179 protein-coding genes and 2 tRNA genes are annotated in these 192,955 nt (G+C 44.8%); 79 read left to right on the top strand and 102 right to left on the bottom strand.

The window, feature by feature from the left end:
• Positions 1 to 439 precede the first annotated feature (439 nt).
• From MVI27_RS05495 to MVI27_RS05455, 9 genes are all read right to left on the bottom strand, one after another.
• Complete coding sequence (locus MVI27_RS05495) at positions 440 to 2,134, bottom strand: tetratricopeptide repeat protein (protein WP_246959781.1); 1,695 nt, start codon at positions 2,132 to 2,134, stop codon at positions 440 to 442.
• A gap of 96 nt (positions 2,135 to 2,230) precedes the next feature.
• On the bottom strand, positions 2,231 to 3,109 hold the full coding sequence (locus MVI27_RS05490) for a PstS family phosphate ABC transporter substrate-binding protein (protein WP_246959780.1): 879 nt from the start codon (positions 3,107 to 3,109) through the stop codon (positions 2,231 to 2,233).
• Complete coding sequence (locus tag MVI27_RS05485) at positions 3,099 to 3,296, bottom strand: C4-dicarboxylate ABC transporter (protein ID WP_246959779.1); 198 nt, start codon at positions 3,294 to 3,296, stop codon at positions 3,099 to 3,101. The genes MVI27_RS05490 and MVI27_RS05485 overlap by 11 nt, the downstream gene beginning before the upstream one ends.
• Before the next feature lie 72 nt (positions 3,297 to 3,368).
• The gene (locus MVI27_RS05480; protein ID WP_246959778.1) at positions 3,369 to 4,214 is read right to left on the bottom strand and encodes an energy transducer TonB; all 846 of its coding nucleotides are present in this window, start codon (positions 4,212 to 4,214) and stop codon (positions 3,369 to 3,371) included.
• Positions 4,215 to 4,246: 32 nt separating this feature from the next.
• The gene (locus MVI27_RS05475) at positions 4,247 to 4,798 is read right to left on the bottom strand and encodes an ExbD/TolR family protein (RefSeq protein WP_246959776.1); all 552 of its coding nucleotides are present in this window, start codon (positions 4,796 to 4,798) and stop codon (positions 4,247 to 4,249) included.
• Positions 4,799 to 4,805: 7 nt separating this feature from the next.
• Positions 4,806 to 5,408, bottom strand: coding sequence for an ExbD/TolR family protein (locus tag MVI27_RS05470; RefSeq protein ID WP_246959774.1), 603 nt, complete (start codon positions 5,406 to 5,408; stop codon positions 4,806 to 4,808).
• 83 nt (positions 5,409 to 5,491) lie between these two features.
• On the bottom strand, positions 5,492 to 6,358 hold the full coding sequence (locus tag MVI27_RS05465) for a MotA/TolQ/ExbB proton channel family protein (protein WP_246959772.1): 867 nt from the start codon (positions 6,356 to 6,358) through the stop codon (positions 5,492 to 5,494).
• Positions 6,359 to 6,615: 257 nt separating this feature from the next.
• Positions 6,616 to 9,429 carry a leucine--tRNA ligase gene (leuS, locus tag MVI27_RS05460; protein ID WP_246959770.1) on the bottom strand — a complete coding sequence of 938 codons (2,814 nt, stop codon included), beginning with the start codon at positions 9,427 to 9,429 and terminating at the stop codon, positions 6,616 to 6,618.
• 143 nt (positions 9,430 to 9,572) lie between these two features.
• On the bottom strand, positions 9,573 to 10,064 hold the full coding sequence (locus MVI27_RS05455) for a lipocalin-like domain-containing protein (RefSeq protein WP_246959768.1): 492 nt from the start codon (positions 10,062 to 10,064) through the stop codon (positions 9,573 to 9,575).
• Positions 10,065 to 10,160: 96 nt separating this feature from the next.
• Here MVI27_RS05455 and MVI27_RS11905 point away from each other — a divergent pair, with 96 nt between their 5' ends.
• From MVI27_RS11905 to MVI27_RS05445, 3 genes are read left to right on the top strand one after another with little or no spacing between them, the layout of a single operon-like run.
• Entirely contained in the window at positions 10,161 to 10,472 is a 312-nt protein-coding gene (locus tag MVI27_RS11905; protein WP_323134572.1) for a glycosyltransferase family 2 protein, read from the top strand.
• Positions 10,406 to 10,909, top strand: coding sequence for a glycosyltransferase (locus MVI27_RS11900; protein ID WP_416346214.1), 504 nt, complete (start codon positions 10,406 to 10,408; stop codon positions 10,907 to 10,909). Before MVI27_RS11905 ends, MVI27_RS11900 begins: the two co-directional genes overlap by 67 nt.
• The gene (locus MVI27_RS05445; protein WP_246959767.1) at positions 10,909 to 11,520 is read left to right on the top strand and encodes a deoxyuridine 5'-triphosphate nucleotidohydrolase; all 612 of its coding nucleotides are present in this window, start codon (positions 10,909 to 10,911) and stop codon (positions 11,518 to 11,520) included. Before MVI27_RS11900 ends, MVI27_RS05445 begins: the two co-directional genes overlap by 1 nt.
• Here MVI27_RS05445 and MVI27_RS05440 read toward each other — a convergent pair.
• From MVI27_RS05440 to MVI27_RS05420, 5 genes are all read right to left on the bottom strand, one after another.
• A complete protein-coding gene (locus MVI27_RS05440; RefSeq protein WP_246959765.1) occupies positions 11,509 to 12,747 on the bottom strand; it encodes a 3-deoxy-D-manno-octulosonic acid transferase in 1,239 nt (412 codons plus the stop codon). The two genes, MVI27_RS05445 and MVI27_RS05440, sit on opposite strands and share 12 nt — an antisense overlap.
• An 11-nt stretch (positions 12,748 to 12,758) precedes the next feature.
• Complete coding sequence (locus MVI27_RS05435) at positions 12,759 to 13,217, bottom strand: DUF1648 domain-containing protein (RefSeq protein ID WP_246959763.1); 459 nt, start codon at positions 13,215 to 13,217, stop codon at positions 12,759 to 12,761.
• A gap of 18 nt (positions 13,218 to 13,235) precedes the next feature.
• Positions 13,236 to 13,934, bottom strand: coding sequence for a C40 family peptidase (locus MVI27_RS05430; protein ID WP_246959762.1), 699 nt, complete (start codon positions 13,932 to 13,934; stop codon positions 13,236 to 13,238).
• A 4-nt stretch (positions 13,935 to 13,938) separates the two neighbouring features.
• Complete coding sequence (locus MVI27_RS05425) at positions 13,939 to 14,586, bottom strand: O-methyltransferase (protein ID WP_246959761.1); 648 nt, start codon at positions 14,584 to 14,586, stop codon at positions 13,939 to 13,941.
• 96 nt (positions 14,587 to 14,682) lie between these two features.
• Complete coding sequence (locus MVI27_RS05420; RefSeq protein ID WP_246959760.1) at positions 14,683 to 15,519, bottom strand: OmpA family protein; 837 nt, start codon at positions 15,517 to 15,519, stop codon at positions 14,683 to 14,685.
• Between the two features lie 87 nt (positions 15,520 to 15,606).
• On the opposite strand from MVI27_RS05420, the gene tilS reads away from it, so the two are divergent.
• Positions 15,607 to 16,896: a tRNA lysidine(34) synthetase TilS gene (tilS, locus tag MVI27_RS05415; protein WP_246959759.1), complete on the top strand. Its 1,290-nt coding sequence runs from the start codon at positions 15,607 to 15,609 to the stop codon at positions 16,894 to 16,896.
• A gap of 31 nt (positions 16,897 to 16,927) precedes the next feature.
• Positions 16,928 to 19,006: a protein-disulfide reductase DsbD family protein gene (locus MVI27_RS05410; protein WP_246959758.1), complete on the top strand. Its 2,079-nt coding sequence runs from the start codon at positions 16,928 to 16,930 to the stop codon at positions 19,004 to 19,006.
• Between the two features lie 311 nt (positions 19,007 to 19,317).
• Here MVI27_RS05410 and groL read toward each other — a convergent pair whose 3' ends face one another.
• The 6 genes from groL to MVI27_RS05380 form a co-directional block, all read right to left on the bottom strand.
• Positions 19,318 to 20,943 (bottom strand): chaperonin GroEL, encoded by a 1,626-nt coding sequence (gene groL / locus MVI27_RS05405; RefSeq protein WP_246959757.1) that lies wholly within the window; start codon positions 20,941 to 20,943, stop codon positions 19,318 to 19,320.
• A gap of 71 nt (positions 20,944 to 21,014) precedes the next feature.
• Positions 21,015 to 21,371: a four helix bundle protein gene (locus MVI27_RS05400; protein ID WP_246959756.1), complete on the bottom strand. Its 357-nt coding sequence runs from the start codon at positions 21,369 to 21,371 to the stop codon at positions 21,015 to 21,017.
• 57 nt (positions 21,372 to 21,428) lie between these two features.
• Complete coding sequence (locus MVI27_RS05395; protein ID WP_246959754.1) at positions 21,429 to 21,707, bottom strand: co-chaperone GroES; 279 nt, start codon at positions 21,705 to 21,707, stop codon at positions 21,429 to 21,431.
• A gap of 147 nt (positions 21,708 to 21,854) precedes the next feature.
• On the bottom strand, positions 21,855 to 22,454 hold the full coding sequence (locus MVI27_RS05390; RefSeq protein WP_246959752.1) for an acyl carrier protein phosphodiesterase: 600 nt from the start codon (positions 22,452 to 22,454) through the stop codon (positions 21,855 to 21,857).
• A gap of 49 nt (positions 22,455 to 22,503) precedes the next feature.
• Positions 22,504 to 23,850 (bottom strand): DNA repair protein RadA, encoded by a 1,347-nt coding sequence (gene radA / locus MVI27_RS05385; protein ID WP_246959750.1) that lies wholly within the window; start codon positions 23,848 to 23,850, stop codon positions 22,504 to 22,506.
• Between the two features lie 194 nt (positions 23,851 to 24,044).
• Entirely contained in the window at positions 24,045 to 24,857 is an 813-nt protein-coding gene (locus tag MVI27_RS05380; protein ID WP_246959749.1) for a phosphatase PAP2 family protein, read from the bottom strand.
• 209 nt (positions 24,858 to 25,066) lie between these two features.
• Here MVI27_RS05380 and pyrG point away from each other — a divergent pair, with 209 nt between their 5' ends.
• Together pyrG and yidC are read left to right on the top strand one after the other, a co-directional pair.
• The gene (gene pyrG, locus MVI27_RS05375; protein ID WP_246959748.1) at positions 25,067 to 26,674 is read left to right on the top strand and encodes a CTP synthase; all 1,608 of its coding nucleotides are present in this window, start codon (positions 25,067 to 25,069) and stop codon (positions 26,672 to 26,674) included.
• 163 nt (positions 26,675 to 26,837) lie between these two features.
• On the top strand, positions 26,838 to 28,640 hold the full coding sequence (gene yidC / locus MVI27_RS05370; RefSeq protein WP_246959747.1) for a membrane protein insertase YidC: 1,803 nt from the start codon (positions 26,838 to 26,840) through the stop codon (positions 28,638 to 28,640).
• Positions 28,641 to 28,718: 78 nt separating this feature from the next.
• Here the strand turns inward: yidC and MVI27_RS05365 are convergent, their stop codons facing one another.
• A complete protein-coding gene (locus tag MVI27_RS05365; RefSeq protein ID WP_246959806.1) occupies positions 28,719 to 29,336 on the bottom strand; it encodes a ribonuclease HII in 618 nt (205 codons plus the stop codon).
• Between the two features lie 132 nt (positions 29,337 to 29,468).
• Between MVI27_RS05365 and MVI27_RS05360 the strand changes: the two genes are divergently transcribed.
• The 7 genes from MVI27_RS05360 (at position 29,469) to MVI27_RS05330 (ending at position 38,909) form a co-directional block, all read left to right on the top strand.
• Entirely contained in the window at positions 29,469 to 32,468 is a 3,000-nt protein-coding gene (locus MVI27_RS05360; RefSeq protein WP_246959746.1) for a SusC/RagA family TonB-linked outer membrane protein, read from the top strand.
• A gap of 10 nt (positions 32,469 to 32,478) precedes the next feature.
• Positions 32,479 to 33,936 carry a SusD/RagB family nutrient-binding outer membrane lipoprotein gene (locus MVI27_RS05355; RefSeq protein ID WP_246959745.1) on the top strand — a complete coding sequence of 486 codons (1,458 nt, stop codon included), beginning with the start codon at positions 32,479 to 32,481 and terminating at the stop codon, positions 33,934 to 33,936.
• 76 nt (positions 33,937 to 34,012) lie between these two features.
• Positions 34,013 to 34,507, top strand: a complete 495-nt coding sequence (locus MVI27_RS05350; RefSeq protein WP_246959743.1) for a DUF4251 domain-containing protein — start codon at positions 34,013 to 34,015, stop codon at positions 34,505 to 34,507.
• Between the two features lie 77 nt (positions 34,508 to 34,584).
• Positions 34,585 to 36,345: an arginine--tRNA ligase gene (argS, locus tag MVI27_RS05345; RefSeq protein ID WP_246959742.1), complete on the top strand. Its 1,761-nt coding sequence runs from the start codon at positions 34,585 to 34,587 to the stop codon at positions 36,343 to 36,345.
• 267 nt (positions 36,346 to 36,612) lie between these two features.
• The gene (locus MVI27_RS05340; protein WP_246959740.1) at positions 36,613 to 37,653 is read left to right on the top strand and encodes an AMP-binding protein; all 1,041 of its coding nucleotides are present in this window, start codon (positions 36,613 to 36,615) and stop codon (positions 37,651 to 37,653) included.
• On the top strand, positions 37,634 to 38,026 hold the full coding sequence (gene arfB / locus MVI27_RS05335) for an alternative ribosome rescue aminoacyl-tRNA hydrolase ArfB (protein ID WP_246959737.1): 393 nt from the start codon (positions 37,634 to 37,636) through the stop codon (positions 38,024 to 38,026). The genes MVI27_RS05340 and arfB overlap by 20 nt, the downstream gene beginning before the upstream one ends.
• A 217-nt stretch (positions 38,027 to 38,243) precedes the next feature.
• Entirely contained in the window at positions 38,244 to 38,909 is a 666-nt protein-coding gene (locus MVI27_RS05330; RefSeq protein ID WP_246959736.1) for a hypothetical protein, read from the top strand.
• Between the two features lie 120 nt (positions 38,910 to 39,029).
• Here MVI27_RS05330 and MVI27_RS05325 read toward each other — a convergent pair whose 3' ends face one another.
• Genes MVI27_RS05325 through MVI27_RS05295 form a run of 7 tightly spaced genes read right to left on the bottom strand, consistent with a single transcriptional unit; the run spans position 39,030 to position 45,909 of the window.
• The gene (locus MVI27_RS05325; protein ID WP_246959734.1) at positions 39,030 to 39,842 is read right to left on the bottom strand and encodes a siderophore-interacting protein; all 813 of its coding nucleotides are present in this window, start codon (positions 39,840 to 39,842) and stop codon (positions 39,030 to 39,032) included.
• A gap of 8 nt (positions 39,843 to 39,850) precedes the next feature.
• Positions 39,851 to 40,267, bottom strand: a complete 417-nt coding sequence (locus tag MVI27_RS05320) for an EamA family transporter (RefSeq protein WP_246959732.1) — start codon at positions 40,265 to 40,267, stop codon at positions 39,851 to 39,853.
• Between the two features lies 1 nt (position 40,268).
• Entirely contained in the window at positions 40,269 to 41,198 is a 930-nt protein-coding gene (locus MVI27_RS05315; RefSeq protein WP_246959729.1) for a siderophore ABC transporter substrate-binding protein, read from the bottom strand.
• Positions 41,199 to 41,203: 5 nt separating this feature from the next.
• Complete coding sequence (locus MVI27_RS05310) at positions 41,204 to 41,962, bottom strand: iron ABC transporter ATP-binding protein (protein WP_246959727.1); 759 nt, start codon at positions 41,960 to 41,962, stop codon at positions 41,204 to 41,206.
• A complete protein-coding gene (locus tag MVI27_RS05305; protein ID WP_246959725.1) occupies positions 41,959 to 42,912 on the bottom strand; it encodes an iron chelate uptake ABC transporter family permease subunit in 954 nt (317 codons plus the stop codon). Before MVI27_RS05305 ends, MVI27_RS05310 begins: the two co-directional genes overlap by 4 nt.
• On the bottom strand, positions 42,909 to 43,886 hold the full coding sequence (locus tag MVI27_RS05300) for an ABC transporter permease (protein ID WP_246959724.1): 978 nt from the start codon (positions 43,884 to 43,886) through the stop codon (positions 42,909 to 42,911). The genes MVI27_RS05305 and MVI27_RS05300 overlap by 4 nt, the downstream gene beginning before the upstream one ends.
• Before the next feature lie 40 nt (positions 43,887 to 43,926).
• A complete protein-coding gene (locus MVI27_RS05295; protein WP_246959722.1) occupies positions 43,927 to 45,909 on the bottom strand; it encodes a TonB-dependent receptor domain-containing protein in 1,983 nt (660 codons plus the stop codon).
• Between the two features lie 114 nt (positions 45,910 to 46,023).
• On the opposite strand from MVI27_RS05295, the gene MVI27_RS05290 reads away from it, so the two are divergent.
• From MVI27_RS05290 to MVI27_RS05280, 3 genes are all read left to right on the top strand, one after another.
• Positions 46,024 to 46,998, top strand: a complete 975-nt coding sequence (locus MVI27_RS05290; protein ID WP_246959720.1) for a helix-turn-helix domain-containing protein — start codon at positions 46,024 to 46,026, stop codon at positions 46,996 to 46,998.
• A gap of 297 nt (positions 46,999 to 47,295) precedes the next feature.
• Complete coding sequence (locus MVI27_RS05285) at positions 47,296 to 48,270, top strand: deoxyhypusine synthase family protein (RefSeq protein ID WP_246959718.1); 975 nt, start codon at positions 47,296 to 47,298, stop codon at positions 48,268 to 48,270.
• 601 nt (positions 48,271 to 48,871) lie between these two features.
• A complete protein-coding gene (locus MVI27_RS05280; RefSeq protein WP_246959716.1) occupies positions 48,872 to 49,180 on the top strand; it encodes an MGMT family protein in 309 nt (102 codons plus the stop codon).
• A 13-nt stretch (positions 49,181 to 49,193) separates the two neighbouring features.
• On the opposite strand, the gene MVI27_RS05275 is transcribed toward MVI27_RS05280, so the two are convergent.
• The 4 genes from MVI27_RS05275 to recA all read right to left on the bottom strand — a co-directional run bounded on the left by MVI27_RS05275 (position 49,194) and on the right by recA (position 55,194).
• Entirely contained in the window at positions 49,194 to 49,475 is a 282-nt protein-coding gene (locus MVI27_RS05275; RefSeq protein WP_246959714.1) for a hypothetical protein, read from the bottom strand.
• Between the two features lie 108 nt (positions 49,476 to 49,583).
• A complete protein-coding gene (locus tag MVI27_RS05270; protein ID WP_246959712.1) occupies positions 49,584 to 51,680 on the bottom strand; it encodes a S8 family peptidase in 2,097 nt (698 codons plus the stop codon).
• 218 nt (positions 51,681 to 51,898) lie between these two features.
• Complete coding sequence (gene htpG / locus MVI27_RS05265) at positions 51,899 to 53,794, bottom strand: molecular chaperone HtpG (protein WP_246959710.1); 1,896 nt, start codon at positions 53,792 to 53,794, stop codon at positions 51,899 to 51,901.
• Positions 53,795 to 54,186: 392 nt separating this feature from the next.
• A complete protein-coding gene (recA, locus tag MVI27_RS05260; RefSeq protein WP_246959708.1) occupies positions 54,187 to 55,194 on the bottom strand; it encodes a recombinase RecA in 1,008 nt (335 codons plus the stop codon).
• 148 nt (positions 55,195 to 55,342) lie between these two features.
• Here recA and MVI27_RS05255 point away from each other — a divergent pair.
• A tRNA-Gln gene (locus MVI27_RS05255) sits at positions 55,343 to 55,413 on the top strand.
• 259 nt (positions 55,414 to 55,672) lie between these two features.
• Complete coding sequence (locus tag MVI27_RS05250; protein ID WP_246959707.1) at positions 55,673 to 55,909, top strand: hypothetical protein; 237 nt, start codon at positions 55,673 to 55,675, stop codon at positions 55,907 to 55,909.
• A 162-nt stretch (positions 55,910 to 56,071) separates the two neighbouring features.
• Here MVI27_RS05250 and MVI27_RS05245 read toward each other — a convergent pair whose 3' ends face one another.
• From MVI27_RS05245 to MVI27_RS05225, 5 genes are all read right to left on the bottom strand, one after another.
• Positions 56,072 to 58,297 (bottom strand): M1 family metallopeptidase, encoded by a 2,226-nt coding sequence (locus tag MVI27_RS05245; RefSeq protein WP_246959705.1) that lies wholly within the window; start codon positions 58,295 to 58,297, stop codon positions 56,072 to 56,074.
• A 71-nt stretch (positions 58,298 to 58,368) separates the two neighbouring features.
• Entirely contained in the window at positions 58,369 to 59,247 is an 879-nt protein-coding gene (locus MVI27_RS05240; RefSeq protein ID WP_246959703.1) for an SDR family oxidoreductase, read from the bottom strand.
• 143 nt (positions 59,248 to 59,390) lie between these two features.
• The gene (locus tag MVI27_RS05235; protein WP_246959702.1) at positions 59,391 to 59,615 is read right to left on the bottom strand and encodes a hypothetical protein; all 225 of its coding nucleotides are present in this window, start codon (positions 59,613 to 59,615) and stop codon (positions 59,391 to 59,393) included.
• 356 nt (positions 59,616 to 59,971) lie between these two features.
• Entirely contained in the window at positions 59,972 to 62,896 is a 2,925-nt protein-coding gene (locus tag MVI27_RS05230; protein WP_246959701.1) for a M16 family metallopeptidase, read from the bottom strand.
• Between the two features lie 146 nt (positions 62,897 to 63,042).
• Complete coding sequence (locus tag MVI27_RS05225; RefSeq protein WP_246959687.1) at positions 63,043 to 64,380, bottom strand: dihydroorotase; 1,338 nt, start codon at positions 64,378 to 64,380, stop codon at positions 63,043 to 63,045.
• Between the two features lie 130 nt (positions 64,381 to 64,510).
• On the opposite strand from MVI27_RS05225, the gene MVI27_RS05220 reads away from it, so the two are divergent.
• The 9 genes from MVI27_RS05220 (at position 64,511) to ribA (ending at position 71,873) form a co-directional block, all read left to right on the top strand.
• Complete coding sequence (locus tag MVI27_RS05220) at positions 64,511 to 65,962, top strand: lipopolysaccharide biosynthesis protein (RefSeq protein ID WP_246959686.1); 1,452 nt, start codon at positions 64,511 to 64,513, stop codon at positions 65,960 to 65,962.
• A gap of 2 nt (positions 65,963 to 65,964) precedes the next feature.
• The gene (gene dut / locus MVI27_RS05215) at positions 65,965 to 66,396 is read left to right on the top strand and encodes a dUTP diphosphatase (protein WP_246959684.1); all 432 of its coding nucleotides are present in this window, start codon (positions 65,965 to 65,967) and stop codon (positions 66,394 to 66,396) included.
• Between the two features lie 77 nt (positions 66,397 to 66,473).
• Positions 66,474 to 67,502: a sugar phosphate nucleotidyltransferase gene (locus MVI27_RS05210; protein ID WP_246959683.1), complete on the top strand. Its 1,029-nt coding sequence runs from the start codon at positions 66,474 to 66,476 to the stop codon at positions 67,500 to 67,502.
• 49 nt (positions 67,503 to 67,551) lie between these two features.
• Entirely contained in the window at positions 67,552 to 68,346 is a 795-nt protein-coding gene (gene lolB1 / locus MVI27_RS05205) for a lipoprotein insertase outer membrane protein LolB1 (protein ID WP_246959682.1), read from the top strand.
• Entirely contained in the window at positions 68,343 to 69,926 is a 1,584-nt protein-coding gene (locus MVI27_RS05200) for a peptidoglycan DD-metalloendopeptidase family protein (RefSeq protein WP_246959681.1), read from the top strand. Before lolB1 ends, MVI27_RS05200 begins: the two co-directional genes overlap by 4 nt.
• A gap of 36 nt (positions 69,927 to 69,962) precedes the next feature.
• Positions 69,963 to 70,169, top strand: coding sequence for a Sec-independent protein translocase subunit TatA/TatB (locus MVI27_RS05195; RefSeq protein ID WP_246959680.1), 207 nt, complete (start codon positions 69,963 to 69,965; stop codon positions 70,167 to 70,169).
• A gap of 12 nt (positions 70,170 to 70,181) precedes the next feature.
• A complete protein-coding gene (locus MVI27_RS05190) occupies positions 70,182 to 70,796 on the top strand; it encodes a DUF4254 domain-containing protein (protein WP_246959679.1) in 615 nt (204 codons plus the stop codon).
• On the top strand, positions 70,789 to 71,241 hold the full coding sequence (locus MVI27_RS05185) for a hypothetical protein (protein ID WP_246959678.1): 453 nt from the start codon (positions 70,789 to 70,791) through the stop codon (positions 71,239 to 71,241). The genes MVI27_RS05190 and MVI27_RS05185 overlap by 8 nt, the downstream gene beginning before the upstream one ends.
• A 14-nt stretch (positions 71,242 to 71,255) precedes the next feature.
• Entirely contained in the window at positions 71,256 to 71,873 is a 618-nt protein-coding gene (ribA, locus tag MVI27_RS05180) for a GTP cyclohydrolase II (protein ID WP_246959677.1), read from the top strand.
• On the opposite strand, the gene deoD is transcribed toward ribA, so the two are convergent.
• Positions 71,865 to 72,575 (bottom strand): purine-nucleoside phosphorylase, encoded by a 711-nt coding sequence (deoD, locus tag MVI27_RS05175; RefSeq protein ID WP_246959676.1) that lies wholly within the window; start codon positions 72,573 to 72,575, stop codon positions 71,865 to 71,867. The genes ribA and deoD overlap by 9 nt on opposite strands.
• 119 nt (positions 72,576 to 72,694) lie before the next feature.
• Positions 72,695 to 73,204: a hypothetical protein gene (locus tag MVI27_RS05170; protein WP_246959675.1), complete on the bottom strand. Its 510-nt coding sequence runs from the start codon at positions 73,202 to 73,204 to the stop codon at positions 72,695 to 72,697.
• A 108-nt stretch (positions 73,205 to 73,312) separates the two neighbouring features.
• Between MVI27_RS05170 and MVI27_RS05165 the strand changes: the two genes are divergently transcribed.
• From MVI27_RS05165 to MVI27_RS05150, 4 genes are all read left to right on the top strand, one after another.
• Positions 73,313 to 75,034, top strand: a complete 1,722-nt coding sequence (locus tag MVI27_RS05165) for a glycoside hydrolase family 3 protein (protein ID WP_246959674.1) — start codon at positions 73,313 to 73,315, stop codon at positions 75,032 to 75,034.
• A gap of 13 nt (positions 75,035 to 75,047) precedes the next feature.
• The gene (gene bshA / locus MVI27_RS05160; RefSeq protein WP_246959673.1) at positions 75,048 to 76,187 is read left to right on the top strand and encodes an N-acetyl-alpha-D-glucosaminyl L-malate synthase BshA; all 1,140 of its coding nucleotides are present in this window, start codon (positions 75,048 to 75,050) and stop codon (positions 76,185 to 76,187) included.
• Positions 76,188 to 76,232: 45 nt separating this feature from the next.
• On the top strand, positions 76,233 to 77,495 hold the full coding sequence (locus MVI27_RS05155) for a DUF2851 family protein (protein WP_246959672.1): 1,263 nt from the start codon (positions 76,233 to 76,235) through the stop codon (positions 77,493 to 77,495).
• A gap of 74 nt (positions 77,496 to 77,569) precedes the next feature.
• Positions 77,570 to 79,258 carry a putative transporter gene (locus MVI27_RS05150; RefSeq protein WP_246959671.1) on the top strand — a complete coding sequence of 563 codons (1,689 nt, stop codon included), beginning with the start codon at positions 77,570 to 77,572 and terminating at the stop codon, positions 79,256 to 79,258.
• Between the two features lie 85 nt (positions 79,259 to 79,343).
• Here MVI27_RS05150 and yajC read toward each other — a convergent pair whose 3' ends face one another.
• Genes yajC through nusB form a run of 3 tightly spaced genes read right to left on the bottom strand, consistent with a single transcriptional unit; the run spans position 79,344 to position 81,094 of the window.
• A complete protein-coding gene (yajC, locus tag MVI27_RS05145) occupies positions 79,344 to 79,670 on the bottom strand; it encodes a preprotein translocase subunit YajC (RefSeq protein ID WP_246959670.1) in 327 nt (108 codons plus the stop codon).
• 12 nt (positions 79,671 to 79,682) lie between these two features.
• The gene (locus MVI27_RS05140) at positions 79,683 to 80,177 is read right to left on the bottom strand and encodes a DUF1573 domain-containing protein (protein WP_246959669.1); all 495 of its coding nucleotides are present in this window, start codon (positions 80,175 to 80,177) and stop codon (positions 79,683 to 79,685) included.
• A gap of 11 nt (positions 80,178 to 80,188) precedes the next feature.
• Positions 80,189 to 81,094, bottom strand: a complete 906-nt coding sequence (gene nusB / locus MVI27_RS05135) for a transcription antitermination factor NusB (RefSeq protein ID WP_246959668.1) — start codon at positions 81,092 to 81,094, stop codon at positions 80,189 to 80,191.
• 169 nt (positions 81,095 to 81,263) lie between these two features.
• Here nusB and MVI27_RS05130 point away from each other — a divergent pair, with 169 nt between their 5' ends.
• Together MVI27_RS05130 and MVI27_RS05125 are read left to right on the top strand one after the other, a co-directional pair.
• On the top strand, positions 81,264 to 82,934 hold the full coding sequence (locus MVI27_RS05130) for an ABC transporter ATP-binding protein (RefSeq protein ID WP_246959666.1): 1,671 nt from the start codon (positions 81,264 to 81,266) through the stop codon (positions 82,932 to 82,934).
• A gap of 106 nt (positions 82,935 to 83,040) precedes the next feature.
• A complete protein-coding gene (locus MVI27_RS05125; RefSeq protein WP_246959664.1) occupies positions 83,041 to 83,376 on the top strand; it encodes a DUF3276 family protein in 336 nt (111 codons plus the stop codon).
• A gap of 208 nt (positions 83,377 to 83,584) precedes the next feature.
• Here the strand turns inward: MVI27_RS05125 and MVI27_RS05120 are convergent, their stop codons facing one another.
• The 28 genes from MVI27_RS05120 to topA form a co-directional block, all read right to left on the bottom strand.
• Positions 83,585 to 84,616, bottom strand: a complete 1,032-nt coding sequence (locus MVI27_RS05120; RefSeq protein WP_246959662.1) for a hypothetical protein — start codon at positions 84,614 to 84,616, stop codon at positions 83,585 to 83,587.
• The gene (locus tag MVI27_RS05115) at positions 84,607 to 87,009 is read right to left on the bottom strand and encodes a peptidoglycan DD-metalloendopeptidase family protein (RefSeq protein WP_246959661.1); all 2,403 of its coding nucleotides are present in this window, start codon (positions 87,007 to 87,009) and stop codon (positions 84,607 to 84,609) included. Before MVI27_RS05115 ends, MVI27_RS05120 begins: the two co-directional genes overlap by 10 nt.
• Positions 87,010 to 87,027: 18 nt before the next feature.
• The gene (locus MVI27_RS05110; protein ID WP_246959659.1) at positions 87,028 to 87,435 is read right to left on the bottom strand and encodes a DUF4280 domain-containing protein; all 408 of its coding nucleotides are present in this window, start codon (positions 87,433 to 87,435) and stop codon (positions 87,028 to 87,030) included.
• 222 nt (positions 87,436 to 87,657) lie between these two features.
• Positions 87,658 to 88,836 (bottom strand): hypothetical protein, encoded by a 1,179-nt coding sequence (locus MVI27_RS05105; RefSeq protein ID WP_246959657.1) that lies wholly within the window; start codon positions 88,834 to 88,836, stop codon positions 87,658 to 87,660.
• Between the two features lie 10 nt (positions 88,837 to 88,846).
• Positions 88,847 to 90,394, bottom strand: a complete 1,548-nt coding sequence (locus MVI27_RS05100; RefSeq protein WP_246959655.1) for a CHAP domain-containing protein — start codon at positions 90,392 to 90,394, stop codon at positions 88,847 to 88,849.
• Between the two features lie 470 nt (positions 90,395 to 90,864).
• Positions 90,865 to 91,680, bottom strand: a complete 816-nt coding sequence (locus MVI27_RS05095; protein WP_246959653.1) for a hypothetical protein — start codon at positions 91,678 to 91,680, stop codon at positions 90,865 to 90,867.
• Positions 91,681 to 91,696: 16 nt separating this feature from the next.
• The gene (locus tag MVI27_RS05090; RefSeq protein ID WP_246959652.1) at positions 91,697 to 91,948 is read right to left on the bottom strand and encodes a hypothetical protein; all 252 of its coding nucleotides are present in this window, start codon (positions 91,946 to 91,948) and stop codon (positions 91,697 to 91,699) included.
• Between the two features lie 120 nt (positions 91,949 to 92,068).
• On the bottom strand, positions 92,069 to 92,383 hold the full coding sequence (locus tag MVI27_RS05085) for a helix-turn-helix domain-containing protein (RefSeq protein ID WP_246959649.1): 315 nt from the start codon (positions 92,381 to 92,383) through the stop codon (positions 92,069 to 92,071).
• Between the two features lie 21 nt (positions 92,384 to 92,404).
• The gene (locus MVI27_RS05080) at positions 92,405 to 92,734 is read right to left on the bottom strand and encodes a hypothetical protein (RefSeq protein ID WP_246959647.1); all 330 of its coding nucleotides are present in this window, start codon (positions 92,732 to 92,734) and stop codon (positions 92,405 to 92,407) included.
• Between the two features lie 245 nt (positions 92,735 to 92,979).
• Positions 92,980 to 94,044, bottom strand: coding sequence for a hypothetical protein (locus tag MVI27_RS05075; protein ID WP_246959645.1), 1,065 nt, complete (start codon positions 94,042 to 94,044; stop codon positions 92,980 to 92,982).
• A 545-nt stretch (positions 94,045 to 94,589) separates the two neighbouring features.
• Positions 94,590 to 95,411 carry a hypothetical protein gene (locus MVI27_RS05070; RefSeq protein WP_246959644.1) on the bottom strand — a complete coding sequence of 274 codons (822 nt, stop codon included), beginning with the start codon at positions 95,409 to 95,411 and terminating at the stop codon, positions 94,590 to 94,592.
• Positions 95,411 to 96,739 (bottom strand): M15 family metallopeptidase, encoded by a 1,329-nt coding sequence (locus tag MVI27_RS05065; protein ID WP_246959642.1) that lies wholly within the window; start codon positions 96,737 to 96,739, stop codon positions 95,411 to 95,413. Before MVI27_RS05065 ends, MVI27_RS05070 begins: the two co-directional genes overlap by 1 nt.
• Before the next feature lie 353 nt (positions 96,740 to 97,092).
• Entirely contained in the window at positions 97,093 to 98,109 is a 1,017-nt protein-coding gene (locus tag MVI27_RS05060; RefSeq protein ID WP_246959640.1) for a hypothetical protein, read from the bottom strand.
• Complete coding sequence (locus MVI27_RS05055; protein ID WP_246959638.1) at positions 98,106 to 100,790, bottom strand: hypothetical protein; 2,685 nt, start codon at positions 100,788 to 100,790, stop codon at positions 98,106 to 98,108. Before MVI27_RS05055 ends, MVI27_RS05060 begins: the two co-directional genes overlap by 4 nt.
• Positions 100,791 to 100,805: 15 nt before the next feature.
• Positions 100,806 to 101,528, bottom strand: coding sequence for a DUF4280 domain-containing protein (locus MVI27_RS05050; protein WP_246959636.1), 723 nt, complete (start codon positions 101,526 to 101,528; stop codon positions 100,806 to 100,808).
• Between the two features lie 3 nt (positions 101,529 to 101,531).
• Complete coding sequence (locus tag MVI27_RS05045; protein WP_246959634.1) at positions 101,532 to 102,563, bottom strand: LysM peptidoglycan-binding domain-containing protein; 1,032 nt, start codon at positions 102,561 to 102,563, stop codon at positions 101,532 to 101,534.
• 373 nt (positions 102,564 to 102,936) lie between these two features.
• A tRNA-His gene (locus tag MVI27_RS05040) sits at positions 102,937 to 103,012 on the bottom strand.
• Between the two features lie 34 nt (positions 103,013 to 103,046).
• A complete protein-coding gene (bshB1, locus tag MVI27_RS05035; protein ID WP_246959633.1) occupies positions 103,047 to 103,766 on the bottom strand; it encodes a bacillithiol biosynthesis deacetylase BshB1 in 720 nt (239 codons plus the stop codon).
• Complete coding sequence (locus tag MVI27_RS05030) at positions 103,756 to 104,448, bottom strand: hypothetical protein (RefSeq protein ID WP_246959631.1); 693 nt, start codon at positions 104,446 to 104,448, stop codon at positions 103,756 to 103,758. Before MVI27_RS05030 ends, bshB1 begins: the two co-directional genes overlap by 11 nt.
• The gene (rfbD, locus tag MVI27_RS05025; protein ID WP_246959629.1) at positions 104,445 to 105,314 is read right to left on the bottom strand and encodes a dTDP-4-dehydrorhamnose reductase; all 870 of its coding nucleotides are present in this window, start codon (positions 105,312 to 105,314) and stop codon (positions 104,445 to 104,447) included. Before rfbD ends, MVI27_RS05030 begins: the two co-directional genes overlap by 4 nt.
• On the bottom strand, positions 105,311 to 105,796 hold the full coding sequence (locus MVI27_RS05020; RefSeq protein ID WP_246959627.1) for an acyl-CoA thioesterase: 486 nt from the start codon (positions 105,794 to 105,796) through the stop codon (positions 105,311 to 105,313). The genes rfbD and MVI27_RS05020 overlap by 4 nt, the downstream gene beginning before the upstream one ends.
• Before the next feature lie 61 nt (positions 105,797 to 105,857).
• Positions 105,858 to 106,355 (bottom strand): OmpH/Skp family outer membrane protein, encoded by a 498-nt coding sequence (locus MVI27_RS05015; protein WP_246959625.1) that lies wholly within the window; start codon positions 106,353 to 106,355, stop codon positions 105,858 to 105,860.
• 39 nt (positions 106,356 to 106,394) lie between these two features.
• Positions 106,395 to 107,027: an OmpH/Skp family outer membrane protein gene (locus MVI27_RS05010; protein ID WP_246959624.1), complete on the bottom strand. Its 633-nt coding sequence runs from the start codon at positions 107,025 to 107,027 to the stop codon at positions 106,395 to 106,397.
• A 10-nt stretch (positions 107,028 to 107,037) separates the two neighbouring features.
• Positions 107,038 to 109,572 carry a BamA/OMP85 family outer membrane protein gene (locus tag MVI27_RS05005; protein WP_246959622.1) on the bottom strand — a complete coding sequence of 845 codons (2,535 nt, stop codon included), beginning with the start codon at positions 109,570 to 109,572 and terminating at the stop codon, positions 107,038 to 107,040.
• 33 nt (positions 109,573 to 109,605) lie between these two features.
• Positions 109,606 to 110,355 (bottom strand): polyprenyl diphosphate synthase, encoded by a 750-nt coding sequence (gene uppS, locus MVI27_RS05000; RefSeq protein WP_246959620.1) that lies wholly within the window; start codon positions 110,353 to 110,355, stop codon positions 109,606 to 109,608.
• A 4-nt stretch (positions 110,356 to 110,359) separates the two neighbouring features.
• Entirely contained in the window at positions 110,360 to 111,241 is an 882-nt protein-coding gene (porG, locus tag MVI27_RS04995; RefSeq protein WP_246959618.1) for a type IX secretion system protein PorG, read from the bottom strand.
• A 189-nt stretch (positions 111,242 to 111,430) separates the two neighbouring features.
• On the bottom strand, positions 111,431 to 112,504 hold the full coding sequence (locus MVI27_RS04990; RefSeq protein ID WP_246959616.1) for an arginase family protein: 1,074 nt from the start codon (positions 112,502 to 112,504) through the stop codon (positions 111,431 to 111,433).
• 39 nt (positions 112,505 to 112,543) lie between these two features.
• The gene (gene topA, locus MVI27_RS04985; RefSeq protein ID WP_246959615.1) at positions 112,544 to 115,105 is read right to left on the bottom strand and encodes a type I DNA topoisomerase; all 2,562 of its coding nucleotides are present in this window, start codon (positions 115,103 to 115,105) and stop codon (positions 112,544 to 112,546) included.
• Between the two features lie 128 nt (positions 115,106 to 115,233).
• Here topA and MVI27_RS04980 point away from each other — a divergent pair, with 128 nt between their 5' ends.
• The 7 genes from MVI27_RS04980 to trpS all read left to right on the top strand — a co-directional run bounded on the left by MVI27_RS04980 (position 115,234) and on the right by trpS (position 123,254).
• A complete protein-coding gene (locus MVI27_RS04980) occupies positions 115,234 to 115,719 on the top strand; it encodes a DUF2062 domain-containing protein (RefSeq protein WP_246959613.1) in 486 nt (161 codons plus the stop codon).
• 66 nt (positions 115,720 to 115,785) lie between these two features.
• On the top strand, positions 115,786 to 117,225 hold the full coding sequence (locus tag MVI27_RS04975; protein ID WP_246959611.1) for a sensor histidine kinase: 1,440 nt from the start codon (positions 115,786 to 115,788) through the stop codon (positions 117,223 to 117,225).
• Positions 117,226 to 117,293: 68 nt separating this feature from the next.
• The gene (gene ileS / locus MVI27_RS04970) at positions 117,294 to 120,785 is read left to right on the top strand and encodes an isoleucine--tRNA ligase (protein ID WP_246959609.1); all 3,492 of its coding nucleotides are present in this window, start codon (positions 117,294 to 117,296) and stop codon (positions 120,783 to 120,785) included.
• 54 nt (positions 120,786 to 120,839) lie between these two features.
• Positions 120,840 to 121,220, top strand: coding sequence for a TraR/DksA family transcriptional regulator (locus MVI27_RS04965; protein WP_246959607.1), 381 nt, complete (start codon positions 120,840 to 120,842; stop codon positions 121,218 to 121,220).
• A gap of 39 nt (positions 121,221 to 121,259) precedes the next feature.
• Positions 121,260 to 121,490 carry a DUF2683 family protein gene (locus tag MVI27_RS04960; protein WP_246959605.1) on the top strand — a complete coding sequence of 77 codons (231 nt, stop codon included), beginning with the start codon at positions 121,260 to 121,262 and terminating at the stop codon, positions 121,488 to 121,490.
• A complete protein-coding gene (locus tag MVI27_RS04955; protein ID WP_246959603.1) occupies positions 121,487 to 122,125 on the top strand; it encodes a lipoprotein signal peptidase in 639 nt (212 codons plus the stop codon). The genes MVI27_RS04960 and MVI27_RS04955 overlap by 4 nt, the downstream gene beginning before the upstream one ends.
• A 160-nt stretch (positions 122,126 to 122,285) precedes the next feature.
• Complete coding sequence (gene trpS / locus MVI27_RS04950; RefSeq protein WP_246959601.1) at positions 122,286 to 123,254, top strand: tryptophan--tRNA ligase; 969 nt, start codon at positions 122,286 to 122,288, stop codon at positions 123,252 to 123,254.
• A 39-nt stretch (positions 123,255 to 123,293) separates the two neighbouring features.
• Here trpS and MVI27_RS04945 read toward each other — a convergent pair whose 3' ends face one another.
• The 6 genes from MVI27_RS04945 to MVI27_RS04925 form a co-directional block, all read right to left on the bottom strand.
• Positions 123,294 to 123,989 carry a YjjG family noncanonical pyrimidine nucleotidase gene (locus MVI27_RS04945; RefSeq protein ID WP_246959599.1) on the bottom strand — a complete coding sequence of 232 codons (696 nt, stop codon included), beginning with the start codon at positions 123,987 to 123,989 and terminating at the stop codon, positions 123,294 to 123,296.
• Positions 123,990 to 124,014: 25 nt separating this feature from the next.
• Positions 124,015 to 124,149: a hypothetical protein gene (locus MVI27_RS11845; RefSeq protein WP_266213171.1), complete on the bottom strand. Its 135-nt coding sequence runs from the start codon at positions 124,147 to 124,149 to the stop codon at positions 124,015 to 124,017.
• 43 nt (positions 124,150 to 124,192) lie between these two features.
• Entirely contained in the window at positions 124,193 to 124,783 is a 591-nt protein-coding gene (locus MVI27_RS04940) for an RNA polymerase sigma factor (protein WP_246959598.1), read from the bottom strand.
• A 171-nt stretch (positions 124,784 to 124,954) separates the two neighbouring features.
• The gene (locus MVI27_RS04935) at positions 124,955 to 125,437 is read right to left on the bottom strand and encodes a hypothetical protein (protein WP_246959596.1); all 483 of its coding nucleotides are present in this window, start codon (positions 125,435 to 125,437) and stop codon (positions 124,955 to 124,957) included.
• Positions 125,438 to 125,518: 81 nt separating this feature from the next.
• Positions 125,519 to 126,799 carry a methionine adenosyltransferase gene (gene metK, locus MVI27_RS04930; protein WP_246959595.1) on the bottom strand — a complete coding sequence of 427 codons (1,281 nt, stop codon included), beginning with the start codon at positions 126,797 to 126,799 and terminating at the stop codon, positions 125,519 to 125,521.
• 190 nt (positions 126,800 to 126,989) lie between these two features.
• Positions 126,990 to 127,943 carry a hydrogen peroxide-inducible genes activator gene (locus tag MVI27_RS04925; protein ID WP_246959593.1) on the bottom strand — a complete coding sequence of 318 codons (954 nt, stop codon included), beginning with the start codon at positions 127,941 to 127,943 and terminating at the stop codon, positions 126,990 to 126,992.
• 167 nt (positions 127,944 to 128,110) lie between these two features.
• Here MVI27_RS04925 and MVI27_RS04920 point away from each other — a divergent pair, with 167 nt between their 5' ends.
• Genes MVI27_RS04920 through MVI27_RS04900 form a run of 5 tightly spaced genes read left to right on the top strand, consistent with a single transcriptional unit; the run spans position 128,111 to position 131,453 of the window.
• The gene (locus MVI27_RS04920) at positions 128,111 to 128,878 is read left to right on the top strand and encodes an enoyl-CoA hydratase/isomerase family protein (RefSeq protein ID WP_246959591.1); all 768 of its coding nucleotides are present in this window, start codon (positions 128,111 to 128,113) and stop codon (positions 128,876 to 128,878) included.
• A 1-nt stretch (position 128,879) separates the two neighbouring features.
• A complete protein-coding gene (locus tag MVI27_RS04915; protein WP_246959589.1) occupies positions 128,880 to 129,317 on the top strand; it encodes a deoxycytidylate deaminase in 438 nt (145 codons plus the stop codon).
• 20 nt (positions 129,318 to 129,337) lie between these two features.
• Complete coding sequence (gene xerD, locus MVI27_RS04910; protein ID WP_246959587.1) at positions 129,338 to 130,246, top strand: site-specific tyrosine recombinase XerD; 909 nt, start codon at positions 129,338 to 129,340, stop codon at positions 130,244 to 130,246.
• Complete coding sequence (locus MVI27_RS04905) at positions 130,243 to 130,755, top strand: NUDIX domain-containing protein (RefSeq protein WP_246959585.1); 513 nt, start codon at positions 130,243 to 130,245, stop codon at positions 130,753 to 130,755. The genes xerD and MVI27_RS04905 overlap by 4 nt, the downstream gene beginning before the upstream one ends.
• 20 nt (positions 130,756 to 130,775) lie before the next feature.
• On the top strand, positions 130,776 to 131,453 hold the full coding sequence (locus MVI27_RS04900) for an RluA family pseudouridine synthase (RefSeq protein ID WP_246959583.1): 678 nt from the start codon (positions 130,776 to 130,778) through the stop codon (positions 131,451 to 131,453).
• Between the two features lie 69 nt (positions 131,454 to 131,522).
• On the opposite strand, the gene MVI27_RS04895 is transcribed toward MVI27_RS04900, so the two are convergent.
• A complete protein-coding gene (locus MVI27_RS04895; protein ID WP_246959582.1) occupies positions 131,523 to 133,712 on the bottom strand; it encodes an outer membrane beta-barrel protein in 2,190 nt (729 codons plus the stop codon).
• 183 nt (positions 133,713 to 133,895) lie between these two features.
• The gene (locus MVI27_RS04890; RefSeq protein ID WP_246959580.1) at positions 133,896 to 136,178 is read right to left on the bottom strand and encodes an aconitate hydratase; all 2,283 of its coding nucleotides are present in this window, start codon (positions 136,176 to 136,178) and stop codon (positions 133,896 to 133,898) included.
• Between the two features lie 279 nt (positions 136,179 to 136,457).
• Here MVI27_RS04890 and MVI27_RS04885 point away from each other — a divergent pair, with 279 nt between their 5' ends.
• From MVI27_RS04885 to MVI27_RS04850, 8 genes are all read left to right on the top strand, one after another.
• Positions 136,458 to 137,177, top strand: a complete 720-nt coding sequence (locus MVI27_RS04885; RefSeq protein WP_246959578.1) for a WG repeat-containing protein — start codon at positions 136,458 to 136,460, stop codon at positions 137,175 to 137,177.
• Between the two features lie 228 nt (positions 137,178 to 137,405).
• On the top strand, positions 137,406 to 139,556 hold the full coding sequence (locus MVI27_RS04880; protein ID WP_246959577.1) for a TonB-dependent receptor: 2,151 nt from the start codon (positions 137,406 to 137,408) through the stop codon (positions 139,554 to 139,556).
• Between the two features lie 99 nt (positions 139,557 to 139,655).
• Positions 139,656 to 140,366 (top strand): hypothetical protein, encoded by a 711-nt coding sequence (locus MVI27_RS04875; protein ID WP_246959575.1) that lies wholly within the window; start codon positions 139,656 to 139,658, stop codon positions 140,364 to 140,366.
• The gene (locus MVI27_RS04870; protein WP_246959573.1) at positions 140,354 to 140,872 is read left to right on the top strand and encodes an acyl-CoA thioesterase; all 519 of its coding nucleotides are present in this window, start codon (positions 140,354 to 140,356) and stop codon (positions 140,870 to 140,872) included. Before MVI27_RS04875 ends, MVI27_RS04870 begins: the two co-directional genes overlap by 13 nt.
• Positions 140,873 to 140,877: 5 nt before the next feature.
• Positions 140,878 to 141,819, top strand: coding sequence for an NAD(P)-dependent oxidoreductase (locus MVI27_RS04865; RefSeq protein WP_246959571.1), 942 nt, complete (start codon positions 140,878 to 140,880; stop codon positions 141,817 to 141,819).
• Between the two features lie 71 nt (positions 141,820 to 141,890).
• Positions 141,891 to 143,138 carry a serine hydrolase domain-containing protein gene (locus MVI27_RS04860; RefSeq protein ID WP_246959569.1) on the top strand — a complete coding sequence of 416 codons (1,248 nt, stop codon included), beginning with the start codon at positions 141,891 to 141,893 and terminating at the stop codon, positions 143,136 to 143,138.
• Between the two features lie 29 nt (positions 143,139 to 143,167).
• A complete protein-coding gene (locus MVI27_RS04855) occupies positions 143,168 to 144,850 on the top strand; it encodes an Ig-like domain-containing domain (protein ID WP_246959567.1) in 1,683 nt (560 codons plus the stop codon).
• A complete protein-coding gene (locus MVI27_RS04850) occupies positions 144,847 to 145,305 on the top strand; it encodes a heme-binding domain-containing protein (protein ID WP_246959565.1) in 459 nt (152 codons plus the stop codon). The genes MVI27_RS04855 and MVI27_RS04850 overlap by 4 nt, the downstream gene beginning before the upstream one ends.
• Positions 145,306 to 145,380: 75 nt before the next feature.
• Here the strand turns inward: MVI27_RS04850 and MVI27_RS04845 are convergent, their stop codons facing one another.
• Genes MVI27_RS04845 through MVI27_RS04835 form a run of 3 tightly spaced genes read right to left on the bottom strand, consistent with a single transcriptional unit; the run spans position 145,381 to position 147,279 of the window.
• The gene (locus tag MVI27_RS04845) at positions 145,381 to 145,704 is read right to left on the bottom strand and encodes a hypothetical protein (protein ID WP_246959563.1); all 324 of its coding nucleotides are present in this window, start codon (positions 145,702 to 145,704) and stop codon (positions 145,381 to 145,383) included.
• Between the two features lie 8 nt (positions 145,705 to 145,712).
• Positions 145,713 to 146,528, bottom strand: a complete 816-nt coding sequence (panB, locus tag MVI27_RS04840) for a 3-methyl-2-oxobutanoate hydroxymethyltransferase (RefSeq protein WP_246959562.1) — start codon at positions 146,526 to 146,528, stop codon at positions 145,713 to 145,715.
• Positions 146,529 to 146,565: 37 nt separating this feature from the next.
• Positions 146,566 to 147,279 carry a Crp/Fnr family transcriptional regulator gene (locus tag MVI27_RS04835; protein WP_246959560.1) on the bottom strand — a complete coding sequence of 238 codons (714 nt, stop codon included), beginning with the start codon at positions 147,277 to 147,279 and terminating at the stop codon, positions 146,566 to 146,568.
• A gap of 91 nt (positions 147,280 to 147,370) precedes the next feature.
• Here MVI27_RS04835 and MVI27_RS04830 point away from each other — a divergent pair, with 91 nt between their 5' ends.
• The 9 genes from MVI27_RS04830 to MVI27_RS04790 all read left to right on the top strand — a co-directional run bounded on the left by MVI27_RS04830 (position 147,371) and on the right by MVI27_RS04790 (position 157,080).
• The gene (locus tag MVI27_RS04830; protein WP_246959559.1) at positions 147,371 to 149,761 is read left to right on the top strand and encodes a heavy metal translocating P-type ATPase; all 2,391 of its coding nucleotides are present in this window, start codon (positions 147,371 to 147,373) and stop codon (positions 149,759 to 149,761) included.
• Positions 149,762 to 149,878: 117 nt separating this feature from the next.
• The gene (ccoS, locus tag MVI27_RS04825) at positions 149,879 to 150,088 is read left to right on the top strand and encodes a cbb3-type cytochrome oxidase assembly protein CcoS (RefSeq protein ID WP_246959557.1); all 210 of its coding nucleotides are present in this window, start codon (positions 149,879 to 149,881) and stop codon (positions 150,086 to 150,088) included.
• 1 nt (position 150,089) lies between these two features.
• The gene (gene ccoN, locus MVI27_RS04820; protein ID WP_246959555.1) at positions 150,090 to 152,369 is read left to right on the top strand and encodes a cytochrome-c oxidase, cbb3-type subunit I; all 2,280 of its coding nucleotides are present in this window, start codon (positions 150,090 to 150,092) and stop codon (positions 152,367 to 152,369) included.
• Between the two features lie 24 nt (positions 152,370 to 152,393).
• A complete protein-coding gene (locus tag MVI27_RS04815; RefSeq protein ID WP_246959553.1) occupies positions 152,394 to 152,597 on the top strand; it encodes a cbb3-type cytochrome oxidase subunit 3 in 204 nt (67 codons plus the stop codon).
• A 27-nt stretch (positions 152,598 to 152,624) separates the two neighbouring features.
• The gene (locus MVI27_RS04810; RefSeq protein WP_246959551.1) at positions 152,625 to 153,503 is read left to right on the top strand and encodes a cbb3-type cytochrome c oxidase N-terminal domain-containing protein; all 879 of its coding nucleotides are present in this window, start codon (positions 152,625 to 152,627) and stop codon (positions 153,501 to 153,503) included.
• Positions 153,504 to 153,596: 93 nt separating this feature from the next.
• Entirely contained in the window at positions 153,597 to 155,048 is a 1,452-nt protein-coding gene (gene ccoG / locus MVI27_RS04805; protein WP_246959550.1) for a cytochrome c oxidase accessory protein CcoG, read from the top strand.
• 11 nt (positions 155,049 to 155,059) lie between these two features.
• Positions 155,060 to 155,515 (top strand): FixH family protein, encoded by a 456-nt coding sequence (locus tag MVI27_RS04800; RefSeq protein ID WP_246959549.1) that lies wholly within the window; start codon positions 155,060 to 155,062, stop codon positions 155,513 to 155,515.
• Positions 155,506 to 156,249: a sulfite exporter TauE/SafE family protein gene (locus MVI27_RS04795; RefSeq protein WP_246959548.1), complete on the top strand. Its 744-nt coding sequence runs from the start codon at positions 155,506 to 155,508 to the stop codon at positions 156,247 to 156,249. Before MVI27_RS04800 ends, MVI27_RS04795 begins: the two co-directional genes overlap by 10 nt.
• 66 nt (positions 156,250 to 156,315) lie before the next feature.
• Positions 156,316 to 157,080 (top strand): hypothetical protein, encoded by a 765-nt coding sequence (locus MVI27_RS04790; RefSeq protein ID WP_246959547.1) that lies wholly within the window; start codon positions 156,316 to 156,318, stop codon positions 157,078 to 157,080.
• A 48-nt stretch (positions 157,081 to 157,128) separates the two neighbouring features.
• Here the strand turns inward: MVI27_RS04790 and serS are convergent, their stop codons facing one another.
• The 9 genes from serS to MVI27_RS04745 form a co-directional block, all read right to left on the bottom strand.
• A complete protein-coding gene (gene serS, locus MVI27_RS04785) occupies positions 157,129 to 158,397 on the bottom strand; it encodes a serine--tRNA ligase (RefSeq protein WP_246959546.1) in 1,269 nt (422 codons plus the stop codon).
• A 55-nt stretch (positions 158,398 to 158,452) separates the two neighbouring features.
• Positions 158,453 to 158,950 carry a hypothetical protein gene (locus tag MVI27_RS04780; RefSeq protein WP_246959545.1) on the bottom strand — a complete coding sequence of 166 codons (498 nt, stop codon included), beginning with the start codon at positions 158,948 to 158,950 and terminating at the stop codon, positions 158,453 to 158,455.
• A 77-nt stretch (positions 158,951 to 159,027) separates the two neighbouring features.
• The gene (locus MVI27_RS04775; RefSeq protein ID WP_246959544.1) at positions 159,028 to 160,296 is read right to left on the bottom strand and encodes a lipopolysaccharide biosynthesis protein; all 1,269 of its coding nucleotides are present in this window, start codon (positions 160,294 to 160,296) and stop codon (positions 159,028 to 159,030) included.
• Positions 160,280 to 161,410: a glycosyltransferase gene (locus MVI27_RS04770; RefSeq protein ID WP_246959543.1), complete on the bottom strand. Its 1,131-nt coding sequence runs from the start codon at positions 161,408 to 161,410 to the stop codon at positions 160,280 to 160,282. Before MVI27_RS04770 ends, MVI27_RS04775 begins: the two co-directional genes overlap by 17 nt.
• Before the next feature lie 96 nt (positions 161,411 to 161,506).
• Complete coding sequence (locus MVI27_RS04765; RefSeq protein WP_246959542.1) at positions 161,507 to 161,998, bottom strand: hypothetical protein; 492 nt, start codon at positions 161,996 to 161,998, stop codon at positions 161,507 to 161,509.
• 33 nt (positions 161,999 to 162,031) lie between these two features.
• Entirely contained in the window at positions 162,032 to 162,817 is a 786-nt protein-coding gene (locus MVI27_RS04760) for a (Fe-S)-binding protein (RefSeq protein ID WP_246959541.1), read from the bottom strand.
• A gap of 47 nt (positions 162,818 to 162,864) precedes the next feature.
• Positions 162,865 to 164,196 (bottom strand): 4Fe-4S dicluster domain-containing protein, encoded by a 1,332-nt coding sequence (locus tag MVI27_RS04755; protein ID WP_246959540.1) that lies wholly within the window; start codon positions 164,194 to 164,196, stop codon positions 162,865 to 162,867.
• A 10-nt stretch (positions 164,197 to 164,206) separates the two neighbouring features.
• Positions 164,207 to 165,157: an MlaD family protein gene (locus tag MVI27_RS04750; protein ID WP_246959539.1), complete on the bottom strand. Its 951-nt coding sequence runs from the start codon at positions 165,155 to 165,157 to the stop codon at positions 164,207 to 164,209.
• Between the two features lie 126 nt (positions 165,158 to 165,283).
• Positions 165,284 to 167,428 (bottom strand): SurA N-terminal domain-containing protein, encoded by a 2,145-nt coding sequence (locus MVI27_RS04745; protein ID WP_246959538.1) that lies wholly within the window; start codon positions 167,426 to 167,428, stop codon positions 165,284 to 165,286.
• A 239-nt stretch (positions 167,429 to 167,667) separates the two neighbouring features.
• Between MVI27_RS04745 and lon the strand changes: the two genes are divergently transcribed.
• The 10 genes from lon (at position 167,668) to MVI27_RS04695 (ending at position 178,621) form a co-directional block, all read left to right on the top strand.
• A complete protein-coding gene (gene lon / locus MVI27_RS04740) occupies positions 167,668 to 170,073 on the top strand; it encodes an endopeptidase La (protein WP_246959537.1) in 2,406 nt (801 codons plus the stop codon).
• Positions 170,074 to 170,140: 67 nt separating this feature from the next.
• Positions 170,141 to 171,247: an AI-2E family transporter gene (locus MVI27_RS04735; protein ID WP_246959536.1), complete on the top strand. Its 1,107-nt coding sequence runs from the start codon at positions 170,141 to 170,143 to the stop codon at positions 171,245 to 171,247.
• A 35-nt stretch (positions 171,248 to 171,282) separates the two neighbouring features.
• The gene (locus MVI27_RS04730; protein WP_246959535.1) at positions 171,283 to 171,636 is read left to right on the top strand and encodes a hypothetical protein; all 354 of its coding nucleotides are present in this window, start codon (positions 171,283 to 171,285) and stop codon (positions 171,634 to 171,636) included.
• Between the two features lie 68 nt (positions 171,637 to 171,704).
• A complete protein-coding gene (pgi, locus tag MVI27_RS04725) occupies positions 171,705 to 173,345 on the top strand; it encodes a glucose-6-phosphate isomerase (RefSeq protein ID WP_246959534.1) in 1,641 nt (546 codons plus the stop codon).
• A gap of 134 nt (positions 173,346 to 173,479) precedes the next feature.
• Positions 173,480 to 174,364 (top strand): bifunctional 5,10-methylenetetrahydrofolate dehydrogenase/5,10-methenyltetrahydrofolate cyclohydrolase, encoded by an 885-nt coding sequence (locus tag MVI27_RS04720; RefSeq protein WP_246959533.1) that lies wholly within the window; start codon positions 173,480 to 173,482, stop codon positions 174,362 to 174,364.
• A complete protein-coding gene (locus MVI27_RS04715; protein WP_246959532.1) occupies positions 174,357 to 174,989 on the top strand; it encodes a 7-carboxy-7-deazaguanine synthase QueE in 633 nt (210 codons plus the stop codon). The genes MVI27_RS04720 and MVI27_RS04715 overlap by 8 nt, the downstream gene beginning before the upstream one ends.
• 34 nt (positions 174,990 to 175,023) lie before the next feature.
• Positions 175,024 to 176,397 (top strand): exopolysaccharide biosynthesis polyprenyl glycosylphosphotransferase, encoded by a 1,374-nt coding sequence (locus MVI27_RS04710; RefSeq protein ID WP_246959531.1) that lies wholly within the window; start codon positions 175,024 to 175,026, stop codon positions 176,395 to 176,397.
• Between the two features lie 40 nt (positions 176,398 to 176,437).
• Positions 176,438 to 177,190, top strand: a complete 753-nt coding sequence (locus MVI27_RS04705; RefSeq protein ID WP_246959530.1) for an MlaE family ABC transporter permease — start codon at positions 176,438 to 176,440, stop codon at positions 177,188 to 177,190.
• On the top strand, positions 177,190 to 178,008 hold the full coding sequence (locus MVI27_RS04700) for an ABC transporter ATP-binding protein (protein WP_246959529.1): 819 nt from the start codon (positions 177,190 to 177,192) through the stop codon (positions 178,006 to 178,008). Before MVI27_RS04705 ends, MVI27_RS04700 begins: the two co-directional genes overlap by 1 nt.
• Positions 177,992 to 178,621 carry an outer membrane beta-barrel protein gene (locus tag MVI27_RS04695; protein WP_246959528.1) on the top strand — a complete coding sequence of 210 codons (630 nt, stop codon included), beginning with the start codon at positions 177,992 to 177,994 and terminating at the stop codon, positions 178,619 to 178,621. Before MVI27_RS04700 ends, MVI27_RS04695 begins: the two co-directional genes overlap by 17 nt.
• A gap of 33 nt (positions 178,622 to 178,654) precedes the next feature.
• Here the strand turns inward: MVI27_RS04695 and MVI27_RS04690 are convergent, their stop codons facing one another.
• Together MVI27_RS04690 and MVI27_RS04685 are read right to left on the bottom strand one after the other, a co-directional pair.
• Complete coding sequence (locus MVI27_RS04690) at positions 178,655 to 178,981, bottom strand: LapA family protein (RefSeq protein ID WP_246959527.1); 327 nt, start codon at positions 178,979 to 178,981, stop codon at positions 178,655 to 178,657.
• A gap of 72 nt (positions 178,982 to 179,053) precedes the next feature.
• A complete protein-coding gene (locus MVI27_RS04685; protein WP_246959526.1) occupies positions 179,054 to 179,863 on the bottom strand; it encodes a M48 family metallopeptidase in 810 nt (269 codons plus the stop codon).
• Between the two features lie 104 nt (positions 179,864 to 179,967).
• On the opposite strand from MVI27_RS04685, the gene MVI27_RS04680 reads away from it, so the two are divergent.
• The gene (locus MVI27_RS04680; RefSeq protein WP_246959525.1) at positions 179,968 to 180,507 is read left to right on the top strand and encodes a DUF4251 domain-containing protein; all 540 of its coding nucleotides are present in this window, start codon (positions 179,968 to 179,970) and stop codon (positions 180,505 to 180,507) included.
• Here the strand turns inward: MVI27_RS04680 and meaB are convergent, their stop codons facing one another.
• Positions 180,508 to 181,494 carry a methylmalonyl Co-A mutase-associated GTPase MeaB gene (gene meaB / locus MVI27_RS04675; RefSeq protein WP_246959524.1) on the bottom strand — a complete coding sequence of 329 codons (987 nt, stop codon included), beginning with the start codon at positions 181,492 to 181,494 and terminating at the stop codon, positions 180,508 to 180,510.
• Between the two features lie 105 nt (positions 181,495 to 181,599).
• On the opposite strand from meaB, the gene MVI27_RS04670 reads away from it, so the two are divergent.
• The 4 genes from MVI27_RS04670 to MVI27_RS04655 are packed head-to-tail and all read left to right on the top strand — an operon-like array spanning position 181,600 to position 183,314.
• On the top strand, positions 181,600 to 181,932 hold the full coding sequence (locus MVI27_RS04670) for a cytochrome c family protein (RefSeq protein ID WP_246959523.1): 333 nt from the start codon (positions 181,600 to 181,602) through the stop codon (positions 181,930 to 181,932).
• Positions 181,916 to 182,254, top strand: a complete 339-nt coding sequence (locus MVI27_RS04665; protein ID WP_246959805.1) for a tRNA-binding protein — start codon at positions 181,916 to 181,918, stop codon at positions 182,252 to 182,254. The genes MVI27_RS04670 and MVI27_RS04665 overlap by 17 nt, the downstream gene beginning before the upstream one ends.
• Before the next feature lie 16 nt (positions 182,255 to 182,270).
• On the top strand, positions 182,271 to 182,972 hold the full coding sequence (locus MVI27_RS04660) for a 3'-5' exonuclease (protein ID WP_246959522.1): 702 nt from the start codon (positions 182,271 to 182,273) through the stop codon (positions 182,970 to 182,972).
• Positions 182,973 to 182,987: 15 nt separating this feature from the next.
• Positions 182,988 to 183,314 carry an SUF system Fe-S cluster assembly protein gene (locus MVI27_RS04655; protein WP_246959521.1) on the top strand — a complete coding sequence of 109 codons (327 nt, stop codon included), beginning with the start codon at positions 182,988 to 182,990 and terminating at the stop codon, positions 183,312 to 183,314.
• On the opposite strand, the gene MVI27_RS04650 is transcribed toward MVI27_RS04655, so the two are convergent.
• The 3 genes from MVI27_RS04650 to MVI27_RS04640 form a co-directional block, all read right to left on the bottom strand.
• Positions 183,311 to 183,751 (bottom strand): OsmC family protein, encoded by a 441-nt coding sequence (locus MVI27_RS04650; RefSeq protein WP_246959520.1) that lies wholly within the window; start codon positions 183,749 to 183,751, stop codon positions 183,311 to 183,313. The two genes, MVI27_RS04655 and MVI27_RS04650, sit on opposite strands and share 4 nt — an antisense overlap.
• A 117-nt stretch (positions 183,752 to 183,868) precedes the next feature.
• Entirely contained in the window at positions 183,869 to 184,273 is a 405-nt protein-coding gene (locus MVI27_RS04645; protein ID WP_246959519.1) for an OsmC family protein, read from the bottom strand.
• A 20-nt stretch (positions 184,274 to 184,293) separates the two neighbouring features.
• Complete coding sequence (locus MVI27_RS04640; RefSeq protein ID WP_246959518.1) at positions 184,294 to 185,142, bottom strand: hydroxymethylglutaryl-CoA lyase; 849 nt, start codon at positions 185,140 to 185,142, stop codon at positions 184,294 to 184,296.
• 157 nt (positions 185,143 to 185,299) lie between these two features.
• Here MVI27_RS04640 and pepT point away from each other — a divergent pair, with 157 nt between their 5' ends.
• Complete coding sequence (gene pepT, locus MVI27_RS04635) at positions 185,300 to 186,565, top strand: peptidase T (protein WP_246959517.1); 1,266 nt, start codon at positions 185,300 to 185,302, stop codon at positions 186,563 to 186,565.
• 77 nt (positions 186,566 to 186,642) lie between these two features.
• On the opposite strand, the gene scpA is transcribed toward pepT, so the two are convergent.
• The 6 genes from scpA to MVI27_RS04605 all read right to left on the bottom strand — a co-directional run bounded on the left by scpA (position 186,643) and on the right by MVI27_RS04605 (position 192,763).
• Positions 186,643 to 188,766, bottom strand: coding sequence for a methylmalonyl-CoA mutase (scpA, locus tag MVI27_RS04630; RefSeq protein ID WP_246959516.1), 2,124 nt, complete (start codon positions 188,764 to 188,766; stop codon positions 186,643 to 186,645).
• A 58-nt stretch (positions 188,767 to 188,824) separates the two neighbouring features.
• Entirely contained in the window at positions 188,825 to 189,121 is a 297-nt protein-coding gene (locus MVI27_RS04625) for a hypothetical protein (RefSeq protein ID WP_246959515.1), read from the bottom strand.
• A gap of 89 nt (positions 189,122 to 189,210) precedes the next feature.
• Positions 189,211 to 189,516: a hypothetical protein gene (locus tag MVI27_RS04620; protein WP_246959514.1), complete on the bottom strand. Its 306-nt coding sequence runs from the start codon at positions 189,514 to 189,516 to the stop codon at positions 189,211 to 189,213.
• A 63-nt stretch (positions 189,517 to 189,579) separates the two neighbouring features.
• Positions 189,580 to 190,665 carry a peptide chain release factor 1 gene (gene prfA, locus MVI27_RS04615; RefSeq protein WP_246959513.1) on the bottom strand — a complete coding sequence of 362 codons (1,086 nt, stop codon included), beginning with the start codon at positions 190,663 to 190,665 and terminating at the stop codon, positions 189,580 to 189,582.
• A gap of 128 nt (positions 190,666 to 190,793) precedes the next feature.
• Positions 190,794 to 191,060, bottom strand: coding sequence for a hypothetical protein (locus MVI27_RS04610; protein ID WP_246959804.1), 267 nt, complete (start codon positions 191,058 to 191,060; stop codon positions 190,794 to 190,796).
• 92 nt (positions 191,061 to 191,152) lie between these two features.
• Positions 191,153 to 192,763, bottom strand: coding sequence for a fumarate hydratase (locus MVI27_RS04605; RefSeq protein ID WP_246959512.1), 1,611 nt, complete (start codon positions 192,761 to 192,763; stop codon positions 191,153 to 191,155).
• Positions 192,764 to 192,955: the final 192 nt, after the last annotated feature.

Genomic DNA, 192,955 nt, shown 5'->3' with positions numbered 1-192,955 from the left:
GCATCCCAAAGCTCCTGAAAGCTCTGAAACACCGCGCTTCTTCCCCTTTTCCTCAATCGTACCCCTTCGCTGTCTACTCGTTTCCTTTTGACTCTGCAAAAATAGGCACATTATTTGAACAGGCAAGGGGTTTACTTAAATAAATACTTACCCAATGCTTAACTGGCTGATATGCTGAGAGAAGAATTTTGAGCAATACTGTTTCCGTAGGAGAAGATTACTGCTATAGCAGTGGTATTAGGTTTTATTTTTACTTGGTTTAGCTATTGGCTGAGAAATTTTTGTAACGGTTATTTGTAACACTTCTCTTTTATCATCTATGAAACCGCAGCCAATGTGTGTAATATATGCTTCGGTTAAGAACAAATAGCTGTGTTATCATTTTCAAAAAAAGAACCCGCTTCAAAAGCGGGTTCTCATTATATATACATATTAAGTACTATTCTTCAGTAGCTGTCTCCTGTGTTGCTGCTTTATTTAAAGCATTGTTCAGGTTAACTGCATCCTTATAACCAGGGTTCAGCTGGACTGATTTGGCAGCGTATTCTTTTGCTTTCGCAGGATTTTCTTCCTGGCTCAGATACGCAACTGCAAAATAAGCATACGAAAGGGTTTCCTTATTTGCTTCTACCTCCGCTGGTTTTACTGTTTTAATATAACGTTCGTAGGCAATCTTAGCAAGATCATTGTTTCCTGCCTGCTGGTAAGAGTAACCTGTGCTGTAATAAGCAGGTGCCCAATCCGGCAACATACCGCTCATTTTCTGCCAGGACTGAATTGCTCCGTTCCAGTTCTTTGCTTCCTGATATGCATTCGCCAGTTGGAAAAGTGCATCAGTGTCCTGAGGATTTTCTGCCACTTTCTTTTTCAGGGCTTCGATCTGCGGATTGGTTGGACCGGCATCTACAGCTGCCTGGTTTACACCACCACCGCCTTTCACTTTTACTAGTTCCTCATCCCATTTCATGGTTTCATCTTTCGCTGCTTTTGCGATAGCAATTTTCTGCTGAGCTTCATTATTTAAAGCCTGCTTCTTGGTAGCGTCAGTTTCTTTGGTTGCAAGACCTGCACTGATCAGACCAAGAAGGCCCTGGTCAGCCGGCAGCACTCTGCTTTTTTCAGCTTTAGACATGAACATATCCATACTGGTTTTGGCAGCCATATAGTCCCCATCCGCATATTGCAGGTAAGCGCGCAGCTTGTACTTGATCGGATCTTCTACTTTGTCGAATACCTTGTCAAGATATTTTTTAGAATTTTCATAATCTTCGTTGGTGAAGAATAGCTTAGAAATTTCTAATTGTGTATCCGGATCTTCATCGGCATATTTTGCATAGTTGATCAGATCTTGTGTAGCCAGAGCATTTTGCTGGTATTTAATATCGTACGCAGCTTTTGCCTTATAAGCCGGCGCATAGGTCGGATCGGCAGCAATTGCTTTATCAATATTTTGTTTTGCGGACTGCCATTGCTGAGCTTGCATCCAAAGGGTTCCCATTCTGGTAAAAACGGAAGCTTTGTTCTTTGCCGTAGGCAACGCTTTTTCATATGCTGTCAACGCAGCACCTGCTACCTGCGGATCATTGGTCAGTTTCAAACGGTAGGCATCACCCAATGCATAATAATAATAAGCAGGTGTTCCCTTCTTCGCTGATTTTTCTACTGCTTTATTAAGATAATCTACAGCCAGGTCCGCATCAGCCGCAGTTCCGAACATAGTTAATGCCTGCGCTGCGCGGTACAGAACTTCCGGATCGCGTTCACGGGAATCTTTTACGATGGACTGGATCTCACTGATTGCAGCTCTGTTTCCGCGCCCCAGCTTCACGGAAGCAAGACCGATTTTATTTATATAGCTCTTTTTATCAGCCTCCAAGCCTTTTTTAAAGTTCTCTTCGGCTTTATCGAAATTAGGTTCAAATTGTGTTAAATAGGAATTACCCAGGTAAAAATAGTTCTCACCAGTAGCTGCTTTCGAAACCATGTCAGTATAAACCTGACGGGCCTGAGCATATTTGTGACTATCCGCGGCATTCACTCCTTCCTGCAGCGTTTGTCCAAACGCGAAAGTGGTAAAGAAGCCTACAGCTGCGGTAAGGGCAATTTTCTTTGTTACATTCATTATATCTCTCATTTTAAATTGTTTATTGATTAGTAAATCCATCATGAATTTCCCAATTTTTATACCAAAACATGGAAATGTGACAGACTGTATATTTTTTAATATATTTTAACGCATCTGTACTTCACGGCGGAAAATATTATACGGTTGCAAGCCTTCTTTCCCCACTACAATCTGACCGAGTTGTGTACAGGAAAATCTTATAAAGCCATTTCCTAAACCGAAATATGGTTCATTCGTCAGAAAATACAAAACTCTCGTGAAGGGATAAGACATCTCGGCTAAATTTCCCAGCGTTGGCTCGTACATTTTTCCCTGATCTTCCACTTTCAAAATTTTCACATTATTTCTTAATGATTCCGAGTCCGGATCATAAGGACGGCTTAAGGTATTTAAACTTACCACGCCAATGTACCCGGGAAACTGATTTAATTGTTCGATTACATTTTTATTACCGCTTACGATTGAAAATTGAAGCTGATTTGTTTTTGTGTTTAATTTCTGGGCGACAAAGTTGAAATTGCTCGAGTTCGTACCGTCAAAAATCATCTTCTTGCTTCCGTCCGTCAGCATTTTTTTAATTTCGTCCACAGATATACTTTCTCTGGTGTCATTCTTCGGCACCACAAAAACTGCCGCATCTGCCGCAAACGGCGCAGGTTGCAGATCGAGATCGATTTTAGCTTTATACGCTTCCTTTTCTTCGTCGGTTAAATCACGGGACATGATGATGACCCTTGTCTTCCTTTCGAGCAGATCCAGAAATGCCAGGTCTTCCTTTTTTATTACAAGTTCCAGCTTGGTTTCCGGATATAAAGCCATGTACCGATCCGTGAGCGCTTCCGCCACACTTTTGAAAGATTCATCGGCCTGAATGGTAATAGTTCCCTGCTGCGGCGTATCCACCACACGAGCCGATTTCTTTTTACAGGAAACCGAAAATAAGATAAGGCAAAGGGAAAGAAGGGTGAAAAGTTTAGTCTTCATAACGCTGCTGGCGTAATCTGTACACAGCGCGCACGATGCGGAAAATCCCATACAAGATGAGTAATCCCCCCAGTGCGTACGCCACGCCCGGCTCTAAAAATATGACAAAAAATTTATAAATAATAACGACGATCCCCAATGCAATATAGAAAAAGCCGGTAATCAGCGAAAGCCAGTTAAAAATCATACCTTACAAATCTACAAAAAAAATAAAAAAGAGAAGCATGGGCTTCTCTTTCTTGAATTATAAACGTTTTGCTTATTCAAACTGCATGGTGAGCGGCAGTCGGAAACGGTAACGTACCGTTTGTCCGTTGATTTTTGCCGGTGTCCATTTGTTACGAATGGACTTCACTGTGCGGATTGCTTCTGCATTAAAGTCGCGGTTAGAACCATTTGCTTTCACGTCGGTAATTGAACCATCACGCTCCACAACGAAAGTAATTTCCGTTCTCACAACCCCTTCGTCCCCTGACATGGCAGACGTATCAAAACTGTTCTGCACTTTGCTTCGGAAGGAGTTAATACCACCCGGGAATTCAGCAAGCTGTTCCACTTCGGTATATATCTGGCTTTCAGAAACCTGAGGTTTTACTTCCACGGTCTGCCCTTTATTACCGGTAGACGGTGGTGGCGGTGGTGGTGTATAGGAAGGTGTCTTAATCCCTTCCTGGTTCTGTAAGCCTGTTGTGGTTTCAATCTGCTTGGAGATTGGCGGCGGCGGCGTTTCCACCTTCGGCGCTTTCACCGGCTCCGGCACTACGTTCTGGATTACTTCCTGCTTAGGCTCTTCCTTTGGTGGTGGCGGTGGTGGTGGCGGTTCTTCTTCTTTCTTCTCTTCAATAATGATATCTTCCTCCGGAATAATCTCAATCAGATTGGCATTAACTTCCGTAGTGTCCTTTGCGGTCATTTGTTTGATCTTCATGACTACGAAAGGAGTGATCGCTATTACGCAGAAAAGAATGGTTCCGAAGATAAAAGCTTTGGTAAGCACTGATCTGTATCTTGTTCTCAGATCATAGGCTCCGTAGGCTTTATTCCTGTTTTCAAATACAATCTCATCCAAAGTAGGAGTGGTATTGTACATATTTTCATCTGCCATTGTTCTTTCTTTAAAATTTATATTGCAGTATTCTAGTTAGCAGAAGGCGCATTGCCTACCTTCTTGTCATAAATGGCCTGCTCATACGATTTCAGATCAGTAACCCCGTACTGTTCGTTTTTGGTGATGGCCATTTCATCCAGAATATCCACAAAGTTCTTATATACGGCATCGTCCGTCGGTTTGATGATCACGGTAAATTTACTTTGATCTTTTGCCCGGGCTTTTGCCTGCTCGATTACTTTTGTAATCCCCTCTCTGTCGAAATTCGTTTCCTGCAGGTTCTGCTCTGTTAAACTGGTAGCATCCTGCTGGTGATAGAAAATCCGGTTGTCTTTCCCGATAATCAGTGAAATCGAGTTTGAAAGGTCAATTTCGGTTTTTGGTGACTCCTGCTTATCTTTTGGTTTTGCCGGAAGCCCCAAATCCATTACATTCGGTTTGTTAAAGGTGGTTACCAACATGAAGAAAGTGATCAAAAGGAACGCCAAATCTACCATGGGAGTTAAGTCCACGTGTGGTACGGCTTTTTTCGAGCGTACTTTGCCGCCTCCGCCGTTATCTTTTACTTGTACTTCTGCCATTTCTTCCTTATTTAGCCACTTCCTGGCTTGTGATTAACCAGAACTTCAGGAAGTCAATATCCCGCAGTCCTTCAAATAATGCTTTTACCTTTGGGTATTTCGTTTCCACATCGCCTTTGATCGCCAGTTTATAATCCGGGTTCACGGCAAGGCTGGTTTCCACCCAATCGATAAGTTGCTTGTTGGTGCTGTCCATTGGAATACCGGTGGTGCTTTTGAAAGCTTTTCGGTCTTCATCGGAAAGATCCAGGAACCCTTTCAACTGGTTCATCGGAACTCCCACGGACTGAACATTAGAGAAAGCAACCTTCTCTTCATTCGTAAATTTCATACCATACTTCTCTCCCATTTTGTCCAGCAGCGCAATACGCTCGGTACCGTTTTCCACGGGAGTGAAATAGAATCTTCCGTCGGTGGTGCTCAGAATGGTCATCGTGCTGCCGTCAGGAAGAAGCTTTTCGGAGATAGAAGATGGCGTGGTGATCGTCTCAACGTCTGGTTTTGCAAACTGAGCCGTGAGGATAAAGAATGTAAGGAGCAGGAACGAAACGTCGGTCATCGCCGTCATGTCCACCCTTATATTATGTCTTTTTGGTTTGACTCTCGCCATTATAAATTACTTTTTTTATTTAAACTTCTGTTGGTTGGAAGGCCGGCACAGTGACCGGCTTTTCCTGGTATTGCAATCAGTTCTTAGTGGAACTCTGCAAAAGACTGCTGAATAGACATCGCGATCTCATCGATCTTGAAGGTCAGGCCGTCAATCTTAGAAGTAAAATAGTTGTAAAGGATAATCGCTACTGCAGAAGTACCAATACCCAATGCGGTGTTTACAAGTGCCTCGGAAATACCGATAGAAAGTGCCGCAGAGTCTGGTGTACCACCACCGGAACCCAGTGCGTTAAACGCTTTAATCATCCCGATTACCGTACCCAACAGTGCTACCAGCGTTGCTACTGTACCCAGTGTAGAAAGAATCATCATGTTCTTTTCCAGCATTGGCATTTCCAGTGTAGTTGCTTCTTCGATAGACTTGTTCAGTGCTACCATTTTTTGCTCTTTGTTCATGGTAGTGTCATGAGAAAGCGCTTTGTATGTTGTAAGACCTTCTTTTACTACGTTACCTACAGATCCTTCCTGACGATCGCACTCTTCGATCGCTTCGTCTACCTTGTTTTGATTAAGCAATCTTCTTACAGTTAAAACGAAGTTGTCCACATTCCCTTTACCGGCAGCTTTTGAAAGTACCAAAGCACGCTCGATAGAGAACACGATCACGATGATCATAAAGGAAATCAGTATGGGAACGATTGGTCCACCCATGTAAATAATCCCCATAAATCCATCAGGATGCAACTCCTTGGTTTCAAGATCAGACATCGCTACGGAGGATAAACCATCCAGACGTGGGTCTGCCTTAAAGTTACCTGGATTCCCCAACACAAATACATAAATAGCTACCCCGATCGCGATCAGAATCGGAATAATTAACGCAGGATTCAACCCCCCTACTTTTTTAGCAGTTACTTGCTCCTCGTTGTTTGAAACATTCATTTCCATACTAAACTAAATTATAAATTGTTATTTTTTAAATTTTTCGCGGTGTAAAATAAAGTTAAAATATTTAATCGTGCAAGTTATTGACCTCAAAGGAAATATTTTTTTCCCGATATTCTTTCATTACAATTAATGAATTTTTAAAATTAAGAAAATAAACTGACGATAATGTTTTCATCTGAAAAAAGACTTAAAAACTTGGCAAAAATCAACCGTTCTTTTTTCTAATAGAACACTGTCTTTTTTTGTCTGGCTTTAAGCTAAAGCACAATGTTAATTATTTTTTTCGGAACAATGATTATTTTCTTCGGCGTTGTTCCCTGAAGCTGCGCTTCTGTTCTTTCATCAGCCATAATCTGCTCCTGAATTTCCGGTACCGTGAGCGTGGCAGGCAGTGAAATTTTGAACCGCATCTTTCCGTTGAAGCTTACCGGATAGTCAATTTCATCTTCCACAAGATACTCCTCTTTCAGTTCCGGGAAGGATACTGTGGCTATGGACTGCTGATGTCCGAGTTTCTGCCACAGTTCTTCCGCAATATGAGGCGCATACGGCGACAGAATAACCGCCAACGGCTCCAGAATTTCTCTTTTATTGGTCTTGAGTTTACTCAGCTCATTCACTGCAATCATAAACTGCGACACGGAGGTATTAAAAGAAAAATGCTCGATATCATACACAACTTTTTTGAGCAAGGTGTGCAGGATCTTCCATTCGGCTTTAGTGGGCTCTTCATCAGTTACGCTGAAATCATCGCCGCTAAAATACAGATTATAAAACTTTTTGAGGAAACCATACACGCCACTTAATCCCTGGGTATTCCAAGGCTTGGATTGTTCCAGCGGACCCAGGAACATTTCATATAACCTCAGACAGTCGGCACCGTATTCTTCACAAATATCATCCGGATTGACGACATTGTATTTGGACTTCGACATTTTCTCCACTTCGCGGTCGGTCATGTATTTCCCGTCTTCCAGGATAAATTCGGCCTCCGCAAATTCCGGTCGCCATTTTCTGAAAGCCTCGGTATCGAGTTCATCCGTAGCACCTTTAAGCAAAGATACATCCACATGTATTTTCTGAGTATCGTACCCGTAAGATAACCCCTTGGAAACAAACTGATTTGTGCCGTCCACGCGGTAAACAAAAGCACTCATCCCCAGAATCATCCCCTGATTAATCAGCTTTCGGAACGGTTCTTCCGCCGAAATCCAGCCACGGTCTTTCAGGAACATGTTCCAGAAACGGGCGTACAATAAATGTCCTGTGGCGTGTTCGCTGCCGCCAATATATAAATCCACCTGTCCCCAGTATTTAGCAAGTTCCTTATTTACAAATTGTTCTGTATCGTGCGGATCCATATAACGCAGGAAATACCAGGAGCTCCCCGCCCAGCCCGGCATGGTGGACAATTCCAGCGGGAACACCGTTTTGTTGTCAATTAAATCGGTACTTACTACTTTTTGATTAGCTTCGTCCCAAGCAAAGTTTTTCGCATTTCCCAATGGCGGATCACCATCTTCGGTAGGCAGATACTTTTCAACCTCCGGTAATTCCAGCGGCAACGCACGATCCGGCAACACATACGGCATGCTTTCCTTATAATATACCGGAACAGGCTCACCCCAATACCGCTGGCGCGAGAAAATAGCATCCCGCTGCCGGTATTGCGTAGTTCCGCGGCCTATACCGCGGTTTTCGATTTCGCTGATGATTTTTGTTTTGGCGTCTTCATAAGAAAGGCCATCAAGGAAATCAGAGTTCACACAAACAGAATCTTTCGAGTGAAAAGAATTCTCATTAATATCTTCTTCTGTTTCCACGACTTTGCGAATGAGCAAACCAAACTTCTTTGCAAAACGGTGGTCGCGCTCATCGTGTGCCGGAACCGCCATCACGGCACCTGTTCCGTAGCCCATCAGAACATAATCGGAAATATAAACCGGCATTTGTTCTCCCGTAAATGGGTTTAAAGCATGCGCGCCGGTAAAGGCACCGGAGACATTTTTCACATCAGCCATGCGGTCGCGCTCCGTTTTCAGCGAAGTTTCATCCACGTATTGCTGCACAGCAGACTTTTGCTCTTCTGTCGTAACTTTATCCACCAGCGGGTGTTCCGGTGCCAGCACCATGAAGGTAGCACCGAAAATCGTATCCGGCCGAGTGGTGAAAACGCGGATGGTCTCCTCGCTGTCAGCTATGCTGAAAGTTACTTCTGCACCCTGCGATTTCCCGATCCAGTATTCCTGTGCGTCTTTCAGCGGCTGTGGCCAATCCAGATTTTTCAATCCCTGCAACAATCTTTCGGAATAGGCTGAAATGCGCATGCTCCACTGCATCATTTTTTTCTGAAATACCGGGTGACCGCCGCGCTCTGACTTTCCGTCTTTCACCTCATCATTGGCAAGCACCGTTCCCAAAGCAGGGCACCAGTTCACCGTGGTTTCTGCGCGGTACGCCAGGCGATAGTTCAAAAGAATATCCTGGCGGTCCATCTCCGAAGCCTGCTGCCATTCTTCGGCCGTGAAATCCAAACTTTCATTTTGGCTGGCGTTCAGGCCTTCGGTACCGTATTTTTCAAAATGCGTGATCAGGGTTGAGATATCTTCTGCGCGGTCTGCCGCTTTGTTGTACCAGCTGTTAAAAAAACGAATGAAGATCCACTGTGTCCATTTATAATAAGAAGAATCTGAGGTGCGCAGCTCGCGGCTCCAGTCAAAGGAGAAACCGATTTTGCGCATCTGCTCTTCATACCGGTTAATGTTGTTTTCGGTCGTTACGGCAGGATGCTGCCCAGTCTGAATAGCATATTGTTCCGCCGGCAACCCAAAGCTGTCATAACCAATGGGATGCAATACATTAAATCCCTGATGTCTTTTGTAGCGCGCATAAATATCTGAAGCAATATACCCCAGCGGATGCCCCACGTGCAAGCCCGCGCCCGAAGGATAGGGGAACATATCCAGTGCATAAAATTTAGGTTTATCGCTGGTTGTTTCCGTGCGGAAGGTGTGGTTTTCTTTCCAGTATTGCTGCCATTTCTTTTCAATCGCCTGATGATCGTAAAACATGCGTAAATTCGTTTCCTGTTGATATAAAATAAAATTCCTGCCGATTCCGCAGGTTTCATAAAAGTCACAAATTTAGTTTTTTTTACACACAAAAAAACCCGCTGCAGGAACGGGTTCAGGATGTGAAGTCATTTTTTTAGAAATTAATCTTTTGTACGGCGTGCGTAAATGGTCGTTGTGCCGGAAACATTTCCCTGGCCCGGTACATCAAAAGTTCCTTTCAGTTCATAAATTAAATCGCTCTCCGTGATGGTTTTTACGGTTCCGGATTGCGTTTCGCCACCGGCAAACGTGGCGGTCAGCATTTTTGTGTCAGCATTGTAATCATAGGTGAATTCCTGCAGCGGCTGCTGTTCGCATGTGCCATTGTTATCTGCAAATGCTTTAACACTACCCGCGCTATTATTAAATACAACTCTTGTTTTCTGTTCACAAATGCTGTATTCCACGGTTTGATTATAATTACTGCCGTTGATGACGGCGGCCTGTGTCATCTTATACGGTTGCCAGAGTCCGTTGAGCTGGGCATCATTGATGTTTTCGGTATCTTCATCATTACTTCGGCAGGAAGCTAACACAAAGAAGACCCCACATAATAATAACAATGCATAACGATAAATTACTGTTGATTTCATAATTTTATTATTTATATTTTCAACTTTAACTAATTGTATGCCAAGAATAACAACTCTTTTTTGTAATCTGGTTATCTTTGCATTATAAAGCCTCTTATGCCGGAAATTTCCATTATCACGCCCTGTTATAATTCTGCCCGTTTTCTCTCTGAAACTATTTCGTCTGTTCAGGCGCAGGCCTTCGGTGAATGGGAGTGGCTGATTACGGATGACAGCTCGACCGACAATTCTGTTGAAATTTTACACGCCATACAAGACCCGCGGATTCAGGTGAGCATTAATACGAAAAACATGCAGGCGGCGCCAGAAATGTATCGCTCGAAAAAGCAACCGGCCGGTATATTACTTTTCTGGACGCTGATGATTATTGGGAACCGGGTTTTCTGCAGGAAATGGTGCAATTTATGAAACAGGAAAACGCGGAACTTGCTTATTGCAGTTATGCCCGATGTAATGAAAGCCTGCATCCGGTGCTATCTGATTTCGTGGCAGATACAGATGTTACTTTCCAAAATTTACTCAAAAACTGCCGGCTTTCTTTGCTGAGCTTCATGTACGATTCGCAGCGCATCGGCAAAATGTATTTTCCCCTCGGCAGCAAGCGCGAAGATCATGTCATGTGGCTGGAGTTATTAAAAAAATTGCCCCTTGGCAGAGCGCTGCCGAAAACACTCGCACGCTACCGGATGCATGAACAAAGTGTTTCGCGCCGGAAAAAGGATATTGTATATGATCAGTATCTCGTCTATCGTGAGCACATGAATTTTTCGCTAGCAAAATCATGTTTTTACACGGCAAACTGGGCGATGAACGGTTTCAAGAAATATGCTAAAATTTTTAATTAATGGAGTTTTCCAAAGAGTTTAAACAGGCACTTTCGGCATTCAGTTCCAAAGAGAAGGATAAACTGATTTTCCGTTTACTGAAAAAGGACCGCATCCTGTCCCACCGTTTATATTTCGAACTGATCGATCCGGAAACTACTGATGAAAAACGCAGCCAGATGGAAGCCAAAATCCGTGACCTGGTTCCGGAAGTCTGCCGGCGCTACGGAAAAACCAAATACCTGCTGACCCAGATCCGAAAGCTCAGTGGCAGCATCACGGAACATGTGAAAATTACGACCGATAAATTTGGTGAAGTCAGCTTAAATCTGCTGCTAGTAACGCTGGTACTTGAGGCGGCACCGAACTATGGCAACACGTATAAACTCCATGTATACTTGCTGAATAAAATTTTCCGCACGTTGGTGCTGACACAAAAACTGGATCCCGATTATTTGCTGGAATTACGTGAGCCTTTCGAATCGCTAAAGAAAAGCATTGTACGGAACGAAGATTTTAAAGAGCTCGCCTGGGACCAGGGACTTGATATGCGCTGGCTGGATCCGGATGAAATTCCGGAACACATGGATTTATTACTCAAAGACCTGCGCGCTCAGGGATTACTTCGTTAGCATTTTCCGGACAATGGTGGCGGTTGCGTTCGGTTGCGAGGCAATAAACTTATACGCCTGCTGACTCATCTTTTTCAGTTGCTCACGGTTATCCAGTAAACTCAAAATATACGTCGCGGCAAAAAATTCATCTTCGAAGCACTTCCCTCCTTCCTGCTTTACCAGCTCATCTGCTTCGGGGTTTTTATAATACTGATTTCCGAAAAAGACCGGCAACCCAAAAGCGGCCGCTTCCAAAATATTGTGCAATCCTTTGCTGTGGAAACCTCCGCCCACTACTGCAATATCGCCGTAGCGGTATAGGGAGGACAACAATCCGATACAGTCCACAATCAGCACCTGTGCTTTATACACATGGGAAGGCGTTGTTTCATTCAGACCTGAGTACAAAATAGCTTGTGGAAAAAGTTCCCGTATTTGTGGCACGCGCTTCAAATCGTGCGGCGCAATAATGATTTTCGTGTCTTTATTTTTAATGGAAATAATCTCGGCGATACGTTCTTCTGTTTCCCATGAACTGCCAAAAATTACAACACGCTGCTTGTTTTTAAAATGAGAAATATAAGGGACTTCCTGTTGGCTGTCCCGCAGCGTCTTCACCCTGTCATACCGTGTGTCACCGGTCGTCATTGAATTCTGCAGGCCCAGGCTTTTGGCAAGCGCGGTAGAATGCTGCGTCTGATGAAAAAAGAAATCTACGTTCCGGCGCAGCTGTTTCACAAACCATTTTCCATAAGCTTTAAAGAAAACCTGTGTTTCATAAAATAAGGCAGATACTACATACACCTGCGCACCTTGCTGTTTCAGCCGGCGCAGCAAATGATACCAGTAATCGTATTTAACCGTAAAGAAAATATCGGTTTTAAAAGAGGCCGTAAATTCCTGCACCCATTTCTCGGTATCAAACGGAAGGTAGCAGACCACATCAGCTATTTTATTTTTGGTAACGACATGGTCATAACCGGATGGTGAAAAAAAGGTCACTAAAATTTTATGGTGCGGATGGAGTCTTTTTAATTCTTCCAGGACTGGTAATCCCTGTTCGTATTCGCCTAAACTGGCGGCATGCATCCAGATCACCAGGTCTTCAGGCGTGAATAAGGCCTGCACTGTTTCGCAGCTTTGGCGCCGCCCCGCCAGGCCTTTCTTTAATTTATAATTAAAAGCAGAGCCTATTTTCATACCGGCAATCAGCAGGCGGATAAAGAGGTTATAGAAAAACATCATAAGGCAGACTTTTATCTTTTCTTATATTTTAATTGCCACAGCAGAAAAGCTCCTATACTCAAGGAAGACAAAATCATGAAAGCATAAATGGTATATGGCTGCAGGACCGGTTTTCTTTCCAGCGCGATGGAAATCACTTCATAAGTAATTCCGGCAAAAACAAGCATGACGAGCAGGTTGGTGTAATTTAAGAACGATACAGATCGCTGCAAAGCCGGCAAAGGTCGTGCAGATTTTTCAATCAGATCTTCTCTTATATTGGAAATATACAACATGAAAAGATGGACAGTAGTAGAAATCCCCGCGAAAATCCAAATCACATTTTTCGGACCAAAACCATCCGGTGTGCCGTTCAGATTAAAGTGAACGGGAATCTGTACCGGCAGCTCACGAAAATGGATTAACACAATATCCCAGATGAAAATCAGCAAGCAGAAAGCAGCAATTTTAATATAGGTTGTAGACTTCATATCGCGAATCGTTTCTTTTTAAAATAAACTGCGCACCATCCTGAGCCGGTGGGTATGTGTACTCAATTCTTTATTAAATATACCGGAAGAATCGATCTCGTCAATCCGGACGGCGCCAAATGCGTGGATTATCTGGTGCGGACTCAGCATGATGCCCACATGCACGATGGTTCCCTCCTCATTGTCAAAAAAAGCCAGATCGCCCGGCTGGCTTTCTTCTACGAAAGACAAAACCTCACCGACGGCTGCCTGTGCGGCGGCTTCCCTCGGCAAAGCAATTCCGTGCAGTTTATACACCATCTGCACAAAACCGCTGCAATCCACACCAAAAAAACTGCGGCCGCTCCAGAGGTAAGGAACATTCAGCCATTTCTTTGCAGTATCGGTAATCTCGGTTGCAGGTAAAGGTGCGAAAGGTTCAGATCCCGGCTGCTCGCTGCCTTGGGATAACAACATCTTTTTTCCGGCAATCTCTGTTAAAAGAAAAGGTTCTGTAACGAGCGTACGACCCGAAGAAATTCCGCTTTCCAAATCTGCCTGCCGGTAGTGCAGCCAGCCTTCATAACCATCAAAATCCATCCGGATGTACAGAAATTTTTGTTCTGCACTCAGCACTTCGAAGGTTTCGCCATAGAGCAGCTGGGTGGTCATTTCGGACCGGTGGTCCGGCACGGAACGTACGGCAGCAACGGGAACGCAACAAAATCCTTTTTTCATTTTATTATTTTTTCCGTGCCATGTGCAGCCCGTCCCGGAGCGGCAAAATTACATTTTCAAAATCCGCATCCGCTGCAATCAAATCATTGAGTGCCTGGATGGCTTTGGTCGCTTTCTTGCCTGCATTTTCCTGCAGGACTTTGCCGTACCATAAAACATTATCGAAAAGAAGCACTGAACCGCTGCGCAGATGATTTTTAAGCAGTTTAAAATAATCAGGATAGCGCTCTTTATCGGCATCTACGAAAACAAGGTCAAAAGTTTCGTCCGTTTCCTGCAGATAGGTGACTGCATCCATTAACCGGAAGTCTATTTGCGCGGCGTGCGGGCTCTGTTCAAAAAACTTTCTTGGTAAATAGGCGAGATCTTCATTAATATCCAATGTAGTAATTATTCCGCTTGGCGAAAGTCCTTCAGCCAGGCACAAAGTAGCATAGCCGGTAAAGGTACCAATCTCCAGAATACGCACAGGTTGCATCATCTGCGAAAGAATACTCAGCAGGCGGCCCTGCTGATAACCGGAGATCATGTGCGGCTGGGTGGTCTTCTGGTAGGTTTCGCGGCGAAGTTGCTTCAGGAGTGGCGGTTCTGCGGAGGCATGTTCCTCCAGATATCGATCCATTTCCGGGCATTGTTCTTCGAAAAAGCTCATTCAGCATTGGTATTTAAACTCAAAAATACACAAATAAAACAAGAATGCCCGGCGCGGTGGCCGGGCATTGCTGCTTGTATCTAAAACACAGGCGAATTAGTTTTTCACCGGTGCAATATCCATCAGTTTCATGAATTCATCCAGCTTAGGCATAATGATGATTTCAGTTCTTCGGTTTTCGGCACGGCCGGAAACAGAAGCGTTGGTGGTTTTAGGGTTGTACTCACTACGTCCACCTGCTGTAATCCTGGATGGATTTACACCAAACTTAGTCTGCAGGATTTTAGCCATGGAAGTTGCACGCAGGGCAGAAAGATCCCAGTTGTCTTTTGGCAGGTTCGCAGAGTTCAGTGGAACGTTATCAGTATTACCCTCGATCAGTACGGAATAGGTGTCATAGTCATTAATTACCTGAGCTACTTTCCCCAGAACTTCCTGAGCAGCCGGCAGCACGTTGTAATCACCTGTCTTATACAGCATTTTGTCGGACAGGGAAATCATTACCACGCCTTTCAGTACTTTCACCTGTACATCATTATCCGCGATGTTATCCAGGGAACGCTTCAGTTTATTAGACAAAGCCAGGTTCAGGCTGTCGTTTTTCGCATTGGTGGAAATCAGCTGCTTGATGTATTTGTTGGAAGAGTTAATCTCGCCAATCAGCTTATCAATATTGGCCGAACCTGCACCCTGGTTGGAAAGGCAGGCATCCAGTGAGGTTTTAAGGGCATCGTTTTGTCCTTTTAATAATGAATTTTCGCTGGCAAGGCCGGAATTGGCAGCTTTAAGATCCTGAATTTCGCGTTGTCTTTCTCCTACATTGGTGATACACTGGTTGTAATTCTCATTCAATGCATCAAACTGTTTCTTGCTGACGCAGGACGTGGTGAAAATGGCCAGGCCCAGTACAGCTCCTAATTTTGCTAATTTCATATTGATTTTATTTAGTCATCCAAAAATAAAGAAATCGTTTTAAACGGAACGAGTATCTTTGTGAAATCTGATTAAAATAACCTTCAATTGCTTAATTCAGCCCGTTTTCAGGACGCTTTGTCACAAATTTTACCGGATTTTCGCGCAAAGAAATTTCTAATTGCCGTGAGCGGCGGTGTGGATTCAATGGTCCTTGTTCATTTGTGTATAGAAGCTGCTCTCGACATTGAAATTGCGCACGTGAACTACGGCCTGCGCGGTGAAAACTCTGAGCTTGATGAAAAGCTGGTGCAGACTTTCGCGGCAGAATATCAGATTCCGCTTCATATATATAAGGTATCGGAAAAAGATAACCGGCCGGAAGGTTCCATTCAGGAATGGGCTCGCGACCTCAGGTATTCTTTCTTTAAGGAGAAAAGAGAAAAAGCGGAACTGGATTATATTCTGACAGCACATCATTTAAACGATCAGCTGGAAAGTTTTCTCATTAATTTGTCCAAGGCGAGCGGCCTTACCGGCCTGTGCGGAATTCCGGCGCAGAATGGAAAGGTGATCCGTCCTTTATTGCATTTCACGAAAGAAGCGCTATATCATTATGCCGCACAATATCAGGTTCCGTTCAGGGAAGATCATACAAATCAGGGAAATTATTATCTAAGGAATAAAATCAGAAATAAGATTATCCCGGAATTGAATGCCCTCAGTCCCGTTTTCATGGAAAACTTTAGTAAAAGCCTGGACTTGCTGGTGCAGGCGCGGAATTTCATTACAACTGAAACGGCAGCGAAAGCACAGGAGCTTATCAGCAAAAATAATGAAAGCGTACTTTTAAACAGAAAAGAATTTCTGGCGCTTTCTTTATTGATAAAATATGAACTGCTCCAGCCTTACAACTTTCACAGCGCGAAGGAAATAAAGAAAATATGCGAAGCAGAAACCGGAAAAGTATTTTACTCCGCAACGCATTGGCTGCAAATCGACCGGGAACAATTTATTATTAAAGAGCGGACCGAAGAAAAAACGGAGCCCTCGAAAGATATTTTAATTTTAAACGACAGCTTTAGTCTGCCGGCAGAAATTGCTGAAGAAATAAAAACACTCGGAAATGTTTCCTGGACTTTCGATGCAGATACGCTTACATTTCCGCTCAAACTGCGAAAACCAGGCTCAGGCGACGTCCTTTATCCCACTGGAATGACCGGCAAAAAGAAAATTTCAAAATTTTTTAAGGATGAAAAAATCCCTATTTTAGCCCAGCAAAAAATTTGGCTGCTCTGCGATGCCACAGATTCTCTGCTGGGAATCCTTCCCTACCGCCAGGACCGGCGGCACCAAACCCACAAGAAAACGACACGGGTTTACGAGGTGAAGATCTGACACCGCAACGGCTACAAACCCAACCATCCTTATGAAATTACAGAGATGGCTGCTTCTGGCAGCACTGTTTATTTTTCAGGGCATCTTCGCACAGATCAAAGATCCCGTTAAATTTAAATACGAAATCAAATCTTTGCCGAATGCAGAATACGAAGCCATTCTGACGGCCACGATCGATAAGAACTGGCACATTTACTCCCAAGACCTGCCGGAAGATTCCGGAATTCCTACTGAAATGAAAGTGTCCTCTCCGCAAGGGGTCACTCTGATTGGCAAAATCGTGGAGGTAGGGAAAAAGCACGATGAGTTTTCGGAAGCCTTCGGAGCGCAGATCGTGTACTATTCCAATAAAGTTCTTTTCAAGCAGAAATTTAAACTTAAGAACCCTGCCGCACCAGCGACCGTTGTTGCGGAGATCACCTATCAAACCTGTGATGACCGCGTCTGCCTGGCGCCCAATACGCTGGAGTTTGAACAGAAATTGAGTCCGGCTGCAGCTGCCGCACAGGAAGAAACAGTTGTGCCAGATGAAGCTGGACAAGCCGGGACACTGGCTGAAGATTCACTTACAGTATCCGAAACTGCAAGTACAGACACACTGGCTGCCGTAGCGACAGCGCCCAAAGCAGATGAAGGACTGAAAGTAGCCAGCTTGGATTTCGAAAATCCGGAAACCGATTGCGGCGTGGAAGCTCCGCAGAACTCCGAAAACTTCTGGACTTATTTGTTATTAGGTTTCTTTGGAGGACTGATCGCGCTGCTTACTCCGTGCGTTTTCCCGATGATCCCGCTGACGGTTTCCTTCTTCACGAAAAGCGCTGCGGATAAAGACAAAGGCAAGCGCGATGCCTTTATTTACGGCTTTTTCATCCTGCTGATTTTTGTACTGCTGAGTGTGCCGTTCCATATTATTGACGGAATTGCCGGAAACATTTTCAATCAGATTTCCACCAGCGTGTGGCTGAATATCGCTTTCTTCATCATATTTCTGTTTTTTGCAGGAAGTTTCTTCGGATATTATGATATTACGCTGCCAAGTTCGATCGCCAATAAATCCTCGCGCGCGGAAGATGCCGGCGGCATTATCGGCATTTTCTTCATGGCACTCACGCTGGTCATCGTATCTTTCTCCTGCACCGGACCTATTCTGGGTAGTTTATTGGGCAGTGCGGTCACCGGTTCCGCAGATGTACCGATGCTGCTCACCTTTGCCCTGGCCGGTTTCGGACTGAGCTGGGCACTGGTTTTCGGATTGCTGGCTCTGTTCCCGCAGGCGCTGCAAAGCCTGCCAAAATCCGGCGGCTGGATGAATACGGTGAAGGTTGTTTTAGGTTTTATCGAACTTGGGTTGGCTTTGAAATTCCTGTCCAAAGCGGATTTGGTTTCCAAAACATTCCTGCTGAAGCGTGAATTGTTTATTGTCCTTTGGATCGTGATCTCGGTGGGATTGGTTCTGTATCTGTTCGGGCTGATCCGTTTCCCGCATGATGACAAAAAAGCAAAGATTGGTATGGGCCGCAAAGTGATTGGTGTGCTGGGAATTGGTTTCGTGGTGTATCTGACCCAGGGTTTAATTCCGTCCGAGCGGCCAAAACTGCAGTACCTGAGCGGAATCCTACCTCCGATCAATGTGAGTTATTTCCACAAAGAAGGGGATGGTATTCTGGGAATGCATCCGTCGCACGACTACTATGAAGCGATTGAACTGGCGAAGAAAGAGAACAAACCGTTGCTTATTGACTTTACCGGTTACGGTTGTGAGAACTGCCGAAAGATGGAAGAATTTGTGTGGAGCGAGCCGGACATTCTGCCGATCCTGCAAAATGAAGTAATTCTGGCCTCCCTGTATGTGGATGATAAGGAGATGCTGCCCGAAGATCAGCAAACGTCGGTAGACATGGGCAACGGACAGAAGAAAAAGATTAAAACCATCGGCGATAAATGGAGCCTATTCCAGCAGATTAACTTTAATAATAATTCTCAGCCGCATTATGTGCTGGTCTCACCGGAAGGTAAAGTAATCAATACGCCGGTTTCCGGATATATGCCAAAAGAGGATTTTAAAGCCTTCTTAGAATGTGGTATCGGACATTTTAAAAAGAGTAAATAATAGAACTTGCAATTTAAATAGAGCCAGGCTTGATGCCTGGTTTTTTTGTGAAAGACCTTTCAGGTTTTATTTCTGCTTAAAATGAGGTGAGACTTTCCCTTTACAATAAACTCCAGCCAGGTAATAGGTTCCCATAGTCCTGATCCCAGTGGTTGCCACAGCAAGCAGAGGTTTGGGCACCGGCGCGAGGAGTATGAACGGAGCGCTATCTCGTCAATCTAACGAGGTGGCTACAAAAAATTCCGGCAACACAAAAAATCCGCCCGGCAAAAGCCGAACGGATTTCCTATTTATTATGAAAAGAATGTTTCTTACATCATACCCGGCATTCCGCCACCGCCCATTGGCATGGCAGGTTCATCCTTGGCTACTTCTGTGATCACACATTCGGTGGTCAGCAACATACCGGCAACAGACGCTGCGTTTTCCAGCGCGACACGTACTACTTTTGTCGGGTCAATAATTCCCGCTTCGAACATGTTTACGAATTCTTCGTTTTTCGCGTTGAAACCGAAGTCACCGTTTCCTTCTGCCACTTTGGCAACGATTACGGAACCTTCTCCACCGGCGTTAGCTACAATCTGACGAAGCGGCTCCTCAATCGCACGCTTCACGATTTTGATTCCGGTGTTCTCGTCCATATTTGCACCCTCCACGTTCAGCGCGGCAATGCTTCTTACCAGTGCTACCCCGCCACCAGGCACGATTCCTTCTTCCACCGCTGCACGCGTTGCATGAAGGGCATCATCTACACGGTCTTTCTTCTCCTTCATTTCCACTTCAGAAGCAGCACCTACGTACAATACAGCAACGCCACCAGCCAGCTTAGCCAGTCTTTCCTGAAGTTTTTCTCTATCGTAGTCGGAAGTTGTGGTTTCCATCTGCGCTTTGATCTGGTTCACACGACCTTTGATCTGCGCTTCGTCGCCACCACCGTTAACGATGGTTGTATTGTCCTTATCGATTACTACTTTTTCAGCAGTACCCAACATTTCCAGTGTTGCATTTTCCATAGTGAAGCCACGCTCCTCGGAAATTACCTGCCCACCGGTCAGGATGGCGATATCTTCCAGCATTGCTTTTCTGCGGTCTCCGAAACCTGGCGCTTTCACAGCAGCGATTTTCAAGGAACCACGCAGTTTATTTACTACCAAAGTGGCCAGTGCTTCACCTTCAACCTCTTCAGAAATAATCAACAGTGATTTTCCGGCCTGTGCTACCGGTTCCAATACGGTCAGCAATTCCTTCATGGAAGAAATTTTCTTTTCGACCAACAGGATGTAAGGGTTTTCCAGTTCGGTTACCATTTTCTCCGGGTTGGTTACAAAATAAGGAGACTGGTATCCACGATCGAACTGCATTCCTTCTACCACATCCACAGTAGTATCCGTTCCTTTTGCTTCTTCCACGGTGATGACGCCTTCTTTTCCAACTTTACCGAACGCTTCTGCGATCAGCGTACCGATCGTGTCATCGTTATTGGCTGAAATAGCAGCTACCTGCTTGATTTTATCTGAAGTATCGCCAACTTCCTGAGACTGAGACTTCAGGTTTTCTACCACAGCAGAAACAGCTTTGTCGATCCCTCTTTTCAGATCCATTGGGTTAGCGCCTGCGGCCACGTTTTTCAGACCTTCGCGAACGATTGCCTGCGCAAGTACAGTTGCAGTTGTCGTACCATCACCGGCGATGTCGTTGGTTTTGGAAGCTACTTCCTTCACCATCTGGGCACCCATGTTTTCTACTTTATCCTCGAGCTCAATTTCTTTTGCTACGGAAACCCCGTCTTTTGTTACGTGCGGTGCACCGAAGGATTTTTCGATCACTACGTTGCGGCCTTTCGGTCCGAGGGTTACTTTCACGGCATTAGCCAAAGCATCCACTCCACGCTTCAATGCATCTCTTGACTCCACGTCAAATTTTATTTCTTTTGCCATATTTTTTTTTGCTTTTGGCGGCTGGCTATTAGCTCATGGCGTTCGCAAGCCGCAAATTTTAATAATTATTTTTAATTTCCGTTTAGTCTATTCCAAAGGGTAACGAGCTTTTTTTTCAAAATAGTCAACTCCGTTAAAAAAATTAAATAGTCATCTTCATTAATGTAGCCTAAATCTTTGGCAAGCATTAACTGGTTCTCCGCCTCATTGGATGATCCTAAGGCAATATTGATGAAATTTGAAAATTCCTTGTCTGAATTCCTTCCACTTCCTTCTGAGATATTATATCCAACTGAAGCAAATGACTTCCTAATCTGCGATGTTAACCCGAAAACTTCTTCCTTGGGAAAACTTTTCGTTGAAGAATAAATTTTTAATGTTAGCTGATGACTTAGTTGCCATACTTCGAACTTTTTAAAATCTCTCATAAGTCGAGTTTTTAAATATTAGCGCAAACAAAGCCATCTGCTAAAAGCCAGAAGCCATTAGCCAATAATTCCCAGCAGATCTCCCTCTTTTACGATCAGATAATCTTTTCCGTCCAGTTTAAGCTCAGAGCCTGAATACTTGCCATACAACACTTTGTCTCCTACCTGTACAGTAGTCGGCTCATCTTTTTTACCTGGTCCCACAGCCACCACGGTTCCTTCCTGTGGTTTTTCTTTAGCTGTATCGGGGATGATAATACCTGAAGCGGTCGTGGTTTCAGCGGCAGTAGGCTCCACAAGCACGCGGTCTGCCAAAGGTTTGAAATTTACTGACATATCTCTTAATTTTTAGTTAGTTTGACCTTGCTTTGCACTAAATATATGCCAGTGACAGCCAGTGGAAAATATGACACCCTTAAGGTGATTCCACCTGTAAATTTGGCAGATCATTTAACTTGTATAGGCTTCCCCGTACGGGCAGCCTTACTTTTTTGCAGCATCATCATTTTCCTGAAAACTGTCATTCACTTCCGCTACGTAAGCCAGCAATTCCGGAAAGAAATCATGAAAATAAACCTCGAGTTCGTCTTTGTAATACAGAAATAAATCGTGCACCGCCAGGTCTTTTTCCAAATACGTGGCTTTGTTCAAGACATTCTGCATCGCGTATTTAATTCCGAGTTCTGTTCGGTATTGGTTCAGCCATTGGTCGCGTTCCATGCTTTCCAGCATCCGCAGCAGGCCGGGCGGCAGTAAAGACTGGTGATTTCGTAATGCCTGACAAACCCGCGCCGTATGTTCCCTCAGTTCATGCTCCTGTAATCCATTGGCTAAAAAATAATCCATGGCCACATCCACAAAAGCACCGGCGTATAAACGAACCAGCGGGCTAAAGAGTTTCTTCGCTTCATGAATGACCGGGTGTGCATCCGTGAAAGTATCAATCGCGCGGTGCAGCCGGATCCCCTGCTGAATTTCCGTAGGATATAGAAACCGATCTTTATTTCGGATAAAATCCTGCAGGAACTGACCCACAATCTGCGGATCGCTGTAGGAAAGATAAGAGTGCGCTAGGTAATTCATGGGCCTGATACCGCTCAACCGGCTTATAACAGTTTAAAATACATTCACGCTAAAACAACAACTCATGAAAATCCTCGATCTTGCTCACTTCCACCAGCTGAATTCCGTATTTCTTCTTTGAAATCTTATTCAGATTTGACAGGAAAATCCGCTCATACCCCAGCTTCTCTGCCTCCGAGATGCGTTGTTCAATTTGTGGCACCGGACGGATTTCCCCGCTCAGGCCTATTTCGCCGGCAAAACAGTAATGTTCCGAAATGGCTATATCTTCATTGGAGGATAAAATAGAAGCCACCACTGCCAGATCCAGCGCCGGATCGCCGGTTTTGATTCCGCCGGTAATATTCAGGAAAACGTCTTTTGCACCCAGCTGAAAACCGGCGCGCTTTTCCAGTACAGCCAGCAGCATATTCAGTCGCTTGGCATCGAAACCGGTACAGCTGCGCTGCGGCGTTCCGTACACGGCCGTACTCACCAGCGCCTGAATTTCAATCAGCATCGGGCGGTTTCCTTCCAGCGTCACGGCCACGGAGTTTCCACTCAGTTCTTCAAATTTCTTTGTAATTAAAATTTCCGACGGATTTTTAATCTCTTTCAGACCCTGCGATACCATTTCATAGATACCGATTTCAGCCGTAGAACCAAAACGGTTTTTGGACGAGCGTAATAAGCGGAACAAATGATTCCGGTCACCATCGAAGTTCAGCACCACATCCACCATGTGCTCCAGCACTTTGGGTCCGGCAATCTGCCCGTCTTTTGTAATGTGTCCTACCAGGAACACCGGCGTGTTCGTATCTTTCGCAAACTTGATGATTTCATTGGAGCATTCCCGAATCTGGGAAACCGTTCCCGGCGAACTTTCAATCTGCTGCGACTGCAGGGTTTGGATCGAATCTATAATCACGAAATCAGGCTTTAATTTTCGTGCTTCGTGCAGAATTTTATCTACCGATGTTTCCGTAAACAGAAAACAATTCGGGTTCTGCAAATCGGTCAGGCGGTCTGCCCGCATTTTAATCTGCGACGCACTTTCCTCTCCCGAAACATACAGGATTTTCTTTTTCATTTTCAGCGCCAGCTGCAGCAATAGCGTTGATTTTCCGATGCCGGGCTCCCCACCGATCAGCGTCACGGAACCGAGCACAATACCGCCGCCCAGCACACGGTTGAGCTCCTCCGAAGGCGTTGCAATGCGCGGCTCCTCCTGGGTTTCCACCTCGATAATATTAATGATATGCTGCCGCGAGCGTTCCGCCGTACTGCGGGCCGGTGCTTTTTCCACGATTTCCTCCACCAGGGTATTCCACGCTCCGCAATTTTTACACTGTCCCAGCCACTGCGGATATTGCGCACCACAGTTCTGGCAGAAATATGCCGTTTTCAATTTTGCCATACTGCGAATTTCCTGATTTTTTTTGAAATGAAACAGGTAAATAATAAGGAGCCGGAAAAGCAGTTCTTTCTTTCACACACCGTCGGGCTGTACACTGTATCTCCCGGCAGCGCTGACGCGCTGCCGGGAGGATGCCGCTTCCATCCCGGCTATTTTCGCAAAGCCGTTCTTCAGTGGAAATGCCGAAGATTTGGCTATTTGGATTTTTCGTCTGCCAGATTCACCGGCAGTAATTTCAGTAAGTACACCGAATTTCGCTGAAGCTGATAGCCCGCTGCGAACATAAAACCGGCCAGCCAGAACAAATTCAGCCACGATACATCATAAAACTCTGCCAGCAGAAACGCCGCAGAAACCGTAAGCCACGCGCTCAGAAAAATAAAATTTGCCACGTGCCTGTTCCGGAAACCCACTTCCGGCCTTGGAAAAATTACAAAGCTCAGGTGCGCAAGCACGCTTCCGGCCAGCAAATCAATAATATGATGCTGGAAGGTAGTGAGCGTGGACAATCCCACTAAAATCAGCCAGCCGGCAATCGCATACCGCCATTTGGAATGCTGATATCCCAGCACCGTCCAGAATGCAAAAGCCAGCGCCACGTGGAGCGAAGGCGCCTGATTATACGGATCATCCACAGCGTGCAACAACCAGAAAAACAGGCGGAAGGTGGGTTCAGGCACATCAGGTTTAGCCACAGAATATTGCAAAGGAAACACGAAAAAACAGATTCCCGCTACAATGGTGATAAACAGAAGACGCTTCAGGTAAAGAAATAATTCCTTCCTGGAGTGTATCCGCAGAAAAACATAACAAAAGAAAAAGCCGCTGGAGAGATACGGAATAATCGTCCACGGCAGAAAGGGAATATAATTCTCAAAAGAAAAAGCAAAGGAAGGCACGGCATGTAACGACGAGGCATGCCACAGCGAACCCATATACACCAATCCGAAGACGAGCGAAAACAGCAGCAGCGCCCGGACATTAAGTGGAATTTTATTTCTTTTCATGCAGGTGGTTAAAGATGGGTCAGCAAAACGGTGGCTTGTTTTTTTAACACTGAAAATTATACATGCCTTCGCCATCACAGCAAAAAAGCCGCCACCTTCTGCTTGTCTGTAATTTTTCAAGCGAAGGCCGAAGAAATTAAAAACCGATTAACAGAGTCATTATTTGCCCTGTCTTTCAAAATCCCCTAACTTTGCGCAAACCAAATCTAATGAGTAAAAAGAACACGAAATACATTTTCGTTACGGGCGGTGTTACGTCCTCACTGGGTAAGGGAATTGTAGCAGCATCACTGGGTTTACTTCTTAAATCACGCGGCTTCAACGTTACCATTCAAAAACTCGACCCCTACATCAATATCGACCCGGGCACCCTGAATCCCTATGAACATGGGGAATGCTATGTAACCGAAGACGGTGCCGAAACCGACCTGGATCTGGGACATTACGAGCGCTTCCTCAACTCCAAAACATCACAAAATAATAATGTGACGACCGGTAAAATTTACCAGACTGTTATTGAAAAGGAAAGAAAAGGTGATTTTTTAGGCAAAACAGTGCAGGTAATTCCGCATATTACCAATGAGATTAAGCGCCGCATTAAAATTTTAGCCAAGCAGAATTACGATATCATCATTACCGAAATTGGCGGAACCGTTGGCGATATTGAGTCGCTGCCGTATATTGAAAGCGTCCGACAATTACGCTGGGAATTGGGCGAACACAATTCAATGGTGATTCACCTCACGCTGCTGCCCTATCTGGCCGCCAGCGGAGAACTCAAAACAAAACCCTCTCAGCACTCCGTGCGCCAACTGATGGAGTCCGGAATTCAGGCAGATGTTCTGGTTTGCCGTACCGAACATAAAATCCCGAAAGAACAGCGCGCCAAATTGGCCCAGTTCTGTAACGTACCCTTGGAGAACGTGATCGAGTGCAAAGACATGGAAACGATTTATGAAGTTCCGCTTGCGCTGCAGAAACAACACTTTGATGATGTGGTTCTGAAAGAGCTGAATCTGAAATCAGAAGGTGAAGCCAATCTTACGGACTGGAAAAACTTCCTGAAAAAATACAAAAGCCCCAAGCGCAAAGTGGAAATTGCTTTGGTGGGAAAATATGTTTCACTGCAGGATTCTTATAAATCCATTGCCGAAGCTTTTATTCATGCAGGTGCAGAACTCGATACCGAAGTGAAAATCCGTTGGGTGTACAGCGGTGAACTTACGAAGGAAAATATAGCCGAAGCCTTAAACGGTGTGGACGGCATGCTGATCGCGCCGGGCTTCGGTGACCGCGGGATCGAAGGAAAAATCGCTGCCGCAGAATATGCGCGTTTACAGAAAATCCCATTGCTCGGCATTTGTCTGGGGATGCAGATTATGACCATTGAATTTGCGCGCAATGTACTCGGAATGGCAAAAGCCAATTCCATGGAATTCGACACTTCTACGCCGGAGCCGGTTATTTCTTTGATGGAAGAGCAAAAAAACGTGGTAGACAAAGGAGGCACCATGCGTCTGGGTGCCTGGAAATGCTCACTGAAAAACGGTTCCAGACTCCAGGGAATTTATAGCAGCAAAAATATTTCGGAACGCCACCGCCACCGCTATGAATTTAATTCCGAATTCCGCGAAGATTTCGAAAAGAATGGTTTGGTTCCTACCGGTTTCAACCCCGAAACCAATCTTGTGGAAACCCTTGAACTGAAAGACCATCCCTTCTATATTGGTGTGCAATACCACCCGGAATACAAAAGTACGGTGGCGCAACCGCACCCGCTCTTCAAAGCGCTGATTACCGCCGCGGCCAATAAATAATACCAAGGTGATAAAAGTTTTGGAACTTTTATCACCTTCTTTTTTAATTACCAGCCACATAATTCGTGATTGCCAAAAATTTCAGTAATTTTGTCAGCCGAAATTTTAGGGGAAAAACGGGCATTGAACAGCCGTTTCCTTTTATCTTAAAATTAAATTTATAATGCAGCAAAACAACGGTGTAGATAAGAAACAGCTGATGTTCTTTATGCTTTTTACTTTAATCGTCATGGGTGCCATGATGTATTTCCAGTCCAAAGAGCAGCCCGAGCAACCACCAGTTAACAAAACAGTAACCCAGGCGCCGAACGAAGCGACCAAACCTGCGACGATTACCAACCTGAATGACAGTGTGCAAACCACTTCCATTCAGCAGGTTGAACTTAAAAACAAGGAACTTACGCTTTCGATTTCAACGCTGGGTGGCCAGCTTTCGTCCGTGAAACTAAATGAATATCACGCGTACAATCCTAAAAGCGATACCAACGATAAAGACCTGTTGCTTTTCCAGAAAAACAATTCGTCTTATGGTTTCCAGTTCCGCGACAAGACAGGGAAAACTTTTAATACCAAGGACCTTGTTTTTACACCGAGTCAAAACGGCAATACCGTAACACTGCAAGCAAATGCCAATGGCGCTGTTATTCAGTTTATTTATACACTACTGGATAAATACACCGTCGATTTTAATGTAAAAACGCAGGGCCTCGGCCAGCTGGTTTCCGATTCCAAAGCAAACTTCATCTGGGATTTCACGGCGCGTCAGCAGGAGAAAGGCCGCAGCCAGGAGCAATCTCACACAGAGTTTAACTATGCTTTTGATAACTATAAAAGTTTCGATTACGACGGCCGGACCTCTATGGAGGAACCAAAGGAAACGCTGAACTGGCTCGCTATTAAGCAGCAGTTTTTCGCCATGGTCATTGAACCGCAAACCGGTTTTAAAAATTCGAACGGATATCAGGATGTGATCGAGGAAGGAGAATATCTGAAGAAATTTAATTTCAACGGCTCTGTGGATTTAGCCGGAAACGAACTGAACCAGAATTTCAAATGGTATTTTGTTCCGCTGGATTTGCCATTACTGAAACAGTACGATAAAAACTTCGATGAATTATTGCCATTGGGCTGGTCGTTCATTGGATCGCTGAACCGCTGGTTCTTTATTCCGATGTACAATATCATCAGCAGCTGGGGACTTACCGCCGGTTGGGTTATTTTCCTGATGACGATTATCGTGAAAATTATCCTGTCGCCGGTGATGTTTAAGCAACACAAACTGAGCGCGATGATGCGGGTGATTCGTCCGGAAATCGACGAAGTGAATGCTAAATTTAAAGATGCAGACCCAATGCGCAAGCAGCAGGAAACGATGGCCGTGTACCGAAAGGCCGGTGTGAATCAGATGGCCGGCTGTTTACCGGGTTTACTGCAGGTGCCGATTTTCTACGCGCTCTTCCGTTTCTTCCCGAATATGATTGATCTGCGCGGCAAGAGTTTCTGGTTCGCCAAAGACCTGACGGCTTATGACGATGTGATCAAACTTCCGTTTACCATCCCGTTATTGGGAGATCATTTGAGTTTGTTCGCAATTATGTGTACCATCGTGGTCTTGATTTATACCATGATGACCGCCGGAAATATGCAGCAGCCCACGCAGGAGGGAATGCCGAACATGAAGGTACTGATGTACATCTTCCCGATCTTCTTTATGTTCTTCCTGAACACGGCCGCTTCCGGGTTATCCTGGTACTACTTTGTGTCCAATGGAATTAACATTCTGATTATTTTGGTGATTAAGTACTGGATTTTGGATGAGAAGAAAATACATGCACAGATTCAGGCCAACAAGCAGAAAGAGCCGAAGAAAGAAGGCCGTTTCCAGAAGCGCATGCGGGAGATGATGGAGCAGGCACAGGAACAACAGAGGATGCAGCAACAGCAGCAACAAAAACGCAAGAAATAATTGTAACGACTAAGGTAAAACGCGGCACCGGAATATTCCGGTGCCGCGTTCTATTTGTATTTTAGTTATAATCTCCAACTACATTTCCATTTCTATAGCAACTTCTTCTGCCACTGAATAATCCAGCCTGAAAGACCGGCGGTGGTAGATCGTCGGTCCAAAATCAATCAGACCCTGCTGATGCGCCTTCGTCGCATAACCCATATTGCGGTTCCAGCCGTAATGCGGAAATTCATCGTGTAACTTAATCATCATTGCATCACGGTAATTCTTCGCGAGAATAGAAGCGCATGCGATCGATAGCAATTTGGCATCACCTTTCACAATACATTCGTGCGGTACATCGCGGTAGGGATGAAAGCGGTTGCCGTCCACTAAGATGACTTCGGGCTGTACCTCTAAATTGCCCAAAGCGTGATGCATGGCATGAATGCTCGCATTGAGAATATTATGCTCGTCGATATACGCCGGCGGCAGTTCGGCAACAGCCCAGGCCACGCAGCCTTTTTTAATAACCTCATCCAGTTCCAGCCTTCTCAGTGCTGTTAACTTTTTAGAATCGTTAACTAAATTTTGCTTAAAATTTTTTTTCAGAATTACTGCTGCGGCTACGACCGGCCCGGCAAGGCAACCGCGCCCGACTTCATCGCAACCAGCTTCAATGGCGTATTTCGTCCATTTTTTCTTCAACTTTATCAATTCTTCTATTTATACCTATTAATACATCCGAATAGCAAAGTTACAATTTAATTAAGATTTTTTTAAGAAAACATTTGGCTGTTTCAGGAATTGTTTGCACATTTGTTTTAATGAAAAAATTAATTTGATATGAAGAAACTTACAACAAGTGTTTTGGCTGTAGTTCTCACGTCGTCATTTGCTTTGGTAAATGCGCAGACAAGAGACACAGTTAAGACACAAGACATCGAGGGTGTGGTAGTTACGGCTCTTGGTATTAAGAGAGAGAAAAAGTCTTTAGGGTACTCCTCTCAAGAAATTAAAAGTGGTGTTTTAACTGATGGAACAACTAATACTGGAAATGTTGCATCGCAACTGTCTGGTAAGGTTGCGGGATTACAGGTTAATACTAACAATAACTTCGGCGGCAGTTCCAACCTAGTTATTAGAGGCTACAAATCACTAAGTGGGGGGGGGCCTTTAATTGTCATAGATGGTTCTCCAGTAAGTAACTCCTCTCTTTCGGGACAATATGATTATGGCAATTACCTTTCAGACATAAATCAAGAAGACATTGAGTCGATCAACGTTTTAAAAGGTGCTGCAGCATCAGCGCTATATGGTGAAAGAGGTTTAAATGGTGTAATTGTAATCACTACCAAATCAGGCCGCGGTAAAAATGATAATAGATGGGGTATAACGCTTAATAGTGGACTAACCGTTGGAACAATCGATAAAAGCACATTTCCTAAATATCAAAATCAGTATGGCGGAGGTTACGGTGATTATTTCAACGAAGACGGTTATGCAAACTTTAGTGACGACGCATCTTTTGGGCCAAGATATGATGGAAGTTTAGTTTATACATGGGATTCTTTTGATCCATCTTCACCAAATTATGGTAAACTAAATCCTTACATAGCGGGAGAGCATACACCTGTAGACTTTTTTGAAACTTCTACTTCATACGTCAACTCTCTCTCATTGCAAAAAGCTGGAGAAAGATCCAACATATTGATTAATTACACAAATCAGTTGATGAATGGTATTCTTCCAAATTCAGAGCTTCGTAAAAACACATTGTCAGCTAAATTCAATTATGATTTAACCGATAAATTAACTGCATCAGTGTATAGTAGCTTAACATTACAGGATACTAAAGGCAGAAATGAAACAGGTTATTCTGATAACCAAATGTCTGCATTCAGACAATGGTGGAACGTAGATGCAGACATCTTTAAACTGCGTGATGCGTACAATAGAACTAGACAGAACGTTACTTGGAACTGGCACTCATATGACGATCTTACTCCTTATTATTGGGATAATCCCTATTTCCAAAGATATGAAAGCTATCAAAGTGATGAGAGAACAAGAAACTTTTCTTATGCGTCCCTGACATACAATTTCACCAAAAAAATTGGTTTAACGGCAAAATTATCATATGATTTGATGGATATGTTAATTGAAAACCGATTAGCAGTTGGTTCTGTTGCAAGGGATTGGGGCGCTTCAGGTAATCCTGTTGGATCAGGCTACTCCAGGCAAAATATTAGAAATACAGAAATAAATTTCGACACATTCCTAAACTATGGGTTTGATCTTAGTGATAATTTAGACATTTCAGGTCTTATTGGTGGTAACGTTAGAAGAAACACAAATTCAAATACATATATTTCTACTGAAGGCGGATTACTGATTCCTAACCTGTATGCTATATCTAACTCAAACGAATCAATCCTTCCTATGAGTGAAACTTTGGGAAGGATTGTAACAGGAGGAGTATATGCCACTGCTTCATTAGGATATGAGGATACATATTATATTGACGGCACTTACAGACTCGATAAATCATCTACTCTACCAAAAGATAACAGGGTTTTTGGATATGGTTCCGTTTCTGGTGCAGTTATCCTATCGAACTTATTAAATCAAGATTGGTTAAGTTTTTGGAAACTTAGAGGAAATTATGCTGTGGTAGGAGGAGCAACATCCGCTTATCAGCTTATTAACACCTACACCACCCCTGGTATTTACCAAGGAGTAGTATTGTTTGATACTTCTAACACTCTACGGAACAGCGAACTAAAACCAGAACGATCTAAAGAGTTTGAATTTGGTACAGAGATGCAATTCCTTAAACGGAGAATTGGCTTAGACGTAGCGTATTATAAATCAAAAACATTTGATCAGATAATAAGTTTACCGATTTCAAATGCCACAGGCTATAATGCTATGGTATTTAATGCAGGTCAGATAGATAATGAAGGTGTTGAAGTTGCATTAAATTTAACTCCTATAAAGAACACTAATTTTACATGGGATATCACCGCAAACTGGGCTAAAAACACAAATACTGTTGTTGACCTGAATGGTGTCGACAATTACCAATTGGGGCTTTACCAAGGAGGAGTAACTCTTAATGCAAGTGTTGGTCAAGCATTTGGCACATTGGTCGGTACAGATTATGTTTACCATGAAAATGGACAAAGGGTAGTAACTTCTCCTAACGCTGCTGGTGTCGGTGGTGGATTTTGGGCGAAATCTGATCCAAAAGTAATTGGCAACATAACCCCAGATTGGACAGGAGGAGTTCGCAACTCGCTTATGTACAAGGGCTTAAGCTTAAGCTTTCTTGTAGACGTCCAACAGGGAGGAGACACTTTTTCTACCGATTTATGGTACGGGTATGCAGGCGGACTCTACGCAGATACTGTAAGTCCAGAATGGAGAAGTCCATCCGGTGTAGTATTACCTGGTGTTACTGCAAACGGAAATCCCAATACGCTAATTGTTGGAGGATATAGAGCTAACGGAACTACACCACAACTAAACGCAAATAATTACTACAGTTACCAGCCAGAAGGGTATACGAATGCTCCAAACAGCCGATATATATATGATGCTTCGTATGTAAAACTTAGAGAAGCTAGTATATCGTATACTTTACCTAAAACAATCTTGGCCAGTACATTCTTGGAAGATGTTACTCTTTCAATCGTTGGCCGAAACTTATGGATCATTCACAAAAACTTGCCATATGCAGATCCCGAAGCCGGAGTGGGTGGCGGCTTGCGATCTAGAGGAAACTCTATTGGCGTTTTACCAACCACCAGAGATATTGGCTTTAATGTAAATATTAAATTTTAATCTAATTCTAATGAAAAAAATAATAAAAATAGTAGGAGCACTGTCCATAGTTGCACTTACTTTTACGTCCTGCGAACGAGATATTTCAGCAATAAATGTCGACCCAAAAAATCCAAGTGTGGTACCAACAGAGAACTTGCTATCGACCGTATCGTATTATCTCGCTAATGCGCATGTGTCTGCGAGTGTAAATGAAAATATTACCCGCTTCTTCACGCAACAGTGGACAGAAACTACATACACAACTGAAACTAATTATTTCTTTGAACAGCGAAATCAAAACCAGTATTATTGGAATAATACTTATAGAGAAGTTTTAGGCCCCTTGGCTAAAGCAAAGATATTTTTAGAATCAGAACAACAAGATACTGCCCTTACACCGGCACAACAGGCTAAAATTAAAGCAAATAAAATGGCTGTTCTCGAAATTTTGTCAATATACGGCTGGGCTACACTGGTTGATTCTTTTGGGGACGTCCCTTACTCCGAGGCTTTAAAATCTACTTCAGGTGATTTAATTCTACAGCCAAAATATGATGACGCAGCAACAATCTATTCTGACTTAATACAGCGAATTAATGCTGTAGATGCTAAAATTGATCCTAATTTTCCTGGCTATAACAACGATCCCTTCTATTATGGAAACATGGAACAATGGAATCTAGTATTAAATACTATCAAGTTGAGAATGGGTTTAAATTTAGCTGATGTTAATCCTAGCCAATCAAAAACACTTGTAGAAAGTGCGTATGCCGATGGAGTAATCGAAAATGCTGAAGATGATTTCGAATTTCAATTTGATAATGGAAATTTCTCTAACCCTGTATATCTTAACTTGGTCGCTAATGGCAGAAATGACTTCTTGCCTTCAGACATCTATGTTAATTTTATGAAAGCTAATGATGATCCTAGAATCCCTAAATATTTTACACCTGCTCCTGATGGAACATATAAAGGAGGCGTCTATGGGCTATTAAATACTTATGCAAATTATTCAAAACTTGCAGATCGGATTAAATTAAGAGATGCTCCAGGCGAAATATTTGACCATGTGAATGTCCAATTTATGTTAGCTGAAGCTGCAGCACGGGGATATAACGTAGGCGCTTCGGCGAATCAATACTATCAAGAAGCAATAACCTCTTCCATGGAAGAATGGGGTGTAGATCAAGCAGAAACTGATGCTTTCTTAGCTGCTCATCCTTACGATCCTACCAACTGGAAAAAATCTATCGGTGAAGCCGCTTGGATAGCAATGTTTAATAAAGGTTTTGAAGCATGGTATTTCTGGAGAAGATTGGATTATCCTATATTGCCACCTGCACCTACCGCAGTTCATGGATTAGTTCGAAGAATGCCGTATCCAATTGGCGAGAAAAATAACAATGCTGCTAATGTTACTGCAGCCTCAGCTAAGATTGAAGGAGGAGACATTTACAGTTCAAGAGTGTTCTGGGATAAAAATTAATTGCACTATAACTAATGAAGCCACTCATATGAGTGGCTTTTTCCAATTTTCACTAACACCTTCACAAAAATTCGAGATGAGAAATTTCCATTACTCCATTTTACTTGTGGCTGTTTTACTCGTGTCAGCTTGTACCACAAACAGAATGTCACAGGATCAGATTCAGGCAAAGATATTTAGCAATAATTTTACTTTTGTCGCTAAAAATTTTGAAAACAGATTATCGTTCTCTGCACCCGCCGGCACTGGAAGAATTGCACAAACCAACATTCCCGTAAATTCAGATGAGAATATCGGCATCCAAGTAACACATGACAAACTGATAATTAATCTTCCGTCTACAGACCACGAGAATTCAATTAGCAAGTTTTCTTTAAGAGTGAATTCGGAAGACTTCACAGCTGCAAGAAAGGCCTTGCCTGATGGGTCTATCCTAGTTAATTACATTTTAAAAGATAATACGAACATAAACCTGATAAAAATGGAGGTTGATAAAGAGGGTAAAATCGATTGCTCAGTTGAAGGACCTGCGCAGAAACCACTCCTATTTACAGGATATTTAAAACCTTAACAAACACTATTTAATTGCAGACCACCCCTCACCGGGTGGTTTTTTAATTTCAGTATATTTGTCTCTTAAATAAACCCATGGACATTAAAGATAAAATACAACAGAAACTTGCCGAAATTGTACACACGGTCTATCAACTGGTAGAGGCTCCGCTTGAAGTGCAACAGAATAAAACCGGATTTGATGGGGACTTCACCGTCGTTACTTTTCCACTGGTGAAAATGCTGCGCAAAAGTCCTGATGTAATCGCCATGGAACTCGGCGATGCCTTTATGACCATGTCCGATTTCACAGAAAGCTATCATGTGGTCAAAGGATTCCTGAACCTGAAAATCAAAAATAAATTCTTCCTCGATCACTTCCGTGAAGTCAAAGAAAATCTGAATAGCCGTCCCGACCGTCATCAAACGGTCATGATTGAATATTCTTCACCGAATACCAACAAACCCTTGCACCTCGGGCACGTCCGCAACAATCTGCTCGGATATTCCGTGGCCAAAATCCTGCAGGAAGATGGCTACAATGTGATCAAAACACAAATCATCAACGACCGCGGCATCCATATCTGCAAGTCCATGCTCGCCTGGCAGCAGGCCGGCCAAAATGAAACACCTTCTTCCACAGGGATGAAAGGCGACAAACTCGTGGGCAATTACTATGTAGCCTTCGATAAAAAATATAAAGAAGAAATCGCCGACCTGATAGCTCAGGGACACAGTGAGGAAAGCGCCAAAAAAGAAGCAGCGAGTATCAAACAGGCACAGCAAATGCTGCTCAACTGGGAAAAGGAAGACGAAAACGTACGTCAGCTCTGGCAGGAAATGAACAGTTGGGTGTACGACGGTTTTGCCCAAACCTACCAAAGACTGGGCGTTGATTTCGACCAGGTTCAATACGAAAGCAACACGTACCTGCTCGGCAAAGACCTTATACAAAAGGGGCTCGTCAGCGGTGTTTTGTATAAAAAGGAAGATGGCTCCGTATGGTGCGATTTGTCGGAGGAAGGCCTGGACCATAAATTACTGTTGCGAGGCGACGGCACTTCCGTGTACATGACCCAGGACTTGGGTACCGCCGTGCAGCGTTTTGAAGAAAATAATATTCAAAAACTCATCTATACCGTTGGAAACGAGCAAGACTATCACTTCGAAGTACTCTTTAAAATCCTGAAAAAGCTCGGTTATCCCTGGGCGGATCAGCTCTATCACTTATCGTATGGAATGGTGGAACTGCCGGCCGGCAAAATGAAATCCCGCGAAGGCACCGTGGTGGATGCCGATGAACTGATGCAGGAAATGTACGAAACCGCCAAAGCCAAAGCGCAGGAACTCGGCAAGCTGGAAAACCTCAGCGAAAGCGAGAAGGAACAATCCTACGAAACGGTTGGGATGGGCGCGCTGAAATACTTTATCCTCAAAGTAGATCCCCGCAAGAAAATGATGTTCAACCCGGCAGAAAGTATCGATTTCGCTGGGAATACGGGGCCTTTCATTCAATACACTTATGCGCGGATTCAGTCCTTGCTCGCGAAGGCAGATACGGCAGAAACTGATGTTGCAGGTTATGAAATGAATGAATATGAGCGAAATCTGGTGATGCAACTCGCCAATTTCCGCGAGGTTATTTCCCGCGCAGCGGAAGCGTTATCACCGGCATTGGTGGCAAATTACACCTACGATCTGGTGAAAATTTATAACACCTTTTACCAGAACACACCGGTGCTCAATCAGGAAGACGCGCAGGCCAGGAATTTCCGTCTGCAACTTTCCGCGCTCACCGCACAGACCATTAAGAAAGGACTTGACTTACTGGGTATTTCCACGGTAAATCGCATGTAGCATCAGGGCGTGCCCCGGCGCTGCACAGCAGCCGCCGGATCCGGGTCGGTCTCCGGCTCCCAATCTTTCCGGTGTTCGGGCGGCAACGCAGTTGCCGCCCGAACACCGGAAAAGGATTTCCGCCTCCGCCCTCACGCAGGGAACGCTGCCGCTGGAAAACCGGTTCCTTAGATGGAAGCCAACACAAAGCGCTGTGCGGGCTTTCACCCGCACAGCGCTTCTTTCTTTCACGCAAAACTTTTATCTTTAACATTTACTGCTGCCACCATGAACATTTCTTTTCCAAACTATCACGATGCCGAACCTGCCACTGATTTCGACCGGCAGACACTTGCGTTCGTGCAAGAATGGTTCAGCGAAACCGAAACAGTTCAGGTACAGACTTCCGGCTCCACCGGCACTCCGAAAATTCTGGAAATCGAAAAAGACAGAATGCGCCACTCCGCCAGGATGACCTGTCGGTTTCTGGGTTTGCAGGCAGGAGATAGCGCTTTGCTGTGTTTGCCGGTGGCCTATATTTCGGGCAAGATGATGGTGGTCCGCGCCATTGAGCAGCAGCTGAAACTCATGGTCAGCGAGCCATCTGTGCGTCCGCTGGAACACTTGGCAGAAACCGTTGATTTCTGTGCTTTAACTCCGCTGCAGGTAGAACATTCCCTGGACAAACTGCATCTGATCAGAAACATCATTATTGGCGGTGCTGCTGTTTCTGCCGCTTTGAAAGCCAAAATTCAGAACGTGATGCAGGGCCATGAAAAGAAGGTGAAAATCTACGAGACCTACGGCATGTCTGAAACCCTTTCGCATATCGCGCTGAAAGAAATCTTTCCCAAAGCTGCTCCGGACTTCACCGTGCTGAGCGGCGTACAGATATTTTTGGACCCTCGCGGTTGCCTGCAAATCCTGGCGCCACAACTTTCCGCAGAACTCATTGTGACCAATGACCTGGTGGAACTTACCGGAACCAACAGTTTTATTTTTCAGGGCAGATATGACAATGTCATCAATTCCGGCGGCCTTAAAATATTTCCGGAACAACTGGAAACTTTGGTGCATACCGTTACCGATCGCGAACTGGCTTTTCTTGGCCTTCCCGATGAACAGCTGGGTCAAAAACTCGTTTTGGCGATTGAAGGCGGGGAATCTTCTGTGCTCACAGATGACATCAGACATCTGACATTCCCGACCAGGAATCACCTTCCGAAGGAAATAATTTTCATTCCGGAGTTTCCGCGGACACCGAACGGAAAAGTAAGTCGCCTTGAACTGTTGAACATATTAAAAAGCAATGAAAGATTTCACCAGTGAACTTACCTATAAAACCTCGCGCAGCAGCGGTACAGGCGGCCAGAACGTCAATAAAGTGGAAACGGCAGTCACTGTGCTCTGGGATATTCCGGCCAGTGCTTTCTTTTCCGATGAAGAAAAAGACCTGATTTTCCGAAAACTGAAAAACAGAATCAGCCAGCAGGGCATTTTGCAACTTACTTCTTCGGAACACCGCACGCAACTTCTTAACAAGAAACAGGCAGTCCTGCGCCTCCGGGAAATAGTCGCCTCCGCACTCTTCCTCCCGAAAGCCCGCAAACCCACCAAGCCCGGAAAAGCAAAAATCGAGAAAAGACTCGAAGCCAAAAAACGTTTGTCTCAAAAGAAAGATGACCGCCGGTTCAGATACTGATTATTAAAACATAACAATCAGCCGCTTTGCTTTATTACCATTTTCAACCGTAAACTTCGGCGTATTACAACCATTTTTATTGCTTTGCATTCCTTGCCTTTATAAATTTAATCAGCGCAACATTTTATTTATAAACATATCTCAGCGTACTTCATTTTATGGAAAATAATTGTTTGTCCGGAAAGGAAATACTTATATATTTGGCAAAATTTTATACATGAAAAACAAATACCTTTTTCTGCTGTTGGCTGCTTTGCCGGCGGCGTCCTTTGCACAAAAGAAAATCACCTTGATGCCAAGCATTGGTTATGCCTGGCGCACCGCCGAAATCCCGGATGGCATCCCGGGCACTACAAAAGATTTCATTAAACAATTAAAGTCCGGAATGAATTATGATCTGGCGGCTTATTATTCTATAAACAGCAGCTTAAGCCTTGGTGCAAAATTTAATTTATACACGACTTCCGCAAACGGAACATTGACAGATATGGATCACAACGGTAATCTCATTCCGTTCCAGGCGGATGCTAAGGATAAAATTACTTTTATCGGACCGTCACTGCTATATTCAAACATTAATGAAGAGACCCCTCACAAGCTTTTCTATGAATTAGCACTTGGTTTGATCAGCTATGAAGATGTTCTTTCAAGTCCTCAGGCTTACAGAAGCGTAAAAACTGTGGGTTCTAACTTGGGATTATCCGGAACAATCGGTTACATGTATGCAGTTAATCCCTCGTTTCTGATCGGACCGCAGTTAAACTTTACGGCCGGAACACTTACTGCTGTTAAAATTGATGGTTCGCCAAAAACACTGGGTGACGATGAAAAAGAAGGCCTGACACGTGTGGGCCTGAATTTGGGTGCCGCTTTCCGGTTTTAAACGGTTACTAAAAACAGTTTGTAATTACACGAAAATCCGCGGTGCCTGACGGCACCGCGGATTTTTTCTTTGTTTATACCGGCTTTTATTCTAAAATCACCCGGTTGACATTTTGTTTCGCTATCCCGCAAATTCGTTTTTTTCACGCTGCCGGTCAGCCTGCGACTGATCTTCAGCAGCACCGGCTTTCCAGTAGGAATAGGCATACAGCTCCTTGTTGGTCCAATTCTTTTCTTTGCGCAGATACTGCCGGATCGCTTTCACGGCGGAAAATTCTGCGGCTACATATCCGAATTTGGAACCCGAAGGCAGAAGTACCATTCGTACCTCATCATAAATTTTACTGTAGTGTTCCGGCTGGTCATTAATCACCCACCGGAATTCAATATCCGCCTCCGTGGCCAGCGGAATAATATCTGCTGCTTCGCTTACTTCGATAATGCAGACACCGGCAGCCGTTTCCGGTAAAGCTTCCAGAATTACACTCAGCACCGGAATAGCTGTGGCATCACCGGCCAGCAGATACCAGTCTGCAGGCGCGAAGAGTTCGCTGGCTTCCGTGCGCATCATTACCCCCAGCTTAGCACCGGGTTTCGCATGGATGGCCCAGGAAGAGGCCGGACCGGTTTCCCCGTGGTTAACAAAATCAATGATCAGTTCCTTCTTTTCCAGATCCAGTCCTCTGTGGGTATAGGTTCTGATTTTGGGCGCTAGGTCTGCCGGTGGATACTTCCATTCGTGCCGTTCCATATCATATTCCGGAAAATGAACTTCATTGAGGCCGGCAGGCGGCACGGCAATTTTGTTGTTATCGCCTACGGTGGTAGCGGCAAACTGCTCGAGGTGATCAGCAGTTAAATAACACCGGATCAGGTGTGGACTCAGGTTTTCCTTGCGAACGAGCGTTGTGATAATTCGACCTTTATTTGACATATTTTTAATTATTTATATAAAAGTAATACAGTTCCGCCTACGATTAAACTGGCGGCCAGCATCGTCTTTAGATCCAGCTTTTCCTGAAGAAATACCGCGGCCAGTACCAGCGTAAATACCACACTTAATTTATCCAGCAGCGCAACCTGGGAAATGTTTCCCTCCTTGAGCGCCTTAAAATAAAATATCCAGGAAAGTCCGGTACAAATTCCCGACAGCACCAGGAAAAACCAGTTGTACCTGCTTAGTGCAGCCAGGCCGCGGTGTTCGCTTCTGGCCCAGATAATCAGCCAGATCATCACCAAAACGATGATGGTTCTGATGCCGGTCGCCAGGTTGGAATTTATGTTGGCCACTCCCGTTTTAGCTGTAATGGCTGTGAAAGAAGCAAACAGCGCAGAGAGCAGGGCGTACACTGCCCACATCTTAATCGATTGCCTTTTCCACCTCGTCCATCATCATATTAATGGAAGCAACGCCACCGCCGGCCAGATACCAGACCTGCGAATTCAGGTATACGATTTTGTTATTCTTGTAGGCATTGGTATTTTTCACGAGCTGATTCTCAAACTCTGTTTTGTCAAGAGCTTTGTCACCGATGGCGTCACTGCGGTCTACTACAAACAGAATATCCGGGTTTTTATCAAGCAAAAATTCGCTGGAAACGCGGGTTCCGTGCAGGTGGGTATCCAGACCAGTGGCAGCTTCTTTAACGCCGAGAATATCGTGGATGAGCCCAAAACGCGAACCTTTTCCGTAAGCACTCATTTTTCCTTTGTTATGAAGAACTGCCAGCGCTTTCTTATCAGAGGCTTCTCCTTTGGTTTTAATTCTTTCAGCCTTCGCCACAATGTTGCGGTACGCTTCATTGAACACTTCTTCCTTATTGAAGATTTTCCCGAGATTATCCAGATTTGTTTTCAGTGCACCCAGTTGGTCGGCGGTATTCCATTCCCGGAGCATTGTAGGTGCAATTTTGGAGAATTCCGGGTAAGACTCCTGCAAACGACCCCCGATGATAATCAGGTCCGGCTGCAACTCATTGATTTTTTCCATATTAACTTCCACCAGGCTGCCCAGATCAACGATGTCCTTGTTATCACCATACTTGCTGAGATGCGCCGGCAGGCCTGTTTTCGGCATACCCACCACGTTTGCGCCGATCAGATCCAGATCTTCCAGTTCGCTGTAATCCAGCACCACAATTCTTTGGGGATTCTTCGGCACCTGAACGGTATCCAGCGCGTGAATGATCTGAACGGTTTCTGCCTGGTTATCTCCTGCTGTTTTACTGTCGGAGCACGAAGTTGTGAAAGCCAGTGCCACCGCACCAAAAATACATGCTAATTTTTTCATAATAGTTAAATATAATAGTTACAAATTTTTCGGTTGTTGCATAGGGTGATGCGAAACGGGATCTCGAAAATTTCTTCGAGCACTTCTTCCCTGATTACTTGCGAAGTTTTATCATAATACTGCACATTCCCGTTCTTTAACGCCACGATATAGTCAGAAAAAGAAGCCGCAAAATTGATGTCGTGCAAGACAATGATGATGGTTTTGTTGAGTTCATCACACAGTTTGCGCAGCGTTTTCATCATGTGTACAGAATGCTTCATGTCCAGATTATTAAGCGGTTCATCCAGCAAAATGTACTGGGTATCCTGTGCCACCACCATCGCGAGGTAAGCGCGCTGTTTCTGGCCGCCGCTCAGTTCATCCAGAAAAGAATCCTGCAGGTCTTCCAGACCCAGAAACTCAATAGCTTCCCGGATTTTTTGTTCATCCTTTTCTGTAAGTTTATTTTCGGAATACGGGAACCGGCCGAAGGAAATCAGCTCGCGCACTGTAATTCGGATCGCTGTATTATTAAATTGTTTTAGGATGGACAGCTGTTGCGCCAGCACCTTGTTTTTATACTCCGTGATGTTTTTATCATTAATCAGGACCACGCCTTCGTCCTGTTTCAGCAAACGGCTGATCACAGAAAGCAGCGTACTCTTACCAGCGCCATTACTGCCAATGAGTGCGGTAATCTTCCCTTCCTCGAATTTCAGATCTACCCCTTTCAGGATGGAGCGTTCACCGAAACTTTTACTGATATTTTTAATTTCGATCATATTTTTTTAGCATTCAGGATGAGCAATAAAAAGTAAATTCCACCAAAGAAATTGATGATGGTGGTTACCGGTGTTTTTAAATTAAAAACATGTTCCGTAAGAAACTGACCGGAGATAATAATAATAAAAGTAACCAGGCAGCAAACCGGTAAAATAATTTTGTGCCGGTAGGTTTTCAGCAATTCATAGGTCAGGTTGGCGGTGAGCAGGCCCAGAAAGCCCACCGGCCCTACCAGAGCCGTGGAAAGCGAAACCATGACGGCTATAATCAGGAATAGGCTCCGCACTGTTTTCCGGTAGTTCAGGCCAAGACTAATGGCCTGGTCTCGGCCCAGAGAGAGAATATCCAGCTTTTTATGGTAGCGCAGCCCGATGGCCAGCAGAGGAACGATAACAGCCCCGGCATACCATAAAATATCCTTATTGATTTTATTAAATGAAGCAAACATTTTCCCTTGTATGATGAAGAAGTCATTCGGGTCAATCAGCAGCTGGATAAAAGAATTCACAGAGTCGATCAGCAAACCGAAAACCAGGCCGACCAACAGCAGCAGGTACAGGTTGTTTCTGCCTTTATTCTTGGTAAGCAGGTACATCAGCATCGAAAAAGCCATCATACATAAGACGGAAACCGTGAAGTTCTCGAAACTGTTCATCACCTTAAAGGTCTTATCGCTGTAAAGGAATACAAGCATACTCTGGAGCAACATAAAAACCGCTTCAAAGCCCATGATGGAAGGAGTGAGAATTTTGTTACCGGTGATCGTCTGGAAAGAAACCGCCGAGAAAGCCACGCAGCAGGAAACAATCAGGATGGCCACTGCCTTTATGCCTCTGTACTCCAGTGCAAAGGACAAGTTTCCGCCCTTAATTCCGAAGAAGAGATACACGGCTGTGCACAGCAGCGATATCAGAACAATAAATGTTATTTTATTTTTACCTAAACTCATTTCTTACGTAAAATTAAAAGCAGAAAAACCAGACCGCCGGTAATGCCGACAGTAACACCGATCGGCACCTCAAACGGGAAGATAATCAGCCGTCCGGCCACATCGCAGAACAGCAGCAGCAGCGCCCCGAATAACGCCACCACCGGAAGCGTTTTCCGGGTGTGGTCACCATACATCATGCTGATAATATTAGGTGCCACCAGCCCCACGAAGGTAATGGAGCCCGCCGTCAACGTAGTGACCGCCACTGTAATAGAGATCAGCAGCATTCCAATAAAGATAACGGCATTGTAGTTCAACCCGATGTTCTGTGAAAAATCTTTCCCCATACCGGCAGCCGTAAACCTGTTGGCATAAAAGTAGGTGGCGATCACTGGTGGAATGGTCAGGTACATCAGTTCATATCTTCCCTGCAGAATCCCCGAAAAATCGCCGACCAGCCAGGTATTCATGCTTTGCACAATATTAAAATTTACCGCAAAAAAAGTAGAGACAGAATTGATAATACCCCCGAAAAGCAAACCGACAATCGGAATAAAAATAACATTGCGGAAGCGCACTTTATTAACCATTTTCAGGAAGATAAGCGATACCGCAAAAGTGAAAGCGAAGGCGAACAGCGATTTTACGAACATACCGGCAGACGGAATCAGGATGACGCTGAGCAGAATTCCCAGTTTGGAACCTTCCAGCGTACCTGCCGTGGTGGGAGATACAAATTTGTTTTGCGTAATCTGCTGCATAACCAGACCCGAAACACTAAGTCCAATACCGGTTAAAATAATGGTAAGCGTGCGCGGCAGCCTGCTGACCAGGAACAGCATTACTTCCATCGGTTCGCGGGCGATCAGATCACGCAGGGAAAAGCCTTTTGCCCCAATGAGAACTGAGGCAAAGGATGAAAAAACAGTTAATATGATGAAAATCCGAATTAAAGCGTAAGAAGTGATTTTTATCTTCTTAAGTATAGGCATCTTGTTTGTTTAATTTTATGGCAAAACCGTCTGATACAGGTTACAGTTTAAAGGTGGCACCGACCTGATACCGGCGGCCGTCAATTCTGAATTCACTCGCGCCGGTACTGTTATATACTTCTTTATCAAAGATGTTGTACACCCCTGCACTAAGCTGCACATTCGGGCTCAGGCGATATACTGTTCCGGCATCCAACAGAGAGTAGCCCGAAATGGTCGTGTCGGAAGCCCGGCCGCGGGAAATGCCCGGCAATGATTCGCTTCTGTAATTGAACCGGGTCCACAGTTCCAGATCGCGGGTACTGCTCCACTGGAGCAAGGCATTGGCCATGTGCTTCGGCAGCCTGGAAAGCGATTTCCCTTCCAGATCACCGGATTTCACTTTGCTTTCCGTAAAGGTATAGTTTGTACGCAGGTTCAGGGCCGGCGTTACTTTCACGTTCACGTTGGCTTCCGCGCCTCTGATTACTGATTTATCCACATTTGTCTGTCGGGAAACGAACAAATAGGTTTCGCCGTTATACTCGCAATTATCACAGATTCGTACTTCCGTTATTTTGTCTGTGAAATCCGTGTTATAACCCGTCACACTGATGTTAACAACCTGACCCGGATCCTGATACATCACCGTGAGTTCCTGGTTAAAGCTTTTTTCAGGCTTTACGCTGCTGTCACCAACGATCACGGCCGGGATCGGCGCGTTGGCACCACCGGTAATCTGACCCCAGTCATCAGTCGCCTGCCGGAGCGAAGGCGCTTTGTATCCGGAAGCTACTCCTCCTTTTACCGTAAACTGGTCATTTACATTCCAAATCAGGTACCCACGCGGGCTGAAGTTGGAACCGTAAAACTCATTATTATTAAAGCGCACGCCTGTCACCAGATTCAGCCGCTGGATCAGTTGCCAGTTCATTTCAGCAAACAATGCCCACTGGGATCTTTTGATTTCGCTTTTAGCTACGCCGTCGGTTTCCAGCTGGTTGCCGGGATCATTAAGTTTTTCATGTCTGAATTCGCCACCGAAGGACAAAATATGCCGTCCGAAGTCATACGTATCGAGAGAGTTAAATATGGTTGTTTCATACTCCATACCCCGGGAGTAATTTTCGCTTCGGTCGTGCTGAAGAATGTTATTCAGATTTAATTTCCCGTAGCTACCCAGATGACTCAAGCTATAGCTGGTGCGCTCATGTTTTTCATAATTGGTCTTGCTGCGCCCGCCTTCCTGCAGTGAACTTCCAACTCTTGAATAGCGATCCTGACGGTTGAAATTGAAATCAGCGTTCACGATGTTTTGCGCATCAGGAGTAAAGGTCAGCCCAGCGCCAAAACTTTTAATATTTCTTTCTGGGAAACCATTGGAGATCCGGTCTTCTTCGCGGGTAGAATACAATCCGTTAACTTTAATACCCAAGATATCCCGGATCACGGCACCGGCGGCATTTGCATTCACCTGGTAGGTGTTTCCGGCGTTGGAATCTTCCGTAATCACAGCATCGGTTCCCAGGGAGCCGCGCCATCTGGATTGCGAAACTTTTTTAGTGATAATATTAATGACCCCGCCCATGGCATCAGAACCATATAAAGTGGACATCGGACCCTTCACAATTTCAATACGCTCGATAGCCTCTACCGGCGGCAGCAAACCCTGCTCCATTCCCGGCACATCGGAGTTCGGACGAAGCTCACGGGTATTCACGCGCTTCCCATCAACTAAAATTAGTGTATACTTGGCATCAGCACCGCGGATAGAAATATCACTGGAACCGCCGCCGCCTGTTACAAAAACACCGGGAACATCCTGCAGCACATCAGTTACATCGCGGTATTGTCTTTTCTTAATATCAGATTGCGGAATCACAGAAATCGTAGCGGGTGCATCTTTGATATTTTGCTGGTATCCACTGCCGGTTACCACCACTTCCTCGATATTGCGGGTCAGGGTATCCTGCTTAATTCGCTGAGCGTAAAGTTGTGATCCGGTGGCTATCAGAAAAATAACAGCAATTTTATCCAAGCGCATGTAATTTTTATTTAGAATTATTTTAAATAACTTTGATGCGGCAAAAGTAAAATCTATTAGAGGGAAAGAAAAGATGAAAAAGCAAATCTTTTCGATGAAAAAAAAGCAACGTTTATGAAAATTCATGTGGAGAGTACGTCGCCGGCTGGAATTTCGGTTGTCAACGGACCAGCTGATAATCAAGCCTTTCTGGAAGTTCACGAAACCCGGCGCACCAATATTGCCGATGGTGTGCAGGATAAAAACGTTATCCTCTCCTTATCTAACGCCTGTATCTCGGAAATTACCATTGATACAGAACTTGACGTGGATTTTCACGTACGCGCTGACCGGCCGGTGATCGAAATGGTATTTCTGACCTCTTCTTCCACTGAATTTAATTTTGAAAGCGGTATACGGCCGCTGCAGCTGAACCGCAATCAGCATAATATCTTTTATTACTCCGCGAAAGGCTACACCAATTCCTGGCAAACCGGTGACAATCAAAAAGTGATTACGATCACGCTGGAACTGGACCGCGTTGTCGGTTATCTGCCGGAGGAACTGTTTCATTCCTTCTTGAATTCGGTGGCACAGGACAAAAACGATGTACTGTTCTGCCGTAACCTGAACATTACACCGCAAATGAGCCTGCTGCTGGAAGAAATAGTTGACAATCAAGCTGCAGCCGGCTTAAAAAGGCTGGCCATCGAAAACAGGATTTATGAATTATTATTCCTGCAGATCGATCAGTACCGCAATGTGCGCAATAACAACCTGAACATAGACTGCTGTACGGAACGGAAGATCCGGGAAATTAAAAATATGATAGATGCGCACCCGGAACACGCCTACACCATGCAGGAACTTACACAGGTAGCCGGACTGAATGAACATTATCTGCGCACAGGTTTCAAAGATATCTTCCAGACCACGGTTCATTCCTACTCAACACAGCAGCGGATGGAATATGCCCGCAAACTGTTGCGAAATGATCAGCTGAATGTGAATGAAGTAGCCCGCAAAATGGGCTATAATGATGCCACCAATTTTTCGGCGGCCTTTAAAAAGTTTTTCGGGATTACTCCGATACAAATGAAGAAAAGATAACGGTGTGTTCATCGAAGAGAGAACCTTTCGCGGCGCCTTCGGGCGCCGCGGCTTTTTCACCATCTTGGCAAAGGCGGACTTGTCCTTCTCTTACAGACATCAGTATTCCTGCCGAAACAAACTGCCCGTCCGAAATAGCCGCGATTGAACGGCCTGTCTGAGCTCTGCCGCGCCGGCCGTAGCCGGCGCGGCAAGCGAGTAGTGAAAGCGCGACCGCTCCCCGGCACCGGTGCACGCTGCCTGCTCCTGAAAAGAAAAATTACCTAAATTGACTATCTTTGCTTAAACTGAAAAATTATGAATAAACCCATCACCGATTTTATCGAAAAATATTATCTGCATTTTAATTCGGCGGCACTCGTGGACGCTTCCAAAGGCTATGTGGCCCACCTGAAAGACGGCGGAAAAATGATGATTACGCTGGCGGGGGCCATGTCCACCGCAGAAATCGGAAAGATTCTGGCCGAGATGATCCGCCAGGACAAAGTACAGATTATTTCCTGTACCGGTGCCAACCTGGAAGAGGATCTGATGAACCTGGTGGCGCATTCGCATTATGTGCGCGTGCCAAACTACCGCGATCTGACGCCGCAGGAAGAATGGGACCTGCTGGAAAAAGGCCTGAACCGCGTGACGGATACCTGCATTCCCGAGGAGGAAGCTTTCCGCAGGCTGCAAAAGCACATCGTAGAAATCTGGAAAGATGCAGAGGCAAAAGGTGAGCGGTATTTCCCGCATGAATATATGTACAAAATGCTGTTGTCGGGCGTACTGGAGCAGTATTACGAAATCCCAAAAGAAAACTCCTGGATGCTGGCCGCCGCGGAAAAGAACCTGCCGATCGTCGTGCCGGGCTGGGAAGATTCCACCATGGGGAACATTTTCTCGAGCTACTGCATCAAGGGCGAACTGAAGCCATCCACCATGAAATCCGGGATTGAATATATGATGTTCCTGGCCGACTGGTACCCGAAAAACTGCAGCGGCAAAGGAATCGGTTTCTTCCAGGTGGGCGGTGGTATCGCTGGTGACTTCCCGATCTGCGTGGTGCCGATGCTGTACCAGGACCTTGAAATGACCGATACGCCGTTCTGGTCGTATTTCTGTCAGATTTCGGATTCGACCACCTCTTACGGTTCGTACTCCGGTGCGGTGCCGAACGAAAAAATTACGTGGGGAAAACTGGACATCAACACCCCGAAATATATTGTAGAGAGTGATGCGACGATTTGTGCGCCACTTATGTTCTCGTATATTCTGGAGAATTCGTAAGCGTTACCCACTTCGATACATTCGCCTTTCCGGACACGGAAGGGCGATTTTTTTTGGAGCAGGGAGGATACGCTTTTGCGGCAGGGTGGCCCGGCTTTCACTACTCGCTTGCCGCGCCGGCCCGTGGCCGGCGCGGCAGAGCTCAGACAGGCCGTTCACTCCGGGCTATGGTGGCAGGAAAGTTTATTTTCTGAAAGGATCAGCTTGCGAAGGCATATTTCGGGAGCTCTGCCTCTTTTCCAGATCGCACGACCTTTCCCAAATAGCCGCGATGGAAACCTTGTCTTAGGCCGAGATAAACAGGCATTCTTTTCGGCGCGGCGCTTGCGCGCCGCGCCGAAAGATACAGCGGCGGACCCACCGTGCTCATAATAATGTGTATGATAATGAAAACCCTATAATAATTTCAGCCCTTCGGGCTTTGTTGCGATGTTTAATTGTTTTATTCTACAATTATATTAGCCCTAGAATAATGTCAGCTCTAGAATAATGTCAGCCCTTCGGGCTTATATGAACTCGACTCTGACCGTTTCTAACCATTTATAGAAAATTCCGACCAAGATTAGCAATTGTGTTTTGATAAAACCTGTACCTTTAGGTTATGGATCCACTCTTCCGAAAACATATTTATGAGATTACCCGGATGATTCCGCGCGGAAAAGTCACGACCTATGGTGCTATTGCTACCGCCGTGGGATATCCGCACCACGCGAGACATGTAGGACAGGCCATGGGTCATGCGCCGGCAGACGTTCCGGTTCAGCGCGTGATTGGCGCCGGTGGCCGGATTGCGGTGATGCCGCATGCTGAAATTTTGCGCAGCGAAGGTTTAGAAGTCGAGAACTACCGTGTCCGGAATTTCGAAACCGTGTTTTGGAATCCGCTGGAAGAGATTGAAGATATTCCTTAAGCAGTAACTATTCTTACTTCTTTTTCGGTTTTTCCGACTTCGGTTTAATTTCCTCGATCGGCGTCGTCATCTCGCCATGAGACTGGTGAAAGACAGGCTGGTTACCGATATAGCCCGCGAGGCTGTCTCGCTGACGCTTTTCGGCTTCTGTGAGGTCTCCACCGTGGAGACTGTCAAATTTTCGTAAATTCTCCTCGTGCTGCTTTTGCAGATCCTCGGCGAGACTTGGTTTTTTATTGGAATTGCAGGCCATAAGTGTTGTGATAATTATGGTGATGAGGGTCAGGACTTTCATTTGTGGTATTTATCGGGAGTAACGGCTAAAAGAATGCCACCGAGTTTTTTCTGATTTTGAAGCAAAAACCCCTGCGCGCAGCAGGGATTTTCGTTGTGATGTTATACTTTACTTCTTAATAATCTTCTTGGTAACGGTTTGCCCATCTGCTACCACTTTGATAATGTACATTCCCGCAGGCAGTCGGCTGACATCTACTGTCTGGTACGCCTTGGCACGAATGTTCAGCACGCGCTTGCCGGCCATATCATACATTTCAATCGATTCTGCTTTGCCCGGAATCAGTACATTCACTTCTGATTGCACCACGGTTGGGTACACCGTTACGGTTTCTTTGGAAACTTCAACAGAAGCCAGCGCACTTTCAGGTACAATACCGGTGACGAGCAGGGCGTAGTTTTGTGTCGTAGCGTTGTCATCCTGATCCTTTAGCGTTCCTTTGTTGGACACTTCAATGCGGTATTTCCGGCCTGCGACCGGATTATCCAGCAGGACCTGCTCTACATTGTCTACAGTGTTATCTCCTTTGGTGGCAAGTTCCATCGGCGCATTGGGATTGAGTCGCCACGGGAAATACGTTTCATTGGTGGTCGTATCAGTGATACGCAAATCCAGATCGTTAACTAAACGGGAGGACAAGTCATTCTGCAGTTGCTCATCTGTTTCAAAAGGTTCCGCTGCCGGATCTACCCAGGAAATAGAAGCTTTTAATGGTTTCCCGCCTTCTGCAAAGACTTCCACCGATTGGGCGCTGCCGCTGGTGAGATTTTTTCTCTCAAATAAAGTTTTGCCAGCTTCTTTTTCGATGACGGCCGTAGCTGCTTTACCGGCATCAACGAATCCCCAGCCATACCAGACATCCGGACCCTCATTTCCTACATCATTCGCTGTATGTGTGAGCAAGGCTTTCATTTCATCCGCTTTGTAAATAAAATCCGCCTCCCCTTTCAGGTTTCGGGTAAGTTCGGTGACAGCACCGGCTATACCTGTGACCACAGGAGCAGAGAAAGAGGTGCCACTATTAATCGCATATTCATTAAATAAGATAGTAGAAGTAAAGTTGGCAACAGCATGCATAGAGCCTACCGCGCTGATATCCGGCTTAATAGCACCATCACGGCGCGGACCGGCGCTGCTGTAGCTTGCTTTCAACACATCTCCTGGCTCCGTATATTCATTATTGTTAGTACCAAGTTGCTCAGTGGCGCCAACAACAATGATGTTTTTGGCCAAGGATCCCCAGCCGATGCAGTAATATCCCTTGCTACAGTTCTTTGCAGGTAATACATCTCCCGGTTCAAAAAGAACATATTTTTCGAGCGTTTCATCGAACTTGTATGCTTTATCGCCAGGTTTCGGACCGATGCCGTAGTAATTTCCGGCAGACTTAACAACAATATGATTAGGATTGTTATATACAATTTTATCAAAAGCGGCATCCTGATCAAAATAGCTTCCTGAATAGGTGTCAAGATTATTTAACTCATAATTTGCGAGCCAATAATAGCCTGCTGTGGGATAGATACTGTTGGGCGTAGAAACATAAGTCCAGCCCAAATTGATTCCGTAGGAATGATTTGAAATATTTGCCGTACTGGCATCATTAAGTTTTACGTAGTTATTTCCTGAAGGCGTAGTATAAAACGTATAACTATCAAAAGTGGATTTTGGAAGGACACCTATAACACCTTTTGCTCCGTATGGAGGTCCAAAATTACCAATGCCTTCTGCGCCGATAATTCCAGCCACATTGGTTGCATGGCTTGAATAATAGGCTGCACCATTCTCTTTATCTTCTACTCTTTGAACAGCTGGCACACCATTAACTGCTCCGAATTCTACATGTTTTTCAAAGATGCGGCCACCATCCATGACCAGAATGTTAATCCCATTTCCTTCAAGTTTAACACCGTTTAGTCCGGGAAGTGTGCCGTTTTGCAGAGCAGTCACATTTGCACTGTTGTTGGCCCGACGGTCAGATGATTCCAGAAAGACAGGAATTTTCCCGGCGAAACCAGCCAAGGTAGCCTTCTCTTGGGAAACCGCATCCGGCTTTACATTTTTTCTGGTGCTTAGTAGTAGCTGATCATATTTTTGTTGGTTGGCTCTGTTCTGAGCTGCAAATTCGGCACTAAGTTTTTGTTGTGACTGAGCCAGTGCGAGCAAGGGGCTCAACCCCAACAGAAAGAGTACTGCTTTTTTCATATTTTGAAACTTTTTGTAATAATAAGAAAAATAAACAGGTTCTGAAGTCTACACCTTGCTTTTTTTGCTACGCTTTAGGCACGGTTCTGATTAAAACATATTCAAGCATTTCCTTTGATTGTATTTAATACATAATATGTCAGTTTGTTATGCAAAGAAAAAGCTGCACCGTTCACCAGTGCAGCTCTATCATGAAAAAAATAATTAGTCTTGAAGAATTACTTGCTCAATTGCGCGTAGCTTCTTTGGATAAAATCGGTAAGGTCTTTTCCTTTTAGCAGGTTCTGGGAAAGTTTTGCCAGATCCAGCGCATATTTGATCTTGTTGTTTTTCTCTTCAGCGTTTTCGTCCTTCAGGATTTCGCCGGCCAGGTCACTGTTGGAGTTCACCACCAGATTATACATTTCCGGAAAGCCCCCCATGCCAAACATACCGCCACCGCCGCCGGTCGCTTGCATGTCTTTCATACGACGCATAAACTCAGGCTGGGTAATCAGGAACGGTGCTTCCGTGCTGTCCAGATCTTCCACCTGAACCGTAAACTTGGTATCGTTCACCGCTTCTTCCACATTTTTCTTGAGTGATTCTTTTTCATCATCGGTCAGTTTGGAAATAGCGGAATCTTCTTTTTTGATCAGATTGTTGATATGGTCTGCATCGACTCTCGCGAAAGAAATTTTCTCTTTTGAGGTTTCCAGCTTCTGCATCAGGTGTGGTGCAATCGGTGAATCGAACAGCAACACCTCATATCCTTTATCTTTTGCAGCCTGGATATAACTGTGCTGTTCATCTGCATTGGTCGCGTATAACAGTACGAAATTACCGTTCTTGTCGGTTTGGTTTTCCTTGAACTTTTCTTGCAGTTCATTCCAAAGGAAATACTGGCCATCGGTGGTCGGGTACAGGGCAAACTTATCGGATCTTTCGTAGAATTTATCTTCGGAAATCATTCCGTATTCGATGACCACTTTGATATCATTCCATTTCTTTTCATATTCCTCGCGGTTGTCATTAATCAGCGACACCATCTTATCTGCCACTTTCTTGGTGATATAAGAGGAAATCTTCTTCACGGCACCGTCGGCCTGCAGATAGGAACGGGAAACGTTAAGCGGAATATCCGGCGAATCAATAACACCGCGCAGCAGCATCAGGAAATCCGGTACAATGCCTTTTACCTCGTCGGTGACGAACACCTGATTTTGGTAAAGCTGAATTTTGTCTTTCTCAATGTTCAGGTTGTTGCTCAGTTTCGGGAAATACAGAATTCCGGTCAGGTTGAAGGGATAATCCACATTTAGGTGAATGTGAAATAAAGGCTCCTCAAACTGCATCGGGTACAGTTCATGATAGAAGGCTTTGTAATCTTCATCTTTTAACTCGCTCGGCGCTTTGGTCCAGGCCGGGTTTGGATTATTGATGATATTGTCGACGGTTACCGTTTCGGGTTTTGCGTCATCAGCGGAATCTTCCGGGAGGGGAAGCGTTTCTGTTTTGGTTCCGAACTTAATCGGCACCGGCATAAATTTGTTATACTTCAACAGTAGTTCACGAATACGCGATTCTTCCAAAAATTCAGTGGAATCTTCAGCGATGTGCAGAGTGATTTCCGTACCGCGGTCCGCTTTATCTGTCGTCTCCTCCAGCATATATTCCGGGCTGCCATCGCAGGTCCAGCGCACCGCCGGCGCATCTTTGTATGACTTGGTCAGGATTTCCACTTTCTCGGCTACCATGAAGGCAGAATAAAAGCCAAGTCCAAAGTGTCCGATAATTCCGGCATCTTTGGCGGAGTCTTTATATTTCTCCAGAAACTCTTCGGCACCGGAAAAAGCAACCTGATTGATATATTTTTCGACCTCCTCACCGGTCATCCCGATTCCCTGGTCTGAGATGGTGAGTGTTTTATTTTCCTTATCTATTTTAACTTCAATCATCGGGTTACCATACTCCACTTTTGCTTCACCGATGGTGGTGAGGTGCTTTAGTTTCAGTGTGGCATCCGTGGCGTTGGAAATCAGTTCGCGCAGGAAGATTTCGTGATCACTGTAGAGAAACTTTTTAATAAGCGGAAAAATATTTTCCACCGATACATTAATATTTCCTTTTGTCATCTTTAAAATGTTTTTTATTAATGCCGATAGCTTTTCAAATTGAACACCATTCCGACGAAACTGACAGATTGTCAAGAAGCTGGACAATTCGTGCTGGTTTTCCCTCAAATACGCTTGGAATACGGTTAAGATTACGCTATAATTCTTTTAACGCTAAGAACGCTATGGACAACTTTAAACTTCTCTTTAATGAAAAGGACGCGAGGGCATTGCATTTAGCAAGGCACTGCTCTACAATTTTTGTATACTTTGCCGCAGGTTGCTGAGCGAAGCGCCTTTGCGTTCGTAGCTTTTAATGCCGAACATCTTTTGAACAAATGATAAAAAACATCTTCCTTAAACAAAAAAGGACAGCATTGCTGCTGTCCCAAAGTATCAGTTGATAAGTTACCTTACGATTGTTTGTTACGAATTTCCTCTTTGATTTTCTCTTCGAGTTCTTCAGAAAGTTCCGGATTATCCTTCAGCATTTCTTTTACTGCATCGCGGCCTTGCCCCAATTTGGTGTCTTCATAGCTAAACCAGGAACCGCTCTTCTTCACGATGCCCATGTCCACAGCTGTATCGAGGATTTCACCAACCTTGGAAACACCCTCGCCATACATAATGTCGAATTCTGCCATTTTAAACGGAGGTGCTACTTTGTTTTTCACAATCTTCACCTTCACGCGGCTTCCGATGGCTTCGTCGCCACTCTTAATCGGCGCACTGGCTTTACGAATGTCGATACGAACGGATGCATAAAACTTCAATGCGTTACCACCCGTGGTAGTTTCCGGGTTTCCGAACATCACACCAATTTTTTCACGAAGCTGGTTAATGAAAATCACGGTACACTTGGTACGGGAAATCGTGGCGGTCAGTTTACGCAGCGCCTGCGACATCAAACGGGCATGCAGTCCCATTTTGGAATCACCCATTTCCCCTTCGATCTCTGCCTTTGGCGTCAGTGCGGCTACGGAGTCAATAACCACGATATCCACTGCTCCTGAACGGATCAGGTTGTCAGCAATTTCGAGTGCCTGCTCACCGTTGTCCGGCTGCGAAATAATCAGATCATCCAGATTAATTCCCAGTTTGGACGCATAGTGGCGGTCAAACGCGTGCTCTGCATCAATAAACGCAGCGATTCCGCCGGCTTTCTGAGCTTCTGCAATGGCATGCAGCGTCAGGGTTGTTTTACCTGAAGACTCAGGGCCGTAAATTTCGATCACCCGTCCTTTCGGATATCCGCCGATTCCCAAGGCCAGATCCAATCCCAGTGAACCGGAGGGAATGACTTCAATTGTATCATCAATAGAGGCATCTCCCAAGGTCATCACGGTGCCTTTTCCGTAAGTTTTATCTAACTTATCAAGCACTAAAGCGAGTGCTTTTTTCTTATCTTCTACACTACTCATTTGTTCATTTTATTTGTGTAAAAATACGAAATTTTAACCTGAAATAAAAGCCAAAGAAACGTTAAAAGCAGGGCAAAAAGCATTTTTTTCGGCAAAAAGTTTTTTTATTATAAATATTGTTTTAGATTTGCACCACCAAAACGAGAACAGACCCATGGTGTAGCGGTAACACTACTGATTTTGGTTCAGTCATCTGGGGTTCGAATCCCTGTGGGTCTACTTAATTTGCAACAAACGCTTCGGTTCGCCGGAGCGTTTTTTTTGTTTTTAACTGCTGTGAAATTTCAGCTTACGCGGGCCGCAGGAAAATCAGTTTTTAGATCCGTACGGCGATTCTATTTTAAATCTTTATTAATTTAGTTAAAACATCACTCCGTTGTGTTAATCTTCGGCAACAGGGAAAGCCAAGATAGGAAAATGGAAGCGATTTTGCATGTGCTATGCCTCACCTAAATTATTAACTTCTAAATTTTTTATGATGAGCGATCAACAAGCTGATAAACACTTTGGAGAAACAAAACCGATGTCTAACCACGCCCACGACCTGATCCACGATTTAAACAAGCGCCTGGATGCTGTATGGCGTTATGATCAGTACGTGACCAATGCAGAGAAAGCAAATGAAGAAGAAATTGTGCAGCTTTGGAAAGAAGCCAAGCAACAGGATATCGAGCTGATCGAAAGAATAAGAACGTTACTGAAAAAATCACTGTAAAGCGTCTTTTTCTTTTAAAGTTAAAAAGCTGACTTTGCTAGGTTTGCTTTTTTTTGTGAATGATTGGTAAATCTCAATCTTCCGAAAGCAGGCAGTAACAAAATATATAAAAGCCGCGCGGCCTTCGGCCGCGCGGTTCAATCACAGTGTCTTACCACTGCTCTATTTCTCTTTTACAAACTCGAACGCCTGACCGCCCTGATTCAGCGTAAATGTCTTTTTATCTTTACCAAACTGCAGCTCAATGCCCGCAGCATCGAAACTGAAAAGTCCGTCCCCCTGGTACTCCACCGGGAATGACTGCTGGCCGGTCACCTGCGCTACCAGCTTGTTATTCTCTACTTTTAAAGTAATCTTCACCGGGATTTCCTTAGCTCCGAATGTGCCGGTATATTCGTTTAAATTCACCTTTTCAGCTGCGGCGGAGGTTGGGCGCATTCTGTTGTTCGTTACATCCACATCCGGCACTGCACCTTTCGGATCAATCAGCACACTGGAAATTTCTTTATTTCCGGGAACTTCAAAAGTCCACTCATTATTGCGTTTCCAGATTTCAACCGGCAGTTTAATTTCTTGTTTGGTGCCGTCCTTATACATCACTTCCAGTTCCACCGGCATTGGCAGCTGGCCGATATTTTCGATGGTCACCACCGCTCCCTGCTTATAGTCGCCATTTACATATTTAATATTTTTTACCGCCTGGTCAATTTTCCAGTTGTTCAGGAACCAGCCTCTCCAGAACCAGTTAAGCTCCTCGCCGGTCACATTTTCCATCGTACGGAAGAAATCGTCCGGGGTTGGATGTTTAAAAGCCCAACGCTTGATGTATTGCCGCAGTGCTTTATCAAAACGCTCTTCTCCCAAAATCTTTTCGCGCAGCAACTGAAGCCCGGCCGCCGGTTTATAATAACCGAGATAGCCCAGGTTTCTTTCCTTCAAATTGTCTGGTGAGGTTTGAACCGGTTCCAGTTTATCGCTGAAGAAAGCGGGTGCCATCATTTGCAGTGGCTGTGGTTTATAATACTCGCCATTATTAAAATCCTTGTCGGAAACGGAGTTAATAAACGTATTTAAACCCTCATCCATCCAGGCGTACAGACGTTCGTTGGAACCCACAATCATCGGGAACCAGTTGTGACCAAATTCATGATCGGTTACGCTCCATAAATCAGCCCCTTTGGAATTCATATGGCAAAATACAATGCCCGGATATTCCATACCGCCCTCGTTTCCGGCCACGTTCACGGCCATCGGATAGGTATATTCATACCACCTCTTAGAATAGTTTTCTATGGAAGCTTTGGTATATTCCGTAGAACGTCCCCAAGCGCCCTGGCCGTCACTTTCCACCGGATAAGCCGAAACTGCCAGTGATTTTTTACCGCTCGGCAGGTTGATACGTGCCGCATCCAAAATAAATGCAGGCGACGAGGCCCAGGCGAAATCACGGGTATTATTAATTTTATATTTCCAGGTTTTGGTACCGGAACTTGTTTTTGCTCCGGCATTGGCATCTGCGGCCGAACGGATAATCACTGTTTTATCACTGTTGCGCGCTTGCGCCCATTTTGAATTTTCAGCAGCGCTGTAAACGTCTTTTGCGTTCAGCAGTTCTCCGGAAGCTACCACATAGTGATGCGCCGGCACCGTCAGGTTTGCGGTAATGTCGCCGTATTCCAGGTAAAATTCACCGGCTCCCAAGTATGGCAAGGTATTCCAGCCCATGATGTCATCGTACACGCACATCCGCGGGAACCACTGCGCGATGGTAAAAATCTTTCCGTTTTTCGTGCTCTCGACACCCATACGGTCCGAACCATAGTTCGGTGAAATAAAGGAATAGTTCACCACAAAATTGATGGTTCCTCCCTGTGCTTTTAAATCTTCCGGCAGATCAATTTGCATACGGGTATCGGTAACCGTGAAGGTAGGTTTCACTGTCATCTTTTTGCCGTTAGCAGAACGGATTTCTACGGATTTAATGGTATAACCGCCATTGAACTGCTGTCCTCGTGCACCGTTGCGGCTCCCACCCATCGGGATGATGGCATTGCCGCGGCTGTCTTCTTTAAAAAGATTCTGGTCCAGCTGCAGCCATAAAAAGCCGAGATTATCAAAACTGTTATTGGTGTACGTAATTTCCGCGGAACCGGAGATTTCGTTATTGGCTTCATTTAAGGTGGCATTCAGCACATAATCTGCACTGTTCTGCCAGTATTTATGCCCGGGCTGGCCGCTGGCAGAGCGGGTTTCGGTGGCATTGTTCTGATAGAAATACGGTTTAAAGGCTTCCGTATAACTGTAGGCTGGCGTTTGATTTTGCGCCGAGAACTGCACGGAGATGGCCACAGCCACTACCAGCGCAGGTTTGAGGAACGATAACTTCATAGAAAAAGGAATTTACGGATAAGTAGAAAAGAGGCATCAAATGTTACAGTTTTGATGCCTCCCGAATTTATTTACTGCGATTTTTTAGCTTTAATCATGGCTTCAAGCATATCCCACATTTCCCGGGGAATCTGCTCCAGCATATTAAACTCACCGGCGCCCTGGAGCCACTCACCACCATCAATAGTGACAACCTCACCATTCATATAGGCAGAATATTCGGAAACGAGATACGCTGCGAGGTTGGCCAGTTCCTGATGTTCGCCCACACGCCGCAGCGGTACTTTTTTGCGCATATCAAATTTTTCCGCCAGGTCACCCGGCAGCAATCTTTCCCAGGCACCCTGAGTGGGGAACGGCCCGGGCGCAATTGCATTAAAACGGATATTGTATTTCGCCCATTCTACTGCCAGGGAACGCGTCATGGCAAGTACACCGGCTTTCGCACAGGCAGAAGGAACCACATAGGCTGAACCTGTCCAGGAATAGGTGGTCACGATATTCAGCACCGTGCCGGCGACTTTCTGGTCAATCCAGTATTTCCCGATGGAGAGCGTGCAGTTTTTGGTTCCTTTCAGCACGATGTCCAGCACCGAGTCGAAGGCAGAATGCGTGAGTCGCTCTGTGGGTGCAATGAAATTACCCGCCGCATTATTCACCAGAACATCAATTCGGCCCAACTCCTTGATAACGGTATCTTTCATGGCTTCCACCTGTTCCCAGCTGCGCACATCGCAGGCAACGGCCAGTACTTTTCCGCCGGTTTCTCTTTCGAGTTCCTGTGCGGTATTCTGCAGTTTTTCCAGGTTTCGGGAAGTGATGACCACTTTTGCGCCCAGCTGCAGGAAGTATTTGGTCATCGCCTTGCCCAGCCCGCTGCCGCCACCGGTTACAATAATTACTTTATCTTTCAGCGCATCTTCGCGCAACATTCCTTCGGTGTATTTCATATTATCTTACGTTATATTTAATGATTGAATGGTGAACAACAGCAGTGTACAAAACAGCAGCCGAATCAATTTTTCTTACCGGCTATTAAATTTATTCCGCAGCCAAATTCCCCTGCGTTCGGCATTGGCTTTTGTCGTCCAGATTACCTTTCGTCCATCCATGACTTAATCTGGTAGTTTGCTTCCTGTTCAGCTATGATTTCATCGCTTTGGCTTACACGGATCCGCTCTTTTTGCAGTTCTGTGGTTTGGAACTCACATGTTTTTAATTCAAAATCCAGATATTCTTTAATTCTGTCGATGAGCTGCGTGTCTTCTATTTTAGCTATCTTCTGTATAAGATGTATTTTAAGTTCTGCTGTATTCATCTCTTTTTAATTATTCTTTAAAGCTACACAATGCGCCGAAAATATGCAAGATAGCCGGATCCTGACTTCTATTCAATAGTGGTATCAGGATAGAATAATACACTTACAATCAACCCATCTTCCAAATAGTGATTTTTTCCCCTCAAGCCTGGCCTGCAATATGCTGCGCAAGGGATTGCAGTCTCGTCTATGGACGAGATAAATTAAACAATCCCGCAGGACTGTCCGGAACGGCAGGCCGAGGAATTGCAACGAAAAGCCCGGTCTCGTCGCGGGGTCGATAAACCCCGTGACGAGATGCGCCCAAATAAAAAGACTGCCTTTGCAGACAGTCTTATCATTAAAATTAGTGACGGTTAAAAGCCGAACAGTTCCTCCAGGGAAATTTTCTTCACTTCACCGATTTTCTTCAGGTCTTCCATTTTCACGTTCTTTTCGGAAGCAACCAGAGCATACGTGTACGGCTTGCCGCTGAAGTTATTCGCATGGAAATTCTTCAGGTCCGCCATGGTTACGTTGTCCACGTTGGTGTACATCTGCTTGCGGATATCATCCTTCAGGCCGAGCTCCTTCGCTGCCAGGTAGCGGAAAATAATATTATCTTCCATGATGCGTTCCGTTTGGATATCTTTCTTCACCTTGTTTTTGGCAAGTTCCAGGTTCACCGGCAGCTCCGGCATTTTGGTCAGCAGTTCATTCATAGCGCCGACGGCATCATTGAATTTATCTGCCTGAGACCCCACATAACTCATCATGTAGTACTGATCCGATTTCTTCTGAGGCTGCACGTACACGCCGTATGTGCTGTAGGCCAAAGCTTTACTCTCGCGGATCGTCTGGAAAACAATGCCGCCCATTCCTCCGCCGAAATAGTTGTTGAACACGTTAACCAATGTAGTTTTTGCCGGGTCATACACATCTGTATTCCGGATCCAGCGGGTTTCCGCCTGCACCATATCGTAATCGGTAAACAATACCTGATTTTTAGTCTGCGGCTGCTGCTTGAACGTTGCCATCGGTGCTGCCGTTGCGAATTTCGCCGGTACTTTGTGCATCTTACCCAGCTGCGCGGTCAGGTTTTTCAACGATTCCGGACCGTAATAAATAACGGTTTGCTCGTACTGATTCAGGTTCTTGATTCTGTCCACCAGTTCCTGGGCTGTCACGGCATTAAGCTGCGCATCTGTCAGGGTATGGTTGAATTTGTTTTTCGGGCCATACATCGCATAGCTCGTCAATCCCTGCAGAATGGCGCCTTTGTTGGATTTCGCATCTTTGCGCGCTTTGGCCAGTCGGGCTTTCAGGGCAGCCAGTGCTTCTTCGCTTGGCTTGGCATTCAGAACCAGATCTTCATACAATTGCACTGCTTTTCCAAAGTTTTCCTGCAATCCTTCGATGGTTACCGTGGTATATTCTTCGCTGGTTGCGACATTGAAGCTGGATGCAATTTTATAAAACTCTTTGGAGATATCCTCCGCGCTTTTTTTATCTGTGCCCAGGAACTGAATGTACTGCGCTGCCAGTGGTTGCTTCAGGTCATTCATCGCACCGATTTTGTAGCGATATCTGAGTCTGTACAAGTCGTTCTCCGTATTCGGAACATACAGAACTTCTGCTTTGCCCATTTTTGCTTTCTGGATATCTTTCTCGAAATCCAGGAACACTGGTGCAGAAGGCGTATTCGGCATATCATTGACCATCTTCACGAACGCAGATTGCTTGTCGGCATTTGTTTCCACGGGTGTAATGGCCGGTTTTTCGATTTTAAGGTTATTCTTGGTTTCCCCTTTTCTTTTCAGAACAGCCACGTAGTTGTTGCCCAGATATCTGTTGGCAAAAGCAACCACATCTTCTTTTTTGATTTTAGAAAGGTCGTTTACATACGCCACCTGATCTTTCCAGTCCAGTTCAGAGGTAAACGCATTTACCAGATTGGAAGCACGGCCACTGTATTTTTCAGTTTCTTCAATCTTATCTTTTTTAATATTATTTACGATAGACGGCAACAGGTCAGCATCGAAGTTTCCTTTTTTCAGGTTTTCGATTTCATTAAGAACCAGCTTTTGCACATCTTCCAATGTCTGACCGGAGGTTGGCGAGGCGTTCAGCCAAAGTACGCCGTGATCCTGAAGCGTGAACGTAAAGGCACTCGCTCTCAGCAATCTTTGTTTTTTCACCAGGTTTAGATCTAATAGACCCGCTTTTCCGTTGGTCAGAATAGCGCCCACCAGGTCTGCCAGCAAGACATCTTTGTCTTTATTCCCCGGCAAACGGAAACCGATGGCCACACTTTCTGCATCCGGCCCTGTAATTTCTTTGATCACAGGCGCATTGAAGGGAACTTCTTGCTGGAAGGTATATTTCGGAACCGGTTTGCTTTGCATATAAGAGAAAGCACGGTCGATCTTGGCAATCGCCTGATCCGGATCAAAATCTCCGGACAGGATTACGCCCATGTTGTTCGGCACATAGTACGTATTGAAATATTTGCGGATTTCTACCAGCGACGGGTTTTTCAAATGCTCGATAGTTCCGATCGTGGTTTGTTTCCCATAGTTGTGGTTTTGGAATAAGGTTGAAAACAACGTTTCAAAGACTTTTCCGCCATCATTGTCCAGCGAGCGGTTTTTCTCCTCGTACACTGCTTCCAGTTCGGTATGGAAAATACGCAGCTGCGGGTTGCGGAAACGCTCAGCCTGCACAGCCAGATATTTATCCAGTGAGCTGGCCGGCACATCATCTGTGTACACCGTTTCCTCGAAGCTCGTCCAGGCATTGGTTCCCTGCGCACCCATGGCCGACATCATTTTGTCGTACTCATTGGCAATTGCATATTTGGAAGCCACACCGGAAACGGAGTCGATCTGCTTATAAATCGCCTTGCGATTTGCTTCGTCTTTGGTTTTATTGTACTGCTCATACAGGGCATCAATTTTATCCAGCTCAGGCTTTTCTTTTGCCCAGTCCAGCGAACCATACTTGTCGGTTCCTTTGAAAAGAAGATGCTCCAGGTAATGCGCCAACCCGGTGTTCGTAGCCGGATCGGTTTTGCTTCCTGCTTTCGTGGCAACATATGCCTGAATTCTCGGGTCCTTTTTTGTCGGACTCAGAATAACTGTCAACCCGTTCTTCAAGGTGTAGAACCGGGCCTGCGATGGGTCGTTGGTCACATACTTGTATGTGTAGCCACCCGCCGTCGCTTCTTTCCACTGGTAATCCTGCGCCTGGGCAGAGAAAATAACCGCAGCGGCAAAAAGCATTAAAATCTTTTTCTTAAACATATATATTTTGATTTACGCCTGATTAGACGCTCTGTTTCCTTAAATGTAACACAGCGATATGAATTTTAGATGAAAAGTTTGCAAAGAGTTAAATTGCCTGGTTAATTCTGCAGATCCAAAAACGCATTTTACTGTTTTTAATTAAATTAATTAACCTCAAACAGCAGGCGTTCACCGCAGGGCTGTTCGTGCACCTCGCCATTTTCATACACCAGCCGGCCATTCACGAAAGTGTGCGTCACCTCGGAATGGAACGTTTCACCTTCCAACGGACTCCAGCCGCATTTGTACAGCAGCTGATCCCGCTGTACGGTGTAGCTTTGCTGAGGATCAACCAAAACCAAATCTGCCTTATATCCTTTTCTGAGGAAACCGCGCTTTTCAATCCGGAATAAAATAGCGGGATTGTGGCACATTTTCTCCACCAGTTTTTCCAGGGTAATCCGGCCATTGCGATAGTGTTCCCACATCAGGTTTAATGAATGCTGCACCAGCGGACCACCCGACGGCGCCTGCAGGTATTTCTGGCTTTTCTCTTCCAGCGTATGCGGCGCGTGATCTGTTGCCACCACATCAATCCGGTCATCGAGCAAGGCTTTCCATAATGCTTCCTTGTCTTCGGCTGATTTCACAGCAGGGTTCCATTTAATTAAAGTGCCTTTATCATCATAATCGGCATCTGTAAAAGTGAGGTGATGCACACAAACTTCTGCGGTGATTTTTTTATCTTGTAGTGGCAGCTGGTTATCGAACAGATCCGTTTCCGCTGCGGTTGAAACATGGAATACATGCAGCCGCGCGCCCGTTTTGCGTGCCAGTTCGATGGCTTTGGAGGAAGAAAGATAGCACGCTTCTGCGCTCCGGATATCGGGATGGCACCGCACCGGAATATCTTCACCATATTTTTCTTTATGCATCTCGGTGTTGCGGCGAATGGTGGCTTCATCCTCGCAATGCACGGCGATTAGCATGCGCGTCTTGCTGAAGATATTTTCCAGTGTAGCCGGATCGTCTACCAGCATATTTCCGGTGGACGAACCCAGGAAAAGTTTGATGCCTGCCACATTGCGCGGATTGGTTCGGAGCAGCTCGTCCAGATTACTATTGGTTCCGCCCATCATGAAAGAATAATTAGCGAAAGACCGCGTGGCAGCAATCTCATATTTATCTTCCAGCAGTTCCTGCGTCACGGCATTCGGCACCGTATTGGGCTGCTCGATGAAACTGGTGATTCCGCCGGCCACAGCCGCACGTGATTCCGAGGTGATATCTCCTTTCCAGGTTAAGCCCGGTTCCCGAAAATGTACCTGATCATCTATAACGCCCGGCAAGAGGTATTTTCCGGTGGCATCCAGGGTAATATCTGCGTCTGTGTCGGGTATTGATGTTGCGATGTCTGCGATGATGTCATTTTCTATAAGAACATCCGCCCGGAAGATTTGGTTTTCGTTGACCAGCGTAGCATTTTTTATCAGGATTTTCATACGTGAAATTAAAATTTAAGTAGATTGATGGCTCCTTACAAAAATAGGCTTTTCGGCGCAGAATCATTCCCCGATACCCTTCGTTTTGCTGCTCAGCGTAAATATTTACCTTTGCAGAAATTGATCCCTCTTGTATAAAAAATTACTCGGGCAAACGGCCATATACGGGCTGAGTACTGTTATCATCAGGCTGTTTCCATTTATCATCAGTCCCATTGTAACCAATGCGTTCGGACCCAAGGCACTTGCGCCGTTCATCGATTTTTATTCGGTAGCCGGAATTATTATTGTGCTGTTGTCACACGGAATGGAAACCACCTTTTTCCGTTTTGCCGAGAAAATCCAGGATTCCCGAAAGCTCATTTCTACCGCGACTCTCAGTGTAGCCGGCGCCTCCCTGTTATTCCTAATGCTTGGTCTTATTTTCCGGCAGGAACTTGCAGTTGCTTTTAAAACACCGGAGTATATTGATTTGCTGGTCATGATGTTGTTCATCCTGGCCTTAGACGGACTTTCCACTATGCCTTTTGTTATTTTAAGGAAAACAGGACGGCCGAAAAAATATGCTTTAATAAAAGCCATCAACGGAGCGGTTAATTTTTTACTTGTTTTGTTTTTCATTGTCGGATTACCGCGATTGGGTGATGCCGGCTTTCTGGGATTGCAATACAGCCAAAGCTTTGGGATTGGCTATGTGTTTGTCGCTAACCTCGTGGCCAGTGCAGTCACTTTCCTGCTGCTTTTTTCCGAAATTAAAACAACCAGCTTTGCGGCATTTGATTCGGCATTATGGCTCAAGATGATCAGCTATTCCTGGCCAATCACCATCGCGGGCCTGGCAGGGGTGATTAATGAAACCATGGACCGGCAGTTTTTGAAATACCTTTTGCCGGAAAGCATCGGTACCGAACAGATGGCCATTTATGGTGCGGTCTGCAGAATCGTCACCTTTCTGACGCTATTCCGCCAGGCGTATCTTCTCGGGATCGAACCGTTTTTCTTTGCACACGCGAAGAATGAAAACTCTGGCCGTTCCTATGCAAGGCTGATGGACATGTTCGTTATTGTAAACTGCGTGATTTTGCTGGCGCTGTGCGCCAATCTGGACTGGCTCGGCAAACTGTATCTCGCTAATCCGGCCTATAATGTTGGCTTGCCGATTGTCCCGCTGGTACTGATGGCTGCTGTTTTTCTGGGCATTTATTTAAACATGTCGGTCTGGTATAAATTATCGGATCGCACCGTATACGGCGCCTACCTTTCTGTTCTGGGCGCGGCGGTGACTATTGGCATTAACTTTTACTTTATTCCGCTTTATGGGTACTGGGCGTCTGCCTGGGCTACGCTGCTGAGTTATTTTATAATGATGACGGTGTCCTACTTTCTGGGCCAGCATTTTTACCCGGTGCCGTATCATATGCGTAAAATTACTTTATACCTTGTGGTAAGCATCGGACTTTCGGCCGTGAGCTATTATGTACTGGATGGTTCCCTGCTCGCCGGAAATTTATTTTTATTGCTATTTTTAGGCCTTGTTTTATATTTTGAAAAAGACACGCTGAAACAACTCAGACGAAACTAACTATGAAAATCAACATCATCAATACGTCCCGGCATCCGCTGCCGGCTTACCAGACTGCCTCTTCTGCCGGAATGGATTTATACGCCAACATCCAAAACGAAATAGTGCTGAAACCTTTGGAACGTACCCTTATTCCAACCGGCCTTTTCCTGGAACTGCCACAAGGATATGAAGCACAGGTGCGTCCCCGCAGTGGACTGGCTTTTAAAAACGGACTTACCGTGCTGAACAGCCCCGGCACCATCGATGCGGACTACCGCGGCGAGGTTGGTGTTATTTTAGTAAATTTGTCCGCTGAAAATTTCACCATTACCGATGGAATGCGCATTGCGCAAATGGTGATTGCCAGACATGAAACCGCAGAATGGCAGGAGACCACCGAACTCAGTGAAACGGAGCGCGGCGCCGGCGGATTTGGCAGCACAAAATCTTAATCCTTTTTTAAAAACATAAATGGTGAACGCCTTCTGCAACCCATACGCGGAAAGGCACCAGAAAAAATTACACATACATGAAAATTATCGTTCCTATGGCGGGCCGCGGCTCGCGTTTGAGACCTCATACTTTAACCGTTCCAAAACCTTTAATCCCGATTGCCGGCAAACCCATTGTGCAGCGCCTGGTAGAAGATATCGCGAAGGTCGCGAATGAACAGATTGATGAAGTAGCTTTCATCATCGGTGATTTTGGTGCCGAGGTAGAAGCTTCTTTGCTTAAAATCGCCGAGGACCTGGGTTGCAAAGGCAGTATTTATACGCAGGATGAACCTCTGGGAACAGCGCACGCCATCAAATGTGCCGAAGCGTCAATGCATGGCAATGTTGTTGTGGCATTTGCAGATACTTTATTTAAAGCCGACTTTGTGCTTGAAACCAATTCCGATGGTGTCATCTGGGTAAAGAAAGTAGAGGATCCTTCAGCCTTCGGTGTGGTGAAACTGGATGATTACGGATTTATTACCGACTTTGTGGAAAAGCCGCAAACCTTTGTTTCGGATCTGGCCATCATTGGGATTTATTATTTTAAATCCGCAGAGAAGTTGATGAGTGAAATCAACTACATTATGGAGAACGACATCAAGCAGGGCGGCGAATACCAATTGACCACAGCGCTGGAAAACCTGCGGCAGAAAGGAGCAAAATTTTCTTTGGGCAAAGTAGATGACTGGATGGACTGCGGTAATAAAAACGCCACAGTGGAAACCAACGGGAAAGTTCTTACCTACGAAAAGGAAAACCTCTCCGTATATCCCGCGTCTGCCAAAATTGAAAACTGCCTTATTATCCCGCCATGCTTCATCGGTGAGAATGTAGAGATTTCCAATTCCAAAATTGGCCCCTGCGTTTCTATCGGTAATAATACAAAGGTGATTAACTCCAACATTGATCATTCACTGATTCAGGAAGACACCATTATCGACCACGGAAACCTGAGCAATTCCATGATTGGCAATTCGGCACAGTATTACGGCGTGGCCAGGGAAATTTCGCTGGGCGACTATTCCGTGCTGGATTTTTTGTCTAAAGGCCAGGAGGCCTGATAAAACATCTTTCTGCAATTTCCGTTAGATATTATAAAAACAGACTCTAATGAAAAGATATATTTTACCTGTCCTGCTGATGCTTACAGTTACTGCCTGCACCACCAGAACGAAAACTGATGATTCCGGAACCACCGCGGCTCCGGTAAGTTCAGCAGCGGCTTTTTTCAAAAAAGTAACAGCCGAACCGCAATTTGACCAGTTAAAAATCAATACACGGCTCACGGCGGAAACCGGCAGTTTTGTGCCACCGCTGGATGCGACGATATATCTGGAAAAGGACCGCAAAATATGGGTAAATATGGTGGCTGTTTTCCTGAACGTCGGGCGAGGGCTTGCCACACCCGCCGGAATTCAGGGATATGAAAAATGGAATAAAACCTATATCGAATCTGACTTCACGTATCTGAATAATTTATTGAATGTCAATTTCATTGATTTTGTTTCCTTTCAAAATCTCTTATTAGGAAAAACTTTTATTCCGGTGAATGAACGCGATTTTCAGTTGATACAGAACGGAGCCGATTATATTCTTAAGAGTAAAAAAAATCTGCAGTTTAATACGAATGGGAAAACTTCTGAATACCAAGCAGAACTGCACTATGACGCGCAAATGGATTTGATCAAAGTAGCTTTGCAAAAAGTGAAAGCAGCAGATCAGCTCGAAGTCACCTACAGCAACTGGCAGAATTTCCAGCAGATGCGCGTACCGGGAACTGTTAAAATAGTGATAAAAGGAAATAAAGACAGCAAGATCACGCTGGAAAATACGAAATTTGACAACTCTAAAATGAATACGCCGTATTCTGTACCAGCAAATTACACGAAAACTGAGATTAAATGATCAGAAAAATAGGCTATTTTCTCGGCATCTTTATCATCGGGCTTTTACCGGCACAAAAGAAAGAACAACTGCAGAAGCAAAACGCGGATCTGAAAAAACAGATTGCCGCGATCAACAGCAACCTGGCGAAAACCCAGCAGCAGTCGAAACTTTCGGTATCGTACCTCAATGAGGTTGAAAAGAAAATCAAGTTGCGCGAGAAAGTATATTCCAACACCCAAAAGGAAAAAAGATTTATTGAAGATGAGATTTATCTCCGTCAGCTGGAAATCAACCGCCAGAACCGGGAATTGGCCATTTTGCGGAAAAACTATGCCGAGGTTTTAGTTAAAGCGTATAAAAACAAAGGGGTACAGAACAAAGTCACTTTTATTCTTTCTTCCAAAAACTTAGGTGAAGCCTTACGCCGTATACAATACCTGAAAGATTACGCTGATTATCAGGACCGGAAAGCGGCTGAAATATCAGATGTAGCCAAATCACTGCAACGCAATGTGGAACTGAAGAAAAATTCGGTGAAGGATAAGGAAGCGCTGCTGGCCAATCAACAGAAAGACCTGCTGACCATTGAAGCTGAACGCAAAACAAAACAGACACTGCTGGAAGAATTTAAAAAGAATGAAGTACAGCTGACCGCGGAGTTAAAGCAAAAGCAAACCGAGTCCCGCAAGCTGGAAGGCCAGATCCGGGCTATTATTGCTGAGGAAATCCGTATTGCAAAAGCCAAAGAAGAACAGCGTAAAAAAGAAGAGGCTGAAAAAATCCGCCTGGCCAAAATTGCGGCCGAGCGCGAGAAAGCACGAATTGAAGCCGAGAATAAGGCCAGGCTGGAAGCACTGGCTTTAGAAAAGAAAAAAGCAGATGAGGAAGCGCGCCGCCTGAAGGACATCGCAGACCGCAAAGCCGCCGAAGAAGCTGAAAAAGCAAAACTCGCCGCCGAAGCTGACGCGAAACGAACGGCAGATGCACGCCGCGCCGCTGATGCGGAGAAAGCGGAAGCCCGCCGGGCCGCGGCTGCACGCGAAGCTGCCCTGGCGGCCGAAAAAGCAAAAGCTGCGGCCGAAAAAGCAGCCAGCGCCAAAGCTGCAGAAGCCAGCTTAGCAAAAAAGAACGAAGACGAGAAGAAAGCTGCGGAAAGCAAAGCGATGACCAATTTTGGTGTTTCCAGCGGAGCAGCCAATAACTTTGCGGCCAACCGCGGGAAAATGGGAATGCCGGCCTACGGAACCATTACCCACCGCTTCGGACGCCAGCCCCACCCGGTTTTCAAGAATATTGTGGAAGAAAACAACGGGATTAAGATTGCCGTGAGCAAAGGAACGGTTGCCAAATGTATTGCGCCGGGAACGGTTTCACGTATCGTGGCTTCTTCCGACGGTTCCAAAACGGTAATCGTGAAACATGGTGATTATTTCACCATCTACGCGAATCTTGCCAGCACCATGGTTTCTGCCAATCAGCAGGTATCGGCAGGAAGTGGCATGGGCGTCGTGGGCGCGGATTTCGACGGAACGTATACCCTTGATTTCCAAATATGGAACGGCAGCACACCGGTTGATCCGATGGGTTGGGTCAATTAAACAAGAAACTATAACTTTGTAAAAAATATTTAGATAATGGAAACGCTAACCATACTGGCACTCTCCTGGCAGCACCTGCTGATTGTCGCCGTCATCGTTCTGGTCCTTTTCGGCGGACGTAAAATTCCGGAAATGATGCGCGGCTTAGGCTCCGGCATCAAGGAATTTAAAGATGCTGTGAAAGAAGAAGATCCCAAAAAGCCTGAAGAAGCGCCACGAGACTCTACCGGAACTACGTTATAATTTTTTTCACCGATGAATTTTACTGAACAAGCTTGGTCTGTCTTTGATCAGGCTATTGCAGATTATCACCTGACGGACGAAGTGAATGCGGAACAAAAAAATCCTTTTCAGAACGGAACTTTGGAACATCTTTTGTATAGCAAAAACTGGATCGATACCGTACAGTGGCATCTGGAAGACATAATCCGCGATGAAAATATAAATCCTACCGAAGCTTTACAGCTTAAACGCAGAATAGACTCCTCTAATCAGAAAAGAACTGACTTGGTGGAGTTTATTGACAGTTGGTTTCTGAACAAATACAACGAAATACAGCCTGCGGCCAACGCCCGAATTAATACCGAAACTCCCGCGTGGGCAGTGGATCGGCTGTCTATTCTGGCGCTAAAGGTATATCACATGCAGATTGAAGCTGAAAGAGCCACGGCCAGTGCTGAACACCGGGCAAACTGTAATGCGAAACTGCAGGTGTTGCTGGAACAGAAAAAAGACCTGATGCAGGCGATTAATACGCTTTTGCAGGATATAGAGAACGGTACTGTTAAGATCAAAGTGTACAAACAAATGAAAATGTACAATGATGAAAGTCTTAACCCGGTCCTGTATCAAAATGTAAAAAATGGGTAAACTGCTTAGGTGCTTACTTATCATCATACTTTTCGTTTCCTGCACGGCAGAAAAAACAAATCTCACAGCGCCTGGTGTGATGACTGCCAATGGGATGCCGCGCATCGAATCGTGGGACAGCCGACAGAATACGATTGTTTATTCTGCGGAGATTACCAATTTGATCGCTTCTTTCCCGCGCTTCAGGAATACCGCGGTAAACGATGAGGTAAGTAACTTAAAATATCATCTGAAAGACTATATCGGTGCTATGGAAGCCTACAATATGAACGGGCTGGAACGTGCGCACCGAAATTTTGAAAAATCATACAAGAAACTCCAGAAATTGCGGAAGTACATGCGGCCGGATGAAGATCAGATCCTGAACCGCTACCTCGTACGAATCAAAACCAACATGGCCTTTCTGGAAAGCACCGTGAAAAAAGACAGTGCCAACAGCCGCTAATATGTTTATTTTTTATGCTTAAAATTCAAGCTGAATCCAAAGTGCCAACGGAGTATGGCCTTTTTCGCATGATTGCTTTTTCCGAATCGGAAACCGATTGGATGCCACATATGGTACTGATCGCCGACGGAACTGATTTCACAAAGCCGGTGAATGTGCGTTTTCATTCAGAATGTATTACCGGTGAAGTATTTCACTCGCGGAAATGTGAGTGCGGGCAACAACTGGATGCGGCCATGATTTATATGCAGAAGAATGGCGGCATGGTTATTTACCTTCGTCAGGAAGGAAGAAACATCGGAATCATTAATAAGCTGAAAGCTTATGCGCTGCAGGAACAAGGATTTGATACCGTAGAAGCGAATCTGAAACTTGGGCTGCCGGCAGATGACCGGAACTTTGATATTGCAATTGAAATGCTGGATATCCTGGGCATTAAAGAAATTAATCTGCTGACCAACAATCCGCAGAAAGTGCAGTTCGTGAAGGACAGCCATATCACCCTGAACCAGCGGATTCCGCTGCAGATGATGTCTACTGCGGAAAGCGCCGGATATTTACAGGTGAAAAAAGATTATTTTGGCCATTTCCTGGATTACGAAAATGACAGCTTAGAGGCTGGTTCAGTCTAAACGCAGTGCTGTATCCAGTGCCAGCTCAGTCATCGGTGTGAGCGCACGTTCACGCTGATCAGCAGAAATCATATCACCGGTTGGGATGATGTCTGAAACGGTTAGTAAGGTCGCTGCATTTTTACCCAGATATTGTGCATTGGCAAAAAGCGCAAACGCTTCCATTTCAACAGCTGAACATTTATATTTTGCTGCAATTTCGGGGAGCGACTGATCTTTGCGGTAGAAAATATCGCTCGTGTGAACGGTCGTGGGGATTGTTTTCAGCGCTTTGTCGGACGCACATTCATTAATCGTCTCAAATACTCTCCCTTGGTGCGAAAGCTTATCTTCGGAAAAACCCCAGGCGTGCTGTGCATACGTGGACTCACTCGCTGCATATTCCACATTCAGGATATCAAATACTTTTAATTCATCAGTGTACGCCCCGCAGGTTCCAATACGGATGATGGTTTCCACGTCATATTGTGTAAAGAGTTCGTAGGAATAAATCCCAATGCTCGGAATTCCCATACCGCTGGCTCCTACCGACACTTCAACTCCTTTATATTTCCCGGTAAAATAAAAAATATTGCGGGTCTGGCTGACCAGTTTCACCTCCTGCAAAAAGTTATCTGCAATATATTTTGCGCGCAGCGGATCTCCCGGCTGTAATACGGTTTTTGCAATCTCGCCCTTCTTAGCTGCGATGTGTACACTCATTTTCTTGAATTTAAAATAAGGTTTAAAATTACTAAAATTCCTATAAACATGACCAGACCGGCGCGCACAAAAAAGCTGCCCTACAGGAAGGCAGCTTCGTTATTTATTAAAAGCCGATATTAAAAAGGCTTAATTTTCGATTCGTCTATGTTATAAAACTTAATAACAGATTCGTAGTCATCGTAATTCACCGCAGTGTTTTTCCCTGCTGTTGAAGCCGGTACCAAAATCACTCTGAAAGTCTGACCATTTAAATATTCGGGCGTGGTAGCGATGTCATAATTTCCGTCTGCATAAATGGCGATATCGTTCCGGGTGAAATCAAAGTCATAATCAAACTCCCTTCCCTCTGAAAGATAAATTGTTCTTGGAATGGCCTGCCACACCGGATTGCCATTACTTGTGCCTGCTTTACGATAAATCAGGACCACATCGGAGGTAACTAAAGGTGAAGTAAATTCTTTTGTTATGCTGTAGGAACCATTTTGGATGGTAAAGTTTTCATTAATGATATCAAGCGCCACCGGATAGGTGTCTCCATCGCCAACATAATTATCATCGCGGTCATTACAGCTGATCACTGCTACTGCAAAGAAAGCAAGCAACAGCATGGTAAAATATTTTTTCATTGTATTACTGATTAAGATTAATTTTTCTAAATAGACAACATGCATGCCAACGCAATGATCGCTAACTTATAAATATTGTACTTTTGTTATTCAACATACCGACATACAATGAAGTTATCAGGAGTTATTTTAAGCACTGTTGCACTGCTGTTTTCAACTATAGGCAAGGCACAGTACATTCCCGCAGATTTTTCGGAAAAAGAAATGAAAGACGCCCAGGAATGGGTGGATCAGAAGTACGCAAACCTAAGTCAGGAAGATAAGCTGGGGCAGCTTTTTATTGTTGCCTTATACACGAATAAAGGTGAAGAACATATTCAGCAGATCCGCCATCTGGTTGAAAAAGAACATATCGGCGGGCTGATTCTGATGCAGGATGATGCCGAACGGCATATTCAGCTTGTTAACGAATTCCAACAAAAAAGTCCAGTTCCGCTTATGATCGGGATGGATGCAGAATGGGGCGTTTATCAGCGGATTGCAACAGCATACAAATACCCCTGGGCGATTACCCTGGGCGCCATTCAGGACAAAAACCGGATTACCGAAATGGCTGCCAGCATCGCCAGGGACTGCCAGCGCATGGGCGTCAACTGGGATTTTGCGCCCACTACTGATGTAAATACCAACCCGAATAATCCCGTTATTGGCAACCGCAGTTTTGGCTCCGAACCGCAGAACGTGATTGCTTCGGCTTTTGCCTATGCACAAGGGCTTCAGCGTAATAATGTACTGGCAGCCATCAAACATTTTCCGGGACATGGTGACACGGATCAGGATTCGCATTTGGATATTCCACTGGTATCACATCCCCTGAGCAGGCTTAATGAAGTAGAGCTCGCTCCTTTCCGCGAATTAGCGCACAGAGGCATTGGTGGCATCATGGTGGCCCACTTATACGTTCCCGTACTGGAACACGAAAAAAACATTCCGGCCTCGGTTTCTTATAATGTCATCACCAAACTCTTAAAGGAAAAAATAGGATATCAGGGTTTAATTATTACGGACGCTTTGAACATGGGCGCCGTCGCCAATAAATACAAAGCCGGCGAACTGGATGCACTGGCCTTCAAAGCAGGAAACGATATCATGCTTTTTTCGCAGGACGTGGAAACCGGTAAAAAACTGATTCAGCAGGCGATTGACCATGGAGAAATTTCACAAAAGCGTTTAGAAGAAAGCGTGAAGAAAATTTTAATGACTAAATACGTTCTGGGGCTTACCCAGTACACACCACGCAATCCTGAAAACATTAATCAGGATTTAAATAATGCAGCACACCAAAAACTGATGCAAAGTCTGTACGCTGATGCGCTTACTCTGATTAAAGACGAAAAGAAAATTCTGCCGCTGGATTGTTCCAAAACATATTATTTTGTTCCACTGGAAGAAGCGCCACATGAAACATTTCTGGAAACACTGCAATTGGGAACTACCGTCATTAAAAAGCAACCGGCTGAAATTGCCACTATTCCCGCAGGTGCCACGGTGATTGTGGGCGTTCATAAAGACAACAGCACTGCTTACAAACCGTATCAGGTTTCGGAAGCATCTAAAAAAATAATCGCCAACTTATCAGCAAAACATCCGGTTCTGCTCAATATTTTTGGTTCGCCGTATGCATTGCGTGACCTGAACATCAGCCCGGTTTCCACCGTTTTGGTTTCTTATGAAAACAATGATGACTCGATGAAAGCCACCGCCAGTGCCCTGAACGGAAACACCACCATTCACGGAAAATTGCCGGTGCTGGTAAACGATGACTTGCCGGCAGGAAGGGGGATGCAAAAAAACGCGGCCACAAGAATTCAGCTGCCCGCTAAACATTAAATAAATCATCTGTATGAAAATTGGAATATTGTGTTATCCGACCTATGGAGGCAGCGGAATTGTTGCCACAGAACTGGGCATGTCGCTGGCGAACAAAGGATATGAAGTTCATTTTATCTCCAGCAATCTGCCTGCGCGGCTGGATATTACCAATCCCAATATATTCTTTCACCGCGTGAATGTTCAGACCTATCCGCTGTTCCAGTATCAGCCGTATGACATTGCACTTTCCTCCATGATTTACCGCGTTGCCAATCTGTATAAACTGGATTTGCTGCACGCGCATTATGCCATTCCGTATGCCTATGCCGCCTTTACCGCCAAGCAAATGCTCAAAGAAGAAAACCGCGATATTCCATTGGTGACCACGCTCCACGGGACAGATATTACTTTGGTCGGCCAACATCCGAGTTACAGACATGCTGTGGAATTCAGCATCAACCAATCTGACACGATTACGTCCGTTTCCGAGAGTTTAAAGAAAAACACACTGCAACTATTCCGGATTACCAAGGAAATTAAGGTAATTACCAATTTCATCGACAATGGTGATTTTACTAATGGTACTACCTGCCAGCGCCGGCAACTTGCCGATGACGATGAAAAAATCCTGATTCACGTATCCAATCTTCGGCCGGTAAAACGGGTGGATGAAGTCTTGCAGATTTTCAGGAATGTGGAAAAACGGGTTAAGTGCAAACTCATTATCATCGGGGAAGGCCCGGATATGGAAAAGGTGAATCAGTTTCTGGAAGACCATCCTTACCTGATAGATAAAGTCCGGCTGCTGGGCAAAGTCAATGACCTGTATCGCATTTTGCGCCTGTCCGATGTTTTCCTGCTGCCGTCTGAACAGGAAAGTTTCGGGCTGGCCGCGCTGGAAGCCATGGCTGCGGAAACACCGGTCATCAGTTCCAACGCTGGTGGCATCCCGGAAGTGAACATCCAGGGAGAAACCGGCTTTCTGGCCGAAATCGGAAACGTGGAAGCCATGAGTAATTACGCCATCCGGCTGCTTAGCGATAATGAACTGCTTGCCCGGATGAAGCAGAACGCCAAGGCGCAGGCACTTAAATTCGACCTTAAAAACATCCTCCCGCTGTACGAAGAAATGTATCAGCAAACCCTGGACGAATTCAGAGCCAAACAATAACCAAACATGCCGGCTCTTTATTATATTTGTAAGAGAAAGCCGGCGATGAACGAGAAACTACTGCAATATCTCTGGAATTTTAAAATCTTTACAAATTTTGAATTTAAAGATATAAACGGTCACGCCATTGAGGTATTGGATTTTGGCCGTTGGAATTTCGATTCCGGGCCGGATTTTTTGTTTGGAAAGATCCGCACGCAAGGCATTACTACGGCCGGACACATTGAACTGCATGTGAAATCCTCGGACTGGATTTTTCACCGGCACAGCGGAAACCCGGAATTTAATAATCTGATTGCACACGTTGTATATACTCACGATGCAGAAATTCCCGAATTCACAGATCGCGGCATCCCAACCATCGTCTTAGAAAATCACATCAGTCCGCAGCACATTGCGCGTTACACGGAACTCCTAACAGAACGTTCTTTTATTTCCTGCGAAAAGCAATTTAATCAAAGCCTTCTGCCGTTCGGTTTTCATGAAAGTAATGTTTTACGAAAGCTTGACTCGAAAGCTGCCCGGACGGAGGAATTGCTGGCCGTTTCACTGAACGATTACGAAGCTGTCCTGTTTCAGTTATTAGCCTATGGTTTTGGCTTAAAAGTAAATGCTCCCATTTTCCAGCAGCTGGCTGCCTCCCTGCCCTTTGCAGTTATTAACAAAATCAGGCAAAACCAACTACAGCTCGAAGCTTTGTTTTATGGGATCTGTGGCTGGCTGCACAATCCAACGGATGACCAGATGAAACTCTGGAAACGGGAGTTTGATTTTTTGAAAGCGAAATATAACCTTCCGGAAGTCAGTGTGCATCCCAAATTTTCACGGTTAAGACCTCCCGCTTTCCCCACCATCCGACTGTCGCAATTGGCCAGCCTGTATCATCTTCATCAGAATTTATTTTCTAAGCTGATGACGGCGCGCACGGCTGAGGATCTTCGAAATATTTTCCGGCCGGTGCAGGCCAGCGAATATTGGAATACACATTTTAATATGGGTAAAGTCAGCAGTGTTTGTACCGCGAAAAAATTAACCGAAGAGATGATCCATCTGGTGTTGATTAATGCAGTGCTGCCGCTGCGATATCTTTATTTTAAGAATACGAAAGAAGATACCGCTGATGAAATCCTCCGGTTTTATGAGCAGATTCCGGCAGAGAAGAATAAAATTTTGAACCAATTCACTGAGATCGGTGCGCACGTTGCCTCAGCACTGGAATCCCAGTCGTTCCTGTACCACTACAGCCAGAAATGCCTGCCCAAGCGCTGCCTGCAGTGCGACATCGGTATTAAAATTATGCGCACGTAACAGCTGACAATTATCGCGTGCTTCTGCTCGGGAATAGCAGGGATTAAGCGTAGCTTTACATAAAAATTACTTTTATGTTCGAGTGGTTGCAGCAATTGCTTTTACCGGCGCAAGTCCCGACTGTTACACAGTCCCTTGTTACGCTGATGCTAGCCATAGGTTTCGGCGTTTTTCTGGGTCGCATTCGTCTGGGTAAAATCACACTTGGTGTGGCGGGTGTCATGTTTGCGGGTTTGTTGCTGGGGCATTTTGGTTACCGGGCCGACGCTGCTATTCTGGATTTTGTGCGGGATTTTGGCCTCATACTTTTCGTTTATGGAATCGGCTTGCAGGTCGGACCGTCTTTTTTTTCTTCCTTTAAGGATGAAGGGCTGCGCTTTAATCTGCTCGCAGTTTCCACTGTTTTGCTGGGTGGTATCATTACCATCGGCCTGTTTTATCTTACCGGGCTCCGAATAGAAGATTTGGTAGGAATCATGAGTGGCTCAGTGACCAATACGCCCGGTCTCGGTGCTGCCAAGAATACAATTGAAGAAATACAAAACTCTTTACCCGGGAAAACTTTTGGCGACCCTGCTATCGGTTATGCCATTACCTACCCGCTGGGCGTATTTGGAATCATACTCACCCTGATTATTGCCAGGATCTGGCTTAAAATATCACCAGAAAATGAAATGAAAAAATTCCGGTTGGCGAAAATCAACCGCGAGTTGCCGCTGATCCACCGTAAAGTACGGGTAACGCAGGGAGCTGTCGTAGGAAAAACGCTGGGCGAGATCCTGAAACAGGTTGGAAAACCCGTAGTCATTTCCCGGCTAAAACACAGTGGCAGCAAAGCGGTGAAATCTCCGGCGATGGACAGCATCATTCAGATGCGCGATGTATTGATGCTGGTTGGCCAGGAAGATGATGTGGACACTTTAATGCACATTTTCGGCCGCGAAAGCAGCGACCTGTTTATCGAATCCGATAAATTGATACAACGCCGAAACCTCTTCGTGACGAGAAGTTCGGCGGTGCATAAAAAACTTTCGGAACTGGATTTATATAATACCTATGATTTAAAAATAACCAGAGTCGTTCGTGCCGGCCGCGAATTGCTGCCGCGTCCGTCGCTGGAACTCTTTTATGGTGACCAACTGCGCGCCATCGGTACCGAAACCGCCCTTGGTGAAGCACAGAAAATCATCGGAAATTCCGAAAAGAAGATGCTGGAGCCGGATTTCCTGTCTATCTTCGGTGGGTTGCTGCTTGGCGTTATCGTAGGTTCTGTGCCGATATTCATCCCGACCTTGCCGGTACCGCTGAAACTGGGTTTTGCAGCCGGCCCTTTGCTGGTCGCGCTACTTATTTCGCGGTATGGCGGGATTTCCTTTATTCATGCGTATGTGCATAATGGCGCAGTCCATTTTATGAAAGACTTCGGAATCTGCCTGTTTTTCGCCGCAGTCGGCATCAGTGCCGGGGGCAGGTTTTATGAAAACTTCATGCAATACAACGGCTGGCTCTGGCTGCTGTATGGCTGCGCCATTACTTTTATTCCCTTAATTATAATGCTCCTGGTGGGACATTTTATTCTTAAAATAAATTTTCTGCAACTGGCGGGAATTATGAGCGGAAGCTATACTGATCCCGCTGCACTTTCTTTTAGTACCAACTTTCTGGAGTCCGATGTGCCGATACAGAGTTATGCACAGGTTTATCCGCTGGTGACGCTGTGCCGGATATTCGTGGCGAGTTTGCTGATTCTGTTTTTCAGTTGAATCTGAGATTTGTTTTCCTCAGATCATTATAAAAACAAAAGCCGCTGCAACAGGCAACGGCTTTTCAGTTATTTAAAGCGAAATCTTATTTCTTCTCTGCTTCTGCTTCCGGATAACGCTGTTTGGTGAAATCCTGCGAAATAGCTGCTTTTTCAAATTTTAGCTTCCCGGACAGTGTTTCAATAATGACACTGTCTTCCAGAATTTGCGCCACACGGCCGTGCATGCCTGAGGTGGTTACGACCCGGCTTCCTACCTTCAGTGATTCCTGAAAGTTTCTTTCCAACTTGGCTTTTTTGCTTTGTGGACGAATCATCAGAAAATAAAACCCGACGAACATTAAGCCAATCATGACCAATGTCGGTGTCATAGAAGCTTCCGGTGGACCGGCCTGTAAAAATATAGTAAGCATAAATTAATTAAATTAAGGTTGAATATCAGCCGTGAAAGACAGCATGATCGGATTGCGCTCCACATTGGCAAATACTTTTGCCTGCTTGTTCACCAGACCTTCGAAGCTGGATGAATCAAAGTTCAGCGTAATCTTCGCTTTTTTGCCCGGCATCACCGGTTCTTTGGTATATTCCGGCACGGTGCATCCGCAGGTTGGCTCCACATTGGAAATAATCAGCGGCTGATCACCGGTATTGGTAATTTCGTAAATGTGTTCTTTTTGTTCACCTTTTTTGATCTTACCAAAGTCGAACTGCGCTTCAGAAAGAGCAACGGTTGTAAGAGGTCCGGCAGGTGCTTGCGCTTCAGCACCTTCAGGCATTTCTGCTACGACAGCATCCTGTGCAGACTGATCCTGTACAACGGTACTCTCTTCTGTGACCAACTGATCAGCAGACTGGTCTTTGGTGCAGGACGCCAGCATCATAAAAACGGCCAGCGGCGTTACTTTCAGTAAATTTTTCATAGTATGGTTGGTTAATTTCTGTTGATATCGCGGGTATATTTATCCAGGATTCCGTTGATGAAAATGTTCGAACGATCGGTAGAGAATACTTTGGAGATTTCAATGTATTCATTAATAATTACCCGGGCCGGTGTGAGCGGGAAATAATCCAGTTCGGCAATCGCCGCAATCAGGATAATTTTATCCAGCAGGGAGACCCTTTCCAGATCCCAGTTCTCGAGGCGTTCTTCCAGTTTCTTTTCAATTTCGTCCCAATGGTTGAGTGATTCCTTCAGCAGTTTGCGGGCGAACTCGCGGTCCTGCTCATCTTTAATCATTTTAATTAAAGTATGGCTCGGCTCATTTTCACGGAAGAAACCAATCGTTTTCTGAATCATCGAGTTGGAGATATGGAAATCATCAGCCCAGCTCAGTTCCTTAGCTTCCACATGGTCATGGAAATCTTCGTTTTCGGCAATGTAACGCAAAAACAATTTCCCGATGAATTTCTGGTCTTCCTCAAATGAATACCCTTCTTCATTCATAAAGTCCTGATACCGTTTCCCGGCCGTCATGCGCTGGAAGGTTTTCACGAGCAGCTCGTCATACACATCCCATTTCAGTTCCTGGTGTTTGGAAGTGAAAGACAACCGTTCATCATTCTCCTCGATTTTCAGCAATACCTGATTGTTGATAAATTTCTGGTTCGGATTGAGTTCGCGGTCGGTTTTGAAGTATTTGTTTTTCCCGATCTCGATCTGCTTTTCGGCAAGGTCTTTCAGCGCCACGAGAAAGTTAAGCTGGTAGATGTACAGGTGATAAATCTTATCGATTTCATTAAACATGTTTTTCTCGAGTACATCGTATTTGATCGGGTTCTGATAATAGGCGTACAATGCTTCTACTACCTTTTCGCGGATTTGTCTTCTTCCTAACATTTCAAAGAGCTTTTTGTGGGTGCAAAGATAATAAAATTGTAACAGGCAGCGCGCCGGCGGTTCGATTTTTGCAACTTCCGGTGCGGCGCGGTTTCAGGCGTCTTAAATCGTTTTTGTATTTTTGTGGCAGCACTGCAAAACTCTTTCCGGCTGCTGCTTTTGCTTATTTATGAATGCATTAAAAACCTTAAACCCTTATTTCTGGAAACACCGGATGCTTCTGTTCTGGGGATTTCTCTTCATTATTGCCAGTAACTTTTTTAATATTTATAAAGTTCAGTTTGTCGGTAAATCAGTGGATGAAATTTCCCGCAACGGCGCGCTGGGTTTTAACCGCCAGGTGCTGATTTATGTCGCGATTATTGTCGGCTCGTCACTGGCTACCGGTTTTTTCACGTTTATGATGCGACAAACGATCATTGTGGCTTCCCGCCGTATTGAATACGAACTTAAAAATAAAATTTATCAGCATTATCAGAATCTTTCGCTAACGGATTTTAAGAAAACGACCATCGGGGATCTGATGAACCGGCTGAGCGAAGATATTGTGGCCGTGCGGATGTATCTGGGGCCGGGTGTGATGTACGTGGTCAACCTGCTGATTCTTTTGATTATCACGGCAGTGTATATGCTGAAGACGGATGTGCAGATGACGCTATGGTCGCTGTTGCCGTTGCCGATTTTGTCTTTTGTGATTTATAAGGTAAGCTCGATCATCAACCGCAAGTCCAAGATTATGCAGAAGAGCCAGTCTGCGATTTCCACATTCGTGCAGGACAGTTTTTCGGGAATTCGGGTGGTGAAGTTTTTTGCGCGTGAAAAATACATCAGTAAAAACTACGGAACGCGGATCCGGGATTATCAGGACAAAGCATTGGATCTGGCGAAAACCGAAGCGTATTTCTTTACCATTATTCTTTTGGTTGTTGGTTTGCTGAATGTTATTATCCTGCTGATTGGCGGGAATAAATACATGGCCGGCGTTTTATCGGTCGGAAAGATTGCGGATTTCTTTTTATACATCAATATCCTGATATTTCCTTTTTCGATGGTGGGGTGGGTGACTTCAGTGAACCAAAGGGCGGAGGCTTCGATGTCGCGAATTAATGAATTTCTGGATATGAAGTCTGAAATCGTGAATACCAATCATGAGGTGTACCCGATCAAAGGTGACATTGAATTCCGGAATGTTTCGTATGTCTACCCGAACACCGGTATTCGCGCACTGGATAACTTAAGTTTTAAAATAGAAGCCGGGAAAACGCTGGCTATTATGGGGAAAACGGGCAGCGGGAAATCCACGATAGCTTTATTACTGTGCCGGCTGATTGACCCTACAGAAGGCGAAATCCTCATCGATGGTAAAAACCTGAAGGACCATAATCTGGAACTGTACCGCGATCATCTGGGCTATATTCCGCAGGAAAGTTTCCTTTTCTCGGATACCATTGAACACAATATCGGCTTTGCGATTGACAATCCGACATTGAAAGAAGTGGAAGAATATGCGAAGAAAGCGGATGTTCATAAAAACATTATGGGTTTCCGCGAGCAGTATAAAACCATGGTCGGCGAACGCGGGGTGATGCTTTCCGGCGGGCAGAAGCAAAGGCTTTGTATTGCACGTGCTTTGATTAAAAAACCTAATATTCTGGTGTTTGATGATTCACTCTCGGCGCTGGATACCGAAACGGAAGAAAACATTTTGCAAAACATCGCGCGTGAAATCACCAACTGCACGTCCATCATTATTACGCACCGGGCGAGCAGCGCGAAACACGCCGATAAAATCCTGAACCTCACACCGGTAGATAATGAGATTGCTGAAGTAAATGCATAATTGTTAGCAATAAATCAGTTTCCGCGCAAATAATTGAAAATTAGTTTTTCAGTTGGAAGAATTCTTATATATTTGTTACACAACTTTTTCAAAAAACAGTGACACCATGAGTGATTATAAGGAACGCCACGAAAATGAAATATTTACCAAAGTGCTGAAAGCCGGCCGCCGAACCTATTTCTTTGATGTGCGCGAAACCAAAGCAGGAGATTATTATCTGACGATAACCGAGAGCAAGAAACATTTTGGCGAGAACGGTGAAGCCAGTTTTGAGAAACACAAAATTTACCTGTACAAAGAAGACTTCCGCACGTTTGAAGAGATGTTCCGCGAGTCCACCGAGTTTATCATCAGCCAGAAGGGCGAAGATGTAATCTCTGAAAAGCACGACAAAGATTTCCGCGCCCGCTCCTACACGCTGGAGTCCGACGACGAAATTTAAAATAAAACGAAATCCGGTTTGCTGAAAGCAGGCCGGATTTTTTTGTAGAAGCGAAGTGGTTGGTTAGGTGGGGAATGCCTGTAAAAATTACTATACTAATTCACTAAGAGTTATGTATGTGAAGCAGCACGCTATTTTAATGTATAAACTTTGCACAAAGCAATGCATTGATTTAGGCTTGCAAATAAATTCAGCCGTTATTATACCATTACTCTTGTCGCAGTTGATTTAAAAAACTGGAATTTACTTCTTCAAAAAACACCATTCCGAAGTCTTTTTGGGAGAAATGTTTTGTTTCAACAGCTTGGTCGGGATTCTGTCTGGATGTGTATTCTACACTGTATTTATGCAGCAGCAACCTTTTATCAAACTTAAATGTGAGATACTCTTTCAAGTAATAATTTGTGGTACAGTTATATTTTTCTATCGTAAAGTATGGATCTTTAATGACAATTTTATCTAAAGTTACGTCAGGACAAGACTCATAACCTTCCAGAATCTTGTCATTTACCAATTGATTTTTACTCCCTCTTATATTGACCAAAACCTGATCATCCTGTACCTCCAGTCGAAAAAGATTGCTGATGTATTCATGACTGGTCTGGACGGTTGCAATTTCATCATTAGAAAGTTCGCTCAGATATGCGCTAAAACTTTTATATGACTTGTAAGGCTGCAGGGGTTTTGCAATCGAAAATATTTTCTTCACCTGTCTTTTTTCATTTTTTATAATAATGTGGATTTTATCATGTTGTCGCTCAATAGAAAACGAGTTATTGTCCTGCTTTTTTTCAGGGTCTATTTCTCCTATATCAAAGTCGAGATTACCCAAATAGTACATTTCTTTGCCAGCAGACAGGTAAATGTTATAGATGAAATCTGATCCCTCGTTCAATTCCACCAGGTATATCTGAGAACCTGCAGCATCAAACCGCAGGAGATCTACTTCGCCCAGATCTAAATCATAAGATGATTTATATGTATTAAACTTCTGCTCGCTTCCAACACCAAATATGGTTTCATTAGTATACTCGATCGTTACTTTATTGTCTTTAAATTGGAACATGTGAACTCCAGCAAGCAGTAACTTTTTTGCGTAGGGAATATTTTGATATTTGAAATTTTCTTGCTTGACCGTATTTAATACATTTTTATCTTTTTGCTCTCGTGCAACAGATTTCCCGCATCCAAGCACAATGAGAATGAGAGTAAGAAGATGTATTATCTTTTTTATTTCCATACTTTATTTTTAAATTCTAATTGCAATTCCTTGTCGGCTGCTGTCATATCCTGTTCAGTTTTAAATTTAAAATAAACTTGGGGATTACATTTCGACGCGATCCCTGCAGCACTGCCGACATTATTGATCTCAAAATGAAGATGTGGATTTCTAGTTTGAAAATTATTGCCGTTTTTACCGGATATTCCTGTATATCCAATAACACTATCATGTTCAACGTCGTCGCCTTCTCTAAAAGAACCAAATTTACTTAAATGCATGAAAACAAAGTAGATATCACCATCATGATCAAATCCTTTTTCTAGCAATTCACCTCTTTCTTTGTAAAGAGGCTTATAATCATTTCTTAATGATTTGAACGTTTTTTTGTCAGTAACTTGTACAACTACTACTCTCCCAGCGAGAGACGATGATGTATATACTCTTGATATCTTCCCTTTTAATCCAGCATAAATCGTAGTGCCAGGAGCTGCTAATAAATCTGTTCCCGCATGATTTCCCTTGCCGTCTCTAATATTTTCACCGAAAGATCCATGCCATGGTTTTTCTCCTCCACCTTGAGAATAAAGGCAAAGCATAGGATTATCTATCGGAAAACGCCATTTAGCAGTATTTAATTGTACTTCTTTCTCAGTAGGACTACATTTGTCAACTTGAAATATAGAATATACTTTTTCAAAATTAGTTTTTCTTTTGTCATAGCTATCCGTAGCTTCGTTAACAATCTTTGTTATTGAATCTACGACATTCTTTCCACCTTTATCAGATTTCAGCTGTAAATCCTTCCAATACCAAAATGCCATTGCTGATAAAACGCTCTCCTTATGCTGTAACAACACATTAGGATTGTTCACGATATCGAACGAATAACCTTTTCGTTCTAATCTCTTATTTACTTCCGTATAGTTTCCTCTACCGGTAACTTGAATAATACCCTTGCCCATAAATTTCCAACCATCACCTGGATTAACGTTTCCCAATTTATACTTAGGTCCACGATTTTGGTCTGCATATACAAAATTAGCAATGGCTTCGCTATTTGCAGCTTGGATACCTTTATCATTGTACGAGCGCAGGTCCTTTCGGCCAACAGCTTCTGCCTGCTGCGGATTACTTTTAAAATACGAAAATGGTGACGTTTTGTAATCCTTTGCGCTGCCTGAAGAATAATAACCACCTTCTTTTGGATTAAGGTTGCCATTTATCCAGTTTGAACCGCGCACGTAATCTCCTCCTTTCAATCTGCGGACGCTATAATTAAAACTTTCCGGTTCGGTTAGTTTTAAAGCAGGCCCAACTTCGGCTAATACCTGAGCAAAAAAATGAGCCTTACGAAGACATGTATTAATTTCGAACTTGACATTGGCTTCATTAAATGTTTCAATTAATTTATTCTTATCAATTTCACTCGCGGTCGTAAATATCTGATCTACTTCTTCCTTTGATAACTTTTCGCATCTTAAACATTTTTCTTCATTTGTAGCGGTGGTGCCTTCATCCGCTTGTTTTATTGTTGGCGTTTTACCTTCCGGTTTTTCGAAAGTAGGTAATTTATCCAATAGAGCGGTTCCCGCACGTTCCATATAATCATATACTTCGGCAAAAAATGCTTTAGTTTCGTCAACGATTCCGGCTTGATCCTTCTTGCTAAACGGTTTGGTCGCAGCCGGCGATTGCTGCGCTTTGGGCGTAGTCTGTTTTTGATCTGACCCCTGTTGCGGCAGATAAGGATTTTTTATATTAACGTTATCCGTCGCGTGTTTTTTGTGCGTGTAATACTCCACTGTAACATAAAACTCAAGTTGAGAGTCCATTTCGCCTCGCGCAGCTTTGCGCATGAGCGCTGCGGTGAGCGTAAACTCTGCCACGGAAACTCCTTCCTTATTTACTTTGGCTTTTTTTGTGTCAATCGCTTGGCTGTTTGTGTTGTGCCCCGCCCCTTTCGCATCATCTTCCCAAAGCGTAAATACTAATTCTTTGCCCAGCATATTACTGCAGTACGCCTTTGCGCGAAGTTTTTCCATGAAACTAAACTTGCTGCCCTTGGTATCATCTACATGGAAAAGTTCTACTTTATTAATTTTCAGAATTTTTGCAGGTGTCGAGGTTATAATCAGGCCTCCACCTTCCGGCCGATAGCGATACGCTTCCAAACGATAGGTATGTCCGGCTGCTGCCTGTCCGAAAGTAAAATCGCCGCGTCCTATTTTTCTGATATTTGTCGTGGTAAATTTACCGTTGCTCCTTTTTTTGAACAGTTCCCATGTTACCTTTGCAGGATCACGCTCAAGAACTGCCGTGGCAGGATACCAGTTGACAATTTTATAAACATTTTTTTCATCGACCGCCGGGGACGTAACTCCCGAAATGGCCGAAACTCCTTTTTTTGTCATCGTTCAAAGATTTACTTGTTACCAAGCTTCCGCTTGATTTCCGTTAATTTCCTCACCAAATTCTTCAAAATTTAAAATTGGATTGTAGATGTGCTGTTCCCTCGTATCCGCTTCTTTCACATTCCCCCTCCCCGCCTCGCTCTGCTGGCCATGTTTGAAAATCGTAATCTTTCCGCCTACCGCACACTGCAGTTCTGAGATTTCCGTCAAACAGCTTTTGCCCATTACTTTTACTTTTTCGTAAGGCTTCTGCCACTTGCCGGCAGGTGCATACGTGCAGGGTAAATAGCAGCCGGAACTGGGTTTTAGTTTGCATTGCCCAAACGGCGCAGCGGGCGGATCCAGTGTTAAATCGTCTTCAGTAACGGCCAGATAATCTGCCTGGCCTTCCGCGTCGTTCCAGTAATGTTTCTGATGGCTGGTCAAGATTAGAAACCTTGCTACCTTCGGCGCATTTGCATATCACTTTTGCAGGTTAGGTATTCGAAGTTTCAATGAATTTTTTTTCGAAAAGATAGTGTCTCAATATTCTGTTTAAACCGCTGATAATCTGATATTCACAAGTAATGCTTTGGAGGGGATACAAGTGAAAACACAAAAAAAGCCGTCTCATCGAGTTATGAGACGGCTTCTTTAAATTTATATTTATTATTCAGCGGGCCCAATACCGCGATATCTCGTTTCTTTATAGATTTCCCTGAAATCGGGAATATTGTAATAATTTTTTTTCTTGAATTCTTCCTCAAATCGAGGCTCACTTAACAGAGGAAAAAAACTGTAATATTTATCAGGGTCTGTTTTGGTAGCATAATATGCTATCAGACCTAATGTCTTGGTCTGTTGCGAAAAATTAGCAGTTTTTTCTTCCGGCATTTCCTTTAGCAAATTAAGCATTACTTCCAAAACATTATGAGAAAAAACACTCAAATCCTGCTGGTCCCAGGTTTTGACTAAATCGAAAACCTCCTTATTTACCTGTGCAGTTCCATCACATTTTTGGTTCCACAAAATGGAATTTAAGGCTTCTTTATCTTTGAAATTGTTCTTCAGCACAAATTCCAATAACTCTCTATCTTTTACGTATCCAAAAATTTTAACCAGTGATTCCAGAAAAATTTTGTCATTAGCTTTTAACCACACCAGATCTGCTTTGCTGTCATTGAACAGGTATTTATTGCGGGCGACAATTATTTGGATATTATGAAAGCGTTGTTCTTCTAAATCTTCTACTTCACGCCATTTCTGTATTTCTACTTCTAAATTATATCTTGTGTTATATATTACCTTATTTGCGGCCTCTTCCGCTTTAGATAACTTAGAATAACTTTTCTCATAACTCATCAATTCTGGCAAGTAGTAAAAATCTGTTATAAAGTTCTTCTTTTTAACGATATAAAATCCATTATAGTAAATACCATCAGATTTAAAATCAACAAAACTGTGATCACATCTGTCTTTTAAATTTATATATAGATACTGTTTGTCTGAATCATGTATAATCTTTCTCCTAAAATATAATTTAATTTTATCGCCGAATTTTTCATTATCTGGAAATTTGTATTCCTTTTGCTTTAAAATATTTTCTTCCAAATTCACCATTGCAATCATTTCTTCATTGCTAAATGCAGGCTTGCCGACGTCGCTCCCATCCGGAGCATACTGATAAGCCCCTTCTTCTAATTGCTTTTTTAAAGCGATTTCAGTTTTTGAATCCATGGTTTCATTATGTGGTGTTATGAAAGTACTACTATTGCTGGGTTCACTTTGCCCATTACAACAAATCATTATTATATTACTGATAATTATTATAAAAACTTTTTTTTTCATCTGAACAGTGTTATCTTGTTGAGTTAAAATCATTTTCACTTTCCACATTGTATGTAGGCAGCTGTTTCTCTGCATCGTCGATTACATAATCTTTAGGCTTCATGATTGCAAAAATATCTGAACTTTTTTTACTTATTGAAGACATACTTATAACTTGTGTCCCTGCTGTCTTACCTTCCCAACCCGTCTGATTTCCGCCAATATAAACGTATTTGCTCTTATCTTTGTTTTCGCTCACGATGAATGCAACGTGCGACCAACTGAAAACAATCACGGCGCCAACGAAAGGTTCGCTTCTAGATCCATTGCTCCAGCCATCTACGTATTTGTTACTGACCACTTTGGAATTTCCAAACTCCGCCCAATCAAATGCTGCCGCTGTACCTTTCGTATTTGTGTCTTTGTACTCCTCGGTTTGATCAAAGCACCATCTAACAAACGCAGCACACCATGCACTTTTATAATTTAAATCGGAATTTCCTGTTCCTTTAAAATACTGCGAAATTCTCTCTTTTAAGGGACTATCTTTTTCTCTTTTACCTTTAAATTTTTCAAATTCAGAAAATGCAACATCGACCCACGGCGCTCTTTTTCCCTGATCATCTTTCTTACCGACAGGTTTGTCTTCGCATTTGTCAACATACAATTCCGCTTGTCCTGGATTGTAATGCTCAAGTCTTACAACATCGTCAATCTCCTTTATGGTAGTATTTCCGTTTTCGTAACCATACCGGTCTTCATATCTCTGTCTTGTGTAAACCCATTTTTTTCTTTTCGTACGCTCATCACCCTTCATGAACGGTGGATTGGAGGCATAGCCATATTTTTTAACCCAGGGATCTTTGGTAATATTTCTCAACCGTTGTTTTTCTGAGGTATTGCGACAATCTCCGTCGGGGACAGATACACTTTCATCAAAGACTTTATAGGTAGGATCAGAACCTTTTCCCACAGCAGCTGGATTTAAAACTTGCAGATAAAAATCCACTAAAGTATTCATTTGATCTTTGTTTTTCTGTAAGTATTTTTCGACATAAGTCATTTGCTCGAGAAATGTCATTTTTCCTAACGTTTCATAAGTCGTTCCTAAAGATTGTGCTGTAGTTTCGCTAAATTGGACGAGGCCAATGTATTTAGTCCCTCTTGCACTTACCCCTTTCTGTGATGGTGAAAATGAGCCGCCAGTTTCCAAATGCATGATCGACATCAGTTCCTTAGCTTTCTCTAATTTCTTAGATTCTTCCCAGATATTTTTACACACCTCTACTACCTTTTTTCTCTCAGAACAACTAATTTTATTGCCCCATATTAATTTGTATTCATCCTTACAAACACAACTTTCGGTTTTTCTTGGACTTTTATCGTTCTTTTTAATTGCAGGCGATTTCACATTTTCCTGTTTCTTCGGCTCCTCCATTATTCCCACATCAATAACCGCAGATTTCGCTGACACCTTTTCAAATATCACCTCCGCAAAAATCTCCTGATAATTTCCTGTCAGATACTCTCCACTGTCAGGCTTTTTAGGATTGTTTCCTGTTTCTCCTATTTTCTGCATATTGCCTGTTAAAGTGATGAGTGCCCGCTGCAGGTCATTTTTAAAGATATGGGTGTTATTATACAGAAGATCATGGTCCCCAATATTATCATGCTCCCATATTCGTAAGGTGTAGGTTGATTTTTGTCAGTCACCAAATTTATTATTATCCAGAAGCGTGAAGATGTAATCTCTGAAAAGCACGACAAAGATTTCCGCGCCCGCTCCTACACGCTGGAGTCCGACGACGAAATTTAAAATAAAACGAAATCCGGTTTGCTGAAAGCAGGCCGGAATTTTTTTGTGGAAGAGAGATGGTATCAGATAGAAGGTTTTTGCAACCGAACAGTAAAGGCAGTATAGTTTTTCTCTGCTTTCTGAGCGGCAGTATCTGGCTTCTCCGTGAAGGAGAGGAAGAAAAGGGTTGATAATAGGATGAGGAGGGTTTTCATAACAATCTGTTTAACTGTAACGATGATATTGTGATTGTTTTACTCCGCACTTATGAGTCTTACATGTAAAGCACTAGGCGCTTGGTCAATCTGCTCTAAAAAGCCGAGCGCAAATAGGCGGATAGTTTTATCGTGATTAACTATTTCACCAAGAAAGTCAGTTTTGTAAATCTTCAGTGGGTCGCATTCAGAACAGAAGGGATTATTTGAATTATGGTCGAGAACAATTGATTTTCGATTAGTTACATCAAGATATACCTTAGTCAATAACTGCAAACCGGTGTCATCGGTTTCATAAGTGTTCTGCAGTTTACCTGCACCTTTCTTCACTGGCAGCAGCGATAAGTGCTGATCCAACAGTGCTATTTTTTCCTTTGTAAGAAGTCCTGTTATTTCTTCCTTGACCGCTTCGTAAAACTCCTGCAAAACTACCGGCTGACCGTTTTCATTATTAATCGGCCATTCTTTGAAGACCGTTGGCACATTAGTATTTTTATCCTGGATTATTAAAGTAATATAAACATAATCGTCTTCAGAAGTTTTGGGCAATAGGTTTAAATATACTAATTTTTTTTGTGCCGATAAGATCAGTAGATCGCCCACAATATATTTCACTTCCGCATTTGCATCTCCGAAAGCTTCTGTCCTAAGTACCGGCGATTTTTCTGCTAACTGCTGAAGTGATGGCATACGGAAAAACATGGGCTGCTCATCAGATAAAGGGACAGGTTTTTCAGCAGTTTCGCGTTTGTGTAGTCTTGCTTCCCTAACTGTGTTTTTAGAGCATGAAACTGCACACAATCCGAAAATAGAAAGCAGACAAATAAAAAACAAAGTCTTGATTAATTTTTTCATATTCCGTAATTAAAGATTATAAAAGCGGCATTATAGCATCATAAACAGTTTTTCCTTCACCTTCAGTTTTAGCACACAGTTCTTCGTGATACTTTACATCTCCTTTAGAAAGGAAAAATTCACCCATTAAGAAAGTTACCAGACAAGCGACAGACTGGGCTTGCTCAGCTGTTACAGGTTCCCAATAGCCATCTCTAACTTGGTTATTCGCTCTGTTACCATTTTTGTCACGGTACTCCGCATCGCCCTGCTTATAAAAATAGTACACAGGGCGCTTTCCCGCCTTGTTGCCGGTGGGTTTATAATAATACGAGCTTTTGGGGCAGGGCTAAAATACGCAGCAGCGGCCTTAAGGGGAACTCCTGCTCGAGGAAATCATCCAGCACCATTATTTTTTCTTCTTTAGAAATGCATTTTTTTTTAAAAGTGCATCTTTTACGCGGATGGACAGTTCGCGCTCAGCGACCATTTTTTTTAGCTCGCTGTTTTCTCTTTTAAGTTGCGCCAGTTCTCGCTCCACAGCAGTTTTGGCACCTGTTTCCAGACCCGCTGCGCCCAGCTCCTCAAACTTTCTCTTCCAGTTATAAATCGCAGCAGTTGAAACATTGAACTCCCGCGAAGCGCGGCTGATGCCGTGCTGCTCCATAAACAGCAGTATTTCTTCTTTCTCTTTCTGATCCCAATTCTTTCGGTGTAAACTCATGACACAAATTTAATGTTATTACTATATTTTGTGTCCAGGTATTAAGTATGCTACTAGGTTCGTCGATGCTTTTCCGTTATTTTGTTTTTTCGGCTCCCCCATTATTCCCACATCAATAACCGCAGATTTCGCTGACACCTTTTCAAAGATCACCTCCGCAAAAATCTCCTGATAATTTCCTGTCAAATACTCTCCACTGTCAGGCTTTTTAGGATTGTTTCCTGTTTCTCCTATTTTCTGCATTTTGCCTGTTAAAGTGATGAGTGCCCGCTGCAGGTCGTTTTTAAAGATATGGGTGTTATTGTACAGAAGATCATGGTCCCCAATATTATCATGCTCCCATAATCGCAAGGTGTAGGTTGATTTTTGTCAGTCACCAAATATATCATCAGCCAGAAGCGCGAAGATGTAATCTCTGAAAAGCACGACAAAGATTTCCGCGCCCGCTCCTACACGCTGGAGTCCGACGACGAAATTTAAAATAAAACGAAATCCGGTTTGCTGAAGGCAGGCCGGATTTTTTTGTGGAAGAGAGATGGTTTGGTTAGGCACCAAAGTATTGCAGTTCTTTTAACGAACACTAATTTGACTTACTGCTAATCTTTCGTGAGTTGCTGCCAATCCTGATTGAGAAAACGTTTGCTTTTGATGAAGTATTTTCCCTTTTCGAGTTTTATGTAGAAGTCATTGGTATCGTCATCGTCGCATTTGCCGGTCCCGTGCAGAACATTATCTTCCACAGTTAAGTAATACTCACCTTCGCATGCGTAGTCTTGCGCGTGCTCTGCACCAATGCTTAGAATCGCGGATTCTTGGGAAGTGATTGAAATTGTATAAAGAAGATCAATTTCTGTTTTATCATAGTTGCTCAATGCTTTAGCAGTAATAGTGTACAGACCATTCCAATGGGGACCAGCTTCACTTTGCTTATGCGCTGGTGTACGTTTCGACGCAGAAGCCAATGAAGCATTTGGTACTTTTGCGTATAAGTAATCGCCTGTGTCAATACTTCGAAGTTTAAGAACAATGGCTCCTTTCTTATCCCAAATTGCATACTCAACTATACTGTTTTCAGACCATAACGTTTTGAAATGTTTGAAATTTTGTTTGTCAATACGGTAAATCGAAAGCTGAGATGACATTCCTTCATTATCTTTAAAGGTCAAAAAATATTTTTTGTCTGGCGAAAAAAATGGAAAACCTGAAATAATGGTACATTTATAACGATCGTCACTCACCAATAATGTTCGTTCGCCTTCATATAACGCTACATTGAGAAGATGCGTGCTGATCGGTTCGGCATACCCAGCATAGGAATACTTAATGGAAGCATCAGAGGTATTGTCGGTATGCGGGGTGAATTTTATATTGCCATACGATGTGTGTACGACATTATTCCTGAAATCGGTACTGCGCTGTGTAACGCTGTTTTTATACTGCAAGGAATCAGCTAAATAGTCTTGTCTGGAAATATTTTGCAAGTATTGTTCAAGCTCAAAATCCTGGTTGGTCAGGAAGGTATCGATTTTTACAGCTTCATCGATTGGATCCTTGGTGTAATCGAAACTGTAGATTTTCTCTGTTTTCTGAGCGGCAACTTCCTGTTTTTCTGCGCAGGAGAGGAGGCCAAGAGTGGTTAGTATAAGTGCTGATATTCTCATATTATCTGAATTCGCAAACCAACTTCTTTTTAAAGACGTTGACAGCACATTATTAATTTAACCATCAGGTTGCTAGCGGCAATATAACCAATGTGAACATTCATATCTTCAGAATAATCTAATTTTATGATGATTTTTGCCAGCTGAGCCGTATCAATATACTCGTGACTTCATCGTTAATTAGGAACGCTTCTTCATCATTAACAGTTAAATCTTGACCTGTACTAATTCCAGCAAAAATATTAATACGATGTTCATTTACCGGATGCTTTTCTTAACTATTTCTTATTTGGCACTGTTTGTACAAGGTAGTAAAAATTTGCAGCATACTAACAACCTATTTGAGCGAATTCGCGTATTATCAATTTCTTCAGGTAATCTTTGGCTTAATTCTAAATATGAATAAAACACTGTTTGTATCTTCACATTTGCTCAGTATTTTGGCATATATGAGCATTTTTCTTTCTGAATGATTTTGTAACATGGCTTGTTGGAAATCTGTTAAATATTCTTTTCTTATCAGTTCGAAAATTGATGACAGAACATTATTTTGCTTTATTAATTAAATAGTCCACTTTTTTTCCATCATTAAAATAAGTGTTTAAATATGGTGAAGACCAAGTGTAACCCACCTTTTTTGGAGTTAGTGTTCCAAAATCTACGGTTTTTTCTAAGGCCCAACTATCAGTATCGTCCATTGCATTCTGATAATTTAAAAATAGATATCCATCTTTCTCCTCCGCCGAAAGATTAAAATATTGATAGAGCTGATATCCTTTGGCTAAATAGGTTACAGAATCCGAAGTGATCGTGAGATTAATTTCTTTAATGTTTCGCCAATCATCATCGTTACTGTTTAACATTAAAGTGTATTTGCCATTCCAATTTGAATCTACTTGCATTTTTGATTTTGGTTCCAGAGCGGCATTGAATATTTTGTGATAGCTTTGGAAAAGAGCGGTGAGTCTTTTTATAGATTCGGCAGACGTAGCTAAATCTTCCTTTTTTTCGCTATAAACTGTGGGATCAGCATTAACTGATATTGGCTCTTCATACCTATACGTGACACATGACGCTTGCTTGAGTATTTTGTTAAAAACAAATTCATAGGTGGATTTGCCCATTTCCCCATATACTACGCTATAAATAACAGAGTCTTTGCTTTTTATGTTAAATAATAGTTTTACATCCTCGCCCTCGCTGGAGTTAATGAATAGGGTCGTATCCCTAATTGCCAGTAGTTCTGGATTTTTGTCTTTATAATTACGATCGACTTTTCTACTGACTGCGGATTTCCCTGCATTCTGTTTACAGTGCGAGATGATGCACAGCGATAGTATTGAAAGTGCTATTTTATAGTTTTTCATTATAATGGAATTTTTGTGTGATCCTTTCCGTTGTCCTCATATGCTTTTCTAAGTTCTGACAAAGATTTTCCGAAAGTCATTTCGAAATGAGGCTTATCAATAATACTTTTCCAATCACCTCCCCACGAGAATCCCCACTTCTTACCTATTGGCGCTATTTTTGGAAGAATTTTTTCTTGTTCACTCCAATCAATTTTCCCATTTTTTATTTCGGCTACATCAATGGCTAGACCAAAATTATGGTTGCTCTGGCCACCTTTGGCTTTTGTTACTATACTTCCCGCTGTCGTTCTACCTTGTGCGTAGAGGGCGTTCTGTTCAGCATACGTTCGTAACCCTTGTATAACCCTTAATTTTATGCCCATCTCACTTTCTACTTGATTAATAAAGTTTTTAACAGCACACCTGATTTTTGGATGTAACTTCTCAATTCTATTGTTTGTAGCAGTGTCCCAAGTCTCTAAACATTCTCCTACCTTCGTTGGTTGGTTTTTCGACTGCTCAGAATTTTGGCAAGTAAACTTTTCTTCTCTTATTCCAAGACCCTTTGTGTAAATTTCTTGTGCTACCATCGCAACTTCCCACACATATGTTTTGCCATTTGGATCCACCGCTTTCTTAAATTTAATTTGTTTCCCTTTTTTATTGACTTTTGTTGCGTATTCCCACTCACCTTTTTCTTTAAAAAACAATGGATTGTTTTGATAGGCTTTTCCTTCTAAAATAATATAATCCCTTTCACTTCCATGTCCTGATGCTGAAGGATATAGAACTCCGAGATATAAGTCAGTTAATGTATTATATTTAGATTTATTATGTTGCAGAAATTTCTCAACATAATTCATCTGCTCAATAAAATTCATTGCAACTAATTCGCTTTGACTAACCCCCAAATCACCTGATGCATCTTTACCAAACTGAATTAATCCAACGTATCCAACCTGATTATCAGTCGAAGGATCAAATGTTTCAGCGGTTTCCAAGGCAATTACAGTCATTAACCAATTTGGGTCAACGCCTAGGTTTTTTGAAACTTGAATTACCTTTAACCTTTCACTGCAGCCGATTTTATCGCCCCATACTAAGTTTTTTTCTTTGCAAGTGCAAGTGTTGTTGTTTTTCGGAATATCTGTTCCCTTTTTAATTGCAGGCGATTTCCCGCTCACTTCCTTCTTCGGCTCCTCCATGATTCCCACATCAATAACCGCAGATTTCGCTGACACCTTTTCAAATATCACCTCCGCAAAAATCTCCTGATAATTTCCTGTCAAATACTCTCCACTGTCAAGCTTTTTAGGATTGTTTCCTATTTCTCCTATTTTCTGCATATTGCCTGTTAAAGTGATGAGTGCCCGCTGCAGGTCATTTTTAAAGATATGGGTGTTATTATACAGAAGATCATGGTCCCCAATATTATCATGCTCCCATATTCGTAAGGTGTAGGTTGATTTTTGTCAGTCACCAAATTTATTATTATCCAGAAGCGCGAAGATGTAATCTCTGAAAAGCACGACAAAGATTTCCGCGCCCGCTCCTACACGCTGGAGTCTGACGACGAAATTTAAAATAAAACGAAATCCGGTTTGCTGAAAGCAGGCCGGAATTTTTTTGTGGAAGAGAGATGGTTTGGTTAGGCACCAAAGTATTGCAGTTCTTTAACGAAAACTAATTTGACTTACTGTTAGTCTTTAGTGAGTTGCTGCCAATCCTGATTGAGAAAGCGCTTGCTTTTGATGAAGAGTTGATTATTTTCTTTCTTAATATAAAAATCGTCCACGTCATCCTGATCACAAATGCCTCTGCCGTGTAGAATGCCATTTTCCTGTGTCAGGTTATAATCGCCTTCACAGCCATAATCTTCAGAATATTTTGCATCAATGCTTACTATTGCTTTAGTCAGCGATTTGATAGTAATGAAATATCCTAAAGAAATTTCCTTTCCGGTAGAATTACTGATTGCAGGTGTATAAATTTTGTATGTCCCGACGATATCGGACACTTCTGCTGCTCTTTGTTTAACGCTATTTTCTTTTTTTTCTTCAAATATTCTGCTACCCTGCTTCGTTATGACACCATCATTTGATAACTTCATATGCTCTTCTTTTACAAACTTCGTATATTCTTCATCTGTTTTAAATTCTTTTGTAAAAAGATTCCCGTCGCGATCAAAATATCCGATTTTTAAGTCGATAGCAAAAGGATAGCTTTTCTTAGTATAAATATTTAGCCTGTTATTAAATCGGTTATTTTCAAATATAAGCATGTCTATTTGATGCACTGTGGGAGGGAAGTCGTAATCAGCATCTTCAATAGTTTTGTATGATTTTAAATAAACGAAAGAGTGATTTTTATTAGAAATAGAATCCACCACAAAAGTAGAATCAAGCCTAACTCTTCTTTCCTCAATCAGAGAACTATAAACACTATTTTTTACCGCCTTACCTTTGATATTATCAAAATAATCGAGCGTATTTAAACGAGATTCATTGTTCTTATCAGATTTACTTACGGGAAAGGAATCTTGATAAGGATGCACGCGCCACTTTTGCGGAAAATTTGTTATGATCAATTCTTTACTCCCAATTTCTCTGAAGTGAAATGGTCGTTCCTCCGTTTGGATTCCAATATTGTGTTTCTTCTGACATGCCAAAACGGAAAATGTCATTAAAACCAGCAAAATACAACATTCAATTTTCATTCTTTTATAAATTTAATTTTTGATTCATCAAAATTGCCACAATGCAAATGATTGTCGTGCAAATCTCCTCCATCACTCACATTTTTTAATTTTTTAAAATATTGATTATTGCCTGCTTTTCTCTCTCCGAAGTGAAAAAACTTCATAGCATCAATAAATTTCTGATCTTTTTCTAGACTCCAAAAGTAAATAGTGTCGACGCTTTCACCATTAACGTGAAATTGGCTTGGAAAACAAGAGCCTTCTCTAAAACAAGAACCAGTAGTTTTTATGGTTAACCCCGAAACTGCTAATGCACCTAAAAATCCAGCAAAATAACTTGGTCCCGTATATTTTCGTTGGGTGCCAGAAAACGAATAACTAACATAATTTACAGAGTCTGGCATTTTTACAAGCTCATTCTGTGCTGAGGTTGATTCATATAACCTCCAAAATGTATCTCCATTATTTGAACCATATTCTGCGATATCTCCATTTTCATAGATTACCCGTCTCCTGGTTTGGCCTTCAGTGACATTTTTGTCGCTAATAATTTTAGAATGAGTTGGTTTTGAGTAAACCTTTTTTCTGCTTGGCAATTTTCGTGTGGTTAGATGCCATTCGGCAACACATATTTCATGTTCTATATTTTCTTTATCATGAAAGACATATTTATATTTTTTCTCATATCCTACTTTTATTTGCTTCGGAATATGTTTTTCGATTATCCCGGTATAATAAATATGAAAAGTAACAATACCAGTTGTTTCAGTATTGTTATTGTTAAAGATTATTCCACATGAAAATTTACTTGCCTTGTAGTCTTCACCTTGATTTTTACTGTCATAATATCTTTTCAGAATCTCTTTCCTTTGTATTCCATCATTATTTCGATCTACACTTTTGTTATTTTCATACTTATCAGTTCCCTTTGCGTACAACAAGTAATTATCATTTTTCCCAACTCCTTCGGGAGCGAAAACATGTAAATAGATGTCTTCCGGTGTTTTAATTTTAGCTTTAGCAGGTTCAAAGTATTTTTTAACTTTATCAAGTTGTCTTATTTCCCCCATTTGAGCATAACCTAATTTCAACCTGTTTAGAGCATCATACCTTGGTTGCGTACCTTTTGTTGCTGGAGTTGATTTTGGAAACTCATTCATCGCTTCTAACGCGTCTTGTGTAAACTGAATTAACCCAACTGCTCGAGATGATTTAGTACCGCTTTCCTTGTGAAAACTGCTTATAGTCAAATCCTCGGGAATATCATTTGCTGATTTATAGCCTTCTCTATGGTGTGCCTTAAAACTCCCCCATGTTTCTACCTTTATTACCGCCATCAGCCCATTTGCCATCTCCATTTTTCTACCTTCTCCCCATAATTCAGCACATATCTGAACAACTTTTTTCCTAAACTCGCAGCTCACTTTTCCTCCCCAAACTAAGTCTTTGTATTGTTCTTGACAAATACAAGAAGTACTTTTCTTTTCCTCTTTTATATTTTCCACCTTCGCCGCACTCCTCACCACTTCCATCGGCTGTCCCGCTTTGTCATCCAGTCCAAACTTCTTAGATTCTGCGGTAGAATCTAAAACAATGATTTCCAGAAAATAGTCTTGTTTTTTGGAATCAGAATCGGAAAAAGGTGAATCGATCCCTTTTTTGAAAAGTTTTTCAGTAATCGGAAAACCTCCTGTAACGCAAAGATCACCCGGAATTTTAATTTTGCCGCTTCGGAAGATTTCATCCGGCCATCCGATATCTTGCTCCCATACCACATACTGTATATATTTGCCCACGAGATTTTTTGATTTAATCAAAACTTTTACATGATGGCCTACTGCGACTCGTGAAAGTTTCTCATTCTTATCATTTACAAAATAAGCATTCGTAACTTCTCCTTTGGGGTCTGCTTGCGTTTTGGTCTTACTGACCGAGGTAGCAGGAAACTTAGGAGAATTCTCTTTTGGTTTTATTTTATAATCTGGATTTGCGACATCCACGTTAACCTGGCTGGCCTTCTGAATTTTGCCTGCATAACTTGCTGTTACATAATACTCGTGGTTAGCACCTTCGTTTTTGTCACCGTGCATCATGTATTTGTTGGCGATTGCTTTTAAAACTGCAGCGTTTGACAGCAGTGATATGTTCACTTCTGCAATCCCTTTTTCATTTACCCTCGCCTTAAAAGCCTGAGGCAACTGATTATTTTTATTGATGGTAGAATGGTGACCTCCGCCGGGAGCATCATCTTCCCACAGATGAAACTCAACTTCCTGATTAAACATGGCGACGCAATACGCTCTGGCTACCAATGTATCACGGTAACTGGCTTTGTTCGGATCCTTGGCACCGCGGTTAAACAATACTACTTTAGTAATCTTCGGCACATGGCTGCTGGACGGAACTACGACTATCTCATCGGCGAGTTTTGCCTGGAACTCTTGAGACAATACTTTCTTTGTTGCCTTATAAACCTGCAGTTTAAATTCGGCTCCTACTACTTTCTGCCCAAAATTATATGATACCTTTTGGCCCATTTTGGGAGTTTCTCCTGTAATATTAATCCATTTGCCGCTTTTCTGCTTTTTCCAGATATACCATACAAAGGTAGCGTTAGCAGTATTAAAGATATCTCGCGCATCTGTGAATTGATAGAATTCATCTTTTCCAACAATTGGATTCTGTGTACCCGCTATCATCTTCGATCATTTAAATTAATGGTAATCGGCAGAATAATCATCTTCCATCTCCTCCTGAAACTCCTCAAAATCCATTACCGGATTATAAATTGCCTGCTCTTTTGCCTTTGCCTTTGCTACATTCCCCCTCCCCGCCTCGCTCTGCTGGCCATGTTTGAAAATCGTAATCTTTCCGCCTACCGCGCACTGCAGTTCTGAGATTTCCGTCAAACAGCTTTTGCCCATTACTTTTACTTTCTCGTAGGGCTTCTGCCACTTGCCGGCAGGTGCATACGTACAGGGCAAATAGCCGCCGGAGCTGGGTTTTAGTTTGCATTGCCTGAACGGCGCAGCGGGGGGATCCAAGGTCAGGTCGTCTTCAGTAACGGCCAAATAATCTGCCTGGCCTTCCGCGTCGTTCCAGTAATGTTTCTGATGGCTTGTGACTTTGAATTTAGGGAACTTAAAACCTTGATTGCACTGGCAAGTTCCATTCTGTACAACGAAATATTTACCGTCATGCGCTCCGGATGAACTTTCACTTTCTTCTGTTTCCTTCTCTTCCGCGCGATCTTCGGAAGAAGCCAGCTCAGTTGCAGATTCAGTTTCCTCAGCATCGTCCATGGTATCAACTCCCTCATCGCGCGTTTCATCACTGTAATCGCTGATGCTTTCATCCGGATCCTGATCCCGGACATTACTTCTGTGAACTGGTGGGAAACTTCCCGGCACGAGTTCGCCTTGTTTTAGAGATTCCATCACTTACATTTTTGTTAATTTTATTTTCTGCTTCCGGTACAACTCTTCTCCGTCAAATAAGCTAAGTTCCGCCTCTGCTGTCAGCAACTGCTTCGTGGTTCTGTGGGTGATATATTTTAGCTCAATGAAGCCGGTCAGTACTTCCTGGGGAACTTCCTCCGTTCGACGACCCGTGAGTAATGACTGAAGACTGACTTCTTCTGTACTTTCACCGGAAAAAACAGTCTGGACTTCCTGATCATTCAAAAGTTCGACGGTCCGCTTAAAACGACAAAGCAGCGGAAAAGAATTTTTCACTAAATGAAACGGCTGTTGCCAGGAAGGCGAGCGATGAAAAGCACTTGCCCCGAAAAAGAGAACCTGGTACAGAAGGGTAGAAAACAACTGCTTTTCGAAATAGACTTGATCCAATAAACAATCCTCAAATTTATCGAGATACTTACTGAAAATTTCACCCACGAAAAAATCTTCCAGCTCAGCGCGTCTTTGCTTGAATTTTTCAGAAAGTGCTACAAACTGTGCTATTTGTACCATTTGCCCATTTTTATTAAGCACAAAGGACAGCGGTGCAATTGCTTCTGAACAGGCCAATGAAATTTCGCTCATTTTATCGTCGGGTTTACTACCCTCTTTTAAAAAATCGAAACATTGTACTAAAGCAACCCACTGAACATCTGCCCCGCTTTTATTTTCTTCAAGTTGGATCTTCAAAGTATAATCGACGTGTAGTGTGTTTTCAACGGCACTTTCAAAGGATTCGGTAACGTTGTACTGCCGGCCATAAAATCCGGCAGTGAACTCCGCCGGCGGCAGTGCGTGCTTATATTCGCGTGCTGTTTCTGACGGACTTTTGTAATTGTTGGGAACGACAATTTTTTGAATTCCCACAAATCCGCTGAACCACAACAAACCGACTTTATGACAATGCTGGTTGTGGAAGTTGCGCAATTCCGGCTCCGTCATTTCATAACGTTGCGCGATGGAGATTAAAGTTTCATCCGGTTGTACCGTATAGATCGTGATTTCATCGCTCATAGCCATGAATTAAATATTCAAAACAACAAATGATTTATCGTAAAGTTAATAAAATATCAGAATGAAAAATATTTATTTTACTTTGTAAAAGAATATTTATGGACAAATAGTTAAAAACAGCTTTTTAAACTTAATAAATGGATATTTTCTAAAATATTTTATCTTAAAAATTAACGATAAAGTACATAAAACACTGATCCGTATGACTTGGACAAATATGAAGTACCACTATTAAATAACGTCGCAACGAAAGAAAATTTGAATTTGCATTGAGCCTAAAAAAAGACTTTGAATTTAGTCTTTATCACAAAAAGAAAACTGCTCAAATTTTGAGTAAACAAAAAACGCACAAACCAAAGTTTGTGCGTTTACTGGGTGAATGATGGGTCTCGAACCCACGACCTTCGGAACCACAATCCGACGCTCTAACCAACTGAGCTACAATCACCGTTTAGGATTGCAAATATAGCACTTTTGGCGATATTACAAAATAATTCCATCGAAATTTTCGAGGGCCAGTAATTTTTCGGAGGTGAACCCTTCCGCATACGTTACGCCGGACAAGCGACCGAGATCCTGCGCGCGATATGTCAGGCTTTCCAGGAAGTCCTTGGTTGCAATAGGCGTTACAGGTTCTTTGGATTCGGGATTATAAAACTGGGTTGTGTAGGCCATACAGGCTTCCATCTTTTTATCGAGGTAGTCAGTAATATCGATAACAAACTCAGGTGTTACATTTTTCCATTGGATAAAATTAAAAATCTGTTTCGGGCGCCACGCTTGTTGCGGATGACCGTCGTCCTGTGTTTCGATCTTAATTAAACCCGACAGAAAGCATGCATCGGAAACCAGCTTGGCCGCTTTTGCATGATCCGGGTGACGGTCATCGCGCGTGTTGGTCAAAACGATTTCCGGTTGGTATTTGCGAATCATCCGTACAATACGCAGGTGATATTCTTCCGACGGCTGCAGAAAGCCATCTTTCATACCCAGATTTTCGCGGGCCGCAACGCCCAAAATTTTCGCGGCCTCGGCTGCTTCGGCAGCACGGGTAATGTCAGTGCCACGGGTACCGAGTTCACCACGGGTCAGGTCCACAATCGCTACTATTTTGCCGGCGGCCACCATTTTAGCAATGGTTCCGCCACAGCCTAATTCCACATCATCGGGATGGGCGCCAATCGCCAGAATATCAGTTTTCATGAGGTTGAGAATTTGAAATTTGAGAATACGTCAGCGTTAAAAACTGCGCGTAGGAGGTTTCCAGCCGGATAAAGTCTGACGAAGAGAAATTCAGGCCCGGCTCGTTTCCTGTGGTAACTGAAAAACCTTTAAGTTGGAAATACAGTGCCTCCTGCATGGGCTGCGCTTTTAGTTTCACAGAAGCTCCCAGGAATTTCCGGGTGGATAAAGTAGTTATTTTTTCGGTTAAGGGAATCCGCACATAAGATTTTGCCGGCAAATGGATTACTTTCCCATCGAGTGAAAAGCGCTGTTCCTTGTTCAGAGGATTGAGTACGTAAGCCGTGTTATATTCTTTGTTTAAAACCGCCGGATCGGTATAATATAAATGCACACGATACTGCATTGGATCCACTGCGGAATCAGCTTTTTTTTCTCTCAGATTGGGTGCAAGCGTGTAGGAATTGGCACCGGTTGTTTTCGCCTCCTTATAAAACATTCTGAAGAGTGCCGCTTCGTCACTGGGAATTCCGCGTACTTCCAATTCGGCAAGATATTGAGCCTGATCCGCTTTTTCAGGACTGATGCGATACAGGAAGGTATCCTTGTTTTCATGCATCTTTTTCACCGAAAGCAGCGCAACTGACTGCGCAGCGGCAAAGCTACTGATGAGGCATATCAGGAAAGAAAACAGGCGTATCATGCTTCGGCCGCTTTTAGTTCTTCGAGACAGTCTTGCAGCGCATATTCCCAATGGCGTGGCTGGATTCCGTATGCGTCTTCAATTTTATCTAAAGCCATCGTACTTCTGCGCGGGCGCTTCGCAGCCGTGGGATAGTCAGCCGTTGTAATTGGTTTAATATTAATGTTAGATCCCGATAACCTTGCAATGGCTGTAGCAAATTCAAACCAGGTCGTTTCGCTGCTGTTGGAAAAATGGAAAATACCGTATGTTTTTCTTTCGCTGCCGATGATTTCCATAATGACTTCCGCCAGGTCATTCGCATTGGTCGGCTGGCCGTACTGATCTGCCACAATACCCAATTCATCTTTAACGGAGAAAAGATGCAGCATGGACTTCACGAAGTTTTTATTAAAAGCGGAATAAAGCCAGGAAGTTCGTAGGATAATGGTCTGCGGCTGGATTTCCAAAGCTGCTTCTTCGCCCGCGCGTTTGCTGGCACCATACACCGATTGCGGATCGGTGAAATTATCTTCACTGTACGAGATTTCAGACTCACCATTGAACACGTAGTCTGTTGACACGTGAATAAGGGTGGTACGATACTTCCGGCAGATTTCTGCCAGGTTGGCAACGCCGCCGGCATTCACCGCAAAGGCTTTTTCCTGCTCTTCCTCGGCAAGATCTACTGCGGTATAAGCTGCAGCATTGATGCAGTATTGCGGACGGATTTCCTGCCATATTTCTTCTATCGAGTCCGGATTGGTGATGTCCACTTCATCAGAACCTGCAAAGTGAAACTTATACCTTCGCTCAAATTGCGGCACAAATTTCTGCAGGCATTTGCCCAGTTGTCCGTTGGCACCGGTTACTAAAATCGTTTTCATACAGCGGTTTTGTTTTGTTTACGGAAATAAGCGACGCGCTCGCTGAACTGTTTCTCCGGGACTTCTTCGAGGAATTTCTCAAACAGCGCTTTTGTTTCGGGCGGGTGCGCCTGCGAGCGGCGGGTTTTCATGTTAAAGTAAATAACGGTTAACCACAGAATGCAGTACACTGTCTGCCCGTCTTCACTTTTCATTAATAATTCCACTTTTGACACGCGATCACCAATTTCAATGGTTTTGCTGGTTACTATTACTTTAGCGTTATAGCGAACTTCTTTTAAATATGCTATTTCATTCTGGATGGTAATCCAGGTGCAACCGGTCTGCCGGGTGTATTCTTCATAAGTAAAGCCATAGCCGCTTTCCACATGATCTTCGCGGGCATTCAGCATATACTCCAGATATTTCACATTATTCAGGTGGCCAATGGGATCGCAGTCACTAAAGCGAATCCGCATCTGGCTGGATAATTCTTTCTGCATAGGACAAAATTAAAAAAACCATCCCGGATCAGGATGGTTTTGGGTTTAAAACTGTTTTTGATTACAGACCCAGTTCTTTGCGAACCAGTGGAGTTGCATCGGGACCGTTCTTATAGATCAGCGCAGTAGAATCGATAATGAAATCGAAACCGTTTGCTTTTGCTACTTTTTCGACAGCCTTGTTCAGTTTATCTACGATCGGCTTCACCGCGTTATCTCTGCGTTGTGCCAGATCGTTCTGCGCCATGGCCTGCAGCTGTTGCAGATTTTGTTGTTTTTTCTGCAGTTCTGCTTCTTTGGCAGTTCTTTGGGCTTCAGTCATTTTTGGTCCATCAACTTGCTGATATTGCTGAACTTCTTTCTGGAAGGCTTCCCCTTGCTTATTCAGTTCATCACTTTTCGTTTTGGTAAAGGTATCCAGGTCTGTGGTCATTTTTTTAGTTTCGGGCATTGCAGCCAATACAGCTTCATAATCCATTGATGCCACTTTCTGCGCGCTTACAATTCCTGCCGCAAAAAACATCATCACTGCTGCGAATACTACACTTAATTTTTTCATAATTGAAATAGGGTTGTTTTAATAATTGTTTTGGTTATTTTACTTTTTCCGTCTGCTTTGCTGCGACTGCTGTGCATTACCTTTTCCTTGTTCTGCCTGCATAATCCGCATCTTATCATCGCGAATCTGTTGGTTTTCAGCAGCAGCTCCGGTTCGGGCGGGTGCGTTCTTCAGCAGCAAATCTAAGACTTTATCTGTATAATCATAGCGTTTATCGAGGAAAATCACACTAATATTGTTGCTTTTATCAAGAATAATGCCCAAGCTGTTCTTCTCTGAGACTGTGCGGATTGCATTCCAGATCTGATCCTGAAAAGGCTTCGTCAGGTTGGAGCGTGCATTGTTTACCTCGCCCAGGGTTCCGAAGCGGTTATTGAGCATGGCCTTGATTCTTTTATCCAGATCATCTACTTCCTTTTCACGTTGTTTCAGCTGATCGCCTACCAGCAGAACGCGTTCATTTTCCAGTGTGCTTTTCTTTTTATCGTATTCACTCTGCAAGGCTTGGATTTCATTCTGCCAGCCGGTGATCTGATTGTTCAGCCGCGCTTCTGCTTCTTTGTACTGCGGCATTTTATTCAGGATATAATCCGTGTCCACCACCCCGATCTTCTGCGCAGACAGCGAAAGGGAAGCGAGCAACATTAAAAAGAAAAACTGAATCTTTTTCATAGTAATTAAATTATAGAGACTGGTTCATCAGGAAGTGAGTCTGCCATCCGGCCGGTTCCGTGCCCATCACTGTTTTATCAAATCCATACGCAAAGTCAAATCCGATAAGTCCGAACGCACCCATGTACACACGCACACCTACACCTGCCGAACGCTTCAGCTGGAAAGGATTATAGGATCCGAAAGACTGATATGCATTCCCGCCTTCAACGAAAGATAAGGCATAAATCTTCGCCGTCTGGTTCATTGAAATAGGATAACGCATTTCCAGCGCAAATCTGTTATAAATCGTAGCTCCTCCGTATGGCGTGATATCCTCCAGCATTCCACCGGTGGAAGATGCGTTTTCATATCCTCTTAACGGTACCAGTTCACGGCCATCATATCGTCCACCGAACATTCCGGTTCCTCCCACGTAGAAACGCTCAAACGGTGGTGCGCCCAGTTCTTTATTATATCCGTTCAGGAAGCCCATTTCGGCAGTACTGCGGAGAACCAGCTTGCCGACCACGGTGTTGTAAACGTCAGCTTTTAATTTTACTTTATAGAATTCCAGCCATTTATACTTATCCATTTGGTCCATGGTGGAATAATCCTTATCGCTGAAGAGTGAATAAGGCGGCGTGAATTTCACTGAAGCTTCCACGTTGGAACCCATGGTCGGGAAGATGGGATCCAGGCCTGCGGAGTTACGGCTTAAACCTACATTAAAGCTAAAGTTTTTCGCAGAACCGTAATATTCGGTCGTGTTCCCAAACTGGAACGGATAGTTTTCGAAATCGTAGCTCTGAAACTGAATCCCGGTGTACAGTGAGAAGTAATCATCCGGCCATCTCAGCAGCCGGTTCAGTCCGGCACTGGCGGAGAAGATATTCAGTTTCTGGGAAAGGCCGAACTGATCGCGGTAACGCACCAATTGCTGGTTAACCCCAACCGACAACGCCGTTGGACGTGTTCCGAATAACCACGGCTCCGTGAAGGAAATCCCGTAATTCTGGAAGAACTGCCCGGCCTGCGCCTGGATTGAAAGCGTTTGCCCGTCTCCTTGCGGAACCGGTTTAAAGTCTTTGAACCTCAGGAAGTTTTTCAGCGAGAAGTTATTGAAAGTAAGGCCCAGCGTTCCGATAAACGAGCCACCACCGTAGCCTGCCTGTAACTGCACCTGTGAGGAACCTTTCTCAACGAGCGTCCAGTGAATGTCCACCGTGTTATCCTGTGGATTCGGGTTTACCTGCTGACCCAACTGTTGCGGATCAAAAAACTGCATCCCGGCCAGATCGAAGTACGTTCGTTTAATATCTGATTTCGCGAAAAGATTGCCCGGTTTCGTACGCAGCGAGCGCAGGATCACGTGGTCATGAGTGGTGGTGTTCCCGCTCCAGGTCACGCGGTTCCAGGTTGCTTTTTCCCCTTCATGAATACGGATTTCCAGGTTGATGGAATCTCCCTGCACGGATTTTTCAATCGGGATCACGTTCGAGAATAAATATCCGCTGTTCATGTACAGAGATTTCAGATCGGAGTCATCATCTTTTCCGCCATCTTCACCCACTTTTTTGTTGAAACCTACTGCGTCATAAATATCGCCGGTTTTGTAGCCTAATCTTTTCTGCAGGAAATCGGTTGGATATGCAGTGTTCCCCAGGAAGGTAATATCACCGATATAGTATTGTTTTCCTTCGCTAAGTTTTACATTAATTTCGTAATTATTCTTCTGATTTCTCCACACGGAATCGGAAACGATTTTCGCATCGCGGAAACCAAGCGAACGGTAGTAATCAATGAGATTATTCTTATCTGCTTCGTATTTTTCAGGAATAAATTTAGACGGTTTCAGGATTCCACCGATACCAAACCTTTTTTGTTTTGTGTCTTTAAATCCTTTCTTGCGCAATTTGCGGTCGGACACACTTTCATTTCCTTCAAATTCAATGTGGCTGATTTTTATCCGCTTGCCTTTATCCACATTGATCACCCAATCCACCATTTCAGGATCGGCAGCATTTACCTTATCTTCAATGGTGATTTTCGCATCAGCATATCCTTTTTTAATATATTCCTGCGGAATATTATGCTTCAGCGTGGAAACAAGATTCTGTGTGATCTTGGTACCCGGCTTCAGGTTATTATCCTTGGCCAGCTTTTCATTTTTAGACTTCCCAATTCCTTTCCCGGTAAATTTCACCTCACCGAGTTCTTTCAGGTCTTCCAGATTGAAACGCAGCACAACCTGATCACCTTCAATGCTCTGAACATAAACTGCCACCTCTGAGAAAGCCTGCTGGTCCCAAAGTTTTTTGATGGCGTTGCTGATTTTCTGACCCGGAATTTCCAGCGGTTCATTTTTGCTAAGTCCGGTGAAACGCAGGATTTGCGCAGGTGAGTATTTTTTTACCCCATCGATGACGATATCTTTCAGGATGTAGGTGCCGTTTCCGCTTTGCATGACAACGGACGTATTTTCCTGAGGCTGTTCGGGCGTTACCTGGCCATAAAAATGCGCCGAGGCCACAAACATAATAATGGGTAAGAATTTAAACTTCATCTTTTATCTTGGTACTATTCTTTTAATATTAATTTAGGATTCCCCGAGCTGTTCGCTGATTTTCCCGAAGCGCCGCTCTTTATTCTGATAGTTATAAATACACTGGAAGAAATCCTCTTTCCCGAAGTCCGGCCACAGAATATCCAGAAACTGGAGTTCGGCATACGCCAGCTGCCACAGCAGGAAATTACTCAGTCGCACTTCGCCACTGGTCCGGATCAGCAAATCCACCGGCGGAAAATCGCGGGTATATAAATGCTCTTCAAAGATTTTTTCCGTAACATCTTCTTCCTGCAGTTCACCACTCTTCAGTTTGGCACCGATTTGTTTTACGGCGCTCAGAATTTCATGCTGTGAGCCATAGCTTAAGGCAAGCACCAGGTTTCCGCGAGTATTGTTTTTGGTAATCTCGACGAGTTGTCCCAGTTGTTCGCGCACCAACGGCGGAAGTTTCTGCATATCACCGATCACGTGCATGCGGAGTCCTTTGCTGAAAATATCTTCAGCTTCCAGCAGCAGAGTTTCGGAGATCAGGCTCATCAGGGTATTCACCTCATCATCGGGCCGGTTCCAGTTTTCGGACGAGAAGGTATATAAGGTAAGGTATGGAATGCCGATTTCATTACAGGCATTGACGGCATTGCGCACAGCCTGAATCGCATGGCGATGCCCGAACGTTCTTTCGCGTCCGCGGGATTTTGCCCACCGCCCGTTTCCATCCATAATAATGGCTACGTGCTGTGGTAAAAGGTCAAGCTGGAGATTTTCTTTGATAGACTGCATTCTATTAATTGCAATAACAAGGTTGGCGGCCAAATGAATAACTAAGTCCCAAGGTAATGGAGTTTACCCAATCTTTGGAATTTGTATTGCCGATTTGCCGCTGTTTCAGGATATCGGCGGTGCGGGCTTCTGCTACCTCGCGATACGGACTTTCCTGGAGGACGGATTTATTTTTTCCGTCCACAGTAATATCTTTATTATAAGAAACCTTCACATTTTTGTCATCGATTACACTGTAGTCAATGGAATCTGAAAAGGTCGGGCGGAACATAAACTCTCCGAAGAGCGCCCAGTTATAATTAAATTTATATTTCAAACCGACACCGAAAGGAACGGCTATTGCCATCTGCTTCCCCGACTGATAACGAATGTTGGTTTCAAAATCATCCGGTGTCAGTGGCGCCTGCGCGACGTTATTCACCCGCCGGAAATCATTTTCCACAATCAGTTGCGGAGTGCTGGCAATCATGGCACCCAGCCCGCCGAAGACATAAGGACTCAGCATGCCGGTCTGCTCATCATTCACCGGAAAGAAATTATATTCAAACAAAGCATCGACTTCCATAATACTGTTGGTTCCCCACAGTTTCCGGTTGCGGCGGTATTCTTCCTTGGCACCACCATCCGCAAATTGGACATGACTATAACCCAAATTAAAGCGAAGTGTTTGGTAAGGGTTAAAATTCATTCGATATAAAACACCTCCGTAAAAGGGAATTCCAAAGTTAGATGTGTCTCCAAAGGGCTTCTGGAAAAGGTAATTTGTTCTGCCTATATCACCCACCAGATTGCTGGCGCCCAATTGTAGCCCAACTTCATGGCGCTGCCCGAAGGTAAACCCGAATAGAAACACGAATAGATAGGTCCAAAATTTATTTTTCTGCATGCAGAACAAAGTATTCTTATGAAATAGTGTGCAAATATAATACAATTTTAATCGAACAACTGTCATAATATAAAGTTAAAAAGACACAATATAATACAACAGAAACGTAAATCTACCGCTGATCTGCATGATTTTACCGTTAAAGAATCACGAGATAATTTATGTGTATTTTGCTGATGACAAGCTGTGTCATTTCAGCAACCTCGGGTTCAGCTGTCCGCGCTGGGCCTGAAGGTAATCGGAATGTGCGCACGACACCAGTTCTGCCGGTGTGGCCGGGTTTTCAAAATACCACAGGTCGCGGAAAGAGTCGCGCAGAAAAGCATAATTGGTGTCGCCAATCATAACCCAATAAGTTTCATACGCCGTTTCCGCCGGATGCGTCACGCGGATATTGTGCCCCTCCAGGAAATGCCAGATCATCTGCGCCAAGAGCTGATGGTGCAGCAGGTTTTCTGAGGCCGCATTATAATTATAGATGCCTATGGCTTTCAGCTGTTGGCTTAACCCTGCTTCTTTCATGTAGGCACAAATTTCACGGCGGTTCAGGCCGTTGACCTGAGGCTTTGTGGAAAAGGCCCCTTCTGTGCTTTCGACCGCGTTGCAATCTACCGTAACGATATCGGCGTGCCGGAAAAACGGCTCCACCCGTTCGGTGCTGCCCATCATGTCTGCCAGCCGCACCACATCACAATCTACCTGTCGCAAAAGTTGAACAGAGTCCGCCGGGTTCAGGTGTTTCTGATAGGCCAGATGATGGTAATGCTTCAGCATTAACGTTTTATCACTTAAAATCCGCGAAAGGAAATTTTTGTCATCCAGTTCTTCGCCTTCGTTTTCCAGGGAAATGGTGCCGGCAATCTGGGTATAGCTCAGGGCCTGCTGCCCACCATTCAACGCCTGAAACAGCGGATAGGCCAACGCAGCACTTCCTCCGATAATTACCGGCAAAGAATGACGTGCGTAGCAAAAAGCGATCAGCTCCGCTAACACATACTGCGTATCCGCCCACGTCCTGCCGGAAATCAGATTCCCAAGGTCCACAATCGGCACCTGAAAATCCAAACCTGATAATTGATACAGCTGTTCGCGCACCGCGCGGTAATCTGCCTTCAGCGCTATACCCTCTTCTGTCCCACGATAATCCGAGCAGAAAATAAGTACGGCCGTGCCGGGTTGCACCTCTTTCAGCAACAGATTCCCCAATTGCCAGTCGGCGACCTTTGGGATAGCAGGCGATTGTAAAATATCAGTAAGATCCATTGGTTTCAGAGTACATTTCGTATTGAAATAACGCTTAAATTATTTCTTTTTCGGCGCCGCTTTTTTCGCGGTTGTTGTTTTTTTTGCTGGTGCTTTTTTAGCAGGTGCTTTTTTGGCTTTGGTTTTAAAAGCGTCTTTATCCTGCGCCGTAATCCATTTCTTTACTTCTTCCAATGAAACATCAGCCAGTTGCTCGGCAGTATATTTTTCATCAGATTTGGTTTTAGGAATTTTAAACATCTTTTTACCAAATTTAATGAAAGGACCCCATCGGCCATTCTCAATGGAAATCTTCTCATCTTCCCACTGCCGGATATAGCGATTCGCTTCTTTTTCGAGCTTTGCTTCGATCAGTTCATTAATATCGCTTTGGGACAGATTATTGAAATCATACTTTTTAGGAACATTAATGAACAGCGACTGATATTTAATAAAAGGTCCGAAACGACCGGTTCCCTTGGTGACAGGTTCACCTTTGAAGGTAGCCACCGGCGCATCCGCAATCTTTTTCTCACGGATAATTTCTTCCGCGCGCTCCTGATCTACAGACAGCGGATCTTCGCCTTTCGCAAGACTGATGAATGTTTCGCCCCATTTCACATACGGCCCAAACCGCCCGACACCCACCGTCACAGTTTTTCCTTCTACTTCCTGCAGGTCAAACGGAATTTTAAACAGTTCCAAAGCTTCTTCCAGCGTAATCGTGGCGATATTCTGGTTGGGCATCAGGCTGGCAAATACAGGTTTCTCTTCGTCGTCCTGCTCACCAATCTGGACCATTGGCCCGAAACGGCCGATACGCGTCAGCACATTTTTACCGGTCTTGGGGTCTTTGCCCAAAATCCGTTCGCCGGTCGCGCGGTCTGCATTCTCTTCCACATCGGCAATCCGCGGATGAAATTCATTATAGAATCCCTGCAGCACCTGCTTCCATTTTTCATCACCGCTGGCAATGTGGTCAAAATCCTGCTCCACTTTAGCCGTGAATCCGTAATCCAGAATTTCCGCAAAGTTTTCGGTCAGGAACTCATTGACCACCTCACCGATATCCGTCGGTACAAATTTATTTTTATCGGCGCCGTACTTCTCCGTCAGCACTTCCTTTTTAAGTTCTTTTTTCTGCAGCACCATTTTCATCACCTCGCGTTCCTGTGCCGTGATCTCGCGCTTATCGACATATTCACGGTTTTGAATCGTCTGGATGGTTGGTGCATAAGTAGACGGGCGCCCGATGCCGAGTTCTTCGAGTTTTTTCACCAGACCGGCTTCCGTGTACCGTGCCGGCGGACGCGAGAATTTCTCGCTGGCGGTTATCTTCCGGTAGTCCAGCTTTTCGCCCACCGTTACTTTCGGCAGCAGTTTTTCGTTGTTATCCTCATCCTCGTCTTCGGTTTTCACCACGCCGTAGGCTTTCAGGAAACCATCGAACACAATAACTTCGCCCTGCGCTTCAAAATGTGGGTTCAGTTTGTTATCACCAATTTCAATAACAGTTTTTTCAATGCGGGCATTTGTCATTTGCGAAGCAAGTGTCCTTTTATATATCAGCTGATATAATTTGTTCAACTGTGCATCGCCGATACTTTTAACACTGAAATCGGTCGGGCGGATGGCCTCGTGCGCTTCCTGTGCAGAGGAAGATTTCGTAGTATATTTTCTGGGATTGCTGTAAGCTTCGCCGAACTCGGAAAGAATCTGGTTTTTCGCACCGTTAATCGCTTCCTGAGAAAGATTTACCGAGTCAGTTCTCATATACGTAATATACCCTTCCTCATACAGCCTTTGGGCTACACGCATGGTGGCCGTTACGCCATATCCCAGGCGATTGCTGGCTTCCTGCTGCATCGTGGAGGTGGTAAATGGAGCCGACGGCGAGCGTGTGCCCGGCCGGGTTTCTACGTTCAGTACCTCAAAGTCCGTACTGCTGCACTGATTCAGGAACTGTTCCGCCTCTGCTTCTTCATTAAAGTCTTTTTTCAGGCGGGCGGCAATCTCCTGTTTCTTATCATTCAGGAAAAGACCATCCAGGCGAAATGAAGATTTAGGCTGAAAATTCCGGATCTCCAGTTCACGTTCCACAACCAGGCGAACCGCCACCGATTGCACCCGACCGGCAGAAAGGCCTGTTTTCACTTTTTTCCACAACACCGGCGACATTTCAAATCCTACAATCCGGTCCAGTACGCGGCGGGCCTGCTGGGCATTCACCAGGTTCTGATCAATGGTCCGCGGATTTTCAATGGCTTTCAGGATGGCATTTTTGGTAATCTCATGAAAAACAATCCGGCGCGTTTTTTCGGTATCTAATTTAAGTTCCTGTGCCAGGTGCCAGGCGATGGCTTCCCCTTCGCGGTCTTCATCGGAAGCAAGCCACACGGTTTCCGCTTTTTTCACCGCAGCCTTCAGTTCTGTAACCAGCTTCTTTTTATCAGGAGACACCTCATAATCAGGCGTAAAAGTCTCCAGGTCAATCCCCATTCCTTTTTTGGGCAGGTCCCGAATATGCCCGAAGCTAGACTTCACTTCGAAGTCTTTGCCCAGATATTTCTGAATGGTTTTGGCCTTGGCCGGTGATTCTACAATGACGAGATTTTTAGGCATCCTGAACTTTTTTGCAAAAGTAGCCGTTTTTTTTTAATGTCCTTAAAGCTGCCTTATTTGCGCTGTTTTTGCTTGTTTAATTTCTGAAAAAACTGAAATCGCCTAACTTTGTCCTCTATTTCGCCGCCGTGAAAAAGCTTTTCCAGAAAGCGTTTAAAAATTATCAGGTTTTCTACCGGTATTTCCGGCAGAAAGGGTTTCGGCGTTTCCTGAAAGAAAACATCCTGGAAAGTGAGGGCAGCAACAGCACAAAGGCGAAATCAGTAGCACTCGGCATTTTTATTTCGCTCTCACCTTTCTGGGGATTTCACAGTTTCCTGGCCATTACGCTGTCCGTTTATTTCAAGACCAATAAACTGCTCACTTTTATGGCTTCGCAGCTTACCCTGCCGCCGCTGATTCCTTTGGTTGTGTTCAGTGCGATGGCGGTAGGTGCTCCGTTTGTGTCCGAAACGCCGGCCGCAGAACCTGACGGTTTCAGCTTTGAATTTATACAGGAAAACGTGCTGCAATATGTAATCGGCAGCATGATCCTGGCCACCGCCGGCGCATTTGTTTTCGGATTGCTGACGTACGGTGTGCTGCAAATCTTCCGCACGGGTTCAGGCAAATAATTCCCACTGCGTCAGTTTCTTATTTAAAAAAATCTGTACATTTGTTTTAACACCAAATGATGATTTATGCTGGCAGGTCTACCGCTTATTATGGAGCGCGATACGTATGGCAGCCTGCTCTATGCAGTGCTGGGCGGTTTGCTGCTGCTGGCAACCTTCCATCTGGCGATGTATTTTCAGAACCGGGACCGGTCTTATCTTCTGTACAGCGGCTATACCTTTTTTTCTTTTCTGGCATACATTCCGGTTACCCAGGACGGCTTTCTGCACGATCTGGCAGATAATCTGAACATAGGTTATATCGAGAAAATTTATTTCACGATTGTTTTCAACTGTATTTACTTTTTCTTCTTTTCGTACTTTCTTAATATTAAAAAATTTAAACCGCGCTGGTATTATATTACTACGGTGCCGGTAGGGGTATTGCTGTCGCTGGCAACCATTGCTTATCTGATTCTGGTCTTCTTCCATGATGATACTTTTTTCCGGTGGTTCCATACGGCGTTCGTCTTCCTGATCACCATTCAAACGGTCATTTCGCTGGTGTTCCTCTTTAAACTGCCCAACAAGCTGAAGTACTACATTATCACCGGCGGGCTGATTCTTTTTTTCTGCTCCATCATTGGTCAGCGCTTTATCCGCGAACTGCCCTTTATTAATATGTCCCGGAAGATGGGAGATTTTATTTATTTTCTGGGATTGTTTATAGAGAACATTGCTTTCTCTTTTGCGTTGGGTCATAAGCAGAGAATTAATTATCACAAGAAAGTACTGGCGAACCGCAGTTTCATTGCCCAACTCCGCAAAAATCAGCTGCTGAATGAAGAAATGAACCGCGAAAATGAAAAAAGGCTGAAACTGGAAAATGAAAAGATCCGCATTGAGCAGGAAATCTCAGAATTAAAACTGACTTTGCTGCAGACTCAGATGAATCCGCACTTTGTTTTCAATGCATTGAACTCCATTAAGTATTATATTCTGGATAATGATCCGGAAGTAGCCGTGGTGTACCTCAATAAATTCTCAAAAATCATTCGTACTATCCTGGTAGCCTCAACGATGAAGGAATTTACACTTCAGCAGGAACTGGATACACTGCAATTATACGTTGACATAGAAAACCTTCGCTTCCGGGAAGAACTGGACTTTCAGATCAGGATAGACCCGAAAATTAATTGTGAAGAAATTAAACTGCCTCCTTTAATTTTACAGCCTTTCGTGGAGAACGCTATTATTCACGGAGTAGCTACGGTGGATGACAAAAAGATTGTTCTGAAAATCGAACAGAAAGGAGCCTGGCTGCACATCTGCATTACCGATAACGGAATCGGCCGCAAAGAAGCCTCCAAAAGCAAAACCGGCCGTCGCTCCCTGGGCGTGGAAATCGTGGAAGGAATGCTCCGAAATTACTTCGGCGCGCACCGGTATGAAATACGCTACACAGATCTGCAAAGTCCGCATCAGGCGGCAGGAACAGAGGTATCCCTGCGTTTCCCGGCACCTTGATATTCCACCAAAATTCCTTATATTCGCAGCCTTAATAAACGGACAAAACCCCGTTGAAGGCATTGATAATGAATAAGTTTACAGAATACAAAAATCTCGATCTGGTAGGACTGGCCGAAAACATCAGCCAATTCTGGAAAGAGGACCAAACTTTTAATAAATCTGTTGAACACCGCCGCGGCCAGCCGGAATATGTTTTTTATGAAGGTCCGCCGTCTGCGAACGGCATGCCGGGCATTCACCACGTAATGGCACGTGCCCTGAAGGATATTTTCTGCCGCTATCAAACTCAGAACGGCAAGCAGGTATTTCGTAAAGCCGGCTGGGACACCCACGGTTTGCCGATCGAGCTTGGTGTGGAAAAAGAACTGGGCATTACCAAAGAAGATATCGGGAAAAAAATTTCTGTAGAAGAATATAATCAGGCCTGCCGTAATGCGGTGATGCGCTATACGGATGTGTGGAACGACCTGACCGAAAAAATCGGCTACTGGGTGGACCTGAAGGATCCCTACGTTACCTACGAACCCAAGTACATGGAAACGGTTTGGTGGCTGCTGAAACAGTTGTACGATAAGGAACTTTTATATAAAGGCTACACCATTCAGCCGTATTCACCGGCGGCCGGAACCGGACTTTCTTCCCACGAGCTGAATCAGCCGGGCACTTACCGCGATGTTTCGGATACCACGGTTATTGCCCAGTTTAAGGTAAAGACACTTTCTGAGAAACTGAGCGAAGTCCTCGCCGGAAATAAAATTTCCACGGATGATGTGGCGGGCGACTCCTGTGGTGGCGCTTTGCACTGGGAAGAATTTGATCGGGCCAACGCGGAGGCAAACCTCAACAATCTGTACATCCTCGCCTGGACGACCACGCCCTGGACACTGCCCAGCAACACAGCATTAGCAGTAGGAAAGGAGATAGCGTATGTTTTAATTAAAACCTTTAACCAGTATACATTCGAGCCGGTTTCTATTATCCTGGCAAAAGCACTTGTGCAGAAAACGCTCGGTAAAAAATATAAGGAAGGAAACACAGAAGACCTGAACAGTTATACTTCCGAAGCGAAACAAATTCCGTTTGTGATTACAGCAGCGTTCAAAGGCAGCGATCTAGTCGGTACCCGCTATGAGCAACTTCTGCCATGGTTCCAGCCGATGAACGATGCCGACAAAGCTTTCCGCGTAATTGCCGGTGATTTCGTGACCACGGAGGACGGAACCGGGATTGTGCATATTGCACCTACCTTTGGGGCAGATGATGCGCGTGTTGCCCGCGAAAGCGGAATCCCACCAATGCTGATAGAAGACGCGCAGGGAAATGCCGTGCCACTGGTGGACCTGCAAGGGCGTTTTGTTTCGGGCGGAAATACGCCGGAGCCATTTGCCGGAAAGTATATTAAGAACGAGTATTATGCAGCTGAAGAAGCGCCCGAGAAATCCTGGGACGTGGAACTGGCAATCCTGCTGAAGACGGAAAACAAAGCCTTTAAAGTAGAAAAATACGTACACAGTTATCCGCATTGCTGGCGTACCGATAAACCGGTGCTGTACTATCCGCTGGATTCCTGGTTCGTGAAAATGACCGCTGTGAAAGACCGGCTGGTGGCCCTGAATGAAACCATCAACTGGAAACCCAAATCCACCGGTGAGGGCCGTTTCGCCAACTGGCTGGAAAATGTGAATGACTGGAACCTGTCCCGCTCGCGCTATTGGGGAATCCCGTTGCCGATCTGGCGTTCTGAAGATTTAAAAGAAGAAAAAATCATTGGTTCTGCAGAAGAACTGTATAACGAAACCGAGAAAGCAGTCGCCGCCGGACTCATGACTCAAAATCCTTTTGCCGGTTTTGAACCCGGAAATATGTCGGCAGAAAACTATGCGAAAATTGACCTGCATAAAAACATTGTAGATGAAATTGTTTTGGTTTCAGACTCCGGAAAACCGATGCGCCGTGAACCGGACTTAATTGACGTCTGGTTTGATTCCGGCTCCATGCCCTACGCGCAATTGCATTATCCGTTTGAAAACAAGGAGCTTATCGACGAGCGCAAGGCTTTCCCGGCAGATTTCATTGCAGAAGGCGTGGACCAGACCCGCGGCTGGTTTTATACTTTGCATGCCATCGGAACGGCGGTATTTGATTCTGTAGCCTATAAAAACGTAATGTCCAACGGACTTGTACTGGATAAAAACGGCCAGAAAATGAGTAAACGCCTGGGCAATGCCGTTGATCCTTTTGAAACATTGCAGAAGTACGGCCCAGATGCGACGCGCTGGTATATGATTGCCAACGCCAATCCGTGGGAAAACCTGCGTTTTGACCTGGAAGGAATTGATGAAGTGCGCCGCAAATTTTTTGGCACTTTATATAATACCTATTCATTCTTTGCGCTTTATGCCAATGTGGACGGCTTTACCTATGCGGAAAAAGAAGTAGAAAACCGACCGGAAATCGACCGCTGGATTTTGTCGGAGCTCAATCTTTTGGTGAAAGAAGTGACGGTGTTTTATGAAGATTATGAACCGACCAAAGTAGCCCGTGCCATCAGTCATTTTGTGAATGACAATCTGAGCAACTGGTACGTGCGCCTGTGCCGCCGCCGTTTCTGGAAAGGCGAGTATACGGAGGATAAAATCTCAGCGTACCAGACTTTATATACCTGCCTGGAAACAGTGGCCAAAATTTCGGCACCGATCGCACCGTTCTTTATGGATCAGCTGTACCGCGACCTGAATACGGTCACTCAAAAAGAGCAGGCCGGCTCTGTACACCTTACCGATTTCCCGAAAGTTGATGAAAAACTGATTGACCAGGACCTGGTGGAAAAAACACATCTGGCGCAACAAATTACGTCGATGGTATTTTCTTTAAGAAAAAAGGAAAACATCAAAGTACGCCAGCCTTTGCAGAAAGTGATGATTCCGGTATTGGATACTAAAACGCAGGAGCAGATTTCTGCGGTGGCCGATCTGGTGAAGCAGGAAGTGAATGTGAAAGAAGTGGAACTCATCAATGCGGAAGAAGCTGCAGATCTGATCGTTAAGCAAATTAAACCCAATTTTAAAACACTGGGTACACGTCTTGGAAAGGATATGAAAAAGGTGGCCGGTGCCATTACCGCTTTCAGTACTGCGGATATTGCTTCGCTGGAAAAGAACGGCCGGGCAACCGTGGAAGGTTACGACATTTCTCTGGGCGATGTGGAGATTATGACAAAAGACATCCCGGGCTGGACCGTAACTTCCGAAGGCAAGCTCACTGTGGCATTAGATTTGAAGATGACCGAAGAATTAAAAGCGGAGGGAATTGCAAGGGAATTCATCAACCGGATTCAGAACCTGCGCAAAGACAGCGGCCTGGAACTTACGGATAAAATCAGGATTCAGATTCCGGCCGAAAGCCCTTTTGAGAATGAAATTTTAAACAATCGGGCCTACATCTCAAGCGAGGTATTGTCGGATGAGATAGAAGTCGTACATTCACTTGCAAACGGAACCGAGATTGAGATCGATGATCAGCCGTTCCGCGTACACATTGAGAAGACCAACACATAACATAACCCTGATGCCGGAGGCCTGCTTCCGGCACCATTTAAAAAAATAAACACTATGACCGAAGACAGACAACGGTACAGCGATGCCGACTTACAGGAGTTCCGGGAAATTATCCAGGGAAAAATAGATAAAGCAGAACGCGATCTGATGCTGATCCGCGAGAGTTTCATTAACGACCAGAATAACGGGACAGATGACACCTCTCCTACCTTCAAAGCATTTGAAGAAGGCGCAGAAACCCTGAGCAAAGAGCAGAACGCCATTCTGGCCGGGCGCCAGGAGAAATTTGTGCGTGACCTGAAAAATGCGCTGATCCGCATTGAAAATAAGACCTACGGTGTTTGCCGCGTTACCGGTAAGCTGATTCCCAAAGAGCGACTGCTGGCGGTGCCACACGCCACCCTCAGCATTGAGGCTAAAAACATGCAGCGATAAAAAACATTTTATCTTTTATTTCTAATCATATCAGGGTTTATGATGCCTGCCATTTTCGCAGTGCATGGTAAACCCATTTTTATTTATATCCTGATGGAATCCTTAGTTGTACACCCTAAAAACCAAATGGAACTGAATGCCCTGAAAGCAACGCTGAAAGAAATGGGCATCCGGTTCGAAAAGTTCCACACCCGCGGTTCAGCCCGTCCGCAGCAGGACAGCAGACCTGCGCCCAAAACCAACCGCAAACCCAAGACAGGTGATTCATGAAAAAAATCGCCTTTGTTTCGCTTCTGATTTTACTGATTGATCAGGTTTCCAAGTTCTATATTAAAACTCATTTTCAGCTGGGTGAAAGCGTTACCGTTGTGCCTGGCTTTCATTTAACCTTTGTAGAAAATCCGGGCATGGCCTATGGCTTTCATTTCGGTGGTTTGCTGGGCAAGTATATCCTGGTGATCATCCGCCTGTTTCTGATTGGCGGAATGGTGTATCTTTTCAACAAATGGCTGAAAGAAGGCGTTAGCAACTATTTGCTGATTCCCATGTCGATGATCTTTGCCGGAGCGATCGGCAACCTGATCGACGGTATGTTTTACGGGCTTATTTTCGACAGCGGAACCGTGTATGATGAAACCATCGGGCGGTGGATTGAATACGGCGGCGTTTCTAAAGTAGTGCCGTTCGGTGAAGGATATTCTCATTTCATGAAAGGCTGCGTGGTCGATATGCTGCACTTCCCGCTGGTTGACTGGGACGTGCCAGCCAGCGTTCCCCTGATTGGAGGCAAGCACATCGAGTTTTTCAAATACATCTTTAATGTAGCCGACTCTGCCATCACCGTGGGCGCCTTGCTGCTCTTCATCTTTAGAAAGAAAGCCTTACCCAACGGCCTGGACTTTTAGCCGTGACAAAATTTATAATCAAAATACCCGCACCAAATAGGGCGCGGGTATTCTTTGTAAAACTATTCTATTCCTAGTCGCTAATCTATGTTATTAATGAGAGCGTCTTGCTGCTCCTTTGAATGTTTCGTATTTTTGCCCTTATACTTATATCTATACTATGTCCAGAATTCTCACCGGTATTCAGGCGACCGGCACGCCGCATCTTGGCAATTTGCTGGGAGCGATTATTCCCGCTATTGAACTTTCGCAGCAGGCGCAAAATGAATCATTCCTGTTTATCGCAAATATGCATTCGCTCACGCAGATTAAAAATGCGGAGGAACTAAAGCAGAATACCTACGAGATTGCCGCCGCCTGGCTGGCCTGCGGACTGGACCCTGAAAAAACATACTTCTATCGCCAGAGTGATATCGCAGAAGTATGTGAACTCTCCTGGTACCTGTCCTGCTTCTTTCCGTATCAGCGACTAACCCTGGCACATTCTTTTAAAGATAAAGCAGACCGTCTTGGCGATGTGAACGCCGGACTCTTCACCTACCCTGTTCTGATGGCGGCCGACATTCTTCTGTACGATGCCGAAATAGTTCCGGTCGGCAAGGACCAGTTGCAACACCTGGAAATGGCCCGCGATATGGGAGCCCGCTTTAATAATCAGATGGGAGAAGTCTTCGTATTGCCACAGGCAGAACTTCAGGAAGATACTAAATACGTTCCCGGCACGGATGGCCATAAAATGTCTAAATCGCGCGGAAATATCATCAATATTTTCCTGCCCGAAAAGCAACTCAAGAAACAGGTCATGAGTATTGAAACCGACTCCCGAACGCTGGAAGAACCGAAAGATCCTGCAACGGATAAGGTGTTTGCTATTTATGAACTCATCGCAACACCGGAACAAACGGAAGAATTACGTGCGAAATATCTTGCCGGAAACTTTGGTTACGGACATGCCAAAACAGAGCTGCTGAATCTGCTGCTCACCCGTTTTGCAAAAGAGAGGGAAGTCTTTCAGTATTATATGAACAACCTGCCGGAACTGGAAGAAAAACTGCAGCAAGGCGCAGCTAAGACGCGTAAGATTGCGGCGCAAACCTTAAGCCGTGCCCGCACCGCGTTAGGAATGTAAAAAATGAAACCTCCGATTTTCCGGAGGTTTTGTTTTCTGTTATATAAGGTTTTTAAGCTCCTCCAGTTTTCGGATCACCTGCACACCATCGGCTGTATACCCATCATCGAACACGTCAAAGTAAATAACTTTCAGGCCGAAGGCTTTGCCGCCCTCCACATCGGCCACCCAGTCATCGCCTATCATCATGGAGTTCTGAGCTTCCGCAGCTGCTTTTTTTAAGGCATATTCATAAATCTCCGGCTGAGGCTTGCGTACATCGATTTCGTCTGCACTGGTGATGGTTTTAAAGTAATTTTTTATGCCGGATAATTCACATTTTCTGGCAGTCACCTCCTGGAAACCGTTGGAAAGAATATGCAACTGATAGCCTTTATCATGCAGGTATTCCAAAACTTCAAAAGCACCGGGCACCAGGTCATTATAATTTAGTATTTCATCCAGAAAGCCGGACTCAAACCGCTGAGCCAGTTCCATGTTATCAATTCCGAAAAAGAGGAAAGTGTCATAAAACCGGTGCTTGCGGAGATACTCCTTGTCGATCTCGCCATCGCGAATCTGCTCCCAGAGGCGTTCATTGATGGTATAATATTCCCGGTGAAATTCATCAAACGAAATCTGGTATTTATCCCGGATTTCCTCACGATAGAAAATGTTTTTAAGGGTGGAAAAAGCGTTACCGCGGTGGTCCCAGAGGGTATTGTCTAAATCAAAAAAAATGTGCTGAATTTTCATACAGCACAAAAATACGATAAATCGGTTAGTTCTTGCTGACCGTCTTCTGCACGCTGCTGTTCTTCAGCACCTCGATGGATTTTGAAAAACTGAGCAGGAAATCGACCGTTGATTTTCTTGGTTTCACAAGCGGAACGTTTAAAGTGTCATTTTTTTTCATTGGCTAAAAAGTTTCACTAAAAACGTACCGAAAGTATGTTTTATTATCTGGTGAGCGTAATTTGGTGCTCTTCCATGATTTTTCGCAGATTTATCAGGGCATACCGCACGCGGCCGAGGGTAGTATTAATACTGGTATTCGTCTGTTCCGCAATTTCTTTAAATGATAAGGCATCGAAAAAGCGGAGTTTTACCACCTCCTGCTGGTTCGCCGGCAAATATTGGAGCATACGCAGCAAATCTTCATTAATCTGGCGGCTGACGAGTTGCTCTTCTATATTTTCTTCATTGATGGAGATCAGGTCGAATATGGAAAACTCTTCGTTTTCATACGTGGTTTCCGAAACCTTGTTGTGTTTTGCTTTCAGGCGATAATGATCAATAATCAGGTTGTGCGCGATGCGTTTTGCCCAAAGTATAAACTTGCCTTCTTCCCGATAGCGCCCTTCTTTGAGTGTAACAATAATCTTCATGAAGGTATCCTGGAAGACATCATTCGCCAGGGAGTCATCCATTAATTTATAGAAGATGTATGAAAAAATTTCTTTTTGGTGTCGGTCTATCAGTGTTGCGAGTACCTGCTCGTTTCCTGCCGTAAATTGTTTGATCAGCCAGCTGTCTGTCTTTGTATCCATAACTCAGTTTATAAAAATGAACCACAAAAATCACCCTGCCATCAGAGTTTTTGTTTTCCTTTAATAAAAATCAGTAGAGTTTTAGATCTATAGGTGACATTTTAGTGAGTGGCTAAAATAGTAAAAAAGTTAATACTCTGTTAAAAAAAAGATAATATTTTCCAAAATTTATCAATCAAACAGCTCATACAGCATCACCACAGGTAAATTGAGGGTGAAGTTCATATTCAGTCCTTCCAGTTTTTTACCCTTAAGACCTTTTTCATCCAGTGAGAAACCATAGCCACCAGTCAGGTCTATCAATCCAAATAAAGAAACCCCGGCTTTCGGGGCTACATATTTCGTAGTAGCTTCTGCACCTACGAGCCAGTATACCGAATGATATAAATCCACATTCCGCTGAAAATTGAATAAAATATCACCCTGCACCTTCGGCATCACCGCAAATTCGCCGTTCACACTTCCCATTAATGCCGCGGCGCCCACGCGGTACACCACATCATCCGTTTTCAGCATCAATAAACGACCACCAATCTCGCCGAAGCTCTGATTCTGGTAAGCGTACCCGACATGGACTGCTTTGTGCACCGTCAGTTGCGCATTGGTCATTTGGGCAGAAAATATAATTACAAAAGCAAATAACAGCTTCTTCATAATAATGATGTTTATAAAGATTCAAAGTTAAAATAAAAACTGCTTCACCATTTCCGGTAAAGCAGTGATTTCCAAATATTTTTAAAAATTAAATTCCTTCCGGATATCTTCTACCCTGTCCAGCTTCTCCCAGGTGAAGAACTCCAGGTTATCGATGGTTTTCAGTTCACCGTTTGCTTTTTTAAAGGTACGGCTCGCCGTGAACGGCGTTCTTCCCATGTGTCCGTAGGTAGCCGTATCCCGGTAAATCGGATTGCGCAGCTTCAGGTTTTGCTCGATAGCAAACGGACGAAGATCGAACAACTTCGAAATCTTCGTCGCAATAGCGCCGTCGGACATATTTACTTTGGAAGTTCCGTAGGTATTGATATACAGGCCACAAGGCTCAGCAACACCGATAGCATAAGACACCTGCACCAGCACTTCATCCGCAATACCGGCTGCTACCATATTCTTGGCAATATGGCGCACCGCATAGGCAGCACTTCGGTCTACCTTGGACGGATCTTTTCCAGAGAAAGCACCACCGCCGTGGGCACCTTTCCCACCATACGTATCCACGATAATTTTTCGGCCCGTCAGACCGGAATCACCGTGTGGCCCACCGATTACAAATTTTCCGGTCGGGTTGATATGATAGGTTATCTGATCATTGAACAGTTCCTGAATATCACGCGGTTGCTTCGCCTTCACGCGCGGAATGACCATTCCAATCATGTCCTTGCGGATTTTTGCCAGCATCGCCTCTTCGCTGCCGAAATCATCATGCTGCGTGGAAATTACAATGGAATCAATGCGCACCGGCTTATGATCATCGGAATATTCGATGGTTACCTGCGACTTCGAATCCGGACGCAGATAGGTAATATCACTGTTTTCCCGGCGAATGGCAGAAAGCTCTTTTAGAATGGCATGTGCCAGATCCAGTGCCAGCGGCATATAATTCTCTGTTTCATTCGTGGCGTAACCGAACATCATTCCCTGGTCACCGGCTCCCTGCAGATTGGCGCGGGTTTCGAAATCATCGGATTCAGAAACGCGGTCTACGCCCTGATTGATATCCGGAGACTGCTCGTGAATGGCAGAAATCACGCCGCAGGAATTGCCGCTGAACATGTATTCGCCCTTGGTATAGCCAATTTCATTGATGACGGTGCGGGCAATGTCCTGCACATCCAGATATGCCTGAGATTTCACTTCGCCGGCCAGCACAACCTGTCCGGTAGTCACAAGCGTTTCGCAGGCCACTTTGGAATTCGGGTCGAAAGCCAGAAAGTTATCGATTAAGGCATCAGAGATCTGATCAGCTACTTTATCCGGATGTCCCTCGGAAACCGATTCAGAGGTAAATAAATAAGACATAATTCTTTTGTTTGTTTAGATAAAAACAACAGAAGAAAAAAGGCGCTGACTGCAAAGGAAACTAAAAGATAAGATCGTTTTTAGCATTTTTTACAGAGGTTGCAATCAGTACAAATTTTTCCTCCCGGGTTGTTGGGCGCAAATTTAGGGGTTATTTCGCAGCGGCACAACATTATTTTGCTGCGATAAATCATTGAGGCTTAATGCCCACAAATTCTTTTGGTTCTTTATTATAATTCAACTGCTTTTCCAGGGAAGAGGAGATAAACGCGATCAGTTCATCCAGGATTTTCTGCTTGTACGTGGGTTTATAATAAATCATGGAAATCTCGCGGTACGGGAAAGGTTTGCGGAAACGCTTCACTTTTTCGCGCTGTTTTTCCGAAAGCTGTTCCACGGCAAGTTCCGGCAGGATACTGATACCGCCCAGCCGGTCTACCAGCTGTACCAGCGTATTAATATTCGAGGCGGTAAAATCCAGGTTTTTCGGCGTAGAAGTATTTTCCCGCAGTTCACAGATGTTTTCAAACTGGGTCCTCAGGCAGTTTCCTTCTTCCAGCAGCCAAACTTTGCGCACATCTATTTTTTCAGGAATCACGAAGCTGTCTTTCTTCTGTTCCTCGCTTTCTTCCGCCGTGTAAAGCATCAGCTCTTCATTGAAAAGAAAATCCTGATAAAATTCTTCAGCCGCGGCGTACGGTGTCGAAATAATTCCGGCATCAATTTCACCGGTTTTCAGGGCACGGATAATATTGTCGGTGGTGAGTTCTTTTACATTAAGCTCAATCCGCGGATGCTCCTGCAGGAAATTAAACAAGCTGGCCGGCAATACATATCCTGCCACCGTGGGAATAATTCCGAGATTTACTTTACCTGCCAGCACATTGTTCAGCGCATTGGCTTTGCTTTTTAAATCATTAATCGCATCAATGACTTTTTTTGCTTCTTCAATAATCTGCGCGCCCACATCGGTAGTACGAATGGGATGGGTGGTGCGGTCAAATACCTTGACATCCAGTTCGTCCTCAAATTTCTGAATCATGGCACTTAAAGTCGGCTGGGTTATAAAACAGGCCTGCGCAGCATTGCCGAAGTGCCGGTACTTATCAACGGCGATGAGATATTCGAGTTGCTGAATGTTCATAGATTATTTTTTCCTATGCCAAATATAGGTATTATCTCTTTAGGTGGTAATATATTCATATTCTGCTTTAAAATAAATGGAAAAGCCTGCAAAATCAGGACTCATAAACCTTTAAGTGGAAAATATTGTTTAATTTGCGGCACTATTTTTATAAAGTACTCCCAGTTATGACAAACGAGAACATTGTAATAGAAAGAGACGCGCGAACAGCCATCATCACCATCAACAGGCCAAAGAATCTGAATGCGCTGAATGCTGCGACGATTAAAGAAATAAGCACCGCCCTGGATATGCTATCCGCAGACGATAACTGCCGGGTCATCATCATAACCGGAAGCGGTGAAAAAGCGTTTGTTGCCGGAGCTGATATTAAGGAGTTTGCTGATTACAGTGTAGCCGAAGCCGAGCAACTGGCGCGTACCGGTCAGGATACTTTATTTAATAAAATTGAAAACATGAGCAAACCGGTGATTGCTGCAGTGAATGGTTTTGCCTTGGGCGGCGGCCTGGAGCTGGCACTGAGCTGCCATATCCGATACGCTTCAGATAATGCAAAACTGGGCCTGCCCGAAGTTACGCTGGGCCTCATTCCGGGCTACGGCGGAACCCAAAGGTTGCCAAAGCTGATTGGCAAAGGACTGGCTAATGAGATTATTTTCTCGGCTAAAATGATGGGCGCAGCACGCGCAAAGGAAATCGGTTTGGTGAATGAGGTCTTCAGCGCCGATGAACTACTGGATAAAACAAAAGAACTTGCCGCGCAGATTGCCGCCAATTCACCAATGGCGATTGCCAAAGCAATTGAGGCCGTAAACCAAAGTGATACGAAAGAAGGTTTTGAAACCGAAATCGCCTCTTTTGGTGCACTGTTCGGAATGAATGACAAGAAGGAAGGCGTGCAAGCTTTTCTGGAAAAAAGAAAACCCGCCTTTTAAAATGGCCAATACCACACTGCAACCGGAAGTTACCAAATTTGACCGCGCTTACCTGAGAATGGCGCAGGTGTGGGCACAACTTTCGCACTGCGAGCGCCGAAAAGTGGGCGCCATTATTGTGAAAGACCGGATGATTATTTCAGACGGGTACAACGGCACACCCTCCGGGTTTGAAAACTGCTGTGAAGATGAGAACGGCAAAACCTTGTGGTACGTGCTCCATGCAGAAGCAAATGCCATCCTGAAACTGTCGCGCTCCACGCAATCAGCGGAAGGTGCCACGCTTTATCTGACACTTTCCCCCTGCAAGGAGTGCAGCAAACTGATATTGCAGGCAGGCATCAGAAAGCTGGTGTATATTGATGAATATTCAGATGAAGACGGCATTGGTTTTCTGAAGAACCACGGCATCGAAGTGCTGAAAGTAACTGACCTTTAATTTCAAAAAAACACAACACAATGACCTGGGATGAAAAAATAACCGATTTCGAGAACTTTCTGAGATTTGAAAGAAACTTTTCCAATAATACGGTAGATGCGTATCTGCGTGATATCAAAAAACTGAAGGACTACGGCAGCATCGACCTGGAAGGCGTTGGTCCGCTGGATATTACCTTCGAGCATATTCAGGAATTCCTGTTTCAGTTTTCCAAAAAGAAGTTCAGTGAGCGCACACAGGCACGCTGGGTTTCTTCCATCAAAGCGTTTTTTAAATATCTGCAGGACGACGAACTCAGAAGCGATAATCCGGCTGCGCTGGTGGAAGGTCCGAAACTCGGCCTTTACCTCCCGGATACTTTAAGCTATGAAGATGTGGAGCGCATCATCAAAGCGATTGATATTTCCACCGATTTGGGCAAGCGGAACCAATGCATGATCGAGGTATTATACGGCTGTGGTCTGCGGGTTTCCGAATTGATTGATTTAAAGATTTCCAATATCAACTTTAAGGAACTGTACCTGAAAGTAGAAGGCAAGGGCGACAAAACACGGTTTGTTCCACTAGCTTTATACACGGCTCAGCTTATCCGCGAATACATCGATACGGTACGTTCTAATTATAAAATCAACAAAAAGTGCGAAGATATTTTGTTCCTGAACAGCCGCGGTTCTGCTATGTCCCGTGTGATCGTCTTCATTATCATTAAAGAACTTACGGAGAAAGCAGGCATCAGCAAGAAGATTTCCCCGCACACCTTCCGCCACTCTTTCGCCACACACTTGTTGCAGAATGGTGCAGACCTGCGGTATATCCAGGAAATGCTCGGCCACAGCAGCATCACGACCACGGAGATTTATACCCACCTTAAAAATGACGAACTGCGTGATGTGATCCTGAATTACCATCCCAGAAATATGGCTGAATGAAGCAACTCTCCTACTGCCCGCAATGCGGTGAAAAAACACTGACTTGGCAGGAGCCGAAAAAATGGTTCTGTCCCGAATGCCGGTTTACGCTCTATCATAATATGGCAGCGGCCGTGGCGGTCATCATCCGTTGCGAAGAGGAAATCTTTTTCACGCGCCGTAATCAGCAGCCGGGATTGGGAAAGCTTGATCTGGCCGGCGGCTTTGTAGATCCGCAGGAAACAGCAGAAGGTGCCTGTGCCCGGGAACTTTTTGAGGAATTGCAGTTGCAGGTGGATAAAAGCAATCTGCGCTACACCGGCAGTCATCCCAATGTGTATCAGTACAAAAACATTCCGTACCAGACGCTGGATTTATTCTTCGAGTATCGTGTTGCGGAGCGTTTTGCGGTGGATATGGAAACTTCAGAAATATCGGAAACCGTTTGGATTCCGGTGCAGGAAATTCAGACTGGCCAACTGGCGTTTGAATCCCAGCGATTATTCTTAAAAAAATACCTAAAGCTGTAATCATACCCGCTAAAGAAACGATGAAGGAACAAATCATCTACGAGGACAACCATTTGCTCATCATTAATAAAAAAACCGGACAGCTGGTGCAGGGCGATAAGACCGGCGATGCCTCGCTGCTGGAACTACTGAAAGACTTTATTAAAAAAAGAGACCAGAAACCGGGCAATGTGTTCCTGGGATTGGTGCACCGGATTGACCGGCCGACCTCGGGGCTGGTGATTTACGCTAAAACCTCCAAAGCACTCACGCGACTGACGCAGATGGTGAAGCATCGTGAAATTAAAAAGACCTACTGGGCAGTAACGACGCCTGCAGATATTCCGGCACAGCAAAGACTCGTGAATTACCTGCTGAAAAACGAGAAAAGCAATAAGTCCACCGTGTTCACCAAACCAACGCCGAATGCAAAAGAGGCCATCCTGAACTATCAACTTTTGAAGAAACTGGACAATTTCCAGTTGCTGGAAGTAGATCTGGAAACCGGCCGGCACCACCAGATCCGGGCGCAGTTATCCAAATTAGGAGCTCCGATCAAAGGCGACCTGAAATACGGCGCCCCGCGCTCCAATCCCGATGGCGGCATTCATCTGCATGCGCGGCAACTGAAGTTGATCCATCCCGTGACGAAAGAAGAACTGAAGGTGACAGCACCGGTTCCGGCAGGAGATGCGGTTTGGGCGGCGTGTGAAAGTTAATTTAAATTAAAATATTTTTAAAAAAATAAAATCCTCTTTTTGAATAAACAGAGGATTTCATTTTTCAGGTTACAATGTCTTTGGGGTTATACCGCCGTTGTCATTAGTTTCCATTGCAGGCAACATATTCGGATCTTCCTTTGCCAGCTTATTGCGGGTCGGAATTTTATAATTTACCGAAAGACCAAAAGTACGCGTATCGCTTTTGCTGTACAAAAAGACACTGTTGCCGGTCACCGGTGTGGAGTGCAGTTGGGTAGCCTGGGTATTAAACAGGTCGTTGCCGAAAACAGAAAGTGTAAGTTTATCATTCAGGAATTTCCGGGAGAAGGTCAGGTCGAAGCGCTCATTAAACGGCCGCTCTGATTCGAAATAATAGAATCCTGCCTTTTTTGAAAGCAAATTGTAGTTTGCAGTCATTTTCACCTGATACGGCAAGATCACCTGCGCCATCAGGTTTAGCACTTTCAGCCCTTTCGAATCTCTGCCCAAAATTTCATGTTTAATATAACCTGCATACACAAAAACAAAGTTGATTTTATCCGGGTTAAAATTCACTTTCATAATTTCACTCAGCGGTGTATTGAAAATCATAAAAGGGATCGGCATTCCTATATTGAAATTATGAATCCGCATATCCGGAATGTTCACCTGCTCACTTTTGATGACGTCGCCTTCGCGCGATAAGGACTGTGCGACCTGATTGTCAATCTGCGATACATTATAACCGATGAAGGCATAATCGAAAGCAGACACTTTCACCTCGAAATTATCATAAATAGTCGGTTGCAGATACGGGTTTCCCGATACGGTGGAATTCGGTCCGGCAAAGGTATTGTTGTTCGGGTTCAGCGCTGAGATGCTCGGCAGTGTAATTTTTTTGTTATAATTAAAGGCCAGATATACCTGGTTCATAAAATTATACTGAACACTGGCATTCGGGAAAAAACGAAATTTATTAAAAGGAATTAAAGCCGACTGCTGCAGCATCCCTTCATTATCCGTGAAGCGGGTAATACCGGAAATATCATAATTTTCGGCGCGGGTTCCCAGGGTAAAATCAAACTTGTTCAGTTTCGCCTGCAATTCCAGGTAGGAAGCAGCCGTATTGCGTTCATATTCCAGATTTGTGATGCCTTTACTGGACGTGTTGAACTGCTGATATTCATACAGACCGCCAAAACTTATTTTACCCTCATCCAGAAGCCGGAGCGGCTGGGAATAGTCCACCTTCAGATTGGAAACCTGCATCAAAGAACTGTTGTCCAGCAGCCTTCCCAAAGTCTGGTAGCCGCCTGCCATGGACTGATTATAAATATTATCCTGATAAAAGTCGTTATTGCTTCTGGTGTAGCCTGCCTGAAAGTCGAGTTTGCGGTTTTTATCATCAAAACGTTTTTGGTACGTCAGCACGCCTTCCTGGCGCAGGGAATTGGTTTTGGCGGCGTCCAAAGCTGTAAATTCGTTAATGATATTTCCCGGTAAAGCAAAGGAACCACTACTCAGGGTTTGGTTGTCATTATTATTCTGATAAACATCATAGTTCACCAGAAGTTTATCCATTCCCAGATCAAAAGTAAGTCCCGCTTTGGCAAAGGCGCCACGACCAATACGGTCTGTATCGGTAAACGCTAAATAATCCTGATTGCTGAACAGTTTGCTTTCGCGGTAGTTTTGACCTACGCGAAGTTGCCAGCCGAAGTATTTATTACGCGCATTCAGACTAAGCGAGTGGCTCGTGCGGCTGCGGAATTTGTCTTCATTGGTGAAAGAATAATTGCCGGAATAGGTTGCAGAAAGATACTTGAGTGCATTTTTATTCGTCACGATGTTCATAATAGCGCCGCCTGAGGAAGCCGGAAACTCGGCGCCGGGCTGGGTAATTACTTCGATCTTCTCAATGGAATTGGCGGGCATCCCTTCCAGAAAAGAAGTTAATTCATTGCTGGAAATATTCAGCGGCCGCCCGTTCAGATACACATCCAGCAGCTTTCCCTGGTACATCATGCCGGCCACGTCGGTGGCAATCAGGCCCGGCAGTTTTTTAATACCTTCCATAGCGGAACCGGTGTTCAGGTGCTCCTGCTCCGAGAAGTCAAAAATAGTGCGGTCCGCCTTCTGTTCTACCGCCTTTTTGGTTTTAACGATAACCACACCTTCGATGTCCTTTTCTTTCGTCCCTGAATTTTTATCCTGCTGTGCCAGAGCTGTCTGCGAGAAGAATAACGCGGCCACCACGAGCGGTACTTTATAATTCATATATCAACATTAAACCTATAAGACAACGGAAAGCTGGATTTGTTACAGAGTGGAAGGCATCTGCTGATAATAAATCAAGGCGGAAGCAGGTGCTTTTATAAAAATATCTGGCCTCTTTATTATAAAGCACAAAAAAAACCGCTCAGTCTCCTGAACGGTTTTCATATATCAAGTTAAAAACTTTTAAGCATTCGCGTTTTTCGCAGCTTCGGCAGCGATGAGGTTTAGCGCAGAGCCGGCCTTAAACCAGTCGATTTGTTGTGCGTTGTACGTGTGGTTCGTCAGGATGATATCCTTCGTTCCGTCCGCGTGTACCAGTTCAAGAGTCAATTGTTTCCCCGGAGCAAACTGGTCCAGATCAAGGAAGTTTACGGTGTCATCTTCCTGGAATTTATCGTAATCCTCTTCGTTCGCAAAGGTAAGTCCCAGCATTCCCTGCTTTTTCAGGTTGGTTTCGTGGATACGTGCAAAGGACTTCACCAGTACCGCTTTCACGCCCAGGTGTCTTGGTTCCATCGCGGCATGCTCGCGGGAAGAACCTTCACCGTAGTTCTGGTCACCCACTACGATGGTTGGGATTCCGGCAGCTTTGTAGGCTCTGGCGACGGCCGGAACTTCACCGTATTCGCCGGTCAGTCCGTTCTTCACCATGTTCGTTTCCATATTGTAGGCGTTGATCGCACCGATCAGCATGTTATTGGAAATGTTATCCAGGTGGCCACGGTACTTCAACCATGGACCCGCCATGGAGATGTGGTCAGTGGTACATTTACCAAAAGCTTTAATCAGCACTTTGGCACCGGTAATATTTTGTCCGTTCCAAGGCTCGAAGGGTTGCAACAGTTGCAGACGGTCAGAGTCAGGATTAACGATCACCTGGACGGAAGAACCATCATGAGACGGTGCCTGATATCCGTTATCATCTACGGCGAAACCTTTTGCCGGCAGTTCAAATCCGCGCGGTTCATCCAGCATTACCTGCTCACCTCTTTCGTTGGTCAGTGTATCGGTAATCGGGTTAAAATCCAGTCGGCCGGAGATCGCTACTGCCGCTACCATTTCCGGAGAGGCTACAAATGCGTGCGTGTTCGGGTTTCCGTCGGCACGTTTTGCAAAGTTTCTGTTGAAGGAATGAATAATGGAGTTTTTCTCTCCTTTTTCAGAACCTTCCCGATCCCACTGTCCGATGCATGGTCCGCAGGCATTGGTAAAGATTCGTGCATTTTCAAATTTGCGGAAGGAATCCAGGAAACCATCACGCTCGGCAGTAAATTTCACCTGCTCGGAACCCGGGTTCACCCCCAGAATTGCTTTTGGCTTCACACCTTTCGCAAAGGCATCTTCCACGATAGAAGCTGCACGGGAAAGGTCTTCGTAAGAGGAGTTGGTACATGAACCAATCAGCGCCCATTCCACTTCAATCGGCCAGCCGTTCGCTACCGCCTTTTCGTGGAAATCAGCCACAGGCGTCGCTAAATCCGGAGTGAAAGGTCCGTTGAGGTGCGGGGAAAGCACATCCAGATTAATTTCGATTACCTGGTCAAAATATTTTTCAGGTTCAGCATATACTTCTGCATCACCGGTTAAGTGTTCCGCGATCTGGTCTGCAGCATCCACCACATCTTGGCGGCCTGTCGCAGAAAGGTATCTGCGCATGGAATCATCATACCCGAAGGTAGAAGTGGTGGCACCGATTTCCGCACCCATGTTGCAGATGGTTCCTTTTCCGGTAGCAGAAAGAGATTCAGCCCCTTCACCGAAATATTCCACGATGCAGCCGGTTCCTCCTTTCACTGTCAGGATGCCTGCTACTTTCAGGATGATATCTTTTGCAGAAGTCCATCCGTTCAGCTTTCCGGTCAGTTTAATACCGATTAGTTTCGGCATTTTCAGTTCCCATGGCATTCCTGCCATCACGTCCACCGCATCGGCACCACCAACACCGATGGCCACCATTCCGAGTCCGCCGGCATTTACCGTATGAGAGTCAGTTCCAATCATCATTCCGCCCGGGAAGGCATAATTTTCCAGCACCACCTGGTGGATGATTCCGGCGCCCGGCTTCCAGAAACCGATCCCGTATTTATCGCATACTGAACTCAGGAAGTTGAACACCTCCGAGTTTTTATTCAAAGATTCCTGCAAGTCGCGCTCGGCACCTACTTTTGCCTGGATCAGGTGGTCAGCGTGGGCGGTACTTGGTACGGCAACTTTCGATTTTCCGGCCTGCATAAACTGCAGAAGCGCCATCTGGGCAGTTGCATCCTGCATTGCCACACGGTCCGGTGCAAAATCCACATAGGAATTCCCGCGTTCAAAGGCCTGGGTAGCATTCCCGTCCCAAAGGTGGGTGTACAGGATTTTTTCTGCCAGTGTCAGCGGTTTCCCCACAGCGGCACGCGCTGCCTCGATACGGGCGGGGTAACGCTCGTACACCTTCTTAATCATATCAATGTCGAAAGTCATATGCATTTATTTTTAAGTCAAAATTCAGAAACCCAAAATTACAAAATTTTTTAGCTTTGTTCCGTGTAAAGCGATACCGTTTCTGTATGGCAGCCATTTTTAAGTTCTATTTTTAACCGTTTTAAATAAGAAACTGTATTTTGATTGGAGCGAGGGTTCCTTTATAAAAATTACGCTTTGGCTGAACTGCCTTTAATTTTAATGATCAAATAGGAAACCTCTTCTGCTGTTCTTAATTTTTCAATTTTAACTTTTAAAAAAATTACCGCTCCTATACTCATGTTCAGATATTTATTGATATTGCTTTTCAGTTCTTTATTGCAGGCGCAGAATATGACAGATGCTCCGCCAACCTTGAAGGTAAAAACAGAGGAAATAAAAAAGCATCATGTTGAAGTTCCAGACCGTATTCCTAAAAAACTGAACGGGCTTTTTGGTTTTTCAGACCAATCCGGTAAGATGATGATCCCGGCAGAGTACAGCAATGTCGGCTTCTTCACCGAGGATTGCAACCTGCTCAATTCTCCGTCGGCCGCCGTGCGCAAATACGGAACTGCTGAATACGCCTCGGTCCGCTACCGCGGAGAAGACTATCGGATTGACAAAAAGGGGAAACGCGTCTATCATTTTAAAGACAAAGACCTAGGGCAGTGCCCTTCCCAATTCCGCGCCCAGCTGTTTCACGCTTATATTATGGGTAAAATGTACGGAATTATCGAAGATGCAAAATTTGATAATCCCTATGATTACCGGCAGTTCACGATTTACCCGCAGTATGAATACCTCCACATTCTGGAAGGCGATGATTTGGAAAACCCGATGATCATTGCCGTGCGCAATAATAAGTTTGGTGTGATTGATATCCACCAGCGCATCATTATCCCGTTTGTATACAATGACATCAAAAGAAATTACAGCTGGAAACTGGCCCGCCTTTTCGAAGTAAGCGACAATGGCCGCGACTATTATTTTGTGGACCAATACAACCGCGCGTATTAATCCAAAAAGAAGTCGTACTTTTGCCGCCAGAAATTAAAGGGGTGCTGTAACAGGCTGAGATGATACCCGATGAACCTGGAACAGGTAATGCTGTTTAGGGAAACTTAATGAGGTAATTTTAGAAATTTGGAAGTGCAACGCGCTGCATTTTTAAATTAAAAGATTTCACATTAAAACATTGTTAATCACCCCTTTTATTCTATTAATTAATATTAAAAAAATTAAAGAATGAAAGGATTTATTTTTTTAGGGCTGTTGTCAGCTCCGTTCTATCTGGCGCAAACTACCGCGCAGGATTCTGTGAAAACACAGAACATCGAAGCTATTACCTTTTTGCGGCGATTACCGGTTACCAAAGAAATCATTAACGTTGAAAAAGACCTGGGGCGTAAAAATCTGGGCGAAGATTTGCCCGTGCTGCTCAAGAATCAGATGTCGGTTATTTCTACATCCGATGCCGGCAACGGGATTGGCTACACCGGTCTTCGCATCCGGGGTGTCAGCGCAAGAGGAATTAATGTAATGCTGAACGGTATTCCGTACAACGACAGCGAATCGCAGGGAACCTTCTTCGTCAACGTGCCGGATATCACCAGCTCAGCCTCCCAGATTGTCATTCAGCGCGGGGTGGGAACTTCTTCCAATGGCGTTTCTTCATTTGGGGCGAGTGTAAATATTCTCTCGAAAGACCCGGAGGAAACGTTTTATCTAAAGACCGATGACAGCTATGGCTCCTTTAATACCTACAAGTATTCGGCGGAAGCCGGCACGGGAAAATTCTGGAACAACCGCCTTTCGGCGATGGGTCGTTTCACGCACATCCACTCCGATGGGTATATCGACCGCGCTTTTTCAGATCTGAATTCCTATCATTTTGCGGCATTGTTTGAGGAGAATAAAACCAGACTGAAACTGATGACTTTTGGCGGGAAAGAAAAAACCTACCAGGCCTGGAATGGAGTGGATAAAGCAACATGGGAAACCAATCCGACGTTTAATTATTCAGGCGCCATCTATAATAGTGACTGGAGTGAAATTGTTGATTTTTATGACAACGAAACAGATAATTACCGTCAGAACCATTATCATTTATTGTGGCAGCAGGACCTGAATCCCAACTGGAATCTGGAAACAACGTTCCACTATACGCGGGGTAAAGGTTTTTATGAAAACTACAAACAGGACGCTAAGTTCTCCAAGTACAATCTTGCAGATATAACAGTAAATGGCAACCCCGTAAAGCGCACCGATTTCATCCGTAAAAAGTGGCTGGACAATCATTTCTACGGCGCGGTTTCTACTCTGTACGGAAAACTCAATAACTGGGATGTAAACCTGGGACTGGTGGCAAATCAGTACACCGGCGCACACTTCGGAAATGTAACCGGCGTGTACTTTCCGGAGATTCATGAACACGAATATTACCGCAATGATGCCCTGAAAACGGAGTTGGCAGGTTTTGCCAAGTTTATTGTTAATGTAAATCAATGGGAATTTTTCGGTGACCTGCAATTAAGAAACATTGATTACAGCACCGAAATCATTCAGGCCGGTGATGGTGAAGGAATTGATCTTGATAAAAACTGGCTGTTCTTCAACCCCAAAGCCGGTGTGAATTACCGAATTCCCGGCGGGAAACTGTTTTTGTCAGCAGCTGTTGCACAGCGCGAGCCCAACCGGCAGGATTTAAAAGACAACCTCAATACCGTTGCTGAAAAATTATATGATTATGAAGCAGGTTTCGAAAAGAACATTGGTAAAGTTTCGTTGTCCGCTAACCTATTTTATATGGATTACATCAATCAGCTTGTACTAAGCGGAAAGCTGGATGACATTGGGGTGCCGATTCGCGAAAATATCGGCAAGACGTACAGAATGGGGGCGGAAATTGGAGCTGCCGCCGCCGTGTTACCGTGGTTGAATCTCACCGGAAACGTAACCATAAGCGAAAATAAGATTAAAAAATACACCGCAGAACGCACCATTGATAATCCTGCCAATCCGGGGACGCAAATTACCGTTACCGAAAATCTGGGCGGACAGAAATTATCTTTTTCCCCCGGTGTTACTGCCAATCTGCTGCTTGATTTCCAGCTGGCTAAAAACTTCAGTGTAGGACTGCAAAATCAGTATGTCGGCACCCAGTATCTGGATAATTCCAACCGCGAAGAACTGAAACTTCAGGATTATGTTTTGTCGGACCTGTCTGCGCAATACCTGCTCCCGCTTCGCAAAACGGATGTTACGCTGAAACTTTTGGTAAACAATATCCTCAACCAGAAGTACGTGAACAATGGCTTTGCGGATGGTATTAATCCGTATTATTTCGCACAGGCCGGAACCAACTTTATGTTTGGGCTCAGCCTTAAATTTAAATAACCCACAGGACACATTCAATAACACTCAGGAAGAACCGCTTGCAAAGGCGGTTTTTCTTGTATTGATAAACTCAGTCAAAAAACATAAATTTGCTGCCGTATGAATTTTTCTCAAATCCTTCTGGAATATCTTAAAAAACAGGGCAGTGTGTGCCTGGCAAGCTTCGGGACTTTTTCCCTGCAAACCACTCCTGCGGCGCTGGATGCAGAAGGTAAGAGCCTGCTGCCACCGGGAATGCAGATTTCCTTCCGGCCGGACTGCGAAACCACAGATACCGCTTTTCTGCAGTTCATTTCAGGCGAGAAGAGCCTGACACTTTCTGAAGCCGCGCTTTTTGTGCGCCAGCAAACCGGCTACTGGAATGCAGCACTGGAAAAAGATAAAACACTTATCATTCAAGAGCTCGGTACTTTTTACCTCGAGGACAGTCATCTTCATTTTAAAGGAAACCGGGTAGAAGCTGCTTCGCCAGCCTTTTTTGGCCTGGAAGAAATTAATCTGTCCGAAGTTCGCAGCACACGGAAATCCGGCAGTTCTTATGGATTTGGTAAAGTATTGCTCTGGACAGTCATCGTTGCGGGCCTGGCTGCCGCCATTGCTTATTTCACGGTGATGCAACCGGAACTGCTTTTCGGCAAAAAATCTTTTGAATCCGTCCCGCCGGCACCACAGGTGGCAACCCCGGTCGTTCAGGACACGCTAAAAACAGATACCCTTTCCCTCATTCAGGATTCAGCTGCCGTTGATTCCACCGCAGTGGCAACACCTGCCAAAAAGTGGAAACCTAAAAAGAAAAAATGGAAAAAATAAAAAAAGCCTCAGCATCGCTCACGGTGATGACCAATATCGTTTTGCCCAATGAAACCAACTCTTTGCGCAACCTTTTCGGCGGTGAACTGCTTGCCAAGATGGACCGTTGCGCTTCCATTTCCGCAGCGCGCCATTGCGAGCGCCGGGTGGTAACTGCTTCTGTGAATCACGTTTCTTTTAATCATCCGATTCCGGAGGGCGGCATCGTCGTGCTGGAATCCAAAGTTTCCCGCGCCTTTTCCACCTCGATGGAAATTTATGTGGATGTGTGGCTGGATGATCCTATTAGCCAAAAGAAAATTCACACCAACGAAGGGATTTATACTTTCGTAGCCGTGGACGAATACAACCGCCCGATTCCTATTCCGCGCATGGAACCGGAAACCGAAGAAGAAATACAGCGATTTGAAGCAGCACTGCGCCGCAAAGAACTTTCACTTATTCTCTCCGGACGCATGAAAGCGGCAGATTCGGTTGAACTTAAAAAACTCTTCGGAAGTAATTAACACCTATGAAAGTCCTGCTGCTGGACCGCAACCATCCGCTGATTACGGAGCAACTTACCGACCGGGGCTTTACGCTGGATGAAGCGTACGATTTGCCTTATGAGGAAGTTTGCCAGATCATCGGCGAATATGAAGGCATCATTATCCGCAGCCGCATTCCGGTCAATAAAAATTTGCTGGAACATGCAACACAACTGAAATTTATTGCACGCGTCGGTGCCGGAATGGAAAACATCGATGTGGCGTACGCGAAAGAACGAAACATTGCCCTGATTAATTCTCCGGAAGGCAACCGCGACGCCGTGGCAGAGCAGGTCGTGGGAATGCTCCTGATTTTGATGAACCGCCTTTTTATTGCGGCGCAGGAAGTAAAGAACGGAATCTGGAGACGGGAAGAGAACCGCGGAGATGAATTGTGCGGCAAAACCGTGGGGCTTATCGGGTATGGAAATATGGGCAAAGCAACCGCCCGCCGACTTTCCGGCTTTGGGTGCAAGGTTATCTTTTATGATATCCTGCCGGATCTGGGAGATGCATTTGCAACTCAGGTAAGCCTGGAAGAATTGCAGCAGTGCGCAGAGATCATCAGCCTTCATATCCCGATTACACCGGAAACGCATCATCTCATTGATGAAAACTTTATTGCCGGGATGGCTCAGCCTTTCTATCTGGTGAATACCGCCCGCGGAAAGAATGTAAAAAGCAGCGCGCTCGTCAGTGCCATTAAAGAAGGGAAAGTAAAAGGTGCTGCGCTGGATGTATTGGAGTTTGAAAAAGCTTCTTTCGAAAATGTAGAAGTTAAAAACAGTGACCTGGAATTTATGCTTCAGTCCGATAAGTGCCTGATTACGCCACACATCGCCGGTTGGACGGCGCAAAGCAAAATAAAACTCGCCCAGTTCATCGTCGATAAAATCCTGCAGTCCTTCGCTCCGTCGAAACCATAACCGCTGTCTGCGGCGTCGGAATTTTCTTAAAAAACCCTTACCTTGCGCTTCCTTTCGATAAAGTTAGCTGAATGAAATTTTTCCTGCCCTGTCTTTTTACGGTTTTTATATGTGTAAGTTCCTGTTCTGATAAAGCTGAAAAACCCGAAGAGAAAACCTCAGGCCTGCCGGATTACAGTCATGTTGAAGTCGATAAACTGTACGCCAAAGAGGATACACGGCTGCAAAACGAAGATTCAATTCTTTCTGTCTTAGACCAGTATTATACTCAGATTTGGGAAAAAGGAAATCTCTGGGGCGGCTTTCTTGTTGCAAAGGGTGACCGCATTCTGTACGAAGGATATCGGGGATATGCCCAGGCGGACAGCACCGATGCCATTACGGCGCAAACTCCCCTGCATGTAGCGTCTGTTTCAAAAACCATCACCTCGATGACGGTGCTGAGACTCGTGGAAGCGGGCAAGATTAAACTGGAGGAACCGCTCACTACATACTTTGATAATTTCCCGTATCCGGAAGTAACGGTCCGCTCTCTTTTAACGCAGCGAAGCGGCCTGCCCAAGTATGAACATTTTATTGATAAGATTGATAAAGACGCACCGGAACTGACCAAAGATTACCTAACCAATACGGATGTGCTCAACATGCTGATCAAGTACCATCCGGACGCGGCTCGCACAGCCAATACAGGTTTCATGTACTGCAATACCAATTATGCCCTGCTCGCTTCACTGGTCGAACGGGTGACAAAAACTTCCTTTCCTGAAGCCGTGAAAGAAATTGTTTTCGAACCGCTGGGTATGAAGAACAGTTATGTTCTGCAGCGCGAAGACCTGGATTCTGCCGCGAAATCTTTTTTCCAGCGCGGACCCAAAGTGTATCCGTACGACCGCCTTGATTTAATTTATGGTGACAAGAATGTGTACACCACACCACGCGATTTGCTGCGTTTCTCGAATGCACTGTACGCCAAGAACTTTCTGCCGGCAGAACTTAAAGAGAAAATTTTTGAGCCGTACAGTAATGAAAAGCCCGGCGTAAATAATTACGGACTGGGTTTTCGCATGAAAATTTTCGGACCGGACCAGAAACTCACCTATCATAATGGTTGGTGGCACGGCAGCAACTCGGTGTTTGCGCATTTGCTGAAATCCGAGGTGACGATTATTGCTATTGGCAACAAGTATTCTTCGCGCGTGTACACTGCGCTCGCCTTATCCGGGCTTTTTGAAGATTTCCCGGCGGAACGCGAGAAACTGATAAAGGACCTGAACCAGGGAACGGCTACTGCGCTTATTACGGATGATTATAGCCAATAAAAAAATGTAATTTTGCACAAATCCGTTGTATGAAAAGATGGCTTTGGCTGTTACTCGCTCTCGTGACCGTGGTTTCCTGCGCCCGTGTCGGTTCTCCCGTTGGTGGTGTGCGCGATACGATTCCGCCAAGAGTTACCGGTACCAATATTGACAGTCCGCGCATCAATGTACCACGCGATATCCGTGAACTGCGCATCGATTTTGATGAATATATTACGCTGAAAGAAATTAACCGCCAGCTGGTAATTTCCCCGCCGATCGAACGCATCACGAAAATCCTGCCTGCCGGTCTTGCCAATAAATATCTGCTCATTCGCTGGAATGACACTTTGCAGGCAAACACGACCTACAATTTCAACTTCGGGAATGCCATTGTGGATAATAATGAAAACAATCCGCTGGCGTATTACAACTTTGCTTTCTCCACCGGCCCGGCCATTGACAGCCTTTATATTTCAGGCGAAGCTGTTCGCTTATTTCCGGAAAAAGCCGCAAGTGCTGAAAAGAAAGGAATTGTGATCGGGTTATATCAGGAAAAAGATTCAATGAACTTCCGGCAGAAACCTTACTACTTAACCAAAGCGGATGATGATGGTTATTTTGAACTGAATTATTTGTCGCCGGGCACCTACCGCCTGCTGGCGTTCGAGGATGAAAATGCAAATTCAGTTTATGACGCCGAAAAAGAAGCTGTTGCTTTCTTAAAGAAACCGATTGAGCTTACCAAAAGTATCTCCGGTCTGCCCCTGCAGCTGGCACCCTCCCGAAAAAGTGTGAAATACCTGGAGATGAAAGAAGCACCCGGCGGTATTCTGATCACATTCCAGGGACGGCCGGATTCCATCAGCGTAGCGCCTCTAAATCCCAAATTAAAAGATTATAAAATAACGCATCGTAAAAACTCAGACTCTGCATACATCTGGTTTGATGCCGCACGGCAACAAATAGGCACGGAGATTTCGGAAAACCTCAGATTCCGGATGACCGCCGGGAACAAAAGCGATACCGTATCCACGGCTTACCGCTATAATACGAAAAACGAAATGACACTTGCCAATAGCGGTGGCAATTTGCTGGCGCCCGGACGCAAACTGGTGCTGACATCCAATTATTATATTGAAAAAATCACGCCCGAAAAATGGACACTGGTTTCAGACAGTACTGCACAAAATTTTCAGGCTGAGATCACCGACGATGGTTTCGGAATTACTGTTACATCAGCTTTTAAAGAAGGACAAAAATACCAGCTGACCGTGCCGAAAGAAACCGTTGCTTCTTTTTATGAAAGTATTGCCAAATCCTACCGTTTTGATTTTACGGCAGATAAAACAGAAAGCTACGGCGATTTCCTTTTAACCCTGAAAAATAAGCCTGAACATCCGTTCTGGGTGGAACTCGTTCGGGACAATGGTGAGGTTGCTTACTCTGTGTACGGTACGCAGGAAACCATTAATTTTAATACATTAAAACCGGGAAAATATCAGCTGCGGATCCTGGAAGATACTAATGAAAACAGGCTGTGGGATGCGGCAGACTTCGGCACATTGGCTTTTGCCGAGCCGGTATATTTATTTGAAAAGACAGTAGAAGTGCGGCCGTTGTGGGAAATACGTGAGACCTGGGATTTAAACAGCAAGAACGCGCAGCTTACCCCCAAAGAGGAAACCGCCGGCGCGCAGCAGCTCCCTTTAAATGAAGAAAAGAAAGAATGAAGACGTTTCTGAATATTGTATACTGGTTCATCGTGGTGGCAGCTTTAATCCAATTTATACCGGTAGACCGCACCAATAAACCGGTGAAAAAGAATGAAGATTTTGTGCAGGTACTGGCCACACCGCCGGCAGTTCGTGAAGTTTTAAAAAAAGCCTGCTACGATTGCCATTCCAATGAAACGGTTTATCCGGATTATGCCTATGTAGCACCAATTTCCTGGTCCATCAAACACCACATTAATGAAGGACGGGAACACCTGAATCTTTCTGAATGGGGCACCTACAATCCCGACCTGCAGAAAAGCATGCTTCAAAACTCGGTGACCACCATCCGGAATTATACCATGCCGATGCCGGGTTATATTGCTCAACATCCGGAAGCCAACCTCACGCAGGCAGAAAGAGCCCTGCTTACCGGCTATTTTGAAGTACTCCTGAAGAAAGGAACATATTAATTCATTAAGAATAAAAAAAAGAAAACGCAGTTACCAATGCCGGCAACTGCGTTTTTAATTTTATAAACAATCGTATTACTGCTGTCTCATCTTGGGCCGCTGGAAAATGGACATCAGCACGCCGGCTAACAAACCGATGGTCTTTACAATTGCCAGTTGCGAATCGGGACGCATGAACGCACCCACTATGCACAGCCCGGCGGCCATATACATCGGATAGACGAAATTTTTGTTCATAAAAGTAGGCGCCTGGAGGAAGAAGCTTGCGCCGATCAGAATGTAAAACATCCGCTGATACAGAAACTCATTCACCTCCGGCGAAAAAACATTAAAAAACCCGGCAATGATGCAGACGATGGCACCGAGGGATAAGATACCCTGCAGGGTAGTTGTGTTCATATTCATAGTTAGTAACTTTCTTTTTCGTTCGGGAAATCACCGCTCCGCACATCCTGCACGAAGCTTGACACTGCACTGGTAATTTCCGTGTATAAATCCAGATAACGGCGCAGGAATTTAGGCGAAAAGCCCTGGTTCATGCCCACCATATCGTGGTACACCAGCACCTGACCATCGCAGCCGGCACCGGCACCAATGCCAATAGTCGGTATTGAAATATGCTCCGACACTTTTTTTGCCAGATCCGCCGGAATTTTTTCCAGGACCAGTGCGAAACAGCCCAGTTCTTCCAGAAGTTTGGCATCGCTCAGCAGCTTTTCAGCTTCGGAGGTGTCCTTGGCGCGCACCTTATATGTTCCGAACTGATAAATGGATTGCGGCGTGAGGCCCAAATGTCCCATCACCGGGATCCCAGCCTGCACAATTTTGGTGATGGAATGTTCGATTTCTTTTCCGCCTTCAATTTTAACCGCATGCGCTCCGCCTTCTTTCATCATGCGTACTGCAGACTCCAGCGCTTTTTCGGAATTACTCTGATAGCTGCCAAAAGGCAAATCCGCAATTACCAGTGCCCGGCTGATGCCGCGGGATACGCATTGGGTGTGGTAAATCATCTGGTCCAGCGTGATCGGGAGTGTCGTTTCATGTCCGGCCATCACATTGGCGGCAGAGTCACCAATCAGAACGGCATCCACGCCACCGGCGTCCACCATTTTCGCTGTCGTAAAATCATATGCCGTCAGCATAGAGATTTTCTGGCCATCGTCCTTCATTTTACGGAGGGTTTCGGTGGTCACTTTTTTTATTTCTGAATGTACAGACATAGAAATTTAAATTTAAAAAACAAAAATACGTGCGTTTTTACAGAATCACGTGACCGAGGCGAATCAGTTTCTCGCGGTTCAGGATTTTGATGTTGCGGCCCTCCACTTCAATGAGGTGGTCATTCCGGAATTCGGAAATCAGGCGAATGGCGCTTTCCGTGGCTGTCCCGATGATATTGGCAATCTCTTCTCTCGTCAAAGAAATTTTAATAAAGCCTTCCGGATCGGTGCCCAGCTTTTGTTCGAGCAACAGCAGGATTTCGGCCAGCCTTTCACGAACTGTTTTCTGAGCCAGGAAGGTAACGGTGTTGGCAGATTCGCCCAGTTCAAAAGCAATTTTCTGCAACATCACGAAGGACAACTGCGGCACTACTTCCAGCAGATACAGGAACATATCTGAGGGCAGGAAAGTCGCTTCAATCTCCGTCATCGCTTCGGCGCGCGCCTGGAAATCTTCGCCACACAGCAGGGAACGGTAACCGATCAAGTCACCTTCTTTAATAAACCGAAGAATCTGGTCTTTGCCATAGACGCCCTGCTTGGAAAGCTTGGCGGTGCCTTTATTTAAAAAATAAACGCCGTGGGGTGTTTCGCCATCTTCGAACAAAATCCCGCCTTTGGAAAATTTCAGGATTTGCTTGGCATTTTTGTACTTTTCATAATCTTCCGCGGAAAGAACTTCAGCGAAAGCTTCATCATTAAAAACCTTGTGTAACCGCTCTTCAATCTGGGTATGTTTCTCTAACGACATAACAGCATGACATTTATCAGCAAAAATAGGCCTTTTAAGACCCGAACCCAAATTTAATTGTTATAATTTTGTACGTTAAAGTTCTAGTACATTGGCAGAAAACTGTTTCCACTGTGGGCAGACCATCGACAGGGAACGCATTGAATTCGATGAAAAGACATTTTGCTGCAACGGCTGCAAGTCTGTCTACGAAATCCTGAACCTGAATAACTTAGGTAAATTTTACGCGCTGAATAAAAGCTCCGGCATTCGCCCGAATGAGGAGAATACATCACAGTTCGATTATCTCGATACGCCCGAAATTTTTTCGCAGATTACCGATTTTTCCGAAGGCACCACCACGCTGGTTACCTTCAAAATCCCGGTGATTCACTGCTCTTCCTGCATCTGGCTGCTGGAGAGTCTGCAGACCCTGCATCCGGCGATCCGGTATGCGCAGGTCAACTTTACGCGTAAAAACGTGCAGATTTCCTTTAACCATGAGGAGATGAAACTCAGTGAGCTGGCGAAGTTCCTGACGAATCTTGGCTACAAACCTGTGATCAACCTGGAAACCGGTGACCGCAAAGAGGAATTCCTGGATAAAACCCTGATTGTAAAACTGGCAATTGCAGGTTTTGCGTTCGGGAACGGCATGTTCTTCAGTTACCCAGAATACGCTGAGCAGGTACTGGGAACCACCGATTTCTGGATGGATACCTACAAGAATCTTTTCCGCTTCATTATGTTCCTGCTGGCGACGCCGGTGGTGTTCTACTCCGCTTCGGACTACTTTAAATCCGCCTGGTTCGGGTTAAAAAATAAAATCGTCAACATCGATGTGCCGATTGTGCTGGGTATCTTAATGCTGTACGGCCGAAGTATTTATGAAGTACTGACTGATTACGGACCGGGATACTTTGATACTTTGTGCGGCCTGCTGTTTTTCATGCTGCTCGGCAAACTTTTCCAGAAACGAACCTACAGCGCGCTGGCCTACGACCGGGATTATAAATCATTCTATCCGATTGCCGTTACGAAGCTGGACAGCGCCGGCGGACAGACCAATGTGATGCTGAGCGAACTGAAAATCGGTGACCGGATTATGGTGCGAAACCAGGAAATTATTCCGGTGGACGCCATTTTAATTCAGGGCGAAGGAAATATTGACAATAGTTTTATCACCGGTGAAAGCGCTTCCATTGCCAAAGAGCCGGGCGACCGCATTTTTGCCGGTGGCAAGCAAGTAGGGTCCGTGCTGGAGCTGGAAGTGATTAAAACTGTGAACCAGAGTTACCTCACGCAGCTTTGGAACAAAGAAGCCTTCCGTAAGGCAGATACCGGCCTGGATACCATGACGAATGAAATCAGCAAGTATTTTACCTTCATTATTCTGGGTATCACGCTGATTTCGGGAATCTACTGGATTCAGCACGACTTTGAAAAAATGTTCCAGGTGGTGGCTGCCATTCTGATCGTGGCCTGCCCCTGTGCACTGGCACTTTCCGCGCCATTTACGCTGGGGCATATTATGCGTATTCTGGGCCGCAACCGCTTCTATGTAAAAGACACGCTGACCATTGAAAAACTGGCGAAAATCAACACCATTGTTTTTGATAAAACAGGAACGATTACCCATAACAAGAAAGCAAATATCCGGTTTGAAGGAAACGAGATTTCCGCAGATGATCTGCAAAACCTGAAAAGCTTACTGAAGAATTCCAATCACCCGCTGTCCAAAGCGCTGTATGATTTCCTGCCGACGACCGATCAGTACTTCCCGGTAGAACACTTTGCGGAAACAGCCGGCCGCGGATACAGCGGCCAGGTGCGCGGCCATGAATACCTGGTGGGTTCTGCGGCGCTAACCGGACAAGTGGCAAAGAATCTGGAAACGGCAGTCTATATGGCGCGCGACGGTGAATTTTTAGGCAAATATATTTTCAATAATGAGTACCGTGCCCAAATGCCGGAAATGTTTGGCTCACTGAAAGATTATGAACTGCATCTGCTCAGCGGCGATAATGCCTCGGAAGAAGCTGCGCTTAAAAATCTGCTGCCTGATTTAAAGTCATTAAACTTTAACCAAAATCCGGAAAACAAACTGAATTTCATACATGAACTTCAGGAGAAAGGGAGAAACGTGGCGATGCTGGGTGACGGACTGAATGATGCCGGCGCTTTAAAGCAAAGTAATGTGGGGATTGCCGTAGCAGATGACACCCACTCTTTCACCCCAAGTTCTGATGTGATTATGGCAGGCGAGAAGATGAAGGATCTAAAAAATTACCTGGACCTGTCCAAAGAAGCGGTACGTATTGTGAAATGGACGTTCGGAATCAGCTTTTTTTACAACGTGATCGGGCTGAGTTTCGCGGTAACCGGACATCTTTCTCCGCTTGTGGCTGCGATTCTGATGCCGATCAGCTCCATCACCGTGGTGGTCTTTACATCTGCTGCGACATGGCTTCGGTCTGCAAAGTACTTTAAATTAAAACAATAGGTTTTTTGTAACTAACTATTTAGAAGCAATTTAAATTAAGCCGCAACAACCACAGGTGAGGAATATCATAATTTTTCAGTAAATTTGACCCACATATTCCTTAAATTTGCACTAACGATGGACATCCTGCATATTATGATCCTCTGCAGTGTTTCACTGGCTGCTATTTTCCTGATAATCTTTATCATCAGCGCAAAAAAAGGCCAGTTTGAAGACGATGAATCCCCTGCTGTCCGCATTTTGATGGACTCGGAAATTCTGCCTGACGAACCACCTGCCGGAGCATCCAACGATACAATAAAAGAGAAGAAAAAAGTGATTAGTTAATATGGAAACACAAAAGTTTAGTTATGACAATAACATTGTGCGGGCGTTCCTTTATGCCACTGTGGTATTCGGGATCGTGGGCTTCCTGCTGGGACTCACGGCGGCGCTGATGTTATTTTACCCCGAGCTTCCGGAGTTCTTCTTTGGGACTGATGATGCAACGATCGCCAGTTTACAAAGCGGAAACCTCCAGGGGCTGATTAATACACACGGTGCTTTTGGCTTCGGACGTATCCGGATGCTGCACACCAGTGCTGTAATTTTCGCCTTTGTATGTAATGGTTTCTTTGCCGGTGCATACTATTCCCTGCAGCGACTGCTGAAAACCAGAATGTACAGTGACACGCTTTCGTGGATCCACTTCTGGGGCTGGCAGTTTATGATTGTAGCGGTAGTAATCACTTTCTTGATGGGGATCAACACATCCAAAGAGTACGCAGAACATGAATGGCCGATCGATATCCTGATCACTGTGGTGTGGGTTATTTTCGGGATCAATATGTTCGGTACTATATTGAAGCGCCGTGTGCGCCACCTGTATGTTGCCATCTGGTTTTACCTGGGAACATGGGTTGCCATCGCGATGCTTCATATCTTCAATAACCTGGAAGTTCCGCTTACCTTTACCGGCTGGAAATCCTACTCGGCTTATGCCGGGGTGAAGGATGCGCTGGTACAATGGTGGTATGGCCACAACGCGGTAGCATTCGTACTAACGACTCCTGTACTGGGTCTGATGTATTACTTCCTGCCTAAAGCTGCAGACCGACCTGTATTCTCCTATAAATTATCCATCATCCACTTTTGGTCCCTGATTTTTGTGTATATCTGGGCAGGTCCTCACCACTTGCAGTATACTGCAATTCCGGGTTGGGCGCAGGCACTGGGTACCGGATTCTCGATTATGCTTATCGCGCCGTCCTGGGGCGGTATGCTAAACGGGCTTCTAACCCTGAGAGGTGCGTGGGATAAAGTTCGTGAAAACCCAATCCTGAAATTCTTCGTGGTTGCGATTACCTGCTACGGTATGGCTACCTTCGAAGGACCGGTACTTGCTACCAAAACGCTGAACAAAATCGGTCACTTTACGGACTGGGTAATTGGTCACGTTCACGTGGGAGCACTGGGCTGGAACGGCTTTATGACCTTCGGGATGATCTATTATCTGATTCCGATCATGTGGAGAACCAAACTGTGGTCAGTGAAACTGGCTAACTGGCACTTCTGGCTGGGTACCCTCGGGATTGTATTCTATGCAGTACCATTGTACATCGCCGGATTTACCCAAGGTCTGATGTGGAAGCAATTTAACCCGGACGGAACTTTGGTTTATAAAAACTGGCTGGATACCGTAACGGCAATTATCCCTTACTACCAGATGCGTTTTGTGGGTGGTTTATTATACATCTCCGGTGCCATCCTGATGTGTGTTAATATTGTGGCAACGGTTCGTCAGGGATCCTTCCAGAAAGAAGTACCTGCTGAGGCGCCTGCACTGGCTAACATCGGAAACAAGCGTAAAGAAGGAGAAGGGGCACACTTATGGCTGGAAAGAATGCCAACGCTGCTGACGATCTTATCTTTTGTAGCGGTAGCGATCGGTGGTCTAGTGGAAATTGTGCCGACGCTGGCAATTAAAGAAAACGTGCCGACTATTTCTGCGGTAAAACCCTATTCACCGCTCGAGCTGGAAGGCCGTGACCTTTATATCCGCGAAGGATGTAACTCCTGCCACACCCAAGTGATCCGACCATTCCGTGATGAGGTGGTACGCTTCAACGGTAAAAACGGACAGTATTCCAAAGCGGGTGAATTCGTCTATGACCGTCCGTTCCTTTGGGGATCCAAGCGAACCGGGCCGGATTTGCACCGTGAAGGTGGAAAGAACCCAAGCTCCTGGCATTACAAGCACATGCTGAACCCACGTGTTACTTCTGCCGGATCTATTATGCCAAGATACCCATGGCTGATTTCCCGCGATCTGGACAGAACCCAGACGGTGGACAAAATCAAGCTGATGAAAAATGTGTTTGATGTACCGTATACAACCGCACAGGTAGATTCAGTGGACACATGGGCAGATAATCAGGCGAAGTTTATCGTGAAGCAGATCTTTGATGAAGCTCCGGACGTGAAGAAAGCGTACGCTGCGAAAGAAGCTGCGGAAGGTGCCAACTATACACCGCTTGAGAAGAAAGAAATCATTGCTCTTATCGCGTACCTGCAAAGACTGGGAACAGATATTAAAACAACTGAGATCAAGACAGCGAGTACCAACTAATGTTTAATTAAATAGGCACAAAATATGATTCCACAAAGTGTAAAAGATATAATCTCCAATGGTGAGAATGTAGGATTTCTCCAGACACTGGCCATGATCCTCTTTATCCTGTTGTTTCTCGGAATCATATTTTGGGTCTTTTCCCGTCCGAAGAAATATTATGAAGAGGAAGAAAATGCACCTCTGAATGATTATCTGGATGAAGACGAAGAGACCAAAAAACCTTAATTTCTAAGAAAGAAAATTAATAAAGCTATGAAACAAAGAGCACCGATATATGTTAACGTACTTGTAATACTCACGATACTCTTTATCTTGTATTATATGTTCATTCAGGATTCATCTTTCCTGAGCTCTGCCTACTTCTGGGGCACGGTTGTGATTGCCATCGTTCTTTCCCTGATTCACCACACCATTGGTGACCTGATTGAGAATGACCAGTTTAAAAAATTAAGCGACGAACAGAAAGCAGAATACCTGCAGGAAAAAAAGAAACCTTACTTCAAAGGTCTCTATGAAAGTGCATTTAAGAAGCAAACAGCTACCGAAGAAAAAGATATTCTTATCGACCACGGTTTTGATGGGATTATGGAGCTGGATAACCAATTGCCAAAATGGTGGCTGGGACTGTTCTACTTCGGAGTTGCGTACTGTGTAGTGTATTTATTGTCCTACGGTTTTACCGATTTTGCTGACCAGTTCAAAGAATATGACGAGGAATACAAAGCCCAGACGGCCAGTATTGCTGAATATATGAAGAATACGCCGCCACCGACAATTGATGACGCGGAATACAGCCCGGATAACATTGCCGCTGGTGAAGAGGTATTCAAAACCAACTGCGTATCCTGCCACAGCGAAGGCGGAAAAGGTGGAATCGGTCCTAACCTGACGGATAACTACTGGATCAACCAGCCGGAGAAAACATTATTTAAAAATGTCTTCCACATGGTGGAGAACGGAAGCCCGAACAACCCTGCGATGCAGGCCTTCGGAAAGAACGGGGTCCTGACCGGATTTGATATTCAGAACGTAGCTGCGTATGTGTATCACATCAACCAGGAACAACCACCGATTACGGAAGCCAATGGCGGAGCTGCTCCACAGGGAGAGCCAGCCAACTGGGAGAAGTAATTGCTAAATAAAAAAACCATACTATGAAAACATAATTTGCTAACTTTAAACTGAGCTAGCAGATTATGTTTTTTTTAATTTGAGAGATAACAAATGCCAGAACCTATAACAAACTATAAAGGAGGCCAGGGCCAGGTGATCGAAGCCGAAACCTTCCGGGATTCCGTAGGAACGATGGAACAAAGCGGGAAACGCAAATGGGTGTTTCCGCGCAAGCCCAAAGGCCGTTATACAAATTACAGAACCTTGGTGGCAGTCATTTTACTTGCCATATTTTTCGTTTTACCCTTCCTGAAAATTAATGGGAACCCGGTACTTTTACTTAATATTCTGGACAGGCAGTTCTATATTTTCGGACAGCCGTTCTATCCGCAGGACTTTTTCATCCTCGCCCTGGGCGCGATTACCTCAATTGTTTTTATCATTCTTTTCACCGTTGTCTTTGGGAGGATTTTTTGTGGCTGGCTTTGCCCGCAGACGATTTTCCTGGAAATGATTTTCCGCAAGATTGATTATCTGATTGAAGGAGACCGCAATAAGCAGATGAAACTGGACCGCCAGGAATGGAACTTTGAGAAAATCTGGAAACGCAGTCTGAAGTATTTTATCTTCATCATCATTTCACTGATTATTACCCACTGGATGTTTATGTACATTGTAGGGTATCAGGAAGTGCTGAACATTATGCGTCAGGGACCTTTTGCGAACTTCACCAACTTCGTGGTGATGATTATTTTCACCGGAGCCTTTTACTTTACGTTTGCCTGGTTCCGCGAGCAGGTCTGTACCCTGGTTTGCCCATACGGCCGTCTGCAGGGTGTACTGATTGACAAGCAAACCATCAACGTATACTACGACTTTAAACGTGGTGAGAACCGCTCCAAATGGAGAAAGAATGAAGACCGTGCTGCGGCCGGCAAAGGAGACTGTATTGACTGTAACCAATGCGTAGTGGTGTGCCCGACGGGAATCGATATCCGCGATGGTCAGCAACTGGAGTGCGTGAACTGCACGGCCTGTATTGATGCCTGCGACGAGGTAATGGTGAAAGTCGGCTTGCCAAAAGGATTAATTCGCTACGCGACTGAAGATGAAATTGAACAGGAAAAACCGTTCAAGTTCACCAATCGCATGAAAGCCTATTCTGCCGTCTTGCTGCTGATGATCGGATTCCTCGGATTCCTGCTGAGCAACCGCGGCGCTATGGAAGCTAAATTCATCAAGCCTGCCGGAACATCTTATTTTGTCCGTGAAGGTCAGATTACCAATATTTATAATTATACCTTCTTAAATAAATCCAATAAGGACCAGCTGGTTACCGTGAAAGTAATTGAACCGGAACACGGCGTTGTTTCACTAAGTGGGGGTAAAACCGTCATGCTGAAACGAGATCAGATCACCAAAGGGACCGTAAACATCAGTTTCCCGGAACAGGAGATTCAGTTGACCAAGCAGAAAGTCAAGATCGGCGTGTATGACCAGTCCGGTAAATTGCTGGATTCATTTGATACATTTTTCGAAGGACCATTTAAAATTCAGTTTTAATTAAAAAAATCATGTTTAAAAATTTCACGTGGGGACACGGTGTTATTGTAGCTCTGGGCAGTTTTATTGTATTCATCCTGTTTATGATCTTCATTTTCCCGAACGGCCAAAAAAATTCAGAGCTTGTTTCCACCAATTATTATGAAGACGAACTGGTATATCAGGAAGTGATTGATGCCAAAAACAATGCAGCCATCTTAACTGAAATACCTCAGTATAAACAAACACCTGCGGGTATTAAAATTACCTTTCCGCAAACCATCAGGCCCGAAAAAAAGAATGTGCACTTCGATTTGTACCGAACGGATGACGCAAACCTCGATGTAAAAAAAGATGTAAACCTGGACGCAGCCAACTCGGTCACTATTCCGAAGCAAATTTTGTCGCAAGGTTCTTACACGCTGAAATTACGCTGGAAGGCACAGGATAAGCCATACCAGGTTGACTACGATGTTTTATGGAATTAGCACTTATCATATCGGCTATTGGTCTCGGCTTCGCGTCCGGTTTTCACTGCATCGGCATGTGCGGACCGATTGCCCTGTCCATGGGTCTGACCAAAAAGCAGGCAACTAATTTCTATCTGCAGAACCTCACGTATCAGTTCGGCAGAATTACAACCTATGCCCTTTTGGGTGCCCTGCTCGGAATCATCGGGCAGGGTTTCCAGCTGGCGGGTTTTCAGCAGTATTTAACCATCGGTGTTGGAATCTTACTGATTGTGATGGCAGTCTCCTCTTTTGGCGGTAAAGATTTCGCCAGTAAAATTCCTTTTCTGTCTGCATTTTTATTAAAGGTAAAAATGAATCTGGCCAAGTTGCTGCAGAAAGCAGATTACCGCTCCCGATTTGCTACCGGAATCCTCAATGGTTTTTTGCCGTGCGGCATGGTGTATATGGCGCTTACAGCAAGTCTGGCCAGCGGCGGAATCTGGCAAAGCGCCGCCTTCATGGCGTTATTTGGCCTCGGGACACTGCCCTTTATGTTTATGGTGGTAATTGTGGGAAACCTCATTACTTCCTCTCTTCGCTTAAAGATATTAAAGATTGTTCCTGCCATGATGATTGTGCTCGGAGCCTTGTTCGTTCTGCGTGGTCTGGAAGTCGGCATTCCGTACATTTCACCAAAGAAAAGCGCGATGCAGATTCATCATCACCCGGAGCACGACCACGATCATCAGCATGACGAAAGCTGTCATTAACAAAGCCGCTTAATTGGTCCTGAATTTGAATTTAAGAACAAATGCTTTTTCTTAAATCAATCAGCCATGCTTAGATATCTTTTTATAACCCTGACCGCACTCCTTTTAACATCGTGCTCGGTAAACAGTGAAACTACGTACTACAAAGATTCCGCCAGCAGTATGCAGACCAATATATTGATTGATCAGTCTATGCTCAGCGTGATGGCACCGGCACTCACCAATCAGCCGAATTACCAAAAACTCACCACCGAGTGGCAAAGCCTGTACGATCTGCAGAAGGATGCGAAAATTACTTTAAATAAAGACTCCGTCAAAGTCCTGCAAAAGTTGTTTGTCAAATTAAATAAGGATCAGGGCCAGGTGTATGGTCTGTCTTTAAAATACGATAAATTAATGCCAGGCGAAGTTGCACAGCTTTTAAGCCAGAGTAAGCAGCTTAAGCGCCTTCCCTTGCAAAACATCAGCACCTGGAACGGCAAAACGCTCACCCTGAACACGGAAGCTCTGAAAGCCGATGCTTTGATGAACACCGTACGGAACATCGCCACCGAACCTACCAAAGGTACACCGAAGACCAAAAGCGATTCGCTGGAAATGTACGGCCGCGAAATGGCCGAAGGAATGCTGGGCATGATGAAAATGTTCCCGGTCACGATTTCCAACACCATCAAATTTCAGAAACCGATCAAAACCATCAGCGGCAAACACGATTACATTAAACAAATCGACAAACGAACCATTCAGATTTCCCTGCGCAGCACCGATGCGCTCGAAAACAAAAAGCAGCTGACGCACAGTGATCCGAAAATCATCATCGTAACAGAATAAATAAAAAAGTCATCTTGTTCAATTAAGATGACTTTATTTTTACAATAATTAATCTATTAAATCAAAGCGTGCATACTCCGCGATCTTCTTCGGAATCCGGATGCCTTCTGCCGTTTGATTATTTTCCAGCAGCGCTGCCATAATTCTGGGCAAGGCCATTGCCGAACCATTCAGCGTGTGCACGAGTTGTGCTTTTCCTTCGCCTTTGTACCGGCACTTTAAGCGGCTTGCCTGAAAGGTTTCAAAGTTGGATACAGACGAAACTTCCAGCCATTTTTCCTGTGCCGCACTCCATACTTCAAAATCGTAGGTCATAGCTGCTGTAAAGCCCATATCGCCGGCGCACAACCTTAAAATACGATAAGGAAGTTCCAGATCTTCCAGAAGACTCTTAACATGTTCTACCATCTCTTCCAAAGCGGCATACGAGTTCTCTGGTTTTTCAAGGCGCACAATTTCCACCTTTTCAAACTGGTGCAGGCGGTTCAGTCCGCGTACATGCGCACCGTAACTTCCGGCTTCACGACGGTAGCATTGGGAAAACGCCGTATTTTTCACCGGCAACTCTTTTTCGTCAATGATCACATCACGGTAAATATTGGTCACCGGTACTTCAGCCGTCGGAATCAGGTAAAGATTGTCTTCATTAATGTAATACATCTGCCCTTCTTTATCCGGCAACTGTCCTGTTCCGTAGCCACTGGCCTCATTCACCACATGTGGCGGATTCACTTCCATATAACCCGCATCTGTATTCCGGTCCAGGAAAAACTGTACAAGTGCGCGCTGCAGGCGGGCTCCTTTCCCCAAGTACACCGGAAAGCCGGCCCCGGCAATCTTCACGCCCAGTTCAAAGTCGATTAAATTATATTTCTTCGCCAATTCCCAGTGCGGAATCGCTCCGGTCCCCATTTCTTTGGTTTCGCCGGACTGGTAGATTATTTCATTTTCTTCCGCGGTAGCACCGGCCACCACTTTCTCAAACGGAATATTAGGGATCTGATACAGAATTTCCTGCAGCTGCTGCTCGGTCGTCTTCAGCTGCTGCTGAAGTTCCTGAATATGCTGCTTCAGGTCCGCGGTTTGTTTTCTGGCTGTTTCTGCTGCTTCCTTATCGCCGGATTTCATCAGAGCTCCGATCTCGCGCGAAATGCGGTTCATATCCGCCAGCTGCTGATCAAGGTCAAATTGCAGCGACTTTCGTTTGTCATCCGCTTCAATCGCCTGATCAACCAGCGCAATTTCTTTAAAGTTACGTTTTGTGAGGCCTTCGGTAACGCGCTCTTTGTTTTCACGGAGGAAATGTACCTGTAACATAGTCAGATTTTAATAATAGAACCTGCTTTTTTCAGCAGGAAAGCAAATGTAAGAATTATTTGGTGATGCGCACGATATGAGGCGTCTCACCGGCGTTGGTATACTTCAACTGATTATTGTAATAAACCGTTTCCACGCGGAACAACTCCGGTGTCCAGTAGTAACGGATACGCATGGTGTCATTAATGGTAACATTCGTGGAGTCATTCTTTTTTTTAATGAAAGCAAACGCCAGTTTGGATTCATAGGTTCGCCGCAGCGCGGAGGAATCGATAATCATCCGTTTGGCACCGGCCACATATTCCAGATAACTGATGGTATCTGCATCTTTTTTTAAAGACAAAGAAACCGGTGCATTATCCGTAATGCCGTACACATCATTTACCTGAAAACTCCGGTACGCGCCGGGAATGTTATTATTCAGCATATCAGTTTTGGCAGAATCAAGGTAGATATGCAACACCTGGTCAATCTGTTGCAACCCTCCCTCATCCGGCCGGCAGGACAGCAATATCACGAAGGCAAAAAAGAATAAAGCCGCAGCATTTTTCATAAGTCAAAGATAAGGATATCAGCGGGCTTTAATGATGCTGACATTAATTTCTTTAGAAGAGAAAACGTATTTGCCTTTTATTTTCGAAACTTACTTGTAAGCAACTGAACATCTGCGCGCGTAATAAGATAATCTGATAACTTAAAATCCGTGATCCGGTAAAAACTCCAGATGAGCACTGCTGAAGACAAACAATAGGAAAAGGTTGTGGCCACGGCAGCTCCCTGCAGTCCCCATCGCGGAATCGCGTACAAACATGCCGGTACGATTACCACGAGCCCCAGCAAAGATTTTACATTCAGAATCCTCAGTTTATTCACGGCAGAAAAATAATGCCCCATGATATTACTCACAGCAACGGCTAAGATGCCGGGCGCAAGCCAGCAGACAATCTCTCTTGTGCGGCTAAAATCTTTTCCGAATACGACACTGTAAAAATGATCCGGAATCATGATAATTAACACAATGAAAAAGATGGTTAATAGAAAGCATAGTTTTAGAGAAACTTTTGTCTGGTAAATGTTCTGCACTTCATCTGTACTATTAACCAGATCAGAATATAAAACTACGGCCAAACTGCGGCTGACAGCCCAGATTGCTTCTGAAAAAGCAATTCCTACCGAAAATACCCCGACACTGGATAGACCGCGGATTGATTCAAGAAAATAAAAAGACAATCTGTTATTTAAAAACTGAATAAAGCCACTCAGCTGGGTTTTCCAGCCGTACTGAAACATTAAAAAAGGTAATGCTTTTAACTTGGTATCAAAGACTGTTGATTTATTGTTTAAGATTTGGGCCGTGCTGGTTATTGTTAACAGGGCAAGCGCGGCAATCTGTGCTATAAAATAAACACCAATGTTTTTTAAGTCGAGGATAAATACAAATATGAGCACAAACAACACATGAAGCGCAAACTGAAGAATCGTGTAAACATTAAACGACTTAATTTTCCGCAACCCGATAAACATATTTGTATTGGCAGAAAGCAGGGAGGACAGAACAGATAAAACCAGCAGATATAACAGGTAGTCAATCTTATGGAAGACGCTCAGGAAAAGAGGAACCAGCATTCCCGCCAGCAATGACCACAGGTAGGAATATTTCAGTATCGCTGTAGTGGAAAATTTCGTAGAGAAATAGGAAACCGCACTACCGGCAAAGATGTTCGTAGCAAAAATTACAATAGCAAGATCTGCCAGCAGCAAAGCAATAACCCCTCTGCCCTCACTTCCCCAGATGTTCGTCGTGAGCACGATCAGCCCAAAGTTAAGCCCTAACATCAGAAAGCGCGAAAGTATTGTTTGTATGGTAGAACTTAGTTTCATGTTACCTAACAGCGTCACGGATGAATTGAAGAAAGGAGGGCGCAATCGCCTGCCAGTTATACTGTTCCAAAACAACAGCAACAGCATTTTCTGCATGAGACTGATACTTTGATTCGTCTTGCATATACTCTTCCAGGTAAAACACAATCTGTTCAATATCTTCAGGTTCAACCAGATGACCAAAGCGAGAAACATTTAGATGTCGCCGTGTGGCTTTCATGTTCGAATACATAACCGGTTTCCCGGCTCCAGCATAATAAAATATTTTGATGGGCAGACAATGCGTGGATTCAAAATTTTTCTTCCGGAGGTCGAAGCAGAAGTCAGCATCTTTAAGAGCAGCTGTAAATTCCTTCAGCGGAACGGGATCTTTAAAAGTAACTTTTTCTTTCCCAAATGCATTAATGCATTCCTGTAATTTTTCCTGATCAGAAGTACTTTGAGCCTTACCGATAATGAGCAATTTAATTAAAGAACCCGGATTTCTTCTTTGTAACAAATTTGCTACCTGAAAAAAATTATCAATCCCATCTTTTTCTGATATTCTGCCGGTGTAACACAATGTTATCTTACTTCTATCAAAGGTCCTGATATGGGTGGAAATGAATTCCAGGTCAGGATAATAGGGCAGCAATAGGTTCGGCTTGCGTGGAAAAAAATAATTCAGTGGAAACTGTTTGCTTTCCTCTCCAAAAATAAAATGGGTGGCTGCCTTCCCTGCCAATAGCTGAATAAAAGAATATTTGAAAAATTTACCAACTTTTCCTAAGAAATGTGTGTGGTGGATCATGCGCAGTGAGGGGTACCATTCAGTAACATCGTACACAATTGCGATGGAACGTTTCCTTTTGTAGCGCTTTGCTGCAAGTACGGCTAAAGGTTCGGAACAGATTATAATATCAGGTGCAAATTGTTCGCAGACATCGCTCATAATTGCAGCTTTTTCCCGGATGGACTTGTGCAAAGCGTCAATAGCTTCTATTTCTATACAATCCAGAATACCCGAAAATGTAGAGGACAGGCTGGTTACCTTCACATGATATCCGGCATCCCGCAGACTTTTTGCCTGATGATGAAATACCCTGTCATCATCGTGGTGGTGGGCAGTCGTAAGAAATAAAACTTTTTTCATACACAATTGTCCTCAAATATAGCCATTCGGCTATTTGCAAAAAAGACCCCTCAGTTCAAAAACTGAAGGGCTACTACTTTTCATTTTATGTGCCTCTTAATCCACATACACACCCGCCCAGCTGCGGCGCAGCGGCAACAGGAAATCACTCAGAAAGGAGACGTAGGTATTCTTGGAAAAATCGAAGACCTCGATGTTTTGCGGAATGGTTCCTTCCTTGAGGCCTTTCCGGAAATCCTGCAGCTTCATCGTTTTGATCTGTCCGTCTTCCACGAAGCTCGCTTTCATGCGATCGAATAAGCCTAATTGGTACTCGGCATCGACTGCTTTCATCAGGCGGCCCAGTTCATCAATAGAACAACCGGAAGCCTGTTCCTTTTCCTCATCTACACAGATGACGATAAACTGGTTCTTTTCAATCTTAAACGATGCAGAAAGCGGTTTTCCGTGTGCTGCCCACGTTGCCAGGAAATCAAATAACTTCTCCGTAATGTCCTTGCTTTCGCGCGGCGAAAAAGGTCGCGAGGCCGGATAAATAATCACCCGGTAATCGTTGGTTTCTACAATATGTGATTCTTCAATTTTCATTTGGATAAATTTTAAAGTGAACCGGCAACAAGTTTATAAATCTTCTGCCTCGGCCAGCAGTTCCGCAATATCCTTTACTTCTACATTGTTATTCTGGTCGAAATGCTTCACACCATCGGTCATCATCGTCATGCAGAACGGGCAACCGGTTGCGATAACATTGGGTTTAAATGCCAGCGCCTCCTCGGTTCTCTCAATGTTAATGTCTTTATTGCCCGGCTCCGGTTCTTTAAACATCTGTGCACCGCCGGCACCGCAACAAAGTCCGTTAGATTTACAGCGTTTCATCTCCACGAGTTCGGCATCGAGTTTCTCGAGCAACTGGCGTGGTGCTTCATATTCCCCGTTCCCGCGCCCAAGATAACACGGATCGTGGAAAGTAATCTTCCGACCGCTGAAAGAGCCGCCTTCAATTTTTAAACGGCCTTCCTGCATCAGTTTTTTAAGAAACTGTGTGTGGTGCATTACTTCATAGTTACCGCCCAAACCGGGATATTCATTTTTTAAAATATTAAAACAATGCGGGCAGGAAGTCACAATTCTCTTGATTCCGTAGCCGTTCATAATTTCGATATTGGTGAGCGCCATCATTTGGAAAATAAACTCGTTACCGGCACGTTTAGCAGGATCGCCATTGCAGGATTCTTCCTGCCCGAGCACCGCAAACTCCACGCCCACTTTGTGTAATATTTTACAGAAAGCTTTGGTGATTTTTTTGGCTCTATCATCAAAACTGCCGGCGCACCCTACAAAAAAAAGTACTTCCGGCATTTTGCCCTCGGCAGCATATTCTGCCATTGTTTTTATCTTGAATTCCATTATTTAAATTCCTTTGAATAAAACTGTTTTTAAAAAGAACAGGTGTTTTAATTATCGGACGCCCAGTTCAAGCGGTCCGCCTGGTTGTATTGCCACGGTGCCGCGTTGTTTTCCACATTGGTCATCATTTGATTTAATTCCTGCGGTGCCGCGGACTGTTCCATTACCAGGAAACGGCGGAGTTCCATAATAATGGAAAGCGGATCAATCAAAACCGGGCAGGCTTCCACGCAGGCGTTGCAGGTCGTACAGGCCCAAATTTCCTCCCGCTCGATATGGTCATCTATCAGCTTTTTCCCATCATCCACGAACTTTCCGTTTTTATTGATATTCTTGCCAACTTCTTCGATACGGTCGCGGGTATCCATCATAATCTTTCTTGGCGAAAGTTTCTTGCCCGTAATATTGGCGGGACACACCGCAGTACAGCGTCCGCATTCTGTGCAGGAATATGCATTCAGCAATTGTACCTGATTCAGATCAAAGATATCATCAGCACCAAACTTTTCCGGTTCTGTCGATGTCTCGGTTTCCGCCGGCGCTGCGTACGGATCAGCATTCGGGTCCATCATCAGCTTGATTTCTTTTGTAACCGACGCCAAATTGTTAAAATGTCCTTTTGGAGTCAGCTTTGCAAACCATGTATTCGGGAACGCCAGGATAATATGCAGGTGCTTGGAATAATACAGGTAATTCATAAAGAAAAGAATCCCGATAAAATGGAACCACCACGCACCGCGTTCGATTAAAACCAAAGAATTTTCGCTGAGGTTTTGGAAAAGAGGAGCAAGAATATTAGATGAAATAGGGAAACTGCCGTGCACTGCGTACACATACTGTTGCTGCAAAACAGAATCGGCTGCATTCATGGTGAAAAACGCCACCATAAGCGCAAACTCAATAATCAGAATCCAGTTGGCATCTTCCTTGGGCCAGCCAAACAATTCCTTCATCTGGAATCTTCGAATACCATAAAAGTTTCTTCTGATAAAGAATAAAACTACCGCTACAATTACTAGCAGTGCCAGCACTTCCAGTGTTGCGGTAAATACATTATAAAAAGCATTACCAAAGATGCTTGCCAGAAAACGATGTGTTCCGAAAATCCCGTCAACAATAATTTCCAGCAGTTCGATATTGATAATAACAAAACCTACATATACGATGATATGCAGAATTCCCGCAATCGGGCGCTTGGTCATCTTACTTTGGCCCAGCGCCACGCGGCCCATCACCTGCCAGCGTTCTGCCGGATGGTCGCTCCGGTCAATTGCTTTCCCGAGGCGGATATTGCGGTAAATTTCCCGCAGACTTTTGGCAAAAAGCCCAAACCCTGCCAGGAGGGCAATCACAAAAATGATACTAGGAAGATACTGCATAGTGTAGGATTTAGTCTTTAGTATTTTTGCCGAAGACAGAGAAGTTCAGGTAGCGTTTCGGATTGGCTTTCAGATCTTCTACCAGTTTATTAAGGTTTTCTGCCGTCATATTCAGGTTTTGGTATAATTCTTCATCCTGCGTAAGCTTCCCGAGGCTGCCTTCACCGTTTTGAATTCCTGAAATTACACCGTTTAATTTATCTGCAGTCGTGCTTAACTTATCGATGGTATTATTTAATTTCTGAACATCCACCTGCTCGGCAACGCGGCCATATTTATCAATCGCCGTACGTGCGCTGATGGTGGCCAGGTTCGCATTCTCCAGCATTTGCTGAATACGCGGATCATTATTTCTAAGCAAAGCATTGGTCTGGCGCGAGGCAGCTTCAAAGGAACCTACCGTACGGTTCAGATTGGCCAGCAAAGCACGGATTTCTGTCCGGTTCTGATCATCGAAAATTTTATTGGCATTGTTGGTTAAAGAATCCACGCGCTTCAGTACTACCTGCAGTTGATCTTTCACCGGTCCCACCTGCGAAGATATATTATTAAGCATTGAAAGTTTAAAAGCGCCGTCCAGCGTATCACCGTCTTTGGCTATTTCGCCACCGTAGGCCAGATTCACCCGCATTTCCTTACCGGACATAATTCCCGGTTCAAAGATTTCGAGCGTAGACTTTTTGGAGAAATGGAAACTGTTATCGATAATAACTTTAATCACAAAATGCAGCTTGCCGTCGGGTTCTACGATAGGGATAATCTTATCTACCTGCCCGACCTTAAGTCCGTTGATAGAGACAGGATTGGAAGGTTCCAGCCCTTCCACGTTATCAAATTTTGCGTAGAAAATATTATCGGTAGTAAAAAGGCTTTTGCCTTTCATAAACTGGAACAGAAACACGAAACCTACTATGGCAAGAAGCGCAATCAGCCCTGCTTTTATCTCTTTGGTGAATTTCACTTTGGGGTAAATTTAAGGAAACAAATATAATACATTTTACATAAACACTGGCTGCAACAGCCCTTCCACGCCATACAAAAAGCGACCCAAACGGGTCGCTTTCCATCATATAATCTTAACAAAAAATTACTGTGCGCTGCGATTGTACAGCTCGATGCGGTAATCTTTGATTTTCGCGTTATCCTGCAGGCTCTTCAGCAAGGCCTGGCCGAACTGCTGTGAAGTTTGTCCGGCAATCGCTTGTACCATTTGTTTCACATCGCCTGGTTGTTTGTTCACGATTTCGTTTTTCTTCAGCACTACATACACACCGGTCATTCCTTCCACCGGCTTAGATAGCTTGTTTTTAGCAACGCCAAACGCAGCTCCGGCAACTTTAGGTTCCATGGCACCGTTCACCATCGGCGACAGCATATTCACCTGTGTAGATTCTTTGCGGGTACCGAAAGTTTTTGCCAGCTGATCCAAAGTGGAAGCCTTTGCAGAATTGATTTTATCGCTGATCTGCTTAGCCAGCATCTGATTACGGACGATAGGCTCGATCTGATCACGAACTGCTTCCGGATCTGCCGTGCCGGCATCCTGGATTCCGTTTACATATACTACTACGCGATCACCGGTACCGTCCACTGTGAAAATATCAGTATCTCCTTTCTTTCTTTTCTTATCAAAAGCCCAGGCAATGATTTCCTCATCTTTATCAGTCCCCAGTCCCATAATCTGACCCTGGAAACGGCCTACTTCGCGTGGATTATTAAAGTTATAGTTTGCTTTCCTGGCAATATTGGCGAAGTCATTGAAACTCTTGCCCTGTACCTGCTGAATGAACTTGGTTGCTTTGGTGTACACCTCGTTTTCTGTTTTATCAGACGGTTTGATGGCTTTGATCAAGTTCGCAATTTTGTATCCCATGGCGCCGGATTTTTTGTCTTCAATGTTGATGACATGGTATCCGTACATAGTTTCCACGACTGAGGTAGCTCCTTTTCCGTTGTTCGCCAGGAAGTCCAGATACTCCGGCACAAACGGCGTTTCCGGTGTGGTCCAGCCCACGCTTCCGCCTTGTTGGGCAGAGCCCGGATCCGCAGAATACTTCAGCATTTCTGCAAATTTAGACGGATCCGCTTTTACGACGGCTGCAATGGAATCAGCCAGTTTCTTTGCTTGTTCCTTCGAACGGGTTTCAGCGCCGGCCGCCTGATTTCCTTTGTACGTCACCAGGATATGTCTTGATAATGTAGAATCTGCCGGTTTCTTGTCAACCAGTTTAGAAACCACATACAGGTTTTGCTCTTTGTACGGACCGAATGTTGCCCCGATCGGCGCGGAAGCAACTTTATCCTTAATCGCAGCCGGCAACTGGCTTGCAGGGAAATACTGTGGATTGAACGGCATATCAGAATTCAGTGCCACAAACATGGAATCATTCGTGGTGTTCTGGAAATTTTCCTTTCCGCCACTCATGTCGCTTCCTTCGGTATACAGCTTATTAATTTCTGCCAGTACCGCTGCATCGTCCTCTGCACTTGGCTGTGCCGGGAACAAAACAACACCCAGGTTGCGGCTTGCATCTCTTTTGAACATGACCGGGTGCTTGCTGATATAATCTTTCAGATCGCTGGTCGTTACTTTCACCGGATTTTTCTGAGCGTACGCGTCGTAATCCACTTTAATGAAATCAATTTCCGCCAGCTGATCGCGCTCTTTCATCACCTGCTCTGCTTCTTTTTTGCTCACGGTAATTCCGGTGGAAACATTTGCAAAAAGCTGGCGCGCCATCATTCTGTATTCGATTGCGCGGCGGGTTTTTAACCAGTTGTTATAGAATTCTGCGTTGGTGGTTTTTAATTCCTCCACCTGCTTTTTAATTTCCTGAATTTTAAAGTTTCCTTTGGCATCAAAGTTCTCAGGATTCTGGGCAAACATAGGATCGAACTGCAACTGGTTCCAGAACATATCATCGGTCAGGGTGAAGCCCATTTTCTCAAACTGCTGCTTGATCAGCTTGGACTGCACCAGCATCTGCCAGGCCTGCTCTTCCAGACCGCGCGCAGGCTGTCCCTGCTGCTGCGCCTGCTGTTGCAGGATAAAGAGCTGATCATCAAACTCTTCCTTGGTGATTTTCTCACCGTTTACTTCCCCATATACACCGGGTTCGGCGCCGAAGAGTTTTTCCAGGCTGTCCGGGTTGACTACGAAAGCCAGCATTGCTACTGCAATTATCCCCATCAAAAGCCAAGGCCTGTTTCTAATTTCTCCTAAAATTGCCATTGTTTATGTATAAATTTTATCAGTGTGCGAAAATACACATTTTTAAGAGATTAGAAAAAAATCAGAAAACTAATTTAGGCAATGCGGCACTGCTCAGGAAATTTTGGCGCTCTTTCCGGCTGGCATACTGCTTGAGCCATTAAATCTACTGTTTTCAAAACCGACCATGCAGCGCTTTTTAGCTGCATTTGTCTTAAAATTACATTAACTCCAATGACATTATGTCATTATTATAAATTATGACTGATATAAACGATCTTAATCTGGAAAATATTCTGGATGACAGTTTTAGCATTGTAACGGAAGAAATCAATCTGGCTGACCTGGAAAACGCTGCCGAGAACAGCGACCAAAAGGTATTTCCCATTCTTCCCGTGCGCAATATGGTGATGTTTCCGAAAGTAATTATGCCCATTACCGCCGGACGCGAAATGAGCATTAAACTCCTGCAGGAAGCCCAGCAAAATAATGAACTCATCGGCATCGTAAGCCAGAAAAACAGCAGTGTGGAAAACCCCGAAGCTGAAGACCTGCATGCAATTGGCACCTTGGCGCGCATTATTAAAATCATTCAGCTTCCCGAAGGGAACATCACAGCAATTACCAAAGGATACCAGCGTTTCCGCATTGACCGGATCACCGCAGAGAAGCCGTTTTTTAAAGCAGAAATCACCACGCTCAAAGACGCTTCCACACGTAAAAAAGACGAATACGACGCACTGCTGGAAAACATTAAAGATCTCGCCTTGAAAATGATCGAGCTGGACCCGAATATTCCCTCCGCGGCCAGTTTTGCGATTAAGAACATCAGCGATAATGATGATTTGCTGAACTTCATCTGCGCCAACGCCAGTTTCCTGCCGGCTCAGAAACAAAAGCTACTGGAAGAAAAAAGCCTCATCAGCCGGGCCGAAAAATGCTACGCGCTGATGCATGATGAATACCGAAAACTGGAACTGCGCAGCCAGATTCATCAGAAAACCAGTAAAGACCTCGATAAACAACAACGGGAATATTTCCTGAATCAGCAGATCCGGACCATTCAGGAGGAACTGGGCGGCGGCCCCGAATCCGACGTGGAAGAACTGCAGGAAAAAGCAGCCAAACTGAAATGGAGCGAGGTAGTGGAAGAGCATTTTCAGAAGGAAATTCACCGCCTGCAGCGCCAAAACCCAAATGCGCCGGATTACAATGTTCAGCGTAATTATCTGGATTTCTTCACTGATCTGCCCTGGCAGAAATATTCCAAGGATGTTTTTGATATTGCCAAAGCCGAAAAGGTTTTGGACAAAGCACATTACGGCCTGGATGATATTAAAAAGCGCATCCTGGAACACATGGCCGTGCTTAAGCTTAAAAATAATATGAAATCGCCGATCCTGTGCCTCGTGGGGCCTCCGGGTGTCGGTAAAACGTCCTTGGGAAAATCCGTGGCAGATGCGTTGGGGAGAAAATACGTTCGCTTGTCCTTAGGCGGGCTGCATGATGAATCGGAAATCCGCGGACACCGTAAAACCTATATCGGCGCGATGGCTGGGCGAATTCTGCAATCCATTAAAAAAGCCGGAACTTCTAATCCTGTGATTGTGCTGGACGAGATCGACAAACTCGGGCAGGGCACGCACGGCGACCCAAGTTCTGCTTTGCTGGAAGTGCTGGATCCCGAGCAGAACAACAGTTTTTATGACAACTTCCTGGAGATTGGTTACGACCTTTCCAAAGTCATGTTCATTGCCACCGCCAACTCGCTGTCTACCGTTCAGCGACCGCTCCTGGATCGTATGGAGGTCATTGAAATTGCGGGCTATACACTTGAAGAAAAAACTGAAATTGCCAAGCGACACCTTATTAAAAAGCAGCAGGAGGAAAACGGACTTACGGCCAAATCCTTTAAACTGGGCACGGCAGAATTAAAACATATTATTGATGCCCATACCTCCGAAAGCGGAGTGCGTCGCCTAGAAAAGCAAATTGCTTCCATTGCGCGCTGGGTTGCGCTGCAGACTGCTTTGGAGAAAGATTATTCGTCTAAATTAACCATCGAAAAAATTGATGAAATCCTGGGTGTGCCGCGACCGCGCAGCCTGTCGGAAATAACCGATGCGCCCGGCGTTGTAACAGGGCTCGCTTGGACCCAGGTGGGCGGCGACATTCTGTTTATAGAAAGTATTCTGAGTTTTGGTAAAGGCAATCTAACCATGACCGGAAACCTGGGGAATGTAATGAAGGAATCAGCGACCATTGCGCTGGAATATATTAAAGCCAAACACGCAGAACTGGGCATTTCCGAAGAAGATTTAAAAGAAAAAAATATTCATGTACACGTACCGGAAGGTGCGACGCCGAAAGATGGACCGTCGGCAGGTATCGCGATGCTCACCTCGATCGTTTCCAGTTTCCGGAACCAAAAAGTGAAACCGCATTTGGCCATGACCGGCGAAATCACGCTACGTGGAAAAGTGCTGCCAGTGGGTGGCATTAAAGAAAAACTGCTGGCTGCTGCCCGCGCCGGCATTAAGGAAATTATTCTGTGCGAAGCCAACCGCCGCGACGTGGAGGAAATTAAAAAGGATTACCTGAAAGATTTGCAGATCCATTACGTGGACCGAATGAGCCAGGTAATTGAGCTAGCGCTCGGCTCCTGAAATTTGGTCCGGAAATAGCAGGACGTTGCCTTAATTTGCCTATCTTACCTTAAAATTCACTGAACGCATGAAACAGGTGCAGTTGCCCTTCGTTGCCAGGCTGACCCTGGTTCTTATCAGCATTATACTCCTGGGATTCTTAGCCAAAATCGGAAAAACGGTTTTGGCTCCCTTGTTTTTTGCCGTGCTGATGGCGCTGCTGTTTGTGCCGTTTGCCAATTTTCTGGAAAGAAAAATCAGGTTCTCTCGGCCGCTGTCCACTTTTACTGCGTTACTGCTGATGGCTGCAGTACTGTCGGGACTGATTTATTTTTTCTCCGTACAACTGAGTGATTTCGCGCAGGATTACCCGATGCTGCAGGAACAGGTCACCAAATCCTTTGCAGATTTACAACGCTGGGTTTCAAAAACTTTCGGACTGAACATTCATAAGCAGATGAGTTACATCAATCAGGGACTCGAAAAACTGCTGTCTTCCACCGCACTGATTTTGGGCTTCACCGTGACCATGTTTTCCTCAACGATGGCTTTTTTCGCCTTCAGTGCGCTGTTTTTTATCTTTATCTTAAACTACCGCCGGCTGCTGTATCAGTTCATTATTTCAATTTTCAGGAAAGAACATTTTGAAAAAGTGAATGAGGGAATTCATGAAATTCAGAAGATTATTAAAGATTATATCTCCGGACTTTTCATTCAGATTATTATCGTCAGTATTCTGACAGGTATTTTACTTTCCGTTTTGGGCGTGAAATATGCAATCCTGCTGGCCGTTCTGACCGGTTTGCTGAATGTGATTCCGTATATCGGCATTGCCGTTTCTATCCTGCTGGCAAGCCTGATTTCATTTGCTACCGGCGGCGACCATTTATTATTGCTGGTGGCCGGATTTATTGTTATTCACGCCATCGATGCCAATATCACCCTGCCTTTAGTGGTGGGTTCCAAAGTAAAAATCAATGCATTGTTTACGTTCATCGGCTTATTAATCGGTGAAGAATTGTGGGGCATCAGCGGAATGTTTTTGAGTATCCCTTTTCTGGCTATTCTTAAAATTATATTTGAAAGAGTGCAGGGTCTGGAACCCTGGGGTCGGGTATTGGGCGAGGAGCAGAGAGTGAAGCGGCGGCGTAAATATAAAATCACCAAAAATATTACACTGGAGGAAAAGGAATAAAAGCGAAAACAATACTTTTGCGGTAACTTTAAAACATGCGAAAGTTTCTATTTGCCTCGGGGTTTAGCCTTTTAATTTCACTGAATTCCTGTACAACCACATTAGTCTCCTCTCAGAAAGACGACACAGTTGAAAACTCAGTAAAAACCGGTAAAACATATACCTTTAGGGACAATACCGGACAGAGATACAATTTCAAAGTGGAATCCATTACACAAGATAAAATCACCGGTAGTAACAGCGATGAACAACGTTTTACCATTGATAAAAACAACATCTCTACCGTGAAAAAAACTCACACAGGCAAAACACTTCTGCTCACCGCCGGCGTAATTGCCGTGGCAGTACTGCTCCCGGCTTACATCAAAAATGAGCCGGTCGGCAAATGATAGCCTGAACAAATTCTTTGTACATTGCAGAATGACATTTTTTTTAGCTTAATTTAAGAAAAACACCAATGCTTCCTAAAGTTAATCCTACGCACACATTGGCCTGGCAAAAACTTCAGCAACATTTTGCTGATAATGACTTTGATCTGCGCCAGCTTTTTAATGAAAATCCGCAACGGTTCGATCAGTTCTCTGTAACTGCACCGGATTATCTTTTTGATTACTCCAAAAATTTAATCACCCAGGAAACACTGGAACTCTTGTTAGCATTAGCAGAAGAATGTGGCTTGCCTCAAGCAATTGAAGCGATGTTCCGCGGTGAAAAAATAAATGAAAACGAAGGTCGCGCTGTGCTCCATACTGCTCTGCGGGATTTCAGCGAGGATCCGGTTTTCGTAGACGGCAATAATATTAAGCCTGATGTCAAAAAAGTCCTCAGCCAGATGAAATCTTTTTCCTCCGCTGTTATTTCTGGAGCGCATACAGGTTTTAGCGGAAAGCAGATTACGGATGTTGTTAATATCGGTATTGGCGGCTCAGATCTGGGACCGGCGATGGTTTCTTCTGCCCTGAAACATTACCGCACGCGCCTGAATGTGCATTTTGTTTCCAACGTCGATGGCTGCCACCTAGCCGAAACCTTGAAAGACCTGCAGCCAGAAAGCACTTTGTTCATTATTGCCAGTAAAACATTTACCACGCAGGAAACCATGGCCAATGCAGCCGCGGCAAAAATATGGTTCCTGGAGAATGGCAGTGAAGATGATGTCGCAAAACATTTCGTGGCACTTTCCACCAACATTCAGTCGGTTATGGAATTTGGTATTTCCCGGGAAAACATCTTCGAATTCTGGGATTGGGTAGGCGGCCGGTATTCTTTATGGAGTGCGATCGGACTGAGCATTGTCCTGGCCGTGGGCTACGAAAATTTCGAACAACTGCTTCGGGGTGCGCATGAGACAGACCGGCATTTCAGAACTGCAGATCATAAGGAAAACATGCCGGTGCTGATGGCCTTGCTGGGCATTTGGTACCGCAACTTCATGGGATCTGCCACCTATGCGATTTTACCGTACTCGCAATACCTGAATCGCTTTGCAGCTTACCTGCAACAGGGAGATATGGAAAGTAACGGAAAGTCTGTGGACCGCAATGGTGATTTTGTTACTTATGAAACCGGCCCAGTCATTTGGGGAGAACCGGGCACCAATGGGCAGCACGCTTTTTATCAGCTTATTCATCAGGGAACGGAATTGATTCCGGCAGACTTTATTGCGTATGCGAAACCGTTGTCGGGCTCACGTGATCAACATCAAAAACTGCTCGCCAACTTTTTTGCACAAACCGAAGCTTTAGCTTTCGGAAAGACAGAGGAAGAGGTGGAAGCCGAAATAGATATGCTTACTGCAGAAAAGCAGGCGCAGGAACCACCAGTAAGTTTTAAGGTATTTGCCGGCAACACACCTACTAATTCCTTTTTGTTTAAAGAACTTACGCCGCATACACTCGGCCAGCTCATTGCTTTGTATGAACACAAGATTTTTGTGCAGGGGATCATCTGGAATGTTTTCAGTTTCGACCAGTACGGCGTGGAACTCGGCAAAAAACTGGCCGGCACCATCCTCCCGGAATTAGAGGAGACAGCAGAAGTAAGCTCGCACGACAGCAGCACCAACGGCCTTATCAATTACTACAAAACACAGCGTTAAGGATTGAGTCCCCGTATTTTTTAAGTAATTTTGCACAGCGAAAGCAAACGCGCGCAGCAGAAGATTTAGGGAGTAAGGTAAGAGTTGCAGCAGCGGCCGCGTTCCTTCCGGAATAAATCTAAAGTAAAAATAAAATGGCAAAAATTCTTGACGGGCTGCAAACCTCCAAAGACATCAAACAGGAGATCCGCGCAGAAGTAGATAAAATCCTTGAATCGAAACGTCGTGCGCCACATTTGGTGGCTATTCTCGTTGGAAATAACGGGGCAAGCACCACGTACGTCAATAATAAAATAACAGACTGCAAGCAGGTAGGCTTCCGCTCCTCCCTGGTTAAGTTCCCAAGCACAGTTTCCGAAGCAGAACTGCTGGAAAAGATTGAAGAACTGAATAAGTCTAAGGAAGTGGATGGTTTCATTGTTCAGCTGCCACTCCCAAAACAAATCGACCAGGAAAAAATTATCATGGCGATTGATCCACGAAAAGATGTGGATGGTTTCCACCCGGAAAACTTTGGAAAAATGGCGCTGGAGATGGACACTTTCCTGCCGGCCACGCCGTTTGGAATTCTCACGTTACTGGAACGATATCAGATTGATACACAGGGCAAACATTGCGTGATCATTGGCAGAAGCCGTATCGTCGGGAAACCCATGAGTATTCTGATGGGCCGAAAAGATTTCCCCGGCAATTCTACCGTGACGCTCACGCATTCCTACACGCCGCATATTGAAAACTTTACTCGAAACGCAGACATCGTGATTACGGCGCTGGGCGACCCTAACTTCCTGAAAGCTGATATGATTAAGGAAGGCGCCATCATCATTGATGTGGGCATTACCCGTGTGGATGCTGATAACGAAAAAGGATACATGTTGCTGGGCGATGTAGATTTTGAGAGCTGCCGCGATAAAGCCAGCTGGATTACGCCGGTGCCGGGCGGCGTCGGTCCGATGACACGCGCCATGCTTATGAAAAACACGTTGCTGGCGTACAAAACATCCGTTTATAATGACTAAAGAAGAACAGGAGATATTAATGAAGCGCGGCATGTTGCTGCCCGTGATGGAACATTTTTATACGCTGCAGGGCGAAGGTGCCTACACCGGCGCGGCAGCGTATTTCATTCGCTTGGGCGGTTGTGACGTTGGCTGCCACTGGTGCGACGTGAAGGAAAGCTGGAATGCAGATCTGCATCCGGCATACAGTGCCCTGGAAATTGCTGAAACTGCCGCTAAGCATTGTAAGACCGTTGTGTTAACCGGCGGTGAACCGCTGATGTGGAACCTCGATGTACTAACTGGCAGGCTGAAAGAACTTGGCTGCCGGATTCATATTGAAACTTCGGGAGCGTACCCGATGAGCGGCCAACTGGACTGGATCACCCTGTCCCCCAAAAAAACAGCGCTACCCTTACCCGAAATTTATCAGAAAGCGAATGAACTGAAAGTGATTGTTTATAATAACAATGACTTTACATTTGCCCAGGAACAGGCGGAGAAGGTATCGCCGGAATGCGTGCGCTATCTGCAGAGCGAATGGAGCAAGCGTGCGGAAATGTACCCGAAGATTACCAACTTCATTATGGCAAATCCACAGTGGCGCGCCTCTGTTCAGACCCACAAATATTTGGATATTCCATAAATTAAAGTAGATTTACGGTGATTAAACCCGCTCTATGCAACGCCTGCGGTATTCCCGATATTTTAAAACTATTTTTATCTTACTGGATGTTGCCGTAATTACTGCTGTTCTTACGCGGTTTTTCGTACGCTCACAGGAAACACAAATCACTTCTGAAGCCTGGGAACAGTTCGGTTTGCTGGTGGCCCTGCTTTCCTTTATCTGGATACTGCTGAGCGGACGCACAAAATTATATTCAATTGCCAGAAACATCACCTACACCGTTTACCTGGAACGGCTCATTACGCACATCTTTATTTTTGTTTTCGGGATTATACTGCTGGCGAAAGTGAGTACGCAAACGTTTTTGCAACAGGACAGAACGCTTCTTTCCTTCTGGCTTTTCCTTTTTTTATTCTTAACGAAATCACTTCTTTTCTTTACTTTAAAATATATCCGCAGCCGTGGCATTAACTTCCGGAATGTGATGTTTTTTTCCGGTGACCCCTCGATGGATTTGCTGCGTACTATTTTTAACGAAAGGCGCGACTATGGGTTTAAAGTTTATGAATATGCACCGGAAGATATTAGCGATGCCGATAAACTGGTTTCTTTCTGGAAAGAATACGGAATTCACACCATGTTCCTGAGCACCGACGCTGGCATTGTACCCAAAGCGAAGGAATATGAAATTTATCGTTTGGCAGAGCAGAATAAAGTGCGCGTTTCTCTGGTACCAAGTATGGTGCGGAACAGCTTTTTCCAATATGAACTGGGATACATTGAAACCCATCCGATCCTGGTACGGTCGCGCTTCCCACTGGACGATGTTTTCAATATGGTGGTAAAACGGACCTTTGATCTGGCCTTTTCGGTACTGATATTGCTACTCATCGGCAGCTGGTTGTTTCCGCTCCTCGCCTTGCTGATTAAGCTGGACAGCCGCGGACCGGTATTTTTCATTCAAAAAAGATATGGGTATCATGAGCGCGTGTTCAATTGCCTGAAATTCCGCACCATGCAGGTCAACGATGAGTCCGCTCTGAAAACCACAGAAACCAATGATAAGCGCATTACCCGCTTCGGGAAGTTTCTGCGAAAAACAAGTTTGGATGAATTTCCGCAGTTCATCAATGTGCTGAAAGGCGATATGTCTGTGGTGGGCCCAAGACCGCATATGCTTTTGGTCGATGATTTGTACAAGGTGAAAATTGGCAGGTATGCAGTGCGCAGTTTGGTTCAACCGGGCATCACCGGGCTGGCTCAGGTGAATGGTTTACGCGGCGACCGCGGTGATATGGATCTGCAGATGCACAAAAGAATACTGGCCGATGCCTTCTACGTGAAAAACTGGACACTCACGCTCGACCTGATTATCATCCTGAAAACGGTATATTTAATGATTAGCGGCGACCGGAACGCGCAATAAAACCGGCAGACAAAACATAAAAAAATAGTAATTTAGCAGCATGGTAAAAAATCTTCTGAGCCAGGTGGGCGCTTATTTTCTGCTCCTGGGCAAAACGATGAAGCGGCCTCAGAAATCCTCTGTTTTCTTTAAACTGTTCATGCGCGAAATTCATGACCTTGGAGTGAATTCCTTTGGACTTGTATTATTCACGTCCATCTTTGTGGGTGCGGTGGTAGCCATTCAGATGTTTAATAACTTCAGTGCCTCCTCCTTTCCAATTCCGAATTCATTTATTGGCTACGCTACTAAGGTCGTGTTGATCCTTGAATTTTCCCCAACGATTATTTCAGTAATTCTTGCCGGAAAAGTAGGCTCTTATATTGCCTCCAGTATCGGGACCATGCGCGTTACAGAACAAATTGACGCTCTTGATATCATGGGTGTAAATTCACCTAACTTCCTGATTCTTCCCAAAATTCTGGCGAGTGTTATTTTTAACCCACTTTTAATTGCGATCAGCATTGTATTTGGCATCTGGGGCGGATATCTGGCCGGGATTGCAACAGGAAGCTGGAGCAAGGCAGATTATATTACCGGGATTCAGATGTATATGCCGGCTTATTTCATCTGGTATGCTTTCTTTAAGACGGCCGCCTTTGCTTTTTTAATTGCTACCATTCCTGCTTATTTCGGTTATAATGTGAAAGGAGGCTCGCTGGAAGTAGGCCGCGCGAGTACGCAGGCTGTGGTCTGGACCATTGTGGCCATTATCGTAATGAACTTAATTCTCACCCAAATGTTTCTTAGCTAATGATAGAGGTTAAAGATTTAAAGAAAAGCTTTGATGAGGTGCAGGTTTTGAAGGGCATTTCAACCAATTTTGATACCGGCAAAGTCAATCTAATTATCGGTCAGAGTGGATCGGGAAAAACAGTATTCCTGAAAAGCCTGCTGAACGTTTATCAGCCGACATCCGGTGAAATCCTGTTCGACGGTAAGGACATTAATAAAATGGGCCGCGATGAAAAGCAGCATCTTCGTGCCGAAATAGGCACCGTTTTTCAGGGCAGTGCTTTGTTCGATTCCATGACGGTCGAGGAAAATATTATGTTTCCGCTCGATATGTTTACCAATCTCACTTTCCGGGAAAAAAAGCGCCGGGTCTTTGAGGTGATTGGGCGTGTGCATCTGGAGAAAGCCAACCGGAAGTTTCCTTCCGAAATATCCGGTGGAATGCAGAAGCGTGTGGCTATTGCCAGAGCCATCGTGAACAATCCGAAGTATCTGTTTTGCGATGAACCCAACTCCGGGCTGGATCCTTACACATCTAATGTAATTGATGATTTGCTGTTGGAAATTACCAAAGAATATAAGACAACCACCATCATCAACACCCACGATATGAATTCGGTGATGACCATTGGCGAAAAGATCGTCTATCTGCGAATGGGCCTGAAAGAGTGGGAAGGCACCAAAGACAATGTTATTAATGCAGGCAATAAAAATCTGATTGATTTCGTTTATTCCTCAGAACTATTCAAAGAGCTTCGGGAGTACTTCCTGGAGACGAATAAAACTTCAATAGAAAATATTATAACTAAACCTCAAGGTAATGAAGAAACTTCTTAGTGCAGCGCTTGTGAGCGCCAGTTTACTGGGAACCGCGCAGATTAAATTTGCTGGTAAAGCCAATTTGTTGTTTAAAACGGATTCTCCGAGTTGGAGCAGCATTAAAGCATCGGCAAATAATGCATACGATGAATCTGGCAAAAACAATGTCGGGTTTAATGTTGGACTCTCTGCCAAGGTGGGACTTCCCGCATCGTTATTTGTAATGCCGGAAATTTACTACACGACTTTTAAGTCTGAGTTCACAGAACCAGTTACAGGTACTACACTGGAAGCAAAGAGCAATCGTGTAGATGTGCCGGTACTGTTGGGATACAACATTCTTGGGGATAATCTGGGAATTTTCGCCGGGCCTGTTGCTTCCTATAACCTGGCTGCCAATGAGCAGTTCAAGGATTTTAAGGAAAATGCAATGAAAGAATTTACCGTCGGCTATCAGTTTGGTGCGCAGGTTCAGCTGCAGAAGTTGATTCTGAATGCGAAGTATGAGGGTGCATTCTCCAAAGATCAGCGTACCTTCATAAACAACAATACTTCAGACGCAACTGCCAGAGAAATCCGCTACGACAGCCGTCCGAGCTTGTTTATGGTAGGAATTGGTTATGAACTTTAACTAAAAGTTTAATTAGATTCATAAATCCCCCGATTAGTAATAATCCGGGGGATTTTTGTGATCATCCGGCACATAAGTTACCGTTTGTTGCTTATTAAGTTCAGCAGTCTGTTGCTCCAGCCTCTCTTTTTCCTTACGCAGTTCTTTTAATTCCCGTCGTTTTTGTTCTTCTTTCACGGCTGTCCCTTTACTGATATATCCTACTATTCCGCCGATGATTAACCCAATACCGATGCCGGCCAGAATTCCCATCAGACTGATGGGTTCAAAAAGGCGGACCACTGAAAATTCAGGCAGCAGCCAGTATAAAAGAAAGGCAAGCCCCAATAAAAGCAAGCCGATAAAAGAAAGATTTTTCATGACGATGTGATTTTAAGCAATCTTTCCGGACAGCGATCGGGTCCGGAAAGGTTTTATTATCTACAAAGATGGTTATTTTTTACCAGTTGCGGCGGCATAATATTCCAGCGCCTTCGGTAAATGCCTGTCTAAATCTGCACGACGCGTTGCCGGATTCGGGTGGGTAGAGAGGAATTCTGGCGGTCGGTTTCCGGATGACTGCGCTTCCATTCTTTGCCAGAACGGTTGCGCTTCACGCGGATCGTAACCTGCCATCGCCATTAAATATAAACCCATTTCATCAGCCTCCAGCTCCTGGCTTCTGCCGTATTTCAAGAGTGCTACCTGCGCACCGAGTGGGTAGGCCTGTTGGAAAATAGCAGCCATCTGTCCGTTGGAGATCGTACTTCCGAGAATGGCGCCGCCGTACTGTGCAACCATTGCCTGCGAAATTCTTTCATTTCCATGTCCGGCCAACGCATGGGAAACTTCGTGGCCAAGAACCACAGCCAAACCGGTGTCATTCTTCGTTACCGGAAGAATTCCGCTATACACGGCAACTTTGCCGCCGGGCATACACCAGGCGTTGATCTGTTTATCATCAATTAAATTAAATTCCCATTGATAGTTGGCAAGATCTGCTTCCCGGCCAATATTGCGATAGTAATTATTTGCGGCATTCTTTATTCGGATTCCCACATTATTCACGCTTTTTGCGGCGCTGGTTCCTTTTACTACTTTGGCTTTAGAAAGTGTTTCCCGGTATTGCTGCAAAGCCATGGCGCTGATCTCCTGATCATTGGCCAGATGAAGCGACTTCCTTCCTGTAATAGGGTTCGTGGTACAGGCCACCGCCAGCAGCGCTACCGCACTGAAACCCAAAAACTTATTTACCTTTTTCATAATTTTTCGTTTAGTTCTGGATTGGGGTTAAACAATTTTTATTCCAATTGCGGCAGGTCAGATACTACAGCACTATTTTTGCTGTTCTATAAATAAAAAAAGTCATGAAATATATACTAGTTCCTTTTACGCTTATTTGTTCCCTGTTTTTCCTGTTTTCCTGCAGTTCGCGGTCTTCCATCAGCCCGGCGCAGGTGAATACACTTACGGAACGACAGGAGTTCACTTTTATGGCGGAGCGCGCGCACCCTACTGGTATGGATGTCATCAATTCTATGTATGCGCTGCGCAACGGAAGTGCGGGACGCCTGTTGGAACTGGATTATGGCTACAGCATTGTCCTGAAACGCGATGAGATGGAAGTTACACTGCCCTACTTTGGGCGTATGTATGCACCTTCAATGGATCCCGATAAAAATTCGTATCGCTTTACCTCCAAAAAGTTTAATGTAATGCCGGAGCAGAAAAAGAAAGGGAGCACTGTTTTCACCATTGCAGTAGAAGATCAGCCGCACGTCCAAAAGGTGATTATCGAAGTGTTTAACAATGGAAAAGCCTACGTTGCCATCGATTCCAATGACCGCCAGGCAATTTCATATGATGGCTACATTACAGCGAATACAGTTCCAACAGACAAACCTTAATTAGTCTTTCGTAAATAATTCATTTACAAAACGCAAGGCTTCCGTACTGGGATTTGCCTGGAGTTGGCTGACCTGGTCCAGATGCTGCTGGTAACTGTTGCTGCCTTCTTCCTCCTGACGTGTCCTTTGCAGAATATAATTTTGCACCCAAAACTCAAACCTCCGGGCAGCCTGTTGCTGACGGATCACTTCCAGCCTGCCGGATTTTTTCTTGCGGTCAATAAATTCATGTATGGCTTCATAGACATCGTTTAGACCCTCTTTTTCCAGTGCCGCGCCGAGCAGAACCGGAACTTTCCAGTCCGCTTCCTGATGCGGCAGGAAATGAAGTGCCCGCTTCAGCTCCACTTTCATATTTTTAGCCTGCAGGCGGTTTGTATCATTGACTTTATTGATGAAAATAATATCCACCATTTCCATGATGCCGCGTTTGATTCCCTGAAGTTCATCACCCCCGCCAATGATTTTAATGAAAAGAAAAACATCCGTAATTTCAGACACCAGCACTTCACTCTGCCCCACGCCAACTGTTTCAATTAAAATATAATCGTAGCCGGCAGCTTCGCAGAGCAGCATTGTTTCAAAAGTAGTGTTTGCCACACCGCCCAGAAAACCGGAGCTGGGACTGGGCCGGATAAAGGCGTGCTCAGATTTGGCAAGCTCTTCCATCCGCGTTTTGTCACCCAGGATCGAACCTTTGTTCCGGGAGGAACTCGGGTCAATCGCCAGGACCGCGACTTTGTGGCCTTGCGCAATAGCCACCTGCCCGAAACTTTCGATAAAGGTAGATTTTCCGGCACCGGGCACTCCCGTAATTCCTATCCGCACAGACTTTCCTGTGAACGGCATCAGCATTTGCAGGAGTTCATCCGCCTGTTCCCGGTGCATCGGCAAAGTGCTTTCCACCAGGGTGATTGCCTTGCTGAGCAGCCGTTTATCGCCGCGGCGCAATCCTTCCGTCAGTTCTTTCGTAGACAGCATTTTCATAGAGGTAAAATTACAATTATTATTTCCCGACAAGTGTAGATTAGAGGCTTTAACTGCTTTTTATTTAAATTCTGTATTTTTGAGTAATTCATTACTATAAAACTGATGCAAAAAACAAATTCCCTTAATACGTATACACTTGCTTCCTTTGCAATCGCTGCATTTTCTTTTGTAATCACTTCCTGTTCCCCGAAGGCAAATCCGGTCGCAAAAAACAAAACCCTGATGGCGGAACAGTATCAGCAGGGCATGACCTTATTTAATAATTCCTGCGGAAAATGTCACGATCTGCCAAACCCTGACGATTATTCCAGCCGCGACTGGGTTGGTATTATGAATGCGATGGCACCCAAAGCAAAACTGAATGACGAGCAGCATGAACTGGTGTACCAGTATATCGTTGCTGCCAAAAAAGAGAATGATGAAAGCCTGGATTAACTGGGAAGATTTCGAAAAGCTGGATATCCGGATGGGTACGGTCCTCAGCGCGAAGGAATTTCCGCGCGCCAAAAAGCCTGCCTATCAGCTGACCATTGATTTTGGCGAAGCCGGCGTCTTGAATTCATCCGCTCAAATCACGGATTTGTACACACCTGAAATTTTAATCGGACAACAGGTGGCGGCCATTATTAATTTCCCGGAAAAGCAGATTGCTAACTTTTTCAGTCAGTGCCTGGTGCTGGGTGTTTATAATACCGAGGGAAAAGTTATTCTGCTCCAGCCTGAACGGGAAGTACCCAACGGTGCCGCTGTAAGCTAACCTTTAAATTAATCGCATGATACACAAAATTCCACTGGAGAAAGTTTTATTTCTGGACATAGAAACCGTTCGGCAGGTAGCGGGCTGGAACGAGCTGAGCACGGCTGAACAGGAACTTTGGGAAAAGAAAACAAAGTATCAGCGCAAAGATGAATTTACCGCCGAAGAATTCTACCAGGAGCGTGGCGGCATTATGGCAGAATTTGGCAAAATAGTGTGCATCTCAGTAGGGATTCTGGATGGTGGCGAAAAGCTGCTGGTAAAAAGTTTTTACGGTCATGATGAAAAGAAACTGCTGGAAGAATTCGGGCAGATCTTTAACCGGCCGAAGTTAAGAGATGTCGTTTTATGCGCCCACAATGGAAAAGAATTCGATTTCCCGTGGATCGCACGGCGTTTCCTGATCAATGGAATGCAGCCGCCGGTACCATTCCAGACATATGGAAAAAAGCCCTGGGAAATTCCGCATCTCGATACGATGGAGCTCTGGAAATTCGGTGATTACAAATCCTATGTTTCCCTGGAACTGCTGGCGCATCTGTTTGGTGTTCCCAGTCCGAAGGATGATATTGACGGCTCTCAGGTAGCTTCTATGTATCATATAGAGAAAGACTTATTTAGAATCGTTCAATACTGTGAAAAAGATGTCTTAACTTTGGCAAATGTTTTCCGGCGCATGCGTCAGGAAGAACTGTTAGACACAACACAATCCAACTAAACGCTGTTTTCAGTTATGAAATTTACAGATGACCAGATCGCCGACATTGGCGAAAATATAATAGCCGCCCTTAAAACTGTATATGACCCGGAGATTCCCGTAGATATTTACGAACTGGGATTAATTTACGACGTGCAAATTTCTGATGAGGGAGCCGTGAAGGTAATCATGACCCTCACCACGCCCAACTGCCCGGTAGCAGAAAGCCTTCCCGCAGAGGTCCGCGAGAAGGTATCTGAAGTGGAAAATGTTTCCGAAGTCGATCTGGAACTCACTTTCGAGCCTGCCTGGAATAAGGATATGATGAGCGAAGAAGCCCGTTTCGAACTGGGAATGTTTTAAGCAAAACTTAAAGTTTCCGGTTCGCTGTTCAGTGTCCTTTCAAATTCAAAAAGTACGGTTTTCTGAATATTCGGGTGCATCGAAAGTGCTACCGGACAACCCAGCGCGGTTTCCTCGATGAATCTTTTTTCCTCGTTTGTAAATGCACCCGGGATCCGCATAATACAGAAAATGGTGCCGATCCTTTTCGGATTCGGGTGGGTGGATTTCTTGAGTTCACACGTCGCACCCGTAATGTCGATACCGCGCGGCTTGCCAAGTACGGCCACCGCCATTAGCATAGACTGCCCGAAGGAAATACCGAACAGATCAGAAGGTGAAAATGCTTCGGCCGTGCCACCCTCACGCACCGGTGCGCAGGTGATGATTTCGGTGCCGGATTTTTCGTGTACAGAGACAATCCGGAAATCGCCCAAATAAGTAATTGTTGAAGTCATAATGCTGGTTTTTTAGTTTACTTAAAGTTACGTAAAAAAAACCGCCGTTTACTCCTGTCTTCTGTTTAAATAAAATATTGGGTGATAACACCTTATCGCCTTCAGCAGCGATTCTTTTTATTCGTAAATAAAAGTAATGGTTTGCTGCACATCACTGCCATAAGACAATGCTACCGGGCAGTTTTTACCGGTTTCCTCAATCCATTCTTTCTGTTCCGCGGTAAAATTTCCTTTAATGTAAATATTGCACACTACTTCCGCGATGCGGCGCGGGCTCGGGTTCATAATTTTTTGTACTTCGCTGTAGGAACCGTCGATCACAATACCTTTGCGTTTACCGTGGATCGCAATTGTGGTCAGCATACACTGCGCAAGCGAGGTAGCAAACAGGTCTGTGGGCGAAAACACTTCTCCCTTACCATGATTATCAGTAGGCGCATCGGTCAGGATTTTTGTACCGGATTGCAGATGTTCAGATTCGCAGCGGAAATCGCCCAGATATGTTACTTTAGAAGTTGCCATAATAGTGTAGTTTATGTAAATTAAAAATGAAAAATTCGTTTTGCCTGATTGTAAGCACTCTCGAAATTCAGCAGGTTCAGCGAGTGGTCGATTTTTTCGGCGGCCATGAAATTGATAACCTGTTCAGTAGGCATGTTTCCCACGAGCTCATCTTTCGCCATGGGGCAGCCCCCGATTCCTTTAATAGCAGAATCAAATCTGCGGCAACCGCCATCATAAGCGCTTTTTAATTTAATATAAGAATCCTCGTACCTGTTGTGGAAATGCGCGCCAAATTCAACTTCCGGAAACTGCTGCGGCAACACGGTGAACAACTCACTGATTTGTTCCGGCGTGCCGGTACCGGTGGTATCCGACAGCAAGATCCGGCGAATGCCTAAATCACTGAATTTCGTCGTCCAGTCCTTAATCTCCTCCACGTCCCAATGGTCGCCGTACGGATTTCCGAAAGCCATAGAAAAATAAACATTCAGCTGGCGACCGTCTTCTTTCAGCATTTCTGCGATGTGATTGATATGCTGATAAGCTTCTTCGCGGCTTTTATTGGTATTGCGCTGCTGAAACGTTTCGGACACCGAGAACGGAAAACCAAGAATATCCACCGCCTGATGCTTCAGTGCTTTTTCGGCACCGCGCACGTTGGCTACAATCACGGAAAGCTGCGTGCGCGACACACCTTTATCAATCTCTTCGATCACCGTAGCGCTGTCTGCCATTTGGGGAATAGTTCGGGGCGATACAAAACTTCCGCAGTCGAGCACATCAAAACCTACCGTCATCAGGGCATTCAGGTAGTCTATTTTTTGTGAAGTAGCGATGGGTTCCGGCCAGCCTTGCATGGCATCGCGCGGACATTCAGTTAAAAACATGGGTGTTTTTCATTTTCCGTAAATATACCAAAACTTTGAAAAAAGAGTTCTGCTGCGCTATTTTCTGCTTAGTTATCCGGAATTTATATTAAAAAGAAGAATAGCTGCCAGAATCCTGCCACAAAAAAACTTTAACTTTGTTTCAAATATTCATTTTATGACAACAATATCCTTTGATGAACAATGGAGCCAGAAACTGCTCAACCGTTTCCTCACCTATGTAAAAATATATTCCACCAGTGATGCTGACAGTGAAGCTACGCCTTCCACACCGCGGCAGTGGGATATTGCAAATTATCTTTTTGAAGAATTAAAAGGTTTGGGACTGAGCGATGTGTCGATAGATGACAATGGATATATCTATGCCTATGTGCCGTCTAACCTTCCGGAAGGAGCAGATGAGCCTGTCGTGGGTTTCATCTCGCATTATGATACCTCACCGGATTTCAGCGGTGAAAATGTGAACCCGCAAATTTGGAAAAATTACGACGGCGGTGATTTGGTTTTAAATAAAGAAACCGGTTTTACGCTGTCGCCGGATAAATTTGAAACACTTAAGGACTATATCGGCCAGACGTTGATCACCACCGATGGCACCACGCTGCTCGGCGCCGACGACAAAGCCGGTGTGGCGGAAATCGTAACCGCTGCTGAGTATCTGATGGCACATCCGGAAATAAAACATGGAAAAATTGCTATCGGATTTACGCCTGATGAAGAAATCGGCCGGGGAGCACATAAATTCGATGTGGAAAAATTCGGTGCGGAGTGGGCGTACACCATGGACGGCAGCGAGGTGGGCGAACTGGAATACGAAAACTTCAATGCAGCCGGCGCAGTGGTGAAAATTCACGGACTGAGTGTGCACCCAGGCTATGCGTACGGTAAAATGGTGAATGCTGCCTTGCTGGCGGCTGAATTTGCCCAGCTCTTACCGGAGAAGGAAACGCCGGGAACAACCAAAGGATTTGAAGGCTTTTTCCACCTGATGGAGATTAAAGCAGATGTCTCCGAGGCCAGCCTGCAATACATCATCCGCGACCATGACAGCGAGAAATTTGAAATGCGCAAGAAACAGATTGCCTCCTGCGTGGAACAAATGAACAACAAATACGGAAGCGGGACAGCAGAAATTGAAATTAAGGAACAGTACCGCAATATGAAGCAGCAGTTTGAAGGCAAAATGCACATCGTGGATATTGCGGAAGCAGCGATGAAGGAAGCAGGCATTACGCCTAATATCAAAGCGATTCGTGGCGGAACCGATGGCGCACAGCTTTCTTACATGGGATTACCCTGCCCGAACATCTTTGCAGGCGGGTTAAACTTCCACGGACCGTACGAATACGTTGCGCTGGAATCCATGGAAAAAGCCGTACAGGTTATTATTAATATTGCCCAGGCGAAAAAGAAACAGCAGTAAGATCTATGTTGTTTTGCTGATATGAAAGCCGCTTGAGAAAAATTTCCCAGGCGGCTTTTATCTTATATAACTATACGTTATTCTTCGTTTAAAAAACCCTGGAGAATATCGCAGGCTGACTTTGGCAGATTGGTTCCCGGCCCGAAAATATAATCTGCGCCATTGCTGTACAGAAAATCATAATCCTGCTGCGGAATTACACCACCCACCACAATGGTAATATCATCTGCGCCGTATTTATGCAGTTCTTCCACAACCTGAGGTACCAGCGTTTTATGCCCGGCCGCCAGTGAGGAAATTCCGAGAATATGCACATCATTCTCCACGGCCTGTTTGGCCACTTCTTCCGGCGTCTGGAAAAGGGGTGCTACATCCACATCAAAGCCCATATCGGCAAACGCAGTTGCTACAACTTTAGCGCCGCGGTCATGGCCGTCCTGGCCCATCTTGGCTACAATAATCCGCGGCCGGCGGCCCGCTGCGGAAGCAAACTGTTCGCTTAAAGCGCAGGCACGCGCGAAATATTCATTTTTATCTGCATTCATAGCATAGACTCCCTGGATGGTTTTAATATTAGCTTTATAACGCCCGAACACTTCTTCCATGGCATCGCTCATTTCACCGAGCGTGACCCGGCGGCGGGCAGCTTCAATACAAATTTCCAGTAAATTTTGTTCTCCGGTGCGCGCAGCTTCCCTGAGTTGAGCAATAATTTGTTCAGCAGCCGCGGCATCGCGGTTTTGCTTAATGTGCTGCAGCCTCTCAATTTGTTTCCGGCGAACTTCTGTATTGTCAATATCCAGAATGTCCAGTTCCGCCTGAGACTGGGTTGATCTGAAGGAATTAACACCGATAATAAATTCTTCACCGCTGTCAATCTTTGCCTGTTTTCGTGCGGCGGCCTCTTCAATCCTCATTTTCGGAATGCCGGCTTCGATGGCTTTGGTCATACCGCCTTCCTGCTCCACTTCATCAATGTACTTCATCGCTTCACTAATCATTTGCTGCGTGAGGGCTTCCACCACGTGGCTGCCACCCATTGGGTCTACCACGTCGCAGATGCCGCTTTCCTGCTGAAGGATAATCTGAGTGTTCCGGGCAATTTTAGCCGAGTAATCGGTTGGGAGCGCAATAGCTTCGTCGAGCGCGTTTGTATGCAAAGACTGGGTTCCGCCCAGTGCTGCGGAGAGCGCTTCGATGGCGGTACGGGTAATATTATTAAAAGGTTCCTGCTCTGTCAGACTCCAGCCCGACGTTTGCGAGTGGGTCCGGAGTGCAAGGGACTTCGGATTTTGCGGGTTAAACTGCGTCAGCAACTGCGCCCAGATAACACGTGCAGCGCGCATCTTGGCAATTTCCATAAAATGATTCATTCCGACTGCCCAGAAAAAGGAGAGACGCGGTGCAAAGTCATCTACTTTCATCCCTGCCTGAATGCCGGTGCGCACATATTCCAGTCCGTCGGCCAGCGTGTAGGCCATTTCCAGAACGGGCGTGGCGCCTGCTTCTTGCATATGATAACCGGAAATAGAAATGGAGTTAAATTTCGGAATATGCTGAGAGGTGTATTCAAAGATATCAGCGATGATTTTCATGGACGGAGCCGGCGGATAAATGTAGGTATTCCGCACCATAAATTCCTTTAGGATGTCGTTTTGAATCGTGCCCGACAGCTGATGCTGTGCTACACCTTGTTCCTCAGCTGCTACGATATAAAACGCGAGGATCGGCAATACAGCGCCGTTCATCGTCATCGAGACTGAAATCTGGTCGAGCGGAATCTGGTCAAACAGAATTTTCATGTCTTCCACCGAATCGATGGCAACACCTGCTTTCCCGACATCGCCGACCACACGCGGATGGTCAGAGTCATACCCGCGGTGGGTCGCCAGGTCAAAGGCTACCGACAATCCTTTCTGCCCGGCTGCCAGGTTCCGGCGATAAAAAGCATTGGATTCCTCCGCAGTAGAAAATCCAGCATACTGCCGGATGGTCCAGGGCTTTTGCACATACATGGTCGTGTACGGCCCGCGGAGATACGGTGCCATTCCTGCGCTGTACCCTTTGGATTTTAATTCTACAGCATCCTCTTCTGTGTACAAAGACTTCATCTCCAAACCATCTTTCTCAAAATAATACGGTTCAGGGAAAGAAGCAGAAACAGTAAAATCAGGCGTTTTTTGCTTAATGGGTAGGCGCATTTCTGGGGAATATTTGATCAGCCGTAAAGTTACGAATTTCCCGAAACCCGGTAGCAGCTTACCTTACTGTATCGGTTCGCTTGGTTTCCTTGCGCTCTTTTAGTTTTAAGTCAGCATCATTTACTTTTTCTTTAATGTTCTGGCCGGTTTCTTTTAAAGCATCACCGGTCTGCTCGGCGGCAATTTCAATTTTGTTTCCCACTTTTTTAGCAGTAGAATCAATGCGTTCTTTATCAAAATCCACCGTTTCCACCGTGGTGGTATTCCCTGCTTCATCCACCGTTACAGTGGTTTTCTTTTCACAGGCTGTTAGGAATAAAGAGGCGACAGCTGCGCCCAGTACAATCTTTTTCATGTTTCAGGATATTTAATAATGCTCTGAAAATACCGAAAGAAAAAAACCTGCCGTACTTGGCAGGTTTTAAACAATTTATAAAAAACTGATTATTTGCGAGGGTTTCCATCGCCATCAGTTGCGTCTTTAACGTCGTTTCCTACGTTTTCAGCACCTTCTTTTACGCTTTGCGCGCCATCTTTAATTGCGTCGCCGGTAGCATCCACTGCATTTTCAGCAGCATTGTCCATTGCGTTGATTGTAGAATCATTGGTAATTGGCAATGAATCATTATCTACCACGATTGCTGTTTCCGTAGAGTCAGCGTTTACATCGGTTGCAGTTGTTTCCGTTTTCTTGCATGATGCCAGAGCGAACAAACTCGCAGCGCCCAGCATAAAAATGCTTTTTTTCATAATAATTTGTTTTGTTGTTTTGGATTAATGTTTATACGAATATATACAATTTTTTGAAAACGCTTAATAGTTTTCCTCTTCACCTTTCATCTTTTCAGCATTTTCTGCCATGATTACGGCATCAATCATTTCCTGAAGATCACCATTCATATAGGCATCCAGGTTGTACATGGATTTGTTGATACGGTGGTCTGTAACCCTGCCCTGCGGATAATTATAGGTTTTAATTTTCGCAGAGCGGTCACCGGTAGAAACCATTGATTTTCGTTGTGCCGCTACATCGCCTACGGCTTTCTGCAATTCGATATCGTATAGTTTGGTACGAAGCATCTCCATCGCAAGTTCACGGTTCGCCAACTGCGAGCGTGCCTGCTGACAGACTACTACCATACCGGTCGGTTTATGGGTCAGCTGTACTTTTGTTTCAACCTTGTTTACGTTCTGGCCGCCGGCACCTCCGGAGCGGGAAGTCTGCATTTCGATATCGGCCGGATTTAATTCAAAGTCTATTTCTTCAGCTTCCGGAAGCACAGCAACGGTAATTGCAGACGTATGCACGCGGCCCTGAGATTCGGTTTCCGGTACGCGCTGCACCCGGTGCACACCAGATTCAAATTTCATAATTCCATACACGCCGTCCCCTTCTACTTTCAGGATCAGTTCCTTGTACCCTTTTGCTGCTTCATTGGAATCGGTGATTTCATGTTTCCAGCCTTTGGATTTAAAGTACATGGCGTAGGCACGATAGACATCTTCCACAAAAATTGCTGCTTCATCACCACCGGTACCCGCTCTTAATTCGACGATTACGTTTTTATCATCAGCCGGATCTTTCGGGATGAGCAGGATTTTCAACTGTTCTTCCAGGTCCGGAACTTTTTCCAGTGCTTCCTGTTTCTCTATTTTGGCCAGTTCTACAAATTCACGGTCGCTGCCATCGGCAATGATTTCGTCGGATTCTTCGATGGTGTTCAGGGTTTGCTGATATTCATCGAAAACAGTTACAATTTTGCCCAGGTCGCTGTATTCCTTGTTCAGGGCAGAATATTTCTTCTGGTCCGAAATGATATCGGGCTGAATAATCAGGTCCGCTACTTCATTATAACGCTGTTTGATCGCCTGAAGTTTTGGAATAAGAGACTTTGACATAGATATTTATTTGTAGGTGCAAAGATAAAAAAATCAGTTCTCCCGAAGAAGAACTGACTGAAGTATATATATATTGTTGCTTTGTGACCACAACTCCCGGAATTAAAGTGGGAGTGCAGTGACATCACTTAGTGATGACCGTGAAGAAACGGGCCCTGCCCTTTCGGATTGCTGAAGATCACTTCCGCACCCTGCTCCGGCAATGTCTTTCTGCGTACTTCTTCCGGATCGAAAGGCTTGGTTTTACCCAGGTATTCCGCCAGACCAGCCGTCAGCCAAAGTGGGATAATATAACCGAAGAACATAAAGATGCACCAGAATCCAATCAGGAACATCACTAAGAAATATGCGGTCCACAGGAACTGGTAAAACGGAAAGAATGCAGATAACATCATCATTGCAAATAGATTTTAGGCAAAAATAGGATAAATTTTAATGTGTACAAAAGTTTAGCGGCGTGTTTTTATAATTTATGCCGGTTCTAAACTTAAGATGTAACGATGGACTCAAAGAAATCATTTCCTTTATCATCAGTAATAATAAAGGCGGGGAAATTTTTGATTTCAATTTTGCGCACGGCTTCCATGCCCAGCTCCGGGAAATCCACCACTTCTACCGACGTGATATTTTCCTTGGCGAGGATTGCAGCAGGACCGCCGATCGAGCCCAGATAGAAGCCACCATATTTGTGGCAGGCGTTCTTCACCTCGGCGCTGCGGTTTCCTTTGGCGAGCATAATCATGCTGCCGCCATGCGACTGGAATTCGTCCACGTATACATCCATACGGCCGGCCGTAGTCGGGCCGAAACTTCCGGAGGGCAAACCTTCCGGGGTTTTGGCGGGACCGGCATAATATACCGGATGCTTTTTGAAATAGTCCGGCATCGGCTGTCCGCTGTCCAGCAGTTCTTTTATTTTCGCATGCGCAATATCCCGTGCCACGATAAGCGTACCGTTCAGCATCAGCCGTGTTTTAATCGGATATTGCGACAGTTCCGCCAGCACTTCCGCCATTGGTCGGTTTAGGTCAATGGTCACCGGTTCCTCGAGATGAGGCGGCGTATGTGGCAGAAATCTTTTCGGGTTGCTCTCCAGTTGTTCCAGGAAGATGCCATCTCTGGTGATTTTTCCTTTAATGTTACGGTCGGCCGAACAGGAAACACCCATCCCGACCGGACAACTCGCGGCGTGACGCGGCAGACGAATCACACGAACGTCGTGCGTTAAATATTTACCGCCGAACTGAGCACCGATGGCGCTTTCCTGGCAGATTTGCTGCACGCGCTGTTCCCACTCCAGATCACGGAAGGCTTGGCCGCCCATATTGCCTTCGGTGGGCAAATGGTCATAATAGCCGGCACTGGCTTTTTTCACCGCGGCAAGGTTGGCTTCGGCAGAGGTTCCGCCGATTACCAACGCCAAGTGGTATGGCGGACAGGCGGCAGTTCCCAGGTCCATAATACGCTCACGCACAAACGCTTCCAGCGACGCGTCATTCAGCAGAGACTTGGTCTTTTGGTACAGGAAGGTTTTATTGGCCGAACCTCCTCCTTTTGCCAGAAACAGGAAATGGTACTCACTGCCGCGGGTGGCATAAATATCAATCTGCGCCGGCAGGTTTGTTCCCGAGTTTTTCTCCTCGAACATGGTTAACGGTACAATCTGTGAGAAACGCAGGTTTCTTTTTTGATAGGTATTATAAATTCCTTTGGAAATCCATTCCGCATCCTCTGCGCCGGTGTACACATTTTCTCCTTTTTTCGCCACGCAGATCGCCGTGCCGGTATCCTGGCAGGAAGGCAGCGCACCCTCGATGGCGACTGCTGCATTCTGCAACAAGTTGTAGGCAACGAAACGGTCATTATCTGTGGCTTCAGGATCGTTCAGAATATTCTGAAGTTTCTGCAGGTGCGAAGAGCGCAGCATAAAGGAAACATCGGCCAGGGCATTTTCTGCAAGCAGTTCCAGGCCGCGCGGATCCACGGTAAGAATCTCGCGGTCGCCAACTTTTTCAACGGTTACATAATCGGAAGTCAGCTGCTTGTACTGGGTGTCATCCTGCAAAACCGGAAACGGTTCCTGATAAAAAAAGTCCATAAAGTAAAGGGTTGTTTTTCTGGCGGCAAAAATAGGCAATTTAATGCACGAAAGAAACTACCGGTCCCTGCAGACAAAAACAGTTTGAGCGGAATTCCGTAATTTTATAGTTTAAAAGGCGCAGGGCCGGGAAGAGAGTCGGGGAACGTCCTGATAGCCGCGATTGCAGCGGCATCCTCGCGGCAGCGCTGG

The sequence above is a fragment of the Chryseobacterium salipaludis genome, from assembly GCF_022968825.1.
Lineage (GTDB): Bacteria > Bacteroidota > Bacteroidia > Flavobacteriales > Weeksellaceae > Kaistella > Kaistella salipaludis.
The sequence above is the reverse complement of the archived record's forward strand: the minus strand, read 5'-3'. Positions and strand labels throughout refer to the sequence as shown.

What these genes read in the sequence shown, in the direction of transcription:
- MVI27_RS05495 (WP_246959781.1), bottom strand. Translation starts at nt 2,134, where the DNA reads ATGAGAGATATAATGAATGTAACAAAGAAAATTGCCCTTACCGCAGCT.
- MVI27_RS05490 (WP_246959780.1), bottom strand. Translation starts at nt 3,109, where the DNA reads ATGAAGACTAAACTTTTCACCCTTCTTTCCCTTTGCCTTATCTTATTT.
- MVI27_RS05485 (WP_246959779.1), bottom strand. Translation starts at nt 3,296, where the DNA reads ATGATTTTTAACTGGCTTTCGCTGATTACCGGCTTTTTCTATATTGCA.
- MVI27_RS05480 (WP_246959778.1), bottom strand. Translation starts at nt 4,214, where the DNA reads ATGGCAGATGAAAATATGTACAATACCACTCCTACTTTGGATGAGATT.
- MVI27_RS05475 (WP_246959776.1), bottom strand. Translation starts at nt 4,798, where the DNA reads ATGGCAGAAGTACAAGTAAAAGATAACGGCGGAGGCGGCAAAGTACGC.
- MVI27_RS05470 (WP_246959774.1), bottom strand. Translation starts at nt 5,408, where the DNA reads ATGGCGAGAGTCAAACCAAAAAGACATAATATAAGGGTGGACATGACG.
- MVI27_RS05465 (WP_246959772.1), bottom strand. Translation starts at nt 6,358, where the DNA reads ATGGAAATGAATGTTTCAAACAACGAGGAGCAAGTAACTGCTAAAAAA.
- leuS (WP_246959770.1), bottom strand. Translation starts at nt 9,429, where the DNA reads ATGTTTTACGATCATCAGGCGATTGAAAAGAAATGGCAGCAATACTGG.
- MVI27_RS05455 (WP_246959768.1), bottom strand. Translation starts at nt 10,064, where the DNA reads ATGAAATCAACAGTAATTTATCGTTATGCATTGTTATTATTATGTGGG.
- MVI27_RS11905 (WP_323134572.1), top strand. Translation starts at nt 10,161, where the DNA reads ATGCCGGAAATTTCCATTATCACGCCCTGTTATAATTCTGCCCGTTTT.
- MVI27_RS05445 (WP_246959767.1), top strand. Translation starts at nt 10,909, where the DNA reads ATGGAGTTTTCCAAAGAGTTTAAACAGGCACTTTCGGCATTCAGTTCC.
- MVI27_RS05440 (WP_246959765.1), bottom strand. Translation starts at nt 12,747, where the DNA reads ATGATGTTTTTCTATAACCTCTTTATCCGCCTGCTGATTGCCGGTATG.
- MVI27_RS05435 (WP_246959763.1), bottom strand. Translation starts at nt 13,217, where the DNA reads ATGAAGTCTACAACCTATATTAAAATTGCTGCTTTCTGCTTGCTGATT.
- MVI27_RS05430 (WP_246959762.1), bottom strand. Translation starts at nt 13,934, where the DNA reads ATGAAAAAAGGATTTTGTTGCGTTCCCGTTGCTGCCGTACGTTCCGTG.
- MVI27_RS05425 (WP_246959761.1), bottom strand. Translation starts at nt 14,586, where the DNA reads ATGAGCTTTTTCGAAGAACAATGCCCGGAAATGGATCGATATCTGGAG.
- MVI27_RS05420 (WP_246959760.1), bottom strand. Translation starts at nt 15,519, where the DNA reads ATGAAATTAGCAAAATTAGGAGCTGTACTGGGCCTGGCCATTTTCACC.
- MVI27_RS05410 (WP_246959758.1), top strand. Translation starts at nt 16,928, where the DNA reads ATGAAATTACAGAGATGGCTGCTTCTGGCAGCACTGTTTATTTTTCAG.
- groL (WP_246959757.1), bottom strand. Translation starts at nt 20,943, where the DNA reads ATGGCAAAAGAAATAAAATTTGACGTGGAGTCAAGAGATGCATTGAAG.
- MVI27_RS05400 (WP_246959756.1), bottom strand. Translation starts at nt 21,371, where the DNA reads ATGAGAGATTTTAAAAAGTTCGAAGTATGGCAACTAAGTCATCAGCTA.
- MVI27_RS05395 (WP_246959754.1), bottom strand. Translation starts at nt 21,707, where the DNA reads ATGTCAGTAAATTTCAAACCTTTGGCAGACCGCGTGCTTGTGGAGCCT.
- MVI27_RS05390 (WP_246959752.1), bottom strand. Translation starts at nt 22,454, where the DNA reads ATGAATTACCTAGCGCACTCTTATCTTTCCTACAGCGATCCGCAGATT.
- radA (WP_246959750.1), bottom strand. Translation starts at nt 23,850, where the DNA reads ATGGCAAAATTGAAAACGGCATATTTCTGCCAGAACTGTGGTGCGCAA.
- MVI27_RS05380 (WP_246959749.1), bottom strand. Translation starts at nt 24,857, where the DNA reads ATGAAAAGAAATAAAATTCCACTTAATGTCCGGGCGCTGCTGCTGTTT.
- pyrG (WP_246959748.1), top strand. Translation starts at nt 25,067, where the DNA reads ATGAGTAAAAAGAACACGAAATACATTTTCGTTACGGGCGGTGTTACG.
- yidC (WP_246959747.1), top strand. Translation starts at nt 26,838, where the DNA reads ATGCAGCAAAACAACGGTGTAGATAAGAAACAGCTGATGTTCTTTATG.
- MVI27_RS05360 (WP_246959746.1), top strand. Translation starts at nt 29,469, where the DNA reads ATGAAGAAACTTACAACAAGTGTTTTGGCTGTAGTTCTCACGTCGTCA.
- MVI27_RS05355 (WP_246959745.1), top strand. Translation starts at nt 32,479, where the DNA reads ATGAAAAAAATAATAAAAATAGTAGGAGCACTGTCCATAGTTGCACTT.
- MVI27_RS05350 (WP_246959743.1), top strand. Translation starts at nt 34,013, where the DNA reads ATGAGAAATTTCCATTACTCCATTTTACTTGTGGCTGTTTTACTCGTG.
- argS (WP_246959742.1), top strand. Translation starts at nt 34,585, where the DNA reads ATGGACATTAAAGATAAAATACAACAGAAACTTGCCGAAATTGTACAC.
- MVI27_RS05340 (WP_246959740.1), top strand. Translation starts at nt 36,613, where the DNA reads ATGAACATTTCTTTTCCAAACTATCACGATGCCGAACCTGCCACTGAT.
- arfB (WP_246959737.1), top strand. Translation starts at nt 37,634, where the DNA reads ATGAAAGATTTCACCAGTGAACTTACCTATAAAACCTCGCGCAGCAGC.
- MVI27_RS05330 (WP_246959736.1), top strand. Translation starts at nt 38,244, where the DNA reads ATGAAAAACAAATACCTTTTTCTGCTGTTGGCTGCTTTGCCGGCGGCG.
- MVI27_RS05325 (WP_246959734.1), bottom strand. Translation starts at nt 39,842, where the DNA reads ATGTCAAATAAAGGTCGAATTATCACAACGCTCGTTCGCAAGGAAAAC.
- MVI27_RS05320 (WP_246959732.1), bottom strand. Translation starts at nt 40,267, where the DNA reads ATGTGGGCAGTGTACGCCCTGCTCTCTGCGCTGTTTGCTTCTTTCACA.
- MVI27_RS05315 (WP_246959729.1), bottom strand. Translation starts at nt 41,198, where the DNA reads ATGAAAAAATTAGCATGTATTTTTGGTGCGGTGGCACTGGCTTTCACA.
- MVI27_RS05310 (WP_246959727.1), bottom strand. Translation starts at nt 41,962, where the DNA reads ATGATCGAAATTAAAAATATCAGTAAAAGTTTCGGTGAACGCTCCATC.
- MVI27_RS05305 (WP_246959725.1), bottom strand. Translation starts at nt 42,912, where the DNA reads ATGAGTTTAGGTAAAAATAAAATAACATTTATTGTTCTGATATCGCTG.
- MVI27_RS05300 (WP_246959724.1), bottom strand. Translation starts at nt 43,886, where the DNA reads ATGCCTATACTTAAGAAGATAAAAATCACTTCTTACGCTTTAATTCGG.
- MVI27_RS05295 (WP_246959722.1), bottom strand. Translation starts at nt 45,909, where the DNA reads ATGCGCTTGGATAAAATTGCTGTTATTTTTCTGATAGCCACCGGATCA.
- MVI27_RS05290 (WP_246959720.1), top strand. Translation starts at nt 46,024, where the DNA reads ATGAAAATTCATGTGGAGAGTACGTCGCCGGCTGGAATTTCGGTTGTC.
- MVI27_RS05285 (WP_246959718.1), top strand. Translation starts at nt 47,296, where the DNA reads ATGAATAAACCCATCACCGATTTTATCGAAAAATATTATCTGCATTTT.
- MVI27_RS05280 (WP_246959716.1), top strand. Translation starts at nt 48,872, where the DNA reads ATGGATCCACTCTTCCGAAAACATATTTATGAGATTACCCGGATGATT.
- MVI27_RS05275 (WP_246959714.1), bottom strand. Translation starts at nt 49,475, where the DNA reads ATGAAAGTCCTGACCCTCATCACCATAATTATCACAACACTTATGGCC.
- MVI27_RS05270 (WP_246959712.1), bottom strand. Translation starts at nt 51,680, where the DNA reads ATGAAAAAAGCAGTACTCTTTCTGTTGGGGTTGAGCCCCTTGCTCGCA.
- htpG (WP_246959710.1), bottom strand. Translation starts at nt 53,794, where the DNA reads ATGACAAAAGGAAATATTAATGTATCGGTGGAAAATATTTTTCCGCTT.
- recA (WP_246959708.1), bottom strand. Translation starts at nt 55,194, where the DNA reads ATGAGTAGTGTAGAAGATAAGAAAAAAGCACTCGCTTTAGTGCTTGAT.
- MVI27_RS05250 (WP_246959707.1), top strand. Translation starts at nt 55,673, where the DNA reads ATGAGCGATCAACAAGCTGATAAACACTTTGGAGAAACAAAACCGATG.
- MVI27_RS05245 (WP_246959705.1), bottom strand. Translation starts at nt 58,297, where the DNA reads ATGAAGTTATCGTTCCTCAAACCTGCGCTGGTAGTGGCTGTGGCCATC.
- MVI27_RS05240 (WP_246959703.1), bottom strand. Translation starts at nt 59,247, where the DNA reads ATGAAATACACCGAAGGAATGTTGCGCGAAGATGCGCTGAAAGATAAA.
- MVI27_RS05235 (WP_246959702.1), bottom strand. Translation starts at nt 59,615, where the DNA reads ATGAATACAGCAGAACTTAAAATACATCTTATACAGAAGATAGCTAAA.
- MVI27_RS05230 (WP_246959701.1), bottom strand. Translation starts at nt 62,896, where the DNA reads ATGTTTAAGAAAAAGATTTTAATGCTTTTTGCCGCTGCGGTTATTTTC.
- MVI27_RS05225 (WP_246959687.1), bottom strand. Translation starts at nt 64,380, where the DNA reads ATGAAAATCCTGATAAAAAATGCTACGCTGGTCAACGAAAACCAAATC.
- dut (WP_246959684.1), top strand. Translation starts at nt 65,965, where the DNA reads ATGAAAATCAACATCATCAATACGTCCCGGCATCCGCTGCCGGCTTAC.
- MVI27_RS05210 (WP_246959683.1), top strand. Translation starts at nt 66,474, where the DNA reads ATGAAAATTATCGTTCCTATGGCGGGCCGCGGCTCGCGTTTGAGACCT.
- lolB1 (WP_246959682.1), top strand. Translation starts at nt 67,552, where the DNA reads ATGAAAAGATATATTTTACCTGTCCTGCTGATGCTTACAGTTACTGCC.
- MVI27_RS05200 (WP_246959681.1), top strand. Translation starts at nt 68,343, where the DNA reads ATGATCAGAAAAATAGGCTATTTTCTCGGCATCTTTATCATCGGGCTT.
- MVI27_RS05195 (WP_246959680.1), top strand. Translation starts at nt 69,963, where the DNA reads ATGGAAACGCTAACCATACTGGCACTCTCCTGGCAGCACCTGCTGATT.
- MVI27_RS05190 (WP_246959679.1), top strand. Translation starts at nt 70,182, where the DNA reads ATGAATTTTACTGAACAAGCTTGGTCTGTCTTTGATCAGGCTATTGCA.
- MVI27_RS05185 (WP_246959678.1), top strand. Translation starts at nt 70,789, where the DNA reads ATGGGTAAACTGCTTAGGTGCTTACTTATCATCATACTTTTCGTTTCC.
- ribA (WP_246959677.1), top strand. Translation starts at nt 71,256, where the DNA reads ATGCTTAAAATTCAAGCTGAATCCAAAGTGCCAACGGAGTATGGCCTT.
- deoD (WP_246959676.1), bottom strand. Translation starts at nt 72,575, where the DNA reads ATGAGTGTACACATCGCAGCTAAGAAGGGCGAGATTGCAAAAACCGTA.
- MVI27_RS05170 (WP_246959675.1), bottom strand. Translation starts at nt 73,204, where the DNA reads ATGAAAAAATATTTTACCATGCTGTTGCTTGCTTTCTTTGCAGTAGCA.
- MVI27_RS05165 (WP_246959674.1), top strand. Translation starts at nt 73,313, where the DNA reads ATGAAGTTATCAGGAGTTATTTTAAGCACTGTTGCACTGCTGTTTTCA.
- bshA (WP_246959673.1), top strand. Translation starts at nt 75,048, where the DNA reads ATGAAAATTGGAATATTGTGTTATCCGACCTATGGAGGCAGCGGAATT.
- MVI27_RS05155 (WP_246959672.1), top strand. Translation starts at nt 76,233, where the DNA reads ATGAACGAGAAACTACTGCAATATCTCTGGAATTTTAAAATCTTTACA.
- MVI27_RS05150 (WP_246959671.1), top strand. Translation starts at nt 77,570, where the DNA reads ATGTTCGAGTGGTTGCAGCAATTGCTTTTACCGGCGCAAGTCCCGACT.
- yajC (WP_246959670.1), bottom strand. Translation starts at nt 79,670, where the DNA reads ATGCTTACTATATTTTTACAGGCCGGTCCACCGGAAGCTTCTATGACA.
- MVI27_RS05140 (WP_246959669.1), bottom strand. Translation starts at nt 80,177, where the DNA reads ATGAAAAATTTACTGAAAGTAACGCCGCTGGCCGTTTTTATGATGCTG.
- nusB (WP_246959668.1), bottom strand. Translation starts at nt 81,094, where the DNA reads ATGTTAGGAAGAAGACAAATCCGCGAAAAGGTAGTAGAAGCATTGTAC.
- MVI27_RS05130 (WP_246959666.1), top strand. Translation starts at nt 81,264, where the DNA reads ATGAATGCATTAAAAACCTTAAACCCTTATTTCTGGAAACACCGGATG.
- MVI27_RS05125 (WP_246959664.1), top strand. Translation starts at nt 83,041, where the DNA reads ATGAGTGATTATAAGGAACGCCACGAAAATGAAATATTTACCAAAGTG.
- MVI27_RS05120 (WP_246959662.1), bottom strand. Translation starts at nt 84,616, where the DNA reads ATGGAAATAAAAAAGATAATACATCTTCTTACTCTCATTCTCATTGTG.
- MVI27_RS05115 (WP_246959661.1), bottom strand. Translation starts at nt 87,009, where the DNA reads ATGACAAAAAAAGGAGTTTCGGCCATTTCGGGAGTTACGTCCCCGGCG.
- MVI27_RS05105 (WP_246959657.1), bottom strand. Translation starts at nt 88,836, where the DNA reads ATGAAAAAAAAAGTTTTTATAATAATTATCAGTAATATAATAATGATT.
- MVI27_RS05100 (WP_246959655.1), bottom strand. Translation starts at nt 90,394, where the DNA reads ATGCAGAAAATAGGAGAAACAGGAAACAATCCTAAAAAGCCTGACAGT.
- MVI27_RS05095 (WP_246959653.1), bottom strand. Translation starts at nt 91,680, where the DNA reads ATGAAAAAATTAATCAAGACTTTGTTTTTTATTTGTCTGCTTTCTATT.
- MVI27_RS05085 (WP_246959649.1), bottom strand. Translation starts at nt 92,383, where the DNA reads ATGAGTTTACACCGAAAGAATTGGGATCAGAAAGAGAAAGAAGAAATA.
- MVI27_RS05075 (WP_246959645.1), bottom strand. Translation starts at nt 94,044, where the DNA reads ATGAGAATATCAGCACTTATACTAACCACTCTTGGCCTCCTCTCCTGC.
- MVI27_RS05070 (WP_246959644.1), bottom strand. Translation starts at nt 95,411, where the DNA reads ATGAAAAACTATAAAATAGCACTTTCAATACTATCGCTGTGCATCATC.
- MVI27_RS05065 (WP_246959642.1), bottom strand. Translation starts at nt 96,739, where the DNA reads ATGCAGAAAATAGGAGAAATAGGAAACAATCCTAAAAAGCTTGACAGT.
- MVI27_RS05060 (WP_246959640.1), bottom strand. Translation starts at nt 98,109, where the DNA reads ATGAAAATTGAATGTTGTATTTTGCTGGTTTTAATGACATTTTCCGTT.
- MVI27_RS05055 (WP_246959638.1), bottom strand. Translation starts at nt 100,790, where the DNA reads ATGATAGCGGGTACACAGAATCCAATTGTTGGAAAAGATGAATTCTAT.
- MVI27_RS05050 (WP_246959636.1), bottom strand. Translation starts at nt 101,528, where the DNA reads ATGGAATCTCTAAAACAAGGCGAACTCGTGCCGGGAAGTTTCCCACCA.
- MVI27_RS05045 (WP_246959634.1), bottom strand. Translation starts at nt 102,563, where the DNA reads ATGAGCGATGAAATCACGATCTATACGGTACAACCGGATGAAACTTTA.
- bshB1 (WP_246959633.1), bottom strand. Translation starts at nt 103,766, where the DNA reads ATGAAAACTGATATTCTGGCGATTGGCGCCCATCCCGATGATGTGGAA.
- MVI27_RS05030 (WP_246959631.1), bottom strand. Translation starts at nt 104,448, where the DNA reads ATGATACGCCTGTTTTCTTTCCTGATATGCCTCATCAGTAGCTTTGCC.
- rfbD (WP_246959629.1), bottom strand. Translation starts at nt 105,314, where the DNA reads ATGAAAACGATTTTAGTAACCGGTGCCAACGGACAACTGGGCAAATGC.
- MVI27_RS05020 (WP_246959627.1), bottom strand. Translation starts at nt 105,796, where the DNA reads ATGCAGAAAGAATTATCCAGCCAGATGCGGATTCGCTTTAGTGACTGC.
- MVI27_RS05015 (WP_246959625.1), bottom strand. Translation starts at nt 106,355, where the DNA reads ATGAAAAAATTAAGTGTAGTATTCGCAGCAGTGATGATGTTTTTTGCG.
- MVI27_RS05010 (WP_246959624.1), bottom strand. Translation starts at nt 107,027, where the DNA reads ATGAAAAAGATTCAGTTTTTCTTTTTAATGTTGCTCGCTTCCCTTTCG.
- MVI27_RS05005 (WP_246959622.1), bottom strand. Translation starts at nt 109,572, where the DNA reads ATGAAGTTTAAATTCTTACCCATTATTATGTTTGTGGCCTCGGCGCAT.
- uppS (WP_246959620.1), bottom strand. Translation starts at nt 110,355, where the DNA reads ATGCAGTCTATCAAAGAAAATCTCCAGCTTGACCTTTTACCACAGCAC.
- porG (WP_246959618.1), bottom strand. Translation starts at nt 111,241, where the DNA reads ATGCAGAAAAATAAATTTTGGACCTATCTATTCGTGTTTCTATTCGGG.
- MVI27_RS04990 (WP_246959616.1), bottom strand. Translation starts at nt 112,504, where the DNA reads ATGGATCTTACTGATATTTTACAATCGCCTGCTATCCCAAAGGTCGCC.
- topA (WP_246959615.1), bottom strand. Translation starts at nt 115,105, where the DNA reads ATGCCTAAAAATCTCGTCATTGTAGAATCACCGGCCAAGGCCAAAACC.
- MVI27_RS04975 (WP_246959611.1), top strand. Translation starts at nt 115,786, where the DNA reads ATGCTGGCAGGTCTACCGCTTATTATGGAGCGCGATACGTATGGCAGC.
- ileS (WP_246959609.1), top strand. Translation starts at nt 117,294, where the DNA reads ATGAATAAGTTTACAGAATACAAAAATCTCGATCTGGTAGGACTGGCC.
- MVI27_RS04965 (WP_246959607.1), top strand. Translation starts at nt 120,840, where the DNA reads ATGACCGAAGACAGACAACGGTACAGCGATGCCGACTTACAGGAGTTC.
- MVI27_RS04960 (WP_246959605.1), top strand. Translation starts at nt 121,260, where the DNA reads ATGATGCCTGCCATTTTCGCAGTGCATGGTAAACCCATTTTTATTTAT.
- MVI27_RS04955 (WP_246959603.1), top strand. Translation starts at nt 121,487, where the DNA reads ATGAAAAAAATCGCCTTTGTTTCGCTTCTGATTTTACTGATTGATCAG.
- trpS (WP_246959601.1), top strand. Translation starts at nt 122,286, where the DNA reads ATGTCCAGAATTCTCACCGGTATTCAGGCGACCGGCACGCCGCATCTT.
- MVI27_RS04945 (WP_246959599.1), bottom strand. Translation starts at nt 123,989, where the DNA reads ATGAAAATTCAGCACATTTTTTTTGATTTAGACAATACCCTCTGGGAC.
- MVI27_RS11845 (WP_266213171.1), bottom strand. Translation starts at nt 124,149, where the DNA reads ATGAAAAAAAATGACACTTTAAACGTTCCGCTTGTGAAACCAAGAAAA.
- MVI27_RS04940 (WP_246959598.1), bottom strand. Translation starts at nt 124,783, where the DNA reads ATGGATACAAAGACAGACAGCTGGCTGATCAAACAATTTACGGCAGGA.
- MVI27_RS04935 (WP_246959596.1), bottom strand. Translation starts at nt 125,437, where the DNA reads ATGAAGAAGCTGTTATTTGCTTTTGTAATTATATTTTCTGCCCAAATG.
- metK (WP_246959595.1), bottom strand. Translation starts at nt 126,799, where the DNA reads ATGTCTTATTTATTTACCTCTGAATCGGTTTCCGAGGGACATCCGGAT.
- MVI27_RS04925 (WP_246959593.1), bottom strand. Translation starts at nt 127,943, where the DNA reads ATGAACATTCAGCAACTCGAATATCTCATCGCCGTTGATAAGTACCGG.
- MVI27_RS04920 (WP_246959591.1), top strand. Translation starts at nt 128,111, where the DNA reads ATGACAAACGAGAACATTGTAATAGAAAGAGACGCGCGAACAGCCATC.
- MVI27_RS04915 (WP_246959589.1), top strand. Translation starts at nt 128,880, where the DNA reads ATGGCCAATACCACACTGCAACCGGAAGTTACCAAATTTGACCGCGCT.
- xerD (WP_246959587.1), top strand. Translation starts at nt 129,338, where the DNA reads ATGACCTGGGATGAAAAAATAACCGATTTCGAGAACTTTCTGAGATTT.
- MVI27_RS04905 (WP_246959585.1), top strand. Translation starts at nt 130,243, where the DNA reads ATGAAGCAACTCTCCTACTGCCCGCAATGCGGTGAAAAAACACTGACT.
- MVI27_RS04900 (WP_246959583.1), top strand. Translation starts at nt 130,776, where the DNA reads ATGAAGGAACAAATCATCTACGAGGACAACCATTTGCTCATCATTAAT.
- MVI27_RS04895 (WP_246959582.1), bottom strand. Translation starts at nt 133,712, where the DNA reads ATGAATTATAAAGTACCGCTCGTGGTGGCCGCGTTATTCTTCTCGCAG.
- MVI27_RS04890 (WP_246959580.1), bottom strand. Translation starts at nt 136,178, where the DNA reads ATGACTTTCGACATTGATATGATTAAGAAGGTGTACGAGCGTTACCCC.
- MVI27_RS04885 (WP_246959578.1), top strand. Translation starts at nt 136,458, where the DNA reads ATGTTCAGATATTTATTGATATTGCTTTTCAGTTCTTTATTGCAGGCG.
- MVI27_RS04880 (WP_246959577.1), top strand. Translation starts at nt 137,406, where the DNA reads ATGAAAGGATTTATTTTTTTAGGGCTGTTGTCAGCTCCGTTCTATCTG.
- MVI27_RS04875 (WP_246959575.1), top strand. Translation starts at nt 139,656, where the DNA reads ATGAATTTTTCTCAAATCCTTCTGGAATATCTTAAAAAACAGGGCAGT.
- MVI27_RS04870 (WP_246959573.1), top strand. Translation starts at nt 140,354, where the DNA reads ATGGAAAAAATAAAAAAAGCCTCAGCATCGCTCACGGTGATGACCAAT.
- MVI27_RS04865 (WP_246959571.1), top strand. Translation starts at nt 140,878, where the DNA reads ATGAAAGTCCTGCTGCTGGACCGCAACCATCCGCTGATTACGGAGCAA.
- MVI27_RS04860 (WP_246959569.1), top strand. Translation starts at nt 141,891, where the DNA reads ATGAAATTTTTCCTGCCCTGTCTTTTTACGGTTTTTATATGTGTAAGT.
- MVI27_RS04855 (WP_246959567.1), top strand. Translation starts at nt 143,168, where the DNA reads ATGAAAAGATGGCTTTGGCTGTTACTCGCTCTCGTGACCGTGGTTTCC.
- MVI27_RS04850 (WP_246959565.1), top strand. Translation starts at nt 144,847, where the DNA reads ATGAAGACGTTTCTGAATATTGTATACTGGTTCATCGTGGTGGCAGCT.
- MVI27_RS04845 (WP_246959563.1), bottom strand. Translation starts at nt 145,704, where the DNA reads ATGAACACAACTACCCTGCAGGGTATCTTATCCCTCGGTGCCATCGTC.
- panB (WP_246959562.1), bottom strand. Translation starts at nt 146,528, where the DNA reads ATGTCTGTACATTCAGAAATAAAAAAAGTGACCACCGAAACCCTCCGT.
- MVI27_RS04835 (WP_246959560.1), bottom strand. Translation starts at nt 147,279, where the DNA reads ATGTCGTTAGAGAAACATACCCAGATTGAAGAGCGGTTACACAAGGTT.
- ccoS (WP_246959557.1), top strand. Translation starts at nt 149,879, where the DNA reads ATGGACATCCTGCATATTATGATCCTCTGCAGTGTTTCACTGGCTGCT.
- ccoN (WP_246959555.1), top strand. Translation starts at nt 150,090, where the DNA reads ATGGAAACACAAAAGTTTAGTTATGACAATAACATTGTGCGGGCGTTC.
- MVI27_RS04815 (WP_246959553.1), top strand. Translation starts at nt 152,394, where the DNA reads ATGATTCCACAAAGTGTAAAAGATATAATCTCCAATGGTGAGAATGTA.
- MVI27_RS04810 (WP_246959551.1), top strand. Translation starts at nt 152,625, where the DNA reads ATGAAACAAAGAGCACCGATATATGTTAACGTACTTGTAATACTCACG.
- ccoG (WP_246959550.1), top strand. Translation starts at nt 153,597, where the DNA reads ATGCCAGAACCTATAACAAACTATAAAGGAGGCCAGGGCCAGGTGATC.
- MVI27_RS04800 (WP_246959549.1), top strand. Translation starts at nt 155,060, where the DNA reads ATGTTTAAAAATTTCACGTGGGGACACGGTGTTATTGTAGCTCTGGGC.
- MVI27_RS04795 (WP_246959548.1), top strand. Translation starts at nt 155,506, where the DNA reads ATGGAATTAGCACTTATCATATCGGCTATTGGTCTCGGCTTCGCGTCC.
- MVI27_RS04790 (WP_246959547.1), top strand. Translation starts at nt 156,316, where the DNA reads ATGCTTAGATATCTTTTTATAACCCTGACCGCACTCCTTTTAACATCG.
- serS (WP_246959546.1), bottom strand. Translation starts at nt 158,397, where the DNA reads ATGTTACAGGTACATTTCCTCCGTGAAAACAAAGAGCGCGTTACCGAA.
- MVI27_RS04780 (WP_246959545.1), bottom strand. Translation starts at nt 158,950, where the DNA reads ATGAAAAATGCTGCGGCTTTATTCTTTTTTGCCTTCGTGATATTGCTG.
- MVI27_RS04770 (WP_246959543.1), bottom strand. Translation starts at nt 161,410, where the DNA reads ATGAAAAAAGTTTTATTTCTTACGACTGCCCACCACCACGATGATGAC.
- MVI27_RS04765 (WP_246959542.1), bottom strand. Translation starts at nt 161,998, where the DNA reads ATGAAAATTGAAGAATCACATATTGTAGAAACCAACGATTACCGGGTG.
- MVI27_RS04760 (WP_246959541.1), bottom strand. Translation starts at nt 162,817, where the DNA reads ATGGAATTCAAGATAAAAACAATGGCAGAATATGCTGCCGAGGGCAAA.
- MVI27_RS04755 (WP_246959540.1), bottom strand. Translation starts at nt 164,196, where the DNA reads ATGCAGTATCTTCCTAGTATCATTTTTGTGATTGCCCTCCTGGCAGGG.
- MVI27_RS04745 (WP_246959538.1), bottom strand. Translation starts at nt 167,428, where the DNA reads ATGGCAATTTTAGGAGAAATTAGAAACAGGCCTTGGCTTTTGATGGGG.
- lon (WP_246959537.1), top strand. Translation starts at nt 167,668, where the DNA reads ATGACTGATATAAACGATCTTAATCTGGAAAATATTCTGGATGACAGT.
- MVI27_RS04735 (WP_246959536.1), top strand. Translation starts at nt 170,141, where the DNA reads ATGAAACAGGTGCAGTTGCCCTTCGTTGCCAGGCTGACCCTGGTTCTT.
- MVI27_RS04730 (WP_246959535.1), top strand. Translation starts at nt 171,283, where the DNA reads ATGCGAAAGTTTCTATTTGCCTCGGGGTTTAGCCTTTTAATTTCACTG.
- pgi (WP_246959534.1), top strand. Translation starts at nt 171,705, where the DNA reads ATGCTTCCTAAAGTTAATCCTACGCACACATTGGCCTGGCAAAAACTT.
- MVI27_RS04720 (WP_246959533.1), top strand. Translation starts at nt 173,480, where the DNA reads ATGGCAAAAATTCTTGACGGGCTGCAAACCTCCAAAGACATCAAACAG.
- MVI27_RS04715 (WP_246959532.1), top strand. Translation starts at nt 174,357, where the DNA reads ATGACTAAAGAAGAACAGGAGATATTAATGAAGCGCGGCATGTTGCTG.
- MVI27_RS04710 (WP_246959531.1), top strand. Translation starts at nt 175,024, where the DNA reads ATGCAACGCCTGCGGTATTCCCGATATTTTAAAACTATTTTTATCTTA.
- MVI27_RS04705 (WP_246959530.1), top strand. Translation starts at nt 176,438, where the DNA reads ATGGTAAAAAATCTTCTGAGCCAGGTGGGCGCTTATTTTCTGCTCCTG.
- MVI27_RS04700 (WP_246959529.1), top strand. Translation starts at nt 177,190, where the DNA reads ATGATAGAGGTTAAAGATTTAAAGAAAAGCTTTGATGAGGTGCAGGTT.
- MVI27_RS04695 (WP_246959528.1), top strand. Translation starts at nt 177,992, where the DNA reads ATGAAGAAACTTCTTAGTGCAGCGCTTGTGAGCGCCAGTTTACTGGGA.
- MVI27_RS04690 (WP_246959527.1), bottom strand. Translation starts at nt 178,981, where the DNA reads ATGAAAAATCTTTCTTTTATCGGCTTGCTTTTATTGGGGCTTGCCTTT.
- MVI27_RS04685 (WP_246959526.1), bottom strand. Translation starts at nt 179,863, where the DNA reads ATGAAAAAGGTAAATAAGTTTTTGGGTTTCAGTGCGGTAGCGCTGCTG.
- MVI27_RS04680 (WP_246959525.1), top strand. Translation starts at nt 179,968, where the DNA reads ATGAAATATATACTAGTTCCTTTTACGCTTATTTGTTCCCTGTTTTTC.
- meaB (WP_246959524.1), bottom strand. Translation starts at nt 181,494, where the DNA reads ATGAAAATGCTGTCTACGAAAGAACTGACGGAAGGATTGCGCCGCGGC.
- MVI27_RS04670 (WP_246959523.1), top strand. Translation starts at nt 181,600, where the DNA reads ATGCAAAAAACAAATTCCCTTAATACGTATACACTTGCTTCCTTTGCA.
- MVI27_RS04665 (WP_246959805.1), top strand. Translation starts at nt 181,916, where the DNA reads ATGAAAGCCTGGATTAACTGGGAAGATTTCGAAAAGCTGGATATCCGG.
- MVI27_RS04660 (WP_246959522.1), top strand. Translation starts at nt 182,271, where the DNA reads ATGATACACAAAATTCCACTGGAGAAAGTTTTATTTCTGGACATAGAA.
- MVI27_RS04655 (WP_246959521.1), top strand. Translation starts at nt 182,988, where the DNA reads ATGAAATTTACAGATGACCAGATCGCCGACATTGGCGAAAATATAATA.
- MVI27_RS04650 (WP_246959520.1), bottom strand. Translation starts at nt 183,751, where the DNA reads ATGACTTCAACAATTACTTATTTGGGCGATTTCCGGATTGTCTCTGTA.
- MVI27_RS04645 (WP_246959519.1), bottom strand. Translation starts at nt 184,273, where the DNA reads ATGGCAACTTCTAAAGTAACATATCTGGGCGATTTCCGCTGCGAATCT.
- MVI27_RS04640 (WP_246959518.1), bottom strand. Translation starts at nt 185,142, where the DNA reads ATGTTTTTAACTGAATGTCCGCGCGATGCCATGCAAGGCTGGCCGGAA.
- pepT (WP_246959517.1), top strand. Translation starts at nt 185,300, where the DNA reads ATGACAACAATATCCTTTGATGAACAATGGAGCCAGAAACTGCTCAAC.
- scpA (WP_246959516.1), bottom strand. Translation starts at nt 188,766, where the DNA reads ATGCGCCTACCCATTAAGCAAAAAACGCCTGATTTTACTGTTTCTGCT.
- MVI27_RS04625 (WP_246959515.1), bottom strand. Translation starts at nt 189,121, where the DNA reads ATGAAAAAGATTGTACTGGGCGCAGCTGTCGCCTCTTTATTCCTAACA.
- MVI27_RS04620 (WP_246959514.1), bottom strand. Translation starts at nt 189,516, where the DNA reads ATGAAAAAAAGCATTTTTATGCTGGGCGCTGCGAGTTTGTTCGCTCTG.
- prfA (WP_246959513.1), bottom strand. Translation starts at nt 190,665, where the DNA reads ATGTCAAAGTCTCTTATTCCAAAACTTCAGGCGATCAAACAGCGTTAT.
- MVI27_RS04610 (WP_246959804.1), bottom strand. Translation starts at nt 191,060, where the DNA reads ATGATGTTATCTGCATTCTTTCCGTTTTACCAGTTCCTGTGGACCGCA.
- MVI27_RS04605 (WP_246959512.1), bottom strand. Translation starts at nt 192,763, where the DNA reads ATGGACTTTTTTTATCAGGAACCGTTTCCGGTTTTGCAGGATGACACC.